The 228,317-nt window shown below is 57.6% G+C and carries 226 protein-coding genes, 1 tRNA gene and 1 riboswitch (1 of these 228 running past the window's edge); of the genes, 91 read left to right on the forward strand and 136 right to left on the reverse strand.

Annotated features, from left to right (window positions below):
* Positions 1-740 precede the first annotated feature (740 nt).
* A complete protein-coding gene (locus tag GOW93_RS12850) occupies positions 741-3,617 on the reverse strand; it encodes an autotransporter family protein (protein ID WP_170384726.1) in 2,877 nt (958 codons plus the stop codon).
* Between the two features lie 229 nt (positions 3,618-3,846).
* Between GOW93_RS12850 and GOW93_RS12855 the strand changes: the two genes are divergently transcribed.
* Entirely contained in the window at positions 3,847-5,943 is a 2,097-nt protein-coding gene (locus GOW93_RS12855) for a tetratricopeptide repeat-containing sulfotransferase family protein (RefSeq protein WP_170384727.1), read from the forward strand.
* Positions 5,944-6,653: 710 nt separating this feature from the next.
* Here GOW93_RS12855 and GOW93_RS12860 read toward each other — a convergent pair.
* A tRNA-Thr gene (locus GOW93_RS12860) sits at positions 6,654-6,729 on the reverse strand.
* Positions 6,730-6,911: 182 nt separating this feature from the next.
* Here GOW93_RS12860 and GOW93_RS12865 point away from each other — a divergent pair.
* On the forward strand, positions 6,912-7,787 hold the full coding sequence (locus GOW93_RS12865; RefSeq protein ID WP_170384728.1) for a hypothetical protein: 876 nt from the start codon (positions 6,912-6,914) through the stop codon (positions 7,785-7,787).
* A 130-nt stretch (positions 7,788-7,917) separates the two neighbouring features.
* On the opposite strand, the gene GOW93_RS12870 is transcribed toward GOW93_RS12865, so the two are convergent.
* The gene (locus GOW93_RS12870) at positions 7,918-8,187 is read right to left on the reverse strand and encodes a DUF2312 domain-containing protein (protein ID WP_170384729.1); all 270 of its coding nucleotides are present in this window, start codon (positions 8,185-8,187) and stop codon (positions 7,918-7,920) included.
* A 161-nt stretch (positions 8,188-8,348) separates the two neighbouring features.
* Here GOW93_RS12870 and GOW93_RS12875 point away from each other — a divergent pair, with 161 nt between their 5' ends.
* A complete protein-coding gene (locus tag GOW93_RS12875; RefSeq protein ID WP_170384730.1) occupies positions 8,349-8,567 on the forward strand; it encodes a hypothetical protein in 219 nt (72 codons plus the stop codon).
* Between the two features lie 9 nt (positions 8,568-8,576).
* Here the strand turns inward: GOW93_RS12875 and GOW93_RS12880 are convergent, their stop codons facing one another.
* Entirely contained in the window at positions 8,577-8,792 is a 216-nt protein-coding gene (locus GOW93_RS12880; protein ID WP_170384731.1) for a hypothetical protein, read from the reverse strand.
* A 245-nt stretch (positions 8,793-9,037) separates the two neighbouring features.
* On the opposite strand from GOW93_RS12880, the gene GOW93_RS12885 reads away from it, so the two are divergent.
* The 4 genes from GOW93_RS12885 to GOW93_RS12900 are packed head-to-tail and all read left to right on the forward strand — an operon-like array spanning position 9,038 to position 11,225.
* Entirely contained in the window at positions 9,038-9,901 is an 864-nt protein-coding gene (locus GOW93_RS12885; RefSeq protein ID WP_170384732.1) for an MBL fold metallo-hydrolase, read from the forward strand.
* Between the two features lie 29 nt (positions 9,902-9,930).
* A complete protein-coding gene (locus tag GOW93_RS12890; RefSeq protein ID WP_170384733.1) occupies positions 9,931-10,353 on the forward strand; it encodes a YeeE/YedE family protein in 423 nt (140 codons plus the stop codon).
* On the forward strand, positions 10,353-10,784 hold the full coding sequence (locus GOW93_RS12895; RefSeq protein WP_170384734.1) for a DUF6691 family protein: 432 nt from the start codon (positions 10,353-10,355) through the stop codon (positions 10,782-10,784). The genes GOW93_RS12890 and GOW93_RS12895 overlap by 1 nt, the downstream gene beginning before the upstream one ends.
* Before the next feature lie 9 nt (positions 10,785-10,793).
* Positions 10,794-11,225, forward strand: a complete 432-nt coding sequence (locus GOW93_RS12900; protein WP_170384735.1) for a TIGR01244 family sulfur transferase — start codon at positions 10,794-10,796, stop codon at positions 11,223-11,225.
* 1 nt (position 11,226) lies between these two features.
* On the opposite strand, the gene GOW93_RS12905 is transcribed toward GOW93_RS12900, so the two are convergent.
* From GOW93_RS12905 to GOW93_RS12925, 5 genes are all read right to left on the reverse strand, one after another.
* Complete coding sequence (locus GOW93_RS12905) at positions 11,227-12,333, reverse strand: FliM/FliN family flagellar motor C-terminal domain-containing protein (RefSeq protein ID WP_170384736.1); 1,107 nt, start codon at positions 12,331-12,333, stop codon at positions 11,227-11,229.
* A 77-nt stretch (positions 12,334-12,410) separates the two neighbouring features.
* Positions 12,411-15,089 (reverse strand): sensor histidine kinase, encoded by a 2,679-nt coding sequence (locus GOW93_RS12910; RefSeq protein WP_170384737.1) that lies wholly within the window; start codon positions 15,087-15,089, stop codon positions 12,411-12,413.
* Positions 15,077-15,391, reverse strand: a complete 315-nt coding sequence (locus GOW93_RS12915) for a hypothetical protein (protein WP_170384738.1) — start codon at positions 15,389-15,391, stop codon at positions 15,077-15,079. The genes GOW93_RS12910 and GOW93_RS12915 overlap by 13 nt, the downstream gene beginning before the upstream one ends.
* Positions 15,388-15,768 carry a response regulator transcription factor gene (locus GOW93_RS12920; protein WP_170384739.1) on the reverse strand — a complete coding sequence of 127 codons (381 nt, stop codon included), beginning with the start codon at positions 15,766-15,768 and terminating at the stop codon, positions 15,388-15,390. Before GOW93_RS12920 ends, GOW93_RS12915 begins: the two co-directional genes overlap by 4 nt.
* 77 nt (positions 15,769-15,845) lie before the next feature.
* The gene (locus GOW93_RS12925; RefSeq protein ID WP_170384740.1) at positions 15,846-17,141 is read right to left on the reverse strand and encodes a short-chain fatty acyl-CoA regulator family protein; all 1,296 of its coding nucleotides are present in this window, start codon (positions 17,139-17,141) and stop codon (positions 15,846-15,848) included.
* Positions 17,142-17,343: 202 nt separating this feature from the next.
* Here GOW93_RS12925 and GOW93_RS12930 point away from each other — a divergent pair, with 202 nt between their 5' ends.
* The 4 genes from GOW93_RS12930 to aat all read left to right on the forward strand — a co-directional run bounded on the left by GOW93_RS12930 (position 17,344) and on the right by aat (position 20,571).
* Entirely contained in the window at positions 17,344-17,880 is a 537-nt protein-coding gene (locus tag GOW93_RS12930; RefSeq protein ID WP_170384741.1) for a helix-turn-helix domain-containing protein, read from the forward strand.
* Positions 17,881-18,030: 150 nt separating this feature from the next.
* The gene (accB, locus tag GOW93_RS12935; RefSeq protein WP_170384744.1) at positions 18,031-18,531 is read left to right on the forward strand and encodes an acetyl-CoA carboxylase biotin carboxyl carrier protein; all 501 of its coding nucleotides are present in this window, start codon (positions 18,031-18,033) and stop codon (positions 18,529-18,531) included.
* Positions 18,532-18,540: 9 nt separating this feature from the next.
* Positions 18,541-19,890 (forward strand): acetyl-CoA carboxylase biotin carboxylase subunit, encoded by a 1,350-nt coding sequence (gene accC / locus GOW93_RS12940; protein WP_170384746.1) that lies wholly within the window; start codon positions 18,541-18,543, stop codon positions 19,888-19,890.
* Between the two features lie 48 nt (positions 19,891-19,938).
* A complete protein-coding gene (gene aat, locus GOW93_RS12945; protein WP_170384748.1) occupies positions 19,939-20,571 on the forward strand; it encodes a leucyl/phenylalanyl-tRNA--protein transferase in 633 nt (210 codons plus the stop codon).
* Here the strand turns inward: aat and GOW93_RS12950 are convergent.
* From GOW93_RS12950 to GOW93_RS12975, 6 genes are all read right to left on the reverse strand, one after another.
* Entirely contained in the window at positions 20,526-20,894 is a 369-nt protein-coding gene (locus tag GOW93_RS12950; RefSeq protein WP_170384751.1) for a DUF2155 domain-containing protein, read from the reverse strand. The genes aat and GOW93_RS12950 overlap by 46 nt on opposite strands.
* Positions 20,891-21,343 (reverse strand): outer membrane lipid asymmetry maintenance protein MlaD, encoded by a 453-nt coding sequence (gene mlaD, locus GOW93_RS12955; protein ID WP_170384754.1) that lies wholly within the window; start codon positions 21,341-21,343, stop codon positions 20,891-20,893. The genes GOW93_RS12950 and mlaD overlap by 4 nt, the downstream gene beginning before the upstream one ends.
* Positions 21,344-21,356: 13 nt before the next feature.
* A complete protein-coding gene (locus tag GOW93_RS12960) occupies positions 21,357-21,740 on the reverse strand; it encodes an NADH:ubiquinone oxidoreductase subunit NDUFA12 (RefSeq protein ID WP_170384757.1) in 384 nt (127 codons plus the stop codon).
* 79 nt (positions 21,741-21,819) lie between these two features.
* A complete protein-coding gene (locus tag GOW93_RS12965; protein WP_170384783.1) occupies positions 21,820-22,182 on the reverse strand; it encodes a RidA family protein in 363 nt (120 codons plus the stop codon).
* 63 nt (positions 22,183-22,245) lie between these two features.
* The gene (gene clpX, locus GOW93_RS12970; RefSeq protein ID WP_170332602.1) at positions 22,246-23,511 is read right to left on the reverse strand and encodes an ATP-dependent Clp protease ATP-binding subunit ClpX; all 1,266 of its coding nucleotides are present in this window, start codon (positions 23,509-23,511) and stop codon (positions 22,246-22,248) included.
* A gap of 131 nt (positions 23,512-23,642) precedes the next feature.
* On the reverse strand, positions 23,643-24,275 hold the full coding sequence (locus tag GOW93_RS12975; protein ID WP_170384786.1) for an ATP-dependent Clp protease proteolytic subunit: 633 nt from the start codon (positions 24,273-24,275) through the stop codon (positions 23,643-23,645).
* Between the two features lie 337 nt (positions 24,276-24,612).
* On the opposite strand from GOW93_RS12975, the gene GOW93_RS12980 reads away from it, so the two are divergent.
* Together GOW93_RS12980 and GOW93_RS12985 are read left to right on the forward strand one after the other, a co-directional pair.
* Positions 24,613-24,954, forward strand: a complete 342-nt coding sequence (locus tag GOW93_RS12980) for an ArsR/SmtB family transcription factor (protein ID WP_170384789.1) — start codon at positions 24,613-24,615, stop codon at positions 24,952-24,954.
* A 355-nt stretch (positions 24,955-25,309) separates the two neighbouring features.
* Positions 25,310-25,447: an entericidin A/B family lipoprotein gene (locus GOW93_RS12985; protein ID WP_170384792.1), complete on the forward strand. Its 138-nt coding sequence runs from the start codon at positions 25,310-25,312 to the stop codon at positions 25,445-25,447.
* A 1,034-nt stretch (positions 25,448-26,481) separates the two neighbouring features.
* Here GOW93_RS12985 and GOW93_RS12990 read toward each other — a convergent pair.
* From GOW93_RS12990 to GOW93_RS13025, 8 genes are all read right to left on the reverse strand, one after another.
* Positions 26,482-26,931: a hypothetical protein gene (locus tag GOW93_RS12990; RefSeq protein ID WP_170384794.1), complete on the reverse strand. Its 450-nt coding sequence runs from the start codon at positions 26,929-26,931 to the stop codon at positions 26,482-26,484.
* Between the two features lie 128 nt (positions 26,932-27,059).
* Positions 27,060-27,374 carry an SMR family transporter gene (locus GOW93_RS12995; RefSeq protein ID WP_254443570.1) on the reverse strand — a complete coding sequence of 105 codons (315 nt, stop codon included), beginning with the start codon at positions 27,372-27,374 and terminating at the stop codon, positions 27,060-27,062.
* Positions 27,375-27,568: 194 nt separating this feature from the next.
* Positions 27,569-28,054, reverse strand: coding sequence for a hypothetical protein (locus GOW93_RS13000; protein ID WP_170384797.1), 486 nt, complete (start codon positions 28,052-28,054; stop codon positions 27,569-27,571).
* A gap of 116 nt (positions 28,055-28,170) precedes the next feature.
* The gene (locus tag GOW93_RS13005) at positions 28,171-28,350 is read right to left on the reverse strand and encodes a CTP synthetase (protein WP_170384800.1); all 180 of its coding nucleotides are present in this window, start codon (positions 28,348-28,350) and stop codon (positions 28,171-28,173) included.
* A 195-nt stretch (positions 28,351-28,545) separates the two neighbouring features.
* Complete coding sequence (locus GOW93_RS13010; RefSeq protein ID WP_170384803.1) at positions 28,546-28,788, reverse strand: hypothetical protein; 243 nt, start codon at positions 28,786-28,788, stop codon at positions 28,546-28,548.
* A gap of 345 nt (positions 28,789-29,133) precedes the next feature.
* Positions 29,134-30,159, reverse strand: a complete 1,026-nt coding sequence (locus GOW93_RS13015; RefSeq protein ID WP_170384806.1) for a hypothetical protein — start codon at positions 30,157-30,159, stop codon at positions 29,134-29,136.
* Entirely contained in the window at positions 30,152-31,951 is a 1,800-nt protein-coding gene (lepA, locus tag GOW93_RS13020) for a translation elongation factor 4 (RefSeq protein ID WP_170384809.1), read from the reverse strand. The genes GOW93_RS13015 and lepA overlap by 8 nt, the downstream gene beginning before the upstream one ends.
* Before the next feature lie 87 nt (positions 31,952-32,038).
* Complete coding sequence (locus tag GOW93_RS13025; RefSeq protein ID WP_170384812.1) at positions 32,039-32,662, reverse strand: RNA ligase family protein; 624 nt, start codon at positions 32,660-32,662, stop codon at positions 32,039-32,041.
* 176 nt (positions 32,663-32,838) lie between these two features.
* Here GOW93_RS13025 and GOW93_RS13030 point away from each other — a divergent pair, with 176 nt between their 5' ends.
* On the forward strand, positions 32,839-33,147 hold the full coding sequence (locus GOW93_RS13030) for a hypothetical protein (protein ID WP_170384815.1): 309 nt from the start codon (positions 32,839-32,841) through the stop codon (positions 33,145-33,147).
* Between the two features lie 65 nt (positions 33,148-33,212).
* The gene (locus tag GOW93_RS13035) at positions 33,213-34,154 is read left to right on the forward strand and encodes a LysR family transcriptional regulator (RefSeq protein ID WP_170384819.1); all 942 of its coding nucleotides are present in this window, start codon (positions 33,213-33,215) and stop codon (positions 34,152-34,154) included.
* Here the strand turns inward: GOW93_RS13035 and GOW93_RS13040 are convergent.
* Entirely contained in the window at positions 34,151-34,594 is a 444-nt protein-coding gene (locus GOW93_RS13040; protein ID WP_170385410.1) for a low molecular weight protein-tyrosine-phosphatase, read from the reverse strand. The two genes, GOW93_RS13035 and GOW93_RS13040, sit on opposite strands and share 4 nt — an antisense overlap.
* Before the next feature lie 28 nt (positions 34,595-34,622).
* On the opposite strand from GOW93_RS13040, the gene GOW93_RS13045 reads away from it, so the two are divergent.
* Positions 34,623-35,318 (forward strand): NAD-dependent deacylase, encoded by a 696-nt coding sequence (locus GOW93_RS13045; protein WP_170384821.1) that lies wholly within the window; start codon positions 34,623-34,625, stop codon positions 35,316-35,318.
* 60 nt (positions 35,319-35,378) lie between these two features.
* Positions 35,379-35,987, forward strand: coding sequence for an HdeD family acid-resistance protein (locus GOW93_RS13050; protein WP_170384824.1), 609 nt, complete (start codon positions 35,379-35,381; stop codon positions 35,985-35,987).
* 88 nt (positions 35,988-36,075) lie between these two features.
* Here the strand turns inward: GOW93_RS13050 and GOW93_RS13055 are convergent, their stop codons facing one another.
* From GOW93_RS13055 to meaB, 5 genes are all read right to left on the reverse strand, one after another.
* The gene (locus tag GOW93_RS13055; protein WP_170384827.1) at positions 36,076-36,549 is read right to left on the reverse strand and encodes a copper chaperone PCu(A)C; all 474 of its coding nucleotides are present in this window, start codon (positions 36,547-36,549) and stop codon (positions 36,076-36,078) included.
* 39 nt (positions 36,550-36,588) lie between these two features.
* Complete coding sequence (locus GOW93_RS13060) at positions 36,589-36,939, reverse strand: hypothetical protein (RefSeq protein WP_170384830.1); 351 nt, start codon at positions 36,937-36,939, stop codon at positions 36,589-36,591.
* A 400-nt stretch (positions 36,940-37,339) separates the two neighbouring features.
* The gene (gene rpmB, locus GOW93_RS13065) at positions 37,340-37,627 is read right to left on the reverse strand and encodes a 50S ribosomal protein L28 (RefSeq protein ID WP_039532366.1); all 288 of its coding nucleotides are present in this window, start codon (positions 37,625-37,627) and stop codon (positions 37,340-37,342) included.
* A 119-nt stretch (positions 37,628-37,746) separates the two neighbouring features.
* Entirely contained in the window at positions 37,747-38,724 is a 978-nt protein-coding gene (locus GOW93_RS13070) for a Hint domain-containing protein (protein ID WP_368039672.1), read from the reverse strand.
* Between the two features lie 317 nt (positions 38,725-39,041).
* Positions 39,042-40,019 (reverse strand): methylmalonyl Co-A mutase-associated GTPase MeaB, encoded by a 978-nt coding sequence (gene meaB, locus GOW93_RS13075; RefSeq protein WP_170384836.1) that lies wholly within the window; start codon positions 40,017-40,019, stop codon positions 39,042-39,044.
* 130 nt (positions 40,020-40,149) lie between these two features.
* Here meaB and hrpB point away from each other — a divergent pair, with 130 nt between their 5' ends.
* The 3 genes from hrpB (at position 40,150) to GOW93_RS13090 (ending at position 44,731) form a co-directional block, all read left to right on the forward strand.
* Complete coding sequence (gene hrpB / locus GOW93_RS13080; protein WP_170385413.1) at positions 40,150-42,591, forward strand: ATP-dependent helicase HrpB; 2,442 nt, start codon at positions 40,150-40,152, stop codon at positions 42,589-42,591.
* Positions 42,592-42,701: 110 nt separating this feature from the next.
* A complete protein-coding gene (locus tag GOW93_RS13085) occupies positions 42,702-43,160 on the forward strand; it encodes an NUDIX hydrolase (RefSeq protein WP_170384838.1) in 459 nt (152 codons plus the stop codon).
* Between the two features lie 92 nt (positions 43,161-43,252).
* Positions 43,253-44,731 (forward strand): inorganic phosphate transporter, encoded by a 1,479-nt coding sequence (locus GOW93_RS13090; protein ID WP_170384841.1) that lies wholly within the window; start codon positions 43,253-43,255, stop codon positions 44,729-44,731.
* 7 nt (positions 44,732-44,738) lie between these two features.
* On the opposite strand, the gene GOW93_RS13095 is transcribed toward GOW93_RS13090, so the two are convergent.
* The 3 genes from GOW93_RS13095 to GOW93_RS13105 all read right to left on the reverse strand — a co-directional run bounded on the left by GOW93_RS13095 (position 44,739) and on the right by GOW93_RS13105 (position 47,706).
* Complete coding sequence (locus GOW93_RS13095) at positions 44,739-45,713, reverse strand: 2-dehydropantoate 2-reductase (protein WP_170384844.1); 975 nt, start codon at positions 45,711-45,713, stop codon at positions 44,739-44,741.
* 66 nt (positions 45,714-45,779) lie between these two features.
* Positions 45,780-46,742: a pirin family protein gene (locus GOW93_RS13100; RefSeq protein WP_170384847.1), complete on the reverse strand. Its 963-nt coding sequence runs from the start codon at positions 46,740-46,742 to the stop codon at positions 45,780-45,782.
* 130 nt (positions 46,743-46,872) lie between these two features.
* On the reverse strand, positions 46,873-47,706 hold the full coding sequence (locus GOW93_RS13105; protein WP_170384849.1) for a phytanoyl-CoA dioxygenase family protein: 834 nt from the start codon (positions 47,704-47,706) through the stop codon (positions 46,873-46,875).
* 149 nt (positions 47,707-47,855) lie between these two features.
* Here GOW93_RS13105 and GOW93_RS13110 point away from each other — a divergent pair, with 149 nt between their 5' ends.
* Positions 47,856-48,335 (forward strand): twin-arginine translocation pathway signal, encoded by a 480-nt coding sequence (locus GOW93_RS13110; RefSeq protein WP_170384853.1) that lies wholly within the window; start codon positions 47,856-47,858, stop codon positions 48,333-48,335.
* A 29-nt stretch (positions 48,336-48,364) separates the two neighbouring features.
* Positions 48,365-48,940 carry a ferric reductase-like transmembrane domain-containing protein gene (locus tag GOW93_RS13115; RefSeq protein ID WP_170384856.1) on the forward strand — a complete coding sequence of 192 codons (576 nt, stop codon included), beginning with the start codon at positions 48,365-48,367 and terminating at the stop codon, positions 48,938-48,940.
* Here GOW93_RS13115 and argF read toward each other — a convergent pair.
* The 3 genes from argF to GOW93_RS13130 form a co-directional block, all read right to left on the reverse strand.
* On the reverse strand, positions 48,937-49,863 hold the full coding sequence (gene argF, locus GOW93_RS13120) for an ornithine carbamoyltransferase (protein WP_170384859.1): 927 nt from the start codon (positions 49,861-49,863) through the stop codon (positions 48,937-48,939). The genes GOW93_RS13115 and argF overlap by 4 nt on opposite strands.
* A gap of 75 nt (positions 49,864-49,938) precedes the next feature.
* A complete protein-coding gene (locus GOW93_RS13125) occupies positions 49,939-51,126 on the reverse strand; it encodes an aspartate aminotransferase family protein (protein WP_170384862.1) in 1,188 nt (395 codons plus the stop codon).
* 369 nt (positions 51,127-51,495) lie between these two features.
* Positions 51,496-52,299 carry an ABC transporter permease gene (locus tag GOW93_RS13130; RefSeq protein WP_170384865.1) on the reverse strand — a complete coding sequence of 268 codons (804 nt, stop codon included), beginning with the start codon at positions 52,297-52,299 and terminating at the stop codon, positions 51,496-51,498.
* 126 nt (positions 52,300-52,425) lie between these two features.
* Between GOW93_RS13130 and GOW93_RS13135 the strand changes: the two genes are divergently transcribed.
* Complete coding sequence (locus GOW93_RS13135) at positions 52,426-53,001, forward strand: GcrA family cell cycle regulator (protein ID WP_170385415.1); 576 nt, start codon at positions 52,426-52,428, stop codon at positions 52,999-53,001.
* Between the two features lie 446 nt (positions 53,002-53,447).
* Here GOW93_RS13135 and GOW93_RS13145 read toward each other — a convergent pair whose 3' ends face one another.
* Positions 53,448-54,524, reverse strand: coding sequence for a DUF2235 domain-containing protein (locus GOW93_RS13145; protein ID WP_170384871.1), 1,077 nt, complete (start codon positions 54,522-54,524; stop codon positions 53,448-53,450).
* Positions 54,502-56,793 carry a xanthine dehydrogenase family protein molybdopterin-binding subunit gene (locus tag GOW93_RS13150; protein ID WP_170384874.1) on the reverse strand — a complete coding sequence of 764 codons (2,292 nt, stop codon included), beginning with the start codon at positions 56,791-56,793 and terminating at the stop codon, positions 54,502-54,504. Before GOW93_RS13150 ends, GOW93_RS13145 begins: the two co-directional genes overlap by 23 nt.
* Before the next feature lie 138 nt (positions 56,794-56,931).
* Between GOW93_RS13150 and GOW93_RS13155 the strand changes: the two genes are divergently transcribed.
* The 3 genes from GOW93_RS13155 to GOW93_RS13165 all read left to right on the forward strand — a co-directional run bounded on the left by GOW93_RS13155 (position 56,932) and on the right by GOW93_RS13165 (position 61,761).
* Positions 56,932-60,087 (forward strand): valine--tRNA ligase, encoded by a 3,156-nt coding sequence (locus GOW93_RS13155; protein WP_170384878.1) that lies wholly within the window; start codon positions 56,932-56,934, stop codon positions 60,085-60,087.
* A 116-nt stretch (positions 60,088-60,203) separates the two neighbouring features.
* A complete protein-coding gene (locus tag GOW93_RS13160; protein ID WP_368039673.1) occupies positions 60,204-61,391 on the forward strand; it encodes a benzoate/H(+) symporter BenE family transporter in 1,188 nt (395 codons plus the stop codon).
* A 37-nt stretch (positions 61,392-61,428) separates the two neighbouring features.
* Complete coding sequence (locus GOW93_RS13165; RefSeq protein WP_170384884.1) at positions 61,429-61,761, forward strand: DUF1992 domain-containing protein; 333 nt, start codon at positions 61,429-61,431, stop codon at positions 61,759-61,761.
* Here GOW93_RS13165 and GOW93_RS13170 read toward each other — a convergent pair whose 3' ends face one another.
* The gene (locus tag GOW93_RS13170; protein WP_170384887.1) at positions 61,762-62,544 is read right to left on the reverse strand and encodes a crotonase/enoyl-CoA hydratase family protein; all 783 of its coding nucleotides are present in this window, start codon (positions 62,542-62,544) and stop codon (positions 61,762-61,764) included.
* Between the two features lie 133 nt (positions 62,545-62,677).
* Here GOW93_RS13170 and GOW93_RS13175 point away from each other — a divergent pair, with 133 nt between their 5' ends.
* On the forward strand, positions 62,678-63,784 hold the full coding sequence (locus GOW93_RS13175; RefSeq protein ID WP_170384890.1) for a pyridoxal phosphate-dependent aminotransferase: 1,107 nt from the start codon (positions 62,678-62,680) through the stop codon (positions 63,782-63,784).
* Positions 63,785-63,819: 35 nt separating this feature from the next.
* Here GOW93_RS13175 and GOW93_RS13180 read toward each other — a convergent pair whose 3' ends face one another.
* The 6 genes from GOW93_RS13180 to GOW93_RS13205 form a co-directional block, all read right to left on the reverse strand.
* Complete coding sequence (locus tag GOW93_RS13180; protein WP_170384893.1) at positions 63,820-65,010, reverse strand: pyridoxal-phosphate-dependent aminotransferase family protein; 1,191 nt, start codon at positions 65,008-65,010, stop codon at positions 63,820-63,822.
* A gap of 50 nt (positions 65,011-65,060) precedes the next feature.
* Positions 65,061-65,693 (reverse strand): bifunctional 4-hydroxy-2-oxoglutarate aldolase/2-dehydro-3-deoxy-phosphogluconate aldolase, encoded by a 633-nt coding sequence (locus GOW93_RS13185; RefSeq protein WP_170384896.1) that lies wholly within the window; start codon positions 65,691-65,693, stop codon positions 65,061-65,063.
* Between the two features lie 3 nt (positions 65,694-65,696).
* Positions 65,697-67,502: a phosphogluconate dehydratase gene (edd, locus tag GOW93_RS13190; protein ID WP_174819101.1), complete on the reverse strand. Its 1,806-nt coding sequence runs from the start codon at positions 67,500-67,502 to the stop codon at positions 65,697-65,699.
* Positions 67,503-67,504: 2 nt separating this feature from the next.
* Positions 67,505-68,950: a glucose-6-phosphate dehydrogenase gene (gene zwf / locus GOW93_RS13195; RefSeq protein ID WP_170384899.1), complete on the reverse strand. Its 1,446-nt coding sequence runs from the start codon at positions 68,948-68,950 to the stop codon at positions 67,505-67,507.
* 138 nt (positions 68,951-69,088) lie between these two features.
* The gene (gene ptsP, locus GOW93_RS13200) at positions 69,089-71,332 is read right to left on the reverse strand and encodes a phosphoenolpyruvate--protein phosphotransferase (protein ID WP_170384902.1); all 2,244 of its coding nucleotides are present in this window, start codon (positions 71,330-71,332) and stop codon (positions 69,089-69,091) included.
* 46 nt (positions 71,333-71,378) lie between these two features.
* Positions 71,379-72,617 (reverse strand): aspartate kinase, encoded by a 1,239-nt coding sequence (locus GOW93_RS13205; protein ID WP_170384904.1) that lies wholly within the window; start codon positions 72,615-72,617, stop codon positions 71,379-71,381.
* 163 nt (positions 72,618-72,780) lie between these two features.
* Here GOW93_RS13205 and GOW93_RS13210 point away from each other — a divergent pair, with 163 nt between their 5' ends.
* Positions 72,781-73,134: a hypothetical protein gene (locus GOW93_RS13210; protein ID WP_170384907.1), complete on the forward strand. Its 354-nt coding sequence runs from the start codon at positions 72,781-72,783 to the stop codon at positions 73,132-73,134.
* Here the strand turns inward: GOW93_RS13210 and GOW93_RS13215 are convergent.
* The 5 genes from GOW93_RS13215 to GOW93_RS13235 form a co-directional block, all read right to left on the reverse strand.
* Positions 73,128-73,766, reverse strand: a complete 639-nt coding sequence (locus tag GOW93_RS13215; RefSeq protein WP_170384909.1) for an SDR family NAD(P)-dependent oxidoreductase — start codon at positions 73,764-73,766, stop codon at positions 73,128-73,130. The genes GOW93_RS13210 and GOW93_RS13215 overlap by 7 nt on opposite strands.
* Positions 73,767-73,786: 20 nt before the next feature.
* Entirely contained in the window at positions 73,787-74,242 is a 456-nt protein-coding gene (locus tag GOW93_RS13220) for a DUF1178 family protein (RefSeq protein WP_170384912.1), read from the reverse strand.
* Between the two features lie 50 nt (positions 74,243-74,292).
* The gene (locus GOW93_RS13225) at positions 74,293-74,778 is read right to left on the reverse strand and encodes an NUDIX hydrolase (RefSeq protein ID WP_170384914.1); all 486 of its coding nucleotides are present in this window, start codon (positions 74,776-74,778) and stop codon (positions 74,293-74,295) included.
* Positions 74,779-74,898: 120 nt separating this feature from the next.
* A complete protein-coding gene (locus tag GOW93_RS13230; protein ID WP_170384917.1) occupies positions 74,899-75,642 on the reverse strand; it encodes an EcsC family protein in 744 nt (247 codons plus the stop codon).
* A 53-nt stretch (positions 75,643-75,695) separates the two neighbouring features.
* Positions 75,696-76,190, reverse strand: a complete 495-nt coding sequence (locus GOW93_RS13235; protein WP_368039674.1) for a GNAT family N-acetyltransferase — start codon at positions 76,188-76,190, stop codon at positions 75,696-75,698.
* Positions 76,191-76,263: 73 nt separating this feature from the next.
* Between GOW93_RS13235 and GOW93_RS13240 the strand changes: the two genes are divergently transcribed.
* Entirely contained in the window at positions 76,264-76,869 is a 606-nt protein-coding gene (locus GOW93_RS13240; protein WP_170384922.1) for a flavin reductase family protein, read from the forward strand.
* A 136-nt stretch (positions 76,870-77,005) separates the two neighbouring features.
* Here GOW93_RS13240 and GOW93_RS13245 read toward each other — a convergent pair whose 3' ends face one another.
* Positions 77,006-78,640: a SulP family inorganic anion transporter gene (locus GOW93_RS13245; protein WP_170384925.1), complete on the reverse strand. Its 1,635-nt coding sequence runs from the start codon at positions 78,638-78,640 to the stop codon at positions 77,006-77,008.
* A 204-nt stretch (positions 78,641-78,844) separates the two neighbouring features.
* Here GOW93_RS13245 and GOW93_RS13250 point away from each other — a divergent pair, with 204 nt between their 5' ends.
* Positions 78,845-79,717, forward strand: a complete 873-nt coding sequence (locus GOW93_RS13250; protein WP_170384928.1) for an S-methyl-5'-thioadenosine phosphorylase — start codon at positions 78,845-78,847, stop codon at positions 79,715-79,717.
* 6 nt (positions 79,718-79,723) lie between these two features.
* Here GOW93_RS13250 and GOW93_RS13255 read toward each other — a convergent pair whose 3' ends face one another.
* A complete protein-coding gene (locus GOW93_RS13255; protein ID WP_170384931.1) occupies positions 79,724-80,590 on the reverse strand; it encodes an alpha/beta hydrolase in 867 nt (288 codons plus the stop codon).
* 216 nt (positions 80,591-80,806) lie between these two features.
* Between GOW93_RS13255 and GOW93_RS13260 the strand changes: the two genes are divergently transcribed.
* Entirely contained in the window at positions 80,807-81,436 is a 630-nt protein-coding gene (locus GOW93_RS13260) for a LysE family translocator (RefSeq protein WP_170384934.1), read from the forward strand.
* Positions 81,437-81,439: 3 nt separating this feature from the next.
* Here GOW93_RS13260 and GOW93_RS13265 read toward each other — a convergent pair whose 3' ends face one another.
* Positions 81,440-81,613 carry a hypothetical protein gene (locus GOW93_RS13265; RefSeq protein WP_170384937.1) on the reverse strand — a complete coding sequence of 58 codons (174 nt, stop codon included), beginning with the start codon at positions 81,611-81,613 and terminating at the stop codon, positions 81,440-81,442.
* Between the two features lie 105 nt (positions 81,614-81,718).
* On the opposite strand from GOW93_RS13265, the gene GOW93_RS20855 reads away from it, so the two are divergent.
* The 3 genes from GOW93_RS20855 (at position 81,719) to GOW93_RS13275 (ending at position 83,124) form a co-directional block, all read left to right on the forward strand.
* Complete coding sequence (locus GOW93_RS20855) at positions 81,719-81,853, forward strand: hypothetical protein (protein WP_302477010.1); 135 nt, start codon at positions 81,719-81,721, stop codon at positions 81,851-81,853.
* A gap of 80 nt (positions 81,854-81,933) precedes the next feature.
* Positions 81,934-82,473, forward strand: coding sequence for an adenine phosphoribosyltransferase (locus tag GOW93_RS13270; RefSeq protein ID WP_170384940.1), 540 nt, complete (start codon positions 81,934-81,936; stop codon positions 82,471-82,473).
* Positions 82,474-82,641: 168 nt separating this feature from the next.
* Positions 82,642-83,124 carry a fasciclin domain-containing protein gene (locus GOW93_RS13275; protein WP_170384943.1) on the forward strand — a complete coding sequence of 161 codons (483 nt, stop codon included), beginning with the start codon at positions 82,642-82,644 and terminating at the stop codon, positions 83,122-83,124.
* A gap of 39 nt (positions 83,125-83,163) precedes the next feature.
* On the opposite strand, the gene GOW93_RS13280 is transcribed toward GOW93_RS13275, so the two are convergent.
* The 11 genes from GOW93_RS13280 to coxB all read right to left on the reverse strand — a co-directional run bounded on the left by GOW93_RS13280 (position 83,164) and on the right by coxB (position 93,113).
* Positions 83,164-84,576, reverse strand: coding sequence for an FAD-binding oxidoreductase (locus tag GOW93_RS13280; RefSeq protein ID WP_170384946.1), 1,413 nt, complete (start codon positions 84,574-84,576; stop codon positions 83,164-83,166).
* Between the two features lie 38 nt (positions 84,577-84,614).
* Positions 84,615-85,433, reverse strand: coding sequence for an MBL fold metallo-hydrolase (locus tag GOW93_RS13285; RefSeq protein WP_170384949.1), 819 nt, complete (start codon positions 85,431-85,433; stop codon positions 84,615-84,617).
* Positions 85,434-85,535: 102 nt separating this feature from the next.
* Positions 85,536-86,120, reverse strand: coding sequence for a GNAT family N-acetyltransferase (locus tag GOW93_RS13290; RefSeq protein WP_170385421.1), 585 nt, complete (start codon positions 86,118-86,120; stop codon positions 85,536-85,538).
* Complete coding sequence (locus GOW93_RS13295) at positions 86,120-87,382, reverse strand: M16 family metallopeptidase (RefSeq protein ID WP_170384952.1); 1,263 nt, start codon at positions 87,380-87,382, stop codon at positions 86,120-86,122. Before GOW93_RS13295 ends, GOW93_RS13290 begins: the two co-directional genes overlap by 1 nt.
* Positions 87,379-88,767 (reverse strand): threonine synthase, encoded by a 1,389-nt coding sequence (thrC, locus tag GOW93_RS13300; protein WP_170384955.1) that lies wholly within the window; start codon positions 88,765-88,767, stop codon positions 87,379-87,381. Before thrC ends, GOW93_RS13295 begins: the two co-directional genes overlap by 4 nt.
* A complete protein-coding gene (locus GOW93_RS13305) occupies positions 88,764-89,441 on the reverse strand; it encodes an SURF1 family protein (protein WP_170384957.1) in 678 nt (225 codons plus the stop codon). The genes thrC and GOW93_RS13305 overlap by 4 nt, the downstream gene beginning before the upstream one ends.
* 156 nt (positions 89,442-89,597) lie before the next feature.
* The gene (locus GOW93_RS13310) at positions 89,598-90,413 is read right to left on the reverse strand and encodes a cytochrome c oxidase subunit 3 (RefSeq protein WP_170384960.1); all 816 of its coding nucleotides are present in this window, start codon (positions 90,411-90,413) and stop codon (positions 89,598-89,600) included.
* Between the two features lie 22 nt (positions 90,414-90,435).
* Positions 90,436-91,011, reverse strand: a complete 576-nt coding sequence (locus GOW93_RS13315) for a cytochrome c oxidase assembly protein (RefSeq protein WP_170384963.1) — start codon at positions 91,009-91,011, stop codon at positions 90,436-90,438.
* Positions 91,011-91,172, reverse strand: a complete 162-nt coding sequence (locus GOW93_RS13320) for a hypothetical protein (RefSeq protein ID WP_169794857.1) — start codon at positions 91,170-91,172, stop codon at positions 91,011-91,013. Before GOW93_RS13320 ends, GOW93_RS13315 begins: the two co-directional genes overlap by 1 nt.
* On the reverse strand, positions 91,169-92,125 hold the full coding sequence (cyoE, locus tag GOW93_RS13325; protein ID WP_170384966.1) for a heme o synthase: 957 nt from the start codon (positions 92,123-92,125) through the stop codon (positions 91,169-91,171). Before cyoE ends, GOW93_RS13320 begins: the two co-directional genes overlap by 4 nt.
* A gap of 76 nt (positions 92,126-92,201) precedes the next feature.
* Complete coding sequence (gene coxB / locus GOW93_RS13330) at positions 92,202-93,113, reverse strand: cytochrome c oxidase subunit II (RefSeq protein WP_170384969.1); 912 nt, start codon at positions 93,111-93,113, stop codon at positions 92,202-92,204.
* 176 nt (positions 93,114-93,289) lie between these two features.
* Between coxB and tldD the strand changes: the two genes are divergently transcribed.
* The 5 genes from tldD to GOW93_RS13355 all read left to right on the forward strand — a co-directional run bounded on the left by tldD (position 93,290) and on the right by GOW93_RS13355 (position 100,279).
* Positions 93,290-94,711 carry a metalloprotease TldD gene (gene tldD / locus GOW93_RS13335; protein ID WP_170384972.1) on the forward strand — a complete coding sequence of 474 codons (1,422 nt, stop codon included), beginning with the start codon at positions 93,290-93,292 and terminating at the stop codon, positions 94,709-94,711.
* 229 nt (positions 94,712-94,940) lie between these two features.
* Positions 94,941-96,068, forward strand: a complete 1,128-nt coding sequence (gene dprA / locus GOW93_RS13340) for a DNA-processing protein DprA (protein ID WP_170384975.1) — start codon at positions 94,941-94,943, stop codon at positions 96,066-96,068.
* 161 nt (positions 96,069-96,229) lie between these two features.
* Complete coding sequence (topA, locus tag GOW93_RS13345) at positions 96,230-98,857, forward strand: type I DNA topoisomerase (RefSeq protein WP_170384977.1); 2,628 nt, start codon at positions 96,230-96,232, stop codon at positions 98,855-98,857.
* Positions 98,858-98,948: 91 nt separating this feature from the next.
* Positions 98,949-99,653 carry a CoA transferase subunit A gene (locus GOW93_RS13350; RefSeq protein ID WP_170384980.1) on the forward strand — a complete coding sequence of 235 codons (705 nt, stop codon included), beginning with the start codon at positions 98,949-98,951 and terminating at the stop codon, positions 99,651-99,653.
* Positions 99,653-100,279 (forward strand): 3-oxoacid CoA-transferase subunit B, encoded by a 627-nt coding sequence (locus GOW93_RS13355; RefSeq protein ID WP_170384983.1) that lies wholly within the window; start codon positions 99,653-99,655, stop codon positions 100,277-100,279. The genes GOW93_RS13350 and GOW93_RS13355 overlap by 1 nt, the downstream gene beginning before the upstream one ends.
* A gap of 48 nt (positions 100,280-100,327) precedes the next feature.
* Here the strand turns inward: GOW93_RS13355 and GOW93_RS13360 are convergent, their stop codons facing one another.
* Positions 100,328-101,194 carry a lytic transglycosylase domain-containing protein gene (locus GOW93_RS13360; RefSeq protein ID WP_170384985.1) on the reverse strand — a complete coding sequence of 289 codons (867 nt, stop codon included), beginning with the start codon at positions 101,192-101,194 and terminating at the stop codon, positions 100,328-100,330.
* A gap of 352 nt (positions 101,195-101,546) precedes the next feature.
* Here GOW93_RS13360 and GOW93_RS13365 point away from each other — a divergent pair, with 352 nt between their 5' ends.
* The 15 genes from GOW93_RS13365 (at position 101,547) to pdeM (ending at position 116,796) form a co-directional block, all read left to right on the forward strand.
* Complete coding sequence (locus GOW93_RS13365; RefSeq protein WP_170384988.1) at positions 101,547-101,756, forward strand: Flp family type IVb pilin; 210 nt, start codon at positions 101,547-101,549, stop codon at positions 101,754-101,756.
* Positions 101,757-101,845: 89 nt separating this feature from the next.
* Positions 101,846-102,070 carry a hypothetical protein gene (locus GOW93_RS13370; RefSeq protein WP_170384991.1) on the forward strand — a complete coding sequence of 75 codons (225 nt, stop codon included), beginning with the start codon at positions 101,846-101,848 and terminating at the stop codon, positions 102,068-102,070.
* 148 nt (positions 102,071-102,218) lie between these two features.
* On the forward strand, positions 102,219-103,094 hold the full coding sequence (cpaB, locus tag GOW93_RS13375; RefSeq protein WP_170384994.1) for a Flp pilus assembly protein CpaB: 876 nt from the start codon (positions 102,219-102,221) through the stop codon (positions 103,092-103,094).
* A 191-nt stretch (positions 103,095-103,285) separates the two neighbouring features.
* Positions 103,286-104,692, forward strand: a complete 1,407-nt coding sequence (locus GOW93_RS13380; RefSeq protein WP_170384997.1) for a type II and III secretion system protein family protein — start codon at positions 103,286-103,288, stop codon at positions 104,690-104,692.
* A gap of 16 nt (positions 104,693-104,708) precedes the next feature.
* Positions 104,709-105,335, forward strand: a complete 627-nt coding sequence (locus tag GOW93_RS13385) for an OmpA family protein (RefSeq protein ID WP_170385000.1) — start codon at positions 104,709-104,711, stop codon at positions 105,333-105,335.
* Between the two features lie 199 nt (positions 105,336-105,534).
* Complete coding sequence (locus GOW93_RS13390) at positions 105,535-106,764, forward strand: AAA family ATPase (RefSeq protein WP_170385003.1); 1,230 nt, start codon at positions 105,535-105,537, stop codon at positions 106,762-106,764.
* 25 nt (positions 106,765-106,789) lie between these two features.
* Positions 106,790-108,223 (forward strand): CpaF family protein, encoded by a 1,434-nt coding sequence (locus GOW93_RS13395; protein WP_170385006.1) that lies wholly within the window; start codon positions 106,790-106,792, stop codon positions 108,221-108,223.
* Positions 108,224-108,234: 11 nt separating this feature from the next.
* Complete coding sequence (locus GOW93_RS13400; protein ID WP_170385009.1) at positions 108,235-109,203, forward strand: type II secretion system F family protein; 969 nt, start codon at positions 108,235-108,237, stop codon at positions 109,201-109,203.
* Between the two features lie 9 nt (positions 109,204-109,212).
* Complete coding sequence (locus GOW93_RS13405; RefSeq protein WP_170385012.1) at positions 109,213-110,199, forward strand: type II secretion system F family protein; 987 nt, start codon at positions 109,213-109,215, stop codon at positions 110,197-110,199.
* 40 nt (positions 110,200-110,239) lie between these two features.
* Positions 110,240-110,788 carry a tetratricopeptide repeat protein gene (locus GOW93_RS13410; protein WP_170385015.1) on the forward strand — a complete coding sequence of 183 codons (549 nt, stop codon included), beginning with the start codon at positions 110,240-110,242 and terminating at the stop codon, positions 110,786-110,788.
* 29 nt (positions 110,789-110,817) lie between these two features.
* Positions 110,818-111,669, forward strand: a complete 852-nt coding sequence (locus GOW93_RS13415; RefSeq protein WP_170385018.1) for a tetratricopeptide repeat protein — start codon at positions 110,818-110,820, stop codon at positions 111,667-111,669.
* A 3-nt stretch (positions 111,670-111,672) separates the two neighbouring features.
* Entirely contained in the window at positions 111,673-112,218 is a 546-nt protein-coding gene (locus GOW93_RS13420; RefSeq protein ID WP_170385021.1) for a prepilin peptidase, read from the forward strand.
* 114 nt (positions 112,219-112,332) lie between these two features.
* A complete protein-coding gene (locus GOW93_RS13425) occupies positions 112,333-113,640 on the forward strand; it encodes an ATPase (protein ID WP_170385025.1) in 1,308 nt (435 codons plus the stop codon).
* A 40-nt stretch (positions 113,641-113,680) separates the two neighbouring features.
* A complete protein-coding gene (locus GOW93_RS13430) occupies positions 113,681-116,092 on the forward strand; it encodes a ligase-associated DNA damage response DEXH box helicase (protein ID WP_170385028.1) in 2,412 nt (803 codons plus the stop codon).
* A 41-nt stretch (positions 116,093-116,133) separates the two neighbouring features.
* Positions 116,134-116,796 carry a ligase-associated DNA damage response endonuclease PdeM gene (gene pdeM / locus GOW93_RS13435; RefSeq protein WP_170385423.1) on the forward strand — a complete coding sequence of 221 codons (663 nt, stop codon included), beginning with the start codon at positions 116,134-116,136 and terminating at the stop codon, positions 116,794-116,796.
* Between the two features lie 6 nt (positions 116,797-116,802).
* Here pdeM and GOW93_RS13440 read toward each other — a convergent pair whose 3' ends face one another.
* The 18 genes from GOW93_RS13440 to ruvC all read right to left on the reverse strand — a co-directional run bounded on the left by GOW93_RS13440 (position 116,803) and on the right by ruvC (position 133,217).
* On the reverse strand, positions 116,803-117,549 hold the full coding sequence (locus GOW93_RS13440; RefSeq protein ID WP_170385031.1) for a LytTR family DNA-binding domain-containing protein: 747 nt from the start codon (positions 117,547-117,549) through the stop codon (positions 116,803-116,805).
* 204 nt (positions 117,550-117,753) lie between these two features.
* Positions 117,754-118,644, reverse strand: a complete 891-nt coding sequence (gene folD / locus GOW93_RS13445) for a bifunctional methylenetetrahydrofolate dehydrogenase/methenyltetrahydrofolate cyclohydrolase FolD (RefSeq protein WP_170385033.1) — start codon at positions 118,642-118,644, stop codon at positions 117,754-117,756.
* 53 nt (positions 118,645-118,697) lie between these two features.
* Positions 118,698-119,003, reverse strand: coding sequence for a chorismate mutase (locus GOW93_RS13450; RefSeq protein WP_170385036.1), 306 nt, complete (start codon positions 119,001-119,003; stop codon positions 118,698-118,700).
* 58 nt (positions 119,004-119,061) lie between these two features.
* A complete protein-coding gene (locus GOW93_RS13455) occupies positions 119,062-120,738 on the reverse strand; it encodes a formate--tetrahydrofolate ligase (RefSeq protein ID WP_170385039.1) in 1,677 nt (558 codons plus the stop codon).
* A 144-nt stretch (positions 120,739-120,882) separates the two neighbouring features.
* Positions 120,883-121,479, reverse strand: a complete 597-nt coding sequence (locus GOW93_RS13460) for an MOSC domain-containing protein (RefSeq protein WP_170385042.1) — start codon at positions 121,477-121,479, stop codon at positions 120,883-120,885.
* Between the two features lie 102 nt (positions 121,480-121,581).
* On the reverse strand, positions 121,582-123,498 hold the full coding sequence (gene ftsH / locus GOW93_RS13465) for an ATP-dependent zinc metalloprotease FtsH (RefSeq protein ID WP_170385045.1): 1,917 nt from the start codon (positions 123,496-123,498) through the stop codon (positions 121,582-121,584).
* A 76-nt stretch (positions 123,499-123,574) separates the two neighbouring features.
* Entirely contained in the window at positions 123,575-124,828 is a 1,254-nt protein-coding gene (gene tilS, locus GOW93_RS13470; RefSeq protein ID WP_170385048.1) for a tRNA lysidine(34) synthetase TilS, read from the reverse strand.
* On the reverse strand, positions 124,825-125,649 hold the full coding sequence (gene ybgF, locus GOW93_RS13475) for a tol-pal system protein YbgF (protein WP_170385051.1): 825 nt from the start codon (positions 125,647-125,649) through the stop codon (positions 124,825-124,827). Before ybgF ends, tilS begins: the two co-directional genes overlap by 4 nt.
* Before the next feature lie 4 nt (positions 125,650-125,653).
* Positions 125,654-126,163: a peptidoglycan-associated lipoprotein Pal gene (gene pal / locus GOW93_RS13480; protein WP_170385054.1), complete on the reverse strand. Its 510-nt coding sequence runs from the start codon at positions 126,161-126,163 to the stop codon at positions 125,654-125,656.
* A gap of 88 nt (positions 126,164-126,251) precedes the next feature.
* Complete coding sequence (tolB, locus tag GOW93_RS13485; RefSeq protein WP_170385057.1) at positions 126,252-127,571, reverse strand: Tol-Pal system beta propeller repeat protein TolB; 1,320 nt, start codon at positions 127,569-127,571, stop codon at positions 126,252-126,254.
* The gene (locus tag GOW93_RS13490; RefSeq protein ID WP_170385060.1) at positions 127,568-128,665 is read right to left on the reverse strand and encodes an energy transducer TonB; all 1,098 of its coding nucleotides are present in this window, start codon (positions 128,663-128,665) and stop codon (positions 127,568-127,570) included. Before GOW93_RS13490 ends, tolB begins: the two co-directional genes overlap by 4 nt.
* 9 nt (positions 128,666-128,674) lie before the next feature.
* Positions 128,675-129,151: a protein TolR gene (tolR, locus tag GOW93_RS13495; protein ID WP_170385063.1), complete on the reverse strand. Its 477-nt coding sequence runs from the start codon at positions 129,149-129,151 to the stop codon at positions 128,675-128,677.
* Position 129,152: 1 nt separating this feature from the next.
* Positions 129,153-129,848 carry a protein TolQ gene (gene tolQ, locus GOW93_RS13500; RefSeq protein WP_170385066.1) on the reverse strand — a complete coding sequence of 232 codons (696 nt, stop codon included), beginning with the start codon at positions 129,846-129,848 and terminating at the stop codon, positions 129,153-129,155.
* A 106-nt stretch (positions 129,849-129,954) separates the two neighbouring features.
* Positions 129,955-130,338 carry a tol-pal system-associated acyl-CoA thioesterase gene (ybgC, locus tag GOW93_RS13505; RefSeq protein ID WP_170385069.1) on the reverse strand — a complete coding sequence of 128 codons (384 nt, stop codon included), beginning with the start codon at positions 130,336-130,338 and terminating at the stop codon, positions 129,955-129,957.
* Entirely contained in the window at positions 130,335-130,958 is a 624-nt protein-coding gene (locus GOW93_RS13510) for a hypothetical protein (protein WP_170385072.1), read from the reverse strand. The genes ybgC and GOW93_RS13510 overlap by 4 nt, the downstream gene beginning before the upstream one ends.
* A gap of 63 nt (positions 130,959-131,021) precedes the next feature.
* Positions 131,022-132,041 carry a Holliday junction branch migration DNA helicase RuvB gene (gene ruvB / locus GOW93_RS13515; protein WP_170385075.1) on the reverse strand — a complete coding sequence of 340 codons (1,020 nt, stop codon included), beginning with the start codon at positions 132,039-132,041 and terminating at the stop codon, positions 131,022-131,024.
* A 4-nt stretch (positions 132,042-132,045) separates the two neighbouring features.
* On the reverse strand, positions 132,046-132,723 hold the full coding sequence (ruvA, locus tag GOW93_RS13520) for a Holliday junction branch migration protein RuvA (protein WP_170385083.1): 678 nt from the start codon (positions 132,721-132,723) through the stop codon (positions 132,046-132,048).
* Positions 132,720-133,217, reverse strand: a complete 498-nt coding sequence (gene ruvC / locus GOW93_RS13525) for a crossover junction endodeoxyribonuclease RuvC (protein WP_170326920.1) — start codon at positions 133,215-133,217, stop codon at positions 132,720-132,722. The genes ruvA and ruvC overlap by 4 nt, the downstream gene beginning before the upstream one ends.
* A 333-nt stretch (positions 133,218-133,550) precedes the next feature.
* Between ruvC and GOW93_RS13530 the strand changes: the two genes are divergently transcribed.
* On the forward strand, positions 133,551-133,763 hold the full coding sequence (locus GOW93_RS13530; protein ID WP_170385086.1) for a DUF1127 domain-containing protein: 213 nt from the start codon (positions 133,551-133,553) through the stop codon (positions 133,761-133,763).
* Between the two features lie 94 nt (positions 133,764-133,857).
* On the opposite strand, the gene GOW93_RS13535 is transcribed toward GOW93_RS13530, so the two are convergent.
* The 4 genes from GOW93_RS13535 to GOW93_RS13550 form a co-directional block, all read right to left on the reverse strand.
* Complete coding sequence (locus GOW93_RS13535) at positions 133,858-134,202, reverse strand: hypothetical protein (RefSeq protein WP_170385090.1); 345 nt, start codon at positions 134,200-134,202, stop codon at positions 133,858-133,860.
* Positions 134,203-134,304: 102 nt separating this feature from the next.
* Positions 134,305-135,177 carry a 50S ribosomal protein L11 methyltransferase gene (locus tag GOW93_RS13540; protein WP_170385093.1) on the reverse strand — a complete coding sequence of 291 codons (873 nt, stop codon included), beginning with the start codon at positions 135,175-135,177 and terminating at the stop codon, positions 134,305-134,307.
* A gap of 67 nt (positions 135,178-135,244) precedes the next feature.
* Positions 135,245-136,477 (reverse strand): MFS transporter, encoded by a 1,233-nt coding sequence (locus tag GOW93_RS13545; protein WP_170385096.1) that lies wholly within the window; start codon positions 136,475-136,477, stop codon positions 135,245-135,247.
* A gap of 79 nt (positions 136,478-136,556) precedes the next feature.
* Positions 136,557-138,752, reverse strand: a complete 2,196-nt coding sequence (locus GOW93_RS13550; RefSeq protein WP_170385099.1) for a primosomal protein N' — start codon at positions 138,750-138,752, stop codon at positions 136,557-136,559.
* 88 nt (positions 138,753-138,840) lie between these two features.
* On the opposite strand from GOW93_RS13550, the gene fsa reads away from it, so the two are divergent.
* The 4 genes from fsa to GOW93_RS13570 all read left to right on the forward strand — a co-directional run bounded on the left by fsa (position 138,841) and on the right by GOW93_RS13570 (position 142,112).
* A complete protein-coding gene (gene fsa / locus GOW93_RS13555) occupies positions 138,841-139,494 on the forward strand; it encodes a fructose-6-phosphate aldolase (RefSeq protein ID WP_170385102.1) in 654 nt (217 codons plus the stop codon).
* A 195-nt stretch (positions 139,495-139,689) separates the two neighbouring features.
* Positions 139,690-140,397: a DUF484 family protein gene (locus tag GOW93_RS13560; RefSeq protein ID WP_170385106.1), complete on the forward strand. Its 708-nt coding sequence runs from the start codon at positions 139,690-139,692 to the stop codon at positions 140,395-140,397.
* A complete protein-coding gene (locus GOW93_RS13565) occupies positions 140,394-141,314 on the forward strand; it encodes a tyrosine recombinase XerC (RefSeq protein ID WP_170385109.1) in 921 nt (306 codons plus the stop codon). Before GOW93_RS13560 ends, GOW93_RS13565 begins: the two co-directional genes overlap by 4 nt.
* Before the next feature lie 84 nt (positions 141,315-141,398).
* Positions 141,399-142,112, forward strand: coding sequence for a CDP-alcohol phosphatidyltransferase family protein (locus tag GOW93_RS13570; RefSeq protein ID WP_170385112.1), 714 nt, complete (start codon positions 141,399-141,401; stop codon positions 142,110-142,112).
* Here GOW93_RS13570 and GOW93_RS13575 read toward each other — a convergent pair.
* The 10 genes from GOW93_RS13575 to GOW93_RS13620 all read right to left on the reverse strand — a co-directional run bounded on the left by GOW93_RS13575 (position 142,097) and on the right by GOW93_RS13620 (position 154,593).
* Positions 142,097-142,564, reverse strand: coding sequence for a hypothetical protein (locus tag GOW93_RS13575; protein WP_170385115.1), 468 nt, complete (start codon positions 142,562-142,564; stop codon positions 142,097-142,099). The two genes, GOW93_RS13570 and GOW93_RS13575, sit on opposite strands and share 16 nt — an antisense overlap.
* 76 nt (positions 142,565-142,640) lie before the next feature.
* Positions 142,641-143,096 (reverse strand): methylated-DNA--[protein]-cysteine S-methyltransferase, encoded by a 456-nt coding sequence (locus GOW93_RS13580; RefSeq protein WP_170385118.1) that lies wholly within the window; start codon positions 143,094-143,096, stop codon positions 142,641-142,643.
* 79 nt (positions 143,097-143,175) lie between these two features.
* Positions 143,176-146,154, reverse strand: coding sequence for an isoleucine--tRNA ligase (ileS, locus tag GOW93_RS13585; protein WP_170385121.1), 2,979 nt, complete (start codon positions 146,152-146,154; stop codon positions 143,176-143,178).
* Between the two features lie 164 nt (positions 146,155-146,318).
* Positions 146,319-149,006, reverse strand: coding sequence for a DUF2339 domain-containing protein (locus GOW93_RS13590; RefSeq protein ID WP_170385123.1), 2,688 nt, complete (start codon positions 149,004-149,006; stop codon positions 146,319-146,321).
* Between the two features lie 95 nt (positions 149,007-149,101).
* A complete protein-coding gene (locus GOW93_RS13595; protein ID WP_170385126.1) occupies positions 149,102-149,581 on the reverse strand; it encodes a DUF2269 family protein in 480 nt (159 codons plus the stop codon).
* Positions 149,581-150,903: an SDR family oxidoreductase gene (locus tag GOW93_RS13600; RefSeq protein WP_170385128.1), complete on the reverse strand. Its 1,323-nt coding sequence runs from the start codon at positions 150,901-150,903 to the stop codon at positions 149,581-149,583. The genes GOW93_RS13595 and GOW93_RS13600 overlap by 1 nt, the downstream gene beginning before the upstream one ends.
* A gap of 78 nt (positions 150,904-150,981) precedes the next feature.
* Positions 150,982-151,692: a VIT1/CCC1 transporter family protein gene (locus GOW93_RS13605; protein ID WP_170385131.1), complete on the reverse strand. Its 711-nt coding sequence runs from the start codon at positions 151,690-151,692 to the stop codon at positions 150,982-150,984.
* A 54-nt stretch (positions 151,693-151,746) separates the two neighbouring features.
* Positions 151,747-152,736 (reverse strand): YcjF family protein, encoded by a 990-nt coding sequence (locus GOW93_RS13610; RefSeq protein ID WP_170385426.1) that lies wholly within the window; start codon positions 152,734-152,736, stop codon positions 151,747-151,749.
* Positions 152,729-153,184, reverse strand: coding sequence for a GNAT family N-acetyltransferase (locus GOW93_RS13615; protein ID WP_170385132.1), 456 nt, complete (start codon positions 153,182-153,184; stop codon positions 152,729-152,731). The genes GOW93_RS13610 and GOW93_RS13615 overlap by 8 nt, the downstream gene beginning before the upstream one ends.
* Positions 153,181-154,593: a YcjX family protein gene (locus GOW93_RS13620; RefSeq protein WP_170385135.1), complete on the reverse strand. Its 1,413-nt coding sequence runs from the start codon at positions 154,591-154,593 to the stop codon at positions 153,181-153,183. The genes GOW93_RS13615 and GOW93_RS13620 overlap by 4 nt, the downstream gene beginning before the upstream one ends.
* A 107-nt stretch (positions 154,594-154,700) precedes the next feature.
* On the opposite strand from GOW93_RS13620, the gene truA reads away from it, so the two are divergent.
* Positions 154,701-155,468 (forward strand): tRNA pseudouridine(38-40) synthase TruA, encoded by a 768-nt coding sequence (truA, locus tag GOW93_RS13625; protein WP_170385137.1) that lies wholly within the window; start codon positions 154,701-154,703, stop codon positions 155,466-155,468.
* Here truA and GOW93_RS13630 read toward each other — a convergent pair.
* From GOW93_RS13630 to GOW93_RS13640, 3 genes are all read right to left on the reverse strand, one after another.
* Positions 155,465-156,388: a nickel/cobalt transporter gene (locus GOW93_RS13630; RefSeq protein WP_170385140.1), complete on the reverse strand. Its 924-nt coding sequence runs from the start codon at positions 156,386-156,388 to the stop codon at positions 155,465-155,467. The genes truA and GOW93_RS13630 overlap by 4 nt on opposite strands.
* Positions 156,373-156,972, reverse strand: coding sequence for a DUF1007 family protein (locus GOW93_RS13635; protein WP_254443582.1), 600 nt, complete (start codon positions 156,970-156,972; stop codon positions 156,373-156,375). The genes GOW93_RS13630 and GOW93_RS13635 overlap by 16 nt, the downstream gene beginning before the upstream one ends.
* Before the next feature lie 120 nt (positions 156,973-157,092).
* Entirely contained in the window at positions 157,093-157,899 is an 807-nt protein-coding gene (locus tag GOW93_RS13640; protein ID WP_170385146.1) for a thioesterase family protein, read from the reverse strand.
* 140 nt (positions 157,900-158,039) lie between these two features.
* Here GOW93_RS13640 and GOW93_RS13645 point away from each other — a divergent pair, with 140 nt between their 5' ends.
* Entirely contained in the window at positions 158,040-158,975 is a 936-nt protein-coding gene (locus GOW93_RS13645; RefSeq protein ID WP_170385149.1) for a 2-hydroxyacid dehydrogenase, read from the forward strand.
* A gap of 1 nt (position 158,976) precedes the next feature.
* Here GOW93_RS13645 and GOW93_RS13650 read toward each other — a convergent pair whose 3' ends face one another.
* On the reverse strand, positions 158,977-159,333 hold the full coding sequence (locus GOW93_RS13650; protein ID WP_170385152.1) for a hypothetical protein: 357 nt from the start codon (positions 159,331-159,333) through the stop codon (positions 158,977-158,979).
* Positions 159,334-159,612: 279 nt separating this feature from the next.
* Between GOW93_RS13650 and GOW93_RS13655 the strand changes: the two genes are divergently transcribed.
* The 4 genes from GOW93_RS13655 to GOW93_RS13670 all read left to right on the forward strand — a co-directional run bounded on the left by GOW93_RS13655 (position 159,613) and on the right by GOW93_RS13670 (position 167,024).
* On the forward strand, positions 159,613-159,936 hold the full coding sequence (locus GOW93_RS13655; RefSeq protein WP_170385155.1) for a hypothetical protein: 324 nt from the start codon (positions 159,613-159,615) through the stop codon (positions 159,934-159,936).
* A 54-nt stretch (positions 159,937-159,990) separates the two neighbouring features.
* Positions 159,991-160,977 (forward strand): type I glyceraldehyde-3-phosphate dehydrogenase, encoded by a 987-nt coding sequence (locus GOW93_RS13660; RefSeq protein WP_170385158.1) that lies wholly within the window; start codon positions 159,991-159,993, stop codon positions 160,975-160,977.
* A 162-nt stretch (positions 160,978-161,139) separates the two neighbouring features.
* Complete coding sequence (locus tag GOW93_RS13665; protein ID WP_170385161.1) at positions 161,140-162,945, forward strand: autotransporter assembly complex protein TamA; 1,806 nt, start codon at positions 161,140-161,142, stop codon at positions 162,943-162,945.
* Positions 162,942-167,024 carry a translocation/assembly module TamB domain-containing protein gene (locus GOW93_RS13670; protein WP_254443585.1) on the forward strand — a complete coding sequence of 1,361 codons (4,083 nt, stop codon included), beginning with the start codon at positions 162,942-162,944 and terminating at the stop codon, positions 167,022-167,024. Before GOW93_RS13665 ends, GOW93_RS13670 begins: the two co-directional genes overlap by 4 nt.
* Here GOW93_RS13670 and GOW93_RS13675 read toward each other — a convergent pair.
* From GOW93_RS13675 to ychF, 7 genes are all read right to left on the reverse strand, one after another.
* A complete protein-coding gene (locus GOW93_RS13675; protein ID WP_170385164.1) occupies positions 167,018-167,536 on the reverse strand; it encodes a thioesterase family protein in 519 nt (172 codons plus the stop codon). The two genes, GOW93_RS13670 and GOW93_RS13675, sit on opposite strands and share 7 nt — an antisense overlap.
* The gene (locus GOW93_RS13680; RefSeq protein WP_170385167.1) at positions 167,529-168,317 is read right to left on the reverse strand and encodes a cyclase family protein; all 789 of its coding nucleotides are present in this window, start codon (positions 168,315-168,317) and stop codon (positions 167,529-167,531) included. Before GOW93_RS13680 ends, GOW93_RS13675 begins: the two co-directional genes overlap by 8 nt.
* Positions 168,318-168,432: 115 nt before the next feature.
* A complete protein-coding gene (fdhF, locus tag GOW93_RS13685) occupies positions 168,433-171,216 on the reverse strand; it encodes a formate dehydrogenase subunit alpha (RefSeq protein WP_170385170.1) in 2,784 nt (927 codons plus the stop codon).
* Positions 171,217-171,221: 5 nt separating this feature from the next.
* Positions 171,222-171,719 (reverse strand): hypothetical protein, encoded by a 498-nt coding sequence (locus tag GOW93_RS13690; RefSeq protein ID WP_170385173.1) that lies wholly within the window; start codon positions 171,717-171,719, stop codon positions 171,222-171,224.
* Positions 171,719-173,422, reverse strand: a complete 1,704-nt coding sequence (locus tag GOW93_RS13695) for an NAD(P)H-dependent oxidoreductase subunit E (protein ID WP_170385176.1) — start codon at positions 173,420-173,422, stop codon at positions 171,719-171,721. Before GOW93_RS13695 ends, GOW93_RS13690 begins: the two co-directional genes overlap by 1 nt.
* 85 nt (positions 173,423-173,507) lie before the next feature.
* Positions 173,508-174,389: a LysR family transcriptional regulator gene (locus tag GOW93_RS13700; protein ID WP_170385179.1), complete on the reverse strand. Its 882-nt coding sequence runs from the start codon at positions 174,387-174,389 to the stop codon at positions 173,508-173,510.
* Between the two features lie 518 nt (positions 174,390-174,907).
* The gene (gene ychF / locus GOW93_RS13705) at positions 174,908-176,005 is read right to left on the reverse strand and encodes a redox-regulated ATPase YchF (RefSeq protein ID WP_170385182.1); all 1,098 of its coding nucleotides are present in this window, start codon (positions 176,003-176,005) and stop codon (positions 174,908-174,910) included.
* A gap of 199 nt (positions 176,006-176,204) precedes the next feature.
* Here ychF and GOW93_RS13710 point away from each other — a divergent pair, with 199 nt between their 5' ends.
* The 7 genes from GOW93_RS13710 to GOW93_RS13740 all read left to right on the forward strand — a co-directional run bounded on the left by GOW93_RS13710 (position 176,205) and on the right by GOW93_RS13740 (position 182,200).
* Entirely contained in the window at positions 176,205-176,690 is a 486-nt protein-coding gene (locus GOW93_RS13710) for an acyloxyacyl hydrolase (RefSeq protein ID WP_170385185.1), read from the forward strand.
* Positions 176,691-176,770: 80 nt separating this feature from the next.
* On the forward strand, positions 176,771-177,562 hold the full coding sequence (trpA, locus tag GOW93_RS13715; RefSeq protein WP_170385188.1) for a tryptophan synthase subunit alpha: 792 nt from the start codon (positions 176,771-176,773) through the stop codon (positions 177,560-177,562).
* 131 nt (positions 177,563-177,693) lie between these two features.
* Positions 177,694-178,860 carry an alpha-hydroxy acid oxidase gene (locus GOW93_RS13720; protein ID WP_170385191.1) on the forward strand — a complete coding sequence of 389 codons (1,167 nt, stop codon included), beginning with the start codon at positions 177,694-177,696 and terminating at the stop codon, positions 178,858-178,860.
* A 245-nt stretch (positions 178,861-179,105) separates the two neighbouring features.
* Complete coding sequence (locus tag GOW93_RS13725; protein ID WP_170385193.1) at positions 179,106-179,759, forward strand: 50S ribosomal protein L25/general stress protein Ctc; 654 nt, start codon at positions 179,106-179,108, stop codon at positions 179,757-179,759.
* 128 nt (positions 179,760-179,887) lie between these two features.
* On the forward strand, positions 179,888-180,568 hold the full coding sequence (pth, locus tag GOW93_RS13730) for an aminoacyl-tRNA hydrolase (RefSeq protein WP_170385195.1): 681 nt from the start codon (positions 179,888-179,890) through the stop codon (positions 180,566-180,568).
* Positions 180,569-180,649: 81 nt separating this feature from the next.
* A complete protein-coding gene (locus tag GOW93_RS13735; protein WP_170385198.1) occupies positions 180,650-181,813 on the forward strand; it encodes a serine hydrolase domain-containing protein in 1,164 nt (387 codons plus the stop codon).
* A 9-nt stretch (positions 181,814-181,822) separates the two neighbouring features.
* Positions 181,823-182,200: a DUF2237 family protein gene (locus GOW93_RS13740; protein ID WP_170385201.1), complete on the forward strand. Its 378-nt coding sequence runs from the start codon at positions 181,823-181,825 to the stop codon at positions 182,198-182,200.
* Between the two features lie 87 nt (positions 182,201-182,287).
* Here GOW93_RS13740 and trpB read toward each other — a convergent pair whose 3' ends face one another.
* From trpB to GOW93_RS13775, 7 genes are all read right to left on the reverse strand, one after another.
* Positions 182,288-183,535: a tryptophan synthase subunit beta gene (gene trpB / locus GOW93_RS13745; protein WP_170385204.1), complete on the reverse strand. Its 1,248-nt coding sequence runs from the start codon at positions 183,533-183,535 to the stop codon at positions 182,288-182,290.
* A 67-nt stretch (positions 183,536-183,602) separates the two neighbouring features.
* Positions 183,603-183,938 carry a DUF3291 domain-containing protein gene (locus GOW93_RS13750; RefSeq protein ID WP_170385207.1) on the reverse strand — a complete coding sequence of 112 codons (336 nt, stop codon included), beginning with the start codon at positions 183,936-183,938 and terminating at the stop codon, positions 183,603-183,605.
* A 47-nt stretch (positions 183,939-183,985) separates the two neighbouring features.
* Positions 183,986-184,630, reverse strand: coding sequence for a phosphoribosylanthranilate isomerase (locus GOW93_RS13755; RefSeq protein WP_170385210.1), 645 nt, complete (start codon positions 184,628-184,630; stop codon positions 183,986-183,988).
* Between the two features lie 5 nt (positions 184,631-184,635).
* Positions 184,636-184,986, reverse strand: coding sequence for a lipopolysaccharide assembly protein LapA domain-containing protein (locus GOW93_RS13760; protein ID WP_170385432.1), 351 nt, complete (start codon positions 184,984-184,986; stop codon positions 184,636-184,638).
* 6 nt (positions 184,987-184,992) lie between these two features.
* On the reverse strand, positions 184,993-185,277 hold the full coding sequence (ihfB, locus tag GOW93_RS13765; RefSeq protein WP_170385213.1) for an integration host factor subunit beta: 285 nt from the start codon (positions 185,275-185,277) through the stop codon (positions 184,993-184,995).
* Positions 185,278-185,548: 271 nt separating this feature from the next.
* Entirely contained in the window at positions 185,549-187,225 is a 1,677-nt protein-coding gene (gene rpsA, locus GOW93_RS13770; RefSeq protein WP_039532111.1) for a 30S ribosomal protein S1, read from the reverse strand.
* Positions 187,226-187,490: 265 nt separating this feature from the next.
* The gene (locus GOW93_RS13775; protein WP_254443587.1) at positions 187,491-187,790 is read right to left on the reverse strand and encodes a DUF6525 family protein; all 300 of its coding nucleotides are present in this window, start codon (positions 187,788-187,790) and stop codon (positions 187,491-187,493) included.
* A 188-nt stretch (positions 187,791-187,978) separates the two neighbouring features.
* Between GOW93_RS13775 and GOW93_RS13780 the strand changes: the two genes are divergently transcribed.
* On the forward strand, positions 187,979-188,386 hold the full coding sequence (locus GOW93_RS13780) for a hypothetical protein (RefSeq protein WP_170385216.1): 408 nt from the start codon (positions 187,979-187,981) through the stop codon (positions 188,384-188,386).
* Between the two features lie 15 nt (positions 188,387-188,401).
* Here GOW93_RS13780 and GOW93_RS13785 read toward each other — a convergent pair whose 3' ends face one another.
* Positions 188,402-188,926, reverse strand: coding sequence for a hypothetical protein (locus GOW93_RS13785; protein WP_170385219.1), 525 nt, complete (start codon positions 188,924-188,926; stop codon positions 188,402-188,404).
* A 218-nt stretch (positions 188,927-189,144) separates the two neighbouring features.
* On the opposite strand from GOW93_RS13785, the gene GOW93_RS13790 reads away from it, so the two are divergent.
* Positions 189,145-189,624: a YHS domain-containing (seleno)protein gene (locus tag GOW93_RS13790; protein WP_170385221.1), complete on the forward strand. Its 480-nt coding sequence runs from the start codon at positions 189,145-189,147 to the stop codon at positions 189,622-189,624.
* Positions 189,625-189,642: 18 nt separating this feature from the next.
* Here GOW93_RS13790 and cmk read toward each other — a convergent pair whose 3' ends face one another.
* The 10 genes from cmk to miaB form a co-directional block, all read right to left on the reverse strand.
* Positions 189,643-190,260 carry a (d)CMP kinase gene (cmk, locus tag GOW93_RS13795; protein ID WP_170385223.1) on the reverse strand — a complete coding sequence of 206 codons (618 nt, stop codon included), beginning with the start codon at positions 190,258-190,260 and terminating at the stop codon, positions 189,643-189,645.
* A complete protein-coding gene (gene aroA, locus GOW93_RS13800) occupies positions 190,257-191,603 on the reverse strand; it encodes a 3-phosphoshikimate 1-carboxyvinyltransferase (protein WP_170385226.1) in 1,347 nt (448 codons plus the stop codon). Before aroA ends, cmk begins: the two co-directional genes overlap by 4 nt.
* 68 nt (positions 191,604-191,671) lie before the next feature.
* Positions 191,672-192,382 (reverse strand): tRNA (guanine(46)-N(7))-methyltransferase TrmB, encoded by a 711-nt coding sequence (trmB, locus tag GOW93_RS13805; RefSeq protein ID WP_170385229.1) that lies wholly within the window; start codon positions 192,380-192,382, stop codon positions 191,672-191,674.
* A gap of 93 nt (positions 192,383-192,475) precedes the next feature.
* On the reverse strand, positions 192,476-193,657 hold the full coding sequence (metK, locus tag GOW93_RS13810; RefSeq protein WP_170385232.1) for a methionine adenosyltransferase: 1,182 nt from the start codon (positions 193,655-193,657) through the stop codon (positions 192,476-192,478).
* A 5-nt stretch (positions 193,658-193,662) separates the two neighbouring features.
* Positions 193,663-193,711: riboswitch (SAM-SAH riboswitch) on the reverse strand.
* 41 nt (positions 193,712-193,752) lie between these two features.
* The gene (lnt, locus tag GOW93_RS13815; protein ID WP_170385235.1) at positions 193,753-195,249 is read right to left on the reverse strand and encodes an apolipoprotein N-acyltransferase; all 1,497 of its coding nucleotides are present in this window, start codon (positions 195,247-195,249) and stop codon (positions 193,753-193,755) included.
* Entirely contained in the window at positions 195,246-196,127 is an 882-nt protein-coding gene (locus tag GOW93_RS13820; RefSeq protein WP_170385237.1) for a hemolysin family protein, read from the reverse strand. Before GOW93_RS13820 ends, lnt begins: the two co-directional genes overlap by 4 nt.
* Positions 196,128-196,162: 35 nt before the next feature.
* Entirely contained in the window at positions 196,163-196,657 is a 495-nt protein-coding gene (ybeY, locus tag GOW93_RS13825; protein WP_170385240.1) for an rRNA maturation RNase YbeY, read from the reverse strand.
* 33 nt (positions 196,658-196,690) lie between these two features.
* On the reverse strand, positions 196,691-197,713 hold the full coding sequence (locus GOW93_RS13830; protein WP_170385243.1) for a PhoH family protein: 1,023 nt from the start codon (positions 197,711-197,713) through the stop codon (positions 196,691-196,693).
* A gap of 135 nt (positions 197,714-197,848) precedes the next feature.
* The gene (locus GOW93_RS13835; protein WP_368039675.1) at positions 197,849-198,613 is read right to left on the reverse strand and encodes an outer membrane protein; all 765 of its coding nucleotides are present in this window, start codon (positions 198,611-198,613) and stop codon (positions 197,849-197,851) included.
* Between the two features lie 181 nt (positions 198,614-198,794).
* Complete coding sequence (gene miaB / locus GOW93_RS13840; protein WP_170385247.1) at positions 198,795-200,114, reverse strand: tRNA (N6-isopentenyl adenosine(37)-C2)-methylthiotransferase MiaB; 1,320 nt, start codon at positions 200,112-200,114, stop codon at positions 198,795-198,797.
* Between the two features lie 120 nt (positions 200,115-200,234).
* Between miaB and GOW93_RS13845 the strand changes: the two genes are divergently transcribed.
* Complete coding sequence (locus tag GOW93_RS13845; RefSeq protein ID WP_170385250.1) at positions 200,235-201,098, forward strand: hypothetical protein; 864 nt, start codon at positions 200,235-200,237, stop codon at positions 201,096-201,098.
* A gap of 7 nt (positions 201,099-201,105) precedes the next feature.
* Here the strand turns inward: GOW93_RS13845 and GOW93_RS13850 are convergent, their stop codons facing one another.
* Complete coding sequence (locus GOW93_RS13850; RefSeq protein WP_170385252.1) at positions 201,106-201,903, reverse strand: phytanoyl-CoA dioxygenase family protein; 798 nt, start codon at positions 201,901-201,903, stop codon at positions 201,106-201,108.
* Positions 201,904-201,990: 87 nt separating this feature from the next.
* Between GOW93_RS13850 and GOW93_RS13855 the strand changes: the two genes are divergently transcribed.
* Positions 201,991-202,881, forward strand: a complete 891-nt coding sequence (locus tag GOW93_RS13855) for a LysR family transcriptional regulator (RefSeq protein WP_170385254.1) — start codon at positions 201,991-201,993, stop codon at positions 202,879-202,881.
* Positions 202,882-202,883: 2 nt separating this feature from the next.
* On the opposite strand, the gene irrA is transcribed toward GOW93_RS13855, so the two are convergent.
* Positions 202,884-203,300 (reverse strand): iron response transcriptional regulator IrrA, encoded by a 417-nt coding sequence (gene irrA, locus GOW93_RS13860; protein WP_170385258.1) that lies wholly within the window; start codon positions 203,298-203,300, stop codon positions 202,884-202,886.
* Between the two features lie 188 nt (positions 203,301-203,488).
* On the opposite strand from irrA, the gene fabA reads away from it, so the two are divergent.
* From fabA to GOW93_RS13880, 4 genes are read left to right on the forward strand one after another with little or no spacing between them, the layout of a single operon-like run.
* The gene (gene fabA, locus GOW93_RS13865; RefSeq protein WP_170385261.1) at positions 203,489-203,998 is read left to right on the forward strand and encodes a bifunctional 3-hydroxydecanoyl-ACP dehydratase/trans-2-decenoyl-ACP isomerase; all 510 of its coding nucleotides are present in this window, start codon (positions 203,489-203,491) and stop codon (positions 203,996-203,998) included.
* Between the two features lie 31 nt (positions 203,999-204,029).
* On the forward strand, positions 204,030-205,259 hold the full coding sequence (gene fabB / locus GOW93_RS13870; protein WP_170385264.1) for a beta-ketoacyl-ACP synthase I: 1,230 nt from the start codon (positions 204,030-204,032) through the stop codon (positions 205,257-205,259).
* 5 nt (positions 205,260-205,264) lie between these two features.
* Complete coding sequence (locus tag GOW93_RS13875; RefSeq protein ID WP_170385267.1) at positions 205,265-206,056, forward strand: enoyl-ACP reductase FabI; 792 nt, start codon at positions 205,265-205,267, stop codon at positions 206,054-206,056.
* Positions 206,057-206,115: 59 nt separating this feature from the next.
* The gene (locus tag GOW93_RS13880) at positions 206,116-206,301 is read left to right on the forward strand and encodes a hypothetical protein (RefSeq protein ID WP_170385270.1); all 186 of its coding nucleotides are present in this window, start codon (positions 206,116-206,118) and stop codon (positions 206,299-206,301) included.
* 23 nt (positions 206,302-206,324) lie between these two features.
* Here the strand turns inward: GOW93_RS13880 and GOW93_RS13885 are convergent, their stop codons facing one another.
* Positions 206,325-206,753: an FKBP-type peptidyl-prolyl cis-trans isomerase gene (locus GOW93_RS13885; RefSeq protein ID WP_170385272.1), complete on the reverse strand. Its 429-nt coding sequence runs from the start codon at positions 206,751-206,753 to the stop codon at positions 206,325-206,327.
* A gap of 128 nt (positions 206,754-206,881) precedes the next feature.
* Between GOW93_RS13885 and GOW93_RS13890 the strand changes: the two genes are divergently transcribed.
* The 9 genes from GOW93_RS13890 to GOW93_RS13930 all read left to right on the forward strand — a co-directional run bounded on the left by GOW93_RS13890 (position 206,882) and on the right by GOW93_RS13930 (position 215,051).
* Positions 206,882-207,571, forward strand: a complete 690-nt coding sequence (locus GOW93_RS13890) for a haloacid dehalogenase type II (RefSeq protein WP_170385275.1) — start codon at positions 206,882-206,884, stop codon at positions 207,569-207,571.
* Positions 207,568-208,395 (forward strand): alpha/beta fold hydrolase, encoded by an 828-nt coding sequence (locus GOW93_RS13895; RefSeq protein WP_170385278.1) that lies wholly within the window; start codon positions 207,568-207,570, stop codon positions 208,393-208,395. Before GOW93_RS13890 ends, GOW93_RS13895 begins: the two co-directional genes overlap by 4 nt.
* Entirely contained in the window at positions 208,392-209,366 is a 975-nt protein-coding gene (locus GOW93_RS13900) for a threonine ammonia-lyase (RefSeq protein WP_170385281.1), read from the forward strand. The genes GOW93_RS13895 and GOW93_RS13900 overlap by 4 nt, the downstream gene beginning before the upstream one ends.
* Before the next feature lie 59 nt (positions 209,367-209,425).
* Complete coding sequence (pcaD, locus tag GOW93_RS13905) at positions 209,426-210,214, forward strand: 3-oxoadipate enol-lactonase (protein WP_170385284.1); 789 nt, start codon at positions 209,426-209,428, stop codon at positions 210,212-210,214.
* 12 nt (positions 210,215-210,226) lie between these two features.
* Entirely contained in the window at positions 210,227-210,949 is a 723-nt protein-coding gene (locus tag GOW93_RS13910) for an alpha/beta fold hydrolase (RefSeq protein WP_170385287.1), read from the forward strand.
* A gap of 71 nt (positions 210,950-211,020) precedes the next feature.
* Entirely contained in the window at positions 211,021-212,220 is a 1,200-nt protein-coding gene (locus GOW93_RS13915) for a TCR/Tet family MFS transporter (protein ID WP_170385289.1), read from the forward strand.
* Between the two features lie 80 nt (positions 212,221-212,300).
* The gene (locus GOW93_RS13920; protein WP_170385292.1) at positions 212,301-213,395 is read left to right on the forward strand and encodes a Zn-dependent alcohol dehydrogenase; all 1,095 of its coding nucleotides are present in this window, start codon (positions 212,301-212,303) and stop codon (positions 213,393-213,395) included.
* Positions 213,396-213,420: 25 nt separating this feature from the next.
* Positions 213,421-214,653, forward strand: coding sequence for a mandelate racemase/muconate lactonizing enzyme family protein (locus GOW93_RS13925; RefSeq protein WP_170385295.1), 1,233 nt, complete (start codon positions 213,421-213,423; stop codon positions 214,651-214,653).
* Between the two features lie 110 nt (positions 214,654-214,763).
* The gene (locus GOW93_RS13930; protein ID WP_170385441.1) at positions 214,764-215,051 is read left to right on the forward strand and encodes an ArsR/SmtB family transcription factor; all 288 of its coding nucleotides are present in this window, start codon (positions 214,764-214,766) and stop codon (positions 215,049-215,051) included.
* Here the strand turns inward: GOW93_RS13930 and GOW93_RS13935 are convergent.
* Positions 215,048-218,071 carry an ABC transporter transmembrane domain-containing protein gene (locus GOW93_RS13935; RefSeq protein ID WP_368039676.1) on the reverse strand — a complete coding sequence of 1,008 codons (3,024 nt, stop codon included), beginning with the start codon at positions 218,069-218,071 and terminating at the stop codon, positions 215,048-215,050. The two genes, GOW93_RS13930 and GOW93_RS13935, sit on opposite strands and share 4 nt — an antisense overlap.
* A 215-nt stretch (positions 218,072-218,286) precedes the next feature.
* Here GOW93_RS13935 and GOW93_RS13940 point away from each other — a divergent pair, with 215 nt between their 5' ends.
* Positions 218,287-218,646, forward strand: coding sequence for a DUF3307 domain-containing protein (locus tag GOW93_RS13940; RefSeq protein ID WP_438826194.1), 360 nt, complete (start codon positions 218,287-218,289; stop codon positions 218,644-218,646).
* Between the two features lie 12 nt (positions 218,647-218,658).
* Here the strand turns inward: GOW93_RS13940 and GOW93_RS20930 are convergent, their stop codons facing one another.
* The 7 genes from GOW93_RS20930 to GOW93_RS13975 all read right to left on the reverse strand — a co-directional run bounded on the left by GOW93_RS20930 (position 218,659) and on the right by GOW93_RS13975 (position 226,622).
* Positions 218,659-219,120 (reverse strand): hypothetical protein, encoded by a 462-nt coding sequence (locus GOW93_RS20930; protein WP_368039677.1) that lies wholly within the window; start codon positions 219,118-219,120, stop codon positions 218,659-218,661.
* A 321-nt stretch (positions 219,121-219,441) separates the two neighbouring features.
* A complete protein-coding gene (locus GOW93_RS13950) occupies positions 219,442-220,746 on the reverse strand; it encodes an NAD(P)/FAD-dependent oxidoreductase (RefSeq protein ID WP_170385300.1) in 1,305 nt (434 codons plus the stop codon).
* A complete protein-coding gene (locus tag GOW93_RS13955; protein WP_170385302.1) occupies positions 220,743-221,417 on the reverse strand; it encodes a TetR/AcrR family transcriptional regulator in 675 nt (224 codons plus the stop codon). Before GOW93_RS13955 ends, GOW93_RS13950 begins: the two co-directional genes overlap by 4 nt.
* A complete protein-coding gene (locus GOW93_RS13960; RefSeq protein ID WP_170385304.1) occupies positions 221,418-222,971 on the reverse strand; it encodes a trimethylamine methyltransferase family protein in 1,554 nt (517 codons plus the stop codon). It abuts the gene before it with no gap.
* Positions 222,971-225,373 carry a GcvT family protein gene (locus GOW93_RS13965; protein WP_170385307.1) on the reverse strand — a complete coding sequence of 801 codons (2,403 nt, stop codon included), beginning with the start codon at positions 225,371-225,373 and terminating at the stop codon, positions 222,971-222,973. The genes GOW93_RS13960 and GOW93_RS13965 overlap by 1 nt, the downstream gene beginning before the upstream one ends.
* 109 nt (positions 225,374-225,482) lie before the next feature.
* Entirely contained in the window at positions 225,483-226,112 is a 630-nt protein-coding gene (locus GOW93_RS13970) for a glutathione S-transferase (protein ID WP_170385310.1), read from the reverse strand.
* Positions 226,113-226,124: 12 nt separating this feature from the next.
* Positions 226,125-226,622 carry a class I SAM-dependent methyltransferase gene (locus tag GOW93_RS13975; RefSeq protein WP_170385314.1) on the reverse strand — a complete coding sequence of 166 codons (498 nt, stop codon included), beginning with the start codon at positions 226,620-226,622 and terminating at the stop codon, positions 226,125-226,127.
* A 233-nt stretch (positions 226,623-226,855) separates the two neighbouring features.
* Here GOW93_RS13975 and GOW93_RS13980 point away from each other — a divergent pair, with 233 nt between their 5' ends.
* Positions 226,856-228,317 carry the 5' portion of an ABC transporter ATP-binding protein gene (locus GOW93_RS13980; protein WP_170385317.1) on the forward strand. It continues 311 nt past the right edge of the window, so 1,462 of the gene's 1,773 nt are visible here — the first part of the coding sequence; the start codon lies at positions 226,856-226,858; its stop codon lies off the right edge, out of view.

The following is a 228,317-nucleotide window of genomic DNA, read 5'->3' on the forward strand; positions in this document are numbered from 1 at the left end:
CTTAGTCCTCCGTTTCCTGAACATAACGGTGGACCCGTTCAGTTGGGGAGGCTCACGTCGCGGATGCGTACAAATTGGCTCCACTTCGAGAGGCAGTAAGCTTTGGATCGGCCACGCTGCACCGCGTTTTCCAATGCTCTCAGTTTTTTGTGTAGCAACGGGAGGCCTGGTTCGATCAACTTTATGCCTCCTGTGCGGTCCTATGTCCCCAAGCATCGGGGCGTCAAACTGATCAAAACTAGACAACATGAATGCTTTAGGCCGTCTCAACATGATTATGCATCTATGCAAATGACCCTTGCGAGTTCCTTGTAACACTGAAACCTTATTGCAGCTAACACTTTGCCCTCAAGCGGTTAGCGTCTAGCCCTAGGAATTTGAAATCAGTAAACTTGCGGTTTGGGTCTGCGACTGATGGGTTCGGCTATCTGGCACCAGATTGAATAGTCATGGGCAATGGCAGCAATGCGGGCTGCGTTTGCAGCATCTATGTGGGTGTTCGAAGTCCGCTTTGGGCCGTACTGGGCTAACTGCGGACGTTCTCTGCGTTGAGCCTGAACGAGTCTATGAGCCCAAAGCTACCACTTCGAAATTGGTCGTCGGCTCCCATCGTGGCTCTGCAATTTCTCGGGAAAATCAAAGACTGTCTAACTGGTCAGCAGAGAGTCGGACCGCGCTCAATTCCTGCTTGCGGCCTTGATTCTGCGGCGCCAGAAGTGGCGCCGCAGGGTTTTCTGGGATCAGAATGACCACTGAAGACCGATACGTGCAAACGGACCTTGGGCGTTGCCTCCGATCTCTTGTTCTACGCTGACTTCCAACAGCATATTCTGGACGACGTCTTTCTCATAACCAACTGCCAGACTTCCACCAGTGAAATCATTTGAAGCAAAAATCAGAGTCTCGGTCGTCGAGAAGACGGTTACGTCGGTGTCGGAGTCACCTACATCACGACGTACAACGCCGCTTACCTGTCCGGTCAAAAAACCACCGTCGGCAAGCTCTGCCACGGCTTCGACGCCCAAGCGGGCTTCGATCACCTCGGTAGTGACATCTCCAACGGTCGCATTCGCGCTTGAGCCGGTCTCGGTGTAGCCGTCGTCCTTTTGGTTGGTGTATCGGGCATCTGCAAAACCGAGCAGCCCGAAATCGCCGCTGACATCGAATGCGCGTTTGACCGCGACATTGGCCGTAAGAAGTCGGCTGTCGTATTCGGCTTTGGCATCCGAGCTGCCTGCGATCTGACGTGTTCGGTCAGTCGAAAGCCAACCGTAACCAAGCCCGCCTTCAATCGTGTAAGCACCGAACTGCCGACCAAAGGCGGCGTCGAGGTAGAAACCGGTGGTGTCGAAGTCGGTTGTGTCACTGTTACCATCGGATGAGAACACACCCATGCTCAGAGCCATCGCAATGCCGTTGTCCAATTGCCCTGCGAAACCGGCGCTGCCTCCGTACAGTGTCACGTCAGTGTTGACACCAGCATTGGTTTCGAAATCCCTGCGCTGCAGATCGACCGCCGCATAAGGCCGCAAGCCGGCGATAACCCCGCCCTGTGCCACCTGCGGTGCCTGATTGTAGTTCAGCGCGTTGCCACTGCTGCCTACGACACTGCCATAGAACGCCACGACATCGGCTGAAACCGCAATGTCGGCCCCGTCAACAGCAGCATATATCGGCGCCGCGCCACCCGCGTCCTGAACGAACCAGGCAGAACCTTCATCGGAAACCGTAGTGGTAAAGGCGCCTGTACCCGGTGCGGCATCCTCGAAACGGAACACTGCACTGCCACCTCTGGCATCAAGGTTCACATTGTGTTCGTTGACCCGGATCAAACCGGCAACGTCGTCTTCGGTGCTGGCGTTCAATGTCCCGGAACCGTTGCCCAGGTACACGGCGTAGACCTCGTCATTTCCCGATACCTGGATGGTGCCCAGACCATTGATCGTGCCATCGAAATTGTCGAATTGGATACCAGCCGCGCGCGTGCCTGAGCTGCCCGTTGCATGAGCAGAAATCAGGCCAGTGTTCGAGAAGGTCCCTTGCATATCGTAGGCATACACACCGATTGCCTTTGACTGGTCTGGAGACGGGCCACCCGTATCCATTCCACCTTGGGCGGAAACAGTGATGCTGCCGGAGTTTGTGATATCGCCTGTAACCACCTCATCCACATACACACCAAAGGCTTCGGCCTCGGTGTCTCGCGAAATTGCATTGGCGGTCACCATACCAGAGTTTGTGATACTGCCACTCAGATTATCAGTCAGGTAGAACCCGGACGCGGTCGCAGAATCCTCGGCAGCTTCTGCTCGGAGTGTCATGGTGCCGGTGTTGGTGACTGTGCCCGAAACGTCATCACCAATGTAGATGCCCGTGGCCGTTGCTTCATCAGCTGTGTTAAGCGAAAGCGCGGTACCTGTGATTGTACCCGAGTTCACAACTGTTCCGCCGACCAAATCCTCCAGATAAAACCCACCCGCATTGGCTTCGTCATCAGTATCGGCGCTAGCAAATGCGGTTATTGTACCGCTGTTGGACACTGTCGCGCCTGCCAAAACGTCATCATCAATGTAAACGCCGTAAGCAGAGGCGTCGGACTCAACCCCTATTGCGGTCACATTGATCGTACCGCTGTTAATGACCTGTCCTGACAGATCGCGGTCGACTAAGACGCCATAGGCGATCGCTTCATAAGTCGATGGCGCGGACGCAAATGCATCGATTGTGCCCGTATTGCGGATCACACCGGCTGCATTGCCGTCCACTTCGATCCCGATAGCCGACGCTGTACTGTCACTGGTGGTGATAGCCAATGTTTTGATAGAGCCTGAGTTCACAATCTGACCGGTTTCTTCCAGATCGTCTTCGACATATATGCCCCATGCATAGGCATAGTCGTCGGCGAATGATCGCGACTGGACGTCAATAGTGCCAGAGTTTCTGATCACACCCGCGACGTCCCCATCTACTGCAATGCCATAGAGCGATGCGGTGCTGCCATAGGTGATCAGCCCGTCGAGCTTGATAGTGCCCGTGTTAATGATTGCGCCTGTCTCGGAAACATTTCCGTCGACGAAAATACCCCAAGCCTCGATATCGCCATCAGTGGACAACACGTCAACTTCAATGGTGCCGTTGTTTCGGATCACCCCGTCGACGTCACCATTAACCCGGAGAGCGTAAATATCCTGCGGATCAGAACCCGTGATATCCAGGGAAATGGTACCGCTATTCACCAACTGACCTGCTTCGAGCAACGACCCGTCCAACAGAAGACCAGTCGCTGTATCGGTGTCTGTCGCCGTGACCGAGATTGTCCCGTTATTGGTGGCTGTGCTTGAGTAGTCCGTAGAAATTGTAAGCGCAGGGGCGCTTGTGGATGTGATCACAATCGCGCCGGTTGACGTAATTTCGTGATCCTCATCCGCTGAGGTTACTTGCGGAGTGGTCAAAACCGTTGAGATGCTATCCGCCTGTGCTACTCCGGTGGCCAGCGCAATCATTGACACTTGCGCAAGCAATGCGGCTGGCGCGGCGCTTACGATTTTCCCTTTCCACTTGAAAAGTCGCCCACCACGAAGCCTGGGGGCAACAACCCCCACTTTACTATTTGACATGTACCGTCCCATCAAAAACTAACATTTTCCCCGAAGCTCGTCGCTTTGCCACGTACGGCTCGGTTAACGTTTGGTTAATCACCCCGGAATCGAAGTGCAATTGGTCAGTTGCACATTGCATCGGAAGACTTATAGCTGTTGGAAGTTCGTAGGAAATCTGCAACACAATGTGGCAATTTCACGGCCGTCCAGACCGGAAACAGTCACCTGCAAAACCGGAGATATTTGAATGTCAGCGAACCAGACGCTTTCCATCGGAGAAGCTTACAGCCAGGGCGCCAAGGCCTTCGAAGCGGGACAGTTAGAGCGCGCGGTTAACATTCTGAATCAAATACTTAAGGCCGCTCCTAAATTTGCACCCGCCCACCAGCTTCTTGGCGTCATTGCGTTCCAAACCGGCCAAGCTGGTCCTGCCGAAAACGCAATGCGCGAGGCCATCCGTTTGCATCCAGATAATGCCGGGTTCCTTGCAAACTTCACCGAGGTTTTGCGTGCAAACGGCAAGGTTGACGAGGCGTTAAAGGCAGGTAAACGCGCAGTTCAACTGGCACCAGGAAATGCCAGTGCGCATTCCAATCTCGGGCTGGCCTATTATGACTCCGGAGACTTGATAGAAGCTGAGGCTTCTCAAAAAAGGGCGTTGGCACTTGCCCCCGAATTAGTCGCCGCGTTGAACAACCTTGGGTCGATTGCGCGGGACAATGAAGATCTGGTAATAGCCATTTCCTTCTATCGGCAAGCAGTAAGTGTTAGGCCCGATTACATGGAATCCGTCAACAACCTCATATCTGTGCTGATCGAAACCGAGGCCTTTGACGAGGCTCGGACCCTTGCGGACGATTACCTTGGAAAGCCCTATGTTTCAGCCGAGTTGCGTCGCAACCGGGGCCGGCTGCATGCCTTGTACTGCGAATGGGATGAGGCCGAACGACAGTTCCGCAATTCCATCGCCACCGATGAGAAAAAACCCGAAGCCTATGTTGGGCTAGCGCAGGTTCTGACAGAGAAGAACTTGCACGAACTGGCGCTGCTGGAAGCCGAGAAAGCGCAGCGGTTGGACCCCGAACATGCCCCCGCCTATCATTATATAGCCCTGTGTAAATCGCATCTTGGGGATATTGAGGCAGGCTTTGCGAATTACCAGAAAGCACTGGAGCTCAAACCAGACTTCACGGCGGTTATTATGGCGTTGGGTTATCTGGAAATGGAAAAGGGTAATTTCGACGCGGCCCGGAACTGGTTCAAAAAAGCGGCCGAGAAAGACTCAGCGCGCCTGAACGCCCAAATTGCTCTGGTTAAGCTGGATAAGGTGACAGAAGACAGTGCCGAATTTCAGGGCCTGGTCGCAGCTTTGCCCGACGCTCAGACTATGCTGCCGGAACAATCGGTTTCGTACCACTATGCGTTGGGCAAGTGTTTTGAAGACCTCAAGCACTATGACGACGCATTCGAGCATTTCGCAAAAGGTGCTGCGATCAAGCGCAGTATCATTGATTTCGACGCGAACGAGATCGAAGAAACAGCGAACGACCTTATCGCTCGCTTTACACCAAGCCTAATCAACAAGCTGCGTAAAAGCGCCGTGGACAGCCGCCAACCCATCTTTGTGGTCGGGATGCCTCGCTCAGGAACAACCTTGACCGAAGCGATCCTTGCTAGCCACCCAGATGTTTTTGGCGCCGGTGAATTAAGTTATTTGCACAAGCTCTTTGCGGACCAGTTGCGCGGCGGGGACAAGAAAACGGGCAGCCTGATCGCGGACCTGTCGGGCCAAGAGCTTACCAAACGCGCCCAGCGATATGTTCAGCTGTTAGATGCACATGCACCCGGCTCGCCGCATATCGTCGACAAGATGCCCGCCAACTTCCTGATGGTTGGCCTCATTCATGCCGTCATGCCCAACGCCCGGATCGTTCATATCGCGCGCAATCCATTGGACACCTGCCTGTCCTGTTTTACGCGTGTGTTTCAGCGCAGCCAACTTCACAGCTATGACCAGGTTGAATTGGGGCGCTATTTCAACGCCTATGTGCGAGTGATGGAGCATTGGAAGAACGTGCTACCCGAGGGCAGTTTTCACACTGTTCACTACGAAAACCTGGTCGATGACATTGAGTTCGAAGCCCGGCAATTGATAGCGTATTGCGGTCTTGAGTGGGATGAAAATTGCCTTGCCTTTTACAAAGGAAAGCGCCGAGTTAGGACCGCAAGTGTTCAGCAAGTGCGCCAACCATTGTATGCCTCGTCAAAAGAGAAATGGCGCAAATACGAACGACATTTGGCACCGCTCATCGAAACTATTGGTGAGTCCGCAATTGATCGGTAGATGACCAGCCTGGGGTTCGCAGAGTTTTCGTTGGCTGGACTTGTTGCCGACAAGAAAGCTCATCCGCGGTTCAGGCCTATAGCAAGTGTTGTTCGGGAAGAACGCTTCTTTAAAATAGAAAGAGCCTAGTCGAAATCACTCCACGCGCCGAGTAATGCGAGTTCTTCGGATCGAGAAGGGTGATCGCTGCGCAAGGGAATTGCGGGAATTATTGCACTTAAGGTCAGTTCAACCGATCCCAGAATTTGTGCGCGCCGCGTTTGGCCATTTCGGCAGGCTACACCACAGCAACGAGATCATGTGGAAAACGGTGGATACAGGCCTTTTTGGTGTTTTCGACGCCGTGGCCTCGGCGGGCAGCTTTGTCCGCACAACCGACCATGGGAAGCGCTTTGGTCTCGCCGGCGCAGCGAATGGCGGCTTCGGTGAAGCTGCGACGCAGCGATGGTTTTCATGACCAACGTCCGGAAAAGGCCGTTTCATACATCCCAACAAGCTGACTTATCGGCAGCTTTGTCCACACACCCGTCGTTGGTGCCCATTCGTTCGAACGTCCGCTTTGGCGACCGACTCGCGCCAAAACAAATTGAGTAGACCGAACGCTGGCTCCGGCAGGCGAAGTGCAAAACATCACAGGTGGACAGATGGGTGGACAGATTTCCGATAGGAATACCTAAATCTATGATTTTTAAATATCTATCATGATTTAGTGGTGCCCCCACACGGACTCGAACCGCGGACCTACTGATTACAAATCAGTTGCTCTACCAGCTGAGCTATAGGGGCACTTGGTGTCGATTACTTTCTCTTGCTGTGGACTGCAAGCCTATATTTTCATCTGAACTTAGGGATTTTCAGTTTTCTCTACTGCGCGCGCCACCTAACCAAACGGGCAGCACGGATTTGACTGTTCAAGCCCCAAGCTGTAACCCGGCACCCAAGGTAAAAAGCAAGGACAAGTACCGAAGATGCAGGTTGCTATCCACGCAGGCGTAGCTTTTACCGACGAAGGCCGTGTGCTGAACTCGTTGAAGAAAAACTCCGACATTCTTGCGGCAAACGGGGCTTCATTCTTCGGCCCACGCCGCTTTAAGACTTCGTTTAAACCTGTTCTAGACGAGTTGAAGTCGGAGGATGCTGAAACGGCCGCACGCCAATATCTTAGGGATATCTTACCGACAGGCCCAAGGGCGCGGCGCACGATATTCACAAGCCAGGATTTTGCAGCTGAGCCTGCATTCGCACTGCAGGAAGGGCAGCTATATCCCCTTGCCGGCCGTCGAATGGCTATGTTGGAGCGAATCTACCACGAACATGAAATCGAACTGTTCATAGGACTGCGTAGCCCAGGCAGCTTTATTCCCAAGCTCTTAATGGCATTGCCGGAACAGGCGCGCACTGAGATTATGCAAACCACGGATCTAAGTTGCCTGAGCTGGATTGGGATGGTCGAAGACATTCGAGAACTTGCCCCAGGTATTCAGATTACATTGTGGAGCAATGAAGATACTCCATTTATTTGGGGCGATATTATTCGCGCGTTGGCCGGTTTGGAGAAAAGTACCGCCTTGGTGGACGAGCACGAGCTTTTGCTTTCTCTGCTGGACGACGCAGGCCAAAATAAAGTGTTGGAAAGGACGAATCCAAACACGCCGCAGGCCAAAGCACGTCTGGGGGAAGATATGGCGCGCATTTTCGAAGACCACGTGCAGCCGGAGAAAATCGAGGAAGAACTCGATCTACCGGGATGGAACGCAGAGATCGTGGATGCATTTTCTGAACTGTACGAGCAGGATCTTGACCGGCTCGGCGAAATCCCAGGGGTCCGAGTACTAACACCTTGACCCCTTAAATTGAACTCAGCCATGTGTAAGTCCGCATCTGCCAAGCAGTCGCTACTGGCTGTTGGTCAATCTTAGCGGAAAGCTGAATTTCGCCCGCGGACAACAAATGTCAGACGGGCTGAAAACCGAGTTAGCTCATACCCAGGGCTTCTTTGTACATCTCCAGAACCGCTTCTTCCTCGGCGATATCGTCCTTGTCGCGCTTACGCAGTGCGATCACCTTACGCATGACTTTAGTGTCATAACCGCGGGCTTTGGCCTCGGCCATCACCTCTTTTTGCTGTTCTGCCAAGTCTTTCTTTTCAGCATCCAAGCGTTCAAACCGCTCAATGAACTGGCGCAATTCACCCGCAGTAACGCGGTAGTTCGCAGCGGCCTGATCTTCGGTTATGTCATCCATTTACGTCTCTCCCCGAGGTAGATTTCTGATGCTGTGTCAGCGGGCACAACGCCGGATACATTGCCGCCGCTCAGGCCGCAAGCACCCTTTCCACTTGGGCTTGTACCACCCTTGGTGATCCGCTAAGCGCAGTTAATCGTGACAAGCAAATGTGGGGAACCATGTTCGAACTCATCACCTGGGGCGGAGCCGCCCTATCGCTGGCCGGGCTGTTGGGCCTTGTGTGGTGCATTATGCGTGTGATGAAAGCGCGCAAGTCCGGGTTGACGGATGATGAACTGCGCGCCGTCGTTCAAGGCGTATTGCCGTGGAACCTAGCCTCGCTTTTCTTGTCGGTGCTCGGCCTGATGGTGGTGATCGTTGGGATTTCCTTCAGCTAAACAAAGACCTTAGACTGGAAGGTTGTCGAAACGCGCCTCCATAGCGTCTTCGCACAAGGCCGCATCCAACTGGCGCAGGCCCAACGGGACGTGCATCCCCTCCTTGCGCATCCGCTCGATCACTTTGGTTACACTGGGCTGAAGGGCAAGACGCGTGTTCAGGCACGCACCTTTCAGCTTTTCCTGTAGTTGTTCGGCTTCTGAGTATAAATTGATTGATGACATTTCCATCCTCCCAAATGTCTCCATGTTTGCTGATATATGTAACCGTTTTAAGACCCGCTTAGATTGACCAATAATCGCGCGGAAAACCGCCTGTTCGTCAGACTATTTCGGCGGCGAAAGGACGATTTGATTAAATACTAGCCACATTACGGTTAACCTGCCTTGACCAGCATCAAATCACATACGGTTGAATATATTATATTCCATAATTAGTATATGAAAAATCGACGTCGGCGGAGGGGCACATGACTCCAATAGTAAAAGCGTTTTTCGATCCCGAAACCTTTACGGTTTCTTATCTGGCACAGGAACCAGAAGGTCTTGCCTGCGCAATCATCGATAGTGTTTTGGATTTCGACCACGCCTCGGGGCGAACAGACACACATTCAGCCGATCAAATTATCGACTATGTGCAAGCAAAGGGTTTGCGGGTCGAATGGATTTTGGAAAGCCACGTTCACGCTGACCACCTGTCCGCTGCTCCCTACCTGCAACAGAAACTGGGTGGTAAAATCGGGATCGGTGATCAGATCGTCACCATTCAGGAAACCTTTGGCAAAATCTTCAACGAAGGGACCGAATTTCAACGAGATGGCAGTCAATTCGACGCCTTATTCCGCGAGGGCGACAGCTTTCACGTAGGCCAAATGCGTGGGGATGTGTTGCACACGCCTGGGCATACTCCGGCTTGCCTAACCTATGTGATCGGCGACGCGGCCTTTGTCGGAGATACTCTATTTATGCCCGATTTTGGAACCGCACGTTGCGATTTCCCCGGCGGATCATCCGAGAAGCTATACGCTTCGATCCAAAAAATCCTGTCACTGCCGGATCAGACGCGTGTCTTTGTAGGTCATGATTACAAGGCCCCCGGTCGCGACGAATTTGCCTGGGAAACAACGATCGGCGAACAGAAGGCTTTGAACGTTCATATAGGTCAGGGTCGGTCGATTGAAGAATTCGTCGATATGCGCGACGCGCGCGATGCCACGTTGCCCATGCCACGCCTGATCCTGCCCTCGCTGCAGGTCAACATGCGCGCGGGTCAGATGCCCCCATCGGATGAAAATGGCGATGTATTTCTGAAGCTTCCGCTCAACAAACTCTGAAATCCCTGCGGTCGGACAAAGGACGCAACATGCAAATCGAATGGCTTTGGGGTCTTGGCGGCGGCCTGCTTATAGGGCTGGGCGCTGCTGTCTATTTACTGGGCAACGGGCGCATCATGGGGGCCAGCGGCATTCTGGGCGGGATGGTCGACAGCAGCGACCGCTCGTTGGAACGACTGAGTTTTCTGGCAGGGGTGATTGGGATGCCTATTTTGTTGCGGCCCTTTTTTTCACCAGCGCCTGAGACTCACCTAACTAGCAATATTGTGATAGTGATCCTCGCTGGGCTGTTGGTCGGGGTGGGAACACGCATTGCCAATGGCTGCACGTCAGGTCATGGCGTCTGCGGGATTTCGCGTTTTTCCCTGCGCGGGATCGTGGCCACTATTTTTTACATCGCCGCCGGAGCGGTGACGCTTGCTTTGCTACGCCACATCTGGGGAGTGATCTAGTGCGAGCGCTTATTTCTCTATTGGCGGGATCACTGTTCGGAGCTGGCTTGCTGATCTCAGGCATGACAGACACCACCAAAGTGCAGGGCTGGTTGGATATTTTCGGGCAATGGGATCCGACGCTGGCCTTTGTAATGGGGGGTGCGATCCTTCCAATGCTATTTGCATGGCAATTGACAAATAGTCGAAAGCCTTTGACCGGCGGGCAATTTCCGTCAAAAGCCACTACCGAATTGGACCGCCGCCTGATCCTGGGCTCCATCTTGTTTGGCATGGGTTGGGGGCTTGCTGGACTTTGCCCCGGGCCTGCGCTGGCCTCACTAAGTTATGGTGGGGTTGGAGGCATCCTTTTCCTTATCTCGATGATTTTAGGAATGTACGCAGCTCCGACCTTGGGTGCGCAACTGGACAGAACCGCCAACGCGGCATAAGCAATTGCCATGGAGATTCGCCCGATTACCCCCCGCTACGCTGTCTCGCCGCAAATCACGGTCGAGGACGTTCCAGCCATTGTCGAAGCAGGCTTCGTCAAGGTCATCTGCAACCGACCGAATGTTGAAGTTCCACAGAACATGCAGTCTGATGCAATCGGAGAAGCGGTGCGCGCAGCGGGTCTGGAATACGAAGTGCTGGAATTGACGCACCAGACCATGACACCCGAAAACGTGGCCCTGCAACGAGAGCTGGCTGAAAGCTGCAGCGGGCCTGTTCTGGCCTATTGCGCCTCGGGCACGCGGTGTTCGGTAGTTTGGGCATTGGGTCAGTGCGACCGGATGAGCACCGACGACATTTTGGACGCAACCCACAAGGCTGGCTACGCGTTGGACAATCTGCGCCCAGTTCTTGATCAGACCCGCAGCAGCGCAGAGTGATCTAACCAAGGCTGTCCGGCTCGTGCCCCGGATACGCCAATCCTGCAAGCTCCGAAATCTCGGCGGCTATCTGATTTGAATCGGCGAAATTCAGGTTCAACGCTGCGTCGCTGGATGCAACTGATTCCAAGCTATCTGGAGCTTGCGGTATGTCCGTTTGCAAGGGCATGTCCAACCCACGCTGCAGCGGCTTTGTCGTACGTGCCTCTCGAAAATCCTCCGCACCGGGCTGTGTGAGTGCAGACAGAGGCGCGTACTCGTTCAGGCGCACCGCGCGCATTCCACCGCACTGGCCCAGACGCCCAATTGCCGCGCGCCTGCGGTCGATTGTCAGAACCTCGGTGCGATCTAGTCTAGATCCAGTCAAGGGTAAGATATCACCTACTCCAAGGTCAGACAGCGACGCCAGTGGCAATGTCATTCGGCAAATCACAGTATCCAGCTCGGCCCGTAACACGCCGGAGGCTTTCTCAAGAACTGGCCCGGTGCTTTCATCCGTTGTCGCGTCTTCCTCCGCATTGGGTAGCTCGGGCAAAAAGACGGAAATACGCCCCTGCCGCAGCCCTCCGCCCAACTCTACCGTCAGCTCAAATACCCGATACATGTCCTCCACCAATGCCAACGACATCGCGCGGAGATCGTCCAATCGAAACGAGTATTCGTAGCCTGACAAGCTGGATTGATCCGCTGGCGTATCCACCAACTCGACCGCGCGCATCAAGGCGTCTTCGACCAGAGGCGCGATCATCGCCCCGTCTGTGTGCGTATACGGGCGAGAGGCAGGGGTGTCAGACAACACCTCTCCGATCGTCTGTACCTGCACAATGGCGGAAGCAGCACCCATGTCCATGCACGCGGCGGCGACCACACCATTGCCGTTCACAAACTGCAATATCAGCCAGTCATCTCCAATCCGGTCTATCAGCGCCTCGGTCGCGCGAACCGATTGTTTTGCGCCGATCACAGTTAGAGGAAGTTGCAACTTGTCCCCGGCTGCCCGCGCAAAGGCGAGGCGAAGCGCCCGCAGGGCCGAACGTGACCTGTCATCTCTTTCTTCCTGACCGACCGAAAGCTTGCGCGCCAAAGCCGTACTGCCCGATTGCGTCATGCTGGAAACCGTTGTGAGTTGCTGTAACTGACCTCTGGTCTAACCCGCTGTGGGTTACAAATGTCTTTACATCCGCCCTATTGGGCTGCCTGCCGATACGCCATCGGAAGCCGGACGCGGAACGCCGCACCGCCCTGCCCTGGCAAGTAACTGATCTCACCACCCAGACGCTGCATGATCTCGCGGCAGATCGCCAACCCAAGCCCTGCGCCACCCGCTTTATCCACGCCGACACGTGCAAATTTCTCAAACACCATCGACCGGGCCTCGGGCGGGATGCCGCTTCCATTATCTGCGAAATCGATAATTACTTGGCCACCGACATCGTGTGCCGAAATCGTCAAGACTGGCTCTTCGGCATCACAGTATTTTTGGGCATTTGAAATCAGGTTGATGAATACCTGCCCTAACCTGTCCAGATCGGTTTGCAATGGGATGCGCTCGGATGCTTTGGTGCGCTGCACGGTCAGCGTCTGCCCGGCCCCTGCCAGCGCGCTGGACACTGCCCGATCCAGCACGGAACGCAGCGTGTCACCGCCCACATTCAGGTTAACCCGGCCGCTTTCCAACACGCTCAGATCCAAAAGATCATCCAGCAACCGTGTCAGGCGCAAGGCTTCGTCATGAATGATCGCGGCATAGCGTTTCTGTTCCTCGTGGCTTAGCCCGTCAGAGTCCCGCATGATTTCGGAAAAGGCTCGGATCGAGGTCATTGGAGTGCGCAGCTCATGGCTGACCTGACTGAGGAAACTGTCTTTCTGCTCCGATATCTGCGTCAGCTTTGTATTCGCCTCACGCAATTTCCGAGCGGTAAGGGTAAGCTCAGCGGATTTTGCCTCAAGCTGGCTGGAATACTCCAGCAACTGTGCGGATTCATCGGCCACGGCCAGCAGATCTTCGACAGACACCGATGACCCGCCGACGATCTGGCCAATCATCGCGTGGGCCGTTGCCGCACCGACAGAACCACTCAGTTCACGTTCCAAGCGCTCCAAAAAAGAGGGGGTGGGCTCAGGCAGGCTGGTCCTTCCCCCCTGTCTTTCGGCCTCGGCCTGAAAGAACTCTTGCGCCGGAACGGTACCCAGAATGCGTTGGGTCATGATCATTAGGTCTTCACTTTGCGCGACCGAACCGGTCCAGCCACGCGGTGCGACCGAGTGGTCAAAGACATTGACGAACTGCGCCCCCTGCAAACGCTCAAGCGGGCTTGGGAAACTCAGCAGCGATGCGACGCAGAACGCCACGGTGTTCAGGGACAGCGACCACATTACGGTGTGCACCATCGGGTCCATCCCCTCGATCCCGAACAGAGCTTGCGGGCGCAGCCAGCTCCAACCAAAGGGGCCATTTTGCAGGACCGTCTCGGGCATCAAAGCGCCTCCCATCCCCGGCAGCAAAAGCGTATAAATCCATAACAGGAAACCAACGGTCAGCCCCACCAAAGCCCCGGTTCGCGTCGCCCCCCGCCAGAACATTCCACCAACCAGAGCCGGCAGAAGTTGGGAGAAACCAGCAAAGGCCACCAGACCGATTGACGCCAGAGCCGCCCCGCCTCCGGACAGGCGATAGTAGAAAAAGCCCAGCGCCATGATCACGGCGATCGACACACGCCGCGCCATCAGCACGACGTTCCGTACGTCGCCCGACACCGAACCCGAGCCCTCTTGCGTGCTTAGCCAGATCGGCATGACCACATGGTTCGACACCATCGTGGAAAGAGCCATCGCAGTTACAATGACCATGGACGTTGCCGAGGAGAATCCTCCGATAAAAGAGAACATCGCCAACCAGTCGTTGCCCTGCGACAAAGGCACCGTCAAAACAAATAGATCGGGGTTCGATCCCGCAGGCAGCAAGTCCAGCCCCACCACGGCAATCGGCACCACAAATAGGCTCATCAACAGCAGGTACAGCGGAAAGGCCCAGGCGGCGGTGCGCAAATGCCCCTCATCCGCGTTTTCCACCACCATTACTTGAAACATCCGTGGCAGACACACAAAGGCAGCAGCAGACAGGAAGATTAATGTGGTCCAGCGCCCGGCATCTACATTCCAATGACCGATTTCTGACGCGTCAATTCGGTCCATCATGGGGCTTATGCCCCCCGCAACGCCCCAGACGACAAATGCGCCAACGGCAAGCAGTGCGAACAGCTTGACCACCGCTTCCAATGCGATGGCAGTCACAACCCCGTGGTGTCGCTCATTAGCATCCAGATTTCGCGTACCGAATAGGATAGCAAAGACCGCTAAGCCAGTCGCAACCCAGAAGACGCTGGAACCTTCGCGATAAAGCCCCGACGGGTCCGCTTCGGCAAAGATTGAGAACGACAGTGTTATAGATTGCAACTGCAACGCAATGTAGGGGGTCCCCCCCAGTACGGCCAAAATCGTCACGCAAATCGCCAATGTGTTGGACTTGCCGTAGCGCGATGAAATCAAATCGGCAATTGATGTTACCCGCTGACTGCGCCCGACCCTTACCAACTTTCGCAGGCCCCACCACCAGCTGACCATCACCAGCGTCGGACCGAGATAGATCGTCACGAATTCAAGACCTGACCGCGCGGCGTTGCCTACCGCGCCGTAAAAGGTCCAGGCTGTGCAATAGATCGACAGCGACAGCGTGTAGATCAACGGAGATCGCAGCCATGCCCCTCGCCCCGCAGCGGCCATCCTGTCCGCTGCGAAGGCCACACCGAACAACAGCACGACATAACCGAGGCAAACCAGAATCAAGACGTTCAGCGTTGCCATCTGTCCGTCTCTGGCTCCGTGTCTTCAGCTGCACCCAGTCGTTTGGCAGCGAACCCAAACAACAGACTTGCGATGATCAGGGCAGCCCAACAGGTAAAGATATAAAAGATCGCCGATGAAAGTGGCACATCCTCTGAGCCACTCTGGTCGCCAGGCCACAGCAACGGGATGGCCAGCAGCGCCGCGCCTAAAAAGGGCAACAGCCGTGCGGCATCCGACAACCTGCGACGACGATAACTCTGCCGCTCTAGAAACAGCGAAGGCCGGGGGCCCGAAGGCGGTCGGACTTCGCGCGAATTCATGACTGCGTCGCCTGTGCGTGAAGATCGCGCACTGCAGTCAACATTTCGGTATTAGAGAATGGCTTGGTCATGAAACGACTGACACCTGCGTTCTCGGCCATCTCGCGATCGCGGGACTGGCCGCGTGCGGTCAGCATCAGAACCGGCAGGCTCTGCATGTCGTCCAACTCGCGTAAATCCCGCAGAATCTCCATCCCGCTTTTGCCCGGCAGCATCACGTCCAGAATGACCAGATCCGGGCTCGCCCCTTGAATTACCTGTAACGCATCCGCGCCTTCAGCATGGGTTTCCACATGCCAACCCTCACGCGTCAGCAAGAAACGAATGGCCTCGGCGATGTTGGGCTCATCCTCAATTAACAGAACCTTACGGCTCATGATTATCTGTCCTCCCCGTGACAGGCCACAAACTGCAGACCTGTCGCCGCCAGCTTACGCGCAGTGTCACGAAACTGTCAAAAACCTTCGCTCAGAATCGACGGCTCACGGCGCGACCTGCAGTCGCTGTGCGGGCAGACCCTGCAACTAGGGCCAACGCGGGCAACGGCCTGCTCATCTTGGGCTACGTCCTCAACCGAACGCACCAGCATAACCGAGCGATAAACTGGCCCCTGATCATAACTCAGGACAGATTGTGGCCACGCGTAGGCGTAGCAGTCGAATACCGCTGCCGTTCGACCAAGTTGCACCACCCGTTGGTGGATGGGCACCAGCGGGCGGTTCAGTGCCTGAAACAATGGCCATAAAGGACAAGCCTCGCCAAAGCGCGGCATGGCGAACCCCGGCACAGATTTACTGAACAGAATACTGCCGGACGCGTCGCACACCACCAACCCGGTCGGCCGTCCCAGATAGCCATCTGGTAGAGCGGCAAGCCTGCGCAGCACCGTCGCCAAATCTACCGAGAACCGCGAGGCCAATTGCAGAGGATCCAGCGAAGCCTCGGCCAACGCAGCCTGAAGCTTGTCCAGAGGTATTGCCCTGGCATCAGCTGCATAGACGTTCAGAAAATCCTGGGTCAGAGATCTTGCCGCTGCTGAATCCAGTTCGCTCAGATCCAGTTTTGCATCCCCCCCACTTTCTTCGATCGATGGGAAGTGGTGTCCGTTTGCGTCAAAAAAAGCTTCGACATCTTCCAGTGGCACCCCCCGATGGTCCCCGGCAGAATCGCTTTCGTCCAGATACGCCACCAGCGACTTCGAACTTTCAGCCAGTCGCTCTGCGTCCTGATGAAGGTTGCTATGGAACCGGTCCTGCCACTCGGGCTCGATCTCTTGCGTGTCGGCAAGAATCGCGGCGGTTGAACGAATCGCGGCGGCAGTCGACAGGACCTCGTGCATAGAGGCGGCCAAATGCGGGTCATGAGTCAGCCGGTCGGACAGGGTTTCTACCGTGCGTTCCAAGGAAACAACCCGGCGGTGCATCTGTGCCAATACGCCAGCCCAACCTGGGAAACGGCCTGCGAACTCTTCCAGACTTTCCAGTTCGGCCTGCTGACCAACGGCATCTGCAGCCGCTTCGCGCAGGGCCGAAATCAACGTGGCCTCGATCCCCTGTGTCAGCACTGATGGTTCCACCGCCAGAGCCCCAGCGATATCAACCAATAACTTGCCGCCGATCCTGCGACGGTTGTGTTCAATCAGATTCAGATAAGAAGCAGAAATTCCAACCTGACGCGCAAGATCTGCCTGCCGCAGACCCGCAATCTGACGCCTTTCCCGAATACGGCTTCCCGTCAGCGTATCGCGCACGCCCTTGCCCTTCCCTATTCGATACCTCTCTATGGAAGCTAGAGATTTTCATAACTCTTAATGTATTTCTATAGGTTAAACACGAATTTTCAAATAGCATTTACAACGTTAACATAGCTGATAAGTACAAAGCCCCACGGCGGAAACCAATTTCTGCATGCGGCCCCTTCTATTTTCCCAGTTTTCCCGGCACGATAGAAAAATGAGTGACCCTGCATTTGAATATGCACCAATCGGCCTTGTCGAATTGGAGAACCGGATCATCCGGCGCTGCAACTTGCAGTTCGCCCGCACGTTTGGTGGCGAAGAGGAACAGTACCGCAACATGCCGCTTTTGCATCTATACCCATCCGTGGCGGATTGGGAAAGGATCGGCGCACGCGGATTGGAAGTCATGCGAGCGACCGGGTATTACACCGATGAACGGGTTATGCGCCGTCGCAACGGTGACCTTTTCTGGTGCCGGGCGCGCGGCCGGTCCCTGACACCGGACGACCCGTTTCGCCACGGCATCTGGAGCTTCTCTGACATTTCGGAGGAGCGCCCGCTGGTCGAACTAACAAAGCGGGAACGTGAGGTTGCCATCATGTCTTGTCGCGGACTGTCCGCCAAGGAAATCGGGGTTGAACTGAACCTCAGCTATCGCACGATCGAAGCCTATCGCGCGCGCTTGTTAGAGAAATTCGGTGCCCGCAAATTACCCGAATTGGTGGCGAAACTTTCGGGAATGCCCCTCTGACCCTTTCCCGTCTTCGAAAACTTGGACAAACCCCTACCTGACAGGCCCAGACTGCGCTTTTCATGACGCTGCGCATGGCTTATAACGCTGCCTAATCAGACCAAAGCCCGCAGCAACAGACGGGCCAAAGGGGAACCGTCGAGGACACTCATGACAGACACCAAACACGAAGCGGACGTGGCATTCATCAAGGCACTGGCCGAATTGCTGCGCGACAATGACCTGACTGAATTGCAGGTGAAACGCGAATATGGTGAAGAAGACAGCCTGAATGTGCGCGTCAGCCGCATGAACCAGGTCGCAGCCGCTCCGGTTCAGGTCGCTGTTCCAGCCGTAGCACCTGCTGCTGCCCCTGCCACCTCTCCGGCCCCTGCCGCCGCCGAGGCACCCGTTGCCCAGGAAGACCCAGCCAGCCATCCCGGTGCAGTGACCTCACCCATGGTCGGCACGGTTTATATGCAGGCTGAACCCGGCGCACCCGCATTTATCTCGGTAGGTGCGTCGGTGTCCGAAGGCGATACACTGCTGATCGTCGAAGCGATGAAAACCATGAACCACATTCACGCGCCCAAGTCGGGCACCATCAAGCGGATACTGGTTGGCGATGGCGACGCTGTGGAATTCGGCACCCCTCTGGTCATTGTTGAGTAAGGCGGGCCCATGTTCGACAAGATCCTGATTGCCAACCGAGGCGAGATCGCCCTGCGCGTCATCCGCGCTGCGCGCGAGATGGGGATTAAGACGGTCGCCGTACATTCGACAGCCGACAGCGACGCGATGCATGTGCGCATGGCGGACGAATCGGTGTGCATCGGCCCTCCGCCCAGTCCGCAAAGCTATCTGTCTGTGCCTGCCATCATCTCGGCCTGCGAGATCACGGGCGCACAGGCGATCCACCCCGGCTATGGCTTCCTGTCAGAAAACGCCGAGTTTGTGCAGATCGTCGAAGACCACGGCATCACCTTCATTGGCCCCACAGCCGAGCACATCCGCGTCATGGGTGACAAGATCACCGCCAAGGACACGATGAAAGCGCTAGGCGTGCCTTGCGTTCCCGGATCTGACGGTGGCGTTCCCACGCTGGAAGACGCCAAGCGCATCGGTGAAGAATTCGGCTATCCTGTCATCATCAAAGCCACCGCTGGCGGTGGTGGTCGCGGCATGAAAGTCGCGATGAGTGCCGATGAGATGGAAAGCGCCTTTATGACCGCACGCGCCGAAGGCAAAGCCGCATTTGGTAACGATGAGGTCTATATCGAAAAGTACCTGACCACGCCGCGCCATATCGAGATTCAGGTCTTTGGCGACGGCAAGGGCAAGGCAGTGCATCTGGGTGAACGCGACTGCTCGCTGCAGCGCCGCCACCAGAAGGTATTTGAAGAGGCCCCTGGCCCCTGCATCACCCCCGAAGAACGCGCCAAGATCGGTAAGATCTGTGCTGATGCGGTTGCCAAGATCAACTATATCGGCGCGGGCACCATCGAATTCCTCTATGAGAACGGCGAATTCTACTTCATCGAAATGAACACCCGTCTGCAGGTGGAACACCCGGTGACCGAGGGCATCTTCGGTGTCGATCTGGTGCGAGAACAAATCCTCGTCGCCGCTGGTGAGGACATGTCGTTCGGCCAAGACGATCTGGAAATCAACGGCCACGCCATCGAGGTTCGGATCAACGCCGAGAAGCTGCCGAACTTCTCGCCCTGCCCCGGAAAGATCACCGCGTATCACGCGCCGGGTGGGCTGGGCGTGCGGATGGATTCGGCGCTCTATGATGGCTACTCGATCCCGCCCTATTATGACTCGCTGATTGCCAAGCTGATCGTGCAGGGCCGCGACCGGGCCGAAGCTCTGGCGCGTTTGGAGCGCGCGTTGGGTGAACTGATCGTCGACGGCATCGATACCACTGTGCCTCTGTTCCACGCTCTGCTTCAAGAGTCAGACATCCACAGCGGAGACTACAACATCCACTGGCTCGAACACTGGCTTGCAGCAAACATGGCCGACTAATATACTGAGGGCGAAGGATTTATCACCTTCGCCCTTTGAGCATTTTACATGAGCCTTACCCCGGAATTATTACTTCACGGTTACTCCATCGGCATCTTCCCGATGGCAGAACACCGCGACGCGTCCGAATTATTCTGGGTCGACCCCAAGCATCGCGGCGTCTTCCCCTTAGATGGGTTCCACATATCGCGTAGCTTGGCGCGGCGTCTTCGTAGATGCGGGTTCTCGGTGACGATCAATCAGGACTTCGCAGGGGTTGTCAGCGGTTGCGCAGATCGCGCCGACACCTGGATCAACGCCGAACTGCGCGACTTGTACCACCAGATCCACCAAACCGGTCACGCGCATTCGCTTGAGGTTTGGGACGAAGACCAACTGGTTGGCGGTGTTTATGGCGTCACACTGGGGGCTGCGTTTTTTGGCGAAAGCATGTTCTCGCGCCGCAAGGATGCGTCGAAAATCGCACTGGCCTATCTTGTGGATCGTCTACGCCAGACTGGGTTCCAACTGTTCGATACTCAGTTTCTGACCGCGCACCTCGCCTCATTGGGCGCGCTTGGGATACCGCGCTCGCAATACCGGCTGGAATTGGAAGAGGCACTTAACTCTAGTGCGGATTTCACCGCACCGTTGATTCAATTGCCCGAAGGCGTGATACAGCGGATCACCCAGACGTCGTAACGGGAGTGATCCAGCGCGTTCAACGCTGGCGAGGTTGCGATCATCCACCCGTCAAACAACTGATCCGACTTGCCCTTTTCCCATATCGTCAAATAGGCAAATGCATCACCGGTCGGGTTATCAACCGGATAGCGGCAATCTCCCAAAGCGACGTCCAGCCCGAATATCTCTCCGGACTGACCATTCTGCATTTCCACATCAACGGTCTGGCCGCTGACCTTATCAAGGCCCCGCAAGATCGCACCAGGACCGGATTGAACCTTTTGCTGTGCTACAGCTCCGGTTGCGGCCAACAGCGCTGCGATCAGGGCAAAACGCCTCATTCGCTGCCATCCCCGGCCACGAATTTGACCAGCAACGAAATCAGACTGACAGCCCCCTGCGTGTCTTCGACTTGGTCGCCCGGTTCAAAATAAAACGGTGAACCACCCGGCATCACTTCGACGAAATTACCGCCCAAAAGCCCTTCGGAAGAGATCACAATTGCGCTGTCATCCGGCACCAAAATCCCATCGCGGATCGTAAACGTGGTGTCCGCGCGATAGGTATCGGGGTTCAAGTCAACGCCTGTCACGGTGCCGATCTTGACTCCGGCCAAGCGTACATCCGTACCTACGCCCACACCTTCAAGCGAGCGAAATGAGGCCCCAAGCTGATAACCGTCACCGCCTTGCGACAGGCCGGTGGACTGGCTTGCATAAACGCCAAAGGCAACAGCGCAGGCCAAAACAGCCCCGCCGACAAGAACTTCGGTCACGTTGTAAGTTGACATTGCTCGCCTCGTCTTATTCCGGGCTCCAGGCCTCGTAATCTGTGCGCTCCACTGGGTCTTGGCGGCGCAGAGACCCTGCTGGCGTATATGCCAACGCGGTGCCTGTGAGATTTTCCTGATGCGGTTTTTCCCACGACTTGTGTTCCAGCGGTTTATCAGTCGGAGGCTCATCCCACGTACGATGCAGCCACCCATGCCAGTCGGGATCGACCCGGCTGGCCTCGGCTTCACCATTGAAAATTACCCAGCGCTTGCTGTCGTCGGCGTTGCGGTAAAAGGTGTTACCCTCGTTATCCTCACCGACTTTGACGCCCTTACGCGCGGTGTAGAACTGCGTGTTCAGAGTAGCTCCGTTCCACCAGGTTACGGCTCGCAAAAGACTGTTCAAAATACCCATCGGTCGCCTCCGACATTTCTATCCCCGCAGATATGGACCAAAGGCACGCCAAGGTCCAGTGTCACAAGGACCGCACCCCCTATTCCGGCAAATAAGCCGTGACTTCGATTTCGATCCGGTATTTCGGATCGATCAGGCCGCATTCGATCATGGAGGTTACCGGGGGGTTTTCGCCGAAGTATTCCCGCAGGATCGGCCAGCAGGGTTCGAATTCAGCACGGTCCGGCAGCATGTAAGTAACGCGAACAACGTCCGCAAAGCTGGCCCCGGCCTCGGCTAGGGCTTTTTCGATCGTCCCCAGCGCCGAGCGGCATTGCTGGGTCACATCATCGCCCTGCCCGACCGTTCCGGCGACATGAACCCAGCCTCCGGCCACTACCGCGCGGCAATAGCCTATCTTGGCCTCAAACTCTCCGCCCGAAGAGATGCGTTTGATTGTCATGATACCCCCAACAAGAAAACGGCGCGGTCCATGCCGCGCCGTATTTGGTGAATCTCTTTGAGTTTAACCAGCCGAGGCCGATTCCGCTGCATCCGCGTAGATGATCAACGGCTGCTTATCGGACGACACCGCCTCTTCGTTGACCACAACCTCGGTCACGTTTTTCATGCCCGGCAGCTCGAACATCGTGTCCAACAGGATATCTTCGAGGATCGAGCGCAGACCACGTGCACCGGTTTTCCGTTCGATGGCCTTCTTGGCAATCGCCTTCAGCGCATCATCGGTAAAGGCCAGCTCAGCATCTTCCAACTCGAACAAACGCTGGTATTGCTTGACCAAAGCGTTCTTGGGCTTTGTCAGGATCGTTACCAGAGCATCCTCATCCAAATCTTCCAAAGTCGCCAGAACCGGCAGACGGCCAACGAATTCCGGGATCAGGCCGAATTTCAGCAGGTCCTCAGGCTCCAGATCCTTAAAGATCTCACCCACGCCGCGCTCATCATTGTCACGCACATCGGCGCCAAAACCCATGGCCGAGCCTTTGCCACGCTGCGCGATGATCTTATCCAGACCGGCAAACGCACCGCCACAGATGAACAGGATATTCGTAGTGTCCACCTGCAGGAATTCCTGTTGCGGATGTTTACGGCCACCTTGCGGCGGAACCGATGCAACGGTGCCTTCCATCAGTTTCAGCAGCGCCTGCTGAACACCCTCGCCCGAGACGTCGCGGGTGATCGAGGGATTCTCGGACTTGCGCGTAATCTTGTCGACCTCGTCGATATAGACGATACCACGCTGCGCGCGTTCAACGTTGTACTCGCTGGCCTGCAACAGTTTCAGGATGATGTTCTCAACGTCCTCACCCACATAACCGGCTTCGGTCAGGGTGGTTGCATCCGCCATAGTGAACGGCACATCCAGAATCCGCGCCAGCGTTTGGGCCAGCAGGGTTTTACCGCAACCTGTCGGGCCGATCAGCAAGATATTGGATTTCGCCAGCTCAATATCGCTGCCCGCTTTCTGAGCATGATTCAGGCGCTTGTAGTGGTTATGGACTGCCACCGACAGAACCCGTTTTGCCGTTGCCTGACCGATCACATAATCGTCCAGAACCTCGCAAATGTCTTTCGGCGTCGGCACACCATCCGAAGATTTCAGCCCGCTGGCCTTAGTCTCTTCCCGGATGATGTCCATGCACAGTTCGACGCATTCATCGCAGATAAATACTGTCGGGCCAGCAATCAGCTTGCGCACCTCATGCTGGCTCTTGCCGCAGAAGCTACAGTAGAGCGTATTTTTGCCGTCGCCGCCTGAATTCGTCGCCATGTTCTACCTTTCGGGCTCCATCCCTGCGATCCTTTTCGGACCGCTTGCCGTCTATTGATGCAGCTTAGGGCAGCACCGAAGCGGCTACAATCTCAAAATGCGCCCCGCGCAATCGGCGCGGGGGCTTAACTTCAGGCGTCGTCGCCGTCCATTTTAGCGCGGTTTTCAACGATTTCGTCGATGTGGCCCCAATCCTTGGCCTCTTCCGGGCTCATGAAATTGTCGCGATCAAGCGCCTTTTCAACCGCCTTTTTGGTCTGCCCGGTATGACGTACATAGATGTCATACAAGCGATCTTTCAGTTTTTGCGTCTCGGCTGCGTGAATCATGATGTCGCTGGCCTGACCCTGATAGCCACCGCTGGGCTGGTGCACCATGATGCGGCTGTTAGGCAATGAGAAACGCATTCCCTTCTCGCCACCGGCCAGCAACACCGACCCCATCGAGGCCGCCTGACCGATCACCAAGGTCGAACATTTCGGCTTGATATACTGCATTGTGTCGTAAATCGACAAACCGCTGGTCACAACGCCACCAGGTGAATTGATGTAGATCGAGATCTCTTTGCTGGGATTTTCCGCCTCGAGGTGCAGCAGTTGGGCGACGACCAGATGGCTCATCCCGTCGTGGATCGGGCCATTGATGAAAATGATCCGCTCTTTCAGAAGGCGCGAAAAAATATCGTAGGCCCGTTCGCCGCGGCTGGTCTGTTCGACCACCATCGGGACGAGCGTATTCATATAGGTATCAACTGGATCGAACATTCTGAACCTGCCTGCTTTGCTATGGATCGGGACACTACCCGCAGAAACGTTACCCGAGTCTTAGTGTCGGCACAGGGGGGCTGCAAGGGGGGCCGAAGACTTCACTCAATGTCACAGTGATTTGACTCCCTCCTCTGTTCTTTCCAGATTTGCTGACAGAGCGACGATCAACTTTAATGGCTCTTGCATCACGTCAGCTTGATAGGTGCATCATGCGTGTGGAATTTCACATTCAAAATATATATCGAATAAGCGCGTGCCTAAGACACACCCCCAAAGCACCGCACGCACGTATAACGAGCAGACCCAATGTAACGAGCAAACAAGGATAAAAACGATGGCCCTTCCTCAGCTCTCGCAAGATATGTCCCCTGATTCATTTGAAAGAATGGTAGAAAACGCGACGCATGCATCAAATTTCCTGAAAGCGATAAGTCACGAAGGCCGTTTGATGATCCTATGCCATCTTGTGTCAGGGGAAAAATCTGTGACCGAGCTGGAGGAACTTCTTTCTGCCCGGCAAGCCGCTGTATCCCAACAATTGTCCCGGTTGCGCCTGGAAGGGCTGGTAACACCTCGCCGCGAGGGTAAGGCGATCTATTATCGCCTGGCAGATGAACGCCCACGGCGAATGCTGGAACTGGTCTACGACATGTTCTGCGGTAAGGATAAAGACTGATCCGTTAAGTTTTCCGGGCCCTCATTCGCCAGCTTGATATCTATCAATCTTGGCTCATACCGTAGCGCGAAATTGGTCAATACCCTGTTCAGCAGTTGTGCAGAGCGCGCTCAACCGTCAGAAGCCTCTCAACTTCCCCCAATCATGCGCAGAGTAAACCTGCTGATGCAACGCGTTTCCATCGTTCCCGTTGCCCTAAAAAAGACGGCGTAGCAATCGCAGCAGCTACTTTGAGCTGTGTTGCGACCGTCCTTTTCGGCCAGCAAATCCGCAAGCATAAAATGCGGCCCAAGGCTCTGGTTCCGTTCAGGTAGAACTGCTACGCAACGAATGACTAATTCTAATGGAGAAACTGATGATCCGTGCAATTCTGGTTGGGCTCGCCCTGTTCACCCTCACTGCCTGCGAAACTGCGAAAGGCGCTGGAAGAGACATTGAGAAAGCGGGTGATGCAATTCAGAGTGCAGCCTCGGACGTTCAAGAGAAGCTATAAACCGTTACTGGTGCTGCCGTCCTTCATAATTCGCGCCTGATTGAGGGGCGAGACCGCAAAGGCCAAGGGGATTCCGCGCCCTTACAAAAGCCCGCCTCAAACTTAAGTTTTGGCAAAAGGAAAAGGCGTCAGGCGCTTAGACATAGTCCATGCACGTATCCATTCGGATACTCCTGACGCCTTGCAGGGTCGACACGTCAGAGAGACGTCCCGAGCCGGTTGCCCTGATCCCGAAAGGGACCAAAGCTGCCGCGTCGCGCCAACAGGCACCACACAGCGCGCTCCAACCTTCTGAGAGGGTAGCCCCTGACCCGAATGCAAGATCCAGCCCAGTCAACCATCCACCGGTAAGCCTATTTGGTGTATGACACATCCTAAAATCTGCCATCACCGCCTGGCCCCCTGGCCTTTGCGCCCCGCTCAAGTTCCTAAGAACCGTTGCGATGACTAAACTGTCGCACTTGGGATGTTTTCCGACAAGAAAATAGCACTGCAGCATGAAAATTAGACGGGGATAACGTGTTGATATCCACTGGGAAAGTTGTGTGGATAACTCTGGAAACCGTGAAGCGGCGCTGGTTTGGAGCGGGAAAAGCCAAATCCGTTGCAAAGAAGGAGATTTTGCCGTGTTTCTGCGGGCGCAAACACTATTACGCAATAATCTTGGCTGAAATTGCCGGCCTCTTACTGGATGGAGGCCATGTTTTGATTCGCATCTGCCTTTAGCGATGTGAGCATCAGCCGGTCGAAACGGCTTGAGGGGCGGAAAATAGGTCGGGCAAGTCTTTTTGCTGCTTGCAACACCGCGCTGAAGGTCCGCGAAGTCCAGAGGCACCGCCCGGGGATCGCCGCTATCCGGTACGGCGCGCTTTGAACCTTGTCGCAGGCAACGAAAGACCGCCCGACCCGTCCCCTCCCATCGGAGACGCTGGTTCCGCTATTGAGAAGCACTCTGGCCCGCCCAGGATTACCAACTACGCGCTGCATAAAATTGCAGCCAGTACCCCCTACAGCCCAACCAGGCCAGAGACGCTTCAGTTCACCTGACGTTCCAGAACAGTGCTGTAGGTCGTTCCGTTACGCAGGCTACGGAAATCCGCATAGATTTTTCCATCTTCATACCGGGCGTCGATCAACGCATTCGCGCCAATGACCATCGGTGACGTTTCAGTAATACCGATCCTTCCGGAGCCATCGAGACTGATGGTGCCGGTGGCTTCATTTTCATTCCAGCCGGTATCGCCATCACGTCGCCATTTACTAGGCCCCCAGAAGACATTGTCTTCCTGAATCTGGATATCCAGCATCCACTCGGCCTGATTGAACCGAGGTTCATTGCCGCGTTGGTAATGTGTGGGCTGTACGGCTGTATAAGTCCCCACCCATGTCCCGCGCAGGTCCGGTGCGGGATCGGCCAGTGCGGCCGCCCCAAGGGTGAAGGTCGTGGCCAAAGCGGCGGCCCCGGCAGTCAAAAATCTGGTCATGGCTCTCTCCTCCAATGTTCATGGCCACCCTTGGCCTGCTGAACAGATTGGAACGGAGAAAGCTGACTACAACTTACCTAAGGGAAACTTCATAAATGTTTAAGGTAGACGTTAAGCAAAGCCCCTGATCAGGCCCAAGCCAGCGCGGTGCCCAAAATGACCAGCCCAATTCCAATAACTTCCCTCTGCGAGAAGCTTTCACCAAACAGAAAGAACGAGGCGATTGCAATCAGCACCACCTCGGCCCCCAGAATACCGGTATAAATGATACCCAGACGCTCCTCGCGCAGGGCGGCCAATTCCAGCGTCGCGGCAGCCAGCAAAGTAACGATGATCAGAAGGCCAAGGCCAGCACCGGGGAGTTTCCACCAGTATTTCATCGAGATCATGGCAACGGAATAGAGTCCTGCTGATCCGAGGGCGATTATTGGGATCATGGACATTTTCGGCCTCGCGCTGAACTTTCCGTTAGGTAAAGTATAACGGGCGGGCAAAGTCTGGGCTGTGAGGTTGATCACAGATCGGTCAGAACACAATCCCGAGGAAATCGCGGGCTGCGGCTGCAATGGCCAGCACGAACTAAGCACGCGACACCTCGTCCGGCATCGCGCGCGCCGTCCTTAACATAGGACCTTAGTCAGTCGATCGTGATACTGCCGGTAATCGTGTTAACGAATGTTCTGCTGTCCGGGTCAGTCAGAGATGAGAAGGTGCCTCCGCCTGTCGCGCTCGCCCAGTTGCCCGAGCCTCCAGACACGGTCCAATCCCCGGTTAAGGCTCCATCTGCGCCCCGGCCCGTGGCAATCCACGTCATCACCGCCTTGTCCCCGGACGCCGTGTCAAACACGCAATTCCCTGTGCCCGAGACCCCGGCCCCGTTGACCAGAATGGAACCGAAACACATGCCCGAGGCCCCTTCCAATGGATGCCCGGCGGCAACCTCGAAGCTTTCATAATTGGTCTGGGATTTCACCACCGCCTGACCGTCCGAGATGCCAAAGACCTCGTTCGCTTCCGTCCCCATGCCTTTGCCTGCGGCGTCATGGGTCTCGGCACTGGCCAAGCCTGCCGTCAGCCCGATGGTCAGGGCTGTGGCTGCGGTGATCGTCAAGAACTTGTGCATAATAACCTCTCATTTCTGAGGGTTTGGCGTTGCAAGCATATAAAGAAAAAACCGCCTGAACGCGGTCCCCCGCGCGGAGGATAACACATTCCGATCTTTGCGTCTAAAGCGGGCGCTCAGCCTTCCAGCTTGCGGGCCACCAGAACCGAGACCGGGAAAGCCGCGATAAACCCAACGACCGCAGCAAGCAGCATGGCCACCCATGATGCATGCCCCATGACCAGAACCGCAATCACAGCGGACCCGGCAAGGGTGGAACCAAGGAAGATGTGAAGGATCAGCGTCAGGGGTGACATAGGGGCCTCGTTATTATCAGTCTGTTTTCGCGGACCGTAGAACTGAGGCTGAGAGTGGTCCTTGATCTGGGTCAGACTGCGCGGTGATCCGAGGTGCAATTTCGACGGTTGATGAGCAAAACTGAGGTCAGCGCCAACCCAAGGGGAGGCGCAAACGCACAGCCCGTTTACCAAACCGAAACCGGCATTATGGTGTCAGTTCAGGCCAAGCAGTTCCTTGGCTTGGGCTAGAGTTGCAACCGACGCGTCATGATCACCTGCATCGTGCAGCGCGGCACCTTCGTCGCGCCATGTTTCGACCTGTACAATCTGTTCGTCAGACAGGTCAGGACCCGCAGCCAGTGCGGCATCAATGGCGGCAATGTCGGCAGGGCATTGCCCGGCAAAGGCGGGCGCGGCGTACAGGCAGACGGCAGCGACCAGAGACAGATGTTTCATTGATTCATCCTCCCGTTGTTTGGGGTGTGATGAGAATACCATGAAACGGGTCAGGCCCGGAGGGCGTCGGCATCCGATGCATCGGATCGGCGAGGGATGGCTGACGGTGGGACAGTTTCGCTTTCGGACTAGTAGGGGGCCGGAGCACAAACTCGCTTGAAACGGTTAATCAGCAGAACTGAGGGCAGCGCCGACACGAGGCGTGGCGCAAACGCGCCGCCCGTTTTGCCGGAGGCAAACCTTCGGTTTGACGGGGGCGGGTCGGCGCGGCCCGGCGGTGCCGCCGGGTGGGCAAGACAGGCCAAAACATAAAGCTAAGCAATGGGGAGTTTCCAACGAAAATCCCTAGTTGCTTCGGAAGAAACCAGAAAAGTCGTTAAGAAGGATCGAACAATCGGTTCTAACTAAATCAAACCCTGGTTCATATGCACTTCCATTCCTGATCCAGCTAGCCAATTCTTTTCTCGCAATTCTGGAGTTGAAATCAGACATACCTCTCAAAGTACCGAACACCTTTAAATACGTTTGATCTGCGGGTTTTAGAAACTTCATGTTCAGGTCAAGAAACGAAAATCCTAGAAACCAAATTGAGCCAGCTTCGAGAATTGCCTGTCTTACCAATTGGCGTGTTTGGCGCTCGCCACCTTCTGTAAAAACTTTGATATTGTTCACAGAGGACAGTAGCGCTTGATGATGGTTATTTTCACCAAATCCAGACTCTCTGTTTCTTGGTTGCAACCGACCGAGAGAGCCATAGGGATGCAAGACCTTTAGATGTTTTTCGCAGAACTTGGACGCTTCTTCTTCGCTCAAATCAAAAACCGCCTGAACAGCCAGAAAAAAGAACCTGAAAATCACTCTGTCATAGTTGAATGATACGAAGGTTATTCGTTCCAACCAGCTCTCTAGCTGCTCAATTTTACCTGCGGTAACGATCGCTCTAAACAACGCCGCGAGCCATGTATCAGCGACATTTGCAAAGTTGAAGGTTTCATGGGTTTTTGGGGGATTGAAGTAGAGTGATGATCGTCGTTCAGCTTTGATCAGGGCATCGGCTATCAACAATTTGCCTAGCTTTACTCTAACTTCGTTGTGCGAGTGCGCATGTAAGTAGTTGTCAATAGACGGCATCAACCGAACGCCGGATGATATCCTTCTTAGTTCCTCTATAAAGTCTGCATCGCCGCTTTCAGAACCAATCAGCTTGGCAGCGGAAAACAAATGCGGATCAATGTTTTGCTTGTGAGCTTCACCGTAGATTTGAATTGTGTTCGCAGAGTCCGACACTTGATCTGCCAGTTGCGATCCAATCGGCAATTTAAACTCTGCACTTGCGCCAGCTCCAACTACGATGACAAGCTTGTCAGCCATCCATCTTCAACGCCGAAATAAAGGCCTCTTGCGGGATATCCACCTTCCCGAACTGGCGCATCTTCTTCTTACCCGCCTTCTGCTTGTCCAGCAGTTTGCGTTTCCGCGTGGCGTCGCCGCCGTAGCATTTCGCCGTCACGTCCTTGCGCAACGCCGAGAGGGTCTCGCGCGCGATGACCTTGCCTCCAATGGCGGCCTGGATCGGGATTTTGAACATGTGGCGCGGGATCAGGTCCTTGAGCTTTTCACACATCGCCCGGCCCCGCATCTCGGCCCGGTCGCGGTGAACCATGGTCGACAGCGCGTCGACGGGCTCGTCATTCACCAGCACCGACATCTTGACCAGATTGTCCTCGGTGTAGCCGGTCATCTGGTAGTCGAACGAGGCATAGCCCTTGGTCACCGATTTCAGGCGGTCGTAGAAATCGAAGACGACCTCGTTCAGCGGCAGGTCATAGACGACCATGGCGCGGCTGCCCGCATAGGTCAGGTCCAACTGGATGCCGCGGCGGTCCTGGCACAGTTTCAGCACATCGCCGAGGTATTCGTCGGGCACAAGGATGGTCGCCTTGATGCGCGGTTCCTCGATATGGTCGACCTTCGACGGGTCGGGCATGTCGGCGGGGTTGTGCAGTTCGATCATCTCGCCGTCTTTCATGTAGACGTGATAGATCACCGAGGGCGCGGTGGTGATGAGCTCGATATCGTATTCGCGTTCGATACGGTCGCGGATGACCTCAAGGTGCAGAAGGCCCAGGAAGCCGCAGCGGAAGCCAAAACCCAGCGCGGCCGAGGTTTCCATTTCAAAGCTGAAGCTGGCGTCGTTCAGCGCCAGTTTGTCGATCGCGTCGCGCAGGTCTTCGAATTCGGAACTGTCGACGGGGAACAGGCCACAGAACACCACCGGCTGCGCGGGTTTGAAGCCTGTCAGAGCCTCTTCGGTGCCGTTGCGGTCATTGGTGATGGTGTCACCCACGCGGGTGTCGCGGACCTGTTTGATTGACGCGGTGAGAAAGCCGATCTCACCGGGGCCAAGCGAGTCCACCATCTCCATCTCAGGCCGGAAGACGCCGACGCGGTCCACATGGTGCAGGGTGCCGTTCGACATGAACTTGACCCGCATGCCCTTTTTCAGCGTGCCGTCCATGATGCGGACCAGAACGATGACGCCGAGATAGGCGTCGTACCAGGAATCCACCAGCATCGCCTTGAGCGGCGCGTCCACGGTGCCCTGCGGTGCGGGCAGTTGCAGCACGATGGCTTCCAGCGTCTCGTGGATGCCCTGCCCTGTCTTGGCGCTGACCTGAATGGCGTCGGTCGCGTCAATGCCGATCACATCCTCGATCTGCTCGGCCACGCGGTCACAGTCGGACGCTGGCAGGTCGATCTTGTTGAGCACCGGCACGATCTCATGATCGGCGTCGATGGCTTGGTACACGTTCGCCAGCGTTTGCGCCTCGACCCCTTGGGTGGAGTCGACGACCAACAGCGAGCCTTCAACCGCGCGCATGGACCGGCTGACCTCATAGGCAAAGTCCACGTGGCCGGGGGTGTCGATCAGGTTCAGCACGTATTGCTCGCCATTGTCGGCGGTATAATCGATGCGGACTGTGTTGGCCTTGATGGTGATGCCGCGTTCCCGCTCGATATCCATGCTGTCGAGCAGCTGTTCCTTCATGTCGCGATCCTTGACGGTTCCGGTCTCCTGGATGAGCCGGTCAGCAAGGGTGGATTTGCCATGGTCGATATGCGCGACGATGGAGAAATTGCGGATATGAGCGAGGTCTGTCATGGGTTGGGGATATGCGTCGGAAATGGGCTGTGGTCAAGGTGGGACGAGACCCTAGCGAAACCCTTTGAATGCGAGGCCTCCAACCGATCAGACCAACCTATTTTTAACCAGCTCCGCGTTCATCCAATGCGTCTCGCTCTGGACGTGGCCCTCACGTACGTATTTCGCGAGATGAGTGGGCATGTCTTCCTCGTTAAACGCAGCCGTTGTGCGAACGACAAACCCCTCCTGAGTATCCAGATTTAAGTCTGCGATCACATCCGCCACAACCTTAGCAGAGAACCGACCGCGATAGAGTTCGGGAACAGCGGTGATCCCAAGCTCGACAAAGCGTGAAAGCGTCGCGTCCCACGATTGCACGCGATCTGCCTTGATCCATGCGAAGCCCAGGAAGTAAGTCGGCAACGCTGAATATTCGATGGAATGACGCGCGAACAGATACTCGCCGACAATACGCTCATCATCGGCGAGCTGAGGTGCAATGCCCGCTGCAAATGCCTTCATCCAATCTCGCGATGGGTGATATCTCGCGTCGATGCTGCGAGGGTGACAACCGTGACTGTGGATGGTTGTATTCTCACCGTCCATCTTTTCGGTGAAAACCACCTCATCAGCTGATGCCAATTCATCAACGCTGGACATGATCTTGTCATCGCTCGTGGCACCGGGAGATTGCGGCAAGTGGAAAGTGCGCCCGTATTTCTTAAGCATATTGGTCTCACGAAAGAGTTCTAAACAAAGTCGGGCCAGAAAACGCGACATTCCCAACCTGCGCAATCACTTTTTCGAACCGCCCAATTGATCCCGAATCCAGTTTGATTCATACTCCCGCACAGACCGAGAGGGGCATCAGATCCGTCCGGGCAGGCAAAAAACGAGGCTCGAGTATGAAACAGTTCCTCCTTATCGCATTTTGTGCGGCATCGCTGACAACGGTGGCCCATGTCGCGGATGCGGCGCAGATCAAGCGCGCCTGTCTGGCGTCGGACCGGTCGGCAGCAACGCGGGATCGGTGCAATTGCATTCAGCGGGTGGCCAATCAAGCGCTGACCCGCAGCGATCAGAAAACCGTGGCAAAGTGGTTCACCGACCCCCATCAGGCGCAAGAGCTGAAGATGTCGCAGACCGCGCGCGATGATGCGCTGTGGGATCGGTATCAGAACTTCGGCCAAATGGCGCAGGCGATCTGCAGCTAAGCCATCTCATGCCTTGACCTGACCCACGCTGCACCCCAGAAAAGGCGCAGCGAAAGGTGTATTGCATGGTGATGAAAGGGCTGACCCTGCGCGGGCTCGAAGTGTTCGAGGCTTTGGCGCGGACGGGATCGGTGGCACAAGCCGCCGAGATCACCGGGCTCAGCCAGCCGTCAGTGTCACAGCAGCTGCGCAATCTGGAAAACGCCCTGGGAACCGAGCTGGTCGATCACGGACGCCGCCCCATGCGGTTGACGCAGGCCGGGCGCAGCTTTCTTGCCCGGACCGAGACGGTTCTGGCTGAGTTGCAGATGGCCCAAAGCGAGCTGACGGTGATGGACCTGGGGCACCTGACCACCCTGTCCATCGGGCTGATCGACGATTTCGACAATGACCTGACTCCCCGACTGGCGACCTTGCTGGCTGACAGCCTGACCCGGTCAAAGTTCAAACTGATCACCCTGCCCAGCTTGGACCTGTTCGCCGAGCTTGAGGCGCAGCGTCTCCGCTTGGTGGTGTCGGCGCATTCCGGTGAAGTGCTGGAAGGCGTGGTCGAGTACCCTCTGGTCCAGGATCCGTTCATTATGGTGACACCCAAGGGCGCAGATAACGCAGTAGAGGAGCTGCCGTTTCTGCGTTACGCCCGCGAGCAGCTCATCAGCCGCCAGATCGAAGCGCATCTGGCGCGACAACATTTGACTTATGAAGAACGGTTCGAGATCGGTTCGCATCTGGCATTGATGGCAATGGCGGCACGTGGGCTGGGCTGGGCGATCACCACGCCGCTGGGTTATATGCGGGCAACACGGTTCCATGATGCGCTGGATGTGCACCCCGCCCCGTTCGGAGAGCTTTCGCGCACCATCTCGCTGTTCACACGTACTGACTGGTCCGATCAGGTGCCGCAAGAAGTAGCGGGCATGATGCGTCGCCTGATGCGGAATCAGATTGTCGATCCGGCCTTGGCGCAATTGCCTTGGTTGACTGATCGACTCAAAGTGATGGCTTAAGCGCGCAGATGCGCCTCTAACCCCTCAACAGCTGCTTCGATCAAATCCAGCGCCCCGTCGAAATCACGGGTGTAGTATGGGTCGGGCACATGATCCGCGCCTATATGGGGGGCAAAATCGGTCAACAGGCGAACCGGGATTGTACTGTCCGCTGGCCGCAATGCTTCGATATTTGCGATGTTCTCTGCGTCCATGCCGATGATAATATCGAACCGGTGGAAATCTTCGGCTACGAACTGGCGGGCCCTCAGATCGCTCAGATCAATTTCCCGCGCTCGTGCCGCTGCCTGCATCGGCCCATAGGGCGGATCACCAACATGCCAGCCCGACGTTCCGGCGCTGTCGGTGGAATGATGCGGAGCGCGGGCGCGAAACACGCCCTCGGCAGCGGGGGATCGGCAGATATTGCCCAAACAGACAAAGAGGATACGGTGTGTCATGGGCAATGGTTTAACGCGAAGGGCAAAGATGGAAAAGATCGTCATTCTGACAGGGGCCGGGATTTCCGCCGAAAGTGGGCTGGGCACCTTCCGGGACGAAGGCGGCTTGTGGGCACAACACCGGATCGAGGATGTCGCCACACCCGAAGGGTTTGCCCGCGACCCCGCTCTCGTCCACGGGTTTTACAATGCGCGCCGGGTCCAAGCCGCCAAGGCCCAACCTAACGCCGCTCATGAGGCCTTGGCCCGCCTGCAGCAGGATTGGCCCGATGAGGTTGTAATCATCACCCAGAATGTCGACAGCTTGCACGAGGCTGGTGGCGCCCGGAACGTGATTCACATGCACGGCACGCTGGCCGGTGCGCTTTGCGCGGTTTGTGAGCACCGCTGGGTGTCTCCGCCCGAAATGGCCGTCGGCGAACCCTGCCCGGCCTGCGCCGCCCCCGCTGCGCGCCCCGATGTGGTCTGGTTTGGTGAAATGCCCTACCACATGGACGCCATCTATGACCATATCGCCGAGGCTTGGATATTTGCCGCCATCGGTACGTCTGGTCAGGTTTATCCCGCCGCCGCCTTCGTCCACGAAGCTAGCCTCTCGGGCGCTCGAACGGTCGAGTTTAACCTCACCCCCTCAGACGGTGCCTCAAGTTTTGACGAGGTCATCCTTGGCCCAGCTACGGATACAGTGCCGCGCTGGGTAGATAAGCTGCTGAGCCAGAGATGATCGCAGACACCAGCCGAATTATCCGTTTATAGTGAAGGCCTAACAAGCCGGGAGAATAAAATGCCAGACCCCCACCCTCCTCGCGAAGAAATCCTGGAAGACGGTAATCTCGACGGCCGCGATGCCCTCGGAGACCAACTTGCAGGACTATGGTGGACATTCCTGCTTCGCGGCATCCTAGCTGGGGCATTAGGAGCCGCGGCCTTGTTCTGGCCAACGGGAAGCATTACACTACTGTTGCGATTGGTCGGGCTGCTTTTGATCGTGGATGGCGGCCTGACCCTTTTGGGGTTTGGGCGGCGCGGATTGATCGGAGGCGTTGGTGTCGGAGCCCTTTTAATCGGACTAGTACTCCTGATCTGGCCCGAGGGCGTGGCGCGACTGACGTTCTTCCTACTGGGCGCATGGGCGCTGATCATCGGAGTGGGCTCACTGCTGGCCTGGCGACAGATGTCGGACCAACATCCAGACGCATCTTCGGTGCGGAACTCGGGAATTATTGCGCTGGTGATCGGACTGGTGCTGATCTTCTGGCCGGGCAGCGGCATGGTGGCTTTGGGCTGGGCAATTGCCTTCGGCGCTCTGGCCTTTTCTGCCGTGATGTTCTGGCTGACTGCACGGTTCAAACGCGCCCATGACCGCGTCGCGATGCGCGTGGTCAACCGCTAAGCATCGACCACGAAGTGAACAGGCCGGGGCATAACCCGGCCTGATGCGTGGATGAAGGCCGCAGCGCGGCCCGAAGACAGGCGTTGCCTCAGTTCGAATGCGTTCCGTGGCCGCCCTTGTCCTGACGTTCAAGATCTACCGGGACCTCGATCTCAACCTCGCCTGCGTGTTCGAATATCAACGTCACAGGAACTGTCGCGCCATGCTCGAAAGGTGCCGTCAGGCCCATGAACATCACATGATCGCCGCCACGCTTCAGCATGTGGGTTTCGCCAGCCGGAATAGTAATTCCTTCCTCTACATGGACCATCTTAGCCACGCCGGCATCGTCAATTTCATGGGTGTGCAATTCAACGCGCGCAGCAACATCTGATTTCGCGCCAATTAACCGATCATCGGATTCTCCGGCATTCTGAATCATCATAAAGGCCGCACCGGCCTTGGCAGTTTTACCCGACGACCGGGCATAAGCGTCATCAACGGCAATCGTATCCTGAGCAAAGGCGGTCGTGGCCAGAGTTACAGCAGCCATAGTGGCAAAGAGTTTGGATTTGAGGGACATTGCGCCTCTCCTTTTTCAGAGAATAGTTGGAAAACAGGTTCAAACCAGACGCGGAGGCGCACGCGCTGGATTGTACGGAACCGGAAGGGCAATCAGGTTTTCCGCCTTGCGCAACGGTGCTGGCAGGGCTCTGTTCGGCGCCGGCGGCAAAGCTGGCTCCGACAAAGCAATCGCACCCAACAGGCTCAACGCATAGTCAGGGCAATAGTGCGGGGGCTTCGTCGGCTGGCCTTCGGCATCCATATAGACCACAACCGGTCCAGTGCCCGTGCACAAAACCATTTGCCCGACTGCACTGTCGATTCCACGCGAAGACGCCACCCCCTGCCCTGTCAAAACGACGAGCAGCGACAGCACCAACGGTAGAATTTTATTCAGAACGGGTTTCATCCTGCGCCAGATATAGTCAGGAAGAAAAGCGGGCTTCAAGCGCTATCAGGTGCGCCAGAAGCCCGCAGCCTTGTGCTATCGTCAGCCGTCCAAACCGGGACGATTGACCGACCCCTTGGTCAGGCTGGTATGCAACCTGTTCACCTGTCGCTGCATCCGAGTACATGTCCCAAATGTCTTGCCAAAAAAGGCCGCCAACAGGGAGAGGAAATCAGAGAATTTGAATGACATGGGGGTAAACTCCGCCAGATGATATGACTAAACATAAAGCGGATTGAGATCAGCGTATGTGAACAAGATCACCGTGGGCGCAATTTTTTTCCAACTCAGGAACACAACGCGAAACAAAAAACCCTGCACCTTGTGGCACAGGGTTGAATTCTTAGCAGGAAAAAGGAGCTTAGGCCGAAGCTTGTGCCTTGGCGATTTCCTTTTTCACTTTCAGCGCGTTTGCCGACAGCTCTTCGTCCTTGGCTTTGGCCAGGAACGCATCCAGACCACCGCGGTGGTCAACCGAACGCAGAGCAGCCGCCGAGATGCGCAGCTTGACGCCACGGCCCAGGGTTTCGGACTGCAGGGTAACGTCGTTCAGGTTCGGCAGGAAACGACGACGAGTTCTGTTTTTGGCGTGGCTGACATTGTTGCCAGTCATCGGGCCTTTTCCGGTCAGTTCGCAACGGCGCGACATGGTTTCTTCCTTTGTTTCTGGAGGCCGGGCATGATGCCTGCGGCCAAATCACAAGGGGCGCAACCCGAAGTCGCGCCCGAAAACTGGTTGGATGCGTGTAGTGGGAATCGCAGGAAGGGTCAAGACAGATCGCGCGGATTCTTTGCAGTAACATCATCACCCAAGTGAACTTGCCCCTGCAGCAATGGCTTGTTGTTCTTAAGATGCCGCTGCAAAAGGTGCCTTTGCTGCTGCCCTCGAGGAAAATAGCGTGCCGGTCGCGGTGTCAATCGTTTTTCTTTCAGCTCTGGAAATATCTCAAAAATCTCTCGGACAGCATCCGAACCAAGGGATTTCAGCGCCTCACCCCCAAGAAACAAGCTTTCAGTTGGCGCGTTTTCGGCGAATATCACCTGGTGCCGATCAAAGAGCAGATGAAAATATTCGATCTGTTCCACACTTTCATCGACGTAAACTCCGGGCAATACAGTCAATTTGATTGCAGGGACCAGCACTTGCGAGGTGCCAAACATTCGTTCGGCTATCTTGGATTGAACCAGCATCCGGTGTTGGCGTGAGACAAGTAAATCTCTCTGCGGCATCTCGTTACCCAATACTCCCGCCAAAATGCGTACTGGAAGCAGTCGAGGGTTGTCCAACAAGCTCGCACGCTCAAAGCTACGATGACCGATCCAACGGATACGTTGGACGCCATGCTCCATTGTAGGGACCAGATCTCCGACTTTAAGGTTTTGAATCGGACGCTCCCCCACCTCGGATAAAATTCGGGTATCACGTGTAAAACACGGAACCCCTGAACCATTTTCAAAGGCTGAATACGTCACCACAATGCCTGAGGGCAGGGTAAATGTGCCGCTGGACACGGAATAACCGATTCCATCTTCGACGGTGAAGGTGCCGAACACGCTGTCTGCAACGACAGTCCCGGCAGGTAGGTTCAAGGTATCTGTACCACTGCCGCCGCGTATGTCATCACTGACCGAAGTACTGCTGAAATTTAGAGTGTCGTTCCCAGCCCCCAACCGAATACTGCCCACAGTCGAGCCGCTGATGTCGACAACATCGGCGTCAGCGCCTGAAGCAACGCGTCCACCCACAGAACTGTTGGTAACAGTTATGGTATCGCTTCCGGCATTTCCAACAACGTTCTCGGCAATAGTGCTGCTAGAGACATCAATGTCATCGTCACCTCCGCGCCCTCGAACATTGTCAATCGGAGAGCCTTGCGGATCCCCGTTCAGAGTCCCGCTATTGCCTGTGACGTCTATATCGTCGTCGTTGTTTGTCCCTACTATTCGCGGCATCGGGGAAGATCCTATGCAACAGGACCACCAGAATATCATCTTTGCATGCCTGCGTCAGCATCAAACACAACCTAAAGACGATTCTTATTGCTGGGATAGGACTAACCCGTCTAAGGGTTCATCAGAGAAGCCAGCATGCTCTCGGCAGCTGCCGAAGGGCTAAGCCCACCCGCGCGCACCTGCGTCCCCAGCCGCTCCATTTCAACCCGCGCCTGTGTAGTTGACAGTTTCGCAAGAAGGGCCGCCCGGACCTCCTGTTCGAACCAGTACTGCGCCTGTTCTGACCGGTTTGCGTCCCAATGACCGCTCTCTCGGCGGGATTGCGATAGCGACTGCATCTCAGTCCATGCGTTCTCCAAACCATGCTCCTCAACCGCCGAGACGGTCATGGCTTTTGGGAATCCCTCGGGGTCTTGCGGTCGTTTGCGCAACAGACGCAGAGCACCGGCGTAATCCGCACACGTTCGGGTGGCGGTAGTTTTCAGGTCTCCGTCCGCCTTGTTGATCAGAATAATATCGGCCATTTCCATGATGCCGCGTTTGACACCCTGCAATTCGTCTCCGCCTGCAGGGGCTAGCAGCAACAGGAACAGATCGGACATCTCGGATACCACGGTTTCCGACTGACCCACACCCACCGTTTCAATCAGCACCACATCAAACGCGGCGGCCTCGCACAGCGCAATTGCCTCGCGCGTCCGTCGGGCGACACCCCCCAGATGGGATTGGCTGGGTGACGGTCGAATAAAGGCATTTTTTTCGCGACTCAGACGCTCCATCCGGGTCTTATCCCCTAGAATTGAGCCACCCGAACGGGCCGAGCTGGGGTCAACAGCAAGAACCGCTACGCGCAGCCCCTGCTCGATCAACATCATGCCAAAGCTCTCGATAAAGGTGGACTTGCCCACTCCGGGCGTGCCCGACAGGCCGATGCGCAGGGATTGACGCCCCGCCTTGGCCACGTGCGCCAACAGCTCGGTCGCCTGCATCCGGTGATCCTCGCGGCCACTTTCAACCAGAGTGATCGCACGGGCCAGCGCGCGGCGCTCACCATTCAAAATCCTGTCACCCAGCTCAGCAGTCGTCATGCGAGGCCCCTTACTCGATTTTCGCCTAAATGACCGAGCAACTCAGGGTTTGTCCAGTGCCTTGCACCGCTGAACGTGATGCCACGTGCCAGAACTGGACCTTGCCCTGCGCTTGGCGGATAAAGCCAGCATGACACGCCTGCCGATTGATGACGCCATCCCTGACTTGCTTGCGGCCTTGAAGGCCAAGGGCCGCGCTGTGCTGCAGGCCCCTCCGGGTGCGGGCAAAACTACGCGTGTGCCTCTGGCGATGCTTGAGGCAGGCTTGTGTAACGGCAAGATTGTAATGCTTGAGCCGCGACGACTGGCCGCGCGCGCCGCTGCCGAACGGATGGCCGAAACCTTGGGCCAACGCGCCGGAGAGACCGTCGGTTACCGGGTGCGCGGTGACGCAAAGGTTTCGAAAGCAACCCGGATCGAAGTCGTCACCGAAGGTATTCTTACCCGGATGCTGCAATCCGACCCCGATCTGCCGGGCGTTGGCGCGGTGATCTTCGACGAATTTCACGAACGGTCCCTGAACGCCGACCTTGGCTTAGCATTGTGTCTGGAAGTCACAGGTGCGCTGCGGGATGACCTGATCCTGGTCGCCATGTCAGCTACATTGGATGCGGAACCAGTTGGCCGACTGATGGACGCGCCTCTGGTCACGTCCGAAGGGCGCAGCTATCCGGTCGAGACCCGTTGGTTGGATCGCCCCTTGGGTACCCAGGCGCGACGTTTGGATGCTCTGGTCGATCTGGTGATTCAGGCTGAACGCGACACACGCGCAACCGGCGGAGGTGTTTTGGTGTTTTTGCCCGGTGAAGGCGAAATTCGTCGAGCCGAAGCGGCCTTGGTCAGACGTTTGCCCGGTAACTGCGCAGTACGTCCCTTGTTCGGCGCAATGCCCTTTGCCGCCCAGCGCGCCGCGATTGCGCCGATTGAGGCCGGGCGCAAAGTGGTGCTGGCCACATCAATTGCCGAAACCTCGCTGACCATCCCGGACATCCGCGTGGTCGTCGATATGGGCCAAGCGCGTCGTGCGCGGTTCGATCCTGGCTCGGGCATGTCGCGGCTGGTCACCGAACGCGTGACACGGGCCGAGGCCATCCAGCGCGCAGGCCGCGCCGGGCGTGTGGCCGAGGGGGTATGCTATCGCCTGTGGTCCAAGGGCGAGGAAGGCGCGCTGGCTGCCTATCCACCGGCCGAGATCGAGGCGGCTGACCTGACAGGTCTGGCGCTTGAGTTGGCGCTGTGGGGGGCAGAGCCGGACGATCTGGCTTTCCTGACACCCCCACCCGACAGCACGATGGCCGAGGCAAAGGCCCTGCTGAGGATGCTTGGCGCGTTGGATACCAATGGGCGTATCACCTATCACGGCAAGGCGTTGTCGGCACTGCCCCTGCACCCGCGCCTCGGGCATATGTTGGAACGCGCTGGGCCAGACGCTGCCCCTTTGGCCGCGCTGATGGCCGAGCGTGATCCGCTGAAAGGTGCGCCTGCGGACATGCTGTTGCGCTTGGAAGCCTTGCGCGACACCCGCGCGTTTCAGCGCAACCGAGTCTGGCAGGTGAATGTGGGCGCTGCGGACCGGATCAAGGCCGAGACCAAACGGCTGAGGACCAAAGGTACCTCCAGCGGACTGTGTCCAGCCGCAATGGCGGCTCTGGCCTATCCCGACCGGATCGGGCAACGCCGTAAAGGCGACGTACCACGCTATGTTCTGTCTGGTGGAAAAGGTGTGGTGTTAGAGAATGACGACACGCTGGCCGCCGCACCCTATCTTGTGGTCACGGATACGGACGGCAACCCGCGTGAGGCGCGCGTTCGCATGGCAGCTCAGATCGCTGAGCGCGAAATTCGCGATCTGTTTTCCGATCAGATAACCTGGGTTGATAGCTGTGAATGGTCCAAACGCGAGCGCCGGGTCGTGTCACGCAAGCAAGAAAGGCTGGGCGCCATTACTCTGAGCGATCGCATCTGGAAGACCGTACCAGACGAAGACGTGGCACAAGCCATGCTGGACGGCGTGCGTGACTTGGGGCTGCGGCTGGACGGAGCTGCAGCGCGATTGGCCTCTCGGGTCGAGCTGGTGCGAGCCGAAGGCGCTGATTTGCCGGACTTCACCCTTCAAGGGCTGACAGACACCCTTGAAGACTGGTTGCTGCCCATGCTTTCGGGCGTGCGCAATGCCGAGGACTGGAAACGCTTCGATCTATTGCCCGCAATGCGCGCGCGGCTGGACTGGAACCAGACGCAAGAGCTGGACCGCCGAGCACCAGGGGCGTTCGAAACCCCGCTGGGCCGCAAGGTACCAATTGACTACGGCGGCGCGGTGCCGGAAATTTCAGTTCGCCTGCAGGAACTTTTTGGCGTCACACGGCATCCAGTAGTGGGTGGCGAAGCGCTTAAAATAACTCTGTTATCCCCGGCGCAACGCCCGATTCAGATCACGCGTGACCTGCCCGGATTTTGGGCCGGATCCTATGCAGATGTTCGCAAGGACATGCGCGCGCAATACCCCAAACACCCCTGGCCCGAAGACCCAACACAGGCTGATCCGACCCTGCGCGCCAAAAGGCGGAGGTAACTCCGCCTTTCGCAACAAAGTTGCATCTATTTTAAGCATTATTGAAACCACCGAGCTTCACTGCTATGTCACGGCAGTTTCAGACACGAAAAGTAAAGAACCAATCGACGATGTCGGCATGGCTGCGAAAAATCTGGGAAGAGGTCGCACGACCCATTTTCCTGCGCCCTCGGCGGGTGCAGTTCGCAGCGCTGTGCACGCGTGCCACCCTAGAGGGACCAGAGGTCCTGCTGATCACCAGCCGCGACACGGGCCGTTGGATCATTCCCAAAGGCTGGCCGATTGAAGGTAAGGACGGGGCAGAAACCGCGTTGCAGGAAGCCTGGGAAGAGGCGGGCGTACGCGCGCCTAGCCCCGCCAAGGAACCGGTCGGACATTTCACCTACGATAAAATCATGAAAGACGGCTCGGCCCAACCGGTGCTGACCAGTGTTTATCGAGTCGAAGTTCGAGAGCTTGCGGACGATTTCCCAGAAGCGGGTAAACGCAAACGGGTCTGGGTATCTCCCGCAACCGCGGCGGAGCGTGTCAACGAGCCGGAACTGAGCGATTTGCTGCTGCAAATGTAACAAATTCGCAAAAAATTGATGTCATTGCGGTTGTCCAGAAGGACGAAACCGTCTAGCGCCCTGCGTCAATCCCAAAGCCTCTTGAGCAAACCATGCCGAACATGACCACAAAGAACCGCTGGCAGGCGCTGGACAGCGATCTGAAACGCATCTCGCGCGTTGAAAATGCCAATGCCCACGTTGCACGTCCGATGCTGGCCCCCGGTATCGCGCTGGCCTTTATTGCGCTGGCTGGATTGTCATCAGCTTTGTTCTTTGGGCAAGCAGATGGTGGCCTGATCGTCGTCGCTGCGGCGGTTTTCGGGGCCTATATGGCCATCAATATCGGTGCCAATGACGTAGCGAACAACATGGGACCCGCCGTGGGCGCCAACGCGTTGACCATGGGCGGTGCCATTGTGATCGCCGCCATAGCCGAAAGCGCCGGGGCTTTGCTGGCCGGTGGGGATGTCGTTTCCACAATTTCCAAAGGGATCATCGACCCTGCCTCGGTTCAGGACAACAACGTCTTCATCTGGGCGATGATGGCTGCTCTGATCTCATCGGCGATGTGGGTCAATCTTGCAACCTGGGTGGGTGCCCCGGTATCCACCACACATTCCGTGGTAGGCGGTGTGATGGGTGCGGGCATTGCAGCAGCGGGTCTGAGTGCCGTTAGTTGGGGCACCATGAGTGCGATTGCCGCCAGCTGGGTGATCTCGCCGGTTCTGGGTGGTCTGATTGCCGCCGGTTTTCTGGCGCTGATAAAAAACAAAATTCAGTATCAGGACGACAAAATCGCAGCTGCCCGTCGCTGGGTTCCGATCCTCGTTGCTGTGATGATGGCGGCTTTTGCCACCTATCTGTCCGTCAAAGGCCTGAAACGGATCGTGAAGATCGAACTTGAAACGGCGCTTTTGATCGGTTTTGCCTCGGGTCTTCTGGTCTGGTCCGTGACGGTGCCTTGGGTACGGCGCAAGTCGGAAGGAATGGAAAACCGCACGAAATCCGTGAAAGCCCTGTTCGGTCTGCCGCTTGTCATCTCGGCCACCTTCCTCAGCTTCGCACACGGTGCCAATGACGTCGCGAACGCCGTGGGTCCTCTGGCCGCGATCGTACACGCAGCAGAGTTCGGCGATTTTGCTGCGAAGGTGTCGATCCCAAGCTGGGTCATGGTGATCGGAGCTTTTGGCATTTCCTTCGGCCTGTTCCTGTTTGGCCCAAAACTGATCCGTATGGTCGGCAGCCAGATTACCAAGCTGAACCCAATACGCGCCTTTTGCGTCGCTTTGTCGGCAGCCATCACTGTCATCGTAGCCAGCTGGCTGGGCTTGCCGGTCAGTTCGACGCATATCGCCGTGGGGGCCGTATTCGGGGTTGGGTTCTATCGGGAATGGCACTCTGACCGCCGCTGGAAAAAATCGAACCGGCAGCGCCCGGTTGAACAACGACTCGCCCGCGAAGAGCATCAGCGCCGCAAGTTGGTACGTCGCTCGCATTTCATGACCATCGTGGCGGCGTGGATTGTCACCGTTCCCGCAGCTGCGGTCATGTCGGCAACGATTTTCATTTTCCTGACAGCCTTCGTCTGAGAAGGCATTAGGGCATGATCTGCCCGGGCAGCAGCTTATCTGCTGGTGCCAGCTTGATCAGAGTTCGCACTTGACCGCAAATCGGGGTTGGCACACCGGTTTGCGCGCCAAGGCGGATAATCTCTCCCTGAAGATCGTCTATTTCCGTTGGACGACCCGCCATCAGATCATAAGCCATCGAGGTTCGCGCGCTGGGGTCGATGGTCAACATACGTGCAGCGATGCGAATAAAAATCGGTGTCGGGAGGCGCAAGGTATACGGCGTCATCCACGCAGGCAACGGCGTGGTCGATGCCACCGGATGACCCGCTGCCTTGAGAACAGCCAACGCCTCGGCCATCTGATCAGCCATCAGGCAACGCCACTGACGATCCAGAAGTTGCTCTTTCAACGTCAGACCTGACAAGGCGTTCAAGGCGTTGTTGAGATTGATCACCAGCTTACCCCACTGCACAGCATCGATATCGCCGCTTTCGATGACTGGCAGAAGAGGACAACTGAGCTTTTCGCCCAAAGAGCCGGGTCCATTTTGAATGACGATCTCACCCGACGTGGCCCTATGAAAGCTGGCCGGTTCGGTGGGAACAACATTGAACGGCACCATTCCGGCACGCACGTCATAGCCCGACAGAACCGAACGCAAAATCCGCGCATTGCCCATGCCGTTCTGCCGCGACAGAACCGGGGTTGAGGCTGGTGTGAATTGCGCAGTTTCAGAGGCTATCTCTGCAGTTGCCCCAGCCTTGACTGTCACGATCACTATCTCGGCGCCACTCAGACACTTTGCATCCTCGGTCAGGGTCAAATCCCGCGCCTCGACGCGGCGTCGCATGCCCGAATAATCAGTGACTGTCAGGCCCTTATCTCGGATTGGTTCCAGTATGCGTGCGCGGCCCAACAGCGTGACGTCATGCCCTGCATCAGCCAGCAAACTGCCGCAATAACACCCAATACTACCTGCGCCCGCAATCACGATCTTCATTGTACGCCACTCCGACACAAAGGATCGCCGGGATCAGGAACGCGGGCAAGGCCCCCTTACGCGTGGTCAGCGCGCAAGTCGTGGTTTGGTACGCTCGAACTCCTCCGAGATCGGGATGAATTCCTGATCGTCCCCAGGTGGAAGGTGAAATGCGCCATTTGCCCAGTCAGCGGTTTTCCATTCACGCGTTGCGGTCTCGATCTTTTCTTTTGACGAGGAAACAAAGTTCCACCAGATATACCGATCCTCATTCAGCGTCGCGCCACCCAACAGCATCAACCGCGCACCAAGTGGCCCAGCCTTGACCGACAAGTGATCGCCGGGGCGGAACACCATCATCCGACCTTCTTCGAACGTATCGCCCGCCACCTCAACAGAGCCCTGAGTGACGTAGACGCCCCGGTCCTCATGATCATCCGGTAATGGAAAGGACGCGCCGGGATCCAGTTGCACATCAAGATAGAAGGTTTCCGACAACATCGTGACCGGGCTGGTCTCGCCATAAGCGGTGCCGAGGATCAGGCGAGCACTGACACCGTGATCCTGAATATGCGGCAACGCACCCTGCTTGTGATGCTCGAAATTCGGCGCCATATCCTCATGCGCTTCGGGCAGCGCGATCCAGGTCTGGATGCCGAACAAGCTGTGTTTCTTGCCGCGCGTCTCGTCGCTGGTGCGCTCAGAGTGGGTGACACCTCGGCCGGCGACCATCCAGTTAATCTCGCCGGGATAAATCATCTGGTGGGTGCCCAGACTGTCGCGATGTTCAAATTCTCCCTGATAAAGATAGGTCACAGTTCCAAGGCCGATATGCGGATGAGGGCGAACATCAATGCCGCCGTCGGTGATGAACTCGGCCGGACCCATCTGATCAAAGAAGATGAACGGCCCGACCAGTTGACGTTTTACCGAGGGCAATGCCCGCCGCACCTCAAACCCGCCCAAATCGCGTGCACGGGGGATAATCAATGTCTCCAAAGACGCATTCTCGGACAGACATTCGGGGCTGTGGGTCGGATTCCAACTCATTGCTGCGCTCCTGCGATCAAGGCGATTAGGTTCACCAATGCAGGATATAGGGCGTTTTACACCATTGGTATGCGCAATTTCACACAGATAAAGTGCGGATCAACGTAGATGTCACGCTCTACACGTTGCCTTATCGCGGCCAGAGTTGAGGGAAGAACGGCCCATCGATCCGGTCTCCTTCGCGGTAACCGGCCGCCTCGAACTGCGCGCGTTCGTCCTTTGCCCAATCGCCGCGATAGCGGATGACGCCGTCCGGGGCCGTCATCCGTAGCGTGAACCGACGCACCGTTTCTGACGGCGTGACCGAGGACAGGCCTCCGTGCAACGTTCGCATGTCGAAAAAGATGCAGTCCCCAAGCTCCATATCCCATTGCAACAGGTCATAAGCACCGGGGTCGGCATTGATATCAGGGGGTGGGTGATAGGTTAGCCCCGCAACCTCGGTCGGTTCATAGCTGGGGTGCCCGTCGGCAAACCGGACTCGCATGAACAGCTTGTCCCAAAGGTGCGAACCTTTAACGAAAGCGATACCGCTTTCCTTGGTCACGGGCTCCAACGGCAGCCATAGAACGCACATCGTTCCCTCGAAATCAAAATAGGACAGGTCCTGATGAAACGGCGGGCGCGAGGTCGAACCCGCCTCTCGTAAGAACCAATTGTCCATGACAAGGTTGATCGAGGGTGCATCCAGAAGCTGCGCGGCAAGGGACGCACACGGGGAATTGTGGACGAATTCCCTGAACTGAGGAATCTTGTTCCAGGCCCAATAGTCCTCAAAATAGGCGGGCGCCCGCAAATCCTTGGTATGGCGGGTAAAATTGGCAGTCGGCTTCGCAAGGTCGGCGTCGATACCCGCCCGTAACAACTCGAGCCAATAGTTCGAAAACTTTGACCTCAGTACAACCGCGCCGTCACGCCGGAACGCTTCGATTTCGTCTGGCGTAATGCTGTCGGTCGGCGTCATATAACTGGCCTTTCACTCAAGTGCATCCTGCGATCAGGATTACAGCCGGCGGCCTTATGGTCAAAGGAATTCACATTTCGCAACGGCCCCTCGGAATGAAAGGCAATCGTGCTATTCTTCTAGAACAGTTGAAATCTTACGAGGTTTGCATGACTGGTTCATCGTTTACTCGCCGTTCACTTATCGCTGGCGGAGGCGCAGTTATCGTCACTGGCCTGCTGCTGCCTGCACGTGCAGCCGGGGTGGCGCCAACCCCTTCCATGCGCGGCGGATCTAACAATTACCGCCCCGGCGCGCCTATCGTTGAACAGATTGGCGGCGGTGGGTTCTGGATGACCGGCACGGTAAGGCGCGCGGGCGATGGCGCGCCCCTTCCCGGTCAGCGCATACAGATTTGGGCGCACACCACCGAAGGTCACGAACGCGACCCCCAGAGCCACGGCGCGACTCTAACCGATGCGAACGGTGAATTTCGACTGGAGATGCCTCAGATCGTGCCCGCCTTCGGCCAACCCCATGGCCATCTGGCCTATGACAGCGGGGAATTCGAAACTGTCTTCCTGCGACCGATCATGGCGAGTTCCAAGGACAAGACCCTCGCTGCGCATTTCGTTTTGCAGCCCGTCTAAAGTTCGTGAACCGAACCCAGATAATCTGGATGGCCCTAATCGCCATACTGGCTGTGCCTCTGATTGCCGCAGCGAACAGCCCCCTTTTGGCATGGCGCGACCCGGTGTACATCCTCGCCGGGTTCGCCGGCGTCATGAGCATGGGACTTTTGTTGCTGCAACCATTGCTGGCGGGCCGCGTCTTGCCCGGTCTGTCGCCAATGATCAGCCGGCGATGGCATCGCTGGGTTGGTGTCACTTTGGTTGCGGCCGTTCTGATCCACGTAGGCGGGTTGTGGGTCACCAGCCCTCCTGATGTGGTGGATGCTCTGTTTTTTGTTTCACCCACCCCGTTTTCTGCCTGGGGCGTTGTTGCGATGTGGGCTGCCTTTGCGGCCGCCTTGCTGGGAGTGTTCAGGCAGCGATTTACCCTGCGCTACCGGGTTTGGAGGCTGGGACATACAGGGCTGGCCACTGTGACTATCATCGGCAGCGTTGTGCACGCCATGCTGATCGAAGGCACGATGGAGATTATGACCAAAACCGCTTTGTGCGTACTGGTTTTGTCGGCGAGCGCCCGGACGCTCGCCAGATTGCGCGTATGGGATACCCGACGCCGCAGTTAGACGCCCAGGCACCACCGCATCACTGCCTTTTGGGCATGCAGCCGGTTTTCAGCCTCGTCAAAAATCACCGAGTTCGGACCATCCATCACTTCGGATGTCGCCTCTTCCTCGCGATGCGCAGGCAGGCAGTGCATGAACAGAGTGTCCGCTTTGGCATGAGACATCAGCTCGGCATTCACCTGATAAGGCCGCAGCAGGTTGTGGCGACGTTCCTTTGCGGATTGGGAATCGTGCATTGAAACCCAGGTGTCAGCGACCACGAGATCGGCACCTTCAACCGCTTTGAAGGGATCACGCTCAACCACGATCTTCGAGCCCTTCTGGCGGGCAAAGCCCATAAACTCTTCCTCGGGATCGAATTGGGCTGGTCCAGTGAAGGTCAGGTCGAACCCGAACTGGCCCGCCGCATGCAGGAAAGACGCGCACACGTTGTTGCCGTCGCCAGTCCAGACAACCTTTTTACCTTTGATCGGCCCGCGATGTTCTTCGAAGGTCAGGACATCGGCCATGATCTGGCAGGGATGGGTGCGGTCGGTCAGGCCGTTGATCACCGGCACGTCGGAATATTCGGCCATCTCGGTCAGGATGGTTTCGTCGAAGGTCCGGATCATGATCATGTCGACATAGCGCGACAGCACACGGGCGGTGTCGGCAATGGTTTCGCCGTGACCCAGTTGCATATCCTTGCCCGACAGCACCATGGTCTGGCCACCCATCTGACGCACGCCTACATCAAAAGACACACGCGTCCGGGTCGATGGCTTTTCAAAGATCAATGCCACCATTCGGTCTTTGAGTGGTTGGTCATCATCCAGAGCGGCCTTGGGACGTCCAAGACGGGCCTGTTTCATCGCACCGGCCTGGTCGATCATGGTCCGCAGGTCATCTGCGTCGGTTTTGTGAATATCAAGGAAATGGTTCATATCGTTTCGCTTTTGGCTGTCGGTCGCCGGGGGCGCTGCCCCCGGACCCCGGGAGTATTTGGGAAAAGATGAAGATTAAGCGGATTCGAGGCTGGCCTCGACCTGTCCTGCGGCCTTGTCGAGGCGGATCATGGCCTGGGCAATGTCATCCTCGGTCAATGTCAGGGGCGGCAGCAGGCGGATGACGTTATCTGCTGCGGGGACGGTGATGACCTCGTTGTCATAGCCCGCGTTGACCACATCGGTATTGGTCGCCTTGCATTTCAGGCCCAGCATCAGGCCTGTGCCGCGCACTTCTTCGAACACCTCAGGATGATCGGCAATCAGGCCCTCGAGCTTTTGGCGCAACAACCCTGCCTTGCGGTTGACACCCTCGAGGAATGCAGGCGTGGCAACCTGATCAATCACGGCACATCCTACTGCGCAACCCAGTGGGTTGCCTCCGTATGTCGACCCATGCGTGCCAGCGGTCATGCCAGAGGCCGCGTCTTCGGTGGCCAGCACCGCACCCAATGGGAAACCTCCGCCGATGCCTTTTGCGACCATCATGATATCGGGCGCGATACCCGCCCATTCATGGGCAAACAGTTTGCCTGTCCGACCGACTCCGCATTGCACTTCGTCTAGGATCAACAACAAGCCATGTTCGTCGCAGATTTGACGCAATGCCTTCATTTCAGCGTCCGGCACGGGGCGGATCCCCCCCTCGCCCTGCACAGGCTCGATCAGGATTGCAGCGGTTTTATCAGTAATGGCGTTGGTGACACCGTCGAGATCACCGAAGGTGACGTGCACGAAACCAGGCAGCAAAGGGCCGAATCCCTTGGTCATCTTTTCGGATCCCGCTGCGGCTATACCGGCAGAGGACCGTCCGTGGAATGAACCATCAAAGGTGATGATTTCAACCCGCTCGGGCTGCTCTTTGTCATAGAAATACTTGCGGGCCATTTTAACGGCCAGCTCGCAGGATTCCGTGCCGGAGTTTGTAAAAAACACGGTGTCGGCAAAGGTGTGTTCCACCAGCTTGTCAGCCAGCGCCTGCTGCTGTGGGATGTGGTACAGGTTCGAAACATGCCACAGCGCGTGGGCCTGCTCGGTCAGCGCATTGACCAGCGCAGGGTGTGCATGGCCCAGTGCATTCACCGCGATGCCGGCACCGAGGTCCAGAAAACGTCGGCCATCCGCCTCGGTCAGCCAGGCGCCTTCACCCTTCACGAATGTAAGGGGCGCGCGATTATAGGTCGGCAGAACGGACGGGATCATCGGATCATCCTTTTCAGATAAGTTAAGCCCTGTGAGTGATACACATGGCCCATGTTCGTCAACAGATTTGGTGGAGTTTGCGCGGATTTACAGCGCGCAATAGATCAAACGGGCCGGTTACGCGGTAAACCGTCGACGTCGGAGGCGCAGGATATGTGCGTGTTTGATCATGCGAGGGCGTATAGCGACACGCGTCGCCTCTGAAAACCCTGAAATTTACATATTGAGTTTACCGCTCTGAAAAGCAACATCTACCGCCAACCCTTTACAGTGTACTGACACATAGCTTGTGCCATGACGCCCATACGCTAATTCTCCACCCTTGCCGGTCATCCTGACAAGCATGTTCTTTCTTGTCAGACACCAGCGTCAGGCTTTAAGCCGATATCCCGTCCGCAACATCTGCCAAGTCACCGCACCCACGACCAGCGTTGCCCCCGCGCAGACCGCCATGCCCAACCACGGCGAACTGTCCGACACGCCAATCATACCAAAGCGCAGCCCGTCGATCAGATAGAACACCGGGTTTACATGGCTGAGGCGGTTGAGAATAGGTGGAAGCGATTCGACCGAGTAGAAGGTACCCGAAAGGAAGGCCAGCGGTGTGACAATAAAATTGGTGATCGCCGCCATTTGGTCGAATTTGTTTGCGAAGATCCCGGCCAACAGACCCAATACTCCCATGAAAGCGCCACCCAGAACGATGAAAATCAGCGCAATCAAGGGGTTCTGAGGCACCAGCCCCAACACCAACACCAGGGCAATGGCAACAACACAGGCAATCATGGCGCCACGTATGATGCCCCCAGCCAAATAACCCAGCAGGATCTCTAACGGCGATAGCGGCGGCATCAGCGTATCGACGATGTTGCCCTGCACCTTCGCGATCACCATCGAGGATGACGTGTTGGCAAAGGCATTCTGGATTACGGTCATCATCATGATTCCCGGCGCCAGGAAAGTCAGGAACGGCACCCCCATCACGTCTGACCGGCTTGGCCCGATAGCGATATTGAAGATCAGCAGAAACAGCCCGGCTGTGACCAGCGGTGCCAATAATGTCTGGGTCCAAACCGCCAGAAAGCGCAGGGTTTCACGCTGTGCCAGCGTGTAAAGGCCCATCCAGTTTACCGCTCCGAAACGGTGTTCGTTCTGCTCAAGGGGAATCTGCATCGTCTGACCTCAACCTGATTCGAAGATAGCTTGTAACTCGGGGCGCAGTGATTAGAATAGGGGGCTGAGACGAATTCCCAAGGCGGCCCGAATCCGGGGCCGCTTTCCGCTTTTGAAAGGCAAATGATGTCCTGGACTGACGAGCGCGTAGAACTGCTGAAGAAAATGTGGGGCGAGGGCCAGTCGGCCAGCCAGATCGCCAAGGAACTGGGCGGCGTGACCCGCAATGCTGTGATCGGCAAAGTACACCGTCTGGGCCTGTCGAACCGCGCAACTGGCGGTACTACGGCCAAAACCGAACCGAAAGAAAAGCCGGCCCCAGCGCCCAAGGCCGAGACCAAGCCGAAACCCGCACCCAAGACGGAACCGGCCCGTCCGGCCCCAGCCCCTGCGGCCGAGGCGAAACCTGCCGTACCAGCCCGCCGCCAGATCATCCCGGCCGGTCAACCACTGCCGCCACAGCCGTCGGCCAATGAGATCAGCCCCGAGGCGTTGGCCAAGGTCAACGAGGTTGAAAAGAAAGCCAAGAAGCTGACGCTGATGGAACTGACCGAGAAAACCTGCAAATGGCCCGTGGGCGACCCCGCAACCGAGGATTTCTGGTTCTGCGGGCTGCCTGTTGAAGCCGGTAAACCTTATTGCGAGGCCCATGTTGGCGTGGCATTCCAGCCGATGAGCTCGCGCCGCGACCGGCGGCGGTAAAACTTTACGCCAGGATCCGACCGCGATGGAGGATACCTGGTTAACCACGGCAAAACGCCTGTTAGTGCTGGCAGAAACTGGCCAGCACTTCACCAAAGACACCTTTGATTGCTAACGCTAGTAAGAGATATCCGGGTAGCTCATGCGATGTTGGCTGATCTGGGTCATGTGCCCTTGTCACGGATTGGGAGAGACTTCGGATCACGCACGCGGGTATGCCACGCCTACATCCCTATCCGGTGGACACGCGAGATTTCTCTAAACTTTTCCTTCTGCGCGACAACGTTGGCACCCACTCCTCACAACCGGGTACCGAGACCAATAGAACTGCTGTTTCAAGCCTAATGCGCTGCCCGATCCGTCCGCAACACAAAATTAACAGACAGAAACTTCAAGCGCATTTCGCGCCCATTCCGACCGTCTGCCTCAGACACTGATTGATAAACCTATTCTGCCGGGTGTGAAGGCAAATCCGGCATAGGCACCCAGCCTGGCAAATCATCGACAGAAACAGAAGCGTGCAGATGTTCGGACTGGTCCCCTCCGACCTTTCGATGCTTGCGCAACAGGAAAATCTTGCCCCATCCACGCCAAGTTCCAACCGAAGGCGCAGTGGTTGAGGTGGGGAAACGATCGCGCCAGCCTTCGGGCAGCGGCAAGCCGTGCAGTTCGGCCTTATCTAGCATCCAGATCAGAGAGATATTGCTCAGTGGGCGGGCCTCTTCGAAACCGTTCAACTGCCCACCGACATCCCCGTGGGTGCCGCGAAACCAGACCTGTTGGACGTGGCCTTTAAACTCGGGTGAACACGTCCACAAAACCGGTTCATACACTTCGCGGGTCTCATCCAACGCCATGGCGTGATAACCGTGGCGCGTCACAGGACCAAGCTGGTGGTTGTGGAAGGCGTGCTTATCCTCGGCCCAGCGCCACAGCAGGGGTAGTCGCAGACCCAGAGCTTTGACTGTATCCCAGACGCCGATCATCTCGATGGCGATCTCTTCATGGCAAAACTGACGACGAAAGTCATGGGCCGCCGAGCCGTTGGGATTGCACTCGTAGTGACGATAGGCCTGTTTGATATTTCGCTCGGTGGCGTGTTCAGCCTTGAGTAAACCGATCATGTCGATCACCCCGGCAAGGCTGCGCACTCCGTAAGCGCCGCGAGAATAGCCGACGAAGAAGATTTGGTCGCCGGGTTTGTAGCGCGACGCAAGATAGCCATAAGCGCGACGGATTTGCCGGTTGATCCCCCGGCCCATCATCACATCCAGAGAGGATTTCCAACTTTCCCATTGCACCCCGGCCTCGTAAAAAACCGAAACATTGCCGCCCATCTCTCGGCACAGGCGATAGGTCTGGCCCGCATGGGTTTCATAGCCCGGTTCCAACGTCGACATGGTGCCGTCAAGGATAATGACATGGCTGACGGGCTCGCGGTGCAGCGTCTCGGCCGAGTGCTCGGACCGCAAAGGCCGTCCGAGCCATCCCAGTACCTTTCTAGTCAGCCGCGACAGAACCATGTGTCAGCAACTCCCATACTCTGTGGGGTGTGAAAGGCATATCCGCCTGCCGCACCCCGTGATCCCAAAGCGCGTCCTGAACCGCGTTCGCCACAGCGGCCAGCGCGCCGACGGTACCGGCCTCTCCGCAGCCCTTCATTCCCAAAGGGTTAGTGGTTGACGGAACCGGCGCCGAGGTAAACTTAATCATGGGTATCTCAACCGCCCGAGGCAAGGCATAGTCCATCAACGAAGCTGTGAGCAGTTGCCCCTGCGCATCATGTACAACGTGTTCGCTCAACGCTTGACCGATACCTTGTGCGACACCGCCATGTACCTGTCCCGCGGCCAGCATCGGATTGATAAGATTACCGAAATCATCCACCACCGTATAACGGTCGACCCAAGTTTCGCCGGTGTAAGAATCGATAACGATTTCGGCAACATGCGCGCCATTGGGGAAGCTACGTGCCTCGAGCGTGATGTGTGCCTCGTGCTGCAAAAGATCTGTTCGACCGTCGGCACGGGCCATCTCAGCCGCCTCGATCAAAGTTGGTGTCAGATTCGATCCGGGCGCACGGAATGTTTCGTGATCAAAACTCACGTCAGCTTCCTCCACCCCCATTTTACCGGCCAGATAAGGCGTGAATGCGGCGATCATGACGTCGATTGTGGCCAATGTGGCCGTGCCTTGCAGCGTGACCGACCGCGAACCGCCGGTCCCACCTCCACTTGGTAGCTGATCGCTGTCACCCTGAATAACGGTAATCTGATCCATTGGAACGCCGATCTGACCCGACAGGAACTGGGTATAGGCTGTCTCATGCCCCTGCCCGTTTGATTGGGTCCCCACATAGAGGTTCACAGTGCCATCTTCACGGAGTTCAATCTTTGCGTTTTCGGAAGGGTCGCCCAGAATACTTTCAATATAGTAACAAAGTCCCTGCCCGCGGATCAGACCGCGCTTGGCGTCTGCGGCCTTACGATCAGCAAAGCCCTGCACCTGCTCGCCTGCACGGGTTAGGACCATGTCGAATTCGCCGGCGTCATAGGTTTCGCCAGTCGCGGTTTTATAGGGAAAAGCCTCGGGCTGGATGAAGTTCTTGCGCCGCAGCTCCCACGGGTCGACGCCCAGTTCACGCGCTGCCCTGTCCAAGATGCGTTCAAGCACATAAATCGCCTCGGGCCGCCCCGCTCCGCGATAGGCGTCAACTTGAGTGGTGTTGGTATAGACACCCTCGACGCGCAGATATGTGGTCTGCACGTCATAAGCGCCCATCAACACCTTACTGAACAGATCAGTTTGGATGGCCTGCCCGAAATGGCTGTTGTAGGCGCCTAGGTTGACCTTGCTATGCACACGATACGCGGTGATCCTGTGATCGGCGTCAAAAGCCATTTCCGCGAACGAGGTCAGATCGCGGCCGTGATGGTCGGACAACATCGCCTCGGACCGGTCCGACATCCAGTGGACGGGTTGACCCAGCCTCATCGCGGCCACGGCGACACAGAAATACTCGGGGTACGGCATCACCTTCATTCCAAAACCACCGCCCACGTCCGGAGTGGTGACACGGATGGCTTCTGCCTCCATCTTTAACTTTTGCGCCAACTGCCCGCGCATGGCCCAGACACCCTGCCCGCTATACGCAACGTGCAAGCGCCCGTCGGACCAACTGGCCCGACAACCCCGGGGTTCGATCGACGCAATAATCGCCCGGTTGTCGGCGACGTTCAGCTCGACCGTATGCACAGCATCCTGAAATGCGGCCTCGGTCGCGGTCTCGTCGCCCATGCCCCAGTCAAATGCTCGGTTATCAGGGGCTTCTTCATGCAGCGTTTCACCGCCTGCGTCCAAGTCCAGCTTGGCGGGCAGGTCATTGGTTTCCATCCAGATCAATTCAACGGCATCACGCGCCTGAGCCTGTGTTTCAGCGACCACGACAGCCACAGGTTCGCCAACAAAACGCACTCGGTCCTTGGCCAGCATATGTCGATCAGGCGCGGCAGCTTTCGAACCATCACGGTTCGTAACAATCGCCGCATTCAATACAGTGTCGATACCTGACGCGCTCAGATCATCTAACGCCATGACCAGCCGCACCCCATCAGCCTCGCGCGCGGCGTCCAGATCCAGCGTAGCAATCTTTCCGTGCGCCACCGGGCTTCGGAAAAACGCCGCAAACAGGGCATCACCGGGCACGTCATCGTCAATGTACTGCCCCTGCCCGGTCAGGAACCGCTGATCCTCAATCCGTTTGACAGGCTGGCTTTTGCCGAACTTATCCATGGGCTGATCCTTTGGACTGTGTCAGGGCCGAGCTTAGGCTGTACAGGTTCCATGTCCAGTGCGCGCAGACCCTTCCCCTTCCTGCACGCATTCGCTATTGCAGGCGCTGACCCGAGATTGATGACGCAGGACGCACCCATGGCGATGGAAAAGACATTCAACGCGGCCGAAGCCGAGGCCCGCATTTATGAGGCCTGGGAACAGGCCGGAGCCTTCAAGGCAGGCGCAAACAAATCGCGCGACGAAAGCTTTACCATCATGATCCCGCCGCCCAACGTGACGGGCGCGCTGCACGTGGGCCACGCGTTCAACAATACCCTTCAGGATATTCTGATCCGCTGGCACCGCATGCGTGGTTTCGACACGCTGTGGCAGCCCGGTCAGGACCACGCGGGTATCGCAACGCAGATGCAGGTGGAAAAAATGCTGGCCACCACCCAGCAGCCCGGTCGGCGCGAGCTGGGGCGTGAGGCGTTTCTGGACAAGGTCTGGGAATGGAAAGGCGAATACGGCGGCACGATCATCGAGCAGCTGAAACGTCTAGGTTCCTCCTGCGACTGGTCACGCAATGCCTTCACCATGGCGGGCGCACCGCGCGATCCGCGCACGGGGCATGAGAACTCGGCCAATTTCCACGACGCGGTGATCAAGGTTTTCGTCGACATGTACGAAAAGGGCCTGATCTATCGCGGTAAGCGTCTGGTCAACTGGGATCCGCATTTCGAGACCGCGATTTCCGATCTTGAGGTCGAGAATATCGAAGTCGCGGGCCACATGTGGCATTTCAAGTACCCGTTGGCGGGCGGTGAGACATATGAGTATTTGGAAAAAGATGAAGATGGTAATGTGATCTTCCATGAGGAGCGGGATTACATTTCAATCGCCACCACGCGACCTGAAACCATGCTGGGTGACGGCGCGGTCGCGGTTCATCCATCAGATGAGCGGTACGCGCCAATTGTTGGGAAACTTTGCGAAATCCCGGTTGGCCCGAAGGAGCATCGGCGACAGATTCCGATTATTGTGGACGATTACCCTGATCCCGACTTCGGCTCGGGTGCGGTGAAGATCACTGGCGCGCATGACTTCAACGACAACATGGTCGCCAAGCGCGGCGGCATTCCGATGTACCGCTTGATGGACACCAAAGGCGCGATGCGGGCCGATGGCGCGCCCTATGCCGACGAGGCAAGCAAAGCGCAGGAATATGCACGTGGGCGCGCATTCACTGAGAACGAGATCGACGCGATCAATCTGGTACCCGATCACTTACGCGGGCTCGACCGGTTCGAGGCGCGCGCGAAAGTGGTGGAAGAGATCACTGCTGACGGTCTGGCCGTTATGACACGCGCCGACAATCCGGTTCTGGGCACCAAACTGGGCGAAGATGACGACCCGGCAGCGCTGGTGCCGCTAGTCGAAAGCAAACCGATCATGCAGCCCTTCGGCGACCGCTCGAAAGTTGTCATCGAGCCGATGTTCACCGATCAGTGGTTCGTCGACGCCGCCAAGGTCGTCGGACCCGCGCTGGATGCGGTCAAGGACGGCACGGTCAAGATCATCCCCGAGTCGGGCGAGAAGACCTATTACCACTGGCTGGAAAACATCGAGCCCTGGTGCATCTCGCGCCAATTGTGGTGGGGGCATCAGATTCCAGTTTGGTATGGCCTGGACTTGTCCGCCGAGGACTTTATCGACGATGAGAATGACGGCGACCTCGACCTGGTCGAACTGGGCCGCTTGCTGAATGAAGGCGGTATGCTGCACCGTGGCAACGTCATGGAATGCGCTTCGAGCCTTGAGGCTGTTACCGAAAAATTCCTCGACGATAATGCAAACATTCCCAGCCCGCTGAGCCATGCAACCGTAATTGAAGTTGCCGACAAGCAGGAAGCGATCCATCAGTTCGCTGAAAGCCTTGCCCAGTATGCGCTTAATCAAGACCCAACCAAGCTGGTTTATCCAGTCTGGCGCGACCCCGACGTCCTTGACACCTGGTTCTCGTCTGGTCTCTGGCCTATCGGCACGCTGGGCTGGCCCGACAAGACCGAGGAGCTGGAGCGCTACTTCCCCACGGACGTTCTGATCACCGGCTTCGACATCCTGTTCTTCTGGGTCGCACGGATGATGATGATGCAACTGGCTGTGGTCGATCAGATTCCATTCCACACCGTCTATCTGCACCAGCTCGTCCGCGACGAGAAGGGCAAGAAGATGTCCAAGACCACCGGCAACGTCATCGACCCGCTGGACATTGTGGATGAATTCGGCGCCGACGCGCTGCGCTTTACCAACGCCTCGATGGCAGCGATTGGCGGTGTGCTGAAACTGTCCAAGGAACGCATCACCGGCTATCGAAACTTCGGCACCAAGTTGTGGAACGCTGTCCGTTTTGCCGAGATGAACGAGGTCTTCACCGACGCCGTCCCACAACTGGACGTGGCCGATCTGAAACCCAAAGCTGCCGTCAACCGCTGGATCATCGGCGAGACTGCCCGCGTGCGGGAAGAGGTCGACGCGGCGCTGGAAAGCTATCGTTTCAACGACGCGGCCAACGGGCTCTACACCTTTGTCTGGGGCAAGGTCTGCGACTGGTACGTGGAACTGTCAAAACCGCTGCTGCAGGGCGATGACACCGAAGCGCAGGCTGAAACCCGCGCGACCATGCGCTGGGTTCTGGATCAGTGCATGGTCCTGCTGCACCCGATCATGCCTTTCGTCACTGAGGAACTCTGGGGCCTGACTGGCGACCGCGCAAAGATGATCGTCCACGCTGACTGGCCGAGCTACTCCGCCGCTGATCTGGTGGATGCCGATGCCGATCGTGAGATGAACTGGGTGATCTCCGTGATCGAAAACACCCGCTCAGCCCGCGCGCAGATGCGCGTCCCGGCAGGCCTCTACGTGCCGATGCTGGTGACCGAGATCGACGCCAACGGCCAAGCCGCATGGGACCGCAACGAGGCGCTGATCAAACGTCTGGCGCGGATCGACAGCCTGACCAAATCGGATGAGCTGCCCAAAGGCACCATCTCGATCGCCGCTCCCGGCGCGTCCTTTGGTCTGCCGCTGGCCGACATCATCGACATCGGCGCTGAAAAGGAACGGTTGGAAAAGGCCAAAAGCAAACTTGCCAAAGAACTGGGCGGCCTGCGCGGGCGCCTGAACAACCCCAAATTCGTGGCCTCGGCCCCCGAAGAAGTTGTCGAAGAGGCCAAGGCCAATCTCGCAGCCCGCGAAGAAGAAGAAGCAAAACTCAACGAGGCGCTTGCTCGGTTGGACGAGATCGCCTGATCTTCATCTTTTCCCAAATACTCAAAATCCTAACCCCGCCGCGCATCCAACGGCGGGGTTTTCTTTTGCGCCCAAAACACTTGTCCATTCATGCAAACCCTTGTTAGCAAGTGCGGGTGGTAAGCCTCGAGGTCCAAATGGCGCGCGCATTCCCCCCGATACAAACTATCTCGACCGGGCTGGTTGTGGCCATTGTCGGGTTCTTCAGTTCTTTCCCCATTGTCTTGCAAGGGCTGGCGGCCATGGGCGCATCGCCAGCCGAATCTGCCTCGGGCCTGATGTCGGCAGCAATTGCCATGGGGATCACGGCCATCGGCCTAAGCCTTTGGTATCGCCAACCGATCAGCGTTGCCTGGTCCACACCAGGCGTCGCCCTCTTGGCCGCCTCTGCAATGCCCGCGGCAGGCTTTGCCGAGGCAACAGGCGCATTCCTGTGTGCGGGTGCTCTGACTGTTCTGGCCGGGCTTTGGCGCCCGTTGGGAAGGCTGGCTGCGGCCATCCCGACAACCTTGGCGCAGGCGATGTTAGGAGGGGTTCTGCTGCCCTTGTGCATTGTCCCGTTTAGGGCCGCAGTTGACCTGCCATGGCAAGCCTTGCCTGTCATCCTGACATGGTTCATCGCGGGGCGGATCAATCGCCTGTTCGCTGTTCCCACAGCCGTCGTCGCGGCAGCCATTGTCGTCGTGCTGAATTCCGGCGAGGCATCGGTTACACCATCCCATCTGGTCGCCGCGCCAGTTTGGATGATGCCAAGCTTTTCACTTGCGTCCATCATCGGGATCAGCATCCCGTTGTTCATTGTCACCATGGCCACGCAAAACATTCCTGGCATCGCTGTAATGCGCAGCTTTGGATATACACCTGCCCCCGGCAGGATGTTTTCCTGGGTCGGGGCAGCCAGCATTTTGTCAGCCCCATTCGGTGCACCTGCCACCTGTCTCGCAGCGATCACCGCCGCAATGTGTTCCAACGAGGACAGCCACCCGGATCCGGCCCAACGATGTTGGTCAGCCGCGATGGCCGGAGTGTTCTATTGTCTGTTCGGCGTTTTCGCTGTGGCCATCACCGGGTTTGCCGTACATGCCGACCCGCTGTTGATGGGCACACTCACCGGGATCGCACTGATTGGAGTGTTGGCCAACGCCACCCATGCCGCGCTAGAGGTGCCCGCCGAACGGGAAGCCGCTATTCTGACCTTTGCCGTAACGGCCTCTGGCATCTCGGTTTTTGGCCTGGGTGCCGCGGTTTGGGGCTTGCTCGCCGGAGGCGTGGCCTATCTTGTGACAAACCGATCCCGCCTGTGACTTTAAACAACTGGTGGGGTGAGATATCATATCAACCATGTTTGGATCGCTTGGAAAACTGATTGAACGTCAGATCAAAAAGGCTCAGGCCGAGGGCCAATTGCAGGGTTTGGAGGGCGAAGGCCGCCCCCTATCCGACCGTTCCGGCGAAGCACAGTGCGATCCCGCCATCACAGCCGGCCATCGGATCATGGCGCAGGCAGGCGTACTTCCTGAAGAGTTCGAAATCAAAAAAGCACTTGATGCAGCCCGAAGTACCTACGCAGGATTAACCGATCCTGATGAACGCAAGGCCGTCATGGCCAAAATCGCCGATCTTGAGATGCGGTATAACATGGCACGTGATGCACGCCGGGCCTTCATGCGATGATTATTTGAACTCTGGTTTGCGGCCCTGCATCTGCGCCATGACAACCTCCATCTGATCCGGCTTGCCGATCAGATCGACCTGTTCGGCAGATTCAGCAAGCAAAACCTCGGCGCGGGTTTTGGTCTCGGCCACTTCGATCAGGCGTTTTGCCGCGCGGATGGCCGAGGGGCTTTTGCCCGCGATATCTTCGGCCAGCGCCAATGCCTCGGTCAGTGGATCATCCGAGATTTTCGTGACCAGCCCCCATTCGGCGGCTTGTTGGGCACCAATGGGACGGGCCGTGTAAGTCAACAGGCGCAGAACGTCCGAACGCACCAATTGCGGCAATAGCACCATACCGCCCATGTCGGGAACGATGCCCCATTTCATCTCCATCACGGCAAGCTTTGCCTCGGGATGGGCGATGCGAATATCCGCGCCCAGCGCGATCTGCAGCCCGCCGCCATAGGCCACGCCTTGAATGGCACAGATCACCGGAACAGGCACGCGCCGCCAGATCAGCGCGAGTTCCTGCATTTCGTTGGCGTCTTCATTGCTGCGCGTCATAAGCCATTCGGTCGGGTCAATATGGGCCATCTTGGCAAAGCTCGCCATATCAAGCCCGGCGCAAAAGCTTTTGCCTTCACCCGATAGGACTACGGCGCGTACATCCGAGGCGGCCACCTCTTGCCCAGCGGAGAGCAGCGCGTTGATCATCGCGTCATCCAGCGCGTTCATCTTGTCACCGCGCGTCAGCGTAACATGGGCGATGTGATCTTTGTATTCGACGGATACGCGTGTCATGCGGGCCTCCCGGTTTCGGTTGGTCCAACCATGCCCGGAAGGGCCATCAAGTTCCACCTCAACGTCGGGGCAGGCGTGGCCGATCCTGCACCACATGGTTGCCTGATGCGCATTCATGGGTTTATCTCGCTGCATGACTGACCCACGTTATACTCCGCTTGCGCTGTCGCTCCCCGCAACCGTCCCCTTTGTTGGTCCGGAAACACAGGAACGTCAGCGCGGCGCGCCATTTGTCGCCCGATTGGGTGCAAATGAGAGCATCTTTGGCCCTTCTCCCCGTGCCATTCAGGCCATGGCCGCAACGGATATCTGGATGTATGGCGACCCCGAGAACCACGACCTGCGACATGCGCTGGCTGAGCATCACGGGGTGAGGCCGGAAAACATCGTGGTCGGCGAAGGCATTGACGGCCTGCTGGGGTATCTCGTCCGACTTTTGGTTGGGTCTGGCGATGCAGTCGTGACCTCGGACGGGGCCTATCCGACGTTCAACTACCACGTGGCTGGGTTCGGTGGTGCGTTACACAAGGTGCCCTACCGAGAGGACCGTGAGGACCCGGATGCATTATTTGCAAAGGCCGCCGAGGTTGATGCCAAGCTTGTCTATCTTGCCAACCCTGACAACCCGATGGGCAGTTGGCACAGAGGTGCAGACATCGTGGCGGCACTGGAGGCTTTGCCCGCAGGATGTTTACTGGTGCTGGATGAAGCTTATGTGGAATGCGCCCCCAAAGAAACGGCGGCTCCAATCGCAGCAGATGACCCACGCGTGATCCGGATGCGCACGTTCTCGAAAGTGTACGGAATGGCCGGAGCCCGCGTAGGCTATGCGATTGGAGCGCCGGGGCTGATCGCTGCCTTCAACAAAGTACGCAACCATTTCGGCATGAACCGGGCGGCACAGGCAGGCGCGTTGGCAGCGTTGCAAGATGGCGAATGGCTTTCGCAAGTTCAGGCCAAGATTGGTGCGGCCCGTGAGCGGATCGGTCAGATCGCGCAGGAAAATGGGCTTGAGCCGTTGCCCTCGGCAGCCAATTTCGTGGCGATTGATTGCGGGCGGGATGGCACCTTTGCCAAGGCGGTTCTGGATGCACTGGTGGCGCAGGGCATCTTTGTCCGTATGCCGTTTGCCGCGCCTCAGAACCGATGCATCCGTGTTAGTTGTGGCACGGCGGCTGATCTGGATGCCTTTGCTACCGCGCTGCCGAAAGCGCTGGCGGCAGCCGAGGGTTCAGCCTGATCCAGGAGCAAAGGCTGCTGGTGGCGTGGCGTCAGTTAGCCGGCCAAAGCAGCCGCTGCTGCCTCGAGTGCACCGCTACCGCGCGGGATGTTCAAAGCGGCCATAGCGGTTTCCACGCCTCCTAACATCGCCATTATCATGTGGCCGTTCACGTGGCCCATATGACCGAGGCGAAAGCAAGCATCCCAGTCCTCCATCCCCAACCCGATTCCAAGGGTGAGACCCAAACGAGATTCGGTGAACTGACGGAGTCGTGTTCCCTGCCCGTCCTTCAACCGCAAGGCAGTCACCGCATTGCTACGATGGATCCGCTCAGCAACGTTCAGATGCAGTGAACCACCCTCAGCCCAAGTTTCGCAGGCGGCCCAGATCGCACTGGCGAGGCGTTCATGACGGGACCAAACCTGCTCGATCCCCTCAGCGTGGATCAAATCGAGCGCGGCGCGCAGACCATAAAGGTGATGTGTCGGCGCGGTACCGTTGAAATACTGGTAGAACAGATCAGGGTTGGTACGCGGTTGCCAGTCCCAGTATTGCGAGACTCGGGGCATCTCGGCGCGTTTAGCCTGCGCTTTATCGTTGAAGAACACGAAACCCACGCCCGCCGGGGTCATCAGCCCCTTCTGACAGGCAGTGACCATAACGTCCACGCCCCAGTTATCCATTTCGAACTGATCGCACCCCAACGAGGCTATACAGTCGGCCATCAGTAGCGCCGGGTGGTTTAGGTCGTCCAGCAGAGCCCGCAAGGCTGGGATATCGTTACGGATCGAGGTTGAGGTATCCACATGAACCGCCAGAACGGCCCTTATTTCATGGTCCTTGTCAGCACGTAGGGCTTCGGCAATGCGATCCATGTCCCAGGGCGCAGACATACCGAAATCAATCAGATCGACCTTGGCCCCAATCCCCTCAGCCATTTCGGCCCACCCGTGAGTAAACATGCCCGAGGCCGGAGCTAACACCCTTTCCCCCGGTGCGATCACATTGGACAGAGCCGCCTCCCACGCGCCGTGGCCATTGGAGATGTAGATGGCCACATTGTGGTCCGTGCGCGCCACGCGTTTCAGGTCGCTCGTTAGGGCGGGCATCATCTCGATCAGCTCGCCGTCATAAATATTGGGCGACGGGCGGTGCATGGCCTGCAACACCGCGTCGGGCATAACTGAAGGGCCGGGAATGGCCAGATACTCGCGCCCATGCACGAGAGAGATTGGCTTTGTCATGGGATCAACCTGTAAGAATCGAACCTACCCTAGCGCCACGCGAATAGGCGTCAATCCTTCAGCTTTGCAGCATCGCGCGCCAGCGCCTCGACCCCTGCCCAATCACCATCAACAACCATCTGCTTGGGCGCAACCCAGCTGCCACCGGCACAGACCACGTTCGAAAGGCTGAGGTAATCGCGCGCATTTGAAGGTGACACACCGCCAGTCGGGCAAAAGGTAATTTGTGGCAAAGGCGCACCAATCGCCTTGAGCGCAGGAGCGCCGCCAGAAGCTTCAGCCGGGAAGAATTTCAGCATGTCATAGCCCTTCTCCAGCAAAGTCATTGCCTCGCTGGCCGTTGCGGCACCGGGCAGCAGAGGCAGCCCCTCGGCTTCGCAGGCAGCGATCAATGCGTCTGTCGCACCGGGCGATACACCAAACTGCGCACCCGCGTCTTTAGCCGCGCGGACATCATCCGGTGTAACCAGCGTACCCGCCCCGACCACACCTCCGGGTATTTCAGCCATGGCGCGGATCACGTCCAGCGCTGCCGGGGTGCGCAGGGTGACCTCTAGTGCGGGCAGGCCACCGGCCACCAGCGCTTCGGCCAAAGGTCGGGCGTGCGCTGCGTCGTCGACAACCAAAACCGGGACAATAGGAGCCAGGCCGCAGATTTCACGGGTACGTTGAGTTTTGGGCATGAATTACGCTCCGAAAATGCTGGCGCCAGCGTCAGCGGATCCGACATTGGCGCGGAAGGCGCCGAACAGATCCCGCCCGACCCCGTGTTGGTTGGCCGAGAGGTCGGCAGTGATAGGCGCCCGATCCAAGACGCCTTCAGTGAGAATTTCCAGCTCACCTTTCACCGCATCCACGCGCAGCAGGTCTCCGTCCTGCAGATACGCAATGGCCCCGCCATCCAGCGCCTCGGGGCAGACATGGATCGCAGCAGGAACCTTGCCCGAGGCACCGGACATACGACCATCGGTAACCAGTGCCACCTTTTGGCCACGTCCCTGCAAGATCGACAGGATCGGGGTTAACGAGTGAAGCTCGGGCATGCCATTGGCTTTGGGTCCTTGGAAACGAACAACGACGATAACATCATCGGTGAACTCGCCAGCCTTGAAGGCGGCTTTAACCTCGTCCTGATCGTGGAACACGCGAACGGGCGCCTCAACCACCTGATGCTCGGGAGCCACGGCTGACACCTTCATGACGGCAGTACCCAAATTGCCTGTCAGGCGCGACAAGCCGCCAGTGGGTTGGAACGGGTCTTTGGCCGGGCGCACGATCTTTTCGTTCAGGCTGTGGCCTGCACCTTCTTCCCAGACCAACTCGCCATTTTTCAGCTTGGGTTCTTTGGTGTAGTTGTGCAGGCCCTGCCCCGCGACGGTCAGTGTATCGGGGTGCAAAAGACCGTCCTCGAGCAGGGTGCTGATGCAGTAGCCAAGACCACCTGCAGCGTGGAAATGGTTTACATCGGCCAGACCGTTGGGGTAAACCCGCGCGACCAAGGGAACAACGGAAGAGATGTCGGAGAAATCCTGCCAATCCAACACGATACCACCCGCCCGCGCCATGGCAATCAGGTGGATCAGCAGGTTGGTCGAGCCACCCGTGGCCATCAGGCCAACAATTCCGTTCACAAAGGCACGCTCGTCCAGCACCTGATAAACCGGCGTGTAGCTGTTGCCCAGCGCACTGAGCGACAGAGCACGCCGCGCGCCTTCTTCGGTTAGGGCATCCCGCAACGGGGTGTTCGGGTTTACAAAACTGGAGCCCGGCAGATGCAAGCCCATGAACTCCATCAGCATCTGGTTGGTATTTGCCGTGCCATAGAATGTACAGGTTCCGGGGCCGTGATACGCGGCCATCTCAGCCGCCATGAGTTCTTCCCGGCCAACCTCGCCAGCGGCAAATCTTTGACGGACCTTGGCCTTTTCGTCGTTAGGTAAACCGCTGGTCATTGGTCCGGCGGGCAGAAACACCGCAGGCAAATGCCCGAAGGCCTGCGCACCGATCACAAGGCCCGGTACGATCTTGTCACAGACGCCCAGAAAAACAGCTGCATCATAGGTGTTGTGGCTCAGCGCCACGCCAGTCGCCAGAGCGATTACATCGCGCGAGAACAGGGAAAGCTCCATTCCGGCCTCACCCTGCGTGACGCCATCACACATGGCTGGCACGCCGCCCGCAACCTGCGCAGTGCCGCCAGCGGCGCGGATCGCTTGACGGATCAGTTCCGGATAGCGTTCGAACGGCTGATGAGCCGAGAGCATATCGTTATAGGCCGTTACGATACCGAGGTTCCCAGCGGTACCAGTAACCATCGCTTGCTGATCCGTGCCCGCACCGGCATAGGCATGAGCCTGACCACTGCAGGACAAATGCGCACGGGCTGGTCCCTTGGAACGTGCATATTCCATCCGCTCCAGATGCGGGCCGCGCAGGTCGGCGCTGCGATCAATGATCCGCTTTGTGACGTCGGTGATGACAGAGTGAACCATGATTAACCTCCGATCTGACGCCAACGACGGCCGTCGCGATGCATCAGCATCAATGCTTCTTCTGGGCCTGAACTGCCCTGATCATAGCGTGCAGGGCGGTCGCCGCGATCTTCCCAGCCCTGAATAATGGGATCGACCCAGGCCCATGCGGCCTCGGCTTCGTCCCCGCGCATGAACAGGGTCTGGTCACCGCGAATGACGTCCATCACCAATCGTTCATAGGCGTCCGGCGCGCTGGCTTCAGCGCCCAGCGCATCAGCAAAGCTCATGTCCAGCGCCACATCGGACAAGCGGAACCCGCCCGGACCGGGGTCCTTGATGGTGGTACGCAATGTAATGCCTTCATCGGGTTGCAGACGGATCACCAGCACGTTGCCATGCAGCGGTCCAACGTTAGGGAAAATCGTATGCGGAGGATCTCGGAAATAGACGGCGATCTCAGATTCCCGTGCCCGCAGGCGTTTGCCGGTACGCAGATAGAACGGCACCCCAGCCCAGCGCCAGTTGCCCAAATGGACCTTGAGGGCAATGAAGCTCTCGGTTCGGCTGGCCGGGTTACCGACATGATCAACGTAACCGCCCGCGCCATCTACGGCGCGATATTGTCCCCGCGCGATGTCTTTCGGGTCCACCGACTCCAATGCTTCTATAACCTTGACCTTTTCGTCGCGGACCGCGTTCGGAGAGAATTTTGAGGGCGGCTCCATCGCCGTCAAGCACAACAGCTGCACAAGATGGTTCTGCACCATGTCCCGCATCGCACCGGACTGGTCGTAATACGCGCCCCGCCCCTCAACCCCAACAGTTTCGGCAACTGTAATCTGCACGTGGTCGACATGCGTGGAATTCCACAGCGGTTCGAACAGAGAATTGGCAAAACGCAGGGCCATCAGGTTTTGCACCGTCTCTTTGCCAAGGTAGTGGTCGATCCGGTAAATCTGATGTTCTTCGAAACACGCGCGCAGTCCTTCGTTCAGCGCTTTGGCCGACGCCAGATCGTGACCAAAGGGCTTTTCCACAACGATACGGCTGTCTGGTGTGGCGATACCATAGTCATGCAACCGTTGTGCGATACCAGAAAACAGGCTGGGGCCAACCGATAGGTAGAAGGCGCGCACCACATCCGGGCGCAGGGATTTGGCCAAATCAGTCCAACCCGCCTCGCCCAACGCGTCAACAGAGACATATTCAACTTGGCTTAAGAACTTATCCAGCACGTCCTTTTTGAATTTCGGTGCAAATTCCTTCATCGAAGCACGGATCTGATTACGAAACGCGTCGCTATCCATGTCCGAGCGGGCCGACCCGATGATCCGGGCGCCTTCGGGCATCTGCCCCACTTCGAACCGGTGATAGAGCCCCGGCAGAATCTTACGCTGCGCCAGGTCGCCAGTCGCACCGAACAGCACCAAGTCAAACGGGTTAACCGGTATTACGCGTGAAACCATTCGTGGCTCCTCCAGTTCTCACCTGAGCCAACATAGCACCACAATTCCGCAGTGCCTGTGGTACAGGCCATGTTATCGCTAACATTTGCCGATTGAATAGGCAATGCAGATGCAGAAAGCAAGCCCGGATTTGGGATATCACCCTTGATTGCGCAGCCATTCCATAACGGCGGGTCGCACAGACTGCTCTCCGCGGTGCCGCGCGTCGGCGATAATCTTGCGCAATGATTTCAGATCAGCCCGCAACAGAACACTTTTAACTGGCCCGATCGACGCAGGGCGCATCGATAGGGTTCGAATACCCATCGCAGCCAGGCATAGCGCCTCGACCGGGCGACCCGCATCCTCACCGCAGAAGGAAAGCGGCGTATTCGATATGTTGCAGCGTTCGACGATCCGTTCGATGAAGCTCAGGAAGCTGACATTCAGCGTGTCATAGCGGCGTCGGACCAGTTCATTCTCGCGGTCGGCGGCAAAGAAGAACTGTTTCAGGTCGTTTCCACCAATCGAGACGAAATCGACCTCGTCAAAGAATTTCTGCGGCGCAAAGGCCAGCGACGGGGTTTCCAACATCGCACCGACCTCAAGGGTTTCGGGCAGGATGTGTCCCAGACGTTTTTCACGTTCGATGGTCTTGTTGACCTCCCACCGGGCCTCGCGGAATTCATCTGCCTGAGCCACGAAGGGGAACATGATGGTCAATGGGCGGCCATCGGCAGCGCGCAACAAAGCCTGCAATTGCATCCGCATTACACCGCGTTTGTCCAATCCCACGCGAATCGCGCGCCAGCCCAATGCCGGGTTCGGCTCGGCCACGTGCTTCATGTAGGGCAGAACCTTGTCTGAACCGATATCCAGCGTACGGAACACCACACGCTTGTCTCCAGCCGCATCCAGAACGCGCTGATACTGAGTTACCAGTTCCGATCGTTTTGGCATCTGGTTTCGCACCAGGAACTGCAGCTCAGTCCGAAACAGGCCAACGCCCTCAGCGCCTGAATTCTCCAGCGAGGGAAGATCGGCCATCAGACCTGCGTTCATCACCAAATTGATCCGCTCGCCATCCCGCGTGACCGTTGGGGTTTCACGGATCGAGGCATAGCGCTCTTGCGCCTTGGCCTGCATCGCGATCTTATCTCGGAAGGCGTTGACCACAGTGTCTTCGGGGCGCAGATGCACCACACCCTGATCGCCATCAAGCAGAATATGGTCTCCGTTCAGCGCCTCGGTTGTAATGCGGCCCACATGCACGATCAGCGGAATGGCCAGTGCACGCGCAACGATAGTGGCATGGCTACCGACCGAGCCTTCCTCGAGCACAATGCCTTTCAGCGACCGGCCATATTCCAACAGATCTCCGGGGCCGATGTTTCGGGCGATCAGGATCGGATCGGGTGGCAAGTCAGTGCCATTGGCGTTGCCCTGCCCTGTTAGAATACGCAGCAGCCGGTTCGAGAGATCGTCCAGATCGGCCAGCCGTTCACGCAGATAGGGGTCTGTTACCTGCCCCATTCGGGCGCGGGCCTGAGATTGCTCTTTCTCGACTGCCGCCTCGGCACTGAGGCCCAGACCAATATCTTCCTCCATCCGCCGCATCCATCCTTTGGAGTTGGCGAACATACGGTAGGCCTCTAGAACCTGTAGTTGTTCTTTGTCGCCGCCCTGCGAGATTTCCAGCATCTTATCGACGCCGACACGCAATTCGTCGACAGCTTCGGTCAGCCGTTCCAGTTCTCGATGCGGGTCTTCGGCGATGGGGTTGGTCACGACAACACGCGGTTCATGGAGCCAGACATGGCCCTCAGCCGCGCCTTCCTGCGCCGGACCGCCCCGCATCAGGACCGATTGCTGGTGCAGCGGCGAAAGGGCCGCGCCCTCGCCCACAAAAGCGCCCAGCTCAGCCATTTCGGCCAAAACCATGGCTACCACTTCCAGCGCATACACCTCGTCTGCAGAAAACTCCCGCGCCTCACGGGACTGTACGACCAATACGCCCAGCTTTTCACCGAGGCGCTGGATGGGAACACCCAAGAAGGACGAGAACCGCTCCTCCCCGGTTTCCGGCATATATCGGAAACCCTTGGCCGACGGGGCATTCGCCGTGTTCACAACCTTGCCGGATTGAGCTACCCGGCCCACCAGCCCCTCGCCCATCCGCATTCGGGTCTTGTGCACCGCTTCTGGTGCCAATCCTTCGGTGGCGCAAAGCTCCAGAGTATCTTCGTCGCGGAACAGATAGATCGAGCAGACCTCGGCCCTGATGCTGTCCGCAATCAGATGCGTGATCCGGTCAAGACGTTCCTGACCGGCGGCCTCGCTCGCCATCTCTTCGCGCAGCCGCCCCAGCAGCTTGCGGGATTCTGTTTCGGTGCCGTCCACCATGGCCCAACCAAATTAGTGTGTCAGGCGAAATCCTTGGCTGAAATGCTCAGGCCGCCTTGTCCAATTCAAACGCATCATGCAGCGCCTGAACAGCAAGTTCCATGTATTTCCTATCAACAAGGACGGAAATTTTAATCTCAGAGGTTGTAATGACCTTGATGTTGATCCCCTCATCCGAGAGCACCTTAAACATTTTGGCCGCAACACCCGACTGCGAGCGCATGCCGATCCCCACGACCGAGACCTTGCAGACATCGTTATCCGCAACCAGTTCGGCGTAATTCAGCTCACCCGCGTCCTTGATCGCAAGCAGCGCTTTTTCCGCGCGGGTCACCTGATCGGTCGGGCACGAGAAGGTCATGTCAGTGCGCCCCTCGTCCGAGATGTTCTGGACGATCATGTCCACATTCACGCCCTCATCGCTGAGCGCGGTAAAGATGATCGACGCGATGCCCGGGCGGTCGGCCACGGAAACGACGGTCATCTTGGCCTCGTCGCGGGAATAGGCCACACCGGCCACAACATTGGATTCCATGATATCCTCCTCATCGCAGACCAGCGTACCGGCCTCGTCGGATTGTTCTTCGAAACTTGAGAGCACGCGCAGCTTTACCTTATACCGCATCGCCAGCTCGACCGAACGGGTTTGCAGCACCTTGGCCCCAAGCGAGGCCAGTTCAAGCATTTCTTCGAACGAAATGCGGTCCAGCTTGCGGGCTTTTTCGCAGATGCGCGGGTCAGTGGTATAGACGCCATCAACATCAGTATAGATGTCGCAACGTTCTGCATCGAACGCGGCCGCAAAGGCCACGGCAGTGGTGTCCGAACCACCCCGGCCCAACGTGGTGATGCGGCCTTCAGGGCTGATGCCCTGGAAGCCTGCGACAACAGCCACCTTCATGCCCTCGTCGAATTTCTGACCGATGTTCTCGGTCGGAATCTCCTCGATCCGGGCCTGGCTGTGTGCGCTGGTAGTCATCAGCGGCACCTGCCAACCTTGCCAACTGCGGGCCGGAATATCCATTTCCTGCAAGGTCAGCGCCATCAGACCAGCGGTCACATTCTCACCCGAGGATACCACTGCGTCATACTCACGCGCATCATACAGCGGAGATGTCTCGTCGACCCAACCCACCAATTCATTTGTCTTTCCGGACATGGCCGAAACGATGACAATTACGTCGTAACCCTTGGCCACTTCAACGCCGATACGTTTGGCCGCGCGGCGGATGCGGTCAAGGTTGGCAACCGATGTGCCACCGAATTTCATTACGAGTACGGGCATGGGGGTGGTCTCTCCGCGCCTTGGAATTCAGATCTCGTGCGTCTTATGCGAGGGGGGCCGTAAGGGCAAGTGTTCAAAACCCTCCCAATTGCGTTATGGGGCCGCTTTACTTCCGTAGGTCAGAGTGTCAGCCTTAGGTGACGCATTTTCCAAGAGGTATTCCATGCTCCGCCTTGCAATCGCAGCTATCCTGCTATCCACCCCTGCCGTCGCGCAGGTCTCCACTCTGGCCGCGACCGATGGCAAAAACGCTCTGGGCACTGTCCCTTGCGCCACGGGTGGTGCGCCTCTGTCCAGCTGTCACGCTGAACTGCGTCACCACGACGATGGTACCACCACTCTGGCCGTGGGTTTGGGCGGCGGTGAGGTGCGCAGCATCTACTTTGCCGACGGAGTCCCCACATCCAGCAGCTCGCCCGCCAAGATCAGCCACGAAACGCGCGGTGATCTGACGGTGATTTTCATAGACCCTGATGAAGTTTACGAAATCCCCACAGCGGCACTGAAGCGTCAGTAGGCGTGGGGAAGACCATCCCAGGTTTCGAAACAACCTGTCGTTTCAAGTGACAACGCATCAAACCGTTCTATCAGGCCCTCGACGGCCTGATCCGTGGTGATTTCGGCCGTGGGTCCGCCCATCTCCGTCAACACCCAGCCGGGGTGATAGATTCCCACCGCAATACCTTCATCGCGCAGATCGGTGGCCAAATTGCGCCCCAGATTCAAAGCCGCAGCCTTTGAGGCACGATAGATATAGCTCCCCCCTGGCGCGCGCGTATGCGACGCCATTTGCGAAGAAAGGATCGCGATCTTGCCTTGCGCAGCGCGCAGATTGGGCAACAAGGCCTGAATAGACAGGAACACACCAGTCACGTTCACGGCAAAACTTTGCGCCCACATGTCAGCGGGATACCCATCGATGTCCTGCTCTTTGTCCAGATAAACTCCGGCGTTACAGATCAGCAGATCGACCGGCTGGTCGCCTAGCTGCACTGCCATATCCGCATGTTGGGCTGGATCGGTGACGTCCAGAACCAGCTCCGCGGTGCCGTCCCGCGCTGTACCAGTCAGAGAATCTCCGCGGGCGCGATAGGCGTCCGCCAATGTCCGGCCAATCCCACGATTGACCCCCGTAATCACAATATGCACGATTTAGTTTGTCTTTCTGCTTAATTTGTCTTTTTGCGTGGAACAAAAGGCAAAGGCGCAACTGGCACCCCATCATCAATCAGGGCTTTTGCCTCTTCCGGCTTTGCCTCGCCATAGATCGCACGCTCAGGCGCATCGCCTAGGTGAATCTTGCGGGCCTCACGAGCGAAATCCTTACCGACATAGTCCGAATTCTCTTCAACATTACGGCGCAATTCCGCAAGGGCCTTTTCAAAGTCTGGAGTCGGCGTGGCTACATCAATTGTTTCGGCTTCCTGCAACTTCGGCTCTACGTGTGGATCGTCTTTGCGGTCGGGGCGTATACGCGGTGCCATGATTGCCTTTTCAACATCCACACCCCCACATACCGCGCATGTCACCATGCCCGAAGATGCCAGTTTGTCGTAAGCCGCGGCCGACTGAAACCAGCTGTCAAATGTATGGCCGTTGCTGCATTTCAATGAGTATTGAATCATGGTCCGTCCAGATGTCGGTTGCCGATTAGTTCCTAAGGGGCATGGCAAGATCAAGCCCCTTGAAAGGCGTCCCAGTGCCTAGCAGGCTCGAGCTTTCGTAACAATAGCGCCAATTCCGGAGAATTGACCAACTGCGTTGCTTTTTTCGGCGTTACCCACTTTCTCTTCCGTTGCCCGCATTCGGGAAAGCGCGACAAAAACGAGGTTGCCAAAAGTGGGAACACGTCCACGACGCATAGCACCGAGCCATCTTTCCGATGCCGCTTTTGGTATTGAAAACGCCCCATGGGCCGTGCGTCGCATTTACCGCGAATACCCGCCTCTTCCCATGCTTCCTGCTGCGCGGTCTCAGAGGGTGTCAAACCTTCGATCAGCCATCCTTTCGGGAAAATCCAACGTCCCGATTTGCGTGTGGTGACCAACAATACCTCGGATCGCCCGTGGTCGAAGCGATAGCACAACGCAGCTGCTTGCTGCCGCACTGGCAGCTGCCGGGCTTTTTTCGAAACATGGGGCGATAGCCGTGCATCGATCATGCAGAGCCGCCTTTCAAATGGAAACCGCGCCTGTTGTTCCGCATTATTTTCGTTTATTTTGCGGAACTTCAGATCATGGATACCATATAAAGCGTCCATCTCCAAGCCTGAGCAGAGATATCACATGCGGGCAATCAATTTACGCACCAGCTCATCGTGGGGAATATCGGCATCAACCGCCAGACGCCGCAGGCCAAAATGTACGCGAGCGATTTGTTGATAATACCGAGTGTAGACGTAGTTCGTACCGCCCCCGGCGATCGCACCCAATACGGGCACGGACTGGGCCGCCAGCTTCTGCCCCAGCACGACGGACAAACGCGGCGCAACTGCAGCAATCAGCCGCTGCATGGCCGGGCCTGTCAACGTCAGGCGCACTGAAAAGAAACCCAGATCGGCGCCGTCATCGTTGGCCAAAGGACCGGCAGCGGACAGAACCCGCACGCAATCGAATTTCACCCCCTCTTCGGACGGATCGAACCCTTCGCGCGCTGCGGCACCCTGTATTGCGCGCAAAAGCATCGCGGTGGTCGCTGGCAACTCCATCAAGGCTGTCGACATACCGCCCAGCCCCCCGGCCGCGCCCATAGCCGTAGCAACGGCTGTGTTCACCCAAGGATGCTGATCCGGAACCGCTCGGCGTGATCCTTCCGCTGCGTGCATTGCAAACCATAGGGCATGCTCCGTCGCGCCTGTCAGGCCCTGCCTGATCGGCTCGGGCAATTGGTCCAGTAAGGATTCCGCGGAACCACCCAAGCTATTGAGCAATTTAACACCCGGCCCTCCGGCAGACCGATAATACGCGGCCAATCGGTCCAATTCGGCCTCGGAATCCAGTTTTTCAACAAGAACCACGTCCTGCATAAATACCCTCCTGCCCATAAGACATCGGAACTTTTGGCCAGTCTTTCAATAGGTCAGCAGGTCCAGCGGGTGACAAGCCCACTCACTCCGTTCCAGACGCCGGGGGACAACTCCAGCCCCAGAACCCGGTCCGGGTTTGTCGGAGGCGGCATTTCGACCCCACTCAGACGGGAAAATCCATACCTCTCATAGTAAGGGGAATCGCCCACCAACATGACCCGTTCCCAGCCACGCGCGCGCCCGGCCTCCAGCCCTTCGTGTATCAGAAATCCACCCAAGCCTTCACCCTGATGGGTGGGGTGCACGGCCACAGGGCCCAGCAGCAGCGCATCGTGGTTTCCCACATGCACTGGCCAAAACCGGATCGCACCGGCCAGAATGCCCTGCCCGTCGCGCGCGACCAGAGAAAGCCCATCAACAGGCGGCACATCATCACGCAAACGATAAGAGGACAGCGCTTCGCGCCCGGGCGCAAAGCACAGATCATAGAGGGCTTCGACCTCCCACCAATCATCCGGCTCTTCCGGCCTGATCCCGAACTGCTGCACTCCGTCCCTCATTTCCTTACTGGCATTCGCCCTAGCACTTCGATACGCCTTGGGCAAACGCTTGGAGATGTGAATGTTCTATCGCCCCGAAGACGGCCACGGCCTGCCGCATAACCCGTTCAATGCCATCATCACCCCGCGTCCAATCGGTTGGATTTCGACCCGTAGTGCAGACGGCATCAATAACCTGGCCCCTTATTCGTTCTTCAACGGCGTGTCTTATTCACCCCCACAGGTAATGTTTGCATCAACCGGTGCCAAACCGGACCAAAGTGGCACAAAGGACAGCGCTGCCAATGTTGAAGCAACCGGAGTGTTTTGCGTTAACGTTGTGGAATACGCCAGCCGCCACGCTATGAATGCAAGTTCTCAGGGGCTGGAAAGTGGCACGGACGAATTTGCCCATGCGGGGCTGACACCGGTCGAATGTGAAACCATCCCCTGTGCGCGGATCGACGGTGCACCTGCCGCGCTGGAATGCAAACTGACCAAAATTGTCACTTTACCGGGAGAGGCGAACCGTGTCGTCTTTGGCGAGGTAACAGGCATTCACTTGCGCGACAATTGCCTCCGCGATGGCATTTTTGATGTGACGACATTCCAACCGCTCGCGCGTCTTGGGTACAGAGATTACCTGACTGTGACCGATTTGTTTTCACTCAGCCGTCCGGACGATTAGTGACGGGTCAGGAGGCGCTGCCCCCGTCGCCCTTTGGGCGCCTCCCCCGGGATATTTTCAGCCAGATGAAGCAAGGGATCCTAAATTCATCTGGCCCAAAATATCTCGGAGCGCGAGGCAGAGCCTCGCAAACTGCTTAGTGGCCGCCCAGAATACCGGTGCGGACCGAATAATCCACGGCCAATTCGTAATCCGGGTCATCGTCGCTGTCGACCATCAGATGCCCGGCCTTGTTCAACAAGGTGTGGCAATCTCGGCTGAGGTGGCGCAGCATGACACGCTTGCCCGCAGCCTCATATTTCGCCGCTATGTTCTCGATGGCCTGAAGCGCGGATTGGTCTACAACACGGCTTTCGGCAAAGTCCACAATCACTGTTTCAGGGTCGTTCGGCACATCGAACAGTTCAACAAATCCTTCAGAAGATCCAAAGAACAGCGGGCCCTGGATCTCATAAACTTTGGCGCCTTTTTCGGTCTCTGACTCGCGTGTAACCGCATGGATGCGCTTAGCGTTGTTCCAGGCATACGCCAGGGCCGAGACGATGACGCCGACCACAACAGCGACCGCAAGGTCCTCCATCACCGTTACAACCGTCACCAACACGATGACGAAAGCGTCCATCAGCGGCACTTTCCGCATGATCCTGAACGAATTCCAGGCGAAGGTGCCGATCACCACCATGAACATCACGCCAACCAGAGCGGCCAGCGGGATTTGCTCGATCAGCGGTGACGCGAACAGGATAAAGGCCAGCAGAAACAGCGCCGCCGCGATGCCTGCAATCCGCGTGCGCCCCCCGGATTTCACATTGATCATCGACTGACCGATCATGGCACAGCCGCCCATACCACCGAAGAAACCGGTGGCCACATTGGCAACGCCCTGCGCGATACATTCTTGCGAGGCCCCGCCACGTTTGCCGGTGATTTCGCCGACAAGGTTCAGCGTGAGCAGGGATTCTATCAGGCCAATTGCAGCCAGAATGACTGCGTAAGGCAGGATGATTTCGAAGGTTTCCCAGTTCAGTGGCACCATCGGGATGTGGAACGGTGGCAGGCCACCCTGGATGGAGGCCAGATCGCCGACGCGTGGCACATCCAACCCAAATCCAATCACCAATGCTGCTACGACCAGAATACCGGCTAGCGGCGCAGGAATGATGCGCGTGATGCGCGGCATGACCCAGATAACCGCCATCGTCAGCGCAACCAGACCCAGCATGGTGTAGAGCTGCAATCCCGAAAGCCACTCACCACCACCAACGCCGTGGCCAGTGTTTTCCATGGTGCCCGGAACCTTGAACTGGCCCAGTTGCGCAAGGAAAATCACGATAGCCAAGCCATTCACAAAACCCAACATTACCGGATGCGGCACCAGACGGATGAACCGCCCCCAATGCATAGCGCCAGCAATCACCTGCAATATTCCCATCAGAACAACTGTCGCGAACAGGTATTCAACCCCGTGCTCAGCCACCAGTGCCACCATCACCACAGCCAGCGCCCCGGTTGCGCCCGAAATCATGCCCGGACGGCCACCGATCAGCGCGGTGATCAAGCCGACCATGAAGGCAGCATAGAGACCGACCAGCGGATGCACACCAGCCACGAAGGCAAAGGCCACAGCTTCGGGCACCAACGCCAGCGCCACGGTCAGACCGGACAGCAGTTCGATCCGCAGGCGAGAGACGGTCAGCCCCTCATCAGGAACCCAACGCAGATCGGGTTTGACGATACGATTGGCAAAGCTTGCCAGCATGGCTCGGGGCATGGGACGGTCCTGTTGGTTTTTTTTGTTCGCGCGAAAGGGGCCTTTTAGCGATCATAGACCGTCTAAGATACCGCGTCAGGTGGGACCCTGCCATGCACCAAGTGCATACCTGCCTGAGAGCCAACACAAACCGTTGAACCCACTTGCCAAATCCTCTGCCGCCCCGCAGACATTGCGCAACGGATTTTCTAACGGAGCGCAGCCATGACCCAAACCAAGATTGCCATCATCGGCGGATCAGGCATTTATGACATTGACGGCCTGCAGAATGCGGAATGGGTCAGCGTAGAAACCCCTTGGGGCGAGCCGTCGGACCAAATTTTGACTGGATCTCTGGGCGGCGTGGGCATGGCGTTCCTGCCACGCCACGGACGCGGCCATGTACATTCGCCGACCGAGGTGCCCTATCGTGCCAATATCGACGCATTGAAACGGCTGGGGGTAACGGATGTGATCTCGGTCTCTGCCTGCGGGTCATTCCGTGAACATATGGCACCGGGAGATTTTGTTATTGTCGATCAGTTCATCGACCGGACTTTCGCACGCGAGAAAAGCTTTTTCGGCACCGGTTGTGTTGCCCATGTTAGCGTTGCCCATCCCACATGCCCCCGCTTGTCGGATGCCTGTGAGACCGCAGGCAAGGCCGCAGGCATAACCATGCACCGCGGCGGCACCTATCTGGCGATGGAGGGGCCTCAGTTCTCTTCCCTGGCTGAATCCAAGATGTACCGCGAACAATGGGGCTGTGACGTGATTGGGATGACCAACATGCCCGAGGCGAAACTCGCCCGCGAGGCCGAGCTTTGTTATGCCTCGATCGCCATGGTCACCGATTACGACAGCTGGCATCCGGACCACGGAGAGGTCGACGTGACCGCCATCATCGCCACCCTGACCGGCAACGCAGAAAAAGGCCGCGCGCTTGTCAAAGGCCTGCCCGACCTGTTGGGGGCCGAGCGTGCTCCTTGTCCTCATGGCTGTGACCGGGCGCTTGAATACGCCATCCTCACTGCGCCCGAAAAACGCGACCCGGCCCTGTTGGCCAAGCTGGATGCAGTCGCTGGTCGGGTTCTTTAATCCGCGCTATTGCGCAAGGGTGTTCTGAACTTCGCCCCACAATCCATGCGACCACAGGTCGTTATGGCCCCCATTTGGGATAACGTGAAGCTGGGCATTGTCTCCTGCCAGTGCGGCCAGTGCCTGACCATGATGCAGCGGAACCGTTTCATCTTCGGCACCGTGAAAGATCAGGATCGGCACCGTGATCTGGTTGATCAGTTCGCGGGTGGCGAACTGGTCTTTCATAAGCGCCGAAACTGGCAGCAACGGATATCGTTCGGCCGCAACATCAACGGTTGCCGTGAACGGAGCCTCAAGAACCAGCAGCTGCGCATCCGGTCGTTGCTCGGCCACGGCCGCAGCAACACCCGTGCCTAGGCTCTGCCCGTGCAGGACAATATCCGCGCCTTCGACATCCAGCCCATCGAAGATCTCAAGCCCATCCGAAATCAGCGCGATTTCTGAGGGTTCACCCCCGCTTCCGGGAAATCCCCGATAACTGGGAGCAAGCAAGCCGAAACCACTGTTAAGGATTTCTCGCAACCGGTCAGCCCGGTCGCCCAGATTGCCGCTTTGACCGTGAAAGAACAGGACCGTCGGAGCGCCTTCAATGGCCGAAGATGCGGACCATGCGGTCAACATAACCCCGTCGGCCATCGGCAACGAGATGACATCGACATCGGCCAGTCCGATCGTTTTCGGATCAGGCAGCGCGCCGGAAGGCTTGTAAAGCAGCGTATCCTGCTTTGCGTACATATACCCAACGATTGCTGCATAAAGCACGACAGCAACAAGAACCAAAAGGACCAGCGCCCTGTTTAGCCGTTCGAGTTTCGACCGTTGGTGCCGGCCTGATGACACCTTGTGTTCCAACGAATGCGCGCGCGTCATTATCCCCTCCGGTCCTGCGGGCTTCACACCGAAGTCGGGGAAGTCGCGCGTACTTTCAAGGCTGAAACACACGCTTTAATGCAAACTTAAATTTCTACAGGCATGGCAATGTCATTGAATCTGGCCCGCCTCCCGTTCTTTCTCGAGGGACGTAAAAGTCTTGACCTCGATGCAGGGCCGGGGCTTGGTAGGGGAAATACACTAACAGGAACCCCCATGCCCATAGACCTTTGGCTGGCCTTCGTGGCCGCTTCAACCGCCTTGCTGCTGATCCCCGGACCGACCGTACTGCTGGTGCTTAGCTATGCCCTGTCGAAAGGGCGCAGCGTGGCCGTCGCGTCGGCCACTGGGGTTGCGGTGGGGGATCTGTTGGCCATGACGGCGTCTCTGTTGGGACTGGGTGCGCTGGTTCTGGCCTCGGCCACGCTGTTTTCGATTCTGAAATGGATTGGCGCGGCCTATTTGGTATGGCTGGGCATCAAATTGTTGCGCAGTGCGCCTTCGGGCGGGCTGGAAACACCGGACACTTTACGGGAAGTTACCACGCACAGCGTTTTTGGTCACGCTGCAGCCGTCACTGCACTGAACCCTAAATCCATCGCATTCTTCATTGCATTCGTGCCGCAATTCCTGCGCCCCGATGGCGCTCTGGGTCCACAATTTTCCATCCTGATCGCAACATTCGTCGGCCTCGCCTGGCTGAACGCATTGGCCTATGCACTGCTCGCGGACCGCCTGCGCCAAATGATCGGACGGTCCGGCGTTGTTACCGCAATGACCCGGTTCGGAGGGCTGACCCTGATCGGAATGGGGGTTGCGACCGCCGCGCTGCGCCGCCCGGCCTGAGGATCAATCCTCGGCGTGTTCCTTCATGAAACCACGGATGAAGCGCCGGATTTCCCGCGCGGCTGAGGTATCCAGTTCCTTGCAAAGTTCGACAAATGCGTCGCGCTCGTCCTTGTCCAGACGCAAAACCAACTGACTGTTTTTCTTGGTAGAACCTTTACCATCTTTCTTTGCCACGTTCTTTTCCCCGTCGAACACTTGATTCTTTTAGCGATGCAATGTATATACACCGCATAGAAATTGTAGTTATCGAGCACCTAACAATAAAAAAGGAATATGGCAATGAACCTTCATGCTGCTCAGGCATTTCTTTTGCGAGACCAGCGCAACTGGCGCAAACCGCATCTGTCGTGGCTGCCTGCCGCGCTCTTTCGGTACAAAAGCCTGCCGAACTCTGTTTCGCAACGTCGCAAGTAAGGCGACGGCAATCTTTCCTTGCAAGGCTGACCCCAATGGGCCAAACACGCCCGCGTGTTTTGACGCCAAAGGGGTTGGCCATGTCCAGAAACAAGTCGGTCAAGGATTACATCCGAACCATCGTTGATTTCCCGCATGAAGGGATCATGTTCCGGGACGTCACCACCCTGTTCGCCGATCCGCGCGGGTTCCGTATGGCGATCGACCAGATGCTGCACCCCTATGCAGGTGAACGGATCGACAAGGTCGTCGGCCTTGAGGCGCGCGGTTTCATCCTCGGCGGCGCGATTGCCCACCAGTTGAGCGTCGGTTTTGTCCCGATCCGCAAAAAGGGCAAGCTACCGGGAACCACGATCAGCCAAGACTACAAACTAGAATATGGCGAGGCCATCGTTGAGATCCACGATGACGCCATCCAACCGGGCGAGAAAATCCTGGTCGTCGATGACCTGTTGGCCACCGGAGGCACCGCCGCCGCCGGGATCAAGCTGATCGAGCGGCTGGGCGGTGAGAATGTCTCGTGTTCCTTCATCATCGACCTGCCGGAACTGGGCGGTCGCAAGGTGCTGGAAGAGATGGGCATGGACGTACATATTCTGTGCGAATTCGAAGGGCTTTAAGCACCCTGTGTTCACAAAATCGTGAGTGGAAACTCAAAGCCAAGCGGGCTTAGCGCGGCACGACGCAATATCAACCCAATCCCACAGACACATTCAGTGATCTTATCGCGAGGGTCTCCCGTATCCGTGATGATGCCGCTTGAGGCATTTCAACAAGGGATTTGTATCATGTTTCGCAAACTTGCTTACGCCGGCGTGGCCAGCCTGTTCGTCGGCACGTCCGCTTTCGCTGATGGGCATTCGAAGGACATCGTCGACACCGCCGTCGGTGCCGGCAGCTTTGAAACCCTGGTCGCCGCCGTTCAGGCCGCTGGTCTGGTGGACACGCTGAAGGGTGAAGGCCCGTTCACTGTGTTCGCCCCCACGGATGAGGCTTTTGCCGCCCTGCCAGAAGGCACTGTGGAAACACTCCTCTTGCCCGAGAACAAGGATCAACTGGTCGCGGTCCTGACCTATCATGTGGTGTCGGGCAAAGTGATGTCGGGTGATCTGTCCGACGACATGACTGCAGCCACGGTTCAAGGTGGAGACATCACCATTGATCTGGACAATGGAGTGATGGTGAATGATGCCAAAGTGGTTCAGGCCGATATCGAAACCTCGAACGGCGTGATCCACGTCATCGACAAGGTTATCCTGCCGGGCTCGTAATCGCCCCAACGCGGCCCGACACATCCAAGGGCCGCGTCTTTACCTCAAAACCGCGCCTGGGTTCATGATCCCCAATGGGTCCAGCGCGGTTTTGATGGCGCGCATCGCCGCCAGCTTTGTCGAGTCCCCGTATCTCTCAAGGTCACCGGATTTAAGGCGACCCACCCCGTGCTCGGCACTGACAGACCCGTCAAACGCGTGGACTAGGTCATGCACGGCGTGTTTCACAGCCTGCCTTTGCCCATCGAAATCGGACCGGTTACGACCCAGCGGCGGGAACACGTTGTAGTGCAGATTGCCGTCCCCCAGATGTCCAAAGCAGTTTATGCGGAACGGGCCAAGCGCCGACACCACCTCGGCGCCACGAACAATAAACTCGGGAATCCGCGAGATCGGAATCGAGATATCGTGGCTCGACACCGAACCGATCAGGCGGTTCGCCTCCGGGATGCGTTCACGAACGGCCCAGAGGTCCATGCGCTGCGCCTCGCTCTGCGCGATGACCGCATCGCCAACAAGGCCAGCCTCCTCCGCTGCGGCGTAAATCGTTTCCAGCGCCTCTGACGGTGATTGCCCGGCAAACAGACCCAACTCGATCAGCACGCACCATTCGGGTTGCGTTGCAAAGGGCTGCCGCACTTCAGGCAGCACCTCGGTCAGGAATTGCAGCCCTTGCCGGTGGATCAGTTCAAATGTAGAAATTCCATCCCCCAACTGACCCCGCGCCAGTGCCAGCAACTCGATGGCCGCCTCGGGCGAGGCAACCTGCAGCATCGCAGTCCCCACCGCTTCGGGTCGCGGAAACAGATGCAGCGAGGCCGCCGTGATGACCCCCAACGTGCCCTCGGAGCCGACCAGCAGGTCACGCAAATCGTACCCGGTGTTGTCCTTGCGCAGCCGGCTGAGCCCATGCCAAATCTCTCCGTTCGGCAAAACCGCCTCTAGCCCCAGACACAGATCGCGTGCATTGCCATATCGCAGCACGTTCACTCCACCCGCATTGGTGGCAAGGTTCCCACCGATCCGGCACGACCCCTGCGCCGCCAACGCCAGCGGGAACAGCCGATTGGCCCCCTCAGCAGCGGCCTGCACATCGGCCAGAATCGCGCCGGCCTCGGCGATCAGAATGTTCTCGGTTGGGTAAACCGCGCGGATCGCCGTCATCCGCTCCAGCGAAATCAACAAAGGCGCAGGCCCATCAGGCACAACCTGCCCGCCCACCAGCCCGGTGCCACCGCCATAGGGCACCACCGGCACCCGCGCGTCCGAGGCCAGCCGCACCAGCGCCGACACGTCCTCAACCGTTCGCGGTAGGGCCAGCAACCCTGCGCGCCCGGCAAATCGGCGGCGCGGTTCTTCCAGATAGCGTTCGCTGACAGGTCGCAGGATATCGTCACCAAGATTGGCGCGGATCAGCTTGGCAAGGGTCTCATCGGCAGGATTCAGTGTCATACCTATTCCTTGCCCAAGCGACCCTGTCCCCACAAGCCCTATTCCAATTCAATCAGATAGCGCGGCTCAAGCACCACCACCGTGGGCCGGTCTGGCAGGGTCTTCAAAGAAACAACCAATTCCGACACCCCGTTTCGCTCAACCGGAAAGTCATTGCGTATATCGATCAGGAACCGGTCCAGCGAAAAGCCTGAAAACCAGTGCATCGGTATAATGACCGAGCTCTTCAACCGCTTCAGAACCGCGATCATGTCAGGCAGAGGCATGGTCGTGCCCCCATCCACTGCAGCCATCACCACATCCAGCCGCCCCAGCGCCGCAAACTGCTCATCCGAAGGCACATGATGTAGGTGGCCGAGATGACCAATGCACAGCCCTTCGATCTCGAACACAAAGATCGAATTGCCGCGCTCCTCAACCCCGCCGTAGGCGGATCGAATGTCGGTCGAGACATTGCGCACCAGCATTTCACCCAGATCAAGGTGATGTTCGATCCCCTTCCCAAACTCGCCCCATCCTGGCAGAACATACGGAATGGCCGGATCTGGATGCGCGGTCCAATGGGTGCTGTGAGCGTGGTTCATGGTGACTACATCGGGGATCAGATCGGCGCTGCCAATGAATCCGGTGAAATCCGTCACTGCGTTCAAGCCGCCGCGCGTTTGGATCAGGAACGAGGCATGGGCGATATAACTGATTCGCACCGAAAATTCCGGGATCGGATCTGTCCAGGCCGCCTTGTGAATATACTCGATCCCCGGTGCCGCATCCGCGATGGCAATGCAATGGCTCGGCCGCCGCTCCTGCGCTACGGCCCCGCTCGAAATCACCACCAATACCACAACTATCCAACGCATGCGGGAAGTGTAGCGCAGAACGCACCCAAGTCATGCCCCTAGTTCATCTGGCCAAAAATATCTCGGGGGAGTCGCGGCTTGCCGCGGCGGGGGCAGAGCCCCCTACCCTGCGTCTGTCTTGCCTCGTCGATCCGAACGTAGACTGGCGTACAAAACATGTGTCCGCCAACGCCCGTTGATCTGCAGATAAGACTGCGCCACACCCTCGTATTTGAAACCCGAGCTTTCCAGCAATCCCCGAGAGGGGGTGTTTTCTGGCAAGCAGGCAGCCTCGATCCGGCTCAGGTCCAAACGGGTGAATGCGTAATGAACCACCGCACCAATGGCCTCCCGCATATAGCCGTTGCGCGCAAAGGCCTGACCGGTCCAATACCCCAGCGTACCCGCCTGCGCCGGGCCGCGGCGGATGTTATCCAGCGTGATCGCCCCGACCAAAAGATCATCTGAGCGCCGAAACAGGAACAAGGGGATCGCGGTGCCGCTAGCCACGGACCGCTGCGCCCAGTAGACACGGTTGGTAAAAGATTTTCTAGTCAGGTGATCCTTGGCCCAGACCGGCTCCCACGGGGTCAGATATTCCTTGGATGCACGTCGCAGTGCTGTCCAGTCGTTGAAGTCAGAATGCACCGGCGGGCGCAGGCTGAGGCGCTCGGTTTCGAGTTTCAGCTTGCGTCGGCCCAAAAGCATCACGCGGCGCGCCTCTCCTGCAAATCTGCCAATGATGGCGCCCCTGAAACCGGTCCATATAGCGCCAGCGCCGCCGGAGCCCGAACCGCCATGTTTTCGGCGAAGGCGCGCACGTCTTCGGTGCTGACCGCATCAATCTTGGCAACCGTATCCTCAAGAGACGGCACCCGGCCCCAAATCTGCACCAGACGCGCCAGACGTTCCGCCCGGTTCGACGGGCTTTCCAACCCCATAAGCATTCCCGCTTTCATCTGCGCACGGGCACGCGCGACCTCCTCCGGGCTCATGTCCTCGGCGGCGCGCTTCATCTCGTCGATGGTGATCGTTGCCAATTCACCTACTTGATCAGCCGAAGTCCCGGCGTAGATCGTCGTCGTGCCAGTATCCGCATAAGCCCCGGTTTGCGCAAAGATCGTGTAACAAAGCCCACGCGATTCACGAACCTCCTGGAACAGTCGCGAAGACATCCCCCCGCCCAATGCGGTCGAATAAATCTGCGCGGTATAGATCGCATCATCGCGATAGCCGGGGCTTTCCAACGCCAGCGCGAAATGTGCCTGCTCCAGCTCTTTCTCCTGCCGCGCTTCGCCACCGGTGAATTGCGCCGCTTCGGGGATCAGACCTTTGCGCGGCTGTAGATGGCCAAACATCTCTTCGGCCATTTTCATCAGCGCGTCGTGATCCACAGCGCCTGCGGCCGACAAGATCATCTGTTCCGGCCCGTAATGCTCGGCCACGAAGCCCGACAGGTCCTCGCGCGAGAAAGCACTCACCCGCTCGGTCGGGCCAAGAATGGTGCGGCCCAGCGGCTGGTCGTGATAGCTTTGCTCCTGCAACCAGTCAAAGATCACGTCGTCGGGCGTGTCATAGGCCTGACCGATCTCTTGCAGGATCACGCCGCGTTCAACTTCGATCTCACGCGGATCGAAAATGGGGTTCATGACGATGTCCCCGATCACATCCATCGCCAACGCCACGTCGTCTTTCAAGACGCGTGCATAATAGGCCGTCACCTCGCGCGAAGTGTAGGCATTGATATAGCCGCCTACGTCCTCGATCGCTTCGGCGATTTGCAGGGCGGAACGCCGCTCGGTTCCCTTGAAAGCCATATGCTCAAGGAAATGCGCGATGCCGTTCTGCTCGATCCGTTCATGCCGACCACCGGCGGTCACCCAGATGCCGATGGCCGCAGATTGCAGCCCCGGCATATGTTCACTGACGATACGGAACCCGTTCTTCAGTTGGTCTTGTCTGACAGTCACTCAGCAATATGCCTTTTGATATGATCCTCGATGGCGCCCAGATCATTGGCGATGCGGGTCACCCGTTCCGGACGTTCATACAGATCAGACATGCGGGATGGAAGAGGCGGATGTACGTCGCTCGCCTTCTCGACCGCCGCCGGGAATTTCGCCGGATGCGCAGTGGCCAGCGTGATCATTGGCACATCCGTCGCACGATGATCTTCGGCTACTTTGATGCCCACAGCAGTGTGCGGGCAAACCAGCTCGGCACTATGTGCCAGCGTATGCTCGATCGTTGCCAGCGTTTCGTCTTCAGACACACGGCCCGAGTCGAAATTCTCACGCAGCGCCTCCATTGCCCCTTGGCTGACGTTGAAGCCGCCGGTTTTGAGTTCATCCATCAACTGCGCGACTGCTGCGCCATCCTCGCCATAGGCATAGTACAGCGCGCGTTCAAAGTTCGAGCTGACCTGAATATCCATCGACGGGCTGATCGAAGGGATGGTGTCGCCCTTGAAATACCCCTCACCCGAGAGGCAACGATGCAGGATGTCGTTCTGGTTCGTTGCTACGACCAAACGGTCAATGGGCAGCCCCATACGCTTGGCGATATAACCCGCAAAGATGTCACCGAAGTTGCCGGTGGGAACGGTAAAGCTTACCTTGCGATGCGGTGCGCCCAGGTTGGTCGCCGCCGAGAAATAGTAGACCACCTGCGCCAGAACACGGGCAAAGTTGATCGAGTTCACACCGGCCAGCTTCACCCCATCGCGGAAGTCGAAATCGTTGAACATGTCTTTCACAGCAGCCTGACAATCATCAAAATCGCCATCCACGGCCAGCGCGTGCACGTTGCTGTCAGCTGGCGTCGTCATCTGACGGCGCTGCACCTCGGACACACGACCATGGGGAAACAGGATGAACACGTCCACGGCGTCAAGCCCCCGGAAGGCCTCAATCGCGGCCGAGCCTGTGTCTCCGCTGGTCGCGCCCACGATGGTCACACGTTCACCGCGTCGCTTCAAGGCAACCTGAAACAACTGGCCAATCAGTTGCATAGCAAAGTCTTTGAACGCCAGCGTTGGACCGTGGAACAACTCCAGCAGGAAATGGTTTTCGTTCAGCTGTTTCAGCGGCGCGCGGGCGTCGTGGCCGAAACCTTCATAGGCGCGGGCGATGATCTGTTTGAACTCATCCTCGGCAAACGAGCCGCTAACATAAGGCCACATTACGCGGAATGCGATTTCCTCATAAGGCAAACCAGCCAGCGCCGCGATCTCGTCCTGCGACATCACCGGAATCTCGGCGGGCAGGTACAGGCCGCCGTCACGGGCCAGCCCGGTCAGCATCGCCTCTTCAAATGTCAGTTCGGGCGCTTGCCCGCGGGTCGAGATATATTTCATGTCGCGTCACTCTCAGAATTGGCACGGCTGCGCCACAGGAAGTACCCGGTCATCGCGGCCCAGACCAGAGCCAGACCAAACCAGGTGATTGCATATTGCAGGTGATCGTTTGGAATACCCGCCGTATCTACCGGCAAGGGCGTTATGTTCGGGTCAGTTTGGGAACGGGCGATAAGCAGCACCGGCTCGGCCCCCAAAGCTGCGGCCAGATTGGGCACATCGCGGGCAAACCAGATGTTATCGTCGATATCAGCTTCTGGCGTGTAGCTGTCAATCTCATCAGGCCAGTGCAGATTGCCGGTCACCTCCATCGGTCCGGTCAAACGCCCGGTCGCTTTGGCTGTTGTCGGAACAAAGCCCCGGTCCACCAGGATAGTTCGATTCCCGGTGCTAAACGACTGGACAATCCGATACCCCGCCCCGACCTGTTTGACCGAGACCAGAACGTGAATTTCTCCCGGCTCCATCTCACCCGAGATTGTGACGGGAAGGTATTTATGCGCGCCTTCGGAAACCTGAGGCGGCAAGGTGACGGGTTCGGCTGAGATACGGGCGTCGATCTCGGCCAACACGTCTTGCTTCCACCCCAACCGCTGCACCTGCCAAATGCCTAACGACAGCAGCACGCTCAAACCGGCGAGACCGAAAATCAGCAGGAATAGAATGCGGCGCATGTCAGGGTCGAACCTCGTTGCGGGAACCGGCGTCTTGTTAAGGGGCGTGTGGGCCGAATTGCAACCACACAATTGTATGGGGCGCAATCTTGCGCCCCGAATAGAGAAAAAGCCGCCCCCAAGGGCGGCTTTTGCAATTGAATCACCTGAACGATGTTACATCAGCGGTGCCTGACCCCAGATGTAGACTGCGAAGAACAGGAACAGCCACACAACGTCAACGAAGTGCCAGTACCAAGCAGCAGCCTCGAACCCGACGTGTTTCTCTGGTGTAAAATCACCGCGCAACGCTCGGATCAGACAGACGGTCAGGAAGATCGTTCCGATAATCACATGCGCGCCGTGGAAGCCGGTTGCCATGAAGAAGTTCGAATAGAACTGATCGCCACCGAATTTCCAACCCTCATGGGCCAACAGTTCGTAGTACTCAAAGCCCTGCAACGCGGTGAACGCAATGCCCAGAACGATGCCAATCGCCAGCCCCTGGATCAGCGCTTTGCGGTCATTGTCGTGAACCAGCGCGTGGTGGGCCCAAGTGATCGCACAGCCAGACAGCAGCAGAACCAGCGTGTTGATCAGCGGCAGGTGGAACGGGTCAACCGCGTGAATATCCGGTTGGATGTACTCGGTGCCAGCATAGTCGTACATCGGGTACATGCGATGCTTGAAGAACGACCAGAACCAGGCAAAGAAGAACATCACCTCGGACATCACGAACAGGATGAAACCATAACGCAGGCCGATGCGAACAACTGGCGTGTGATCGCCCGCGCGGCTTTCCGCCACCACTTCGGACCACCAGGCGAACATGGTGTACAAAACGGCCACCAGACCAGCCCAGAACATGAACGGCGTGATACCGTGCATCCATAGGACGGCTCCGAACAGCATCACAAAGCCACCGATCGCACCGATCAGCGGCCAGATCGACGGGGCCAGAATGTGATAATCATGGTTTTTTGCGTGTGCCATCAGCGTCCCTCACCTACAGGCGTTAGTTCGTGTTTGTATCTGCCTGCGTTTCAAGGGCGGCATAGCCCTCGGGCAGGTCAATTTCGTAGAATGTATACGACAGAGTAATCGTATGAACATACTTTGCTTCCAGATCGTCGACCATTTCCGGGTCGACAAAGAAAGTTACCGGCATCTGAACCCGTTCGCCGGGTTGCAACACCTGTTCTTCAAAGCAGAAACAGGCGATTTTCTGGAAATATCCGCCAGCCGAATAAGGCGCGACGTTGTAAGATGCCTGCCCCGCAATTGGTCGGTCGGTCGGGTTGTAAGCTTCATAGAAAGCCAACCCGGTCTCACCAATACGAACCTCCATCTCGCGCTCGACCGGCTTGAATTCCCAAGCCATGTCCTTGGCCTTTGACGCGTCAAAGCGGACTGTCACCTTTTGGTCAAGGATGTCCTCGGGTGCTACTTCGGCCACGCCCGTGGTACCGCCAAAACCAGTGACCCGGCAGAACCAGTCGTAGAACGGCACCGCCGCCCATGCCAAGCTGCCCATTAAGACAACCACGCCAACCGTCTGTGCCACTGTTTTCTGCGGACCGGACAATGCCATCAGTTCTGCACCTCCTGCGTCGGCAGACCCAGGCTAGTACCCGAAACCTTGACGATGGTCAGACCAAAGATGATGACGATGAAGGCTGCCAGCGTCAGGCCAACCCCCAGGTTGCGGCTGAACCGGCGTTGATGCAATTCATGGCTTTTGCGCAGGCTCATGACCAACCTCCCAGCCCATAGGGTTTCAGCAGCGCCTCGGCCAAAATCGCGCCGAAGTGCAGGAACAGGTAGAGCAACGAGAGCTTGAAGAAAGAGCGCTCGACCTTGAAATTATCCGCTTCCGAGTCGTCCTCGGTCCGGCGTGAAATCTGCCAAGCGCCACGCAGGAACAGAGCGTTCATCACCACGGCAACTGTCAGATAGATCGGTCCACCAATACCCGAAAACGCAGTGCCAACTGCCAGCAGTGCCAGCAATCCGGTATAAAACAGTATATGCCAGCGGGTCGCGCGACGACCGTGAGTCACTGTCAGCATTGGCACACCCGCATCGTCGTAGTCCGAGCGCATGAACAGCGCCAGCGCCCAGAAATGCGGCGGGGTCCACATAAAGGTCAGGGCGAACATCAGCCACGGCTCAAGCGTCATCGAGCCTGTGGCAGCCACCCAACCGATCACCGGCGGGAAAGCTCCTGCCGCACCGCCAATCACGATGTTCTGCGGTGTCGAACGCTTCAGCCACATCGTGTAAACAACAACATAGAAAAAGATGGTGAATCCCAGGAAGGCCCCTGCGAACCAGTTGGTCGCCAGCCCCAGCATGATCACCGACAGGCCGGACAGGGCCAGGCCGATGGCCATAGCCTCGCCCTCTTCGACCTTACCGGACGGAATCGGACGCCCCTTGGTGCGTTTCATCACCTTGTCGATATCAGCGTCCCACCACATGTTCAGAGCACCCGACGCTCCGCCACCGATGGCAATGAACAGAATGGCGCAAAAGCCGACAAAGGGATGAACGGGGACCGGCGCGGCCAGCAGACCGACCAGAGCGGTAAAAACGACCAGCGACATCACCCGCGGCTTCAGCAGGGCGAAGTAGTCGCCAAAGCTGGCCTCGTCCGCGCGGGTCTGCGCGGTTACGGTGCTGGCATTGAAGCTTGCGTCGCTCATTTCGGGTCCTTCTGGGGCGAAAGCTGCGCGTTTATCGCGCAGCCTGCATCATGTTTCCGATCGGCCAAAGCCCAGATCAGTTCGAGGCAACCTGATAGGAAGCGGGCAGACCTGCGTATTCGTCGATCGCGCCCTTCAGCCATTCATCATATGCCTCCTCGCTGACCACTTTGACGGTGATCGGCATGTAAGCATGGTCCTTACCGCACAGTTCCGAACACTGACCAAAGTAGATGCCTTCCTTGTCGGCCTGGAACCACAGCTCGGCCAGACGTCCAGGTACACCATCCTGCTTCACGCCAAAGGACGGAATGGTCCACGAGTGGATCACGTCCGAAGCGGTGACCTGCATGACGATAACCTTGCCGACGGGCACGACAACGGCAGTGTCGGTCGCCAGCAGCCACTCGTCTTCGCCGTAACCGGCATCGACCAGCTTGGCGCGCATCGCGTCATCCAGAACGAACGGCGTTACGTCCGCGTCCGCTGGGCGGGCACCCTCGTCCAAGGTCGCTGGGTGACCCAGCAGGTAGCTGTCGAACGCAAAATCATGATCGACATATTCGTAGGTCCAGTACCACTGGTTGCCGACTACCTTGATGACCACGTCACCTTCGGGAATTTCCTGCTGCTTGAACAGAACCGGCAGCGAAAAGGCACCGATAAAGACCAGAATCAGGATCGGACCCAAGGTCCATGCAATCTCAACCGGGGTGTAGTGCGAGAATCGCGCAGGGGTTGGGTTCACACGCTGGTTGTAGCGGACGATGCAGTAAACCAGCAGCGCCGCGACGAACAGGCAGATTACGGTAATGATCACCAGAATCATTCCGTCCAGCCGGTGAATCCCGTCGGCCAGGCTGGTGGCTGCGGGCTGGAATCCTATACCGCCGTCAACCGGTTTACCGATAATCTCAAGCTCCTGAGCCATAGCGGGAAGGCTGGAGAGGGCTGTTGCAAGCCCCGAAAGCATCAAAGCATTCTTCATATTCTGTCCTGATCGTTTGATCTTTGCGTCCCTGGCGAAAAGGTGTGAATCAGTCGCACCTCTCCCGTTGTCTTTGGCCGCGTTAAAAACCATATTCCGGCGGGTAGATAAAGCAAAATGCTTGCGTCAAACAGACGCTATTTTTGATCTGGATCAAACTCGAAAGGTCCCAAGTGATGCCCAACGACCCGTTTCGCCCTTTTGAAAGCGCTCTTCCGCAGGACGAAGCGCTTGAGGTTTTGCAGTCTGCCACCGCTGGGGCCGAAGACGGAGAACTGTTCGTCGAGCGCCGAAAATCCGAGTCTCTGGTCTTTGATGATGGGCGTTTGAAGACTGCGTCCTATGACGCATCCGAGGGGTTTGGCCTGCGCGCTGTACAAGGAGAAGTCGCCGGATACTCTCATTCCACCGATGTCTCGATTCACGCTTTAAAACGGGCAGCCGAAACCGCCAGGCTAGCCGTAGGTGATGGCGGCGGCACGTTGGCCGAGGCGCCCCGCGCCACCAACACGCGGCTATATACGGACGAAGACCCGATCGAATCCGCCAGTTTCCCGGTGAAAATCGAAACTCTACGCGAGATCGACGCCTTCGCTCGCGATTTGGACCCGCGTGTTGTGCAAGTCAGCGCATCGCTCATGGCTGCCGTGCAAGAGGTCGAGATTTTGCGCCCTGATGGCGTTCACGTACGTGATGTCCGGCCTATGACACGCCTGAACATCTCGGTCATCGCGGAACAGAACGGCCGTCGCGAAAGCGGCTCGGCCGGAGGTGGTGGCCGCGTGGGGCTGGATGGGCTGATCGACCCTGCCGACTGGCAGGACAAAGCGCGCGAGGCGCTGCGGATTGCGCTGGTCAATCTGGACGCCATCCCTGCACCTGCTGGGGTTATGGAAGTCGCGCTCGGCCCAGGTTGGCCCGGCATCTTACTGCACGAAGCCATCGGGCACGGGCTGGAAGGTGATTTCAACCGCAAGGGCAGCTCGGCCTTTGCTGGCCTTATGGGGCAGCAGATCGCCTCGAAAGGCGTGACAGTTGTGGATGACGGCACGATTGCCGACCGTCGCGGTTCGATCACCGTGGATGATGAAGGCACACCCAGCTCGCGGACGGTGCTAATCGAGGATGGTATCCTGACCGGATATATGCAGGATCGCCAGAATGCGCGCCTGATGGGTGTTGCCCCCACCGGCAACGGAAGGCGGCAGAGTTATGCTCACAAACCGATGCCACGCATGACCAACACGGTGATGCTGGGCGGAGACGCCGACCCGGCTTCGCTTGTGGCGGATATTAAAGACGGTATCTGGGCCGTCGGCTTTGGCGGCGGACAGGTGGACATCACCAACGGCAAGTTCGTGTTTTCATGCACCGAGGCCTACCGCGTCGAAAACGGCAAGATCGGCGCTCCGGTCAAAGGGGCGACTCTGATCGGGGATGGGCCATCCGCGCTGAACCGTATTCGCGGCTTGGGCAATGACATGGCGCTTGATCCGGGCATGGGGACGTGCGGCAAAGATGGCCAGTGGGTGCCCGTGGGCGTAGGTCAGCCGACAGTTCTGATGGATGGTCTGACCGTTGGCGGATCAGCGGCCTGACGCAGAATCATTGATGGGTAAGGTTAACCCCCTTCCTTGATGAATAGCATTTGTCAGTAGCCCCTCAAGGTTGTCCCCTGAGGGGTTGGGTATATTTTATTGATTTAAATCTAGCAGTTACGAAAGCCCTAGGGCGAGTTCAGGAAAATTATCCGAATAATTTGAATGGATTCACAAGCTGTTAACTCCTGCAGCCGTAAACCAGTTAGGCAATCAGGCGGAGCATCGGATGACCGAAGAGCAGCTTTCTTCCAATCACCCCACACTCCCACCCACCACGGAAGAGGACCGGTTTTCCTGGCTTCGTCTGTTGCGTTCGCGCAAGGTCGGTCCGGCCACGTTTCGCCGACTGCTGCGGGAACATGGCTCGGCGCAGAACGCGTTGGCCGCGCTGCCTGAAATGGCACGCGCTGCCGGAATTGAAGGGTATGAAATTTGCCCGCCCGGCGTGATTGAAGCGGAACTCAAGGCCGCAAAAGCTGCGAATGCGCGGCTTTTGTGTCTTGGGTCCGCTGATTTTCCTGACGCTTTGAATGACCTATCTGACGCCCCGCCATTGCTGTGGGCCATCGGTGACATCTCGGTTCTGCGCAAACCCAGCATTGCCATGGTCGGGGCGCGCAATTGCTCATCATTGGGGGCACGCATGGCACGTGGGCTGACCGCCGATTTGGGCAAACAAGGGTATGTCGTTGTGTCCGGCCTTGCCCGCGGCATCGACACATCGGCGCATATGGCTGCGCTGGGTACCGGCACAGTGGCCGTCATGGCCGGAGGCGTTGACGTTATCTACCCGGCCGAGAACACTGATCTGGCGTGCGACATCATAAAATCGGGCCTGCGCCTTTCGGAACAGCCCATGGGAGTGACCCCGCAGGCGCGTCACTTTCCGCGCCGCAACCGGATCATCTCGGGCCTCGCGCAGGCAGTGGTGGTGGTGGAAGCCGCTGCCAAATCCGGCAGCCTGATCACTGCGCGCGATGCACTGGATCAAGGGCGTGAGGTTTTGGCCGTTCCCGGCCACCCGTTCGATGCTCGCGCGGCAGGCTGCAATCTGTTGATCCGTGACGGTGCCACTTTGGTGCGATCCGCAGAAGACGTGATCGAAGCACTGCCACAGCCGCAAGCAGATCTGTGCGAAGCCTCCTTTCCCGGCGTTGCACCAGAACCTTCACCATCTTGCGCACACCTACATCGCGAAATTCTAGCTCGGCTTGGCCCTTCTCCAATCGCAGAAGATCAACTGATCCGCGACATTGCCGCCACGGCTGGCGAGATTGGTCCAGCACTGGTTGATCTGGAACTGGATGGGCGCATACAACGCCAGCCTGGCGGGTTACTTTCGCTGACAGCGTGACAAAGATTTCGCGGCACGCGCATAAAATTTCTTCGCCTACTGCACTGAATTCACCGCCAAATTCGCGTTTTTAAAGGAACGCATTGACAATTCGCTCTTGCCCTACACATTTTGCACAATCATAGAAGGCGCCCAATTTGTCGAGCGAGGTTTTTCCCTAAATGCCTGTAGTTGTTGTAGAATCCCCTGCCAAGGCCAAGACAATCAATAAATACCTTGGCGCCGACTACACGGTTCTGGCGTCATACGGCCATGTCCGCGATCTGCCCCCCAAGGACGGATCCGTCGACCCCGAGCATGAATTCGAAATGAAATGGGAGGTTGGCAACGATAGCCGCAAGCATGTCAAAGCCATCGCCGACGCTCTGAAAGAAGACAACGCCCTGATCCTCGCTACTGACCCCGATCGCGAAGGCGAGGCGATCAGCTGGCATCTGCAAGAGGCGCTGACCAAGCGCCGCTCGATCAAGAAGGACACGCCTGTCAGCCGCGTGACCTTCAACGCCATCACTAAGGACGCGGTGACCGAGGCGATGCAAAACCCGCGAGAGGTCGATATGCCGCTGGTCGAGGCGTATCTGGCTCGCCGCGCTCTGGATTATCTGGTGGGATTCAACCTGTCGCCCGTTCTGTGGCGCAAACTGCCGGGCGCAAAGTCAGCCGGGCGCGTGCAATCGGTCTGCCTGCGCCTGATCGTTGAACGCGAGATGGAGATCGAGGCCTTTAAACCGGTCGAATATTGGTCGGTCCGTGCGCTGTTCGAAACCCCGCGCGGTCAGACCTATGAGGCGCGTCTGGTCACTCTGGCAGGCAAAAAGCTGGACAAGCACGATCTGTCCAATGTCACGCAAGCCGAACTGGCGGTACAGGCCATCACCAGCCGCGCGCTGAGTGTCACCTCGGTCGAGGCGAAGCCTGCTGCGCGCAACCCCAGCGCGCCGTTCATGACTTCGACCCTGCAGCAGGAAGCCAGCCGCAAGTTCGGCATGGGCGCGCGCCACGCGATGCAGGTGGCGCAGCGGCTATATGAGGCTGGGTACATTACCTATATGCGGACCGACGGCATTGATATGGCACCCGAGGCTGTGGCCGCTACGCGCGATGCAATCGCGGATCGCTATGGCGCTGAATACGTGCCGGACAGCCCGCGTATCTATAAGAACAAGGCCAAGAACGCACAGGAAGCGCACGAATGTATCCGCCCCACGGACATGTCGCGCGATGCCAAGGCGCTGAAGGTGACGGACGAGGATCAGCGCAAGCTGTACGACCTGATCTGGAAACGCACTATCGCCTGCCAGATGGCCGCCGCGCGGCTGGAGCGGACGACGGTCGAGATTGGCAGCGATGATGGCCAGGTTGGTCTGCGCGCTACAGGTCAGGTGGTACTGTTTGATGGCTTCATGCGCGTTTATGAAGAAGGCCGTGATGATGTGGCCGATGATGACGAAAAGCGCCTGCCTCAGATCATGCAGGGCGATCCGGCGCGTTTTGCCAAGACCTCGCTGCGTGAGCAATTTGTCAAAGCAACCGGCGAGTCGGACAAGGCCGCGGTCCTGTCCGACAACGAATCTGTTCTTGCCTTGCAGCACCACACCCAACCGCCCCCGCGTTATACCGAGGCCACTTTGGTCAAGCGGATGGAGGAATTGGGGATCGGTCGCCCGTCGACCTACGCATCTATCGTGACGACGATTCAAGACCGGGAATATGTGCGCAAGGACAAGAACCGGCTGATCCCCGAGGAAAAAGGTCGGATCGTCACCATCTTTCTGCTGAATTTCTTCCGCCAATATGTGGGCTATGAGTTCACCGCCAATCTGGAAGAAGAACTGGATAACGTCAGCGCTGGTGACCGCGACTACAAAGACTTGCTGGGCAAGTTCTGGCGTGATTTCTCCGCGGCGATTGGCGAGACATCTGAACTGCGTATTTCCGAGGTTTTGGACAAACTTGACGAGGCGTTGGCACCCCAGCTTTATCCTCCGCGCGAAGATGGTTCAGACCCACGTATTTGCCCCAAATGCGGAACGGGTCAGCTGCATCTGAAAACCTCGCGCACCGGGGGGTTCGTGGGGTGCGGCAACTATCCTGAATGCACCTATACCCGCCCCATCGCGGGCGAAGGGGCTGAGGGCGACGAACGCCTGCTGGGCGAAGATGCGGGTGATGAGATCTGGCTGAAATCCGGTCGCTTTGGTCCTTATGTCCAGCGTGGAGAGCCCACGCCTGAGAACAAGAAGCCCCCCCGTGCCTCACTGCCCCGTGGCTGGAGCAAGGACGACATGGACCTGGACAAGGCCCTGACATTGCTGTCCCTGCCGCGTCAGATCGGGGAGCATCCCGAAGGCGGCATGATCAGCACTAATTTCGGGCGGTTCGGGCCGTATATCATGCATCAGCTGCCCGAAGAGGCAAAGCCGGTTTATGCCAACCTCAAAGATCCGAATGACGTTTTCGAGATCGGCATGAACCGCGCGGTCGAAATGCTGGCGGAAAAACGCGCCAATCCGGGGCGGCGTGGTCGGGCCGCAGCCAAAGCGCTGAAGGAACTGGGCGAGCATCCCGATGGCGGTGCCATGCAGGTTCTGGACGGGCGTTATGGGCCCTATGTGAAATGGGAAAAAGTCAACGCGACTATTCCCAAAGACATCAAACCCGAGGACGTGACGCAGGAAATGGCCATCGAACTGGTCAATGAACGCGCCGCCAAGAAGGGTACGAAGAAGAAGGCAGCGCCCAAGAAAAAAGCCGCTGCCAAGAAAACCACCAAGAAGGCGGCCACTTAGGTAGAAATACCAACACCTCCTTGGATTCGTTGACTTCCCCGTGACGCGGCGGCACAACCTGCCCATCACCATGTCATTGGGGGAGTTTTCCATGAAGAAAATCTATGCCAATGCCACCGAAGCGCTTGATGGGGTGCTGACGGATGGCATGCTTATTGCCGCGGGCGGTTTCGGCCTGTGCGGCATTCCTGAACTGCTGTTGGATGCGATCAAGGAGTCGGGTGCTCAGGATTTAACCTTTGCTTCGAACAACGCAGGCGTTGATGATTTCGGAATCGGCATCCTGTTGCAAACCAAGCAGGTCAAAAAGATGATCAGCTCATACGTTGGTGAAAACGCAGAGTTTATGCGTCAATACCTGAGCGGTGAGCTTGAGCTGGAATTCAACCCGCAGGGCACTCTGGCCGAGCGTATGCGCGCCGGTGGCGCTGGCATCCCCGGCTTTTACACCAAAACCGGTGTTGGCACCGTGATCGCTGAGGGCAAAGAGCACAAAGAGTTCAAAGGCGAGACCTATATCATGGAAGAAGGCATTTTTGCCGACCTCGCCATCGTGAAAGCGTGGAAAGCCGACGACACCGGCAACCTGATCTTCCGCAAGACCGCCCGCAACTTCAACGTGCCTGCAGCGACCTGCGGTAAGATTTGTGTGGCCGAGGTTGAAGAGATCGTCCCGCGCGGCTCGCTGGACCCGGACGCAATCCATCTGCCGGGAATCTACGTGAATCGCATCATTCAGGGCGATCACGAAAAGCGCATCGAACAGCGCACCACCCGCAAGAAGGAGGACGCATAATGCCCTGGGACCGCAATCAGATGGCCGCGCGCGCGGCGGAAGAGCTGGAAGACGGCATGTATGTGAACCTCGGCATCGGTATTCCGACGCTGGTGGCGAACTATGTGGGCGACAAAGACATCACCTTGCAATCCGAAAACGGCATGCTGGGCATGGGCCCCTTTCCTTTTGAGGGTGAAGAAGACCCCGACTTGATCAACGCTGGCAAGCAAACGATCACCGAACTGTCCCGCACCTCGTATTTCGACAGCGCGACTTCGTTTGCCATGATCCGTGGCGGCAAGATTGCCGCAGCGATTCTGGGCGCGATGGAAGTGGACGAGAAGGGCGATCTGGCCAACTGGATGATTCCCGGCAAGTTGGTCAAAGGCATGGGCGGCGCCATGGATCTGGTTGCAGGCGTGGGCCGCGTGATCGTGGTGATGGATCACACCAACAAACACGGCGACAGCAAAGTGCTGACGGAATGCACTCTGCCTCTGACCGGCAAGGGTGTTGTTGATCGCATCATCACCAACCTTGGGGTGCTGGACGTGGTCGAAGGCGGTCTGAAGATCGTAGAACTGGCCGACGGCGTCAGCGAGGACGAGATGCGGGTTGCGACTCAGGCCAAGATCGTCGACTGATCTGAAGCTGAGAAATAGAAAAGGTCCGCCAGATCTGGCGGGCCTTTTTCAATTCAGGGTCTGGAACACACACCCGTCCGAAATCAACTCGGGCGGCGTTGAGCACAAGGCTTTGGCAATCTGAAAGGCCGCGAGAACTTTGGGCACATAGTCCCGCGTTTCAGCATATGGTGGCACGCCTTCGTGTTTACGCACCGCCCCCTCGCCCGCGTTATACCCGGCTAATACCAAAATCGGGTCATTACCGAACTCTTCCATCAGCCAGTTCAGATATTTCACCCCGCCAGAGATATTCTGAGAGGGTTGGAAACTGTCCTTAACGCCAAAACGACGGGCTGTGGCGGGCATCAATTGCATCAACCCTTGCGCTCCGGCCGAACTGACCGCATCCGCGCGACCAGCGGATTCAACCGAAATCACCGCCAGTACCAGCGCGGGTGAAACATTTGTACCCACCGTCGATCGAAGAATTTCGATCCCCTGCTTTTGCGCAATGTTCTGGAGCGTCTGCAATCGCGGCGATGCTACATTGGTCGCGGCCAATGCGTTCAAAGCAGAGCGCAATCGACCTGCGCCACCATCGGCCAGCGCTGGCGACACCTTGTCCCAAAAGTCCTTGTAAGATCCAACCGGTTTTTTCTGTGGCCCCGAACCGGGAACCCCCGGAGGTGTGACCTTGGTGCGTGCAACGATTTCGGGGATGACGATTTCAGCTCCGGTACTGGGTGCAAAAGGTGCCGCCGCGTGTTCTTCGGGTGAAATCTGGACTGTAACTTTCGGTCTCGATCCCGGCTTGGGGGGTTTCACTCTTTTATATACACCCCTGGGCTCAACCTCATTCGCGACGGCAGGCAATGCCCCTGACATCGACAACGCGACCATAGCTGCGCAGGTCATCGCGACCCGGAATTTCATTTTGCCTGCCTCATGCTTTTTCTTTTGTACGATTTGAAACGTAAAAACTCTCACAAAGCCAGAAAAACACGACTAATTGGGGCAATTTCGCCTCATTTGGCGCAATATTACACCGACAATAGTAGGAGATTTCATCCCTCAAATATTTTTATCTTTATGTTTTCAATACCTTAGATGAATTCTTAGTAAAAAGTTAAGCGAAAACGGAAAAAAACTGTGTTTGGCCCAAATCCTGCCACGCCTGACGGGCAATCATAGTGCCATACCGAGACGGTCGGGAGCGAACTGAGAGAGAAAGCTCTGTAGCACGCCGAGGTTTAATTAACATTTGATCCTTTAGGAGGGACGTAACATGATCAAGTTCATCAAGAACTTCCGCAAAGACGAAGACGGCGCCGTAACAGTTGACTGGGTTGTTCTGACCGCAGCTATCGTTGGCCTGGCCGCAGTTGCATACACATCGATCGGCACCGGCACCTCGGCCGTGTCCACCGAAGTTGGCGCTGCTCTGACTGGCGTTTCGACCGCCACTCAAGACCCGGACGTAAACTTCAGCGAATAATTACTTCATTCCAGAATTTCCTTGGTGGGGCCATGCTTCTTTCGGCTTGGCCCCTCCTTTTTTTCCAATACTCTAACTTTGGCACTCCCATGTTGAAAAGAATCGCAAAATTCTCAGAACAGGAAGATGGGGCTGTAACAGTTGATTGGGTCGTCCTGACCGCGGCGATTGTAGGTATGGGTGTTTTTATCGGCCTTTACATCGCGCAACCAGTCAGAGACGTGGATGCCAGTAATGGCCGGGCACTGACCAGCGTCGCAACCCAAACAAGCGTTCAAGAAATCACAGTTAATTTCAGCGCCCCTGATTCCTGAGGCGCTAGATGAATACTTGTCCGAAAAGCACGGACGTGAATAAAATCAAACATTGTCCCCTTTTTCGACACAGTTTACGTTTAGCTAAAAACGATCTTCGTCGCAGCGACGTGACGAACTAACGAAAAAATTAAACGAGGGGACGCGAATGCGTGCAGTATTTGGACTTGTCCTGATAGTTGGGGTGGCTTTGGCCGGTGGCGCCGTCTACTTGGCGCGCGACTACATCTCACAGCACCAGGATCAACTCGCCCGAGAACGCCAGGCAACACAGGATGCGCTGGCTAATGTTCAATCAGTTCCGACTGTTGAAGTCATTGTTTCCAACCGGGCTCTAAAATACGGAGAGCCCCTGACCGCTGAGGACGTTCGGATTGTGAACTGGCCACAGGATGCAATTCCCGATGGCACGTTTGTAGGGATGGCAGATCTGTTCCCCGAAAACGTCATCGGAGATCGATTCGTCCTGAGAGCTATGGAAAAGGACGAAGCGATATTGGCGGTAAAGGTTACAAATCCTGGGGAACCGGCGGGCCTGATTTCACGTATCGAAAAAGGTAAACGCGCATTTGCATTCAGGGTTGATGTCGCCTCCGGTGTTTCCGGCTTTCTGCGGCCCGGCGACCATGTGGACGTCTACTGGACAGGATCGGTCAGCGGTAATTACGAAGGTGGCGGCGGTGAAATCACGCGCCTTATTCAAACCAGTGTCGAACTTATCGCTGTTGACCAGACGGCAGGATCTGACCTTACAGGTGCAACAATTGCGCGCACCGTAACCGTCGCAGCGACGCCCGAGCAAATCGCCGCTTTGGCGCAGGCTCAAAACACAGGGCGCATGTCGCTTGCCCTGGTTGGTGTGCAGGACGATACCGTGGCCAGCGCGATAGAAGTAAACCAGCAAAAACTGCTTGGCCTCAAAGAAGCGGCGCCCGCACCAGAAGTCGTTCAGAAGAAAGTCTGCACGGTCAATACGCGGCGCGGAGGGGAAATCGTTAAGACCGAGATTCCCTGCACAAACTGACGCCAAATCAGCGTCTTACCCAAACAAGCCGTGCCCAGTGCGCGGCTTGTTTCATTTTGCATGTTGCGCAATCCCCACATAAGGAAACTTCCGGAAACCATTGATTATTGCAATAAATTCGTAATTCGCGCAGGGTTATTTGGCATAAAGCATTGAAGCTAAAACGAGGCGTGATCGGAGAGGCAGGTCACATGACAATACGTTCTTGGATCAGCGCAACCCTGCTTGGGTTGGCGCTTGTAGTTAGTCCGCTCGGCCAAACGGCCTGGGCGGAAACTTTGCGCGTGGTGAAGAATGGCACAGCGGAAACGCTGGACGTTCCCATGAACCGCGCGATTGTAGTTGAAAGCGAAGAGCCATTTGCAGAACTCAGTATCGCAAACGCGGGCATCGCTGACATTTCGTCACTTTCGGACCGCACGATTTATGTGCTGGGTAAAGCACCAGGTACGACCACGCTGACGTTGTTTGACGGCGCTGGCAACTTGCTGGCCAACGTTCGCGTTCGCGTATCGCCGGATGTTTCCGAATTTAAAGAGCGTTTGCGGCAGATTCTGCCGACAGAGCCGATTGAAGTACGTACCGCCAATGACGGCATCGTGCTTTCGGGTACTGTCTCAAGCAGCGCGAGGCTAGCCCGGGCTCTGGAACTGGCCGAACGTTACGCGCCCGAGCGGGTTTCGAACCTGATGTCGGTTGGCGGTGTACAGCAAGTGATGCTGAAAGTCCGCTTTGCCGAAATGAACCGGTCGGTTGCCAAAAGCCTGACCGCTTCGCTGGGCTTTGGAGGCAGTGACGTTACCGGCGGCTTCAACACGCTGAACACTGCTGGCGCGCTTGCTAACGCTTTGAATAATAACATTCCTTTGCAGCAAACAAATACAGGTGCAATCCTGTTTGGGTTTGGTGCTGGCTCCACTCAGGTTCGTCTGCTGTTGGAGGCACTGGAAGCCAAAGGTCTTGCACGCAGCCTTGCAGAACCCAACCTGTCCGCTCTATCTGGCCAAGAAGCGGAATTCCTTGCAGGTGGCCAAGTTCCAATCCCGGTTCCTGCGGATGATGGTAACATCGCCATTGAATACCGGAATTTCGGTGTGCAGGTTCTGTTTACACCGCGTGTGGTGGACGGAGACCTTATCAATCTTGAGCTGGGTACATCCGTCTCTGCCATTGACCCTAACTCTAACTTCTCAATCGCGGGTAACAACGTGCCGACCTTTATCGCTCGGCAGACCAAAACGACAGTTGAACTGCGCGATGGAGAGAGCTTTGCAATCGCGGGCCTGATTCAGGACGACTTTGCTGATCTGAACAGCCAAATCCCTTGGATTGGGGATGTGCCGGTCCTGGGCGCATTGTTCCGCAGCGCGGAATACCAGCGCCAGCAAAGCGAACTGGTTATCATCGTCACTGCGCATCTCGTATCGCCGTCTCGCGGTGAGGCGCTTGCGTTGCCGACCGACCGGGTCAAACCGCCCAGCGAATTTGACCTGTTCGTAAACGGAAGAACTGCACGCACTGTGCGCGCGGGTTCCGGCGGAGCATCCGAAGTGGCCAAACAGGACTTTGGTAGCTCATACGGCTACGTTCTGGATTGATAGGAGGATTGGACCAATGCAGAAGTGGATCATAACACTGGGTCTTTCGCTCGCTGTCGCCGCGTGTACGCGAGAGGCCGGCTATGAAGTCGACCAAGGTGCCTTCGGGAATGCTACCCTAAACAACACTCAGGTCATGAATGGTGAACTGACCTATGCTCAGATTCTGGGTCAGCGTTTCGCGGCCGAAGTTCCGACGCAGATCAACTTTGCTTTCGATAGTGCAAAGCTGGATGCGGCGGCACAGCGGATTTTGTTGCGGCAAGCCGATTGGATCAAACAGTTCCCTGAGGCACGCTTCCGTGTATACGGACACACTGACGCCGTTGGATCTACGGGTTATAACCAGAGCTTGGGGCAACGGCGCGCCAACGCGGCTGTCAATTTCCTCACACAGCAGGGAATTTCCAGATCCAGACTTGAGGCTGTCGTATCCTTCGGTAAATCACGCCCACTGATCGACACCCCTGACAGGGACCGACGCAACCGCCGGACAGTAACAGAAGTTTCAGGATTTGTGGATCGTGCACCGCAATTGCTGGACGGTAAGTACGCGGAAGTGATCTATCGCGAATATGTTGAGAGCGCGACACGCGAGAGCTACATCGAGCGTGAAGACACCACCACTGGCGGTGAAGAATAATCCCTAGGAAATGGGCGGCATCGTCGCCCATTTCCCTACAATTGGTTCTTTTGCGCCCTAATGTTGCCTAAGTTCCAAGCCAATTTTTTTACAATTAGATGACCTACGGCCCAAATCGGCCGCAAACGGGGCAATAGCGAATCAGATTGAGTCGTTAGACTCATTTGGTTTGCCAGCTGTCACGACAAGGATTGTGTTAATGACGAGCACTACGCCACAAAACGAAAATGCCATCCTGGCCTGCACTGTAAGCCGCGATGTCCAGAATTTCGATCTGTTGATCGAAGATATGGAAGCGGTCCTGGGAGAGAACTGGGGCGATCTCGGGTTTGCCGAAGCTCTGACGTTTTTCAGCCAACCCGATGCAGATTCTCTGGAATTTGTCGCATTGGCGATTGATGGCGAAGATGAAGACGACCTGTCGCTGATGGGTGAGGTCATCACCCGCGCAAAGGAAAAGAACATTAAAGTTGTTCTGATTGCCGAAGATGTCACTCCGGCCTCCTTACATCAGCTACTGCGCAAAGGTGCGGATGAGTTTGTCCCCTACCCTCTGCCCGAAGGTGAACTTCAGGAAGCCATCAGTCGGATGAAGCAACCTGCCCCGGTTGCAGTACAACAGGCCGCTGCGCCCATGGCGCAGGGTGAAACCAAAGAAGGAGCCTTGTTTGTTGTGCACGGATTGGCTGGCGGTGTCGGTTCGACCACCTTGGCGGTCAATCTGGCTTGGGAACTGGCCACCGTGTCTGACAAAGATGCACCATCCGTTTGTCTTCTGGACCTTGATCTGCAATTCGGCACGGTCTCGACATATCTGGACCTGCCACGCCGAGAAACCGTCTTTGAAATGCTGTCGGATACATCCTCTATGGATGACGACGTATTCTCGCAAGCGCTACAAAGCTACGAGGACAAACTGCAAGTTTTGACCGCGCCGTCCGACATGGTGCCGTTGGACCTGATCACCCCCGAAGACATCGACCGTGTCATAGAAACAGCGCGGCGACACTTTGACTATGTCATTGTAGATATGCCATCGACGCTGGTTCAGTGGTCAGAAACTGTTCTTCAGACGGCCCATATTTATTTTGCCATTATTGAGCTGGATATGCGTTCGGCCCAGAATGCACTGCGCCTGAAGCGTGCTTTGCAGGCCGAGGAGCTGCCGTTCAACAAGTTGCGCTTTGCCCTGAACCGGGCACCGAAATTCACTGATTTGAATGGTAAGAGCCGAGTCAAACGGATGGGCGAAAGCTTAGGAATTTCCATTGATCTTCAGTTGCCCGACGGAGGTAAACCCGTCATGCAAAGCGGCGATCACGGACAGCCCTTGGCCAATGCAGCCAGCAAAAACCCGCTGCGCCGGGAAATCGCAAAACTTGCGAAATCCCTTCACAGCCTAGGCAACAGCGACGCCGAAGCCGCCTAATGGGAACCTAAGGGAGAGAGCCGCCGTGTTTTCTAGATACAAAAAACAATCCGCAGCACAGCCGGTTCAAGCCCCGGCTGCAAATCCGGTCCCTGTTGCCGAAAAGGCGCCTGCGGCCACAGCGGTTGCTCGGCGCCCATTGCAAAAAAAGGCGGCTGAGCCAGTCGGCTCTGACCGTGAACGCAAGCGCAAAGAGCGCCTGGGCGAAATCAAAATCGAATTGCATCGGGAGTTGCTGGAAAACCTGAACCTTGCGGCACTTGAAAATGCAGGCGAGGCAGAACTGCGCGCAGAGATCAGCGCAATCGCCACTGAGGTACTGGAAGCCCGAAATATCGTTCTGAACCGCGAGGATCGCTCGCAACTGAACAAAGAGCTTTACGATGAAGTCACCGGCCTGGGTCCTCTTGAAACCCTGCTGCGGGATGATTCAGTCAACGATATTCTGGTCAACGGTCCGCAACAGATCTTTGTGGAACGTGACGGTAAGCTAGAAATCAGCGATATTACCTTCAAAGACGAAAAGCACCTGATGCGGATCATCGACAAGATCGTATCCGCTGTGGGCCGCCGTGTCGACGAGTCTAACCCCTATGTTGACGCCCGTCTTGCCGATGGTTCGCGTTTCAATGCCATGGTTCCACCGATTGCAGTGGATGGCTCGTTGGTTTCCATTCGTAAGTTTAAGAAAGACAAGCTTGGCATCGACGATCTGGTCAATTTCGGTGCCTTTACCGAAGAAATGGCCGCTTTTCTTCAAGCTGCTGTGTCCACTCGTCTGAATATCATCGTTTCGGGCGGTACGGGTTCGGGTAAAACAACCACGTTGAACGCGCTGTCTAGCTTTATCGACGATGCTGAACGCATCCTGACAATCGAGGATACAGCGGAACTTCAGTTGCAACAGACCCATGTGGGCCGGATGGAGAGCCGCCCGCCCAACGTGGAAGGCAAAGGCGAGGTCAGCCCGCGCGACTGTCTGAAAAACGCCCTGCGTATGCGACCTGACCGCATCATCGTGGGTGAGACACGTGGCGCCGAGGTGATCGACATGCTGCAGGCCATGAACACGGGGCACGACGGGTCGATGACAACGATCCACGCCAACTCGGCCCGCGACGGGATTTCGCGTCTGGAAAACATGATCGCTATGGCCGGGATCGAGATGCCGATTAAAGCGGTTCGTAGCCAAATCTCGAGCGCTGTGAACCTGATTGTACAAGCCAGCCGTTTGCAGGATGGCTCGCGTAGAATGACCTCTATCACCGAGATTACCGGCATGGAAGGCGACGTGATTTCGATGCAAGAAATCTTTAAATTCCAACGTGTTGGACTGACACCAGAAAACAAAATCATCGGTCATTTCACCGCAACCGGCGTGCGCAGCCACTATTCTGAGCGCTTCCGCCTGTGGGGCTTTGACTTGCCCGCTTCGATCTATGACCCAACAACTATGTAGGAGATCTGAATATGCAACTGCCTGTTGAGGCGATCATATATGTCGTGATCTTCGCCGCGGTATTCGCTTTGGTCGAAGGTATCTACCTGGTGGCATTCGGCAAATCCATCAGCCTGAACAGCCGCGTGAATCGGCGTCTCGATATGCTGGACAAAGGCGCCGGCCGAGAACAAGTTCTGGAACAGCTGCGCAAAGAAATGCAGCAGCACATGAAATCCCAGAGCATTCCGCTCTATTCATTGCTGGCCGACAAGGCGCAAAAGGCGGCCATCGCCTTCTCTCCTCGACAGCTGATTATGGTCATGGTTTTGTTGTCGTGCTTTGCCTTTGTCGGGCTGAGCGTTGGCACCGCCACGGAAATGGTACTACGTGTGGCGCTCTCAGTTTTGATCGGAGTTGGCGGCGTTTACACTTGGGTGAACCGCAAGGCCAGTAAACGCATGAGCATGATGGAAGAGCAGCTTCCCGATGCGGTTGAGCTGATGGTCCGCTCTCTTCGTGTGGGTAACCCGTTCGTGTCTTCTGTTCAGATTGTCGCCAGTGAAGTGCAAGACCCTCTTGGCACCGAATTCGGGATCATTGCGGACGAATGCGCCTATGGGCGTGATGTAGGCGAAGCACTAACAGACCTGGCCCAGAGGCTGGATATGCAGGATCTTCGCTTTTTGGCTGTTGCTGTAGGCATCCAACAGCAATCAGGCGGTAACCTTGCCGAGATTCTGGCTGGCCTGGCGAAAGTCATCCGTGCTCGTTTCCGCCTGTTCCGCCGTGTCAAAGCAATTACCGCCGAAGCGCAATGGTCCGGCAAGTTTCTGTCTGGCTTTCCACTGTTTTGTCTGGTTTTCATTCTGGTAACGGATCCCGGATATTATGACGACGTGCTTGATCACCCCTACTTTATCCCGGCCTGTTTCTTTGTCGGCATCATGCTGACACTGAACCTGATCGTGATGCGCGTTCTTACCAACATCAAGGTCTGAGGTTACAAAATGGAATTTCTGAACCCAATCAACGACCTGATCAAACAGCAACTAGGCGAGTTCGGTCCGCTTATCGTCCTTGGCATTCTTGGACTATTCCTGATCCTGATTGCCGTTTCCTTGATGCTAAACCAGCCGGAAGATCCCCTGAAAAAGTTGCAGAGGTCGAACACAGCTCCCAAAGCCGACAAGAAGACCAAAAAGGACAAGCTGCGCACCGCCGGCAGAAACGAACAGCTCGAGAAGTTTGCCACCTTCCTTGAACCCAAGAACGAGGAAGAACTGTCGGCGATCCAGCTCAAGCTGCGGCAGGCCGGCTATCATTCGAAAGATGCCGTGCGGTTCTTTCACTTTGCGCAGTTTGCACTGGGTATCGTTGGCATCCTAATCGGCGTCATGCTGGTTACAGTACTGTCAGGCGACCAGGAGTTTACGTCATCGCAGATGGCCATTCGTGTTCTGATCCCGGTGGTCGTCGGGTACTTCCTGCCACGCTACTGGATTACACGGCGCGTTGATGAACGGCACGAAGCAATCACCTCTGGATTCCCCGATACGCTCGACCTTATGCTGGTCTGTGTTGAAGCCGGTCAATCTCTGGATCAGGCGATCGTTCGTGTGGCCAAGGAAATGAGGGCTTCTTACCCCGAGATCGCGCAAGAGTTCGAAATTGTCGCCTATGAGCTGAAAGCTGGTAAGGACAGGGATACAGTTTTGCGCGATTTCGGAACGCGCTGCGGCGTACAGGACGTGAGTGCATTTGTGACTGTTATGATCCAGTCAGCCACCTTCGGCACCTCGATCGCCGAGGCGTTGCGCGTCTACGCAGGCGAAATGCGCGACAAACGCGTTATGCGCGCCGAAGAGGCCGCGAACAAGTTGCCAACCAAGATGACACTTGCCACAATGATCCTGACGGTGCCCCCTTTGCTGGTCATTCTGGTCGGGCCTTCGGCAAAAGGAATCGCAGATTTTGCAAACCAAGGCGCTGGCTGACACGCTTAAACAATCCAGGCAACGGCGCATCCCATTTCGGATGCGCCTCTCTCTAAAGGCCGCCATAGTGATTGCTATGGTGGCTTCATGCACTGAAACAGGCTCCTTGGGCGATCTGGATCCACCCGGGATTGATCCAAATGGTGAAAGCGTGGACGAAATCACCGTCGGAAACCGCCTTATGTCATCTGGTGAGTATGATCTGGCGCTGGACGCATTTGCGCGCGCGGCGTTGGATCAGGGGATGACAACACAAATCCTGACGTCCATGGGTACGGCCAATCTGGGGCTTGGGCGTTTGGGGCAAGCCGAAACACTGCTGCGCCGAGCGGTTCAGGACAACCCTGACTGGCCCGTCCCCTGGAACAACCTTGGTGTCGTGCTGGTCGAACAGGGCGAGTATCCCGAAGCAGCGCAAGTTTTCAAACGCGCCTATGCGCTGGACAATGGCGAAAGTGACGCAATCCGGGACAATCTGCGCTTAGCACTCGCAAAAATGGAAAATCCTGTTAATACTACGGCAGAAGAACAAGAATTTACGCTGGAGCAGCAAGGCGACGGTCAATTCAAGCTGCGCAAGCTCCCGTAACACAGGCAAGAGCAGTAAGGGACGCAAAAATGCGCCAACATTTCTTGATTGCGCCATTGGTCATGTGTGGGCTGGTATTATCGGCCTGCGAAAAAGAAACCGAAGAAGAAAAAGTCGAACGCACCTATCAGGAGGTCAATGTCATTGACGAGACCAACCTGAACGAGGTGTTGTTGACCGCTGCTGACCCAAATGAAGCGGTCACCTATTTTCAAGGCGCAGCCGCCAAGAATCCCGGACGCATAGATTTGCAGCGTGGGTTGGCGATTTCACTGACCCGGGCCAAGCGAACGACCGAAGCCGTCACCGCTTGGAAGAAGGTGACAACGATGAAGGGGGCTTCGAATATCGACAAGGTCGAATATGCCGATGCCCTCGTGCGCGCGGGAAACTGGGGACAAGCCCGTTCCGTATTGAACTCCATTCCGCCGACATATGAAACTTTCAAACGCTATCGGCTTGAAGCTGTGGTTGCCGACTCCACGAAGGATTGGAAGCGGGCTGACCATTTCTATGAAACTGCAGTTGGGCTGACGACGCGTCCGGGCGGCGTAATGAACAACTGGGGTTATTCCAAACTGACCCGAGGTCAGTACTCCGAGGCTGAACGCCTGTTTACCGAAGCAATCCGTCAGGACCAGACCCTCTTCACAGCTAAAAACAATCTGGTTCTGGCCCGTGCAGCTCAGGGGAATTACAGCATGCCAGTTGTGCCCATGTCACAGATTGAACGCGCTATGTTGTTGAACACAATGGGAATATCCGCTGTTAAACAAGGTAATGTCACGACAGCAAAAAACCTGTTCCGCGAAGCCATCGCCACTCATCCACAGCATTATGACGAGGCTGTCCGTTCTCTTCGCGCTCTTGATGGTGCCTGATTGATGGACATTCCCGCGCAAGCCGCGCTTTGGTTCATACCGTTTGTCTTGCCTATCTGCTTTTACGTCGCGTTCACAGACCTGCGCGACATGCTGATCAAGAATCACGCGGTTGTCGCCCTGACGTTTGTTTTTCTCTTGGTCGGCTTATTCGTATTGCCCCCGTGGTCGACTGACTGGACGGCTGCGAACATCGGACCATTGTCGCTCTCGTTGCCACCCTATGTCTGGCATGTAATTCATATCGTGGTCATTCTGATCTTTGGTATCCTGCTTAACGCGGCTGGCGTAATGGGTGCCGGAGACGCCAAATTTTTGGCAGCTGCCTCTCCCTTCGTGTGGGTAGGCGATGTCAAGCTGATCATGTTCATTCTGGCGGCCACCACGCTTGCTGCTTATGTCACGCACCGGTTGGTCAAAAGAACTCCGTTGCGCAACATAGCGCCAGATTGGGAAAGTTGGAGTAGAACCAAACACTTCCCGATGGGTTTCCCGCTAGGCGGAACCTTGGCGATCTATTTGATCTTAGGCACTGTTTACGGTTCGTAAACTATCACTAACCCGCCTTGTCCCCGCCTTGGTACTGCCACAAAAGCTCGCCAAATTTTTGTCAGTGCCCCCTTGGGGCTATTGGCGTGAATACTGGATAAACGGGCGACGCTCATGAATATGCAGACCACCTCGGTTATGGCCCCCCCTGCCCCCAAGGGTTTGGGTGAAATGAAACTGCCCATCGTCATGATGCGCGACATCATGCTGAAAACGATCTTTCGCAAAAATGTGGATACCGTTTCCGAGATCGCTCAAGCGATTTGCCTGCCAGGTTCCGTCACACAGGAACTGATCGACATGGCCCGCGAGCAAAAGTTGCTTGAGGCCACAGGCACGTTGAATGCCAACAGCGGCAACGAGATGGGTTATCAGCTGACCGATGCCGGCAAGGCTCGCGCGCTGGACGCGCTGAGCCAGTCGGAATATTTTGGGGCCATGCCCGTGCCGTTGGATGTTTACCGCGAACAGGTAAAACGTCAGTCGATCCGCAACATTCAGGTGACCCGCGATCAGCTGGTTGGTGCAATGGGACATCTAGTTCTGCCTGACAGTCTTCTGGATCATCTGGGTCCTGCGGTCAGCGCCGGTCGTTCGATCCTGATGTATGGCCCTCCGGGCAACGGTAAATCCTCGATCTCGAACGGGATCAGGGATGCTTTGGGTGACAATGTCTATGTGCCATTTGCCATCGAGTATGCGGGTCAGGTGATCACAGTCTACGATCCGATCGTGCACACCGCGATCGAGCAGGAACCTGATGATCCCAACAGCCTGCGTCGCCGTAAACGGTTCGATTCGCGTTATGTCCAATGCGAACGCCCTACTGTTGTAACGGGCGGTGAACTGTCGCTCAGCATGCTGGATCTGGTTTATAACCCCACTGCGCGGACCTATCAGGCGCCATTGCAGTTGAAATCGACTGGCGGCATCTTCATCGTGGACGACCTTGGCCGTCAGCAGGAACCGCCGCAGGCCCTGATCAACCGCTGGATTGTTCCACTGGAAGAAAGCAAGGATATCCTTGGCCTGCAATCGGGGGAAAAGTTCGAAGTCCCCTTCGACACGCTGGTCATCTTCTCGACCAACTTCCACCCGAATGAAATCTTTGACCAAGCGGCCCTGCGCCGGATCTTCTTCAAGATCAAGATCGACGGACCGAACCAAGAGAATTTCCTGAAAATCTTTGCCATGGTCGCCCGTAAACGCGGCATGCCTCTGGACGAAGAAGCACTGGTGCATCTGTTGAAGGTCAAATACCCCACCATCAACAACATCTACGCGAACTATCAGCCCATCTTCCTGATCGACCAGATGATATCGATCTGCGAATTCGAAGGTATCCCCTACCAGATGAGCCCGGATTTGATCGACCGCGCATGGTCCAACATGTTCGTTAAGGACGAGAAAATCGTCAAATAACGCCGTGCCAATTTCCTGACGGGACGGGTAACCTGCGTTCATGACGCAGATTCCCGCTCGGATCACAGATTGGTTTGCCGCCAAGGGTTGGTCCGTCCACCCACATCAGCAGGACATGTTCGACCGGGCCGAAGACCCGGCCACGTTGCTGATTGCCCCTACGGGCGGCGGCAAGACCATGGCCGGGTTTCTACCCACCTTGGCGGACTTGGCCCAAAGGGATCACGCGGGCCTGCATACGATCTATGTATCGCCGCTTAAAGCTCTGGCCGCTGATATTCGTCGAAACCTTCGGGGCCCCGCAGATGAGATCGGCCTGCCGATCCGGATCGAGGACCGCACCGGCGATACCTCAGCCACTCAAAAGAAACGTCAACGGGTGGACCCTCCGCACATTCTGCTGACCACACCGGAAAGCCTCGCCCTGCTGACATCCTATGAGGACGCGCCGCGTATGTTTGCAGGTGTCCAAAGGGTAATCGTCGACGAAATTCACGCTTTGGCGGAAAGCAAACGCGGGGACCAACTGACGCTGGCCCTGGCAAGGTTACAGTCCCTTCGTCCCGATCTACGCCGGGTCGGCTTGTCTGCCACTGTCGAGGACCCTCAGGCAATCGCAGGCTTTCTGGCCCGGCATCCCGACCCCTGCCATATTATCCTGGCCGATCCCGGCCCCGATCCTGATATTCGAATGCTGGAGACAAAAGAACCGCCCCCTTGGTCGGGCGGTGGTGCCGCCTATTCGGTCCCGGCAGTTATGGAGCAGATCAAACAGCACAAGACCACACTGATTTTTCACAACACCCGTGCGCAGGCCGAGATTTTCTTTCACAACCTCTGGCTGGCAAATGAAGACGGCCTGCCGATCGGCATCCACCACGGCAGTCTGGACAGGCAGCAACGCGAACGGGTCGAAGCAGCAATGGTGCGAGGGGAGCTGCGTGCAATCGTCTGCACCGGCAGTTTGGATCTGGGCATCGATTGGGGCGATGTCGATTTAGTCATCCAGATTGGCGCACCTAAAAACGTCAAACGGCTGGTGCAGCGCATCGGGCGGGCCAATCACCGCTACAACGCGCCCTCCAAAGCCCTGCTGGTGCCCGCAAACCGGTTTGAGGTGGTCGAGTGTGTCGCGGCGCTTGAGGCCGCTAAAGCGCATGATTTGGATGGTGAGCCACGCGGTGCCGGTCCACGCGATGTCCTTTGCCAACACATCCTGATCGCTGCGGCGGCGGGCCCGTTCAAAGCGGATACACTGTTCGCAGAAACGACGACGGCCGGTCCCTATTTCCAACTGACCCGTACCGAATTCGACGCCTGTTTAGATTTCTGCGCAACGGGAGGCTATGCCCTGCGTGCCTATGACCGCTGGCAGCGACTGCAACAGCGTCCTGATGGCCGTTGGCAGCTACGCGACCCACGTGCAGCGCAGCGTATCCGCATGAACCTCGGCACCATTCAGGATACAGACACACTGAAGGTGCGCTTGAAACGCAATCGCGGTGGCAAACCGCTGGGCGAAGTAGAAGAGGCCTTTGCGGCATCGCTCACCCAAGGTGACACGTTTCTGATCGGCGGTCAGATCGTGCGCTATGAGGGGCTGCGCGAAATGGTGGTCGAGGTCAGCCGGCGCGCTGATCGAAAACCCAAGGTGGCCGTATTCTCAGGTACAAAATTCGCTACATCGACGCAGCTGAGCGATCGCATCCTGAGAATGTTCGCCCAATCCGATTGGCCACAACTACCGGCGCACACAGCCGACTGGCTGGCCCTTCAGCGCGATATATCCCGCCTGCCCCAACGCGACCGCCTACTGATCGAGAGCTTTCCCAACGACGGGCGCGAGAATCTGTGCGTCTATGGATTTGCCGGTCGCAACGCGCAGCAGACACTAGGCTTGCTCCTGACCAAACGAATGGAGGAAACCGGGCTGGCTCCGCTGGGATTTGTGGCAACCGATTATGCAACGCTGATCTGGGGGTTGGACGCGGTGACGGACCCGCGCCCGCTGTTCCAACTGGACGCCCTGCGCGACGGGCTTGAGACGTGGCTGTCGGGAAACGCGGTAATGAAGCGAACCTTTCGCGCCTCGGCCACGATTGCGGGGCTGATCGAACGCAACACCGGAGGGCAGCGCAAAAGCGGGCGTCAGGCAACGTTTTCTTCGGATATCCTTTACGACACGTTGCTGAAATACGACCCCGATCACCTGCTGATGCAGATCACCCGCGAAGAAGCGATGCGCGGGCTGGTGGATTTTGGTCGGATCGAGGCCATGATAGCCCGCATCGGTGATCGGATTGACCTGTTGCGTTTGGACCGGGTTTCCCCCCTCGCTGCGCCGCTATTTCTTGAAGTTGGGAAGGTCCCGGTCAAAGGCGCGGCCGAAGAACGCCTACTGGCCGAAGAAAGCGCCCGACTGTTGCAGGCCGCAGGGCTGGAACCCGGTTGATGCCGCTTGCGTCACCCATCAAAACGCGCGAAGAACGGATCATGAACGAAGTGACGTTTTCATTTGTAGGGCAAACCTTGCATGCGTTGGGTTCTGGGGCATTGTGGTGGCCAGATCAAAACCTGCTCTGCGTGTCTGACCTGCATCTGGGTAAGTCCGAGCGTATCGCGCGACGGGGCGGCCCAACCCTGCCCCCTTATGACAGTAAAGAAACCCTGACCCGTCTGAGCGCTGATATTGCCAGAACCAACCCCAGCACTGTGATCTGCCTTGGCGACAGTTTTGACGATCTTGATGCCTCGATGGCGATAAACGCGGCGGAAAAGCGTGATATCACCGCCTTGCAAGCAGGGCGGCGGTGGATCTGGATCGAAGGCAACCATGACCCTGGCCCTATTGAATTGGGGGGTACGCACCTGTTCGAATGCACGATCGGTTCTCTGACATTTCGGCATATCGCGCAGGCGGAGGCACCGGCTGAAATCTCGGGCCACTATCACCCTAAGGCTCGTCTCAAGACACGCGGCCGTTCGATTACCCGGCCAGCATTCCTGGTGGACCAGGCACGGATGATCCTTCCGGCCTATGGCACTTATACCGGCGGGATGCGCAGTTCGGATCAGATACTTTGCAAGCTTATGGACGACCGCGCCCTTGCGATTCTGACAGGCCCCGCGCCGCAGGTCATCCCAATGCCAAGGTGAAGGGCCTTAAAGCAAGCCGTCCTGTTCCAACATGGGTTTGTATTTTCGGCTGACTGGAACCAGATCGTTGTTCTTCAGTCGCACAAAAGTTTTCCCGGCCTGCCTCTCTGCACCGACGATAGCATCGTCCGCAACCCAGTGGGATCGGTGCGTACAATGGCCGGGAACAGGTTCCATTTCGGCTATCGCATCTGTGAATCGTGACCGGATGGTAAACGTTCCTTCTGACGTCACTACGTCTACAGAATGGTCCCGTACGGTCAGTCGAAAAATCTGACCAGAAAATGAATCAGGCAGACGTTTGACCAGACGTGGAAGCGGGCGCACCGTGCTTTCCTGCTGCGGCTCAGCCTGGCTATAGCCGCGGGCCAGCACCAGCCCAGTGGCGAAAAGCGCGCCGTAAGGTGTTACCGACAAGATGCCCGGAGCTTGATGCCCCCCAACAGTGATCAACAGATAGGACATGAGCCAAAGAGGCGGGACAAACAGTGCTAGGATCACCGCAACCAATGCCATGTCGCGCCAGGAAAACCGAGTATCGGCTAAAAACCTCTGCGCCAAGCCTCTGACCACCCATGCCGTGCTCAGTGCCAGCGTCATCACCCCGACCCAGAAAACAAGACGCTGAACATAGGATAGATATAGATCGGGGAAGGGTTGAAAAGCACATGCCAGTAATGGCGGGAATGCAAGCCCTGCAATCGCTCGACGCAGGGTCAGTGCGGGCAGGATTGAACTTGGTAAGACGATCATACTCACTCAACGAAAGGTCGGCACTGCCCAGCCTCACTAAGCGCGACCCAAAACAAAACTTCGTAACTGGCTGGAATTATGTGTTTATCACCGATAGCCAGATACTTCAAACCCCGTCAATTCAAACTTGGTGCGATCTGAACAAGAAAGGCCGAAGAGTGCATCCACTCTTCGGCCCCGACTATCAGAAGTGCTGTGTATTGATTAGGCCGTCAGGCCTTCGGGCTCTGGCAGGCCATTTGCTCGGCAGCAGGCGGTCAGCGTGTTTGCCAGCAGGCAGGCGATGGTCATCGGACCGACGCCACCCGGAACCGGAGTGATGGCGCCTGCGCGCTCAGCGGCGCTGGCATAATCGACGTCACCGACCAACTTGTTTTTGCCGTCACGCTCGATGCGGTTAATGCCCACGTCGATCACGGTGGCGCCTTCCTTGATCCAGTCGCCCGGCACCATTTCGGGGCGGCCAACGGCGGCGACAACGATGTCAGCGCGGCGGACGACGTCCGGCAGGTTCTTGGTGCGCGAATGTGCGATGGTCACGGTGCAGCTGTCACCCAGCAGAAGTTGTGCCATCGGCTTGCCCACGATGTTCGAGCGGCCGATCACAACCGCATCCATACCCGACAGCGAGCCATGGTAGTCGCGCAGCATCATCAGACAGCCCAGCGGGGTGCAGGGCACCATCGACTTCTGCCCGGTACCCAGCAGGCCCACATTCGAGATGTGGAAACCATCAACGTCCTTGGCCGGATCGATCGAATTGATCACCAGATCTTCGTTCAGATGCTTGGGCAACGGCAGCTGCACCAGAATTCCGTGCACGGCCGGGTCGTTGTTCAGCTTGTCGATCAGCGCCAGAAGGTCCTCTTCCGAGGTCTCAGCATCCAGCTTGTGCTCGTACGAGTTCATGCCGACCTCGACGGTCATCTTGCCTTTCGAGCGGACATAAACCTGACTAGCCGGGTCTTCGCCGACCAGAACCACCGCAAGGCCGGGGGTGATTCCGTTCTCTTCTTTCAGTTTCGCAACCTGATCGGCCACCTGGGCGCGAACCTTGGCTGCAAAGGCCTTACCGTCGATAACCTGCGCTACCATCCTTTGATCCCTTCATTCAAAAAACGGATCGGGCGCATACAGCGCCCGGGTCTTCAGTCGGGGCCGAGCACGCGTTCTTCGCGGGCAATCGACCAATCAATCAGTATACGCCAGAGCTTCTCAGCAAGATCGGGGTCCATGCCCAACTCGTCAGAGCTCTTGCGCACGCGTTGCACCACGTCTTCGACACGATCCGGAATGCGGGCTGGCAGGCCCTCGCCGGGCTTCAGCTCTGACGCGCGGTCGATGTAACTTGCGCGCGTTACCAACAATTCAATCAGTTGGCGGTCCAGCTTGTCGATCTGAGGCCGCAATTGCTGCATCGAGTGACAGTCTTGCGGCGGTATCAGAGTGGGCATTTTATTCTCCTCACGGCCCGGGGAATTCCCCGGACCACGAGATGTATCATTCGGGCGCTTAGAACAAGCCCTCGATCTCACCTGCGTCATTGAGGCAGATGGATTCCGCAGCCGGTTTGCGGGGCAGACCGGGCATGGTCATGATCTCACCGCAGACAACCACAATGAAACCAGCGCCAGCCGACAGGCGAACCTCACGCACCGGAACTGAGTGGCCAGTGGGTGCACCGCGCAGTGACGGGTCGGTCGAGAACGAATACTGGGTTTTCGCCATGCAGACAGGCAGGTTGCCATATCCTGCGGCTTCCCACTCGCGCAGCTGGCTGCGAATCTTGTTGTCGGCCAGAACTTCGTCAGCGCGGTAGATGCGCTTGGCGATGGTTTCGATCTTCTCGAACAGCGGCATGTCATCAGGGTAGATCGGCGCGAAGTTTGCCGAACCACCTTCAACGATTTCGACAACTTTTTCGGCCAGCGGAGCAGAGCCTTCCGAGCCCAGCTCCCAGTGGCGCGACAGAACCGCCTCGACACCATGGTTGGAGCAGTAGTCTTTGACCGCCTGAACTTCGGCGTCGGTATCGGTGACAAAGTGGTTGATGGCGACAACGACCGGCACACCGAAGGATTTCACGTTTTCGATGTGGCGGCCCAGGTTGGCGCAACCAGATTGAACCGCGTCGACGTTTTCCGCGCCCAGATCGGCCTTGGCAACGCCGCCGTTCATCTTCATTGCGCGCACGGTGGCGACCAGAACAACAGCCGACGGAGCAATGCCCGCCTTGCGGCACTTGATGTTCATGAACTTCTCGGCACCCAGGTCAGCACCAAAGCCCGCTTCAGTAACGACATAGTCAGCCACTTTCAGAGCGGTCTTGGTGGCGATGACCGAGTTACAGCCGTGTGCGATGTTGGCGAAAGGACCGCCGTGGACGAATGCCGGGTTGTTTTCCAGCGTCTGCACCAAGTTCGGCTGCATTGCGTCCTTTAACAGTACGGTCATTGCGCCTTCGGCCTTGATGTCGCGGCAATAGACCGGGGTCTTGTCGCGGCGATAGGCAACGATGATGTCGCCCAGACGCTTTTCCAGATCCTTCAGGTCATTGGCAAGGCACAGGATCGCCATGACCTCGGACGCGACGGTGATGTCAAAGCCGGTTTCACGCGGGAAGCCGTTCGACACACCACCCAGCGAGGCGGTGATCTGACGCAGCGCACGGTCATTCATGTCGACAACGCGACGCCAGGCGACACGACGGGTGTCGATCTCGGCTTCGTTGCCCCAGTAAATGTGGTTGTCAATCATCGCCGACAGCAGCGAGTGTGCCGAGGTGATGGCATGGAAGTCGCCGGTGAAGTGCAGGTTCATCTCTTCCATCGGAACAACCTGCGCGTAACCGCCACCTGCAGCGCCGCCCTTCATACCGAAGTTCGGGCCAAGCGAGGCTTCGCGGATACAGATCATCGCGTTTTTACCGATGCGGTTCAGACCGTCACCCAGACCAACGGTGGTGGTGGTCTTACCTTCACCCGCCGGGGTCGGGTTGATCGCGGTGACGAGGATCAGCTTACCGTCTTCGCGGTCCTGAACCGAGTTGATGAAGTCCTGGCTGACTTTTGCCTTATCATGGCCGTAAGGCAGCAGGTCTGCGGACTCGATGCCGATCTTGGCGCCGATTTCCTGAATCGGTTTCTTGTTCGCTTCGCGAGCGATTTCGATGTCGGATTTGTAGCTCATTGGCCAGGGTCCTTGATTGAATACCGTGCAAAACCGACGCGGTGCGTCGGCGCTGTGTAACCCATACCGTTGTGTACAATGTCGATGGCTATAGATTCCGACATATTCAGGCCGCGAAACGGCGTTGGGACAAATCCACCGTTTCTAATTGGAAACGGGTTGACCCAATGGTGCCCAATTCCGCTGATCCGGCACAAACAGCGTCATGGTATCACCAATCTTCAGTTCGCCGGGTCGTTCTACCCATGCGGTGACACCGCGCCGCCCCTGAGCCGCCGGTTTGAACGCCGCACCGTGCCCTGGCAGATCGGACTCGATTTCGCGCCCCGGAATCACGCAGGGGCGGTTTTCCATATCAACCGTGATGGTAACGCCCCCCGCAACTTGCAGCCGCGAAGATGGTGGGATGTGGGTAAAATCCGGAATACCGCGCAGTACGATGCTGGCCCCTAAAAAGGACGGGTCCAGTCGATCCAGCCCCATTTGTTGCGCTGTTGCGTCAATCTCTTCGGCGGACAAAACTGACAATTGCCGGACATTACGGATCTCAGTGCCCTGCGGGTACAGATTATTCACCCGCACGCACGAGGCGCGGGTCTCGCCCTCGTGCCGGGCGCCGCGATCGCCAAAGAACCCAAGATCGAGAGCTTCTACAGCGTTCGCGCGAATGGATTTACCCGCGGGAACATGACCCAGCCAGACAACCTTACCCTTGTACTCGGTCTCACGCATGACGGGCATAATCGCTCCCCTTCAACATAGTTCCGCTGTCGCAATAGAAGACAGCTAGCCCCGATTGAAAAGGCGAAAAAAGACCCGGGACAATGCCCGGGTCTGTTGTTCTTATGCCGAAGGCTCGGGCTCCATCCCGCCGTCGGGCGGAGACTTCTTGACCTTGGTTTTCGGAATCGCTGTCACGCTGGGCGCACTGCCCTCATCAGGTTTGTCGCCTTCATCATCGCCTTCGTTCGGCGATTCACCGTTCATGACGCGCTTGATCTCGTCCCCGGTCAGGGTTTCGTATTCCAGCAAGCCCTGCGCCAGACGCTCCCATTCCTCGTTTTTCTCGGTCAGGATGCTGTGCGCACGCTCATAGCCTTGTTGGATCAGGCGCTTTACCTCTTCTTCGATCAGCTCTTTGGTATGGGCCGATACCGAGAAACCAGCCGTGTTGCCCGAATAGCCCTCGTGCGCCTCGGCATAGTCGATGTTACCGACCTTATCCGACATACCCCAGCGCATCACCATGGCGCGCGCCAACTGGCTGGCCTGCATAATGTCACCGGCCGGGCCGTTCGAAACATGGTCCTCACCGTATTTGATGACCTCGGCGGCCTTACCGGCCATGGTCATGGCCAGTTTCTGCTCACACTCATCGCGGTGATAGTTCAACTGGTCCATCTCAGGCAGGCTGACAACCATACCCAGCGCACCACCGCGCGGAATGATTGTTGCTTTGTAGACCGGGTCACAAAGGGGCAGTGTCATACCAACCACCGCATGACCGGATTCGTGATACGCCGTCTTTTCCTTTTGATCCTGCGTCAGCACCATCGAGCGGCGCTCGGCACCCATCATCACCTTGTCCTTGGCATTCTCGAAGTCTTCCATGGTGACAAAGCGACGGCCCACACGCGCGGCCATTAGCGCGGCCTCGTTCACGAGGTTTGCCAAATCCGCACCGGAGAAGCCCGGCGTACCGCGCGCAATGATACGCAGATCGACATCGGGGCCCAGAGGTGTCTTGCGAGCATGCACGCCCAGAATCTTCTCACGGCCTTTGATGTCGGGGTTGCCGACGGTCACGTTCCGGTCAAAACGACCCGGACGCAGCAGAGCCGGGTCCAGAACGTCTTTACGGTTGGTAGCCGCCAGAATGATCACGCCTTCATTGGCTTCGAACCCGTCCATCTCGACCAGCAGCTGGTTGAGCGTCTGTTCGCGTTCGTCATTACCGCCGCCATAACCGGCACCACGATGGCGACCCACGGCGTCGATCTCGTCGATGAACACGATACAGGGCGCGTTCTTCTTGGCCTGTTCGAACATGTCACGCACACGGCTTGCGCCGACACCCACGAACATCTCAACAAAGTCTGAACCCGAGATGGTGAAGAACGGCACGCCTGCTTCACCCGCAATCGCACGGGCCAGCAGCGTCTTACCAGTACCCGGAGGGCCAACCAGCAGAGCACCCTTCGGAATCTTGCCACCCAAACGGCTGAATTTCTGCGGGTTACGCAGGAATTCGACGATTTCTTCCAACTCTTCCTTGGCTTCATCGATGCCCGCAACGTCATCAAAGGTCACGCGGCCATGCTTTTCGGTCAGCATCTTGGCCTTGGATTTGCCAAAGCCCATGGCTCCGCCTTTGCCGCCGCCCTGCATACGGTTCATGAAATAGATCCACACACCGATCAGCAGCAGAAATGGCAGCAGCGTCAGAATGAAGGACTGGAAACCAGATTGCTGCTGTTTCACCGCCTGAACGGGGATGTTCTCATCTATCAGCAATTTGGTGACTTCGGCGTCACCGGGTTTGATTGTGACATAGTTTGCGCCGCTTTGAGTGGAATAGCGAATCTGCTCACCATCCAGCGTCACACTCTTGACCTCGCCGCCTTCTACGGCGCTGACAAAGTCGGAATAGGTTCTTTCATTGCTCTGAAGCGTTCCGCCTTGCCCGCTGAAGAAATTGAACAGTGCAAGGATCAGCAGAAACAGAACGACCCAGAAGGCGATGTTACGAGCGTTGCCCAAGGAATATCTCCCAAAAGATTTCGGCAAATGAGGGTCTGCCGGGTTGCTCTATAAAATAGAGATGATTCAAGCAGGTTCAATGCGATAAAAGCGAAGAGTAGAACTCGGGCCAATGCGGAGCAAACTTGGCCCTCCATCCGTTCGAATAGTCAACCAACGGTGCCGCAATCAGGCTTTCACCTTTCCAAACTGCAGGAGAAGACAAAAGCGCCTGACGCGGTTTGCCCAAAGCACGCCAGTTTTGCACCTCTGGCAAACCGGCCTCTCCCAATGCGCGCACCTCGACACCCGAAGCTTCGGGGCCCGACAGGACCCAGCGGTTATCCCAAACCTCGGTTGGTGCCGCAGTTCGTGTCGTCACCGCGTTTAGCTCCCTGCAAAACCACGTTTTATCGCCCTGCGGGATCACTAGACAGCCCGACAGAGTCATGGTTTGGCCTTCCCCCACGGCAGCCACCATCTGATCCACAGCCGCACTGCGTGGCGGATACCCATTTCCGGCAATCCATGCGATGATTCCAATAATAAGCCGCCTTTGAATCTCGGACGGGAGCAGTTCAAAACCACTACGGTCGATACAGACATCCCCGCCATCCACCACCGCAACCTTGCGCGCGGATTCCTGCGTATAGCGGTCCAATGCCTCACGCGCTTGTGCAAGATTTTCAGCCACACGAGCCAAAGATTGTGCCGAAATGCCAAGAGGTGCCAACCCAGACAGCGCTTCTCGGGCCTTGATCCGATCGAATTTGCTGTCGTGATTCGATGGGTCTTCGATCCAGTCCACATTGCCTGCCGACAGAAAACCCCGCAGAGATTTACGGGTGATCCCCAGCATCGGACGCAGCAAAGTGATCCCGTCACGCTCGCGCATGTAAGGCATACCCGACAGGCCGGTCACGCCTGCAGTTCGGCCAAGCCGCATCAGAACTGTTTCGGCCTGATCGTCCGCCGTATGGCCCAGCGCGATCGCCGTCATCTCGTTGCGCTTTGCCCAATCCGTCAACAACCTATACCGCGCCTGACGAGCCTGATCCTGCAAGTTTCCGGCACCATCCCAGCCCCGCCAAATGAGCGTTTCATGTGGGATTCCCAAAATAGCCGCCTGTTCGGCGACCCATGCAGCCTCGGCTTCGGCTTCAGGGCGCAAGCCGTGATTCACCGTTGCACTGAATAGGGCAACTTGCTCGGACTGCGCGATGTCCTGCAACAAGTGCATCAACGCCACCGAATCTCCGCCCCCGGACACGGCAACCCCTAATCGTTGCGGCAACCGTTCAGGTAACCGCGCACGGATTTCTCTTCGCAGAGTTTCACACTGATCGGTCAAGAACAGCCCAACGACGCCATTTCTTGTGTGGCGGCGGATACAACGGTCGAGGACGGGAAACGCACGCCAACCTCGGACAATGTAATACAGGCCTGATCGGTTTGGCCCAAGCGACCTAAAGCAGCGCCCAGTTCAAACAGAGCTTCTGGGGCAAATGCGCCTTCGGAATCACCCGTAAAGCTGGCCAGAAATGCCCGAGCAGCCTCTCGCGTGTCGCCCAGACCTTCCAGAGCTTGCCCGCGTTTCAGGTGGGCCTCGGGCGCCAGTGGGCTGCCGGGGTACGACGAATCAAATTGTGCGAACTGATCCGCAGCCACCTGAAAATTCCCCTCGGCCAAAGCTTGCGAAGCGGTATCGAAATCGGCGCGTTCACCAATCGCCAGCTCCCCCTGCTCCGAGACGTTCGGCGTGGTTGGGGTCGCAGGTGCGGCAGCCGTAATTTCGGTATTGCCGCCCAAAGTCGACGTCTCGCCCAGCGTACTCAGATCGCCACCTTCCAGTTCGACCAGTCGGAATTCCAAATCCCCGATCCGGTTGGTGCCGTCTGTCACGACATTCTGCACGCGCTGGTTCAGCTGTTCAGTCTGACGCGTCAAGCGCTGCAATTCGGCCTCAATCGCATCCACACGCTCCAGAATAGAGCTGCCAGACAGGTTCGGGGCCGGAGAACCGGTTGTCGAAAACTCACGCTTGAGGCGCTGAATTTCCACATGCAGAACCGTCAGCTCCTGCCGGATATCCGCCAGAGTCTGCTGATCCTGTGCTTGTGCCATACCGGCGGTCGAAATCACTGCGGCCAGAACCCATCCTGCAATTCTCATCGTCTTACCCCAAGGTTGAACCGGTCAGCACCGTCACCGCGCGACGGTTTTTGGAATAGCAATCCTCGGTGCTGCAAATCTCGATCGGGCGTTCTTTACCATAGCTTACGGTCGTCAGACGGTTGCCCGCCACGCCGCGCGAAATCAGGTATTCGCGGGCCGCATTTGCCCGGCGCGCACCCAGAGCGAGGTTGTATTCACGTGTGCCCTGCTCATCCGCGTGACCTTCGATGGTGGCCACGTAATCCGGGTTAGCCAGCAGCCAATCGGCCTGTCCTTGCAGGACTGTCTGTGCTTGCGGTGTCAGGGTCGACTGATCCACCGAAAACAGCACCCTGTCGCCAATGGTTTGCTGGAAATATGCTGGCGAGCGCGGGTCACTGGGCGAGCCCAGAGCTATGGATCCGTTCGCCCCGTTGCCAAAACCGCCGCCAAGCGCCGACGGATCGTTATTAGTACAGGCGGCGATGACACTTAGCGCGCCCAAAGCGATGACTTTGCTCAATACGTTCATTTCAGGTGCCTCGTTGTTTTATCGATTTATTGCCGCCTCTCTATCACAGTGCAGGATTTTTGTGAACTTTTCCAAGCCCCTGCCCCGATCAATTCTGCAATGGTCCCCAAGAAGGATCGCTTCCGCCATCCGGAGTGCGCACCGGGCGCAAGTTCCGACCCGAGATATCCACCGAATACAGCGTAGCCCGCCCGCTTGCACCCTGCGTTTCGCGGGTAAACATGATGACCCGGCCATTGGGTGACCAAGTCGGCCCTTCATCCAGGAAAGATGAGGTCAGCAGCCGTTCCTCGCTGCCATCAACGCGCATGACGCCGATATGGAACCGTCCTTTGTTTTGCTTGGTGAACGCAACCAGATCGCCACGCGGCGACCAGACCGGAGTGCCATAGCGACCTTGGCCGAAGCTGATACGGGTCGCCTCTCCACCGTTGGCAGGCATGATATACAGTTGCGGCGTACCCGAGCGGTCGCTTTCAAAAACGATTTGCGAGCCGTCCGGCGAATAACTGGGGGCTGTTTCAATCGCGGGGGTGTTGGTCAGGCGTACGCTCTGACCCGAGGCCAGATCCATCTTCCAAAGATCGGTATTACCGCCCTGAATCAACGAGTACACGATCGAACGGCCATCCGGTGAGAAGCGCGGCGAAAAGCTCATCGTGCCGCCTTGTGTGTTCAACTCAGTCCGTTTGACGCGATCAATATCCAGAACATAAATACGCGGCTGACCACTTTCGTAACTGGTATAAAGCAACCGGTCACCCGTCGATGAAAAGCGCGGTGCCAGAACGATGGCCGAACTGTCGGTCAGGTACTGCACGTTGGCACCGTCGTAATCCATAATCGCCAAACGTTTCTGACGCTGATCCTTGGGGCCGCTTTCCGATACAAACGCGACGCGGCTGTCGAAATATGCACCCTCACCCGTGATCCGGCTATAGACCTGATCAGCCACCTTATGCGCCATGCGCCGCCAACCATCGGTCGTACCCGCAAATTGCAGACCATTGCCCAGTTCCTGGCCTGAGAACACATCCCACACCCTGAACCGCACAGTCAGGCGGTTGCCCGAGACGTTGACGGCCCCGGTTACCAGCGCATCGGCATTGATGGCTTTCCAGTCTGCGAATTGTATCGGAGCATCGAAACTACTGACCCGACTGATGAACGCGTCCGAAGAAATTTCGCGGAACAGGCCGGTTCCGGTCAGATCCGCCGCTACAACACGAGAGATGTCATTTGCGTATTGTGCTGCCGCCGCTCCGTCAGGCACGAAATTCGGCACCGCAAAGGGCAAGGGCTCGATGATCCCCTGATCCAGTTCCAGACGCAGCGGTCCGCTCTGGGCGTATACCGGCGCTGCCATGATCGTCAGGCCAAGCAACAGACTGGTCAGAAATCTCATCATTTGATCCGCATCCTCTCGGGATTGAATGTAATCTCAATATCCTGCCACTGATCGTATTTGTCAGCAGGCAGGTCATATCCTTTGGCCCCACAGCGCAAAATTGCCCGTCGTGCAGCCTCATACGCTTGTTTTGCAGACGCAGCCGTGCCGCCAGAGCTGTCAATCATGCGTAAACTGCCCCCGACCACCTTGCCGTCAGGGCTCAGCGAAAAGCCCACGACAACGACCGTTTGCAGCGCATCCGTGGACAGGGAGCCGACGTTCCAGCACTGCGAAACCGCCAGACGCATCGCGTCTTTTTCGCCGCTGGTCAGCGGAGGACCAGAGGGTTCGCTTCCCTGCCCCAATGCTTCGGCCAACGCATCGTCAATGGAAGTATCCGCAGGCGCAGGTTCCGACGGGGTGGGCTCGTCAGCTTCGGCAACCTCGGGCTGCGCTGGGGGCGCCGGACGGTTTGGGCGCACCCGTGGCCGCGGAGAGGTTCGCGGGGCATTCTCCTTGGTCTCTTCGGCCTCGGTCACGATCTCGTCCGTGGCCTCTTCTGGTGCGGTCTGGTCCTGCTGCTCCTGTTGGGTCTCGGCACCTTCATCCAGAGACACTGCTGGTGTCTCAATATCATCCGGTTGCGCCTCTGGCGGTGGCGGGGCTACGGGCTCGGGCGCAACCTTGTCAGCCGCGCGCGGTTGCGCCTCGGGGCCTGGTGGCACGGGCAATATCTCGGTCACCGGTTCCGGTTGATCCAGGATTGGTGGCTCCTCGACCACTTCCGGTTCGGGGGGGGGCTCGATCGGTTCCGGTACGGGATCGGGTTCGGGTTCCGGCGGCGCAGCAACTTCGGGAGGGGTCAGTTCTTCATCTACTGTCTCGGGCGGGGCCACCTGTTCTTCAGGCGTTTCAGGCGGTTGCAACGCGGTGGGGGTCAGCACCTCGGGCGCATCGCGCTGTGCGGTCATTGCGGCAAACTGCTCAACCGAAACCACCGACACCTCCTGTACTGCCATAGGCAAGGGTTCCGACCGGAATGTACCGCCGAAAAAAGCCCATCCGATCAAAGTGACATGGGCAATCGCCGAGATCTTGGTGCCGGTATCCACCGCGCGGCCTCACTCTCCACCTTCGTCCAGGGTCGGCCCGCCGGTATCGGTCACAAGGCCCACATTGGAAAACCCACCCGCATTCAACGCACCCATGACCTGCATCACCTGCGCATAAGGAATTGCACCATCGGCTCGCAGGAACACACGGTCACTGCTGCGTTCTGATGCGATGGCTCGCAGTTTTCCAATCAACTCTTCGCGCTGAACGTCCGTAGTCTGAATCTGGACAAGCCCATCTGCAGTCAGCGTAACGGTCAAAGGCTCTTCGTTATCACCGGGCAGCGCACTGGCGGCTGTCTTGGGCAGGTCCACCGGCACACCGACTGTCAGCAACGGCGCCGCCACCATGAAAATGATCAGTAGCACCAACATGACATCCACAAACGGGGTCACGTTAATCTCAGCCATCGGCTGAGCACGCCCACGACGTCGCCCGCGTCTACGTCCGTTTCCGTTCGAGGATTGCTGAACCGCCGCGCCCATATCAGCTATCCAACTGCCGTGACAGGATGGTGGCAAATTCGTCGGCAAATGCTTCGTAGCCACCAACGATCCGGTCACTGTCCGCGCTAAGCTTGTTGTAGAAAATCACGGCCGGGATCGCGGCCAGCAGGCCCAGACCCGTGGCCAACAGTGCCTCGGCAATACCCGGTGCAACAACAGCCAGATTAGTATTCTGTTGCTCGGCAATCTCGATGAAAGCATTCATGATGCCCCAAACGGTGCCAAACAGGCCGATAAAGGGTGCGGTCGAACCTACCGTAGCCAGAATGGGCAGACCCTTCTGCAACGTCTCGGCTTCTTTGGCGATGGCCACATCCATCGAGCGATCAATCCGCGCCGTCGCACCTGCGATCAATCCGCCATCGGTGCGGTGTGAGCGGCGCCATTCGATCATACCCGCCGCAAAAATCTTCTCCGAACTGCCATCAGGCTGCGTTCCGATCTGCTCGAACAACTCATCCAAAGGGTTGCCAGACCAGAAACTTTCATCAAATACCTGCGCCTCACTTCGTGCAGCGCGGTAGTTGATCAGCTTTTGAATGATAATCGCCCAGGACCATATCGATGCGCCGACCAGCATCAGCATCACCAGTTTGACGATAAATGTCGCGCGGGCATACAGCCCCCACATGGAGAAATCGATCTCCTGCGCCAGCGCCAGCGTTTCAGCTTCCATGAACCTGCTCTTTGTTATTGCCTGACAGCCATTTGGCCTTGTTTTGCCAAACGCTAACGCAGTTGGTGATGAAATGCCAACAGAACCACCCTGGCTGAGCGATTTGTTACATCAATGCGCGAATCTCTGCCGGAAGCCGGATCGGTTTGCCGTCTTTGTTGATACATACGGCGGTCACGGTGGCGCGGAAAACCTCGGTCTCACCCCGCCGGACAAGCTGCAACATGGTCAGGCGCACACCCGAAATCGAGACCATCTCGGTTTCAACAATCAACTCATCATCGAATTTGGCAGGCGACAGGTAATCCGCTTCAATCCGGCGCACAACCCAGACGATCCCCTGCTCGCGCATCGCGTTCTGATCATTGCCGATATTGCGCACCCAGTCCGATCGCGCCCGTTCGATAAAGCGCAGGTAGTTGGCGTGATAAACCACACCGCCCATATCGGTGTCTTCGTAATAGACGCGAATGGGAAAGACATGCTTCATTGCGGCTGCTCCAGACGGGCAAACAAGCGCAACGCATGAGACGAATCCTGCGCCACCCCCGGCAGAACCGGGTCATAGGCGGCGCGGATCAGCCCGGCAATGTCAGGGCGCAGAATTGTCGTCTCAGCGGCCACGGCCAGCGGCGATTGCGTGCGAAAGGCCGCGTCGGACCACAGCAGGATAGTCTGCACCACCTGCCCCAGCGCCAATGTTTCAGCGGGAATTTTTGACAGCTCTTTATCCATCTTAAGAAATACGAAAGCCGCGCGGATGGCTCCGTCCTCCTCGAATCGGAAAATGCGATATTGATTGGCCCCGCCTTTTTCCAGACGTTCGACCAACGGAGCCAGATCGGGGATCAGCCGGTCGAGGTCGGGAACCTCCAGCAGCTCTTGCCAGTCCCGAAAGAAAAACACCATGCAGTTTGCACCCAGTTCTGGGTCCGTCTCGGCCATCTTGTGCCCGGCCAGAGCCACAACCGCCTCGAACGCGCCTTTGACAGTGGCCAGAGTTTCATCCTCAACGCCAAAGACGATGGGAACGATGGGCCGCCCCCAGCGCGCAAACAGAAACTCTCCGCTTTCCCGCGTAAAAAGTGCTTCGATTTCGTTCGGAGTCACGCGCAGCCCTTCATCTTTTCCAAAATACTCTTGCCGAAGGCATAGATTTTCTGTCGCGCCGCTTCAACCGAACAGATCGTTTTGCCCCCGAGGTGCGGCCATTCCCAAGTGCGCCCACGCCTTCTGGGCCAGCATACGTCCGCGCGGGGTGCGCTGGATCAAACCTTGCTGCAACAGATAAGGCTCAATCACCTCTTCCAACGAGTCGCGGCTTTCCGACAGGGCCGCCGACAGGGTCTCGATCCCCACCGGCCCGCCAGCATAGTTTTCGGCAATCAACTTCAGATATCGCCGATCCGCGCCGTCCAGCCCCAGGTTGTCCACGCCCAGCCGGGTCAGCGCGCCATCAGCCAGTTCACGGGTGATCCGCCCGTCGCCTTCAACAATGGCAAAATCCACCACCCGGCGCAGCAACCGCCCCGCGATCCGAGGCGTCCCGCGAGAACGGCGCGCGATCTCTCGCGCGCCCTCGTCATCAGCCGGTGCGCCCAGCTTGCGCGCGTTGCGGGTGACGATTTCATGCAGCTCATCTACCGTGTAGAACTGCAGCCGTGTAGGAATACCAAACCGGTCACGCAACGGAGTCGTCAACAGCCCCATCCGGGTGGTCGCGCCCACCAGCGTAAAGGGCTGCAGTTCGATCCGAACAGTACGTGCGGCTGGGCCTTCGCCAATCACCAAATCCAGTTCGAAATCTTCCATCGCCGGGTAAAGCACCTCTTCAACTGCCGGGTTCAGACGGTGAATTTCGTCGATGAACAGAACATCGCGCGATTCCAGATTTGTCAGGATCGCCGCCAGATCACCTGCTTTGGCCAACACCGGGCCAGAGGTCATGCGGAAATTCACCCCCAACTCACGCGCCATGATCTGCGCCAACGTGGTCTTACCCAAACCCGGAGGGCCGTGGAACAGCGTGTGGTCCATCGCCTCGCCCCGCTGGCGGGCGGATTGGATAAAAATACGCAGGTTCGCGCGGGCCTCGGCCTGACCGATGAATTCGTCCAGCCCCTGCGGGCGCAGGGCGCGATCATTGTCCTCGGGCATCGGCTCGGGGCGTAGGGTGGGGTCGGCGTCTACCATTCATTCACCCCTTCGGAGCAAGCAATTTCAAAGCGGCACGGATCAGTTCGGCCTCGCCCGCGTCAGGCATGTTGGCTGCTGCTTCGGCCACGGCCGAGGCCGCCTCGGACGGGCCATAGCCCAGATTGCCAAGCGCCGACAATGCGCCAGCCGACGCAGCTGCCGCGCCGGATGCCGGTTTAACCGCCCGCGTGGGCGCTGGTATCGGCTGAGCCAGTTCCACGACCTCAAGCTCAGGGCCGTCCATCGCCTCGGTCACGGTGCCGCCCATGGCCATCACGCCCGGTGCCTTGTCCTTGAGGTCCAGCACAATGCGCTGAGCCGTCTTCGGCCCAACTCCCTTGGCCGCCTTGACCGCACCCCAATCGCCCAGAGCAATGGCCCTGCTGACCCCATCCGGCCCCAGCGCAGATAGAATAGCCAGCGAAACTTTGGCCCCAACCCCCTGAACCGAGCACAATAGGCGATGCCATTCCTTCTCGACCAACGACAGGAAACCATAGAGCTGCATAAGGTCCTCACGGACGACCATGTCGGTATAGATAGAGACCGCCTCGCCCACACCGGGCAGCGCCGCCATCGTCCGGTCCGAGCAATAGACGATGTAACCCACGCCGCGTACGTCGATCAGCACGTGATCCGCCGCGCGATAATCCAGCCGCCCTGTCAGCTTACCAATCATGCCCGCACCTCTTTCATCCGCGCCTGTGGCGCTGCGCCGTAATACGAGTGGCAGATGGCAATAGCCAGCGCATCCGCCGCATCGGCCCCTTTGGGCTGGCAACCCGGTAATTGCAGCTTGACCATGTGCAGGACCTGCTCTTTCTCGGCGTGGCCTACGCCCACCACAGTTTTTTTAACCCGGTTGGGCGCATACTCCCCCACCGGCAACCCGGCCTGTGCAAGTGTCAGCAGCGCCACGCCCCTCGCCTGACCCAGCTTCAATGTCCCCGCCCCATCCTTGTTGACAAACGTCTGTTCGATGGCGGCCTGATCAGGCTGATGTTCGGCAATGACCTCGACGATCTGGTTATGCAACGACAACAACCGCTCACCAAGATCGTCCCCGTCTGACTTGCACAACCCGTTGGCAACGTGGCTCAAACGGCTGCCATGCGATTCGATGACGCCCCATCCCAGGGTTCTAAGCCCCGGATCAATGCCCAAAATACGCATGTTGTGCCTCGGCCTGCTCGGGTTTTTGTGTTCTTTTTACGGATTAGCACGAAGCGTGAACATTTTCCAAGCGAATTGACCCGGAGCCCAAAAACGACACTCCTAGCCCAGAGGCGACATCTTGGCCTGATTACGACAGTGAAAAGCCTGAATTCGACACGTTTCCTGAACGCCAGATTGCCAGTAAATTAAGGGATTTTAATGAAAATAAAGCATTGCAAGAATTGCATAGGAAACATGCAATTTCGGCACTTGCGCCGCCAAATCGACATCACTAGATGCCGCTCAGATCAAACGATCGAAACGGTAATTTTAACCAGAAGGAAACAGGATATGGCTGCACTGGACACCACCCGCATCACCACTGGCTCGTTCGGCCTCGTTGGCCGTATCGGCGCAACTTTCACATCGGTCGCAAATGCGGCTATCGAATGGAGCGACGCCCGCGCGACCCGCAACGCTCTGAACAGCCTGTCGGATCGCGAGCTGGAAGACATCGGCCTGTGCCGTGGCGATATTGACGCCGTGGCAGAAGGCCGCCGGTAAGAATCAACCACCACTCACTCGCCCCCATTCCCCTTGGGGAAAAAAGAACGCCGCACATCTAATGTGCGGCATTTCTTCTTTAAACTTTATGAAACTAGTGGAAATATCCATTTATCTGAGTTGCAACATACTCTGACAAAGGATCGATCTGCATCACCCAGGCACCAGCCTTTTCCACTGCTGTGCCCTCTGCGAGGCTATCAACGCGATACTGGTAAGCGGAAGCCCCAAGGCTGCTCAGCAGAAAAGTTTTGAACGCAAACAGCCCGGCAAGGCCAATTAGAAGCATCTTTGCCGGAATCGCAGACCTAACCCGCTGCGGTCTCATTACGACAAGGCCATCCTTGCGCATCGTCGCGCGATAGCCCCGGCTGAGCTTTGCGTGTTTCTTAGTCAGGCGATGAACGCGTTGATCAAATTCCAGCTGTTTTCCCGTCATGGCAGCCTCCAAAACCGCCCCCGTAACCACATTTCGACATTAGTTGCAGATTGCGACAAAAAAGAGGCAAGAATCCACGAAACTCCTGCAAATGGCCTGATTTTAGCCCTGTTTACTTAATACTAGTGTCGTCCATTCACCAATCTCATCCCTTTTGGTCAGATTGAACCCATTGTGTAAATAAACTGAAATCACATCTTCGGCTTGTTCATTGAGGATTCCCGACAGAATTGCGTATCCTCCGGCGCGCAGATTCGCTCCGATTTCAGGGGACAATGCGACCAGCGGGCCTTTTAGGATATTTGCAAAAATCAGATCGTAGGGAGCGTGTGATTTTAGATCGGGGTGATCAAAACCGGCGGCTTCGACGCAGCGAACCTGGCCTGCCATATCATTGGCCTTCAGGTTGGCCTCAGCCACATCTACTGCCACCTGATCAATATCGCTGGCGATGATGTCACCGTCCCAGACCCGCGCGGCGGCCATCGCCAGAACCGCGGTACCACAGCCGATATCAGCCACTTTGGTCGCCTCGAAGCCATCGCTTAAAAGATAGTCCAGCGCCTTGAGGCAACCCAGCGTGGTACCGTGATGACCTGTCCCAAAGGCCATCGCGGCTTCGATCAGCAGCGGAATGCGGCCCTCGGGCAGCTTGTCGGCGTCGTGGCTGCCATACACAAAGAAACGCCCTGCCTCTACCGGGGCAAGCTCTCGCCGCACATGCGCGACCCAGTCGGTTTCGGGCAGTTCCGAAACGACAAACGGCTTCGCCTCGAACGCAGCGGCTAGAACAGCCAGTGCGGTTTCGTCGGGTGCTTCGGTGAAATAACCGCCGACCTCCCACAGGCCCGAGCCGTCCTCGACCTCGAACACGCCAACGCCTGTGGGTTCCGGGTCAAGTCGTTCCATCGCTTCGCCCAGACCTTCGGCGGCTTTCTTGCCGGTCAGAGTGGTAAGCGCGGTAAATGTGGGCATGGGGGTCTCCGTGTATCAGTTGATACAGCGCCTAGGGCGCAGGCCCGCCAAGGTCAAGCTCTGGTGCTTATTCGGCCGGTGCCTGGGCGTATTTGGCCAGGATCGTCTCGTTGCCGGGTTCAGGGTGGCGCGGGATCAGCATCGAAAGCGCCAACGAGACCAGAGCCATTGCAGCCGCCAGGCCAAACACCGCGCCGGGAGACACCACCCACAACAGGCCCAGAAGCGCGGGCAGGAACACCGCCGCAATATGGTTGATCGTGAATGCGACTGCTGCCGTAGGAGCGATATCTGCCGGGTCGGCGATCTTCTGGAAGTAAGTCTTCAGAGCCAGCGCCAGTGCAAACAGCACGTGGTCGATCACATAAAGGATTGCAGCTAGCAGAACGCCCCAACCGAACCAGTAAATTCCGCCATAGGCCGCGAACACGATCGCCAGCCCGGTGTATTCAAAAATCAGCGTGCGGCGCTCGCCAAATTTACCGACGGCTTTGCCCAGCAAGGGGGCCGCAGCCATATTGATCATCAGGTTGATCAGGTAGAGGCTGGTCAGCTCGTGCACTTCAAAGCCGAACTTTTCGACCATCATAAAGCCCGCGAAAACGACAAATATCTGTCGCCGCGCACCTGCCATGAATTGCAACGCATAATAGAGCCAATAGCGTTTACGCAGGATCAGTTTTTTGGTCTGCGGCGTGGGCGCGTCGAATTGTGGGTATGCGAACAGGCAGAACATTGCCAGCAGGGCCGTCACCCCGCCTGCAGCCATGAAAACGAAGTTATAGGACAGATCAAACCGGTCCCAGGTCAGAACGATCAGGCCATAGACCACCGCCGTGGCCGCCGAACCCATGGCCACCAGCCAGCCCAGCACTTGCGGTGCGCGGTCCTTGGGCAACCATTGCAGCTGCAACGACTGGTTCACCGTTTCGTAATAGTGAAAGCCAATCGAGCTAAACAATGTCACGAATAGCAAACCGCCCAAGCTTGGGAACCACGCGGTCACCGCCGTCGCCAGGCCCAGCATCATCAGCGAGATCATCGCCAGCACCTGCTCGCGGATAAAGATGATCACCGCAATCACGCCGATGGCCAGAAAGCCCGGAATCTCACGCACAGTATGCAGCAGCCCGATATCGGCGCCGTCGAAATTCGCCACCTCGATAACGAAGTTATTCAACAGCGCGCTCCACGCGTTGAAGGCGATGGGCATCGTCAGCGCCATCACGAACAAGAGCGTGATGGGACGGCGCCAGAACGGCAGGCTCTGCGCCTCGGAAAGCGGCATGGGTTTCAGCATGGGACTCCCTCTACGCCTATTTTCGCGGTTTGGCGAGGGCCAAGGACGCCGTGCACATTAACCCTGCGCTGACGCAGAGTTAGTAAAAGTTTTGCGGGTCGATATCGACGGTCAGGCGGATATCCCCTTTCAGGCGCAGCGGAGCGATCCAGCGGGCGATAGCGTCCTGAATGGGTGCGCCCTTGGGGGCCTTGACCAGCAGGCGCACACGATGACGCCCCCGGATACGGGCAATCGGCGCAGGGGCCGGTCCGAAAACCTGTGCGCCGATATCACGCAGCGGTACATCGTTTCGGGCCATGGCATTGCCGATGTCGAAAACCGGACCAACCTCTGGCCCAGACAGAACGATCCCCGCCATACGACCATAGGGCGGCACCCCAGCGACTTGCCGTCCGGCGGCCTCGGCTTTCCAGAAGCCTTCTTCGTCACCCGACAGAATGGCGCGGATCACGGGATGCTCAGGCTGGAACGTCTGCAACAGCGCCTGACCGGGCTTGTCCGCCCGCCCGGCACGCCCCGCAACCTGCCGCATCAATTGGAACGTCCGTTCGGCGGCACGCAGGTCGGCACCATGCAGGCTTAGATCGGCGTCAATTACTCCCACCAAAGTCAACTTGGGAAAGTTATGTCCTTTGGCAACCAGCTGAGTTCCAATGACGATATCCGCATCACCCTCAGCAATCTCTTCGATCTTGGCCTTTAAGGCGCGCGCCGAGCCGAATAGATCGGAACTTAACATCGCTATTTTAGCCTCGGGGAAAGTCGCTTCGGCCTCTTCCGCCAGCCGTTCAATACCCGGCCCGACCGGAGCCAGCTTGCCCTCAACCTTGCAAGAAGGGCAGGCCTCGGGCATCGGTTTGGTTTCACCGCATTGGTGACACATCAGGCGTTTCAGAAACCGGTGTTCGACCATCCGCGCGTCGCAATAGTCACAGGCGATCTGCTCGCCACAGGCTCGGCACAAGGTCACCGGCGCATAGCCGCGGCGGTTGATGAACAGCAATGACTGTTCATCCTTTTCAATCCGCTGATGCACCGCTTGGCGCAGCGACGGAGATATCCACGTCCCCGGCTGCATCTGCTCGGCCCGCATATCTATGGGCTTCATCTCGGGCAGCACCGCAGCGCCAAACCGAGCCGTCAGGTCAAGCCGGTCATACTTGCCCGCCTCTGCATTGGCCCAGCTCTCCAATGATGGCGTGGCACTGGCTAGAATCACCCGTGCCCCGCAAATGGCCGCGCGCAGCACCGCCATGTCACGGGCACTATAATGAACGCCGTCTTCTTGTTTATAGGACGTGTCGTGTTCTTCATCGACAACAACCAGACCAAGATCGCGGAACGGTAGGAACAGCGCCGACCGGGCACCCACAACCAGTTGCGCATCCCCCTGTCCGACCATGCGCCAGACCCGGCGGCGTTCGGTCATTGTGGCCCCCGAATGCCACTCGGCCGGGCGTGCACCGAACCGCGCCTCAACCCGCGTCAGGAATTCGGCGGTCAGGGCAATCTCAGGCAAAAGGACCAGAGCCTGCCGCCCCATCCGTAGCGCTTCGGCCACCGCTTCCAGGTAAACTTCGGTCTTGCCCGATCCGGTCACGCCTTTCAGCAGCGTGGTTCCATAGTCGCCGGTGCGCTGTCCGGCCTGCAATCTGGCAACCGCAGCCGCTTGATCCTCGGTCAGTTTTTTACCCGGCAGGTCCGGGTCCAGATACGGATAGGGCAGATCGCGCGGACTGTCCTCTTCCCGCACCGCACCCTGTTTCACCAGCCCTTTCACGACAGAAGACGTCACACCCGCCTGTTCTGCCAGCTCCTTCAGTGTAAACGCCAGCCCGCCATAATCCCGCAAAACCTCAAGAACACGGGTTCGCGCGTCGGTCATCCGATCCGGCTCGCCACTTCCTAGACGGTATATCTTACGCATCGACGGCGGGTCACCCAGCCCCGGTGCGCGTGTCGCCAGCCGCAGCATCGCGGGCATAGGCGTCAGCGTGTAATCCGCCACGCGACCCAGAAACACTCGCATCTCCTCGCGCATCGGCGAGACCTCAAGCACCCGGATCACGGATCGCGCCTTGGCCAGATCGAAACCGCCCTGCCCCGCCCCCCAAACCACGCCCAACACCTTACGCGGGCCTAGTGGCACCTCGACAAACGCACCTAGAAAGCACCCACCCTCAGGCGCTTTGTAATCCAGCGTCCGGTCCAGAGGCTGTGTGGTCAGAACCGCCACCAGCTCACCTTGGTCGAAATACTCCTGAGCGCTCAACGCATATCCTCTGCAGGGGGTTTCAGCATGGGTCTCTTTGAGGTAAAGGCATCCGCGACCAAGGCCAACCCATCAAAGGACTGCCCTCATGAAATTCTTCGTAGATACAGCCGAGATCGAAGCCATTGCCGAACTGAACGATCTGGGCATGGTGGACGGCGTAACCACCAACCCTTCGCTGATCCTGAAATCAGGCCGCGATATTCTGGAAGTGACCAAGGAAATCTGTGACCTCGTCGATGGACCGGTATCCGCCGAAGTGGTTGCCACCAAAGCCGAAGACATGATCGCCGAAGGCCGCAAGCTGGCCAAGATTGCACCCAATATCGCGGTCAAAGTACCGCTGACCTGGGATGGCTTGAAAACCTGCAAAACGCTCAGCGACGAAGGCCAGATGGTCAACGTGACCCTGTGCTTCTCGACCAATCAGGCGATTCTCGCCGCCAAGGCGGGTGCGACTTTCATTTCACCCTTCATCGGTCGCCTGGACGACATCAACCTCGACGGTATGGACCTGATCGCGGATATCCGTCAGGTCTATGACAATTATGGGTTTGAAACCGAAATCCTCGCCGCTTCGATCCGCACCGTGAACCACGTCACCGACAGTGCCCGTATCGGGGCCGACGTGATCACCGCGCCGCCCGCCGTGATCAAGAAACTGGCTGATCACCCGCTGACTGACAAAGGCCTGGAAACTTTCCTGGCTGACTGGGCCAAGACCGGTCAGAAAATCCTGTAAATTTCGCGAACCCGCGCGGCGCCTTTGGGCGCCGCGCCTGGCCCAACTGCAAAACTGATCATCCGATCAGGATGTTTCAGGCGGGAGCCTTTCTGACACATCCCCAAACGAATTCTACTTTTGCCTGTATTTTTCCCAAGGCAAATCCGGCATGCCGTGTTATAAGCCGCTCAACAAAAAAAGACCGGACGGGACATGAGCAGCAACACTAAACTCAAGGATACTCTCCGCGCCGCGATTCTGGCTGAACCGGACGCCGTGCTGGACGACAAGGATCTAATGCAGGCGTTGGTTTCTGCAAACGAACAGGCACGCGGTGACAACGTCGTCGATCTGCGTGGCATCGCGATGCAACGGCTCGAGGCACGGCTGGATCGCCTCGAAGACACCCACCGCTCGGTTATTGCGGCAGCTTATGAAAATCTGGCAGGCACCAATCAGGTGCACCGTGCCATTCTGCGCCTGTTGGAACCCGTCGATTTCGAAGATTTTCTGAACACACTCGGCAATGAAGTGGCCGATATCCTCCGCGTCGATCACATTACGCTGGTTCTGGAAACAACGAACACGCAGGAAGACCCCGCCATCGAGAAGCTGGGCGGCGTTCTAACCGTGGTCGAACCCGGCGCAATCGACGCCTATCTCAGCCAGGACCGCGGCGGCCCCGCGCGCGAGGTCGTACTGCGCCAGATGCCAAACCCAAGCCCCCGGATATTTGGCGCTGCGGCTAGCCAATTCCGCTCTGAGGCGTGCCTGAGGCTTAATTTCGGTGAAGGCCGCCTGCCGGGCATGATTGTAATGGGGGCCAGGGACCCAAACCATTTTTCTCCACAACTTGGCACCGATCTGCTTTCTTTCTTTGCCGGCGTATTCGAACGCTCGATGCGCCACTGGCTATCGTGAGCCTGATTTCCCCGGCTTGTCGCGATGCGCTGCAGCATTGGCTGGACAGTTTGGGGGCTTTGGCGGGACGATCTGAGAATACTCAGACTGCCTATCGCGGAGATGTCACTGAATTCCTTTCTTTCATGACCCTGCATCATAGCGAACGGCAAGGACTGGCAGCACTGGCCCGGATCACCGTCTCTGACATGCGTGCCTGGATGGCCGAACAGCGCGCATCAGGTGTTGGCGCCCGGTCACTGGCGCGCAAACTCTCGGCTGTCAAAAGCTTTTATCGCTGGCTCTCTGAACGCGAAGATTTCGAACCAACCGCCGTCTTGTCGACCCGCGCGCCCAAATTCACCAAGAAACTCCCACGCCCATTAGCCGAAGACGCCGCCCGCGCCATGATTGAAACGGTCGAGCTGCAATCGACCAGCGATTGGGTTTCGGCCCGCGATGTGGCTGTTGTCACGCTGCTTTACGGCTGCGGCCTACGCATATCCGAGGCGCTATCCTTGACCGGTGCCGACGCGCCCTTACCCGGAACTTTGCGCATCCTTGGCAAGGGCGACAAAGAACGGATCGTCCCAGTCCTGCCAGCCGCCCGCGCAGCCGTGGATCGCTATCTTCAGCTCTGCCCTCACCCGCAGACCAAAGACAAGGCGCTATTCCGCGGCGTGCGCGGCGGTGCGTTGAACCCACGTGCTATTCAGGGCGTAATGGCCAAGGCGCGGATGCAGCTTGGTTTGCCCGCAACGGCCACACCACACGCTCTGCGCCACAGCTTTGCCACGCATCTTCTGTCTGCTGGCGGCGATTTGCGCGCGATTCAGGAACTGCTGGGGCATGCCTCACTGTCCACAACCCAGACCTATACGGCGGTGGACACAACGCGACTGATGGAAGTCTACAACCGCACACACCCCAAAGCGTGACCCCTCCCCTGTCGTAACGTTTGGTTTTTACCTCAATCCGGGTTTTGGTTTGCATCTGCTTGACGCATCGTCCATGACACCTGCATGACACTTAGATTCAAAGCACTTTCAGTCCATCTGTTCACAGCCACCGGAGCCGTCTTCGCTATGCTTGCCATGCTGGCAGCGGTCGAGGAAAAATGGAGCCTGATGTATCTGTGGCTGGTGGTCTCGTTCATTGTGGACGGCATCGACGGCCCGCTGGCGCGTCACTACCACGTGAAAAAGAACGCACCCGAGTTTGACGGGGTGCTGCTGGATCTGATCATCGACTATCTTACCTATGTGTTCATCCCGGCCTTTGCGCTCTTCAAATCCGGCTTGATGGACGGCTGGACAGGCTGGTTCGCGATCATTGTCATCACCTTTGCCAGCGCGATGTATTTCGCAGATACCCGAATGAAAACAAAAGATAATTCATTTTCCGGGTTTCCGGGCTGCTGGAATATGTTCGTGATCGTCGTCTTCGCGCTCGAACCCAGCTTTTGGGTTATTCTGCTGTTGGTGTCGCTGCTGTCGTTGGCGATGTTCCTGCCGCTGAAATTCATTCACCCCGTCCGGACCGAGCGTTGGCGCTCGATTTCGCTGCCAATGGCGCTGGCCTGGACTTTCTTTGCTGGCTGGGCTGCGTGGGTCGATTTCCATCCCGAAAGCTGGGCCCATTGGGGTCTGGTGATCACCAGCTTGTATCTGGTGTTCGCAGGGATTGCGCAGCAGGTGATCCCACAGCGCAAAAGCGCGGATTACAAGATTTCCTGAACCTCGAATTCAGTACCGTTATGGGTGAACATGTCGCCTTCCTGTAGGCCGACCATGGCCAGGTAGATCGGGCTTTGCGTTGAGATGCCCATATAGGTCTTGCCGTCCACCTCAAACCGCGTGGTCGAGACGCAGACGACAAACCGCCGATCATTGAACTTGACCACCGCGCCGGGCTGCACGGTGTCTGTGACACTGAAATCAGTGTTCTCGATCACGTCGATCTTGGCGTGATGCGCATGTACAGGGGCGTCAAATGCAGCCGCCAGATCAGCATTCTCGCGCGAGGCGGCTATGTCATCCTTGTCATGACCTTCCCGGTCATCCAGTTGAGAATCCTTCAGGAATGCGTCGTAATGTGCCTGCGCAGTCGCCAATTCCTGTTCTTCCAGTGACATCAGCCGGTCGATAATGGCCTTTTTGCGGGCAGCAGGGTCGATTTGAGCTGTCATGCAATGCGATCCTTTGAATTCTCTGTTTGATACAAGTTGGGCCTCAACCAGCGGGATTGCAACTGAAATTCTTCTCTCAGATCAGCAGGCCCGCTGCCCGTTCGTGCCGGAGCAGAGCAACTTTGGTCTCGATCCCGCCGTCACCGGAAAAGCCACCCAAGCCATTCGCCGCCAGTACCCGGTGGCAAGGGATGATCACAGGGATCGGGTTCGCCCCACAGGCTTGCCCCACTGGTTGAGGCGGCTGACCCAGCTCTTTTGCGATATCTCCATAAGTGCGGGTTTCGCCCAGCGGGATAGCAAACATCAGATCGCAGACCTGTCGTTGAAACTCGGACCCAGCAACATGATACGGCAGGTCGAACTGTTCCAGCTCGCCCTGATCATAGGCTCTTAACTGCGCGGCAGCCTCTTGCAGCAAGGATGTTTCTGGGCTGTCATCCCGACCGTTCCAGACAAGTCGCGTGATAGCCCCGTCGGTTTCTTCGACCCCAAGGCGGCCAAACTGGGTTTCAACGGCAATCATCGGCATAAGCGCAGCGTTTCAGATCGCCAAAGCCCGTGCAACCCGCAAAAGAAAAACCCCCGGTCGTTTAACCGGGGGTCTGATCCTAGCTCAGCGCCTCGTCGCAGCGTCCGCAGACGCTTTCGTGGGCGTGGCGCCCAACGTCGGGCAGGATTTTCCAGCACCGCTGACATTTCTCGCCGTCGGCTTTTTCGAACACGACCGCGACGCCTTCGATTTCCGGCGCGCGGAACGCCTCGGCCGGAGCCGGGTCGCCGGTAACGGTCAATCCCGAGGTGATGCACATATCGTCCACGTCAAACGTCGCAAGCAGGTCACGAGTGTCGCCATCTTCAACATACACAATCGGAGCGGCCTCAAGGCTGGAGCCAATCACCTTGTCCTGACGCTGGATTTCCAGCGCAGCGGTTACGGCACGGCGGACGCGGCGGACCTTGGCCATGTTGGCTTCCAGTTCGGCATCGCGCCAATCGGCGGGCGTGTCCGGGAAATCCACCAGATGGACCGAGCTGTCGTCGCCGGGGAACCGCTCCAGCCAGACCTCTTCCATGGTGAAGACCAGAACCGGGGCCAGCCATGTGGTCAGGCGGTGGAACAGGATGTCCAGCACAGTACGCGCAGCGCGGCGGCGCAGGCTGTCGCCGTCGCAATAGAGCGCGTCCTTGCGGACGTCGAAGTAGAAGGACGACAGATCAACAGTCGCAAAGGTGAACACGGCACTGAACACGCCTTGGAAATCGAAAGAGGCGTAACCGTTGCGGACCTGCTCATCCAAATCGGCCAAACGGCTGAGCACCCAGCGTTCCAGACGCGGCATATCCTCGGGCGCGACGCGGTCGGCCTCGGAGAAGTCGGCCAGCGAGCCCAGCATGAACCGCATGGTGTTACGCAGGCGGCGATAGCTGTCGGCGGTGCCTTTCAGGATCTCCGGTCCGATCCGCTGGTCGGCGGTATAGTCGGTCTGCGCCACCCACAGGCGCAGGATATCAGCGCCGTATTGCTTGACGACCTCTTCCGGCACGATGGTGTTGCCCAGCGACTTGGACATCTTGTTGCCTTTGGCATCCAGTGTGAAGCCATGGGTCACAACGTTGCGGTACGGTGCGCGGCCCTTGGTGCCGCAGGCCTGCAGCATCGACGAATGGAACCATCCGCGGTGCTGGTCGGTGCCTTCCATATAAACGTCGGCGATGCCGTCTTCCGTGCCATCCTCACGATCACGCAGAACGAAGGCGTGAGTCGAGCCGGAGTCGAACCACACGTCCAGCACGTCGAAAACCTGATCGTAGTCGTCCGGGTTGGCGATGCCTTCGAGGATCTTCTCTTTGAAGCCATCGGTGTACCAGATATCCGCGCCTTCTTTCTCAAACGCTGCCTTGATGCGAGCGTTCAGGTCCGCATTGCGCAGCAGGTAATCCGCGTCGGTCGGCAGAGCCCCCTTCTTGGTGAAGCAGGTCAGCGGAACGCCCCACGCACGTTGGCGCGACAGAACCCAATCCGGGCGCGCCTCGATCATGGAATACAGACGGTTGCGGCCAGTCTGAGGTGTCCATTTCACCAATTCGTCAATCGAGCGCAGGGCGCGTTCGCGGATAGTATCGCCCATCTCACCCATGCCATCGTCCAGCTTGCGGTCTACGGATGCAAACCACTGCGGCGTATTGCGATAGATGATCGGAGCCTTTGAGCGCCACGAATGGGGATAGCTGTGCTTGATCTTGCCACGCGCCAGCAGGCCGCCAACCTCGACCAGCTTGTCGATGACCGCTTTGTTGGCGTCACCCTCACCGCCCTTGCGGGACAGGATGAACTTGCCACCAAAAAACGGCAGATCGGCGCGAAACGAGCCATCGTCCATCACGTTGTAGGTGATGACCTGCTCGAGCATGCCCAGATCGCGGTAAAGCTCGAATTCCTCCATCCCGTGCGAGGGCGCACAGTGGACGAAACCAGTTCCTTCGGTATCGGTCACAAACTCAGCGGCGCGGAAATCGCGGATGTCGTCCCATTCGCCATTGCCGCCCTCGGCCCCGGCCAGCGGGTGCTTCAAGCCGATGCCTGTCAGTTCGTCGGTGGTCACATCGCGGACACGAGTCCACTGATCGTCATTCAGACGAGCACGACCCAGAACGTCAGCGGCTAGATTGTCGGCTAGAAGGAATTTGTCGCCCACAGCAGCCCAGCATTCGTCCGGCGCGCCAGTGACTTCGTACAAGCCGTAGGAGATATCCTTGCCATACACGACAGCTTTGTTCGAAGGCATGGTCCATGGAGTCGTCGTCCAGATCACCACATAGGCGTCTTTCAACTGGCTAATGTTGTAAGCAAGGTCTGTCAGTTTTTCGGCTTCATCACCCGGCTTTACGTACGCAGCGACAGCACGAGGCACGACCTTGAACTTCACCCAGATGGTGAAGCTTTCCTTGTCGTGATACTCGACCTCGGCCTCGGCCAGAGCAGTCTTCTCAATGGGCGACCACATGACGGGTTTTGAGCCCTGATAAAGCGTGCCGTTCATCAGGAACTTCATGAACTCGTCGGCGATCACGGCCTCGGCATGGTAATCCATGGTGATGTAGGGATCGGCCCAATTGCCGGTAATGCCAAGGCGCTTGAACTCTTCGCGCTGAATGTCGATCCAGCCTTCGGCGAACTTGCGGCATTCCTGACGGAAGTCGACGACGTTCACCTCGTCCTTGTTCTTGCCTTTCTTGCGATACTGTTCCTCGATCTTCCATTCGATCGGCAGACCGTGGCAGTCCCAGCCAGGTACATAGCGCGCGTCATGACCCATCATCTGATGGGAGCGCACGATCATGTCCTTGATGGTTTTGTTTAGCGCGTGGCCGATATGCAGGTGGCCGTTCGCGTAGGGCGGGCCGTCGTGCAGCGTAAAGGGCGCGCGACCCTCTTTTTCACGCAGGCGGTCATAGACGCCGATGGTCTCCCACCTCTCCAGCCATGCGGGTTCGCGCTTGGGCAGGCCAGCGCGCATGGGGAATTCGGTTTTGGGCAGATTCAGCGTGTCTTTGTAATCAGGTGTCTGGATCGTGTCGGCGCACATTGGGGGCGTCCTTTGGATGATCTGGTCGTACTAGGATCGAAGCGGTCGGTGCGAAGTCTCAAACACCTTTGCCCGGCGTCTCAGAGGGTCAGAGCGCCGGGGATATAATTCGAATAATGATGGCCAAATGGGCATGCATGGCCGCGCTTATAGGACGCCCGCGCCTATTGGTCCAGAGGTTCCGGATCCTGCGGCGAATGGCGCAGTGCGGCCCAGCGGTTCAGCCATGCAAGACCCGCCAGAGCAAGACCCAATGCCAGCAGCGAGAACACCCGGATCAGCCCGCCCAGCCCGGCAATGTCAATCAGGAAAACCTTGGCCACCGCCAGCCCGATCACCGCCAGCCCTGCCTTGCGCATCACGTCAGACCGGAGCGCCAGTGACTGATAGAACAGCACCGCGCCGATCACCAGCAGGGCCATGGTATAGGTATAAAGCTCGGGCTGGGTCACACCGTTGCCCTCATACATACCGCTTGCACCTTGCCAGATGTGGCGGATCATCAATCCCAACCAGACAGCAGCCAACACACCGCTCAGCCCGTAGCTGGCACGCTTTAGCCACAGCGGGGACGCGTGGATGCGCCAGACCGAGAACCCGATGACCAGTGCAGGCAGCAGGTAGGCAACCGCTAATGTGTTCAGCACCGGAGGACCCAAAACCGGCGGCGCGACTATATTGAGCAGCGGATTTGCATCGCTCAACGCTTGTGCCAGACGCAAAAGCCCGTGCCCGGCAAAGAACGCGGCCAAAACGTAGCGCGCGTAGTTCAGCTTGCCGCCCAATTCGAACCGTTGAATCTGCGCGAAGGCCAGCAACAGCCAGATGATCGCCAGCAAACCCAGCCCCCAATGACTGTTGGTGGCGTTGCCTTCGCCAAAACTCTGCAGCCAGCGTTCCAGCAACAGAGACAGCAATATCCCCCCTGTCGCCCAGGCCGCGCTCTCCAGCAACAATGTTGCCACAGGCCGATCCAATGGCCTGACCAGCAGCCACCCCGCCAAAAACCCGACGGTAGCCGCCGCGTAAACCAGCGTCATTTCAACCACCGGAGCCGTGCTGGCCCAGTCCAGACCCGGGTCCAGAACCAGCCGCACCGTGACTGTGAACACCCCAGCCCAGATAAACCAGCTCATTGGAGGCAGGGTGAATTTGCGATCCAGTGCAGCAGCCACAACAATCATCACGACCAGAGCAATGGTCAATGCCGCCGAACTCAGAACGATCACGCAGGCAAAGGTCAGGCAGGACAGCGCAGACAGCGTAGCCAAAGCCGGGCGCATCCGGTTGTCGCCATCGACGCGTGCAAACCGTTCGGCAAAGACGACCATCAGCACGCCCAGCGCAATGGCGTGCAGGCCCCAAGGATACGCGCCGATGACCTTTGAAGGCATCCAACTGACCTCAAGTGCAATAGCCAACACGGGCGCGAAAACCGCCGCCGCCGCGGCCCAGACCGCAGCATAGGATTGCGCGCGCATTGATCGCCAGGCCGCCGTAATCGAAACCACCGCCCCCAGAACAGTCAGGATAGTAATGACCCACGGGTAATCTGCCTCGGGCGTCTCGGCATAGGTTTCAGCAAACTGACGCAGGACGGTGCCATTGTCCCAGCCATGCATCAGAACAAACCAGATCAACCCAAGGGCTGGCAATGCAACCGCATCCTGCAACGCCTCGGCGCGCTGCCCCCAGACCATTAACCCAAGCGTCAGACCAGACAGCAGTATGACGCCCAACCAGAACTCGCCCGAACTGTCTGCCCAATGAACCGACACTATCGCTGAACTGGCAGCCACTGCGCCAAAAGCAAGGCGTGTCGGGAATTCCGGCCAGTCCCCCCCCTTTTTGCGCCAGATGACTGAAGAAATCATGGGTCCACCATGATCAGGCCAGATACGCCGAACCGGAATGGCAATAGCGACCACGGCCAACGCGGTAACGCAGACCAAATACGCCGCCTCGGTCAAGGGTGAGGACAGTACCAGCAGCAAGCAGGCAGAATAGGAGCCAATCAAACTCAGGACCGAAATCCATGCCCAACGCCGCACCGTGTCGACCCCAAGCCCCAGAACGGCAATCACAAAGAAATAAGCAAAAAGCCAGCTGGGGTTTTCCGAGGTTCCACCGACCACAAAGGGAGCGGAAAACGCCCCGATAAGCCCGATTGCCGCCAGTAGCGGGCCATGGAACCACCCCAGCACCAACCCTATCAGTGCAATAAAGATCATTGCCATCAGCGCGAATTCGGGGCCGATCAGATCATAGAGCTGCCGAGCGGCCAGAATACCCCCGAACAGTGTGACCAGACCTGCCCCTGAGAACACCGACGGTAAATAGGCCGTGCTTGATGCTTCATCGTCACCAAATTTTCGCCGGATGACCTCTCCGGCACAGATCAGCGCGGCACCGAACAACAAAGCTGCGATCACACGCGCAGATGGAGGCAACAGGCCATTCTCCACGCCATATTGCACCAAAAAAATCCCGGCCAGAGCGAGGGACAGGGCCGAAACGGCGTAGAACCAGTTCTCACGCAGCCAAGCGGTCAAAGTAGTCAAGCGATCTGCTCGAAAGACTACAGCGGCTGGCGGTTTCTCTTCAGAAGGTTCCTTGGGCGCACCCTTGCTGACAACCCAAGGGTTCGCCTTTTCGGGCTTTTCCATAGGCTTGCGGGCCTCTGGCTTGGGCGGTTCTGCGCGAGGCTCTGGAACGGCTTCACCCAGCGAGAGAAGGTGCCGTTCTAGTTGTTCTACCCTGCGACGTAGGCGGACCTGTCCGACCATAAGCACAACGATAGCCACCGGAATGGCCAATACGATCAATCCAACGAGAACAAGCAGGGATTCCAAGTGGGCCTCCGGGTGATTTCGGTGTCAGGCTACCCGAGGTACACAGTCTGTAACAGCCAGAATTCTCAATGGTTTTAGCGTCACGTCCCCAAAGGCTAAATCCAGACAATCGACGGGCGTGCGATCATCAGCCAAAGGATTACCAACACTGCCGCAAAAGCAGGAAACCCGCAGGCAAACCAGATACGGAACAATCGGTGATACTCAAGCGACAGCGGTTCAGCATTGTCAGCAGCCTTTTGCGCCAGTTCACGCATTTGGACCTGCAACCAGACAACCGGCAACCAGAACAGCCCGGCCATCGCATAGAGTGCCAGCGAGGCCAAAAGCCACCCTTCGGTAAATGGCCAGCCCAACCGCCACGCCAGAAGTCCCCCTGTAACGGGTTGAGCAACGACGGCCGTAGCTGTGAATACGAGATCGGCCAGAACAACTATGCCGGCGGTCTGCGCAATAAACCGGGCATCACCTGTACGATGTGCCACCAGCATGAAAAAAGCTATCCCGGCTCCGGTCCCCAGCAGGACGCAAGCTCCGATAACGTGCAACCATCGCAGGATAAGGTCCGGGTCCATCATCGTTTCTGCAGCATGGGCCAGGCAACAAGCGACAGCATCATCACCGGCAGGATTTTGGTGAGAGGGCCAAGAGGGTCCAGCCACAGGGCTGGAACGGCAAGGCTTGCCCCTATCAGATAGAATACCGCGACACAAAATTGAGCTATGCAAACACGCGCTGCCCACGGACGCCAGAGAATGGCAAGCCCCAGCAAGATATCCATTGCGGACCAGAACAGGACGCTCATCTTCGCAAGGTTTGCGTCCCACCCGACATCTGTCAAAACCGCTGTAGCCTGAGGCAGGTCAAATAGCCCAAATAGCCCGGAAAGCATCCAAAACAGGCTAAGAGCTGCGACAACCAGTGGCATCAAAAGGGACATGCGTGCGCTTAACCTGTGTTCGCGAGAGCTGTTCAGGCTTGCGTAGACTTGGCGCAAGGGTGCAATAGATCGGCCAGTGGCTGCGCGATAGGGCTCGGGGTTTCCAACAACGCCCTTGGCCATGATAACCATCGCGTTGCTTCGCAATGGCGAGCGCCAGCCCAAACGGCCTAGCGCATCCGCGCAGCGCGAGATCAGGTGCGTTCCCCAGACTGGCACGCCCAACGTCAACCGCGCGCTCGGAAACCCCAGCCAGCGGCGTGTTTCCGATAAAACCTCGGACAATAGTGCAGGTTTGTCTTCGACCAGATCATAGGCTCCTTGCGGCAAGTCCCCTGCCATGGCCCTGATCACAGCCTCGCACACATCGGGCATACCCACACATTGTACCGGTACTTGTGAATAAGCGATGGGCTGCACAAAAGGCACCGCCGCCAGCATTCGCAGCAATGCCGTACCGCCATAGTCGGTCTGTCCGATGACCAACCCGGGCTTGAGAATCCAAAGCGGCGCACCACAGCCCCGCAACGCTTCATCCCCCGCTGCCTTTGTGCGCATAAAATCCGTCTCGGCACCAGGATCGGCGCCAATGGCTGAAATCTGCACCACTGCGATTCCCAATTTTGCGCAGGCCTGCCCCAAGGCGGCGATCGCCGTGTGATGTACGGCTTCAAGATCATCAGCAGGTCCATCCTGCAATGCCCCTGCGCAGTTCACGACACAGTCGATACCTGTCAGAGGGCCACTCCAATCCTCAGGCCGCAAGCAAGCGCGCAAGTCGCCTTGGATGTGCGCTGCATCCAGCAGAACCTGAGCCGCAGTTTCCTTGTTCCGCACAAAAGCCGATACCTGCGCACCTTCGGCCCCAAGCGATCGGGCGACGGCAGAACCAATAAAGCCATAAGCCCCTAAAACAAGGATATTTTTATTCGCTAACCGCAACTGTCGAGCAATCATTTCAAGCTGTTTTCGTCAGCGTACCTCACCACTGAACCGAAACCAGCTTTTTGTAGAGCACTGCGACAATCTCGGCCCCTATGGGTGAAAGAGAGATCCCACAAGATACGCAATCAGAGCAGCAGCACCGCCGATCACCAATGTCTCGCCGCCAGATCGCCACCACGGAGCCAGGGACCAGCGGCTTTTGAAGGCGCCTATGGCAAAGAAAACGCCCATGGTCATCCAGGCCGAAACTGCAAAAGCCTGATCAAGGGACAGCAAGAACGGCAGCAGCGGCACCATTCCTGCAATGAGAAAAGCCAAAAACGTTGCGGTTGCGGCCTTGATCGGGTGGGGATCGACACTGCCCAGACCGTACTCACCTTCGATCATCAGGTTGATCCAGTTGTCATGATTTGCGGTGATGGCATCGGTGGCCTCTTCAAGAACGCGGCCTGACAGTCCTTTCTGAGCCAATATCTCACGTACTTCGCTGCGCTCACCGTCCGGAAATTGGTGGATATGGCGTTCCTCGATGGCGCGGATGCGGCGGATATTGTCCAGTTCGGCCTTGGTGCCCGAGTAATTCCCCGCCGCCATGGAAAACCCATCAGCCAGCACATTGGCCAGCCCCAGCGCCACGATGATGAAAGGGGACAATCCCGCCCCGGCTACCCCGGCTACAATGGCAAAGGTGGTGACTGACCCGTCGATGCCACCATACACAATATCCCGCAAAACCCCGCGTCCCGGCGGTTCATTGATCCGCGCGACGATTTCCTGCTGGCTGTGTCCGTGATCGGTCATGGCTGGCTCCGCCCTTGTTATGAAGGCCCTCAGACAAGACGGCTTTGCGTTAGGTCAAGTTTTTGAAAACAACCCACTGAGCGCGCGTTTGATCATCTTGCGGGTCGAGGGCTTATGCCGGTCGGAAAATGGCAGCGGACGGCAAACCTCCATCGCGGCCACACCTACCCGCGCGCTGAGCGCGCCGTTCACCAGCCCCTCACCAAACCGCCGGGACAGCTTGCTGAGGACCGAACCGCCCAGAACAGGTTCCAGCAAATCATCACCCACAGCTACCGCACCTGTCGCAACCAAATGAACAAAAACCGCGCGTGTCAGGCGCCAACTGCCCAGAAAACCAGCCCTGCCGCCATAAATCTCGGCCACCCGGCGGATCATCCGTAATGAGGATGCAAGAGCCGTCGCCACGTCTGCCAGCGCCAAAGGCACCAGCGCGGTCACGGTCGCCACCTGACGAGCCGCTGCCTCGACTTCTCGGCTGGCCGCAGCATCCAGAGGTGCCAACAGCTCATCCTCGGCCAAAGTCAGCAGGGTAGAGGCATCAAACTGTTCGTCCATCCGTTCAACCAGACGGTCGCGACCCCATTGGGTTTCATTCCGTCCATTGTAAAAGGCAATCAGGCGTTTGATCACCGTGCGGGCCTGCTCCAGGTCACTCTCTGCCAAAGCAACGTCAGCAGCGCGGCGCATTCCGTCCACGCGGGACAGCCGCCCGATGGCTGCCAATTCCCGCACCGCGATGATCAGAGCAACGAGCACCAGTGCGCCCATAAGGCCTGTCACGACCCAGCCCAAAACAGGTGCGCGCAAAAGCAGCGAAGTGACAAAATCCCACGCTGCGATTGACACCACGGCACCAATCACAGCCAGCGCCAGCCCCCAGAACCACCGCGACAGGGCCGATGGCTTTCGGGCCGCCAGCCGAACCGCCGCCTGCATTGCCTGCCCATGCGGCTGCTCAAGATCGGGCACCGGCGGGGCCTGTGCCACGTCTGCGGCGGGCTCCTCTGCGTCGAGATCAATCAGTACCGGACCTTTAGCCATCATCAGCCCTTTCCCGCAGCCAGACATATTTGATGTCAGGCAGATTTTCATCATTGTCAGCGCCATTACTGCGGGCATCTTCAACAAAGCCGTTGCGCTCATAAAACCGGCGCGCACCGTGGTTGGCCTGAAAGGCAAACAGGGTCAGTTCCACCCGATCAGATTTGGCGTGCTCCAACAGTCGTTGCCCGATCCCCTGCCCGCGTGATCCCAGCTTAAGATACAGAGAGTGGATTTCAGCTTCGTTCAAGGCCAAAAACCCGACTACATTTCCCTGAGCCTCGGCAACTGTGACCCAGCCCAGATCAATCATCCAACCACAAAAAGCGATGGTCTGAGCGCGGGAATGCAATTCGGGCATCCATTCGTTTTCACGAGCGAAACCATGCAAAATCTCTCCAGTTGCACCCGCATCCGTGGTGCGAGCGGGGCGAAGGGTTACGATCACAGGCGGTCTCCGATCAGGAACTGAGCGGCTCGGTCCAGCCGAATATGGGGCGGGCCATCACCAGGACGCAGGGTCAGGTGGGCGGGAGAGAAAGCCATGAAACCGAAATCTTCACCCAGCCAGCTATTGGCGCCATCGCGCGCCGGGCCCAGCAGATGGGCTGGGTCATCCGGCAAATCACCGGGGTAGAACGCGGCCTGCTTGCCGTCCAGTAATGTGCCACGCACACATGGCAGGTCCGACCCGTCATGCGTCCGGACTTCCTCGGTCGTTGCGCGTAACGCCGCCAGCGACAATGCCGCCGTCTCGGCCCCGGCGAAACTGGCCCGGTCGCGGGCATCGCGGGTCAGGGCCTCCATGATATGGGTCAGACGAGGGTGTTGAGAGTGGTGCAAATGATCGGCTTTCGTTGCGGCGAACAGGATGCGCTCGACCCGTTTGCCCAGTAGCAACTGGCTCAGCCACGCGTTGCGTCCAGGACGGAAGGCCGAGAGGATATCGGCCATCGCACGGCGCATATCCTCAACCGCCTGTGGCCCTTTGTGGATCGCGCCCAGCGCATCGACCAGAACCACTTGCCGGTCGATCCGGGCAAAATGGTTCCGAAAGAAAGGTTTGACTACTTGCGACTTGTACGCCTCGTACCGACGCGCCATTTCCCGGTGCAGACTGCGCCGGGGCGCATGACCTTCCACCGGCAGAGGTGCAAAGGTCAGAACCGGAGACCCCGCCAGATCGCCCGGCAGCAAGAACCGGCCCGGTGTGCAATCATAGAACCCTGCGTCGCGCGCGTCGTTCAGATAATTGGCAAACGTTTTGGCCAGTGCCTGCGCGGTGGGTTCGTCGTGAGCCCCGGCAGGGTCGGCCGCATTGGTTTGTTCAAGAAACGCCGCAGCCTCGGTGCGTTTGGCGATACGATCGAGCGTCTCAGCTGACCAGACCTCATAGGTCTTGTCCGGTAAGGCCAGATCCAGCAGCCATTCACCCGGATAGTCCACAATATCCAGATGGATGGTGCGCGGCCCCTGTAAGCCTGACAATAAACCCGACGGGCGCGCTTTGAAGGACAGGCGCAATTCCGACACCGCCCGGGTACTGTCAGGCCAATGCGGTTGTGGCCCGGTCAGCGCGGCCAGATGGTTTTCATAGTCAAACCGGGGCACAGTATCGTCGGGCTGCGGTTGCAGATAGACGGTGTTAATCCGCCCCTCTTGCTGAGCGACCAAACTAGGCATCCGCCCGCGATCCAGAAGGTTCGCAACCAAGGAGGTAATGAATACCGTCTTGCCCGACCGCGCCAGCCCGGTAACACCCAGACGTATGACTGGCTCGAACAAGGTCTCGGATACGCGATCGCCCACGGTTTCCACGCCGCGCACCAGACTGTCTGCCAGAGATGAGATGACCAAACCGTCGCCTCGCTTTTTTCGTTTTGCTCAAGATAGGTAGAGGTAACCGCACTTGCCAGAGCTTTCCCGCTCTTGCCCCCTTTCGCGTGGCGCGTTACCAGCAGCCCATGCCTAGATACGCGTTGAAAGTCGAATACCAGGGGGAACCATTTGCCGGGTGGCAGCGGCAGAAGGAATTGCCGTCCGTGCAGGGTGCGATCGAACAGGCCCTGTCGCGCATTCAACCGGGCGACCATACCATCGCCGCTGCGGGACGGACCGATGCAGGCGTACATGCGTTGGGTCAGGTGGCGCATTGCGATCTGGTCAAGGACTGGGACCCGTTCCGCCTGTCCGAAGCGCTGAATTATCACCTCAAACCGCAGCCAGTGGCCATCGTAAAAGCAGCGCAGGTGGACGACGACTGGCACGCCCGGTTTTCCGCGTTAGAACGGCAGTATCTGTTCCGCATCCTGATGCGCCGGGCGCCAGCAACACATGACGCCGGTCAGGTCTGGCAGATCAATCATCAGCTGGACATCGACGCCATGCAGGCTGGAGCAAATATGCTGATAGGGCGGCATGATTTCACCACCTTCCGGTCTTCGATATGTCAGGCGGCGAGCCCGCTCAAAACTCTGGATGAGCTGCGCGTTGAACAGGTTCAGGGCTTTTCCGGCCCAGAGGTGCATTTCCACGTTCGTGCCCGTTCTTTCCTGCACAATCAGGTGCGCAGTTTCGTTGGAACACTAGAACGCGTGGGGGCCGGTGCATGGACACCCGAAGACGTGCGCGATGCGCTGGAAGCCACCGATCGCGCCGCCTGTGGGCCGGTTTGCCCACCACAGGGGCTGTATCTGGCGCGGGTTGGGTATCCTGAGCCGGTCTTCGACTAGATCGCACGCATCAACAAGCCACTTGCGATTACCGCGATCATCAGGCCCGCCACCAACTCGATGGTCGGGGCCAGCACCGATGCAAACCGCGTGGCTGACGCCGACGCCAGCAATCCGCCGCGCAGCCCGAACGAGGTCCATCCGACCAGAGTTGTGACCGTTGCTGTGCCCAGCGCCATGGCAAAAGCTCCGGCAATGCCTACCATCGCGATGCCCATCTGCCATGTGAGGATCAGAACGAACAGCGCCCCTGTGCAGGGTCGGACGGCGATGCCAGCAATCAAAAGCATTGCCTCGCGCAGGCTGCCAACCTGCGCCACTTCCTCGGCTGTGGGACCATGGCGGTGGCCACAATCGGCGCAGACCTCGTGATCATGATGATGGTGATGATCATTGTCGTGGTGGTGATGCCCGGCTTTGCTGCGGTGCCGTTTAGCAAAGCTGCGCAACGCCCGGATCACCAGCCACAAACCGATCGCAGCAATGGCGCCGTAACTGATAGGAGCCATGACCTGTTCGGTCGTGCCGACCAGGGTTTCCCGCGACATCTGAAACACCAGAACCCCGGCATAGACCAGAACAACGGCCGTGACCGCCTGCCCCAGGCTGGATAGCACACTGATCGCGGATAGCCGCCAGAACGCAACCTTTCGACCCAAACCGTAACCACCGATCAGCACTTTGCCGTGACCCGGGCCAACGGCGTGGAAAAAACCGTAGGCAAAACAGACCGTCAGCAGGGTGGCAACGGCCTGCGGCTGTTCGGCCCGCGCCGCACGCAAGGCACGCGCGATCTGGTTCTGGAAATCACGCTGCTCACCCGCAGCCCAAGCTGCCAAACTGTCAAATCCGCCACTACCCCAGAACCACAGCAGCAGAGCGAAGGCGACAGTGACCGGAACAATCAGGTATTTGGACATGAAACGAAAATCTCGGTCGCAAAGCTTTCTCCGACCAGCGGGATATCATTTTCCTCTAGGTCGTAATCGGCGTCCAATGTCAGCAGAAATGCCTGCATTTGCGCCAGTTGCCCATCGATATCCGGGTCAATTCGGGTAATCTGGCAAGACGCCGGGCCCGTTACCGTCACCGGGCGGGTCACCTCATAAGCCGTATAAAAGGTTTCGTCATAGGCTTTAGCGGTTAAAGCAGTAGCAGAAACCGGATCACCTTCGACGGCGCGCAAATGAGATGACACGATACGCCCGTCCTCGGTGGTGACTGCGGGCTCTAACGGACCAGACAAGGCTACTGGTGTATTATCCGAAAACACGACCAGATCGCCGTCATACCCCTCGACCCATTGCGCGTCGAAGCCGGACAGGAACTGCTTTTCGCTTTCGGTCAGATTGCCATCCGCATCCTGATCCAATTTCATGTCTTCAAGCACTAACAGCGAGTAAAACTCATCATAGGCCCAGGTGACACGAACATGGGTCAACTGCCCGGTCTCATCGACGATGAATTCCAACCCCGTGTCGATGAAGACATGCGGGTGCGTCATCGCCGGGATCGGCAAACAGCAAGTCACAAGGGTAAATATCCAACGCATACGCGAAAGATAGGGCCTCTCCCCGCACGCGGCAATGCGTTTTGAAGGTGTCGTGCTGAAAAGCGCCAGAGATTAGGTTGGCGGAAACAGGATCAGCGTTTGTAGGGCCGTGCCAACCGGGCCTTCGGTGTCATACAGCACGGACTGAGACATCCCGATCCCCGAAGGTTGCCAATGGCATACCGACTCCGAAGCCAGCCAATCCGAAACAGGCTCTCGGTGGATTTGAACGGTCAGGTCGGTGTTCATGAACCCCATCTCGGTCGTCGGCGCGTTCCACGAGATGCCATTGCCGCAATCAGCCAGCGGGCAAAGCGCCTGTATCGGGGATTGATTTTCACCATCCAGCAGCTTTGGCGTACGCATCCAAACCGTCTTTGGACCGGCGCCCTGATTGCCCCCTTTGGGGTACAGCACTTCGGAATGATTTGCGAACCCAGGCAAATCGTGGCGCACCTCGCCAATTGGGAACGGCCCGGTCACCGCGTCTTTAAGACTGGGTGGAGCCATCGTCACATTCGGAACCGGGCCGAGATCACGGCGTGCCAGATGCATAGTCGTGGCCGTGGCGCAGAGCGTATCGTCAAGATCGTGCACCGTGACCCGCGTGGTCGCCAGCGTTTTGGTGTGCCTCGTCGTCTCGGCTGCCACGCGCAAACCCGCCAGAGGTTGGGGCCGCAGCAAATCGACCGTCAGCCGGGTCAGCATCTTTTCGGGCCCGACCTCGGTTTCGGCTGCGCGTACGATCAAGCCACTAACCGGCCCCGCATGGCAGTGATCAGCCGACCATGGTCCGCGTGCGGGATCGTTACCAATAAAGGCGCCATCGTCGCGCAGATGAAAATAGGCCTGCTGGCTCAGGTCTTGTGTCCCGTTCATGGTCTGCCTCGTATGCGTTTTTGGCACGTGGCCCGACGTCCGGGCTTTACCTTGTGCCAAAGAATGACTTAGCTGCGGGGAAAATGTCCAGTTCAGTGACGGGACGTCTTGCACACGAATTAAAGCACAAGGGGCGCGATATGGCCTTGTTGATCGAAACCGGGATGTCCGACTGGATAAGCGACAGCGATATCGCCCGCGACATTCAGCGACTTCATCCCGGCGCGGATATTCGGACGCCGGATACATTGGGCAACCCCGACGATATCACGATGCTTGCGGTTGTCGGATTGAAAGACGAGAACCTGAGACGCCTGCCCAATCTGAAACTGGTGCAAAAGCTGGGCGCCGGGGTCGAGACCATCGTCAGCAATCCCAACCTGCCCGATCACGTGCGCATCGCGCGGTTGAAGCCGGATGCGCCCGCGCAGGGTATCGCCGAGTGGTTCGTCGCATATGTCCTGCGCCATCAACGCCACATGGCATTTCACGAGGCGGCCCAGAGCCGCGCGGAATGGGCTCCAAAGGCGCCGATCTATTCGCCTGACACTGTGGTTGGAGTGTTGGGGCTGGGCCATATCGGTACAAGAAGTGCTAAAATGTTGCGCGCAGTGGGCTTTCAGGTCATGGGTTGGAGCCGCTCACCCAAGCAGATTGAGGGTGTTACCTGTCTGCACGGCGACGCCGCGCTGCCCGAATTGCTGGGCCAATGCGACCATGTTTGTGCAATCCTGCCATCAACCCCGCAAACCGTCGGGATGTTTGATGCGCGGATACTGGCGGCCATGAAACCCGGCAGCCAGTTGCTGAACGCCGGTCGAGGCGATCTGATCGACGAGACCGCCCTGATTGCCGCACTCAACAACGGTACGCCCGGCCACGCAGTTTTGGACGTGACCTCGACCGAGCCGCTGCCATCCGAAAGCCCGCTCTGGACACATCCGGGCGTGACGATCACGCCACATGTGTCTGGATGGCATCTGGGCGAAGCGCTGGCAGATGTTGGTGAAAACTTTCGAAGGTTGACCGCAGCAGAGCCCCTGCTGCACGAGGTCGACCGAACGCGCGGCTACTAGGTCAGGGCGTCAAGATCCAGTTGCCGCCTGAATCACGGCAGCGGCGAGTTCTGACCTCTCGGCTCTGTTCCGCTCCCTTGGGCTGAATAAAGTGCTGCAGGTGCACGCAATTGTCGCGCACATCGCGAACACGGATTGTGCCCTTTGATCCGGTTTCATCGTTCACCCAGACGCTTTCTTCTCCAACGCGGGGAACGGACCCCGCCAGCATCGCGTCCGAGGCCGCGCTCAGCACATTGAAATCCGCCGGTGACAGCCCCATTTCCGCGATGATTCGCGAAAGCGATTTGGCCTGAACTGCCGTAGCCGACCCCAAAACAACAATCGCCACCAATGTAGAAGAAATCCAGGCTTTCATGACCGCCTCGCCTTGCTGAAATAGATTTGACTTCAAGATTATACCGGCATCGAAGGCGGGCCAAGCCCTGTTCGGCAACAATCAATTTGCATCGCAACTCGGGCTCTAGGACTGGCGGGCCGGGACGATTTCGTTATTTGCTTTGCAAGGGCGTGAACCGCCGTATGCCCCTGTCATTGGCTAAACGCTGACGATGATTCGCGTTTTCCGGCGCGGGGCTTCACAGAAGCGCTTGAATCTGGTGAAATAACACCGGTTTTTAGCACTGGAGATTGTTCAATGTTACTTCGTGGATCAATGCTGGCACTTGCAGCGGTAGTGGGCCTGATAGCCCTTGAGGCAACCCCGGTTGCCGCCAAAGAGGAAACCAAATCGGTCTTTGTCATGAGCCGCACCTGGGCTGTTACACAGGTCTCGGACTCTCCGGTGGTATATCGCGCAACCCGCGACAACAACAATCTGAACCCGTTTGGCCCGCCGCCGCGCCTGCGCACCACTCAGGCCATAGCAGCCATTCAGGCGGCCACCGGGTGCAAGCCGATCAGGGCCAGCATGTATCAGAACATGTCAGGCCAGTTCTTCTCGCAGGTCAGTTGCAACTGACCCAGCGGCGAAACAGGCATTGAGGTCACCGCGACCCGCTGCCATAGCTTGCGCATGAAACTCGCGATTAACGGATTCGGCCGCATCGGCCGCACAATTCTGCGGCAACTGCTGGCGTTGCCGTGGGGCAAGGATATTGAGCTGGTGTTGATCAATGATATCGCACCGTTGGAAACCTGCGCCTATCTATTCAAATACGACAGCACTTTTGGCCCCTACACTGGCGAAGTCGAGACCGGCGACAGGGCTCTGATCGTTGACGGCCATTCCATTCCGATGACACATAGCCCGGATCTTTCCCGTGTCGATCTGACTGGCGTTGACGTTCTGATGGACTGCACCGGCGTTGCGCGTACCTCGGACGTGGCCAGTCAGGGGCTCACGGCCGGGGCGGGCAAAGTGCTGATTTCTGGCCCCTCGCCCGCGACCGAAGTCACCATCGTACTGGGTGCCAATGAGGATCAGCTGGGCAACGCACGGATCGTGTCAAACGCCTCGTGCACCACCAATGGCCTGGCCCCTCTGGTCAAGGTGCTGGACCGTATTGCGGGCATCACTTCGGCCCACATGACAACCATCCATTGCTACACGAACAGCCAGCCCATGGTTGACGCGCCGCGCGGCGATCTGGCCCGGTCCCGCGCCGGGGCGCTGTCCATGGTCCCGACGACATCCAGCGCCACGCACCTGATTGACGAGGTCATGCCCCATCTCGCAGGCCGCATCTCGGGGGCGGCTGTACGTGTCCCCACCGCCAGCGTATCCGCGATTGACTTGGTCGCGACCCTTGATCGCGGAATATCGGCAACCGGGTTCGAGGCTGATTTTCGCGAAGCTGTCACCCAATCCCCCGTTTTGGGCTGGACCGATCACCCGCTGGTGTCATCGGATCTGCGCACCCGGCCCGAATCCCTTGTGATCGCTGGCCCCGAGCTTCGGGTCACAGGCAGCAATCAGGTCCGCATATTCGGCTGGTATGACAATGAATGGGGCTTTTCTGCTCGGATGCTGGATGTTGCCCGTTTGATGACGCAGCCCTGATCGAGAGAGAGGAGCTACGCGGGCACACTAGCCTTATTTTTGGCATCGCATTCGAAAATCTCTTTCCCTGCGAGGGAACGGATGCTCTAACGTCAATAAATCAGCCGTCATTTTTATAAGACGGCGAAATTGATTTCGACTTGGGGCAGTTGGAGCCATTCGATGCGGGGAAGCAGGCCGCGGGCCTTTTTATTGAAGTTTTGCCTTCTCGGCACGATTGCTGCCGGTCCAACCTCTGTGGCGGCGCTGGAAACAACGTTGAACGCCCCAGGTGCCCCAAAAGACCTGGTCGAGCGTATCGAGGAAACCTCGTCAGTTGCAACGGCCGAAGACAGGGGTTTGGACACACCGCTGGAGATTCTGTCCGCCGCCCTTTCGGATTACCGCACGATTGTTCAGATTCTGTACGATGAGGGATATTTCAGTCCCGTCGTCAGTATCAAGCTAGACGGACAAGAAGCGGCTGACATGAGTTCGCTCACCGTTCCCAACGCGATCAACCGCGCGGTTATCACGGTTAACACCGGGCCGACCTTCAAGTTTGGCACAGCAGTCGTCGCCCCTCTTGCGCCGGACACAGCCTTGCCTGAGGAGTTCGCTCCGGGCAAGCTGGCCACAACGGGTGCCATCCAACAGGCAGCGTCGGCCGGGGTTCAGGGCTGGCGCGACGCTGGCCACGCCAAGGCTGCGGTCGAAGATCAACGGGTCATCGCACGGCACGCCCAGAACCGGTTGGACGCGCAGATCGACCTGGAACCGGGAAGGCGCCTGACCTTTGGCAAGATGGTCATCAAAGGCGACACCGATGTGCGCCATCGCTCAATCGAAAAGATCGCAGGCTTCCCATCAGGAGAGGTGTATTCCCCAGCCGAAATCCAAAAGGTTGGAACCCGGCTGCGCCGCACCGGTACATTCAGTGTCGTCTCTATCGAAGAACGTGAAACGCCTAACCCTGACGGCACGCTCGATTTCGATGCCACCTTCGAAGACATGCCCAAGCGACGTCTTACGCTCGGGGGCGAGATTGCCTCGAATGCCGGATTGGATCTGACCGCAACCTGGACACATCGCAACGTTTTCCGTCGCGCCGAACGGCTCAGGTTCGAAGCCGCGCTGCGTAATATCGGTGGCACCGAAGATTTGGACGGTCGCATTGGTCTGCGACTGGATCAGCCTGACAGGTTGGGGCCGGATGACAACACCTTCTGGAGTGCGTTGCTGGAACGGCGCAATACCGAGAACTACAACGTGTCAGTCGCTTCGCTGGCATATGGTGCGCGGCGCACATTTTCCGAACGGCTTTATGCCGAAGCTTCGGCCGGTTTTCAGTGGTCCGATGCGGATGATGCCTATGGCACGGGGCGCAAGTTCCGATATTTTATCATCCCTACTCGATCAGAATGGGATCAACGGGACAGCAAGGTCAGCGCGACCCGCGGGTTTTATCTGGACGCGCAAGCCATGCCTTTCGTTGGGTTTTCGGGGACAGATAACGGCATACGGCTGTTTTTTGACAGTCGCGGCTATACCAGCCTGAACACGGGCGGACGGATCGTTCTGGCGGGCCGCGCGCAGTTGGGGTCTGTGATCGGGCCTTCGGCAAGTGACGTGACGCCCGATTTCTTATTCTTCTCGGGCGGCGCGGGCACTGTGCGCGGGCAACCCTTCGAAAGCCTCGGTATCCCGGTCAACGGCGGAATTGCAGGGGGAAAATCCTTTGTCGGGCTGTCGGGTGAGGTTCGCGGAAAGATTACAGACACGATATCTCTTGTCGGGTTTTATGACTTCGGTACGGTGGATACGTCGTCTTTCATTGGCAGTGGCGCGGAGTATCATTCCGGCGCGGGCCTTGGGGTGCGGTATGATCTTGGGGGCTTTGGTCCCTTGCGACTTGACCTTGCTTTGCCGGTTCAGGGCGACACGGGCGACGGTTTGCAATTCTACATCGGGATCGGACAGGCGTTTTGATACGGCAATATTCATATCCGATTGTAACCACGGTGCTTATCCTGACCGCACCGCCCGCCTTCGCGCAAGAGGATGATGGCGGCGGCAGTATGCTGGAGCGGTTCCTACAGGACACGCTGTCGGGTGATGATCAGAACGTCACCGTCACTGGCCTGCAAGGGGCGCTGAGTGCACGCGCCACTATTGAAGAGATCACGGTAGCAGATGATGAAGGCGTCTGGCTGACCATCAAGGATGCCGTTCTGGATTGGAACCGGCTGGCCCTTATCCGCGGGCGGTTTTCCGTCAATGCCCTGACCGCGCAAGAGATCGACATCGCTCGCGCGCCGGGTACAACCACCACGGATATCCCACCGCCGTCAGCTGAAACACAACCCTTTCAACTGCCCGAGCTGCCCGTCTCGATCGAGATTGGCGAAATCCAGATAGATGAGCTTTCGCTAGGCGAGCCTCTGATCGGTGTTGCGGCTGATCTTTCGGTGACAGGTAACCTGTCGCTGGCCGATGGTACGTTGGACACCAATCTGGATGTTACCCGGTTGGATCGCACAGGTGACGAGATCACGCTGACCGCCGGTTTCCAGAATAACTCGCGCGAGATCAATCTGGATCTACAGGTCACCGAAGCTGCGGGCGGCCTGATTTCAACGGCGCTGAACATCCCTGACAGCCCTCCGATCGGGTTCACAGCCAAGGGTGCGGGGCCGCTGACCGATTTCACCGCTGATATCGCACTGAGCAGCGATAACCAGCAGCGGGTCGCCGGACAGGTTCAGCTACGCGCCGCCGAAACCGGCGCGACAGACGGCATCGCTTTCACTGCTGATCTGGGTGGCGACCTGACCCCCTTTATGGCCGAAGATCTGGACCCGTTCTTTGGCCCGAATACGCGCCTGTTCGTCGATGGCCAGACCAAGCCCGCAGGGGCGCTGGACATCCCCAAACTTGAGCTGACCACGCAAGCCCTGAACCTGAAAGGTGAGCTTCAATTGGCCGAGGGCGGCAGCCTGCAATTGGCGGCCCTGCAAGGTCGTATTACGCCGCCAGACGGACAGACGGTTGTACTTCCTGTAGCAGGCGGAGACAAATCGATCGAAGCCGCACAGATTTCTGCTCTGTTCAATCAAGATCACGGCAACCTATGGCTTCTGAGTCTGACTGCCGATGCCTTTAAATCTCCGCAAGCGAATCTGGACACGGCTCGGATCACTGCGCAGGGTATTCTGGATCAAGGCGACAGTGTCACCGTGCAGGGCGACCTGCAGGTTATTGTCGACGGCCTGGACTTGAATGATGAAGGGCTGAACTCGGCTCTGGGCGACCGTATCACTCTGGATGGACAGTTCGACTACGGTAATGATCAATCCCTAAACCTATCCGGGTTCGAGCTACGAGGATCCGATTATTCGCTGGCTCTGGACGCCTTGATTGATGGGCTGACCAGTGGACTGACGGTCGAAGGGTCAACCATACTTGAGGCATCAGACCTAGCCCGTTTCTCAGAGGTCGCCAAGCTGGATCTGGGTGGGTCAGCTTTGGCACGGGTTGAAGGCAAAGGCTCTCCGCTGGAAGGCAGTTTTGACGGAAAGCTGGTTATCGAAGGCCGCGATCTCGTCACCGGTCGCGACGACATCGACCCCGTTATCAAGGGCGAAACCACGATCACCTTTGATGGCAGCCGCGGCAGTGAAGGTATCACTATTCGTGAATTCGACCTGAACAGCGATGTCGCGCAGGCACAGGCCAGCGGCGAAGTCACCACACCCGATGGCAACCTGACGATCGACGGGCAGGCAAATTTGACAGCACCCAATCTGGCAGTTTTTTCCGGATTGGCAAAGCGCGAACTTGGTGGCGCTGTTCAAGCTGAGGTGCGCGGCAAAGGAACGGTGCAGACGTTGGAATTTGACGGCACCGCAAGCATCACCGGCCAAGATATCAAGACCGGGATGCCCGACATTGATCCCCTGCTAACCGGCAAGACCTTGGTCCAATGGGACGGTGCGCGCACCGCAAGCCGGATCGAGATTCGTCAGGCAACGGTGGACAGCACTGCCGTAAACGCGCAGGTCGCCGCAACGGTGGACGATCCAACCGGCGATCTGGCCATTGACGGCAACGCCCGCGTGAACGCCCCTGATCTGTCGCTGTTCTCGGGCCTCGCCAAACGCGACCTAAGCGGTTCGGTCAACGCAACCGTTCAGGGCAATGGAAACCTTGCCAGCCGGATATTTGACATTCAGGGCAACCTGAGCGCCGATGACATTCAGACCGGCATCGAAATGGTCGACAAATTGATCCAAGGCCGGACGACCTTGCGGGTCGATGCGGCGAAGGGGGAAGACCTTGTAGATGTTCGAACCTTCCGATTGCGGGGCACAGCCTTGTCTGCCACCGCGTCGGGCAAACTGGATCGTGAAGCCGGAGGGCTGAACTTCACCGCTCAGCTTGACGACCTGTCTCGCGTCATGGCCTCAATGTCCGGGCCTCTCACGCTGGATGGCAACGTGGCACCGACCGGCTCGGGGCTGGACGGGACGCTCAAGCTTAGCGGACCAGACAGTTCTTACGCGGCTCTGACCGGCGAGGTCACAACCGACGGCACGGCAGATTTGGATTTCGATGCAAAACTGAACAAGATCGAGCGTTTCGCACCTGAGTTCCCTGGCACCGTCGCTGTCACTGGCAACGCAAAACGCAGCAAGGGGGTCTGGACCATCGACGGTTCAGCCAATGGCCCGGCTGAGATCAGCAGTACGATCGCGGGAACATTTGATGAAACCACAAGTGAAGCCGACCTGCAGGCACAGGGCGGGATCAACCTTGGCATTGCCAACATCTTTATCTCACCCAACAAGATCGAGGGAACGGCCCGACACAATCTGCGGCTCAAAGGGAAACCGGAACTCGGGTCGCTGAGTGGCAGCATTACCACTTCGGGTACATCTCTTGCCATCCCAGGGATCGGGCAGACCGTCACTGGCATCAGCGGGTCGGTAGAACTTGCTCAGAGCCGAGCCACAATTTCGCTGAATGGCGGCATGCGTGCAGGAGGGACATTTACCGTTTCCGGCCCCTTGGATCTGACACCTCCTCTCAACGCAAATATCGTCACGCGGCTTAATCAACTCGTGCTCACTGACAAACTGCTATACGAGACCACGCTGAACGGCGAAATTGCACTGACAGGCGCTTTGGCCGGAAACAGCGCCGTAGCTGGGCAGATCACGTTCGAAGAGACCAATATCAATCTGGCTGCCGCCGCCGGTGCTGTGGGCGCGGCACCCATCCCCGAAATTGAGCATGTTAACGAAACTGCGGCTGGGTTCCAAACCCGCGAACGCGCGCGGCTGGTCGTTGAAGAGGACGCCGCCAAAAGCGATTCCCGCATCGCGTTGGATGTCAGTCTGCTGGCACCCAAAGCGGTCTTTGTACGAGGGCGCGGTGTAAATGCCGAGCTGGGTGGACGTTTGTCTATTGGCGGCACAACAGCTTCGGTCGTTCCTTCCGGCCAGATCGAGCTGATCCGAGGTCATATCGACATTCTAGGTCGCAGACTGGCCCTGACCAAAGGCCTTGTTACGCTGCAGGGTGACCTAAAGCCATATATTGAGTTTGCTTCGTCAGCCAGCACATCCGATGGCACAGCCACGATCGAAATCGCCGGTCCGTTGGATGCACCCGCGGTAGACGTCTATTCCGACCCCGAGCGCCCCGCCGAAGAAGCACTAGCCATACTATTGTTCGGTAACCGTTTTTCGGAAATTTCACCCTTCATGATCGCCCAAATGGCAGCGTCTTTGGCACAACTCAGCGGCGCCGGTGGCGACGCCACAAAAGGCATACGCGAGGCAACCGGCCTGGATACGATCGACGTCGGATCCGCTGAAGGTGGAGGTGGTGCGTTGGGCGCTGGTGCCTATCTCAGCGACAACCTTTACACCGATTTCACCGTAAACACCGAGGGTGATACCGAAGTGAACCTGAATCTGGACGTGACTGACAGCTTCACCGTCCGTGGCACCGTCGACGGGCGCGGAGAAACCGGAGTTGGAGTATTCTTCGAACGCGATTACTGACCGCTACGGCGGATGCCAATAGGTTGCCCGACCTGCGGAGCGGGCTCTAGCGTCTTGTGGTCATCGACCATACGGGCAAGCCGCGCTGCTGCCCAGTCAGAATAGGCCACGGACCGCCCTGTTTCGTGACTGACATTCATGAACAGCGCTTCTTGCGTGGCGCAAACAGCATTGTCTTTTTCAGACAGCATCTGTGCAAAGTAATGACCACGTTTCAGGTCTGAATCCAGCATCCGAAAACGGAAATAGAACGGCTCGTCCGGTTGGACCTCACGCAGAAAATTCATGTGGGATTGCAGGACATACGGCCCCTGCTCCAGCGCCTTGACCTGCACCTCACCCAGCCCGAGGTGATCTACCATCAGCTTTTCCAGCGCCATGTCGAAGGCGACGCCGTAAAAGCCGACATTCATGTGGCCGTTATAGTCGACCCATTCCGGCAAGACCGAGAAGCCTCGGATTTCAACCGGTGCGTCATAAGGGCCGTCATGCCCGCTCAGGGGTTTATTCATTACTGTCTTCCTCAAAGATCGCGACAGCCCGCACAAAGCCTGCTGAGGCGCCTTTTATCTTGTACGGAAAACACGAGATTTCGAAGCCGGTTGGCGGCAGATCTTCGAGATTGGTCAACTTTTCGATATGGCAATAGCCGATCTCCATCGAGGCGCGATGGCCTTCCCAGATGATCGACGCATCCTTCGTTTCGGCATATTCCTGAGCGGTCAGGGGAAAGGGTGCATCCCAGCTCCAGGCGTCTGTGCCGGTTACCCGCACACCGCGATTAGTCAGGTACAAGGTCGCCTCGCGCCCTATGCCGCAGCCCTTCATCAGATAATCAGGCTGCCCGTATTGCGTCCCTGCCGAGGTGTTCACGACCACAATGTCAAGCGGTTGCAGATTGTGGCCGATGCGCTTTAGCTCGGCCTCAACATCTGCAGCAGAGACCACATAGCCATCGTCGAAGTGGCGGAAATCCAATTTGACCCCGGGGTTCATGCACCATTCCAACGGCACCTCGTCGATGGTGATCGCCCGCTCGCCGTTATTCATCGTCGAATGATGATGGTAGGGCGCATCCAGATGGGTGCCGTTATGTGTGGCGATCTGCAGCCGTTCTATTGCCCAACCCTCACCGCCGGGCAGGTCCTCTTTTTGCAAGCCCGGAAAGAACGACATGACCTGTTCGGCAGTCTGATCGTGGGTCATGTACTCAATCTCGGGCAGCATGATCGGTGGGTCCGACACGATGCCCATTTCCAAAGGAACAGACAAATCCACAAATCGTCGGGGCATCGGTAACTCCATCATGAACAACGGTGATAGGGTTGGCCGTGCATAAGCCGCTGTCAAGACGCGAAAAAGGCGACCTTTTACAGGTCGCCTTACCCAATGCTCTTTGCTGGTTTGGCTATTCCGCCGCGACGGCGTCTTCGATCTTTTCGACCCGGATCGCCGAGAACTTGAACTCGGGAATCTTGCCGTAGGGGTCGATGGCCGAGTTGGTCAGAATGTTCGCCGCCGCCTCGACATATGCAAACGGGATGAACACCATGTCTTCGGCAATCGCCCGGTCAGCCCGCGCCATGATCTCGATCGAGCCGCGACGGGTGGTCAGACGGATCATCTCACCCGGTTCGATCCCCATCAGCTTAAGCGTACGCGGGTTCAGCGAGCAGTTCGCTTCCGGCTCAACAGCGTCCAGAACGTTGGACCGGCGGGTCATCGACCCGGTGTGCCAATGCTCCAACTGACGGCCGGTGGTGGCGATCATCGGGTATTCGTCATCCGGGGCCTCATCCGGCGGGATGACGCTGGCCGGAGTGAATCGGGCCCGACCGTCCGCACGCGGGAAGCCGTCACCGAACACGATCGCCTGCCCCGGGTCTGTCTCGGACAGCGACGGATAGGTGATAGTCTCGGTCTCCAGACGCTCCCATGTGATGTTGTTGAGCGAGTTCATCGTCAACTTCATCTCGGCAAAGACCTGAGACACATCGGTGTAATCCCAGTTCAGACCGATCCGCTGCGCCAGTTCGACCGTGATTTTCCAATCCTCGCGCGCCTCACCCGGAGGGGTCACCGCGGGGCGCACACGCTGGACCTGACGGTTGGTGTTCGACACGGTGCCGTTCTTTTCATAGAGCGCCGAGGCCGGCAGGATGATGTCGGCATAGTTCGCCGTCTCGGTCAGGAAGATGTCCTGCACGATCATCAGATCCAGCTTGGCCAGTGCGTCGCGCGCGTGGTTCACATCAGGGTCGGACATAGCCGGGTTTTCACCCATGATGTACATACCTTTGATGTTGCCCGCATAGGCCTGATCGATGATCTCAGTCACGGTCAGACCCTTCTCGTTCGAGAAGTCGTCCGAGTTCCAAACGTTGTTGAACTTGGCGCGAATGCCATCATCCGTTACGGTCTGGTAGTCCGGCAGAAACATCGGGATCAGACCGGCGTCCGAGGCCCCCTGCACGTTGTTCTGACCCCGCAGAGGGTGCAAACCCGCGCCGGGTTTACCAACGTTGCCGGTCATCAGAGCCAGCGAAATCAGGCAGCGCGAGTTGTCGGTTCCGTGGATGTGCTGGCTGACGCCCATCCCCCAGAAGATCAGACCGGCTTTAGCCTGCGCAAACGTGCGCGCGACGCGACGCAGCTGATCCGGCTCAATACCACAGATCGGCGACATCGCCTCGGGTGTGAACTGGCGCAGATGCTCTTTCTCGGCCTCCCAGTTTTCGGTCCAGCGGTGGATGTATTGGCTGTCGTACAGCTCTTCCTCGACGATCACGTTCATGATCGCGTTGAGCATCGAGACATCCGCGCCCGGACGGAACTGCAGCATTTCGTCGGCGAACTTGCGCATGCCGACGCCACGCGGATCCATCACGATCAACTTGCCGCCGCGCTTGGCGAACTGCTTGAAGTAGGTCGCCGCGACGGGGTGGTTCTCGATCGGGTTCGAGCCGATGATGATCGCCACATCCGCGTTTTCAATCTCGTTGAACGTCGCGGTCACAGCGCCCGAGCCCACGTTCTCGATCAGAGCGGCCACCGACGACGCGTGGCACAGACGGGTGCAGTGATCGACGTTGTTGTGCTTGAAGCCCTGACGGATGAACTTCTGGAACAGGTAGGCTTCTTCGTTGGTGCACTTGGCCGAACCAAAGCCTGCAACGCTGCGCGGGTCTTCTTCGCGCAGGGTTTTCAGCTTGGTGGCGGCCAGATCCATCGCCTCTTCCCAACTCGCTTCGCGGAAATGGGTCGACAGGTTGCCCGGATCGACGTTCAGACCCTTGGCAGGCGCATCTTCCCGACGGATCAGCGGCTTGGTCAGACGGTGCGGGTGGTGAATGTAGTCAAAGCCAAAGCGGCCTTTGACACACAGACGCCCTTCGTTTGCGGGGCCGTTGATGCCCTCGACATATTTGACCTTACCGTCTTTCACCTTCAGCGAGACCTTGCAGCCCACACCGCAGAACGGGCAGACACTTTCGGTTTCGGAATCGTAGTCCTTGCTGTCACCCTGCTGCTGGTCATCCAGCACAGTGGCCGGCATCAGGGCACCGGTCGGGCAGGCCTGAACGCATTCGCCACAGGCCACACAGGTTGAATCGCCCATCGGGTCATTTTGATCGAACACCACCTGCGCCGTGTGACCACGACCAGCCATGCCGATCACATCATTCACCTGCACTTCACGGCAGGCGCGGACGCAGAGGTTGCAGTTGATGCAAGCGTCCAGATTGACGCGCATCGCAACGTGGCTGTCATCTAGCAGTGGGATCTTCTCGGCCTCTTTCGCGGGGAAACGGCTGTCGCTGACATCGTTCAGCTTGGCCATGTCCCAGAAATGGCTCGAGGCATCATGCGGCTGCTCGGGCTGGTCAGCAACCAGAAGCTCCATGACCATGGCGCGTGACTTCTCGGCACGGTCGCTGTCGGTCTTTACCACCATACCGTCCGCTGCGGGGCGGATGCACGAAGCGACCAGAGTACGCTCGCCTTCCACCTCAACCATACAGGCGCGGCAGTTGCCGTCGGGGCGATAACCCGGCTGCGGCTTATGGCACAGGTGCGGGATGGTGAACCCCTGCCCTTTGGCGGCTTCCCAGATGGTCCAGCCTTCGGGCACGGTGACGTCTTCGCCGTTCAGGTTGAAGGTGACGGTCTTGTTTGGGCTTTCATCAAGCATGGCTATTACCTTTCACCCGCCTGCATCATTTCGATTGCTAGAACAAAATCACTAATTTGAGTTTCGACTTCAGTGATTAGGGCTTCGTTGTCGGAAATCTCTTCATGATTGCTCACTAGAATTTTACTTAGTTGCACCTTCGCTGAGGCATCGCAGAAGTTATTCCAGGCTTCTTCGGGTACAGCTTCTCGATCAGAAACACCAAATTCAAATAGCAGGTCGTCTACAGGCTCGTGTGTAAGAAACGCTTCAATATCACTACCAATGCCACTGGTGGGAGAGCAGCCATGAATATCGCCATAGTAGCGCCTGATCGCCGCATAATCTGCTTCGAACTCTCCTCCGCAAACGCGCTTCGCCACGGCTGGCATCATCAACCACTCGAAATGATGGAAAGGCGAGATTTTTCCATCTTCAGAATGCAGCACACTAATGCATTTAGCTGGTTCAGCACTAACAGACTGTGCCGCTATAAGGGCTAGTACAGATAGAGGAAGACGCATCAGATCTCCTCCGGAAAATGTTTCATGACAAGGCGGATGGGATTCGGAGCGGCCTGCCCCAGACCACAAATCGATGCGTCGCCCATGACCTGACACAGATCCTCCAGCAGATCGGTGTCCCATTTGTCGGCTTGCATCAGCTTGACCGCCTTTTCACAGCCCGCCCGGCAGGGCGTACATTGGCCGCAGCTTTCGTCTTCAAAGAAGCGCAGCATATTCAGCGCAGCATCGCGGGCGGTGTCCTGATCGGACAGAACCACCACGGCGGCCGAACCGATAAAGGTGCCATGCGGTTGCAACGTGTCGAAATCCAGCGGGATATTATCCATCGAAGCTGGCAGCAGGCCCGAGGATGGGCCGCCCGGCTGGTATGCTTTGAAGGTCTGGCCTTCGGCCATCCCTCCGGCAGCTTCGATCACATCCAGAATGGTCGAGCCCGCGGGCAGCAGATAAACGCCTGGCTTGGCCACCCGGCCCGAGACCGAATAGCTACGCAAACCCTTGCGACCATTCTTTTCGGTGCTGTTGAGGCACTCGGGCCCCTCGCGGCAGACTTTGGTGACCCAATAGAGCGTCTCGACATTGTGCACCAAGGTCGGGCGGTTAAAGACCCCAACCTGCGCCACGAACGGAGGACGGTGACGCGGCAAGCCCTTCTTGCCTTCAATCGACTCGATCATCGCGGATTCTTCACCGCAGATATAGGCACCAGCACCGCGGCGTAGGTCGATGTAACCCGGCTCAACAATCCCGGCGTTTTCCAGCGCGGCGATCTCACGGCGGAGGATTTCCAGAACCGCCGGGTATTCGTCGCGCATATAGATGAAGCAGGTTTCCGCCTCGACCGCCCATGCAGCGATCAGCATCCCTTCGAGGAAGACATGCGGCGTGCGCTCCAGATAGTAACGGTCCTTGAACGTGCCCGGTTCGCCCTCGTCCCCGTTCACAGCCAGATAGCGCGGGCCTTCGTTCATACGAACAAAGCCCCACTTCTTGCCCGACGGGAAGCCAGCGCCGCCCAGACCACGCAGGCCCGAGGACAGGACGTCTTCCTGCACCTTTTCCCAATCGCCGCCGTCGCGCAGCTCTTTCAGCTTGGCGTAACCGCCATTTGCTTCATAGACCGCAAAGGCTTCGTAGTCGGGCAGATGCGCGTGCGTACCACCCGCCGCAATCGCCGCCTGCACCTTTTCGGGGGTCGCGTGGTCGATATGGTTGTGGCCGATCTCAAGCACCGGAGCGGTGTCGCAGCGGCCCATGCAGGGCGCGCGGACAACGCGCACCTCGGTGGGGTCCAGCCCATCTTCCAGCGCCTTTTGCAATTGCTGAGCACCGGCCATTTCACAGGACAGGGAATCACAAACCCGGATGGTCAACGCCGGAGGAGGCGTCTCGCCCTCTTTCACCACATCGAAATGAGCATAGAAGGTAGCGGTCTCATAGATCTCGGCCTGACCGATGCGCATCTCAACCGCCAACGCGGCAATGTGGTCGGCGCTGATATGGCCGTGTGTGTCCTGAATCAAATGCAGGAATTCGATCAGCAGATCGCGGCGGCGCGGACGGTCGCCCAACAGGCGTGCGATTTCAGCCTGTGCCTCATCCGTGAACTGACGGCCTTTGGGCGTGTGCCGCCCTTTGCCTTTACCTGACTTCCAGACGCCTTTGGGTGCGCCTGATGGCTTGGTGTCTAATGGTGCCATGATGCCCTCCGATTAAGGCTCCGTGTCTCATCAGACTAGCATATCGTCAAATCTCTTGTCGCAATCGTACGATAACGACAGCTTATCACCGCAAAGACGTCACCACAGCGCGCAAAGCCTCAACCGTCGGTAGTTCCGGGTCGCGGCTCAGGGTCGCCAGACAAATCGGTTTACTGACAACGGGATCGACCAGGGGCAGCACCTTTGTTCCCTTCAGATCGCCCAGCGCACGGACCAGAACTCGAGGCACCACGGTAGCCGCCAACCCCTCGCGCGCCATGACCATCGAGGCGGTAAAGCCGCTGGTTTCGGCCACAACATCCGGGTGCAGGCCTTGTTCGGCGAAAATCCGGTCAAGGATACGACGGTTCTGCATCTGCGGCTCCAAAAGGCTGAGCGGAAATTCGGCCACCCGCGCCCACGGAATCGGACCGGTCTCATCCGTCATATGCGACGGCACCAGCAGAACATAGGTTTCCTCATACAGAGGCTGCACCTGACGCAGATCGGTGCCGATACTGTCGCCATAGGTGATGCCCGCATCCAGACTACCCTCATCCAGCCGGTGCTGAATGGCCGTCGCCGACATGGTTTCGATCCGCGTGATGATGCGGGGATGTGCATCGCGCAATCGCTTGATCAGGCGACCGGTGAAGGCAATCGCGGTCGGGATCACGCCCAGAATCAACGTCCCGGTAATCTCGCCCTTAGCGGCCAGAACCTGCTGCTCTAGCGCCTTGGTGTCATCGAGGATACGCCGCGCCCGCTGGACGATCATCTCACCCTCTTCCGTCAGGCCTTGAAACCGGTTGGCGCGGCGGACGATGGAAACACCAAGCCGGTCTTCGAGGTTACGAATTCGCATCGAGAAAGCAGGCTGCGAAATCCCGCATTCCTCGGCCGCTTTGGCAAAGTGGCGATGTCGCGCCAAGGCGCTGAGCAATTGCAGGTCGCGGATTTCGATCATACTTCAGAATTCCAAATTCTGGTCAGAAACTCAGATTAACCGCTTTCTTAGTTAGGGAAAGCAAGCAGTTTTCTGGGATAGCCAATACATGCAATCAGAACCGGGTTTAAAAACCCAGAAATCAATACATGAACAATATTGTAAAACCATTGGCACAACTAATTCGGGCTCGAATATGTTAAGAAGGCCCGAAGTCTGCCCCCCCTCCCAATCCTCCCGGACCGATGGTGCCGCCATTCTGTAGACGCTTCGCATCTGTTGTTTGCGCTGAAGGAGAATGCGGCTTATGCGTTTGATTTCCTGTGCGTTTCGGAGGGCGTCGAGCTTTTCTTCTAAAATCGATAATAATGGCCATAACGGCCAAACAAAAAAGTACGAAAAGCACAGAATAAACAATGATATCCATGCTCAATAGGTATCATTAATCCCATGCCTTGACAATTCACACCTGGAATCCGATCACTTCCCAGCACTCGGAAATCGTTTCAGAATTTGAGCAGCAATGGAATTGGGTGTGATCAAGTATTAAACAAAAAATGCATCACATCGCCGTCCTTGACGATATATCCCTTACCTTCGGCCCGCATTTTGCCCGCTTCTTTGGCACCCTGCTCACCATCAGCGGCGATGTAGTCGTCATAGGCGATGGTTTCGGCGCGGATGAAGCCTTTTTCGAAATCACCGTGGATGACGCCAGCGGCCTGCGGCGCGGCGGTGCCGGTGCGGATGGTCCAGGCGCGGGCCTCTTTCGGGCCGACGGTGAAGTAGGTTTCCAGTTTCAGCAGGTCATAACCAGCACGGATCAGGCGATCGAGGCCAGGCTCTTCCAGACCCATCTCCTCCAGGAACATCTGCGCCTCTTCATCTTCCAGCAGGCTGATCTCTTCTTCGATCTTGGCGCTGATGATGACATGCGCGTTGCCTTGCGCCGCTGCCATTTCCGCAACCTTCGCAGAGTACTCGTTGCCCTCGGCGGCTTCTTCTTCCGATACGTTGCAGACATAGAGCACCGGCTTGGTGGTCAGCAGCTGCAGCATCTTCCAGGCCTTGGCGTCTTCGGCAGTGACCTCGACCAGACGCGCGGGTTTGCCGCTTTCCAGCATAGCCTGCGCCTCGGCTAGCAGACGGTCTTGCTGTTGCGCCTCTTTGTCGTTGCCTTTCAGCTTGCGCACCAGATTGGCGCGGCGCTTTTCGATGCTTTCCAGATCGGCCAGCATCAGCTCGGTCTCGATCGTGTCGGCATCGGCGACCGGATCGACGCGACCGTCCACATGAGTCACGTCGCCGTCTTCGAAACAGCGCAGCACATGGGCAATGGCATCGGTCTCACGAATGTTGGCCAGAAACTGGTTGCCCAGCCCCTCGCCTTTTGAGGCACCCTTTACCAGACCTGCGATATCCACAAAGGTCATCCGCGTTGGAATGATCTGTTTCGAGCTTGCAATCGCCGCCAGCTTGTCCAACCGATCATCAGGTACAGCAACATCACCCACATTGGGTTCAATGGTGCAAAACGGGAAATTCGCCGCCTGCGCGGCCGCGGTTTTGGTCAACGCATTAAAGAGGGTCGACTTGCCCACATTCGGCAGACCCACGATTCCCATTTTAAAGCCCATGCTGGCCTCCTGAAGCGATACGACGGCGTCTTCTAGGCAGGTCCGGGAGAATGCGCAAGTCGGACGACAAAACGGCATGGAAAGTCCGAATTGCAACATCACGGAAAAGTTCACAACGTGTGAACTTGCCTGAATTGAAAACAGCCCCCTAAACTCACCACGTAGAATGTAGCGATCAAATAAATAGTGAAGACTTGAAATGAAATACGTTACTGCAGCCTTGGCGCTGCTTTGTGCCGCACAGGCCGCGCAGGCCCAGTCCGTAATCCTTGGCGCTGGATATTCAGATTTTTCCGACAGTTCTGCCAAAGACGAAGCCGTTTTTGCGCTTGAATACCATCACCGCCCGTTTCACGAGGCCACTCGCTTTTCCGCCACTTGGGGCAGTGCCTTGTCAGTCGACACGGCAGGCAATGTCCACGTCGGTATCGGCCTCGTCGGATATTACACGTTTGCCGACCGCTGGTTCGTCGAAGGCAGTGTCATGCCAGGGTATTTCTCGGAAAGTGATGACTTGAACGATCTGGGCGGCGAATTCCAGATTCGCAGTTTGCTGGGCGTCGGTTACACGCTGGACAATGGCAACAGGATCTCAGTGGCACTCACTCACAAATCCAACGCCAGTACGCAGGATGACAATCCGGGTGTCAATTCAGCACTTCTAAGGTATCACTTCGCGTTCTGATGCCTTTGCAGCAGGACCGGGATTGATTTTCGGGCAAAGTTTCTGCACATCAGGTCGAAACCTGAATGCAAGGACCGCAGATGACCCGTATCGACGCCAAGTTCGCCGCCCTTAAAGCCGAAGGGAAAAAGGCCTTTGTCGCTTATATCATGGCAGGCGACCCAGATTTCGACACCTCGCTTGAGGTCGTAAAGGGCCTGCCCGGTGCCGGAGTCGATGTTATCGAACTGGGTTTGCCCTTCACCGACCCGATGGCAGATGGTCCGACCATTCAGGCCGCTGGTCAGCGCGCTCTTGATGGGGGGATGACCCTGCAAAGGACGTTGGACCTGGCCCGCGCCTTCCGCGAAACCGATGATACCACCCCCATTGTGTTGATGGGCTACTACAACCCGATCTACAGCCGTGGCGTTGATACCTTCTTGACCGACGCCAAAGAGGCCGGCATCGACGGCCTGATCGTAGTTGATCTGCCGCCGGAAGAAGATGAAGAGCTTTGCCTGCCAGCCCAAGCCGCAGGTCTGAACTTTATCCGACTGGCCACACCGACCACTGATGACAAACGCCTGCCCCGTGTCCTGCAAAACACTTCGGGCTTTGTATATTACGTCTCGATCACGGGCATCACCGGCTCGGCCGAAGCACAGGCCACGAATGTCGGCCCTGAAGTGGCACGGATCAAAGCCGCAACCGACCTGCCCGTCATCGTCGGCTTTGGAATTAGCACGCCCGAAAAATCTCAAGCGATTGCAAGTGTTGCGGACGGTGCCGTAGTCGGTTCGGCCATCGTCAGCCAGATCGCCCAAGGCAAACCCGTGGCCGAGGTTCTGGATTTCGTGAAATCACTGGCCGACGGCGCGCATTCAGCCTGATCTTTCAGCCCTTCCTTAAGAAGCCACAGCAAGCCACCTGCCTGCTGTGGCTTTTTCATGCCTGCCCCCGATTGCTCCCTTGAAAATGCGCCTGTACAAATTCTTAACCACTTAAGAAAAGGCGTTGGCGCATGCCCGTGATCACCACTATCGAAGACCTGCGACGCATCTACGAACGCCGCGTGCCCCGGATGTTTTATGACTACGCCGAAAGCGGCAGCTGGACCGAGCAGACCTTTCGCGAAAACAGCTCGGATTTCTCGGATATCCGTCTGCGCCAAAGGGTTGCCGTGGACATGGCCGGGCGATCGACAGCCTCGCAAATGATCGGTGAAGATGTCGCAATGCCCGTCGCCCTGGCTCCGGTCGGACTGACAGGCATGCAACATGCGGATGGCGAGATGAAGGCCGCCAAAGCCGCTGAAGAGTTTGGTGTGCCCTTTACCCTGTCCACCATGTCGATCAATTCAATCGAAGATGTGGCCGAGCACACGACGAAACCTTTCTGGTTTCAGCTCTATACGATGAAGGATCAAGATTATGTCAGCCGCCTGATCCAACGCGCCAAGGATGCCAAATGTTCGGCACTGGTAATCACACTGGACCTCCAGATCTTAGGCCAGCGACACAAAGACCTTAAAAATGGCCTGTCAGCTCCGCCGAAGCTGACGGCCAAAACCATCGCGAATCTGATGACCAAGTGGTCCTGGGGGATCGAGATGCTGGGTGCCAAACGGCGCGAGTTCGGAAATATCGTGGGGCATGTCGAAGGTATCTCAGACGCTTCGTCCCTTGGCGCATGGACGGCTGAGCAATTCGACCCCAGCCTTGACTGGGTCAATGTCGAAAAACTGATGGAACAATGGGGCGGCAAGGTCATCCTCAAAGGCATTCTGGACGCCGAAGACGCCAAAATGGCTGCAAAACTGGGCGCTGATGCCATTATCGTATCCAACCATGGCGGGCGGCAACTGGATGGGGCCCTCAGTTCCATTCGAATGCTACCTCAGATCATGGATGCCGTCGGCGACGACATAGAAGTCCACTTGGACAGTGGTATCCGCTCGGGTCAAGATGTTCTGAAGGCCCTCGCCTTAGGAGCCAACGGCACATATATCGGCCGTGCGTTTGTCTATGGGCTGGGCGCGATGGGTCAGAAAGGTGTGACCACTGCGCTAGAGGTGATCCGGAAAGAGCTCGACACGACCATCGCGCTTTGCGGTGAACGGAACATTGGCGATCTGGGGCGGCATAACCTGCTGGTTCCCGAAGATTTCTGCGGGCGATGGCAAAGCTGAACCGCCGGAATTGGGGCTCTGCCCCCGCCGCCCTGCGGACGGCTCCCCCAAGATATTTCTGGCCAGATGAAGTTGCGGATCCTCTATTCATCTGGCTAAAAATATCGCGGAGCGCGAGGCAGAGCCTCGCAAAAAGACAAACCGTCAAAAACCCCTTTCCAAACACAATGAATCGAGATAAGGACGCGGCTTCACGCGGGCATACAGCCTTGGAGGATGCCCGCCCTAACATTGGAGAATTTATCATGGCTGGAGAGATTCCTGATCTCGTAGCTCTGGAACGGACGGGGACAGGCAAGGGCGCCGCTCGTCAGGCACGCCGCGACGGCATGGTTCCGGGCATTGTTTTTGGTGGCGATAAAGAGCCGCTGCCGATCCAGATCCCGTTCAACGTCCTGTTCAAGCGCCTGAAAGCAGGCCGGTTCAAGTCGACCCTGTGGAACCTGAAGGTTGAAGGCCACGAAGACGTCCGCGTCATCTGCCGCGACGTTCAGCGTGACGTTGTCAAAGACCTGCCGACCCACCTGGACCTGATGCGCTTGCGTCGGACCACCAAGATCGCGCTGTTCATCCCCGTTGAGTTCATCAACGAGGACGAAGCACCCGGCATCAAAAAGGGCGGTGTTCTGACTGTTGTCCGTCCGGAAGTTGAACTGATGTGCACCGCCGGTGACATTCCTGAAAAGATCGTCGTTGACGTGACCGGAATGAACATTAACGACGTTGTCACCATTTCTTCGGTTGACCTGCCCGCAGGCACCAAGCCGACCATCGACCGCGACTTCGTGATCGCGAACGTTTCGGCACCGACCGGTCTGTCGACCAGCGACGACGAAGAAGGTGAAGAAGTGGCCGCAGACGAAGTTGAAGTCGTCGGTCAGGAAGAAGCAGAAGAATAAATCCGGATCCAAATATTCGGATTTTGAAACGGGGCTCACTTTGAGCCCCGTTTTCTTTTTGCGTAGCGGGCTGGAAAGTGAATGGCATTCCGTGCCATCAACCCCCTGCGCTGCACAAGGACGATACTATGAAACTGTTTGTCGGGTTGGGTAACCCTGGGTCGAAATACGCCCACAACCGGCACAATATCGGCTTCATGGCCGTGGACCGGATTGCCGAAGACCACAGTTTTGGCCCATGGAAATCCAAGTTTCAGGCCGAGATCGCCGAAGGGCGTCTGGGCAGCGAAAAGGTGCTGCTGGTCAAGCCGCAAACCTTCATGAACCGCTCGGGTCAATCCGTGGGCGAGGCGATGCGCTTCTACAAGCTCGATTCGACCGACGTAACCGTCTTTCACGATGAATTGGACCTTGCCCCCGGTAAGGTCCGCGTCAAGGCGGGCGGAGGGCATGCCGGGCACAACGGACTGCGATCGATTCACGAACATATCAGCCCGGCCTATGATCGGGTGCGTTTGGGTATTGGCCATCCGGGCCGGAAGGAGATGGTCTCACCTTATGTTCTGGGGGACTTTGCCAAGGCTGATGCCGATTGGCTGAAAGATGTGCTGCGAGGCGTAGCTGACGGTGCGGGGTATCTGGCCAATGGGGAAAGCGGCAAGTTCATGAACGCGGTCGCCCTGCACACCGCCCCGCCGCGATCGTCAAAATCACCTGCCAAGGAACCAAAGACGGCATCCAAGCCCGCCCCTGAACCCGAGGTGGACGAACGCTCGGCCATGCAAAAGCTGCTGGACAAGTTCAAGTAAGGCTAATCACCTTGCCGCTACGTCCCGATTGCAGATTGGCGTTCGGCGCGCTCCAATGTGGCAGGAAAAGGGAGGCAAACTATGAGAGCTGTGTTGAAATGGATGCTGCGCATCCTTTTGATGCTGGCGCTGGCCGCAGTTGTTGTTGGGTTCTGGAAACGCGAAGAGATTCAGCGCCTGATGGCCGTGAACTCATTGTTTTCCGAAGAAAAGATCGTTCATAACTTCTCTAACATGGACAAAGCTTTCTTGACGGTCAGCTTACCACGCGGGAATGGGCCAACTTGGGAATTGCCATACGGTCCCGGTTTTGAGCTGCCCGAGGGTACTGACAATTGGATCGAGGACCGCGCCGTGACCTCCCTGCTGGTCATGCAGGACGGGCAGATCCGGTTCGAAGAATACTATCTAGGCACCGGCCCCGATGATCGCCGAATTTCGTGGTCGGTCGCCAAAAGCTATCTCTCGGCCCTGTTCGGCATTCTGCTGACAGAAGGTGCGATCCAATCGTTGGACGACCCTGTGGTGAAATACGCGCCTGAATTGCAGGGTACGGCCTATCATGGCGCCTCGATCCGTAACGTTCTGAATATGGCAAGCGGTGTCATCTTCGACGAGGATTACTTCGACCCCAAATCTGACATCAACCGGATGGGCCGCGTCATTGCCTTGGGTGGCGAGCTGGATGACTTCACGGCCTCGCTGCAGGATAGCTTCGCAACACCGGGCGAAACTTGGCAATACGTGTCAATCGATACCCATGTGATCGGCATGGTGATACGCGGCGCCACCGGGCGCAGCGTGACAGAGTTGTTGACTGAGAAGATCATCCAGCCCTTGGGGCTTGAGTATGATGGCTATTATGTAACCGACGGTGCCGGGGTTGCCTTTGTGCTTGGTGGGCTGAACTTTACCACCCGCGACTTTGCCCGATTTGGTCAGATGATCCTGCAGAACGGCAGACACAATGGCGAACAGTTGGTGCCAGCGGACTGGATTGCCGAATCTGTTCTGCCCAGTGCCCCGACCGCGCCAGGTGAGATTGGCTATGGCTACCAGTGGTGGATACCCTTGGGCGCGCATGAAGGCGAATTTCTGGCCCGTGGCGTTTACGGCCAATACCTCTATTTCGATCAGCCGCGCGGCGTTTTGATCGTGACGACCGGAGCAGATCGCAAGTTCCGCGATCCGGGTATCAACGAGGCAAACATAGAAATGTTCCGCAAGATCGCTCAAAGCCTGTAAGGTGGGCTCATGCAAAAACAAGACAGTATCAATGTGTTGGGCGGAGTACTCGCCCCCTGTTCAAGTGACCCGCTGACCGGATTCTTTCGGGACGGGGCCTGTAACACATGCCCCGAAGATCAGGGAAGTCACACGGTCTGCGCAGTCATGACTGCCGAGTTTCTGGCCTTTTCGAAATATGTCGGAAACGACCTCAGCACGCCGCGCCCCGAGTTCGACTTTCAGGGCCTGAAACCCGGTGACAGTTGGTGCTTGTGCGCCGGTCGGTTCTTGCAGGCCCATGACGAGGGCTGCGCGCCCAAGGTGCATCTTGAGGCCACTCATCAGCGGGCGCTGGATGTGGTGCCGTTGGACATTCTCACACAATACGCCGCCAACCAGGCCTGATCACCCAAATCAACCGGCTGGTTAAACCAATACGCCCCCCATCTGTCTCCAGATGAGGGCCGCCAAATTGTCTAAAATGATGGTTTATTAGTCCGCCGAGCGGCCTTCGGTATCCGACATGTCAAAGTTCAGATATTTGGCCACGGTCTGAACGTCCTTGTCGCCCCGCCCGCACATGTTCATGCAGATCAGGTGATCCTTGGGCAGATCAGGCGCTATCTTCATTACGTGTGCCAGCGCGTGACTGGGCTCCAGCGCGGGGATGATGCCCTCGGTTGCGCAGCACAGTTGGAAGGCCTCCAGCGCTTCTTTGTCGGTGATCGAGACATAGTTCGCCCGACCAATATCGTTCAGCCAGGAATGTTCAGGACCGATACCGGGATAATCCAGACCGGCCGAGATCGAGTACCCTTCCAGAATCTGCCCATCATCATCCTGTAGCAGATAGGTCCGGTTTCCATGCAGAACGCCCGGACGGCCGCCGGTAAGCGAGGCGCAATGCTCCATCTTTTCGTTCACGCCCTTGCCGCCGGCCTCGACACCGATGATGTTGACCGACTTATCGTCGAGAAACGGGTAGAACAGGCCCATCGCATTCGAACCACCGCCAATGGCGGCAATGATGGTGTCGGGCAGACGGCCTTCGGCCTTCTGCATCTGTTCCTTGGCTTCCTTGCCAATGATCGACTGGAAATCGCGGACCATCGCCGGGTACGGATGCGGACCGGCCACGGTGCCGATGCAGTAGAACGTGTCGCGCACATTGGTCACCCAATCGCGCAACGCGTCGTTCATGGCGTCTTTCAACGTACCACGACCCGAGGTTACCGGAATAACTTCGGCCCCCAGCAGACGCATGCGGAACACGTTGGGTGCCTGACGCTGCACGTCATGCGCGCCCATATAGACCACACATTTCAGACCGAACTTGGCACAGACAGTCGCGGTTGCCACGCCGTGCTGCCCTGCCCCGGTTTCCGCAATGATCCGGGTCTTGCCCATGCGCCGCGCCAGAATGATCTGACCCAACACGTTGTTGATCTTATGCGCGCCGGTGTGGTTCAGCTCGTCACGTTTCAGATAAATCTTCGCACCGCCCAGGTGCTCGGTCAGGCGTTCGGCAAAATACAACGGCGAGGGTCGGCCTACGTAGTTCGCCCACAGATCATCCATCTCAGCCCAGAAGGTTTGATCGTCTTTGGCCTTCTCGTATTCCTCTTCCAAAGACAAGATCAGGGGCATCAGCGTTTCGCTGACGAACCGTCCGCCAAAAATACCAAAGCGGCCCTGCTCGTCGGGGCCGGACATGAAGGAATTGAAAAGATCGTTGGCCATGGGTGTCTCCATCGTCGTACCCGTTGTTCATAGGAGGTGGCGACGGGATTTGCCATGGCAAAACGCACTAACCCGCTGCTTGATAATTCAGTTCCCAGACCTGCAGAGCCTGATCCCTGCTTGGTACGCCCAGACAGGGGAAATGATAGAAACCGTTCAGATCGGCCAGACGCTCTGCAGCCTGCATGAGCTGTCGATGCGGGCCGGAATAGGCAAAGGTCAGCATCGCCTCGGCGTCGTGCCAGACGCTCAGCGAGAAATACATTTCCTGATGCGAAAACACCCCCGCGTGAAGGCACAAAGGATCACCGCGCGCCTGATTGAGTGCTTTGTGCGCCCGCCAGTGAAATTCCGGTGCGTAATACCAACGTTTCAAAGAAACCCCGCCAATCGCTGCCAGCATGACTGCATCCTCCCCTACCGGGGATACGCAGCCACCGCACGATCAGATCACCGCGTTGCGTTGATAAAGGCTTGGATCAGATCGACGTCCTTGACCCCAGGGGCGCTTTCCACGCCCGACGACACATCAACCTGCCGAGCACCGGTCATGCGCATGGCCTCAGCCACGTTGTCAGGCGTCAACCCTCCGGCCAACATCCACGGACGCCGCCAGTATTTACGCCCTGCCAGAAGGCGCCAGTCAAAAGCCAACCCGTTGCCGCCCGGCAGTTCCGAATTGCGTGGTGGCTTGGCATCTATCAGCAATTGGTCAGCAACTTCGGAATACAGATCAATCGCGGCAAGATCTTCGGCCTCGGCAACACCTACCGCTTTCATCACCGGCAGGCCGAACCGGTCGCGAACGTCAGCCACGCGTTCGGGGCTTTCCTTTCCGTGCAACTGCAACATGTCCAGCGGCACAGCGGCGGTGATACGGTCAAGATCTTCGTCTGACGCATTCACGGTCAGCGCGACTTTGGCGACCCCGGCAGGCACCAAATGAGACAGATCAGCTGCGGTTTGTATTTCCAGATGACGCGGTGACTTGGGAAAGAAAACGAACCCAACATAGCGCGCCCCGGCATCAACTGCCGCGCGTACGTGTTCCGGGGCGGTCAGGCCGCAGATTTTCACGCTGATTTTAGTAGACATGCCGCTTAGCTGGCCTCGTCCAGCAGGGCCAGAACCTCGTCCTGACCTTCGTTCTGCTTTTTCTTGAGCTTTTTGACCTCACGCTCAAGCTTGCGAACTTCGCTTGTCTTCGCCGAGGCATCCCGCCGGTGCTTGTGCTCGCGCAGCCATTCCCACAGAAAGCCAATGATCAGACCCGCGATAACACCACCCAGCACCACGACGAACAGCGGCAGTGATGTGCTCAGGTTAAAGCCCAAAAGCTCGGCAAAAGGTTCCGGCATCAGCGTCAACTGAACCGACTCACGATTGGCCAACGAGACGGAAATAAGCACGATCCCGAGGGTCGCCAGAAAAGCATATCGAATGTAGCGCATCATGCCCTAGGCTTTACCGTTCAAACGGTCCCTAAGCAACTTGCCAGTTTTGAAAAATGGCACACATTTCTCTTCAACCTGAACAGTTTCGCCGGTTCGAGGGTTACGACCGATGCGTGCATCGCGTTGTTTAACTGAAAATGCACCAAATCCGCGCAGTTCCACCCGGTCACCGCGCGCCATGGCATCGGTCACCTCTTCGAACACAGTATTCACAATACGCTCGACGTCACGCTGATAAAGATGCGGGTTCTCGTCGGCGATTTTCTGAATCAGTTCTGAACGGATCATGAGCGTTACCCTCCCAGGTGACCGGTTAGTCATCTCTATTTATTTGGACAGTATAGAAAAAAACGAGGTTCGGGGGAACGTCAACTCTGTGTGCAAAGCCCTAATTTTCCAACCATGTCACGCGATTTTTTGCTTGTGAGCACAGATTTGAAGCCAAATGCATGAACGAGAGGTGAATAAAGCCCAAAAATCGGAACATATTGATTCGCAACAAAAACGGCCCCGCGTATCAACGCGGGGCCGTAAATTCGGTTTAGGCTTGGGCCTGAGCTTAGTCGCCGGACTTCAGCGCTGCACCTAGGATGTCGCCCAGCGATGCACCCGAGTCCGAAGAACCGTACTGTTCCACGGCCTCTTTCTCTTCGGCGATCTCGCGTGCCTTGATTGACAGGCCCAGACGGCGGGTCTTGCTATCGACGTTGGTGACGCGGACGTCGACCTTGTCACCGACCGAGAAACGCTCGGGGCGCTGCTCAGCACGGTCACGCGACAGGTCCGAACGACGGATGAACGATTTCATGCCTTCGTATTCGACCTCGATGCCGCCATCTTCGATTGCGGTGACCTCAACGGTGATGACCGAGCCACGCTTCACGCCGCCCACGGCTTCGGCGAACTTGTCACCGCCCAGGGCTTTGATCGACAGCGAGATACGCTCTTTTTCGACGTCAACTTCCGAGACAACGGCCGAAACCATGTCGCCTTTGCGGTAGTTCTGGATCGCATCCTCGCCACGCTCGTCCCACGACAGGTCGGACAGGTGAACCATGCCGTCGATGTCGCCTTCGAGGCCAATGAACAGACCGAATTCGGTGATGTTCTTGACTTCGCCCTCGACCTCGGTGCCCTCGGGGTGTGTTTCTGCAAACACTTCCCACGGGTTGCGCTGAGTCTGCTTCAGGCCCAGAGACACGCGACGCTTGGCGCCGTCGATTTCCAGAACCATGACGTCGACTTCCTGGCTGGTCGAAACGATTTTGCCGGGGTGGACGTTTTTCTTTGTCCAGGACATTTCGGACACGTGCACCAGACCTTCGACACCGGCTTCCAGCTCGACGAACGCGCCGTAGTCGGTGATGTTGGTGACGCGACCCTGATGGACCGAGCCCAGCGGGTACTTGGCAGCAACCAGATCCCACGGATCTTCCTGCAGCTGCTTCATGCCCAGGCTGATGCGGTGGGTCTCTTTGTTGATCTTGATGACCTGAACCTTGATGGTTTCGCCGATCGTCAGGATCTCGGACGGGTGGTTCACACGACGCCATGCCATGTCAGTGACGTGCAGCAGGCCGTCAACGCCGCCCAGGTCAACAAATGCACCGTATTCGGTGATGTTCTTGACGACACCCTCGACGGTCTGACCTTCGGACAGGTTGCCGATAACTTCGGCACGCTGTTCGGCACGCGATTCTTCCAGGATTGCGCGACGCGAAACAACGATGTTGCCACGACGACGGTCCATTTTCAGAATCTGGAACGGCTGCTTCAGACCCATCAGCGGGCCAGCGTCACGCACGGGGCGAACATCAACCTGCGAACCGGGTAGGAACGCAACTGCGCCACCCAGATCGACGGTGAAGCCACCTTTGACGCGACCGAAAATTGCACCTTCGACACGCTGGTCGTCGGCATATGCTTTTTCCAGACGGTCCCATGCCTCTTCACGGCGGGCCATCTCGCGTGAGATGACGGCTTCGCCACGGGCGTTTTCTGCGGCGCGCAGGTAAACTTCGACCTCGTCGCCTACAGCGATTTCAGGGGCTTCGCCGGGATTTGCGAATTCTTTCAGATCAACGCGGCCTTCCATTTTGTAGCCGACGTCGATGATGGCTTGGCCGGCTTCGATCGCCAGAACCTTGCCTTTGACAACAGAACCCTCTTCGGGTGTGTCCATTTCGAAGCTTTCATTTAGGAGGGCTTCGAATTCCTCCATGGATGCGTTAGCCATGTGGCGTTGTTTTCCTTTACATACGTTTTTGCTGGCCGAGCGGTTGTCTCCGCCGGTCTTGTTCAATGCCTTCACCGGGCGTGATCCGGGGCGCATCCGATTACACAAACACAAAGGGCCGAGGTAACCCGGCCCTGCTCAGATACGTCATCCGGACGTTAACCGCCCTTGTTCAGACAGCGCGCGTATAGGCGGATTCTGCGGCGTGTGCAAGGGTAAAGCCCATATTTCCAAGGCTTGATCGAATATTGTCGGCGCGATCACGTCACCTGTTCCCGCCCCACACACCGGCGTCCCGACGCAACATAGCCTGTTCCACCGAATCCAGACGAACAATCGCAGCCGATGGATCGTTCCCACCGCCCGCGTTATTCCATATCTTCAAGGCCGAGGTCGGGCTCCACGGCAAACAGGCTTGTGCCAACCATTTTCTTAATTGCGGGGGCAACGCGTCATAAGCCTGCATTGGCGGATTTTGCCGCTTACGACGCTTAAGATTGCTTTGCAGGTTACGACCGGACTTGCCTGCCGGATGCGGTCGTCGCTGGGCTCTGCCCGAAGTCATTCTTTTTGCGCTCCATTTTAAGCAATGTTATTACATGTTAAAAATCTGAGCGCAATTCGAACTGAGATACAAGAACCGAGCCAAGACCGCCGATCTCACATTCCGTTGAAAAAAATGCCTGTTGGTTGCGCGTTTTGAATCAACACGGCACCAGTGGATTCACACATGCGAACCGGAGATGTCAGTTCATGGAAGAGTTCAACCTCATCGTTGCACAGCAGCCCCAGTGGATTCAGATATGGATGAAAATTCTGAGCTTTTGCGCCTTCGTGTTGCCGGTCTCTCTACTGATCTGGAAGAAAACACGTCTGACGGCAATCATCACGTTGCTGGGCAGCATACTGGCCGCAGCCGGGGTTCTGCTGATCTTCAACCAGCTTGGATATGTCCGACTGATGGGGCTGGGCCATGCCGTATTCTGGACGCCGCTTGCCTATTACTTGTGGAGGCAGCAGGGCCGCGAAGACGTGCCTACGGCTCCTAAATGGATCATTCGGGTGGTGCTGCTGATCATCGCGATTTCACTGGCTTTCGACTATGCAGATACGATCCGATATCTGCTGGGTGACCGGACGCCAGTACCCGCTCCAGCGTAAAACCCAATCACCGTTTCAGATTTCTTCGCCCTTCTTCAGCAATTCTTCGATCAGTTCACGCTGAAGATTTCCGCTGTCGCCCCCACCAAATTGCTGCGCTCCACCGGAATAGAGTGAGCCATAGGTCTTGGCGATATTCACCGTTTGCGCCAAGCCCGAAATCAACTGATCCTTCTCCAGCGGCGATAACGGATGAATGAAGGCCGCCCACAGCATCCCGTTGGCAATCGCATAGCGCGCATCCAAGGCGCTGTCGAAATTGGCTTGCATCATGCGCTGCATGTCTTCTGCGGTCAGGCCCTCGGCGCTGCGGATCGGAACCATGGCACGCATCCGGTCAGCATTGGTGTCGGTGATGACCAGCATCGGCACATCCGATACGGTCAGCTGAAAGCCGGGGCCGCTGGGCTGCGCCTCAGGGTCGAGCGCAAATATGATCTTGCCCAAGCGCTCATAGTCCATCGGAGGTTCAGCTTCTGGCGCTTCCTGCGCAGCCAGACTTCCGGCCAGAAAAATCAGCATTAGGGCTAGTCGGATCATGGCATCTCTCCTGAAGGCTACAAGCTAACCATAGGAAGCCGATCGCGCTCTGGCCAAACAAAGCTTAGTGAAGAGCATTTCCCGTATCGCCGCAACTTTGAACGATCTGCAAAGTTTGCCGAGCTAACTGCGATAGCTCGTTCAAAAACACCCACCTAAATATGTTTCAGCGGTTGGCAGCCCCGTCAGCCCATTCCTGAACATGAAAGGAAAACGCAATGAAATCTGTGATCCTGAGCGCTTTGATCGCTACCTTACCCCTAGTCGCTGCACCTGTATTTGCGGCGGATGAGATTAACGTCTCGAACGGTATCTCGGCCGCAGGTGCGCCGCTGGCCGCACATGGCGTCGATCTTGTGGCGCTGGTCGATGACGGCAATCCGGTCGAAGGCTTTGCCACCCACTCTGCCACCTATGACGGTGCGTCATACTACTTTACCAGCGTGGCGAACCGCGAGGCTTTTGAGGCCAACCCTGCTGCCTACCTGCCACAGCACGGCGGGTTCTGCTCGTTTGGCGTTTCGGTCGGAAAAAAGTTCGACGGTGACCCGGATCAGTATCTGGTTGCGGATGGCAAACTTTATCTGTTCCTGAATGCCGAAACACGCGCGGCGTTCCTGGAAGATGTGGCGACAACCGCAAAAACCGCCGACGATCAGTGGGCGAGCATCAAAAGCATCGCGGTCGGCGAGCTGTAACCCCCCTGCCCCGCGGTCTTAAAACGCTGCGGGGCGTTTCCGTTCGATAAGCGCCACGGCCTGAGCCAAGGCGTCTTGGATGCTCAGATCGGATGTATCCAGCAAAACAGCATCATCTGCGGGCTTCATTGGCGCCGTGCTACGTTCGGCATCCCGTGCATCGCGTTCGCGCACATCTGCCAGAACCTGATCACGTGTGAGGTCGGTGCCTTTTGCGCTCAACTCAAGATAACGACGTTCGGCGCGCACCTCGGCACTCGCGGTGACAAATATCTTCACCTCGGCCTCAGGGCAGATCACCGTCCCAATATCGCGCCCATCCAGAACCGCGCCGCCGGAGCGGCGAGCAAACGCGCGCTGAAAATCGACCAGAGCTGCGCGCACCTCGGGGATCACCGCAACCTTCGAGGCCGCCTGCGCGATGTCAGCAGTGCGCAGATCGCCCTGTTCCAACTCCTCGGCGCTCAACGCTTCGGCAGCGGCAATAGGGTCGGTTCCGTCCAAAGTCCGGCGTCCAACAGCGCGGTACAACAGACCCGTGTCCAGATGCGCAAAGCCAAAATGCGCCGCGACCCCTTTCGAAATCGTGCCTTTGCCTGCGGCTGCAGGACCGTCGATGGCAACGGTGAAACTCATGTGCGTTCGACCTTTGCACCCAGCGCCGCCATCAGCGGTTCGAATATCGGGAAAGAGGTCGCAATCGGTCCGCCATCATCCACCGAAACCGGAGTTTTCGCACCCATGCCCATAACCATGAACGACATGGCAATGCGGTGATCCAAAAAGCTCTCACATGTTCCGCCGCCAGGGACGTTACCGATGCCCAGCCCGTCGACCGACCACCAGTCTTCACCTTCGTCGACGGTCACACCATTGGCTCGCAGCCCGCGCGCCATGGCATCGATCCGGTCACTTTCCTTGACGCGCAGCTCTTTCACGCCGCCCATCATCGTCGTGCCGGTCGCATTCGCCGCAATCACGGAAAGAACCGGGTATTCGTCAATCATCGAGGCCGCGCGTTCCGGCGGCACATTTATGCCCTTCATGTTCGGCGAGTATTTCGCGCGCAAATCAGCGACTGGTTCGCCGCCTTCTTCGCGTTCGTTCTCATAGGTCAGATCGGCCCCCATCTCGCGCAGAGTGGTGAACAGTCCCGCGCGCGTCGGGTTCAGGCCAATGCCCGGCACTAGTACATCCGAGCCGGGCGTGATCAGTGCCGCACAAACAGGGAATGCCGCGCTGGACGGATCGCGCGGAACAGAGATGACCTGAGGTTTCAATTCGGGGCGACCGGTCAGAGTTATCACGCGGCCCTCATCAGTATCCTCGACGGTGATTTCCGCCCCAAAGCCCGCGAGCATCCGTTCGGAGTGATCGCGTGTGGCCTCTTTCTCAATCACTACAGTCTTGCCCGGCGCGTTCAGACCGGCCAGTAGCACTGCGGATTTCACCTGTGCCGACGGCACGGGAACCTCGTAGCGGACCGGCACCGGCTCAGCGGCGCCTACGATGGTCATCGGTAGCCGCCCGCCCGCGCGCCCGACAGATTGCGTACCAAACAGCGCCAGTGGATCGGTCACACGCGCCATCGGGCGTTTGTTCAGGCTGGCATCGCCGGTGAATGTCGCGGTGATCGGGCAGGTCGCCATCGCGCCCATGATTAGCCGCACACCGGTGCCCGAGTTACCACAGTCGATCACTTGGTCGGGCTCGGCGAAACCACCAACGCCTACACCATGCACAGTCCATTCGCCATCACCATGATCTGTGACCTCGGCACCAAAAGCGCGCATGGCCTTGGCCGTGTCCAGAACGTCTTCGCCCTCTAACAGGCCCGAGATCTTGGTTTCACCCACGGCCATAGCGCCCAAGATCAGCGACCGGTGCGAGATCGACTTGTCACCGGGCACCTCTGCCGTGCCGGTCAGCGGGCCGCAGGGATGCGAGGTCATCGGGATGGGCGTGCCGTGTCCGGACATGGGGGCTCCTGTTTTCGCTATCAGTTCAAGGCGGATTAGCGAATTGGGGCCGGTTGGTCCAGCGGCAATCAGTCTTTACGGCGGAAGGTCAGGTAATGCGGCACCCGCCCTTCGCGCAGGGCTTTCTGTTCATAGCGCGTGGAAATCCAATCATCCCATGGCTCGCGCCAATCCGCCGGGCGCTCGGCCAGCCATTCAAAGCCTGCGCGCGGCACCTCTTCCAAGGTCTGGCGAACATAATCGGGAATGTCGGTCGCGACACGGAAGATTGCCCCAGGCTTGAGCGCACGGGCCAGTGGCTCAAGATGTTCCTGCGTCACAAAGCGGCGGCGATGGTGCCGCGTTTTGGGCCACGGGTCAGGGTACAGCAAAAAGGCGCGTGAAATGCTGGCTTCCGGCAGCACATCAAACAGGTCGCGCGCATCACCGGGATGCACCGCCAGATTCTCGACCCCGGCCTTTCGGATCTTACCCAACAGCATGGCAACGCCGTTGATGTACGGCTCGGCTCCGATAATTCCGATATCGGGGTTGCTGGCGGCTTGGTGCACCAGATGTTCCCCCCCGCCAAAGCCGACCTCAAGCCAGATATCTTTGCCACCGAACAGCGCAGTAAGGTCCAGCGGATGACGTTCGGGGTTGGTCTCCCAATCCACGGCACCCGGCGACAGGGCGTCGAGATCTTCGTTCAGATACGTCTTCTGACTCTGCTTCAGGGCCTTGCCCTTAAAGCGGCCATAGAAGTTTCTGCGGGGGCGTTGTGGTGTCTGGGTGCTCATGGCGGAGCCCTTACTGCGCGGGTGGCAGTGTTGCAACCCCGGCGCGGCAACGAAAAAGCGCGCCGGTCTCGGCGCGCTTCGGGATGTTTCGGATCAGACTGCCGATTTCAATGCATCGGCCAAATCAGTGCGTTCCCAGCTAAAACCGCCGTCCGCATCCGGCTCGCGCCCAAAATGGCCATAGGCTGCAGTACGCTGATAGATCGGCTTGTTCAGCTGCAGATGCTCGCGAATCCCCCGCGGGGTCAGATCCATCACCTTGCCAACTGCGTTTTCGATTGCGGCATCCGCAACCTGACCAGTGCCGTGGGTATCAGCATAGATCGACAGTGGCTTGGACACGCCAATCGCATAACTCAATTGAATGGTGCAACGCTCGGCCATACCAGCCGCGACAACGTTCTTAGCCAGATAGCGCGCAGCATAAGCCGCAGAACGGTCTACCTTGGTCGGGTCTTTGCCGGAGAATGCACCGCCACCATGCGGGGCGGCACCGCCATAGGTATCCACGATGATTTTACGTCCAGTCAGGCCCGCATCGCCGTCAGGGCCACCAATCACGAACTTTCCGGTCGGGTTGACGTGCCATTCGGTTTCAGCCGACAGCCATCCTTCGGGCAGGGTTTCCGCAATATAGGGCTCAACGATCCGGCGGATATCATCCGAGGTCAGCGCCTCATCCAGATGCTGAGTTGACAACACGATTGAACTGACGCCAACCGGCTTTCCATCGCGATAGATCACCGACAATTGCGATTTGGCATCAGGGCCCAGCACGGGTTCGGCGCCATTCTTACGCACCTCGGCCAGGCGACGTAGGATTGCATGCGAATACTGGATCGGGGCTGGCATCAGCGCAGGCGTCTCGGTCGTCGCGTAACCGAACATGATGCCTTGGTCACCGGCGCCTTCGTCCTTGCTGCCAGAAGCATCAACACCTTGTGCAATATGAGCGGATTGCTCGTGCAGCAGGTTTGTCACCTCAACGGTTTCGTGGTGGAACTTATCCTGCTCATAGCCGATGTCCTTGATACAGGCGCGCGCAATCTCGTCGATGCGGCCCATATAGTCATGCAGTTTTTCCTGATCAGACAGACCTACTTCGCCACCGATCACCACACGGTCGGTCGTGGCAAAGGTTTCGCACGCCACGCGCGCTTCGGGTTCTTCATTCAAAAAAACGTCAAGGACGGCATCGGAAATCCGGTCACAAACCTTATCCGGGTGCCCTTCGGATACGGATTCCGAAGTGAAAGTATAGTTCTGTCGGGACATGAAAGTGCTCCATTAAGATTTCCCCATCACGCCAGGAAGCCGTTGTGACAGGCATTCGGGGGATACGCCGACCGAAACGCAGGGTCAATCGGTAATTAAGCGTTCTCTGGTCGGGTAAGACGCCAAAGCAGCCCAAACAGAACAGATAAAAAGACAAAAAAAGGAAGATCACCGACCTTGGAGTACACAGTCGGGGCCAGCGGCGCAGGCAGCTTGGCGTCGATGAACCCGGCCTGCCCGAGGGGCAATGACTTGGCAATCCGTCCCAGCGGGTCGATCATCGCCGACACCCCTGTGTTGGCCGAGCGCATCATCGGCAGCCCCTGCTCAATTGCGCGCATTTGCGCCTGAACCAGATGTTGATATGGCCCTGACCTGGTTCCGAACCATGCATCGTTAGTGATCTGCAAAAGGAAGTCCGCGCGCCCGGGCGCAGACAAAACATCCTGAGTAAACACGGCTTCGTAGCAGATCAGCGGCAGCGCTTGGCCCAGCTCGCCCGCGTCCATCAGCGCAGCCCCCGGCCCCGCGCTAAACCCATGGCCTGCCGTGGTGGCCATGCCGTGAATACCGAATTTTGCCATCAGATTTCCGAACGGCACATATTCTCCGAACGGCGCAAGGTGATGCTTGTCATACAGCCCTTCTTGCTGACCTTGCTGATCCAGATAGATCATAGAGTTGTAGATTTGCGGGCCGTCTCCCCGTTGAATACCAAGGAAAACCGGCGTGCCCTGCGCTGCATCCGCGATTACGTCCAGATAGGACTGTGCGCTTCCCAACCATTCAGGGACCGACGTTTCGGGCCACACGATCAGGTCTGGTCGTGGCTGTGCTGCAGTGAATTCAACCTGCCGGGCAAAAAACAGTGGCGCATAGTTGCGATCCCATTTTTGATGTTGGGGCGCGTTGGGCTGGATTAGCCGAACCACATGGTCGGTCTTCGTTACGGCAGGGCGTGTCGTTGCATAACCCGCTGCCAGAATGGCGGTACCAGCCGTCAAGCCAAGCGGAAACGCAAATCCACCGCGCTGCGTCAGGGCTACGCCCAGAGGCAATGTTGCCAAAAGCGTCAGCGCGCCCAGCCCATACGGACCAATTAAGGACAAAAGCTGCGAAACTGGCGTGTCGATCCAAACCTGCGCAATACCCGCCCAGGGAAACCCTGTCAGGACATAACCGCGAGCGATTTCCGCCAAAGATACAGTCACAGCCAGGAAAACCGCCTGCGCAACGACACTGCCGCCCGGTCGCCTTGCCAGCCAAAAGGCCAGCGCCCAGAACAAGGCTAACCCGCCCGCCATGAACACCAGCGCAAAAGGCGCCATCCACGCGTGACGCGCGGCGTCGACAAAAAACGGCTCGATGATCCAGCTAAGGCCATGCGCGAAATACCCGGTGGCAAAAGCCCAGCCAACCCAAGCTGCCCGACCCCGCGTTTCAGTCGACAGAAACAGTGGCGCCAACAGAACCAAGGCAACCAGGGTTGCGCCCCATAGACCAAACGGTGCCAGCCCAAATGCCGCCAGCGCACCCAGAAGGGCTGCCAGCACCAACCGTAGCCCAAAAGGCCAACCCTGTGCAGGATTCATCCAACAAGATCCGGAAGCATGACACGCAATCGCTTGATTCTGCGCGGGTCCGCATCAATCACCTCGAACTCGGGGCCCTCTGGATGCAAAACAACCTCGCCCCGAGCAGGCACCCGGCCCGACAACATGAAGACCAGGCCGCCCAGTGTGTCGATCTCTTCCTCGTCCACATCCTCGTGGCTGGTCAAAGAACGACCGATCTCGGCTTCGAACTCTTCCAGCGGAACGCGAGCCTGCACGATGTAACAGCCGGATTTTTCCTGAACCCACAGCTGATCTTCATCCGCATCGTGTTCATCAGCAATTTCTCCGACGACCTGTTCGATCAAATCCTCAATTGTCACCAAGCCGTCGACACCGCCATACTCGTCAATCACCAGCGCCATGTGACGGCGTTCGGTCTGCATCTTGGTCATCAGAACACCAATCGGCATCGAAGGTGGCACGAAAAGCAAAGTCCGCAGCATCGAGACAAGGTCAAACTCGGTGGACCCACCATTGAACCCATGGGTCAGGGCGAAATCCTTGAGGTGAACAAACCCCAGCGGCGTATCCAGAGTACCTTCGTAAACCGGTATGCGCGACAGCCCGCTGTCGCGGAACACCTGCGCCAGTTCGTCTTTCGTAATTGTCGAAGGGACAGAAATGATCTCAGCGGTCGGAATCGCCACATCCTCAACGCGCATCCGTCGCAGGTTGATCATGCCACGAGGTTGCACCTTGTCGACCTCAAGCCCATTGGCCTCGTGAACCTCATCCTCGCTGGGTGGCGAGAACGCATCCACTATTCGAGAGAAAAATCCGGCTTTCTCATTTTCACCGCCGTTCTTCGGTTGCGCGCCTTGCGCCGCCCTAGAACTGCCGTCTGTATCGCCCATAGTCCTGTTCCAAATAATCGGCCGAAATGGCCCGTCTACACATTATATGGGTCATCAATACCCATTTTGCCAAGTATAGCGACCTCAGCCGCCTCCATCAAAGTGGCGTCGGGGTCACGAATGTGATCGTATCCCAGCAAATGCAACGTTCCGTGAATGATCAAATGCGTGACATGATCATCCATGGATTTCCCAGCTTCTTCCGCCTCACGGGCGCAGGTGTCGTAAGCAATTGCAATATCACCCAGCGTGATTTCGCCGGTAAAGTCGGGTTCGGGCTCAACCGGAACCACCCCCGGCTGGTCGGCAGCCAGATCTTCGGCTGGCCAGCTGAGCACGTTGGTCGGCGTGGATTTTTCCCGAAATTCGGCATTCAGCTCGGCGATTCGCGCATCATCGCAGGCCAGCAGGCTGATCTCACACAGGTCAGCGTCCAGATCGCAATGATCCAGAACCGCCTGAATAGCCCGCTTAGCCAAAGGCTCAAGCCCCTGCCAGCGCGCATCTTCGATTGTCAGTTCAAGGTTCATGTCACCACGCCCAAAGCCTGCGGCCCCGGACGTTCACCCCGTCTCGCGACCCGAGTCGGCCTCATACGCTTCGATAATGGCGGCGACAAGCGGATGTCGCACCACATCCTTTGAAGTGAAATAATTGAAGCTGATATTCGGGATCGTCTTCAAAAGGCGTTCTGCATCCGCCAGACCCGATTGCACGCCGCGCGGCAGGTCGACCTGCGACCGGTCACCGGTGATCACCATGCGGCTTCCCTCGCCCAGACGGGTCAGGAACATCTTCATCTGCATTGTCGTGGCGTTCTGCGCCTCATCCAGCACCACAAACGCATTGGCCAACGTCCGCCCGCGCATGAAGGCCAACGGTGCAATTTCGATTCGCTTTTCCTCGATCAGCTTGGCAAGCTGTTTGCCGGGCAAAAAGTCGTTCAGCGCATCATAGAGCGGCTGCATATACGGATCGACCTTGTCTTTCATGTCGCCGGGCAGATAACCCAGCTTTTCCCCGGCCTCGACCGCCGGGCGGCTGAGGATGATCCTGTCTACATGCCCACCGATAAACATCGACACGCCTACGGCTACGGCGAGATAGGTCTTACCCGTGCCTGCCGGTCCGATTCCAAAAGCCAGTTCATTATTGAACAATGACTGAACATACGCCTTTTGCGCGTCGGTGCGCGGCTCAACCAGCTTTTTACGGGTTTTGATCTCGACCGTGCCGCCCTTGAACATCTCAAGCTGGTCACCATCACGACTGCCGGTTCCCTGTTCCGATCCGCCCATCCGCAATTCGCGGTCCACGTCGGCCGCTTCGACGTCGCGGCCACCTTCCAAACGAGCATAGAGGGCCTCTAACACCTCCATCGCCTGTTTTTGAGCGTCTTCATCGCCCATGACGACCAACTGGTTGCCACGTCGAACAATCTGGACGGACAACTTTTGTTCGATATCGGTCAGGTTGCGGTCATACTCGCCGCACAGATCAATCAACAACCGGTTGTCAGGGAATTCAACAAACGCCTCGCGTTGGGGCATGTCATCTTGCGGTGGGGTAAGGGCACCGATGGCCAATCCGTTCTCCTGTCTTGGCGTTTCACCCCGAGCGTAGACAACAAATCTTGGTGGGCGCAAGCCACAGATTCAAAATTTCATCAATGGATGGTAAAACCGCCGACGCAGGACACGCCCCCGCAGAAATCCGCGCCATCAAAATGTATAGTTCAATCCGAATCTCAGGCTGCGGTAACGAGGTGTGGATTTCGTCGAGAACCCATTGTCGAACTCGACTGTGCGCGAGTTGAATTGCACGTATTCATACTCACCCGTGATCGACCAATCCTCATTCAAGCGGTGCTCCACACCGATACTGGCCGAATAACCGCCCCGTGTGTCATTTTCTTCAAAGGGTTGCACTGCAGTTCCCAAAGCCAGGCTGCTTGTCGTTTTGACATCGCCTTGCACATAGCCGAGGGAAATAAAATACAGGGTTGAACCACTTTTGTTGGTTAGGCCATTGCGAAACCGTATCGAAAGAACGTCCGAAACCTCGGACCCACCAGTCACCGTGACACCGCCGATAACGGTCGAGACGTCATCATCAATCGTACCAGTGTCATAGCCCAATTCAATTCCGTAAACATAATCTCGCCCACCCACGGCAGGCAAAACACCGCGCCAGCCGCCCCGAATGCCGACGTAGCCCCCTTTTAGGTCCAGTTCACCAATTTCAAACAAATCCGCCGGGGTCCGAAGCCCGAATCGGTCCGAGCCGCCCGAGGCATGCCCCCCGCTAAGACCCAGATAAAATGCGCTTACGTCACTGCCAAACCGTTTTGGGCTGATGACCGGGGGTTCGGTCACGCTCTGTTCCAGATTGCCTGCAACCGTTGCGCTGGAACAAAAGGAAAGTACCAGAGCCGCCGCAAAAGCAAGTTGACTGTTCAATCCAATGTAACGCGCCAGTAACTGCACTCGTAACCTCCATCGTGCCAGGCCGGAAATACGGTCAGCACACCCCTGAACCTTAAGGAACGTACAATTCCTGCACCCGAAAAACCTGAGCTTTGTCGGACCATATTTACCGATGATAAATCAAGGATTAATAATGGGGAAAATGCAGCCTAGGTTCTCAAAACAGCACGTGCCGGCAGGATCAGATCAATGCCCCAGCCAACGAGTTCGCCCCTGAATCCGTGATTAATACCTCTCGCAAGTCACCCACTTCGACATTGGCATCGGATACGTGAACCGAATGTAAATACTCGGATTTTCCGACCATCTGACCCGGCAAACGACCGGCTTTTTCGAACAGAACGCGGACCTTGCGGCCAACCATCGAATCCTGAATTTCCCTTTGATGCTGCGTGATTAACGCCTGCAGACGCTGAAGACGTTCGTCCGCTGCCGCAGGATCAACCTGCGGGCGTTCTGCCGCCGGGGTTCCCGGACGTGTCGAGTATTTAAAGGAATAGGCGTACCCGTATTTGACCTGTTCAACCAAATCCAGCGTGGCTTGAAAGTCCTCCTCGGTTTCTTCAGGAAAACCAACGATGAAGTCGCCAGACATCACGATATCGTGACGCGCAGCGCGGATACGCTCGATCAGCCGCAGATAGCTTTCGGCGGTGTGGCTGCGGTTCATCCGCTTGAGGATACGGTCAGATCCGGACTGCACCGGCAGGTGCAGGTAAGGCATCAGCTTTTCGCAGGTTCCGTGCGCCTCGATCAAATCGTCGGCCATGTCATTGGGGTGCGAAGTGGTAAAGCGGATACGCTCCAGCCCGTCGACCTTGTTCAACTCCCAGATCAGACCGGCCAGCGTCATATCTCCGTTCGCGCCTGCGCCGTGATAGGCGTTGACGTTCTGCCCCAGCAGAGTGATCTCGCGCACGCCGCGTTCAACCAGATCATGGGCTTCGCGGATAATGCGATCCGCCGGGCGACTGACTTCGGCACCACGGGTATAGGGCACCACGCAGAAGGCACAGAATTTGTCGCAGCCTTCCTGCACTGTCAGAAACGCTGTCGGGCCGCGCTTGGCCTTAGGGCGATTCTTTAACTTTTCGAACTTGTCTTCCTCGGGGAAATCCGTGTCCAGCGCCTTGGCGCCGGTGCGTGTCTTTGCCTCCATCTCGGGGAGGCGGTGATAGCTTTGCGGCCCGACCACCAGATCGACCAGAGGCTGGCGGCGCATGATCTCTTCGCCCTCGGCCTGTGCCACGCAGCCTGCCACGCCAATCTTCAGATCGGGTTTTTCTGCCTTAAGGCCCTTGAAGCGGCCAAGCTCGGAATAGACCTTTTCGGCAGCCTTTTCCCGGATATGGCAGGTGTTGAGCAAAATCATATCCGCGTCATCAGGGCTTTTGGTTTCAACATAGCCCTGCCCACCCAGCGTCTCGGACATACGTTCGCTGTCATAGACGTTCATCTGGCAACCATAGGTTTTGATGTACAGCTTTTTGGGTTCTGACATGGGTATGGCCTTTGCATTCGCGGGATCGGCGTCATCTATACTCTACGAACGCCGCTTGCAATGCCGAGGCGGATACCCGATTTTGACCGCAGATTCCAGCCAAGTGGAACCGGACAGGCAATGCAATACGACTCTCTCGACGATTTCCTGAGTTCAGGTAAATCCGCCCTGGCCAAAGGCCCGGTCGCACTGATCTTTGCCGAGGACACGGTCGAAATCGATAGCACCATCCGGCACCACCTTCATCTGGGGTTCAAATCCGTGATCGCATTCATGCCGCAGGAATTCGCGCTGGACCTCGAGTTGTCCGAACGCATCCATCGCGTCACCCTGACCTGCGTGCCCAGCAAAGTGGTTTTCGACACCATCAACAAGATCATAAAGGCTGCTCCGGGTCTCTGGATGTATTACTGTTACAACGCAGAGTACCTGTTCTTCCCGTTTTGCGAGACACGCTCCGTGGGCGAATTGCTGGCCTTCCACACCGAAGAGCGGCGTGACGCAATGCTGAGCCACGTGGTCGACCTGTATGCGGACGACCTGAACACCTATCCGAATGGCGTCGCCCCCGATCGCGCCATGCTGGACAGCACGGGATACTACGCCCACACCCGTCACGACGCCGAAGGTCATCCGATCGAGCGGCAGTTGGACATGTCCGGTGGTTTGCGCTGGCGGTTCGAGGATCACATCCCATACGAGCGCCGCCGCATTGACCGGATCGCCCTGTTCAAGTCCGGAAAGGGCCTGGAACTGCGGCCCGATCACACCTTTGATGAGCCGGAATACAACACCTATTCCTGCCCCTGGCATCACAACATGACCGCCGCCATATGTTCATTCCGGGCAGCCAAGGCGTTGAAAAGCAACGCCGGATCCACATTCGACATCCCGACATTCTGCTGGAGCAACTCGGTGCCGTTTCAATGGACGTCCAGCCAATTGCTCGATCTGGGGCTGATCGAACCGGGCCAGTGGTTCTGATTCGATCCTAGCGCTGCAGCAACACAGGGAACCAGTCTTCGCGCAAACGCTGACCGGACGTCATGTCATGGCCGGGGAACGGGGGGGACGTGCGGCCCGGACGCTCGACATAGCGCGCATCGTCCCCCACTAAACGCAATGAAAACGCCCGGCGACGGCTGTCGGACTGGTTGCCTCGCGCGCCGTGCAGGGTGCGATAGTTGAACGCCACTGCATCGCCCGGCTCCATTTCAAATTCCACAACTCTCATGCCTTCGGCATCCGGGTCCGGAACGGGGATGTATTGACCTTCATCGGGGAAGAACCCCTCTTCCGAGACCCAGCGGGTCGGCAATACCTCTTTTTCCCATCGGTGCGATCCGGCCACACACCGCAACGTTGCCTGCTTGACCGGGTCCAGCGGCGACCAAAAGCTAATCGTCTGATCTCCTTCGACAAAATAATATGGCCCGTCTTGATGCCACGGGGTTGCCATCGACGTGCCCGGTTCCTTGACCAGAACGTGGTCGTGGAACATCTGCACGGTTTTTGACTGCATGAGGTCCGCTGCGACCTCGGCCGCCGGAGAGTTTTCGATCACATCCCGAAACTGGTCAATTCGCGACCAGTTGCAGTAATCGTCAAAGAACAGGCCAGTCTCACCCTGTTTCCTGTTTTCCGAGGCGTACGGTCCAGGCTCGGCCATATTCGCGGCCACTCCGTCACGCAGGGTTTCAACGTGATCGGCGAACAATCCCTTGATCAGGACAACGCCATCCTGCTGATAGGTTTCGATCATCTCATGCGTGACCAAAGGATGGGTCATAATTACCTCCGCGCCATGTGTTTGGGTGATCTGCACATGGGAAATCCCCTTGTTCAAGTCATAACTTTAAAAGATACACTTAACTTCATGTTATATATCTCCCTCCGTCAGTATGAATATGTCTGCGCCATCGGGCGATACGGCAGCCTGTCCTCTGCTGCGCAGCACCTGAATGTTTCACAACCAGCCCTTTCAAACGCGCTGACGCGAGTCGAAGAACAACTGGGCCATCCCCTGTTTGCCCGCAGGCGTGGTGCCGCGATGGCGCTTACCCCGCAGGGGCGCAGCTTTATCGAAGAAGCCGAAACGCTACTGGCCAAGGCTGCCCGTTTGGAAAATGCCGCTGAAACAGGCGCGGGCAAAGCAAGGTTGCGGCTGGGCTGCTTTGTCGATCTGGCCCCGTTTATGCTCGCGCGCTCCCTTCGGCTTTTGCGCGCTGAACTGCCGGATGTGGCAGTGTCCTACAGGGTCGACAATTTCGAAGGATTGATCTCTGGCCTGATCGATGGCCGGATAGATATGGCGCTGACTTATGGGATGAGCATGGATGCGAGTTTTTCCAAGCAAACACTGTTCAGCAGTTCCCCGCATGCCCTTGTGTCACCAGAGCACCCTTTGGCCAAGAAACCGCAGGTTTCGTTGCGGGATCTCGCGGCCCACCCGCTTATCCTGTCAGAAGAGGGGCTATCAGCCCAGCATGTGCTGGGCTTGTTCCGTCGGATCGGGGAAAGCCCGACAGTCGCGCACCGGGCAGCCTCGTTGGAAATTCAGCGCAGCCTTGCGGCGCATGGTGAAGGGATCGCGATCAGTTATGCCAACCCTCCCGCGAAAATCAGCTATGACGGAATACCTTTGGTAAGCCTGCCAGTATCCGACTCGTTTGCCGCTGAACCCGTGGTCTTGGCACGACATGGTACGGGGCCGACGGATGCACAAATTGCAGTCGCGGAAAACGCATTACTCAGTTTCAGGACTTGAAGTTACTTCTTCCGAAGGCGGATCACGACGTCAACCGACGCAATCTCGACCCCTTCGGGTGCGTCCGGCAGTCGTTGAATCACCAACTGGTCCGAAGGCGCGTCGCTTAGACGGCTCTCATCTTCCCAGAAGAAATGGGGATGATCATGCGTGTTGGTATCGAAATAGCTTTTCGAGCCGTCCACGGTGATTTCCTGAAGAACACCTGCTTCGCAGAATGCGCGCAAAGTATTGTAAACAGTCGCTAAAGAAACGGCATCACCGTTGTTCTTAGCCGATTCAAACAGGCTTTCGGCGGTCACATGCCGATGGCGGCCATCACCGACCAACAGCTCAGCCAAAGCCAGGCGTTGACGCGTCGGACGCAATCCTGCGTCGACCAACCAATTTGTGGCTATGCTATGGCTCTGAGGCGTCATGGAACCGATACCCGTTCGTTACTGACCTATATATAAGTGCCATGGCGGGGTAATTTCAAATGAAATTCATTCGCAAAGAATGCACTGAACACAACATGATGTGGGCGAGCGCTCTTGCAGGACCTTGCATACGGGTGCTAGGTGAGGCCAGATAAGACGAACGAACACTTGGCAGGAGAGGCGGCAGAATGGCCCAATTCCCGAGCAGCTTTGACAAGGACGATCTGCTGAAATGCGCCCGCGGCGAGTTATTCGGCCCCGGCAACGCGCAGCTACCTGCTCCGCCGATGCTGATGATGGATCGCATCACCGAGATTTCGGAAGATGGCGGCGCGCACGGCAAAGGCCATGTTCTTGCCGAATTCGACATCACCCCGGACCTGTGGTTCTTTGACTGCCATTTCCCCGGCAACCCGATCATGCCGGGCTGTCTGGGGCTGGACGGCTTGTGGCAGTTGACCGGTTTCAATTTGGGCTGGCGCGGCTGGCAAGGGCGCGGCATGGCTGTAGGCGTAGGTGAGGTCAAGCTGACCGGCATGGTGCGCCCGGACCGCAAGATGCTGACTTACAAAATTGATTTCAAAAAGGCGATTCAAACCCGCCGCCTGACCATGGGTGTGGCGGACGGAATCGTCGAAGCGGACGGCGAAATGATTTACGATGTCAAAGACATGAAAGTCGTTCTGTCCGAAGCCTGAGCCTGACTGGCCCGAAATAAGGAGCACGCACATGCGTCGAGTAGTTGTCACCGGTTTGGGGGTTGTCTCCTCCATCGGGAACAATGCCGAAGAGGTTCTGGCCTCTCTCAAGGCTGGCAAGTCCGGCATCGAAGCCAACGAACAGATGGTTGAACATGGATTTCGCAGCCAGATCGCCGGATCGCTGAAGATTGACGTATCCGAGCATGTGGACAAGCGCACCCTGCGGTTTATGGGTCCCGGCGCGGCCTATGCCCATATCGCCATGGCGCAGGCTATTGCCGATTCCGGCCTGACCGAAGATCAGGTTGTCAATCCACGCACCGGCCTGGTTGCCGGATCAGGGGGGCCGTCGACCAGCGCCATGCTGACGGCGCATCAGACTGTGTTGAAGAATGGTGCGACCAAGCGGATCGGTCCTTTTGCAGTGCCAAAATGCATGTGTTCGACGATATCTGCCAACCTTGCAACTGCGTTCAAGATTAAGGGCATCAACTATTCGATCACCTCGGCCTGCTCGACTTCGCTGCATTGCATCGGCAACGCGGCAGAGCAGATCATGATGGGTAAGCAGGACGTGATGTTCGCCGGCGGTGGCGAGGAACTGGACTGGACCCTGTCCTGCCTGTTCGACGCGATGGGCGCGATGTCCTCGAAATACAATGACACGCCCGAGAAAGCCTCGCGCGCGTTTGATCAGGACCGCGACGGCTTCGTGATCTCGGGCGGCGGCGGTATCGTCGTGCTTGAGGATCTGGAGCACGCGCTGGCCCGTGGTGCCAAGATTTATGCCGAAGTAACCGGCTTTGCCGCCACCTCTGACGGGCATGATATGGTTGCACCTTCCGGCGAAGGTGGCGAGCGCGCGATGCGTCTGGCCTTGGCAACATTGCCCGAGGGCCGCAAGGTCGATTACATCAACGCCCACGGCACCTCGACCCCGGTCGGTGATGTGGGTGAGGTCGAAGCCGTCCGCCGCATCTTTGGCGAGGGCAACGTGCCGCCAATTTCCTCGACCAAGTCGATGACAGGGCACGCTCAGGGCGCGGCTGGCGCGTTGGAAGCGATCTTCTGCCTGCTGATGCTGGACAATGACTTTATTACTCCGTCGATCAACGTCGACACACTCTCCGAAGGCATCATGCCCGGTGAAATTGCTACTCAAGTAGTTGAAAACGCAGGTCTGGACAGTGTCATGACCAACAGCTTCGGCTTTGGCGGCACCAACGGCTCCATGATTCTGTCAAAGTATAACGGGTGAAAATGATGTCGGATCTTCTTAAGGGCAAACGCGGCCTGATCATGGGCGTGGCGAATGACCGGTCGATTGCATGGGGCATTTCCAAGGCTATGCATGAGGCTGGCGCAGAACTGGCCTTTACCTATCAAGGTGAGGCATTCGGCAAACGGCTTGAGCCTTTGGCCCAGAGCCTAGGCAGCGATTTCATGGTGGACGCAGATGTTACCGACGACGCCTCGCTGGACCGCGCGTTCAACGAACTGGGCGAACGCTGGCCGAGCATCGACTTCGTTGTTCACGCGATTGCCTATTCGGACAAGTCCGAATTGACAGGCCGGTTCCTGAATACCACCCGCGCCAATTTCAAGCATTCCATGGATGTCTCGGCCTATTCCTTTATCGAGGTCGCGCGCCGCGCTTATCCGTTGATGAAAGACAATGGCGGCTCACTGATCACGCTAACCTATCAGGGTTCAAACCGCGTCGTACCGAACTACAACGTGATGGGCGTTGCCAAGGCCGCGTTGGAATCAGCTACGCGCTATTTGGCCAACGATCTGGGCCCTGACGGTATCCGCGTGAACGCAATTTCTCCCGGCCCGATGAAAACACTCGCCGGGGCAGCCATCGGTGGTGCGCGCAAAACATACAAATTCTGCGATCAGAACGCCCCGATGCGTTCGAACGCGACGCTGGAAGCGGTCGGTGGCACTGCTGTTTACCTGACTTCGGACGCCGGAGCCTGCACCACGGGCGAAATTATCAAGGTGGACGGCGGATTCCACGTCCTTGGGATGCCTCAACCCGATCACATGTGACCTGATCTTTCCCTGCCCGTGCCAAGATTTGACCATCTTTCACGGGCACGGATAGCTGCATGAGCAAAGCAGAACAAATCATTGCCAACAACACGCGGGTTTCACGAAGCAAGCAGGGCTTTCTGGGTCAACGAGGCCGAATAGCCCTATTGGCCCTGATCGCGCTGCTCATGCTGTTTGTGTACTTCACTCAGCCAGATGTACGTGCAACATTTGCTTCTTGGACCAGCCTGCTTTCAGGCTGATCCTACATTCTGTTACAGAGCGGTCAGTTGATTGAGACAACTTCAATGTCGAAAATCAAATCCTGCCCCGCCAGCGGGTGGTTGGCGTCCAGAGTCACTGTGGCCTCATCCACCTCGACCACTGTCACGGGCAAAGCTTGCCCGTCGGGCGTCTGCATCTGTAGCTGCGTACCAAGATCAAGCGGGATGTCATCTGGGATACCCTCGCGCGGAATTTGTTGTCGCATTGCAGGGTTGATGGGGCCATAGGCGTCGACGCAAGCGATCTCAACGCGTTTTTTCTCACCCACCGTCAGGCCCGGCATCGCTGTATCGAGGCCAGGGATGATGTGACCTGACCCAACCTCGAATTCCAGCGGATCGCGCCCTTCGGAGCTGTCGAACACGTTGCCATCCAACAGCGTTCCTTTGTAGTGGATGCGAACCGTGTCGCCTTGTTTGATCTCGGTCATGGGTGGCCTCCGGCCGTTAGGAAATTGAGCGCCCAAACCTAGGGGCTAACACGGTATTGTAAACCCTTCCCCCCTTTTGCGGCTGCAACTCTTGTGCCAACCTGCGCCCGACTAAGGGAGACGACGTGATGCCAATCACCACCTGCGTATTCGACGCCTATGGCACGCTGTTCGATGTGGCCGCTGCCGCGCGGCAGGCCGCAGCCGAACCCGGTTTCGAGAAGTTACAGCAGAAATGGCCGGAACTGGCCAATCACTGGCGGCTGAAGCAGCTGCAATACACCTGGTTGCGCGCAATCACCGATGCCCATGCTGATTTCTGGGATGTGACTCAGGACGGGTTGGACTGGGCGCTTGAGGCATCGGAGCTTGAAGGAAACCCGCAACTGCGCCAGCGCCTACTGGATCTGTATTGGGAGCTTCAGGCCTACCCGGAGGTCCCTCAAATGCTGGTTGACCTGAAGGCCGGAGGACTGAAGACCGCAATTCTATCCAACGGATCGCGTCCGATGCTGGATGGCGCTGTGCAATCGGCAGGAATTGGCGACGTGCTGGACGACGTGCTGTCGGTCGAAAGCGTTGGCGTCTTCAAACCGCATTCCAGCGTTTACGATCTGGTGCAACAGCGTTTCGGTGGCAATCGAGACGAGGTACTGTTTGTCAGTTCCAACGGATGGGATGCAGCGGGCGCCAGCGGGTACGGCTTTGTAACCGCGTGGGTTAATCGGGCTGGCGAGCCCATGGACCGCTTGCCATGGAAGCCCGCGCATGTTCTGTCCGACCTGACGACGATCCCTCAACTGGCCGGACTTGAATGACTTTTTTCACCACCTCCGATGATAAGCGCATTTATTACACAGACACAGGGTCCGGGATTCCTCTGCTGTGCCTTGCGGGGCTGACCCGTTGCAGCCAGGATTTCTCGCACCTCGCGCCGCATGTCACCGATCTACGGATGATCACGATGGATTACCGGGGGCGTGGAAAATCGGATCATGACCCTGACTACATGAACTACAACGTCCTTCGCGAATCCCACGACGTGATCGAATTGCTGGATCATCTCGGGCTGGACCGCGTGGTAGTTCTGGGCACTTCGCGCGGTGGTCTGATCGTTATGGCGCTGGCCGCCAGCCACCCTGATCGGTTGGCTGGCGTAATCCTGAATGATGTTGGCCCGGTGATCGAACCTGCGGGTATCGCCAAGATCATGGACTATGTCGGCAAACCTCCAATGTCGGCCACGTATGATGACGCAGCTCTGGCTATGCAAAACACAATGCAGCATCAGTTCCCCGACGTGTCGTTAGAGCGGTGGCGGCAGCAGGTGGAAATCCAGTACGAGCAAACCGATGAAGGTCTGGCGCTTCGTTATGATCCGGCCCTGCGCACGGCGCTGTTGGATCAGGCTGCGGCAGGCGCGACGCCGGATCTATGGATGTTCTTCGAAGTCCTGCGGGACATTCCCACCGGCGTTATTCGCGGTGCGAACTCAGACGTTCTCGGCAAGGACACGCTGATCGAAATGCACAAACGCCACCCCGGCCTTATATCGGCAGAAATACCGGATCGCGGCCATGTGCCATTTCTGGACGAGCCGCAGTCATTGGACCTGATCCGCAAAGTATTGGACACCGCATGAGCACACTGGGCATGATCGAAGCCGCCGCCGAACGGCTGCGGGGCCACGTTCGGGAAACGCCGCTTCTGACCTCTCCATTTTTGGATGAGTTGGCAGGGCGGCGCGTGCTGGTGAAACCGGAATGCCTGCAACACACCGGCAGCTTCAAATTCCGAGGCGCGTGGTCTGCGATTTCCGCCCTTAACGAGGCAGACCGAAAACATGGCGTGATCGCGTTTTCCTCAGGCAATCACGCACAAGGCGTGGCCTATGCCGCCGCGCAGCACGGGATTTCGTCGGTAATCGTGATGCCTTCGGACGCGCCCCAGTTGAAGATCAACAACACCCGCGCGCTGGGGGCCGAGGTCGTACTGTATGACCGCGCCAATGAAAGCCGGGAAGAGATCGGCGAGGCGCTGGCAACTGAGCGTGGTCTGACCCTGATCCGCCCCTATGATGAGCCGCAGGTGATTGCCGGTCAGGGTACGACTGGGCTGGAGATCGCCCGGCAGGCCACTGCTTTGGCAGTGGAAAAGGCGGATGTTCTGGTCTGCTGCGGCGGCGGCGGGCTGACCTCGGGGATTGCATTGGCGCTTGAGGACCACGCGCCCGGCCTGCGTGCGCGCCCATGTGAGCCCGAAGGCTTCGATGACGTCAAACGATCCCTGGCCACGGGCGAAATACAGAACAACAACGCCGCCTCGGGCAATATTTGCGACGCGATCCTGACACCGCAACCGGGGCAAATCACGTTTCCAATCCTGAAACGCCTATGTGGTCCGGGCTTGTCTGTTACCGAAGAAGAAGCGATGCGTGCTATGGCACTAGCGTTTCTGCGTCTGAAAATCGTGTTGGAGCCGGGCGGAGCAGTGTCTCTGGCCTCAGCCCTATTCCGAAAAGATGAAATTGAAGGTGACGCGGTAATCGTTGTGGCGTCGGGGGGGAATGCAGATCCCGAAGTCTTTGGAAAAGCACTGGAATTCCTGACCTGACATAAATCAAGAGTTGGGCCATTTTGACACCGTAACGTATGACCACAGGGGATTGAGTCATGCAGATTGCAGATTTTGGAGACGTGCAGCTACACTATCGTGTTGATGGTGACCCAAACGGCGCGCCGATTGTGTTTGCCAACTCACTTGGCACCGATCTGCGCTTATGGGATGCGATGCTGACCCATCTTCCCTCGGGCCTTCGGATTATCCGCTATGACAAGCGCGGGCATGGCCTTTCGTCGCAACCTCCTGCGCCCTATTCCATGGGTGCCCTGGTTCGCGATGCCGAGGCTCTGCTGGACCACCTGGAAGTACGAGATTGCGTCTTTGTCGGCCTGTCTATTGGCGGGTTGATTGCGCAGGGGCTGGCGGTAAAGCGAATGGATCAGGTCCGCGCGCTGGTCCTGTCCAATACTGCCGCCAAGATTGGCATCCCCTCAATCTGGCAAGATCGGATGGACGCGGTACGGCGGGGCGGTATCGAAGCGCTGGCCGACGCGACAATGGAGCGTTGGTTCTCGAAAAAGTTCCAAGCTTCACTGGATCATCTTCTGTGGCGCAACATGATGGTGCGGCAGCCTGTTGACGGATATCTGGGCTGCTGCGCCGCCATCTCGGGCACGGATTTCTACACCCCGACCAGCGGTCTGCGCCTGCCCACACTGGGTATTGCAGGCAGCGAGGACGGCTCGACCCCGCCCGATCTGGTGCGTGAAACGATCGAACTGATCCCCGGTTCCAAATTCGAACTGATGCGCAGGGCCGGTCATTTACCGTGTGTCGAACAACCGGCGGAATACGCAGCCCTGCTGCGCGGTTTTTTGACCGAAATCGGACATATTTGAAGGAGCGGACCCGTGGCAGATTTTCTGTTGATTCATGGTTCCTGTCACGGTGCCTGGTGTTGGCGAGATTTGATCCCTGCGCTTCAGGCGTTGGGTCACTCGGCGCGCGCTGTAGATTTGCCCAGCCACGGTGCAGACCCGACACCCATAGCAAATGTCACTTTGGATGGCTGCCGCGATGCGGTTTTGTCGGCCTGCACACCTGAAACCATAGTGGTCGGTCATTCCTGGGGCGGCTACCCAATCAGCGCTGCCGCCGAGGCCGCTCCGAGCGCGATGCGCGCCCTGATCTATCTATGCGCCTATGTTCCGCAAGACGGATTATCGATGGTTGAAATGCGCAAGCGCGCACCCCGCCAATTGATCGTCGATGCGGTCGAAAAATCGACAGACGGCCTGTCGTATACGGTCAAACCCGATATGGTGCAGGACCTGTTTTACCACGACTGCCCCCCTGAAACCGTGCCTTACGCCTTTGCGCGACTCTGCCCCCAGGCCATCGCTCCGCAGGACACTCCTCTGCCCCTGTCCGACAAATTCGCCCGTGTTCCCAAAGCCTATATCCGCGCGACAGATGACCATACGATCCCAACGGAATACGAAGAACAGATGAGCCATGTTGCCCCCGAAGATTTGCGGGCGACGATCAACAGCTCTCATTCCCCGTTCTTCGCCCAGCCCCGCCTTCTGGCTGAAATTCTCGACGACTTGGAACAAAAATTACCGAAGACATAACCCGACGCAACAGACGCTTCACACGTGAACCAAGCGTGATAGGGTCCGGGTGAAACTCACGAACGGTTCCCATGCGCCTACCCTTTCTCTTTGTTCTCGGAACAGTCATGATCGACGCGATGGGCATCGGTCTGGTTCTGCCCATCATGCCGGAATTGATTGTCGAGGTTCAGGGCGGCACGCTAGCCGACGCGGCAATCTGGGGCGGTGTTCTGAGCACCGCCTTTGCGGCTATGCAGTTCGTCTTTGGCCCGATCTTGGGCAATCTCTCAGATGCCTATGGAAGGCGCGCGGTTCTGCTGGTGTCACTGTTCGTCATGTCATTGGATTACGTGGTAATGGCAATTGCAGGCAGCATTTGGTTGCTGCTGGCCGGGCGCATTGTGGGCGGCATCACCGCTGCCACGCATGCCACGGCGGCGGCGTTTATGGCGGATGTCTCCAAACCCCACGAAAAAGCCGCAAATTTCGGCCTGCTTGGGGCGGCCTTTGGTGTGGGTTTCGTGCTGGGTCCGGTCATTGGAGGATTGCTAAGCGAATACGGCACCCGCGCACCATTCTGGGCAGCGGCCGGCCTGTCGGCCTTGACCTGTCTGGCTGGCTTACTGGTGATGCCTGAAACTGTTACCGACAAAAACCGCAGGGCCTTCAGCCTGCGTCGCGCCAATCCAGTGAACTCACTGCGCGCCATTGCATCCCTTCCGGGCATCCGCCCGATGCTGTGGGTCTATTTCCTGTATTCGGTGTCGATCTACGTCTACCCCGCGATCTGGGCTTATTTCACCACCGAGCGTTTCGGCTGGTCTCCGCAAATGATCGGTTTGTCACTGGGTGTCTACGGGATTGGCATGGCCGCAGTACAAGGCGGCCTGATCCGCCCCGCGACCCGTTTTCTGGGTGAACGGGTTACGATAATTTACGGCATGGGCTTTGAGGTCGCCAGCTTTTTACTACTGGCCTTTTTGACCAACGGGTTCATCGCACTGATGCTGATCCCGATCACCGCGCTTGGGGCGGTTGTCACCCCTGCCCTTCAGGCTTTGACCTCACGCGCAACTCCGGATTCGCAACAAGGAGAGTTGCAGGGCGTTCTCACCTCACTCCACGCGCTTTCGATGGTGATCTCTCCGCTGGTGATGACCAGCGTGTTCGCTCAATTCATAAAACCCGATGCTGCTGTATACTTGCCGGGGGCACCTTTCCTGCTTGCCTTGGTCTTGATGTGCATCGGATTTGCCCTGTTTTTGCGATCGCGCCCTGTCGTGGCGTAACTACGACACCCTGATGACGGTTTCCGTCTTGCGACATGCGTTTTCCCGCGCCACCGTGAACGAAAGGGAGTGAGGGACATATGCAAACCATCAGAGCCGCCGTTTGCCGGGCGTTCAATGAACCTCTGGTCATCGAAGATGTATTGCTTGCGCCGCCGGGCACGGGCGAGGTCGAGGTCACACTGGACGCGGTGGCGATCTGCCATTCCGACATTACCTTCGCCAGCGGTGCCTGGGGCGGGCACTTGCCAGCCGTCTACGGGCATGAAGCCGCAGGTGTAATCACCGCAACCGGTGATGCTGTCGGGAATTTCAATGTCGGCGACCCAGTCGTCGTCACATTGATCCGCGCCTGCGGGTCTTGCCCATCCTGCGCGGGCGGGAAACCCACGATCTGCGAAACGCCTTACGACACTGTTAAGGGTCCCTTACAAACAGCGGATGGCGGACCACTGGAGCAGGCGATGGCCTGCGGCGCCTTCGCGGAAAAGGTTGTCGTCAGCCATCGGCAGATCGTGAAAATTCCGGAAACTATGCCGAAAGACGTGGCCAGCCTGTTGTCCTGCGGTGTTATCACCGGGGTCGGTGCTGCTGTGAATGCCGCCAAGTTGCGGCCCGGTCAGGATGTGGTGGTGATCGGTGCCGGGGGTGTCGGGCTGAACGCCATTCAGGGTGCTCGCCTTGCTGGCGCACGCCGGATCGTGGCAGTCGACATGACCGAAGAGAAACTGGAAATCGCCAAGGAGTTCGGTGCAACGCATGGCGTGTTGGCCAGCCTCGACCGACCTTGGAAGGCCGCGTTCAAGGCGCTTGGTGGGCGTGGCGCAGACGCCGTTCTGATCACCGTCGGCGCAATCCCGGCCTATGATCAAGCTCCACGCTATCTGGGGCGGGGCGGCAAAGCGATTATGATCGGCATGCCGCATTCGGGTGATATGTCCAGGTACGAGCCGGTTGTATTGGCCGCACTGGGGCAAGGCGTAGTCGGCTCAAAAATGGGGGATGTGGTCATTCAACGCGATATTCCGTGGATGATCGACCTCTATGAACAGGGGCGGTTGAAACTGGATGAGCTGATCTCGGGCCGTTGGTCTCTGGATCAGATAAACGAGGCAATCGCGGACACCAAAACGGGATCTGCCAAACGCAACGTGATCCTGTTCAACAGAGACTGACGCCATCCAAAGCGGAGGACACCGGATGAAACTACAGGACCTCGACATCATCGTTACCGCCCCGCCCGCGCCAGGCTGGGGAGGACGCTATTGGATATTGGTTAAAGTCACCACAGACACCGGGGTCACCGGCTGGGGTGAATGCTATGCGTCGTCCGTCGGTCCTAAAGCGATGCGTCATGTCATCCGGGATGTGTTCGAACGGCATATGCTGGGCGAAAACCCCGAGAATATCGAACTGATGTTTCGCCGCGCCTATTCCAGTGGGTTCACCCAACGCCCCGACCTGACCGTGATGGGCGCGTTTTCGGGGTTAGAGATCGCCTGCTGGGACATTCTGGGCAAGGATCGCGACCGGCCGGTCTATGCCCTGTTGGGCGGGCTGATGAACGAACGTATTCGGGCCTATACCTATCTTTATCCCCTGCCTCACCATAAACTGGCTGACTTCTGGACCTCACCCGAACAGGCCGGGGAATGCGCGGCAGAAATGGTGCGGCGTGGGTTCACGGCCGTGAAGTTCGACCCCGCAGGTCCCTACACCATCCGCGGCGGGCATATGCCCGCGATGTCGGATATCTCGATGTCCGTAGCTTTCTGCAAAGCGATCCGCGAGGCTGTTGGCGACAAGGCCGATCTGCTGTTCGGCACACACGGTCAATTCAATACTGCAGGCGCGATCCGGCTGGGTCAGGCGCTGGAACCATACTCTCCGCTGTGGTTCGAGGAACCCACCCCGCCTGACATGATCGAGGACATGGCCCGCGTCGCTCGAAACGTGCGTATCCCCGTCGCAACCGGAGAGCGCATGACAACCAAGGCCGAATTTGGGGCCGTCTTGCGGGCAGGTGCCGCCGAGATACTACAACCCGCATTGGGCCGCGCCGGTGGTATTTGGGAGATGAAGAAAGTCGCCGCCGTGGCCGAGGTATTCAACGCGCAGATGGCCCCACACCTATATGCCGGGCCGATAGAATGGGCGGCCAATATCCATCTGGCAGCTTCGATTCCGAACCTGCTGTTGCTGGAAACCATCGAGACCCCCTTCCACGACCAACTGATCAAGGGATCGCTGCGTGTGGAGGAAGGCTTTGTACCCTCCCCGACCGCCCCCGGCCTGGGGATCGAGGTAGACGAAGACTTGGCCCGCGCGCACCCCTACACAGGGGATGGTCTGCACCTGCAAATGCAGGAGGAGCCTTGTGACTATGTGAATGGAAACGCCTTTCAGGGCGGGGCGCCAGCCACCGAGGGGTGACAAGCAATCCCAATTCGGGGCATATTGGGTCAACCTCATTTCGAAACAGGCCGCGCGTGAGTACTACTGATACAGATACCAAGGGCGCACATCCTGAAAACCCCGCGGACATGAAGGAAAGCGCCGCGCGGGCCGCCGCATTTTTGAAAACGCTGGCACATGAAGGGCGCCTGATGATCCTCTGCCATCTGGGCGAAGGTGAGAAATCGGTCGGTCAGTTGGAGGAATTGCTGCAAATCCGTCAGGCTGCCGTGAGCCAGATGCTGGCCCGATTGCGGCAAGAACGGTTGGTCTCAACCCGTAGGGATGGCAAAACGATCTATTACTCACTGCAAGACGGCAATGTCGCGCAGGTCATTGGGCTGCTGTACGATTTGTTCTGCAAGCCCGAAACCTAGTTCGAGACGTAGCCTGCAATCACCTGCATCAGCTTGAACGCAGTCGCTGCGTCGTTCTCGACCACGGCCAGGAATTCTTCCTCGCCGATCCGCAGACAGGACAGCTCTGTCTCGGCAATCATACTCAGCGCACGAGGCTCCTTGCGGATCAGCCCCAATTCACCCACCAATGCACCGGGCCCGACCGTTGTGATCAGCTGATCCGGGCCTTCCATTTGCGGAAGATACAAACCCGCCTCACCTTCCAGCACCACATAAGCACCGTCAGTGGGCTGGTCGTCTTTCAGAAATACCACCTCGCCCGGTTTGGCGTCGAACCAGCGCGCACCAAAAGCCAGCAGGCGCAGCTGTCTGCGGTCGAGACCGGAAAACAGCGGTGTCTGCTCCAATGCGCGCAGCTTGCGCGCCAGATCTGCCGAGGCGGCGCTGTCCTCTTCCACAGTGGCTTGCCCTTCATCCGAAACCACCCGACCTTGCCGGATTTCAACAAAATTGTCGAATACATCCGGGTTGTCGAACTGGTCGTTCAGATAAATGACTGTCGTTTCCGGTAGAAGCTCACGCAGGTTTTTGTAAACCGCGATCTTGGTCGCCATATCGTAGCTGGCCAAGGCATTTTCCAGAATCAGAATATCCGGTTTCTTGATGGTTGCACGAGTAAAGGCCAGCGGTTCGGCAAAGATCGCAGGCAGGTTCTGCCCCCCAATCGCAACCGGAACGTCATAGATCAGTTCCACCACTAACGGACGCGCGCCGTGTTCGCCCAACACGTCGACTATCAACTTGCGTGCCTCATCCGATCGGCCGCCACCAATCTGACTTACCTTGCCAAACAGCGCATTCTCTAAGACAGTCAGGCCCGGCGCGAATTCCTCTTTATGCAGCGGAACAAAGACATCATGCAGCCGCTCCATCAACTTCTCGGAATGACTGTGACGCAGTTCAAGGATGCGGTTCTTAAGCTCATCAGTGAAGGCCGGACCGATCTGCTCGGCCGAAATGACGAAGGGTACCGCCAGCAGATTGGCAAGCTGTTCGTCATCCAACCCCGAAACGCCCTCATTCCTTGTACGCTCGACCAGTTCCAGCGCAGCTTCATAGGTCTGCGCCTCCAACCCAAGCTTGCGGAACAGCGGGTGATCTGTCCCGTCGAGACCGAAGATTTGGCGCAGCATCTCAATCACGTCTCGGGTCAGTGAGACCAACGTCTCATCCAGTCCCAACTCGCGCAACTGCACAAGGAAGATGGTTTGACGCGCCAAAAGCTCTTGTGTGACTGGCACCCGAGGCGTGGCGAACAACAGGTTTTCCACGACGGGCAAAGCCGAGTTGTAGGCACACCAGTCGAAGACAAGCGCCTGTTGTTCCAACCCGGCTTTTTTCACAGCTTGCTGTACCAGAGGGCGCAGTTCGATCAGTTTGCGCGCAAGATCAGGGTGATCGGCGGCGTTAAAAACCTGTTCGGCCCCGCGCTGGAACAAAGCCGCGCCCGACCCCATTCCGTCGATTAGATGCAGCCACCAGTCTCGCAGCTCTTTCGGGCTGTTCAACCCGGCCAGCGACGGGTCCAGCCAATCACCTTCAAATGGATCAGCGCTATTGCCAGCACGTTGGGTTTCAGCAAAATCGGGATCGTCTGTCTGCGTCGTCAACGGTTTCTGACGCATCGGCATCATGACGTTGTCACCCAACGTACCCTTGAACATGACCGGGCGCGACGAGGCATAGCCGATGCGTGCGGCCACTACGCTCTGATGCAGAGCCGCCATGCTTTCACCCCCAACCTCAAGCCGGCCTGCACTGGGCAGGATGTCGCGAGTCAGCAATTCGGCCACGGCGCGACGGTCTTCTTCGCTGGGGGCCGCAATCCCGATGGTCTGCCCGCCTGAAAAGGTGAGGTTCAGGTCATCCAATACCTGATTGCCATCCATATCCCGAACCGAGACCCTATCCAGCACGATATCGCCATTCAGACGGGGGTTCGATTCAGGTTCGCCCTCGAACAGCTTTTCATCCGTCATTCCGGGCGGCGCAAAGCGTTCGATCACCACATCCCAGCGCAGCGACATATCCTGCGTTTGGTTGTAGTAGGTCAGCAGCTCTTTCCATGGCGAGCTCAGGTCTTTGTAGGCAGCCAAAGCCGCAACCAACGCACCCAGAGAGACCGAGCCCTGCAGCACCAGCAGACCACCGACCAGATAGAACATGAAGGGCGTCAGTTGAGAGATGAAGTTATTGATAAACTTCATAAAGAACTTTTTCTGGTAAATCTCGAACCGAATACCAAACAGCCGCCCCAGCTGTTCCGAAATCATTGCGCGGCGATAACGCCAGCCACCGTTGGCCCGAAGGGTCGAGGCACCAGCAGCGTTCTCGCCGATCTGAGCCGCCAGCACCCGCACTTCCTGAATGCGCTTTTTGTTCAGCAAGTTGATCTGACGTTGCAGTTTAGGGATCAGCCAGGCCTGCAACGGGATCAGCGCCACGGCGGCTAGACCGAACCACACGCTTTGCAGGAACAGAAAGGACAGGATGGTGATCATCTGCCCGGCCTGCAGTACCGGTTGGCTGATCGCATCGCCCATCAACCCGCCCATCGGTTCGCTTTCGGCGGTGATCATCGACACCATCTCGCCCTGGCTGACCCTCTCGAAATAGGGTTGCGGGAAACGCAGGGCGCGATTGATCAGCTGATAACGAAAGCGGCGCAGCATTCGTTCGCTCAGCACACCTTTCATGGTGTTGATACGCATCTTCATCAGACCATGCGCCAGAACCGCCAGCAGAAATGCGCAGCAAAGAAGGATCAGAAATGTGGTCTGAGACATTTCATACCCAAGGACATCCACGACGGGGTTGGCCGCACCGATTGCGTCGTTGATGATACGCTTGGGCAATTCCAGCGTAAGATACAGAAGCGGGAAAAGAGTGGACGTCACGGCCAGCAGGATCAGCTGATCGCGTTTTGAGTATTTCCAAATGAACCGGAAAATTGAACGTTCTATAGAGTCTGCCCCCACTTTGGATCACCGATCCCATCTTGAAGAAAGTGTCGCACATCCAACACCCTAAAGTTACCGTAATCGTGGCTGATCACGCAAATGGTTTCCAATTTGAACATTATTCCGCCCTGTGTGAACTAGTTCATTTGCGCCACAACGGTTTAGCGCCTAAACTTTGATCGGACGATATCGGGAGGAACACTTTGACTGCCAATATAGGCGCGGTGTTTGTGATGCTCTGCTTATTGCAGATCAAACATATGTTTGCGGACTATTACCTTCAGACTCCCAAAATGCTGTCCGGTCGCGGTGAGTACCTCCACTGGGGCCGGACTCAGCACGCGGGCGTACACGCTATTGGTTCAGTTATCGTCTTCTTGCTGTTTGGCACGCCATGGGCATTCATACTGATCATTGCTGTGCTGGAATGGATCGTCCATTTCAACATTGATTACTTCAAAGCCAGCTACTCCGACAAAAAGCAACTGGTGCCGTCGCAGGCGGCATTCTGGCGCGCAGCGGGGCTGGATCAGTGCATGCACAACCTGACCTATATCGCAATGGTTTGGGCTTGGGTTAAGTTCGCCACCTGAACCGCCGTCACCTCAGGCGACATGTTTAAGAAAAAATGGCCGATATGCAGCCAGCCATTGCCGATCCAGTGCATCAATTTCGGTTGCATCGAATCTGTCTGCAACTTCCCAATAGCGGCCTGAAGGAACACGGTAGCCCAGCTCTTTCTCCACCTGTAACAGCGTCGGCATGCTATCTGTGGCTGGTAGTTCACATGTTTCCAAATCATCGAGCGTGACGGATGGAAACAGCAACCTGCTTTCCCCTTGGGACAGCCGGACCACCCGACTGCCTTGCATCGCCCCAAACAGGGCAAGGCGCGCGGATTTGGCCTCAAGCGATCGCAGAGAGATGTCACCTCTCAAGGGATCTGCCACTCCGGTCCCGTAGAAATGCGTTCTCCCAGTACGGGGATAGATCATATCGCACCCGAAAAAAGCCAATACTGCGGGGTTCAAAGCAGAAAGCGCCCAGTAGCCTGCAGTAAAGGCCATCGTACCCCCAGCATAAACAAATCCGCCAAATTTGTTTTGTGCCGGAACGTAGTCCTGCGCGGTAACGATCCGCTGTTGTGGGCCGATACTGTCAGGATGGTTTTCAGCCGGGAAATCCTCGGGATGGATCAAAACATCCCAATCCGGTCTGATGCGCCAGGCGTTATTGATGGCACGATGTGTGAAAAGCGGCCGCGCGCCCAATCTTGCGCAGCAACCGCATCTGGGGCGCTGCCCAGTATCAGAACTCGATTCGTTGGCTCGGCCATCCTCGGCCCCGCATTTGGTTCCCAGGAGATTTAGAGCGATTTGGCCCGTAGGCTACCCCAGAACGGAGAAACTGCTTTCTTCATTGATCGGGCGTTTGCGGGAATAGAACCCGACATCAATCATGCGCTTGATGTACGGCAATTCGAACTGCAATGGCTGCGCGTCGTGATCGGCACCGCCTTCGCAATAGTCTATCAGGGCGGTCATCATCTTACCTGCGATCGGAGCGTTCTTATACTGGTTCCCGCTAGTACCGCAGGCCATATAGAACCCGGGCAAGCTGGATTTGTCATAGATCGGAATCCAGTCGGTCGAGGCGTCATATAAATCCACAACTCCGCGCGTTTTTGACGGGATGCCAAGGCTGGGCACCCGCTGCGCATAGCGCATCGCTTGCGTAGTCCACTGATCAGTGAAGTCGCGGTTATAATGCACGTCGTCCTCGCACCACTGATGCGGATCGCATTCCGGGTCCTCGGAGCCGACAAGGATGTGGTTGCCATGCTCGGGGCGGCAATAGCAGGCGATATCGCTGTCTGATACGATGGTGCCGTCGTTTTCAAAGTCGAACCCTTCGGGCGCGGGGACGTGTACCACTTCCTGCCGCAGGGGGCGGGTTTCGATGGTCATGTCATCCAGTACGCCCGCCATCTTGTTGATGATCGCCGAGCCCGGCCCGGCCACGTTCACCACCACCTTGGCGCGGATTTCCTCACCCGAGGCCAGCTTGACCCCGGCTACGCGACCGCCCTTTGTCAGGATCTCGACCACTTCGGCCCCGGCCCGAACCTCGGCCCCATGCTGTTTGGCGGCATCCAACAGGTTCTGCGCCGAAAGCGCCGGGTCGGTGACATAGCCTGCTTGTGGCCAGAACACACCGCCTTGCATTTTGCGGCCATTGGGCTGGCCAAACTCGGGGTCATCCATGCGTTTCGGCGGTGTAAAGCTGTCCAGCGAATAGACTGGCAGGCGTTCGGTGATCTTCTCGGGTGACCACTCCTCGAACGGGCAGTCCAGATCGGCGCTGTTTTTCATGTGCTTCTCAAGCATCCCGTTGGCGTCTGTCTTCATCACCAGACACCCTGTTTCACGGAACTGCGCCAGATTGGCATCTGCAGGCAGGCTCAGATATTCGGCCCAATCGCGCCAGTAGTGATACCCCTCCCATGCAAAAGCAGTGCCATCGAAGGTCGAGTAATGCATCCGGATGATCGCGCAAGACCCCGCGGTCGAGCCATGGCCAGCCTGAGAATTACGGTCCAGCGACAGGGTCTTCCACCCGGCCTTGGCCATCTCGAACGCGATGGCGGCGCCGATGACACCGGTGCCGATGATGATTGCGTCTGGTTGGCTCATTCTGTGTCTCCTTCCCAATAGCGCTTTGAATAAGCGTAGAATTCTTCGATTTCCTCAGGCCTCGGCTCGACGCCTGTAAAGACATAAAGGTAGTGCGGTGCCATCGACAACCGCACTTCCTTTGGCTCGTTCAGCTGGGCTAGATCATATCCGATCTGCATGTAGTACAGGACGCGGGCACGGGTTTCCGCTTCAACTTCGGCATAGCCATATCGTGCGAACATTGCGTGCAACGCCTCAAGGCGCCGGGCGTCCGACTGATCCAGTGCACGCCGCACCTTGCCCGACTTGCGCGCCCAGTCCCGCACGGCAAAATCCAGCGCCGTATCGAACAGGTCTGCGTTCACCACGCAGCGATGGACATTGCAGACCGCCGCTGTGATAGTGTCTGCCGGGGCCTCAGCCTGGGCGATCAATCCGGCTGTATTGGTGGCCTGCCAGCGGGAAAGCAAAGCGTCCAGCAGCTCCTGCCGAGACTTGAAGTACCAATAGAACGAGGATCTCGACACGGCCATCCGCTCGGCGAGGCTCAGCACCTTGATCTGGTCCACCCCGTCCGAGATCAGCACATCCATCGCCACGTTCAGCCAATCGTCGCGCGTGACCTTGACGTTGCCGACCAACGGTTCCGCCTTGGGATCGTCTCGGTGCAGGATCGGTTTGGTGTTCATTCAACTCTCCGGTGGCGCGCCGCCTTCGGCGGTACGACGCGCAATGAAATCCTGCAAGGCTCCCAGCCGGTCACCATCGCTGGCAGGTGGTTTGAAGTCGTTCAGAATACCCTTCCAGACGCCCGTTGCGCGGTGGTTGGCATCGACCGAGCCGCGCTCGGTCCAGGTACCGAAATTGGCATAGTCGTGGACATGCGGCTGGTAGAACTCGGTGTTGTACCTCTCCATGGTCTGGCTGGTGGCAAAGAAATGTCCGCTGGGCTCGACCTCACTGAGTGCTGTGTCGAAACCGATCTCGGCGGCCCCCGCCTGCGCGCCAGCACAAAGCTCGGCGATCATGTTCAGCACCTCAGCGTCGCAGACCAGCTTTTCGAAGGACACGGTCAGCCCACCTTCGAGCCAACCGGCCGAGTGGATGATCACGGTCGCCCCGGCCATCAAACAGCCCCAGAGACCGAACTGGTTTTCATTGGCCGCTTGCACATCGTTGATGTTCGAAGCTGACCCGGCGGCGGATCGCCAGGGTAGACCCAGATGCCGCGCCAACTGCCCGGCCGCCAGCGACGCCTGAAAATGCGAGGGTGTCCCGAAGGCAGGTGCGCCTGACTTCATGTCTACATTGCTGGTGAACGTACCATAGCAAACCGGCGCGCCGGGGTTGGTCAGTTGTGTCAGGGTCAGCGCCGCCAATGCCTCGGCATGAGACAGCGTGATTGCGCCCGCCACAGTGATCGGCGCCATCGCCCCCATCAGGGTAAAGGGCGTGATAATCGACATCTGACCGTGGCGGGCAAAATCGATCAGGCCCTGCGCCATGGGTATGTCCAGCGTGCGCGGGCTGTTGGTGTTGATGATCGTGTAGCAATGCGCGTTACTGCGGAATTCGTCATCCGACAGGCCCCGCGCGGTCGACAGCATCTCAAAGCAATCCATCACCTGCGGCGTCCCGCGCGAGAAGAAGAACGGGAACTTGTCCGTCAGCTCCATCTGCGCCTGCGTCGTGAAGTAGTGGCGCAGATGGGTCGGCACGTCCTGCGGCTCGACCTGCGGTGAGATCATCTGAAACACGTCGAAATGATGCGTGAGTTTCAGGAAATCCAGATAGTCCTGCCCGGTCGCGGGCCGACGGCCACGCTCCAGATCGGTCGCATTTGGAGCCCCGGCCCCCGGCTGAAACACCAAACTTCCTAGTTCCAGAGTGAAATCCCGATGACGCGCGCCCGCACGGCAAGCGATCGACTTTGGGGCGGATGCAACAGCCGCGTCGACCATGTCGCGCCCGATGAAAACCATCTCGGTGTCTTCATCCACGCGCGCGCCACCTGCAGCAAAAATCCGGCGGGCTTCGGGCAGCAGGACCTTCACCCCCAATTCCTCAAGCGTCCGCATGGATGTATCATGCATGTCCGCGATCTGATCCGCCGAGAACACCTCCATCTGCGGGAACGGATTCTTCAGGTGGCGGTAGTTCACATCGCGACTGGGCGGAGGAACAGCGTCGGCCGCGCCCCCGCGTCGTCGCCGACCGCGCTCTGATGTTTGTGTGATTACCATCAGCCCCTCATCGCCTTGCCCTGCGGGTCGTAAGGGGACGGTGCAATCACCCGCGCGGGACGTTCAACCCCAACCACATGCACGGTAAGTTCCGTGCCCGGTTCGGCCTTATCCCGATTGACCAGAGCCATTGCCAGCGACTTACCCGTGTAGTGCCCGTAACCGCCCGAAGTGACAAAACCCACGCGCTCACCATCGGCCCAGATCGGCTCATACCCGCTGGCGTCCGCATCCAGCGCGTCCACCTCAAGCGTCACCTGAACTTGCGCGGGGCCGTTGCCCTCTCGTTCGGCCAAGGCGGCGTCCTTGCCGACGAAATTCTTGTCCCAGTCGATCCAGCGATCCATCCCGGTCATGCCCGGAGTATAAAGCTGTGTGAATTCCGCAGACCAGATGCCGAAGCTTTTCTCCAACCGGGTCGAGAGCATCGCGTTGAAGCCGCATTCGCGAATGCCGTCTTCGGCCCCCGCCTCAAGCAACATCCGCCGCAGCTTGATGTGATCGCCATAGCGGCAATTGATCTCATAGCCCTTTTCGCCAGTCACCGACATGCGCTCCAAGCGGGCGCGGACAAGACCGATATCGAAATCTCCACAGCCCATGAATTTGAGGTCCGAGATGTCCTGTTCCGACAGCTTCTCGACCACCGCCTGCGATTTCGGGCCGACCACGGCGAAGCCGCAATATTCCTCGCCCAAATCACGGATATTAACGCCGTCGATCATGTGGTCGTCGAACCACCGCATATGCCAGGCACGTAGGTAGTAGCTGCCCATGATCCACCACGTGCCATCGCCCCAGTTGAGCACAGTCAGATCGCCCTTGAGCCGCCCGTTCTCACCCAGCATCGGGGCCAGCTTGGCGCGGCCCGGCGCGGGTAATTTAGAGGCCATGACCTTGTCCAGCCAAACCTCCGCGTTCGGACCGGTGACTTCGAACCGCGAAAAGCCGGAGATATCCAACAGGCCCACGCCTTCGCGGATCACCTTGCATTCCTCGGCCACGATTTCGTGGGCGTTCGAGCGCTTGAGTGTCGGGGTTTCCTCAAACCCTTTCGGCGCGAAATAGAGCGGTACCTCCAAATCCCAGCTAACGCCCCATTTACACCCGGCTTCGGTCATTGCGTCATGGGCTGGAGCCATTTTCAATGGACGCCCTGCGGGCAGTTGCTCGTTCGGATAGGTCATCACAAAACGGCGGGAATAGAACTGCCCTGTCGTCTCGCGGATGTACCTCTTGTTCTGCGCGAAATCCCCATACCGCGCCACGTCCATCGGCCAGGCATCCGCCTCGGGCTCGCCATGGATCATCCACTCGGCCAGTGTCTTACCGACACCACCGCCCTGCAGGAAGCCCGCCATCACTGCACAAGCCGACCAGTACCCACGCTTGCCCGGCACCGGGCCGACCAGAGGGTTGCCATCGGGTGAAAAGGTGAACGCGCCGTTGACCCACGTCTTGATGCCCACATTCTGGATCGAAGGATACCGCTCGAAGCCGAGCGTCAGTTCATTCTCAATCCGATCTAGCTGTTCCTGAAACAGCTCTTCGCCATAGTTCCACGGCGCGCCGTCCATAGCCCAGTGTTCGTGATCGACCTCGTAGATACCAACCAGAACGCCCTTCTGATCCTGCCGCATGTAGGTGAACCCTTCGAGGTCCACGGTCATCGGCATCTCGAAATCGGCCTCGGCCACTTCGGGCACCGTGTCGGTAATCAGATAGTGGTGTTTCAGCGGAGAGACCGGCAGTTCAACGCCCGCCATGCGACCCACCTGCTTGGCCCAAAGACCCGCCGCGTTGACCACATGTTCGCAAGTGATCGTGCCGCGATCGGTCACCACCTGCCAGCCGTCCGCTGTCTGGATCAGTTCCTCGACCTTAGTTTCCTCGTAATATTCTGCACCGCGTTTCTTGGCGGCCGTCGCATAAGCCTGCACAGTACCGGTCGTGTCGATATAGCCTTCGCGGTCTGCCCACATCGCACCCAGAACGCCGTCGGTGGACATGATCGGGCAGCGCGTCTGCGCCTCTTCCGGAGACAGCAATTCACAATCGTCGATGCCGATAGACTGGAAAATACGATAGTTGGCCTGCAGCCATTCCCACCGTTCGGGCGTACCGGCCAGCGTCAAGCCACCGGTCATATGCAGACCGATATTCTGCCCCGATTCCTTCTCGATCTCGCTGAGCAGGTCGATGGTGTAGGCCTGAAGCGAAGCCATGTTCGGGTCGGCGTTCAGCGCATGGATACCTCCGGCCGCATGCCAGGACGAACCGGACGCCAGCCGCCGCCGTTCGAGCATCACAACATCCGACCAGCCGAACTTGGCCAGGTGATACAGAACCGAGGCACCAACAACGCCACCTCCAATGACCACAACGCGATACTGAGATTTCATCCTGCCCTCCCTACTTGGCTTGGGCAGGACGCTAGCCCCACTGTTCACTTCTGTCTAGACATTTATGTACAGTTCTTCTTGCAGGCGCCCAGCGACCGAAACATTCGATTTAAAGCTGAGCGCTGGGCCGTGCTCCGATCTTTTCGAACCACGCAAGCGTGGCGGAATTTCGCTGTGGAATCCGCGCCTTGATCACACGGGCAAAATCGACAAAGACATAAGCCGTAATATCGGCCAGCGTGAATTCTGCACAAGCGATGTAGGGGCTTTCCGCCAACCGAGTTTCCAGCAGATCAAAGAAATGCTCTACCCGCGCCGCGCCGCGCTGACCCAATTCGGGAATCTGAGCGTAATTGACCGGACCAGGAATCGCCCTTTCGGCAAAGGCGGGATGTGTGTTGCGCAATGTCTCGGCGATGGGCAATCCACCTTGCTGCTCGACAATACTGTTCCACATCAGGACCAGCCCCTTCTCATCCGGGGTGCGCCCCATCAAGGGTGGTTCGGGAAAGCGAGCCTCAAGATACGCTGCAATGCCCAGATTTTCGGTCAAAGCCACGCCCTCATCAGTGACCAACACCGGAAGCGTCGCGTTTGGGTTGACGGCCTTAAATGCATTGCCTGATTGCTCGCCTTTGGCGATCGAAATCTCACGTGTCTCGATCTGCAGCCCTTTTTCCGCAATATACATGCGGGCGCGACGCGGGTTCGGGGCCGTAGAGCAATCGTAGAACAACATCGTTAGGTCAACTTATCGGCGATAGACAAAACAGCGCCCCTCAACGGCGCCGGGTGGGAGCGGCAGTTCGATCAACCCTTCAAAATACATCCTGTCGCTGGAAACCATCAGCCCGCCCTCTGCCAGAAGCGGCTCGATTAGGGGCGAAACGAACCTGGCAAACGCGTCGTTCTTTTCGCGGTTATGCCCCCCCAGATCTGCGTGGATCAGACTGGCGGTCGCACCGAATCGATCCAAAGCGGCGGGCAGCGTCTCGCGCACGTCGCCCAGAATCACTCGATCTTCGGGCGGGGTCGAATCCGGGTGCGAGGCCACGGCGCGTTCGAATACGTAGACCAGGCGGTTTTTAACGTATTGCACCATATGGTGGTAAGTACGTCCGTTCCCCAGCCCCAATTCAAACACTGGCCCCAGCATTCCTTGTGTCTGGGCAATAGCGTAATCCAAACAGGCCCGCTGTGACACCATGCGGTCAATGAACAGATCCAGTCGGCTTTGGTCGTCGGGCACGGGGAAATCTCTCCTTGATATCAATCGGCTTATATAGTGGGGCCGACAGGGTCTTTGATGGCAAATCTTCAAGACTTTGTGTAGATAAAATGGAGACAGTTTCACGTTTCCGAGACATTTCGGACTAAGAACGGGTTTGACTAGCCTGCACCTACCGCGCGAAACTGCGCCAAAAAACACGGGGGGTTGATTTAGCCAATGCCGCACCACGGCCTTACAGGTGGGACGCCTGCATGACAGCGTTGTTGTCTGTCCGGGACCTGAGCATCGGTTTTGGTGCAGGAGAGTCCGTTGTCAAAGGCGTCAATTTCGACGTCGAAGCCGGCCAGACACTGGCGCTGGTGGGTGAGTCTGGCTCGGGCAAGACCATATCGTGCCGGGCGGCCTTGCGGATTCTACCGCGCACGGCACAGATTCGCAGCGGCACGATTATTCTGAATGATTCCAAGGGCACCGAGAAACTGACAGAGATCAGCGAGCGGCAAATGCGCGACATTCGCGGCAACCGTATCTCGATGATCTTTCAAGAGCCGATGCGGTCCCTGTCGCCCCTGCACAAAATCGGCAATCAGGTCAGTGAAGTTCTTTGGTTGCACCGAGGCGCATCCGAGGCGCAGGCCCGCAAAGAGGTTCTGACCCAGTTTGAACGCGTGGGCTTTCCTGATCCTCAGCGCGCCTATGATTCCTACCCGTTTGAGTTGTCCGGCGGCATGCGCCAGCGTGCAATGATCGCGATGGCGATGGTGTCCAAGCCGGATTTGCTGATTGCAGATGAACCCACAACCGCACTTGACGTTACGACACAGGCGCAGGTGCTGGGGCTGATCAAAGAGTTGCAGCGCGAAACCGGTATGGCGCTCATCCTTGTAACGCACGATCTGGGCGTGGTCGCCAATATGGCCGAGCAAGTCGTCGTCATGCACAAGGGCCGCGTCATGGAAGCTGGCGCCGCTGCCCCGATCCTGACCGCTCCTGCGCACCCCTACACCCAGCAACTGTTCGACGCCGCACCTGAGATCCCCGACAAGGAAGCGGTTGGGATTCCCATGCCCGGCGAAGACCTGATTCTACAGATGAAGGGTGTGTCCAAAACTTACACTATGCGCTCCAGCAAGGGTTGGCAGGGTGAGCGTCTGATCCATGCCTGCCGTGGCGTGGACTTAAATCTTGCCCGCGGCAAGACGTTGGCCGTCGTCGGTGAAAGCGGCTCGGGCAAGACCACAGCCGCGCGCATTGCGCTGGGGGCCGAGCCACCCGACCCCGGCGGTGAAGTGTTGTTCCGGACCTCGGCGGCCGAAGATCCGATTACCGTGCATCGCATGACCCGCGCCCAGCGCACCGCGTTTCAGCGCAAGGCGCAGATGGTATTTCAAGATCCCTACAGCTCGCTCAGCCCCCGAATGCGCATTCAGGACGCCATGACCGAGCCGTTGGAGATTCACAATATCGGCAAGATGGCGGAACAACGGGACAAGGCAGCCGAGATGCTGCAGCGGGTCGGCCTGAATGCGGACATGCTGAAACGATATCCGCATGCCTTTTCAGGCGGTCAGCGACAGCGCCTGTCGATCGCGCGGGCAATGATGCTGGACCCTCAGCTAATCGTTTGTGACGAGCCGACCTCGGCCTTGGATGTCTCTGTTCAAGAACAGATTCTGACGCTGCTGGAAAACCTGCAGGACAGCCTCAACCTGT

It is taken from the genome of Ruegeria atlantica (assembly GCF_013032455.1).
GTDB classification, from domain to species: Bacteria; Pseudomonadota; Alphaproteobacteria; order Rhodobacterales; family Rhodobacteraceae; genus Ruegeria; species Ruegeria atlantica_B.

Bases quoted from the DNA above. Each gene is read 5' to 3' on its own strand.
- GOW93_RS12850 (WP_170384726.1), bottom strand. From the start codon at position 3,617: ATGTCAAATAGTAAAGTGGGGGTTGTTGCCCCCAGGCTTCGTGGTGGG.
- GOW93_RS12855 (WP_170384727.1), top strand. From the start codon at position 3,847: ATGTCAGCGAACCAGACGCTTTCCATCGGAGAAGCTTACAGCCAGGGC.
- GOW93_RS12865 (WP_170384728.1), top strand. From the start codon at position 6,912: ATGCAGGTTGCTATCCACGCAGGCGTAGCTTTTACCGACGAAGGCCGT.
- GOW93_RS12870 (WP_170384729.1), bottom strand. From the start codon at position 8,187: ATGGATGACATAACCGAAGATCAGGCCGCTGCGAACTACCGCGTTACT.
- GOW93_RS12875 (WP_170384730.1), top strand. From the start codon at position 8,349: ATGTTCGAACTCATCACCTGGGGCGGAGCCGCCCTATCGCTGGCCGGG.
- GOW93_RS12880 (WP_170384731.1), bottom strand. From the start codon at position 8,792: ATGTCATCAATCAATTTATACTCAGAAGCCGAACAACTACAGGAAAAG.
- GOW93_RS12885 (WP_170384732.1), top strand. From the start codon at position 9,038: ATGACTCCAATAGTAAAAGCGTTTTTCGATCCCGAAACCTTTACGGTT.
- GOW93_RS12890 (WP_170384733.1), top strand. From the start codon at position 9,931: ATGCAAATCGAATGGCTTTGGGGTCTTGGCGGCGGCCTGCTTATAGGG.
- GOW93_RS12900 (WP_170384735.1), top strand. From the start codon at position 10,794: ATGGAGATTCGCCCGATTACCCCCCGCTACGCTGTCTCGCCGCAAATC.
- GOW93_RS12905 (WP_170384736.1), bottom strand. From the start codon at position 12,333: ATGACGCAATCGGGCAGTACGGCTTTGGCGCGCAAGCTTTCGGTCGGT.
- GOW93_RS12910 (WP_170384737.1), bottom strand. From the start codon at position 15,089: ATGGCAACGCTGAACGTCTTGATTCTGGTTTGCCTCGGTTATGTCGTG.
- GOW93_RS12915 (WP_170384738.1), bottom strand. From the start codon at position 15,391: ATGAATTCGCGCGAAGTCCGACCGCCTTCGGGCCCCCGGCCTTCGCTG.
- GOW93_RS12920 (WP_170384739.1), bottom strand. From the start codon at position 15,768: ATGAGCCGTAAGGTTCTGTTAATTGAGGATGAGCCCAACATCGCCGAG.
- GOW93_RS12930 (WP_170384741.1), top strand. From the start codon at position 17,344: ATGAGTGACCCTGCATTTGAATATGCACCAATCGGCCTTGTCGAATTG.
- accB (WP_170384744.1), top strand. From the start codon at position 18,031: ATGACAGACACCAAACACGAAGCGGACGTGGCATTCATCAAGGCACTG.
- accC (WP_170384746.1), top strand. From the start codon at position 18,541: ATGTTCGACAAGATCCTGATTGCCAACCGAGGCGAGATCGCCCTGCGC.
- aat (WP_170384748.1), top strand. From the start codon at position 19,939: ATGAGCCTTACCCCGGAATTATTACTTCACGGTTACTCCATCGGCATC.
- GOW93_RS12950 (WP_170384751.1), bottom strand. From the start codon at position 20,894: ATGAGGCGTTTTGCCCTGATCGCAGCGCTGTTGGCCGCAACCGGAGCT.
- mlaD (WP_170384754.1), bottom strand. From the start codon at position 21,343: ATGTCAACTTACAACGTGACCGAAGTTCTTGTCGGCGGGGCTGTTTTG.
- GOW93_RS12960 (WP_170384757.1), bottom strand. From the start codon at position 21,740: ATGGGTATTTTGAACAGTCTTTTGCGAGCCGTAACCTGGTGGAACGGA.
- GOW93_RS12965 (WP_170384783.1), bottom strand. From the start codon at position 22,182: ATGACAATCAAACGCATCTCTTCGGGCGGAGAGTTTGAGGCCAAGATA.
- clpX (WP_170332602.1), bottom strand. From the start codon at position 23,511: ATGGCGACGAATTCAGGCGGCGACGGCAAAAATACGCTCTACTGTAGC.
- GOW93_RS12975 (WP_170384786.1), bottom strand. From the start codon at position 24,275: ATGTTCGATCCAGTTGATACCTATATGAATACGCTCGTCCCGATGGTG.
- GOW93_RS12980 (WP_170384789.1), top strand. From the start codon at position 24,613: ATGGCCCTTCCTCAGCTCTCGCAAGATATGTCCCCTGATTCATTTGAA.
- GOW93_RS12985 (WP_170384792.1), top strand. From the start codon at position 25,310: ATGATCCGTGCAATTCTGGTTGGGCTCGCCCTGTTCACCCTCACTGCC.
- GOW93_RS12990 (WP_170384794.1), bottom strand. From the start codon at position 26,931: ATGACCAGATTTTTGACTGCCGGGGCCGCCGCTTTGGCCACGACCTTC.
- GOW93_RS12995 (WP_254443570.1), bottom strand. From the start codon at position 27,374: ATGTCCATGATCCCAATAATCGCCCTCGGATCAGCAGGACTCTATTCC.
- GOW93_RS13000 (WP_170384797.1), bottom strand. From the start codon at position 28,054: ATGCACAAGTTCTTGACGATCACCGCAGCCACAGCCCTGACCATCGGG.
- GOW93_RS13005 (WP_170384800.1), bottom strand. From the start codon at position 28,350: ATGTCACCCCTGACGCTGATCCTTCACATCTTCCTTGGTTCCACCCTT.
- GOW93_RS13010 (WP_170384803.1), bottom strand. From the start codon at position 28,788: ATGAAACATCTGTCTCTGGTCGCTGCCGTCTGCCTGTACGCCGCGCCC.
- GOW93_RS13015 (WP_170384806.1), bottom strand. From the start codon at position 30,159: ATGGCTGACAAGCTTGTCATCGTAGTTGGAGCTGGCGCAAGTGCAGAG.
- lepA (WP_170384809.1), bottom strand. From the start codon at position 31,951: ATGACAGACCTCGCTCATATCCGCAATTTCTCCATCGTCGCGCATATC.
- GOW93_RS13025 (WP_170384812.1), bottom strand. From the start codon at position 32,662: ATGCTTAAGAAATACGGGCGCACTTTCCACTTGCCGCAATCTCCCGGT.
- GOW93_RS13030 (WP_170384815.1), top strand. From the start codon at position 32,839: ATGAAACAGTTCCTCCTTATCGCATTTTGTGCGGCATCGCTGACAACG.
- GOW93_RS13035 (WP_170384819.1), top strand. From the start codon at position 33,213: ATGGTGATGAAAGGGCTGACCCTGCGCGGGCTCGAAGTGTTCGAGGCT.
- GOW93_RS13040 (WP_170385410.1), bottom strand. From the start codon at position 34,594: ATGACACACCGTATCCTCTTTGTCTGTTTGGGCAATATCTGCCGATCC.
- GOW93_RS13045 (WP_170384821.1), top strand. From the start codon at position 34,623: ATGGAAAAGATCGTCATTCTGACAGGGGCCGGGATTTCCGCCGAAAGT.
- GOW93_RS13050 (WP_170384824.1), top strand. From the start codon at position 35,379: ATGCCAGACCCCCACCCTCCTCGCGAAGAAATCCTGGAAGACGGTAAT.
- GOW93_RS13055 (WP_170384827.1), bottom strand. From the start codon at position 36,549: ATGTCCCTCAAATCCAAACTCTTTGCCACTATGGCTGCTGTAACTCTG.
- GOW93_RS13060 (WP_170384830.1), bottom strand. From the start codon at position 36,939: ATGAAACCCGTTCTGAATAAAATTCTACCGTTGGTGCTGTCGCTGCTC.
- rpmB (WP_039532366.1), bottom strand. From the start codon at position 37,627: ATGTCGCGCCGTTGCGAACTGACCGGAAAAGGCCCGATGACTGGCAAC.
- meaB (WP_170384836.1), bottom strand. From the start codon at position 40,019: ATGACGACTGCTGAGCTGGGTGACAGGATTTTGAATGGTGAGCGCCGC.
- hrpB (WP_170385413.1), top strand. From the start codon at position 40,150: ATGACACGCCTGCCGATTGATGACGCCATCCCTGACTTGCTTGCGGCC.
- GOW93_RS13085 (WP_170384838.1), top strand. From the start codon at position 42,702: ATGTCGGCATGGCTGCGAAAAATCTGGGAAGAGGTCGCACGACCCATT.
- GOW93_RS13090 (WP_170384841.1), top strand. From the start codon at position 43,253: ATGCCGAACATGACCACAAAGAACCGCTGGCAGGCGCTGGACAGCGAT.
- GOW93_RS13095 (WP_170384844.1), bottom strand. From the start codon at position 45,713: ATGAAGATCGTGATTGCGGGCGCAGGTAGTATTGGGTGTTATTGCGGC.
- GOW93_RS13100 (WP_170384847.1), bottom strand. From the start codon at position 46,742: ATGAGTTGGAATCCGACCCACAGCCCCGAATGTCTGTCCGAGAATGCG.
- GOW93_RS13105 (WP_170384849.1), bottom strand. From the start codon at position 47,706: ATGACGCCGACCGACAGCATTACGCCAGACGAAATCGAAGCGTTCCGG.
- GOW93_RS13110 (WP_170384853.1), top strand. From the start codon at position 47,856: ATGACTGGTTCATCGTTTACTCGCCGTTCACTTATCGCTGGCGGAGGC.
- GOW93_RS13115 (WP_170384856.1), top strand. From the start codon at position 48,365: ATGGCCCTAATCGCCATACTGGCTGTGCCTCTGATTGCCGCAGCGAAC.
- argF (WP_170384859.1), bottom strand. From the start codon at position 49,863: ATGAACCATTTCCTTGATATTCACAAAACCGACGCAGATGACCTGCGG.
- GOW93_RS13125 (WP_170384862.1), bottom strand. From the start codon at position 51,126: ATGATCCCGTCCGTTCTGCCGACCTATAATCGCGCGCCCCTTACATTC.
- GOW93_RS13130 (WP_170384865.1), bottom strand. From the start codon at position 52,299: ATGCAGATTCCCCTTGAGCAGAACGAACACCGTTTCGGAGCGGTAAAC.
- GOW93_RS13135 (WP_170385415.1), top strand. From the start codon at position 52,426: ATGTCCTGGACTGACGAGCGCGTAGAACTGCTGAAGAAAATGTGGGGC.
- GOW93_RS13145 (WP_170384871.1), bottom strand. From the start codon at position 54,524: ATGGTTCTGTCGCGGCTGACTAGAAAGGTACTGGGATGGCTCGGACGG.
- GOW93_RS13150 (WP_170384874.1), bottom strand. From the start codon at position 56,793: ATGGATAAGTTCGGCAAAAGCCAGCCTGTCAAACGGATTGAGGATCAG.
- GOW93_RS13155 (WP_170384878.1), top strand. From the start codon at position 56,932: ATGGCGATGGAAAAGACATTCAACGCGGCCGAAGCCGAGGCCCGCATT.
- GOW93_RS13165 (WP_170384884.1), top strand. From the start codon at position 61,429: ATGTTTGGATCGCTTGGAAAACTGATTGAACGTCAGATCAAAAAGGCT.
- GOW93_RS13170 (WP_170384887.1), bottom strand. From the start codon at position 62,544: ATGACACGCGTATCCGTCGAATACAAAGATCACATCGCCCATGTTACG.
- GOW93_RS13175 (WP_170384890.1), top strand. From the start codon at position 62,678: ATGACTGACCCACGTTATACTCCGCTTGCGCTGTCGCTCCCCGCAACC.
- GOW93_RS13180 (WP_170384893.1), bottom strand. From the start codon at position 65,010: ATGACAAAGCCAATCTCTCTCGTGCATGGGCGCGAGTATCTGGCCATT.
- GOW93_RS13185 (WP_170384896.1), bottom strand. From the start codon at position 65,693: ATGCCCAAAACTCAACGTACCCGTGAAATCTGCGGCCTGGCTCCTATT.
- edd (WP_174819101.1), bottom strand. From the start codon at position 67,502: ATGGTTCACTCTGTCATCACCGACGTCACAAAGCGGATCATTGATCGC.
- zwf (WP_170384899.1), bottom strand. From the start codon at position 68,950: ATGGTTTCACGCGTAATACCGGTTAACCCGTTTGACTTGGTGCTGTTC.
- ptsP (WP_170384902.1), bottom strand. From the start codon at position 71,332: ATGGTGGACGGCACCGAAACAGAATCCCGCAAGCTGCTGGGGCGGCTG.
- GOW93_RS13205 (WP_170384904.1), bottom strand. From the start codon at position 72,617: ATGCCCGTACTCGTAATGAAATTCGGTGGCACATCGGTTGCCAACCTT.
- GOW93_RS13210 (WP_170384907.1), top strand. From the start codon at position 72,781: ATGCTCCGCCTTGCAATCGCAGCTATCCTGCTATCCACCCCTGCCGTC.
- GOW93_RS13220 (WP_170384912.1), bottom strand. From the start codon at position 74,242: ATGATTCAATACTCATTGAAATGCAGCAACGGCCATACATTTGACAGC.
- GOW93_RS13225 (WP_170384914.1), bottom strand. From the start codon at position 74,778: ATGATCGATGCACGGCTATCGCCCCATGTTTCGAAAAAAGCCCGGCAG.
- GOW93_RS13230 (WP_170384917.1), bottom strand. From the start codon at position 75,642: ATGCAGGACGTGGTTCTTGTTGAAAAACTGGATTCCGAGGCCGAATTG.
- GOW93_RS13240 (WP_170384922.1), top strand. From the start codon at position 76,264: ATGTTCTATCGCCCCGAAGACGGCCACGGCCTGCCGCATAACCCGTTC.
- GOW93_RS13245 (WP_170384925.1), bottom strand. From the start codon at position 78,640: ATGCCCCGAGCCATGCTGGCAAGCTTTGCCAATCGTATCGTCAAACCC.
- GOW93_RS13250 (WP_170384928.1), top strand. From the start codon at position 78,845: ATGACCCAAACCAAGATTGCCATCATCGGCGGATCAGGCATTTATGAC.
- GOW93_RS13255 (WP_170384931.1), bottom strand. From the start codon at position 80,590: ATGACGCGCGCGCATTCGTTGGAACACAAGGTGTCATCAGGCCGGCAC.
- GOW93_RS13260 (WP_170384934.1), top strand. From the start codon at position 80,807: ATGCCCATAGACCTTTGGCTGGCCTTCGTGGCCGCTTCAACCGCCTTG.
- GOW93_RS20855 (WP_302477010.1), top strand. From the start codon at position 81,719: ATGAACCTTCATGCTGCTCAGGCATTTCTTTTGCGAGACCAGCGCAAC.
- GOW93_RS13270 (WP_170384940.1), top strand. From the start codon at position 81,934: ATGTCCAGAAACAAGTCGGTCAAGGATTACATCCGAACCATCGTTGAT.
- GOW93_RS13275 (WP_170384943.1), top strand. From the start codon at position 82,642: ATGTTTCGCAAACTTGCTTACGCCGGCGTGGCCAGCCTGTTCGTCGGC.
- GOW93_RS13280 (WP_170384946.1), bottom strand. From the start codon at position 84,576: ATGACACTGAATCCTGCCGATGAGACCCTTGCCAAGCTGATCCGCGCC.
- GOW93_RS13285 (WP_170384949.1), bottom strand. From the start codon at position 85,433: ATGCGTTGGATAGTTGTGGTATTGGTGGTGATTTCGAGCGGGGCCGTA.
- GOW93_RS13290 (WP_170385421.1), bottom strand. From the start codon at position 86,120: ATGCTTTTGGGCCGACGCAAGCTGAAACTCGAAACCGAGCGCCTCAGC.
- thrC (WP_170384955.1), bottom strand. From the start codon at position 88,767: ATGAAATATATCTCGACCCGCGGGCAAGCGCCCGAACTGACATTTGAA.
- GOW93_RS13305 (WP_170384957.1), bottom strand. From the start codon at position 89,441: ATGCGCCGCATTCTATTCCTGCTGATTTTCGGTCTCGCCGGTTTGAGC.
- GOW93_RS13310 (WP_170384960.1), bottom strand. From the start codon at position 90,413: ATGGCACACGCAAAAAACCATGATTATCACATTCTGGCCCCGTCGATC.
- GOW93_RS13315 (WP_170384963.1), bottom strand. From the start codon at position 91,011: ATGGCATTGTCCGGTCCGCAGAAAACAGTGGCACAGACGGTTGGCGTG.
- GOW93_RS13320 (WP_169794857.1), bottom strand. From the start codon at position 91,172: ATGAGCCTGCGCAAAAGCCATGAATTGCATCAACGCCGGTTCAGCCGC.
- cyoE (WP_170384966.1), bottom strand. From the start codon at position 92,125: ATGAGCGACGCAAGCTTCAATGCCAGCACCGTAACCGCGCAGACCCGC.
- coxB (WP_170384969.1), bottom strand. From the start codon at position 93,113: ATGAAGAATGCTTTGATGCTTTCGGGGCTTGCAACAGCCCTCTCCAGC.
- tldD (WP_170384972.1), top strand. From the start codon at position 93,290: ATGCCCAACGACCCGTTTCGCCCTTTTGAAAGCGCTCTTCCGCAGGAC.
- dprA (WP_170384975.1), top strand. From the start codon at position 94,941: ATGACCGAAGAGCAGCTTTCTTCCAATCACCCCACACTCCCACCCACC.
- topA (WP_170384977.1), top strand. From the start codon at position 96,230: ATGCCTGTAGTTGTTGTAGAATCCCCTGCCAAGGCCAAGACAATCAAT.
- GOW93_RS13350 (WP_170384980.1), top strand. From the start codon at position 98,949: ATGAAGAAAATCTATGCCAATGCCACCGAAGCGCTTGATGGGGTGCTG.
- GOW93_RS13355 (WP_170384983.1), top strand. From the start codon at position 99,653: ATGCCCTGGGACCGCAATCAGATGGCCGCGCGCGCGGCGGAAGAGCTG.
- GOW93_RS13360 (WP_170384985.1), bottom strand. From the start codon at position 101,194: ATGAAATTCCGGGTCGCGATGACCTGCGCAGCTATGGTCGCGTTGTCG.
- GOW93_RS13365 (WP_170384988.1), top strand. From the start codon at position 101,547: ATGATCAAGTTCATCAAGAACTTCCGCAAAGACGAAGACGGCGCCGTA.
- GOW93_RS13370 (WP_170384991.1), top strand. From the start codon at position 101,846: ATGTTGAAAAGAATCGCAAAATTCTCAGAACAGGAAGATGGGGCTGTA.
- cpaB (WP_170384994.1), top strand. From the start codon at position 102,219: ATGCGTGCAGTATTTGGACTTGTCCTGATAGTTGGGGTGGCTTTGGCC.
- GOW93_RS13380 (WP_170384997.1), top strand. From the start codon at position 103,286: ATGACAATACGTTCTTGGATCAGCGCAACCCTGCTTGGGTTGGCGCTT.
- GOW93_RS13385 (WP_170385000.1), top strand. From the start codon at position 104,709: ATGCAGAAGTGGATCATAACACTGGGTCTTTCGCTCGCTGTCGCCGCG.
- GOW93_RS13390 (WP_170385003.1), top strand. From the start codon at position 105,535: ATGACGAGCACTACGCCACAAAACGAAAATGCCATCCTGGCCTGCACT.
- GOW93_RS13400 (WP_170385009.1), top strand. From the start codon at position 108,235: ATGCAACTGCCTGTTGAGGCGATCATATATGTCGTGATCTTCGCCGCG.
- GOW93_RS13405 (WP_170385012.1), top strand. From the start codon at position 109,213: ATGGAATTTCTGAACCCAATCAACGACCTGATCAAACAGCAACTAGGC.
- GOW93_RS13410 (WP_170385015.1), top strand. From the start codon at position 110,240: ATGCGCCTCTCTCTAAAGGCCGCCATAGTGATTGCTATGGTGGCTTCA.
- GOW93_RS13415 (WP_170385018.1), top strand. From the start codon at position 110,818: ATGCGCCAACATTTCTTGATTGCGCCATTGGTCATGTGTGGGCTGGTA.
- GOW93_RS13420 (WP_170385021.1), top strand. From the start codon at position 111,673: ATGGACATTCCCGCGCAAGCCGCGCTTTGGTTCATACCGTTTGTCTTG.
- GOW93_RS13425 (WP_170385025.1), top strand. From the start codon at position 112,333: ATGAATATGCAGACCACCTCGGTTATGGCCCCCCCTGCCCCCAAGGGT.
- GOW93_RS13430 (WP_170385028.1), top strand. From the start codon at position 113,681: ATGACGCAGATTCCCGCTCGGATCACAGATTGGTTTGCCGCCAAGGGT.
- pdeM (WP_170385423.1), top strand. From the start codon at position 116,134: ATGAACGAAGTGACGTTTTCATTTGTAGGGCAAACCTTGCATGCGTTG.
- GOW93_RS13440 (WP_170385031.1), bottom strand. From the start codon at position 117,549: ATGATCGTCTTACCAAGTTCAATCCTGCCCGCACTGACCCTGCGTCGA.
- folD (WP_170385033.1), bottom strand. From the start codon at position 118,644: ATGGTAGCGCAGGTTATCGACGGTAAGGCCTTTGCAGCCAAGGTTCGC.
- GOW93_RS13450 (WP_170385036.1), bottom strand. From the start codon at position 119,003: ATGCCCACTCTGATACCGCCGCAAGACTGTCACTCGATGCAGCAATTG.
- GOW93_RS13455 (WP_170385039.1), bottom strand. From the start codon at position 120,738: ATGAGCTACAAATCCGACATCGAAATCGCTCGCGAAGCGAACAAGAAA.
- GOW93_RS13460 (WP_170385042.1), bottom strand. From the start codon at position 121,479: ATGCCCGTCATGCGTGAGACCGAGTACAAGGGTAAGGTTGTCTGGCTG.
- ybgF (WP_170385051.1), bottom strand. From the start codon at position 125,649: ATGAGAATTGCAGGATGGGTTCTGGCCGCAGTGATTTCGACCGCCGGT.
- pal (WP_170385054.1), bottom strand. From the start codon at position 126,163: ATGAACGTATTGAGCAAAGTCATCGCTTTGGGCGCGCTAAGTGTCATC.
- tolB (WP_170385057.1), bottom strand. From the start codon at position 127,571: ATGATGAGATTTCTGACCAGTCTGTTGCTTGGCCTGACGATCATGGCA.
- tolR (WP_170385063.1), bottom strand. From the start codon at position 129,151: ATGGGCGCGGCGGTTCAGCAATCCTCGAACGGAAACGGACGTAGACGC.
- tolQ (WP_170385066.1), bottom strand. From the start codon at position 129,848: ATGGAAGCTGAAACGCTGGCGCTGGCGCAGGAGATCGATTTCTCCATG.
- ybgC (WP_170385069.1), bottom strand. From the start codon at position 130,338: ATGAAGCATGTCTTTCCCATTCGCGTCTATTACGAAGACACCGATATG.
- ruvB (WP_170385075.1), bottom strand. From the start codon at position 132,041: ATGGTAGACGCCGACCCCACCCTACGCCCCGAGCCGATGCCCGAGGAC.
- ruvA (WP_170385083.1), bottom strand. From the start codon at position 132,723: ATGATTGGTAAGCTGACAGGGCGGCTGGATTATCGCGCGGCGGATCAC.
- ruvC (WP_170326920.1), bottom strand. From the start codon at position 133,217: ATGCGTATTTTGGGCATTGATCCGGGGCTTAGAACCCTGGGATGGGGC.
- GOW93_RS13530 (WP_170385086.1), top strand. From the start codon at position 133,551: ATGGCTGCACTGGACACCACCCGCATCACCACTGGCTCGTTCGGCCTC.
- GOW93_RS13535 (WP_170385090.1), bottom strand. From the start codon at position 134,202: ATGACGGGAAAACAGCTGGAATTTGATCAACGCGTTCATCGCCTGACT.
- GOW93_RS13540 (WP_170385093.1), bottom strand. From the start codon at position 135,177: ATGCCCACATTTACCGCGCTTACCACTCTGACCGGCAAGAAAGCCGCC.
- GOW93_RS13545 (WP_170385096.1), bottom strand. From the start codon at position 136,477: ATGCTGAAACCCATGCCGCTTTCCGAGGCGCAGAGCCTGCCGTTCTGG.
- fsa (WP_170385102.1), top strand. From the start codon at position 138,841: ATGAAATTCTTCGTAGATACAGCCGAGATCGAAGCCATTGCCGAACTG.
- GOW93_RS13560 (WP_170385106.1), top strand. From the start codon at position 139,690: ATGAGCAGCAACACTAAACTCAAGGATACTCTCCGCGCCGCGATTCTG.
- GOW93_RS13570 (WP_170385112.1), top strand. From the start codon at position 141,399: ATGACACTTAGATTCAAAGCACTTTCAGTCCATCTGTTCACAGCCACC.
- GOW93_RS13575 (WP_170385115.1), bottom strand. From the start codon at position 142,564: ATGACAGCTCAAATCGACCCTGCTGCCCGCAAAAAGGCCATTATCGAC.
- GOW93_RS13580 (WP_170385118.1), bottom strand. From the start codon at position 143,096: ATGCCGATGATTGCCGTTGAAACCCAGTTTGGCCGCCTTGGGGTCGAA.
- ileS (WP_170385121.1), bottom strand. From the start codon at position 146,154: ATGTGCGCCGACACGATCCAGACACCTGATTACAAAGACACGCTGAAT.
- GOW93_RS13595 (WP_170385126.1), bottom strand. From the start codon at position 149,581: ATGGACCCGGACCTTATCCTGCGATGGTTGCACGTTATCGGAGCTTGC.
- GOW93_RS13600 (WP_170385128.1), bottom strand. From the start codon at position 150,903: ATGATTGCTCGACAGTTGCGGTTAGCGAATAAAAATATCCTTGTTTTA.
- GOW93_RS13605 (WP_170385131.1), bottom strand. From the start codon at position 151,692: ATGACCGATCACGGACACAGCCAGCAGGAAATCGTCGCGCGGATCAAT.
- GOW93_RS13610 (WP_170385426.1), bottom strand. From the start codon at position 152,736: ATGGCTAAAGGTCCGGTACTGATTGATCTCGACGCAGAGGAGCCCGCC.
- truA (WP_170385137.1), top strand. From the start codon at position 154,701: ATGCCTAGATACGCGTTGAAAGTCGAATACCAGGGGGAACCATTTGCC.
- GOW93_RS13630 (WP_170385140.1), bottom strand. From the start codon at position 156,388: ATGTCCAAATACCTGATTGTTCCGGTCACTGTCGCCTTCGCTCTGCTG.
- GOW93_RS13635 (WP_254443582.1), bottom strand. From the start codon at position 156,972: ATGACGCACCCGCATGTCTTCATCGACACGGGGTTGGAATTCATCGTC.
- GOW93_RS13640 (WP_170385146.1), bottom strand. From the start codon at position 157,899: ATGAACGGGACACAAGACCTGAGCCAGCAGGCCTATTTTCATCTGCGC.
- GOW93_RS13645 (WP_170385149.1), top strand. From the start codon at position 158,040: ATGGCCTTGTTGATCGAAACCGGGATGTCCGACTGGATAAGCGACAGC.
- GOW93_RS13650 (WP_170385152.1), bottom strand. From the start codon at position 159,333: ATGAAAGCCTGGATTTCTTCTACATTGGTGGCGATTGTTGTTTTGGGG.
- GOW93_RS13655 (WP_170385155.1), top strand. From the start codon at position 159,613: ATGTTACTTCGTGGATCAATGCTGGCACTTGCAGCGGTAGTGGGCCTG.
- GOW93_RS13660 (WP_170385158.1), top strand. From the start codon at position 159,991: ATGAAACTCGCGATTAACGGATTCGGCCGCATCGGCCGCACAATTCTG.
- GOW93_RS13665 (WP_170385161.1), top strand. From the start codon at position 161,140: ATGCGGGGAAGCAGGCCGCGGGCCTTTTTATTGAAGTTTTGCCTTCTC.
- GOW93_RS13675 (WP_170385164.1), bottom strand. From the start codon at position 167,536: ATGAATAAACCCCTGAGCGGGCATGACGGCCCTTATGACGCACCGGTT.
- GOW93_RS13680 (WP_170385167.1), bottom strand. From the start codon at position 168,317: ATGCCCCGACGATTTGTGGATTTGTCTGTTCCTTTGGAAATGGGCATC.
- fdhF (WP_170385170.1), bottom strand. From the start codon at position 171,216: ATGCTTGATGAAAGCCCAAACAAGACCGTCACCTTCAACCTGAACGGC.
- GOW93_RS13690 (WP_170385173.1), bottom strand. From the start codon at position 171,719: ATGCGTCTTCCTCTATCTGTACTAGCCCTTATAGCGGCACAGTCTGTT.
- GOW93_RS13695 (WP_170385176.1), bottom strand. From the start codon at position 173,422: ATGGCACCATTAGACACCAAGCCATCAGGCGCACCCAAAGGCGTCTGG.
- GOW93_RS13700 (WP_170385179.1), bottom strand. From the start codon at position 174,389: ATGATCGAAATCCGCGACCTGCAATTGCTCAGCGCCTTGGCGCGACAT.
- ychF (WP_170385182.1), bottom strand. From the start codon at position 176,005: ATGGGCTTTAAAATGGGAATCGTGGGTCTGCCGAATGTGGGCAAGTCG.
- GOW93_RS13710 (WP_170385185.1), top strand. From the start codon at position 176,205: ATGAAATACGTTACTGCAGCCTTGGCGCTGCTTTGTGCCGCACAGGCC.
- trpA (WP_170385188.1), top strand. From the start codon at position 176,771: ATGACCCGTATCGACGCCAAGTTCGCCGCCCTTAAAGCCGAAGGGAAA.
- GOW93_RS13720 (WP_170385191.1), top strand. From the start codon at position 177,694: ATGCCCGTGATCACCACTATCGAAGACCTGCGACGCATCTACGAACGC.
- GOW93_RS13725 (WP_170385193.1), top strand. From the start codon at position 179,106: ATGGCTGGAGAGATTCCTGATCTCGTAGCTCTGGAACGGACGGGGACA.
- pth (WP_170385195.1), top strand. From the start codon at position 179,888: ATGAAACTGTTTGTCGGGTTGGGTAACCCTGGGTCGAAATACGCCCAC.
- GOW93_RS13735 (WP_170385198.1), top strand. From the start codon at position 180,650: ATGAGAGCTGTGTTGAAATGGATGCTGCGCATCCTTTTGATGCTGGCG.
- GOW93_RS13740 (WP_170385201.1), top strand. From the start codon at position 181,823: ATGCAAAAACAAGACAGTATCAATGTGTTGGGCGGAGTACTCGCCCCC.
- trpB (WP_170385204.1), bottom strand. From the start codon at position 183,535: ATGGCCAACGATCTTTTCAATTCCTTCATGTCCGGCCCCGACGAGCAG.
- GOW93_RS13750 (WP_170385207.1), bottom strand. From the start codon at position 183,938: ATGCTGGCAGCGATTGGCGGGGTTTCTTTGAAACGTTGGTATTACGCA.
- GOW93_RS13755 (WP_170385210.1), bottom strand. From the start codon at position 184,630: ATGTCTACTAAAATCAGCGTGAAAATCTGCGGCCTGACCGCCCCGGAA.
- GOW93_RS13760 (WP_170385432.1), bottom strand. From the start codon at position 184,986: ATGCGCTACATTCGATATGCTTTTCTGGCGACCCTCGGGATCGTGCTT.
- ihfB (WP_170385213.1), bottom strand. From the start codon at position 185,277: ATGATCCGTTCAGAACTGATTCAGAAAATCGCCGACGAGAACCCGCAT.
- rpsA (WP_039532111.1), bottom strand. From the start codon at position 187,225: ATGGCTAACGCATCCATGGAGGAATTCGAAGCCCTCCTAAATGAAAGC.
- GOW93_RS13775 (WP_254443587.1), bottom strand. From the start codon at position 187,790: ATGACTTCGGGCAGAGCCCAGCGACGACCGCATCCGGCAGGCAAGTCC.
- GOW93_RS13780 (WP_170385216.1), top strand. From the start codon at position 187,979: ATGGAAGAGTTCAACCTCATCGTTGCACAGCAGCCCCAGTGGATTCAG.
- GOW93_RS13785 (WP_170385219.1), bottom strand. From the start codon at position 188,926: ATGATCCGACTAGCCCTAATGCTGATTTTTCTGGCCGGAAGTCTGGCT.
- GOW93_RS13790 (WP_170385221.1), top strand. From the start codon at position 189,145: ATGAAATCTGTGATCCTGAGCGCTTTGATCGCTACCTTACCCCTAGTC.
- cmk (WP_170385223.1), bottom strand. From the start codon at position 190,260: ATGAGTTTCACCGTTGCCATCGACGGTCCTGCAGCCGCAGGCAAAGGC.
- aroA (WP_170385226.1), bottom strand. From the start codon at position 191,603: ATGTCCGGACACGGCACGCCCATCCCGATGACCTCGCATCCCTGCGGC.
- trmB (WP_170385229.1), bottom strand. From the start codon at position 192,382: ATGAGCACCCAGACACCACAACGCCCCCGCAGAAACTTCTATGGCCGC.
- metK (WP_170385232.1), bottom strand. From the start codon at position 193,657: ATGTCCCGACAGAACTATACTTTCACTTCGGAATCCGTATCCGAAGGG.
- lnt (WP_170385235.1), bottom strand. From the start codon at position 195,249: ATGAATCCTGCACAGGGTTGGCCTTTTGGGCTACGGTTGGTGCTGGCA.
- GOW93_RS13820 (WP_170385237.1), bottom strand. From the start codon at position 196,127: ATGGGCGATACAGACGGCAGTTCTAGGGCGGCGCAAGGCGCGCAACCG.
- ybeY (WP_170385240.1), bottom strand. From the start codon at position 196,657: ATGAACCTTGAACTGACAATCGAAGATGCGCGCTGGCAGGGGCTTGAG.
- miaB (WP_170385247.1), bottom strand. From the start codon at position 200,114: ATGTCAGAACCCAAAAAGCTGTACATCAAAACCTATGGTTGCCAGATG.
- GOW93_RS13845 (WP_170385250.1), top strand. From the start codon at position 200,235: ATGCAATACGACTCTCTCGACGATTTCCTGAGTTCAGGTAAATCCGCC.
- GOW93_RS13850 (WP_170385252.1), bottom strand. From the start codon at position 201,903: ATGACCCATCCTTTGGTCACGCATGAGATGATCGAAACCTATCAGCAG.
- GOW93_RS13855 (WP_170385254.1), top strand. From the start codon at position 201,991: ATGTTATATATCTCCCTCCGTCAGTATGAATATGTCTGCGCCATCGGG.
- irrA (WP_170385258.1), bottom strand. From the start codon at position 203,300: ATGACGCCTCAGAGCCATAGCATAGCCACAAATTGGTTGGTCGACGCA.
- fabA (WP_170385261.1), top strand. From the start codon at position 203,489: ATGGCCCAATTCCCGAGCAGCTTTGACAAGGACGATCTGCTGAAATGC.
- fabB (WP_170385264.1), top strand. From the start codon at position 204,030: ATGCGTCGAGTAGTTGTCACCGGTTTGGGGGTTGTCTCCTCCATCGGG.
- GOW93_RS13875 (WP_170385267.1), top strand. From the start codon at position 205,265: ATGTCGGATCTTCTTAAGGGCAAACGCGGCCTGATCATGGGCGTGGCG.
- GOW93_RS13880 (WP_170385270.1), top strand. From the start codon at position 206,116: ATGAGCAAAGCAGAACAAATCATTGCCAACAACACGCGGGTTTCACGA.
- GOW93_RS13885 (WP_170385272.1), bottom strand. From the start codon at position 206,753: ATGACCGAGATCAAACAAGGCGACACGGTTCGCATCCACTACAAAGGA.
- GOW93_RS13890 (WP_170385275.1), top strand. From the start codon at position 206,882: ATGCCAATCACCACCTGCGTATTCGACGCCTATGGCACGCTGTTCGAT.
- GOW93_RS13895 (WP_170385278.1), top strand. From the start codon at position 207,568: ATGACTTTTTTCACCACCTCCGATGATAAGCGCATTTATTACACAGAC.
- GOW93_RS13900 (WP_170385281.1), top strand. From the start codon at position 208,392: ATGAGCACACTGGGCATGATCGAAGCCGCCGCCGAACGGCTGCGGGGC.
- pcaD (WP_170385284.1), top strand. From the start codon at position 209,426: ATGCAGATTGCAGATTTTGGAGACGTGCAGCTACACTATCGTGTTGAT.
- GOW93_RS13915 (WP_170385289.1), top strand. From the start codon at position 211,021: ATGCGCCTACCCTTTCTCTTTGTTCTCGGAACAGTCATGATCGACGCG.
- GOW93_RS13920 (WP_170385292.1), top strand. From the start codon at position 212,301: ATGCAAACCATCAGAGCCGCCGTTTGCCGGGCGTTCAATGAACCTCTG.
- GOW93_RS13925 (WP_170385295.1), top strand. From the start codon at position 213,421: ATGAAACTACAGGACCTCGACATCATCGTTACCGCCCCGCCCGCGCCA.
- GOW93_RS13930 (WP_170385441.1), top strand. From the start codon at position 214,764: ATGAAGGAAAGCGCCGCGCGGGCCGCCGCATTTTTGAAAACGCTGGCA.
- GOW93_RS13940 (WP_438826194.1), top strand. From the start codon at position 218,287: ATGCTCTGCTTATTGCAGATCAAACATATGTTTGCGGACTATTACCTT.
- GOW93_RS20930 (WP_368039677.1), bottom strand. From the start codon at position 219,120: ATGGCCTTTACTGCAGGCTACTGGGCGCTTTCTGCTTTGAACCCCGCA.
- GOW93_RS13950 (WP_170385300.1), bottom strand. From the start codon at position 220,746: ATGAGCCAACCAGACGCAATCATCATCGGCACCGGTGTCATCGGCGCC.
- GOW93_RS13955 (WP_170385302.1), bottom strand. From the start codon at position 221,417: ATGAACACCAAACCGATCCTGCACCGAGACGATCCCAAGGCGGAACCG.
- GOW93_RS13960 (WP_170385304.1), bottom strand. From the start codon at position 222,971: ATGGTAATCACACAAACATCAGAGCGCGGTCGGCGACGACGCGGGGGC.
- GOW93_RS13965 (WP_170385307.1), bottom strand. From the start codon at position 225,373: ATGAAATCTCAGTATCGCGTTGTGGTCATTGGAGGTGGCGTTGTTGGT.
- GOW93_RS13970 (WP_170385310.1), bottom strand. From the start codon at position 226,112: ATGTTGTTCTACGATTGCTCTACGGCCCCGAACCCGCGTCGCGCCCGC.